The 230,686-nt window shown below is 71.5% G+C and carries 168 protein-coding genes and 5 pseudogenes (2 of these 173 cut by a window edge); 71 read left to right on the top strand and 102 right to left on the bottom strand.

The window, feature by feature from the left end; genetic code table 11:
• Both ACG83_RS29390 and ACG83_RS29385 read left to right on the top strand, forming a co-directional pair.
• Nucleotides 1-4,683, top strand: partial view of a type I polyketide synthase gene (locus ACG83_RS29390; protein WP_054569477.1) — the 3' portion only. It extends 2,049 nt beyond the left edge of the window; 4,683 of the gene's 6,732 nt are visible here — the last part of the coding sequence; its start codon lies beyond the left edge, outside the window; the stop codon is at nt 4,681-4,683.
• Between the two features lie 6 nt (nt 4,684-4,689).
• Nucleotides 4,690-6,621, top strand: coding sequence for a polyketide synthase (locus tag ACG83_RS29385; protein WP_054569476.1), 1,932 nt, complete (start codon nt 4,690-4,692; stop codon nt 6,619-6,621).
• Between the two features lie 560 nt (nt 6,622-7,181).
• Here ACG83_RS29385 and ACG83_RS29380 read toward each other — a convergent pair.
• Nucleotides 7,182-8,315 (bottom strand): helix-turn-helix transcriptional regulator, encoded by a 1,134-nt coding sequence (locus tag ACG83_RS29380; RefSeq protein ID WP_054569475.1) that lies wholly within the window; start codon nt 8,313-8,315, stop codon nt 7,182-7,184.
• Between the two features lie 272 nt (nt 8,316-8,587).
• Here ACG83_RS29380 and ACG83_RS29375 point away from each other — a divergent pair, with 272 nt between their 5' ends.
• The 3 genes and pseudogenes from ACG83_RS29375 (at nt 8,588) to ACG83_RS48105 (ending at nt 11,533) form a co-directional block, all read left to right on the top strand.
• Nucleotides 8,588-9,697 (top strand): trans-acting enoyl reductase family protein, encoded by a 1,110-nt coding sequence (locus ACG83_RS29375; RefSeq protein ID WP_054569474.1) that lies wholly within the window; start codon nt 8,588-8,590, stop codon nt 9,695-9,697.
• Nucleotides 9,698-9,936: 239 nt separating this feature from the next.
• Nucleotides 9,937-11,295 (top strand): annotated as a pseudogene (locus ACG83_RS29365) (MFS transporter); the annotation flags it as partial.
• A gap of 4 nt (nt 11,296-11,299) precedes the next feature.
• Complete coding sequence (locus tag ACG83_RS48105; RefSeq protein ID WP_369812931.1) at nt 11,300-11,533, top strand: CoA transferase; 234 nt, start codon at nt 11,300-11,302, stop codon at nt 11,531-11,533.
• A 122-nt stretch (nt 11,534-11,655) separates the two neighbouring features.
• On the opposite strand, the gene ACG83_RS29360 is transcribed toward ACG83_RS48105, so the two are convergent.
• The 10 genes and pseudogenes from ACG83_RS29360 to ACG83_RS29320 form a co-directional block, all read right to left on the bottom strand.
• Nucleotides 11,656-12,429, bottom strand: a complete 774-nt coding sequence (locus ACG83_RS29360; protein WP_054569471.1) for an AfsR/SARP family transcriptional regulator — start codon at nt 12,427-12,429, stop codon at nt 11,656-11,658.
• A 331-nt stretch (nt 12,430-12,760) separates the two neighbouring features.
• Nucleotides 12,761-13,534: an IS5/IS1182 family transposase gene (locus ACG83_RS29355; protein ID WP_054564425.1), complete on the bottom strand. Its 774-nt coding sequence runs from the start codon at nt 13,532-13,534 to the stop codon at nt 12,761-12,763.
• 317 nt (nt 13,535-13,851) lie between these two features.
• Nucleotides 13,852-14,058, bottom strand: a pseudogene (locus tag ACG83_RS48100) (helix-turn-helix transcriptional regulator); the annotation flags it as partial.
• 897 nt (nt 14,059-14,955) lie between these two features.
• A pseudogene (locus tag ACG83_RS48095) lies at nt 14,956-15,609 on the bottom strand (ATP-binding protein); the annotation flags it as partial.
• Nucleotides 15,503-17,518: an ABC transporter ATP-binding protein gene (locus ACG83_RS29345; RefSeq protein WP_235498265.1), complete on the bottom strand. Its 2,016-nt coding sequence runs from the start codon at nt 17,516-17,518 to the stop codon at nt 15,503-15,505. The pseudogene ACG83_RS48095 and the gene ACG83_RS29345, both read right to left, overlap by 107 nt.
• 8 nt (nt 17,519-17,526) lie before the next feature.
• Nucleotides 17,527-18,528, bottom strand: a complete 1,002-nt coding sequence (locus tag ACG83_RS29340; protein WP_083473654.1) for an ABC transporter permease — start codon at nt 18,526-18,528, stop codon at nt 17,527-17,529.
• Nucleotides 18,525-19,457: an ABC transporter permease gene (locus ACG83_RS29335; RefSeq protein WP_083473693.1), complete on the bottom strand. Its 933-nt coding sequence runs from the start codon at nt 19,455-19,457 to the stop codon at nt 18,525-18,527. Before ACG83_RS29335 ends, ACG83_RS29340 begins: the two co-directional genes overlap by 4 nt.
• A 41-nt stretch (nt 19,458-19,498) precedes the next feature.
• Nucleotides 19,499-21,190 carry an ABC transporter substrate-binding protein gene (locus ACG83_RS29330; protein WP_054569467.1) on the bottom strand — a complete coding sequence of 564 codons (1,692 nt, stop codon included), beginning with the start codon at nt 21,188-21,190 and terminating at the stop codon, nt 19,499-19,501.
• Nucleotides 21,191-21,223: 33 nt separating this feature from the next.
• Nucleotides 21,224-21,982, bottom strand: coding sequence for an ABC transporter ATP-binding protein (locus ACG83_RS29325; RefSeq protein WP_054569466.1), 759 nt, complete (start codon nt 21,980-21,982; stop codon nt 21,224-21,226).
• Entirely contained in the window at nt 21,955-22,878 is a 924-nt protein-coding gene (locus ACG83_RS29320; protein WP_200931398.1) for an ABC transporter permease, read from the bottom strand. The genes ACG83_RS29325 and ACG83_RS29320 overlap by 28 nt, the downstream gene beginning before the upstream one ends.
• A gap of 490 nt (nt 22,879-23,368) precedes the next feature.
• Between ACG83_RS29320 and ACG83_RS29315 the strand changes: the two genes are divergently transcribed.
• Complete coding sequence (locus ACG83_RS29315) at nt 23,369-24,154, top strand: ABC transporter substrate-binding protein (protein ID WP_235498264.1); 786 nt, start codon at nt 23,369-23,371, stop codon at nt 24,152-24,154.
• Nucleotides 24,155-24,255: 101 nt separating this feature from the next.
• Nucleotides 24,256-24,405, top strand: a complete 150-nt coding sequence (locus ACG83_RS47070) for a hypothetical protein (protein ID WP_235498263.1) — start codon at nt 24,256-24,258, stop codon at nt 24,403-24,405.
• 81 nt (nt 24,406-24,486) lie between these two features.
• Here ACG83_RS47070 and ACG83_RS29310 read toward each other — a convergent pair whose 3' ends face one another.
• Together ACG83_RS29310 and ACG83_RS29305 are read right to left on the bottom strand one after the other, a co-directional pair.
• Complete coding sequence (locus ACG83_RS29310; RefSeq protein ID WP_235498262.1) at nt 24,487-25,560, bottom strand: AI-2E family transporter; 1,074 nt, start codon at nt 25,558-25,560, stop codon at nt 24,487-24,489.
• Nucleotides 25,561-26,011: 451 nt separating this feature from the next.
• Complete coding sequence (locus tag ACG83_RS29305) at nt 26,012-26,935, bottom strand: nitronate monooxygenase family protein (protein WP_054569463.1); 924 nt, start codon at nt 26,933-26,935, stop codon at nt 26,012-26,014.
• 242 nt (nt 26,936-27,177) lie between these two features.
• Between ACG83_RS29305 and ACG83_RS29300 the strand changes: the two genes are divergently transcribed.
• On the top strand, nt 27,178-27,813 hold the full coding sequence (locus ACG83_RS29300) for a class I adenylate-forming enzyme family protein (RefSeq protein WP_235498261.1): 636 nt from the start codon (nt 27,178-27,180) through the stop codon (nt 27,811-27,813).
• A 91-nt stretch (nt 27,814-27,904) separates the two neighbouring features.
• Here ACG83_RS29300 and ACG83_RS29295 read toward each other — a convergent pair whose 3' ends face one another.
• A complete protein-coding gene (locus ACG83_RS29295) occupies nt 27,905-28,651 on the bottom strand; it encodes a TetR family transcriptional regulator (RefSeq protein WP_083473653.1) in 747 nt (248 codons plus the stop codon).
• A 77-nt stretch (nt 28,652-28,728) separates the two neighbouring features.
• On the bottom strand, nt 28,729-29,634 hold the full coding sequence (locus tag ACG83_RS29290; RefSeq protein ID WP_054569461.1) for a polysaccharide deacetylase family protein: 906 nt from the start codon (nt 29,632-29,634) through the stop codon (nt 28,729-28,731).
• Between the two features lie 645 nt (nt 29,635-30,279).
• Between ACG83_RS29290 and ACG83_RS29285 the strand changes: the two genes are divergently transcribed.
• On the top strand, nt 30,280-30,723 hold the full coding sequence (locus ACG83_RS29285; RefSeq protein WP_083473652.1) for a transglycosylase SLT domain-containing protein: 444 nt from the start codon (nt 30,280-30,282) through the stop codon (nt 30,721-30,723).
• A 117-nt stretch (nt 30,724-30,840) separates the two neighbouring features.
• Here ACG83_RS29285 and ACG83_RS29280 read toward each other — a convergent pair whose 3' ends face one another.
• Nucleotides 30,841-31,719: a hypothetical protein gene (locus ACG83_RS29280; RefSeq protein WP_152991547.1), complete on the bottom strand. Its 879-nt coding sequence runs from the start codon at nt 31,717-31,719 to the stop codon at nt 30,841-30,843.
• A 106-nt stretch (nt 31,720-31,825) separates the two neighbouring features.
• Complete coding sequence (locus ACG83_RS29275; RefSeq protein ID WP_083473692.1) at nt 31,826-33,898, bottom strand: MMPL family transporter; 2,073 nt, start codon at nt 33,896-33,898, stop codon at nt 31,826-31,828.
• 332 nt (nt 33,899-34,230) lie between these two features.
• Between ACG83_RS29275 and ACG83_RS29270 the strand changes: the two genes are divergently transcribed.
• Nucleotides 34,231-35,415, top strand: coding sequence for a sensor histidine kinase (locus ACG83_RS29270; RefSeq protein ID WP_083473651.1), 1,185 nt, complete (start codon nt 34,231-34,233; stop codon nt 35,413-35,415).
• Complete coding sequence (locus tag ACG83_RS29265) at nt 35,390-36,067, top strand: response regulator transcription factor (protein WP_054569638.1); 678 nt, start codon at nt 35,390-35,392, stop codon at nt 36,065-36,067. The genes ACG83_RS29270 and ACG83_RS29265 overlap by 26 nt, the downstream gene beginning before the upstream one ends.
• A gap of 12 nt (nt 36,068-36,079) precedes the next feature.
• Here ACG83_RS29265 and ACG83_RS29260 read toward each other — a convergent pair whose 3' ends face one another.
• A complete protein-coding gene (locus ACG83_RS29260; protein WP_161934805.1) occupies nt 36,080-39,730 on the bottom strand; it encodes an AfsR/SARP family transcriptional regulator in 3,651 nt (1,216 codons plus the stop codon).
• 169 nt (nt 39,731-39,899) lie between these two features.
• Here ACG83_RS29260 and ACG83_RS29255 point away from each other — a divergent pair, with 169 nt between their 5' ends.
• Both ACG83_RS29255 and ACG83_RS29250 read left to right on the top strand, forming a co-directional pair.
• The gene (locus tag ACG83_RS29255; RefSeq protein ID WP_054569458.1) at nt 39,900-40,577 is read left to right on the top strand and encodes a hypothetical protein; all 678 of its coding nucleotides are present in this window, start codon (nt 39,900-39,902) and stop codon (nt 40,575-40,577) included.
• Nucleotides 40,578-40,581: 4 nt separating this feature from the next.
• Nucleotides 40,582-41,055, top strand: a complete 474-nt coding sequence (locus tag ACG83_RS29250) for a cupin domain-containing protein (protein ID WP_054569457.1) — start codon at nt 40,582-40,584, stop codon at nt 41,053-41,055.
• 45 nt (nt 41,056-41,100) lie between these two features.
• On the opposite strand, the gene ACG83_RS29245 is transcribed toward ACG83_RS29250, so the two are convergent.
• Nucleotides 41,101-42,345, bottom strand: a complete 1,245-nt coding sequence (locus tag ACG83_RS29245) for an ABC transporter substrate-binding protein (protein ID WP_054569456.1) — start codon at nt 42,343-42,345, stop codon at nt 41,101-41,103.
• Between the two features lie 124 nt (nt 42,346-42,469).
• On the opposite strand from ACG83_RS29245, the gene ACG83_RS29240 reads away from it, so the two are divergent.
• From ACG83_RS29240 to ACG83_RS29220, 4 genes and pseudogenes are all read left to right on the top strand, one after another.
• The gene (locus ACG83_RS29240; RefSeq protein WP_054569455.1) at nt 42,470-43,738 is read left to right on the top strand and encodes a CdaR family transcriptional regulator; all 1,269 of its coding nucleotides are present in this window, start codon (nt 42,470-42,472) and stop codon (nt 43,736-43,738) included.
• 1,161 nt (nt 43,739-44,899) lie between these two features.
• Nucleotides 44,900-46,996, top strand: coding sequence for an acyl-CoA synthetase (locus ACG83_RS29235; RefSeq protein ID WP_200931396.1), 2,097 nt, complete (start codon nt 44,900-44,902; stop codon nt 46,994-46,996).
• A 337-nt stretch (nt 46,997-47,333) separates the two neighbouring features.
• A pseudogene (locus ACG83_RS29230) lies at nt 47,334-48,264 on the top strand (LLM class flavin-dependent oxidoreductase).
• A 208-nt stretch (nt 48,265-48,472) separates the two neighbouring features.
• Entirely contained in the window at nt 48,473-48,964 is a 492-nt protein-coding gene (locus ACG83_RS29220; protein WP_054569452.1) for a hypothetical protein, read from the top strand.
• 94 nt (nt 48,965-49,058) lie between these two features.
• Here the strand turns inward: ACG83_RS29220 and ACG83_RS29215 are convergent, their stop codons facing one another.
• From ACG83_RS29215 to ACG83_RS29205, 3 genes are all read right to left on the bottom strand, one after another.
• Entirely contained in the window at nt 49,059-49,568 is a 510-nt protein-coding gene (locus ACG83_RS29215) for a hypothetical protein (RefSeq protein WP_131831092.1), read from the bottom strand.
• 332 nt (nt 49,569-49,900) lie between these two features.
• Nucleotides 49,901-51,205 carry an ABC transporter substrate-binding protein gene (locus tag ACG83_RS29210; RefSeq protein WP_235498260.1) on the bottom strand — a complete coding sequence of 435 codons (1,305 nt, stop codon included), beginning with the start codon at nt 51,203-51,205 and terminating at the stop codon, nt 49,901-49,903.
• A gap of 157 nt (nt 51,206-51,362) precedes the next feature.
• Nucleotides 51,363-52,448 (bottom strand): S-(hydroxymethyl)mycothiol dehydrogenase, encoded by a 1,086-nt coding sequence (locus ACG83_RS29205; RefSeq protein ID WP_054569449.1) that lies wholly within the window; start codon nt 52,446-52,448, stop codon nt 51,363-51,365.
• An 809-nt stretch (nt 52,449-53,257) separates the two neighbouring features.
• Between ACG83_RS29205 and ACG83_RS29200 the strand changes: the two genes are divergently transcribed.
• Complete coding sequence (locus ACG83_RS29200; RefSeq protein WP_054569448.1) at nt 53,258-53,887, top strand: TetR/AcrR family transcriptional regulator; 630 nt, start codon at nt 53,258-53,260, stop codon at nt 53,885-53,887.
• 205 nt (nt 53,888-54,092) lie between these two features.
• On the opposite strand, the gene ACG83_RS29195 is transcribed toward ACG83_RS29200, so the two are convergent.
• The 3 genes from ACG83_RS29195 to ACG83_RS29185 all read right to left on the bottom strand — a co-directional run bounded on the left by ACG83_RS29195 (nt 54,093) and on the right by ACG83_RS29185 (nt 58,004).
• Nucleotides 54,093-55,022, bottom strand: coding sequence for a formylglycine-generating enzyme family protein (locus ACG83_RS29195; protein WP_054569447.1), 930 nt, complete (start codon nt 55,020-55,022; stop codon nt 54,093-54,095).
• Between the two features lie 113 nt (nt 55,023-55,135).
• Nucleotides 55,136-56,563, bottom strand: a complete 1,428-nt coding sequence (locus ACG83_RS29190; RefSeq protein WP_054569446.1) for a sulfatase — start codon at nt 56,561-56,563, stop codon at nt 55,136-55,138.
• 118 nt (nt 56,564-56,681) lie between these two features.
• Nucleotides 56,682-58,004 carry a vanadium-dependent haloperoxidase gene (locus ACG83_RS29185; RefSeq protein WP_054569445.1) on the bottom strand — a complete coding sequence of 441 codons (1,323 nt, stop codon included), beginning with the start codon at nt 58,002-58,004 and terminating at the stop codon, nt 56,682-56,684.
• 344 nt (nt 58,005-58,348) lie between these two features.
• On the opposite strand from ACG83_RS29185, the gene ACG83_RS29180 reads away from it, so the two are divergent.
• Nucleotides 58,349-59,926, top strand: coding sequence for an AAA family ATPase (locus tag ACG83_RS29180; RefSeq protein ID WP_200931395.1), 1,578 nt, complete (start codon nt 58,349-58,351; stop codon nt 59,924-59,926).
• A 245-nt stretch (nt 59,927-60,171) separates the two neighbouring features.
• Here ACG83_RS29180 and ACG83_RS29175 read toward each other — a convergent pair whose 3' ends face one another.
• From ACG83_RS29175 to ACG83_RS29155, 5 genes are all read right to left on the bottom strand, one after another.
• Nucleotides 60,172-61,194, bottom strand: a complete 1,023-nt coding sequence (locus ACG83_RS29175) for a sulfate/molybdate ABC transporter ATP-binding protein (protein ID WP_054569444.1) — start codon at nt 61,192-61,194, stop codon at nt 60,172-60,174.
• The gene (locus ACG83_RS29170) at nt 61,191-62,084 is read right to left on the bottom strand and encodes a sulfate ABC transporter permease (RefSeq protein WP_198955529.1); all 894 of its coding nucleotides are present in this window, start codon (nt 62,082-62,084) and stop codon (nt 61,191-61,193) included. Before ACG83_RS29170 ends, ACG83_RS29175 begins: the two co-directional genes overlap by 4 nt.
• Nucleotides 62,077-62,925, bottom strand: coding sequence for a sulfate ABC transporter permease subunit CysT (cysT, locus tag ACG83_RS29165; RefSeq protein ID WP_054569443.1), 849 nt, complete (start codon nt 62,923-62,925; stop codon nt 62,077-62,079). The genes ACG83_RS29170 and cysT overlap by 8 nt, the downstream gene beginning before the upstream one ends.
• Nucleotides 62,926-62,929: 4 nt before the next feature.
• Entirely contained in the window at nt 62,930-63,973 is a 1,044-nt protein-coding gene (locus tag ACG83_RS29160; RefSeq protein ID WP_054569442.1) for a sulfate ABC transporter substrate-binding protein, read from the bottom strand.
• A gap of 454 nt (nt 63,974-64,427) precedes the next feature.
• Nucleotides 64,428-64,838: an Rrf2 family transcriptional regulator gene (locus tag ACG83_RS29155; RefSeq protein ID WP_054569441.1), complete on the bottom strand. Its 411-nt coding sequence runs from the start codon at nt 64,836-64,838 to the stop codon at nt 64,428-64,430.
• Between the two features lie 348 nt (nt 64,839-65,186).
• On the opposite strand from ACG83_RS29155, the gene ACG83_RS29150 reads away from it, so the two are divergent.
• The gene (locus ACG83_RS29150) at nt 65,187-66,134 is read left to right on the top strand and encodes a TauD/TfdA family dioxygenase (protein WP_054569440.1); all 948 of its coding nucleotides are present in this window, start codon (nt 65,187-65,189) and stop codon (nt 66,132-66,134) included.
• Nucleotides 66,135-66,234: 100 nt separating this feature from the next.
• Here ACG83_RS29150 and ACG83_RS29145 read toward each other — a convergent pair whose 3' ends face one another.
• Nucleotides 66,235-67,314 (bottom strand): HAMP domain-containing sensor histidine kinase, encoded by a 1,080-nt coding sequence (locus ACG83_RS29145; protein ID WP_235498259.1) that lies wholly within the window; start codon nt 67,312-67,314, stop codon nt 66,235-66,237.
• 62 nt (nt 67,315-67,376) lie between these two features.
• A complete protein-coding gene (locus tag ACG83_RS29140) occupies nt 67,377-68,039 on the bottom strand; it encodes a response regulator transcription factor (protein WP_054569635.1) in 663 nt (220 codons plus the stop codon).
• An 86-nt stretch (nt 68,040-68,125) separates the two neighbouring features.
• On the opposite strand from ACG83_RS29140, the gene ACG83_RS29135 reads away from it, so the two are divergent.
• Genes ACG83_RS29135 through ACG83_RS29125 form a run of 3 tightly spaced genes read left to right on the top strand, consistent with a single transcriptional unit; the run spans nt 68,126 to nt 71,429 of the window.
• On the top strand, nt 68,126-69,061 hold the full coding sequence (locus ACG83_RS29135; protein ID WP_054569438.1) for an ATP-binding cassette domain-containing protein: 936 nt from the start codon (nt 68,126-68,128) through the stop codon (nt 69,059-69,061).
• The gene (locus ACG83_RS29130; RefSeq protein WP_054569437.1) at nt 69,058-70,716 is read left to right on the top strand and encodes an ABC transporter permease subunit; all 1,659 of its coding nucleotides are present in this window, start codon (nt 69,058-69,060) and stop codon (nt 70,714-70,716) included. The genes ACG83_RS29135 and ACG83_RS29130 overlap by 4 nt, the downstream gene beginning before the upstream one ends.
• On the top strand, nt 70,713-71,429 hold the full coding sequence (locus ACG83_RS29125) for an ABC transporter permease (protein ID WP_054569634.1): 717 nt from the start codon (nt 70,713-70,715) through the stop codon (nt 71,427-71,429). Before ACG83_RS29130 ends, ACG83_RS29125 begins: the two co-directional genes overlap by 4 nt.
• A gap of 51 nt (nt 71,430-71,480) precedes the next feature.
• Here ACG83_RS29125 and ACG83_RS29120 read toward each other — a convergent pair whose 3' ends face one another.
• From ACG83_RS29120 to ACG83_RS29110, 3 genes are read right to left on the bottom strand one after another with little or no spacing between them, the layout of a single operon-like run.
• Nucleotides 71,481-72,308: a hypothetical protein gene (locus ACG83_RS29120; protein ID WP_152991546.1), complete on the bottom strand. Its 828-nt coding sequence runs from the start codon at nt 72,306-72,308 to the stop codon at nt 71,481-71,483.
• Nucleotides 72,305-72,952, bottom strand: a complete 648-nt coding sequence (locus tag ACG83_RS29115; protein WP_054569435.1) for a response regulator transcription factor — start codon at nt 72,950-72,952, stop codon at nt 72,305-72,307. The genes ACG83_RS29120 and ACG83_RS29115 overlap by 4 nt, the downstream gene beginning before the upstream one ends.
• Nucleotides 72,940-74,220 carry a sensor histidine kinase gene (locus tag ACG83_RS29110; RefSeq protein ID WP_054569434.1) on the bottom strand — a complete coding sequence of 427 codons (1,281 nt, stop codon included), beginning with the start codon at nt 74,218-74,220 and terminating at the stop codon, nt 72,940-72,942. Before ACG83_RS29110 ends, ACG83_RS29115 begins: the two co-directional genes overlap by 13 nt.
• A gap of 180 nt (nt 74,221-74,400) precedes the next feature.
• On the opposite strand from ACG83_RS29110, the gene ACG83_RS29105 reads away from it, so the two are divergent.
• Nucleotides 74,401-75,078, top strand: a complete 678-nt coding sequence (locus ACG83_RS29105) for a uracil-DNA glycosylase (RefSeq protein ID WP_054569433.1) — start codon at nt 74,401-74,403, stop codon at nt 75,076-75,078.
• Nucleotides 75,079-75,165: 87 nt separating this feature from the next.
• On the opposite strand, the gene ACG83_RS29100 is transcribed toward ACG83_RS29105, so the two are convergent.
• On the bottom strand, nt 75,166-76,494 hold the full coding sequence (locus ACG83_RS29100; RefSeq protein ID WP_235498258.1) for a GDSL-type esterase/lipase family protein: 1,329 nt from the start codon (nt 76,492-76,494) through the stop codon (nt 75,166-75,168).
• 472 nt (nt 76,495-76,966) lie between these two features.
• On the opposite strand from ACG83_RS29100, the gene ACG83_RS29095 reads away from it, so the two are divergent.
• Together ACG83_RS29095 and ACG83_RS29090 are read left to right on the top strand one after the other, a co-directional pair.
• Nucleotides 76,967-77,425, top strand: a complete 459-nt coding sequence (locus ACG83_RS29095; protein ID WP_369812930.1) for an ATP-binding protein — start codon at nt 76,967-76,969, stop codon at nt 77,423-77,425.
• Nucleotides 77,422-77,757 carry an STAS domain-containing protein gene (locus ACG83_RS29090; RefSeq protein ID WP_116437398.1) on the top strand — a complete coding sequence of 112 codons (336 nt, stop codon included), beginning with the start codon at nt 77,422-77,424 and terminating at the stop codon, nt 77,755-77,757. Before ACG83_RS29095 ends, ACG83_RS29090 begins: the two co-directional genes overlap by 4 nt.
• A 168-nt stretch (nt 77,758-77,925) precedes the next feature.
• On the opposite strand, the gene ACG83_RS29085 is transcribed toward ACG83_RS29090, so the two are convergent.
• The 9 genes from ACG83_RS29085 to ACG83_RS29045 form a co-directional block, all read right to left on the bottom strand.
• On the bottom strand, nt 77,926-80,379 hold the full coding sequence (locus ACG83_RS29085; protein WP_161934804.1) for a polyprenyl synthetase family protein: 2,454 nt from the start codon (nt 80,377-80,379) through the stop codon (nt 77,926-77,928).
• Nucleotides 80,380-80,484: 105 nt separating this feature from the next.
• Nucleotides 80,485-82,251, bottom strand: a complete 1,767-nt coding sequence (locus ACG83_RS29080; RefSeq protein ID WP_054569430.1) for a serine/threonine-protein kinase — start codon at nt 82,249-82,251, stop codon at nt 80,485-80,487.
• A 101-nt stretch (nt 82,252-82,352) separates the two neighbouring features.
• Nucleotides 82,353-83,288: an alcohol dehydrogenase catalytic domain-containing protein gene (locus tag ACG83_RS29075; RefSeq protein ID WP_054569429.1), complete on the bottom strand. Its 936-nt coding sequence runs from the start codon at nt 83,286-83,288 to the stop codon at nt 82,353-82,355.
• Nucleotides 83,289-83,440: 152 nt separating this feature from the next.
• On the bottom strand, nt 83,441-84,745 hold the full coding sequence (locus ACG83_RS29070) for an amidohydrolase family protein (protein WP_054569428.1): 1,305 nt from the start codon (nt 84,743-84,745) through the stop codon (nt 83,441-83,443).
• Complete coding sequence (locus ACG83_RS29065; RefSeq protein WP_054569631.1) at nt 84,742-85,098, bottom strand: DUF4286 family protein; 357 nt, start codon at nt 85,096-85,098, stop codon at nt 84,742-84,744. Before ACG83_RS29065 ends, ACG83_RS29070 begins: the two co-directional genes overlap by 4 nt.
• Before the next feature lie 62 nt (nt 85,099-85,160).
• Nucleotides 85,161-85,922 carry an SDR family oxidoreductase gene (locus ACG83_RS29060; protein ID WP_054569427.1) on the bottom strand — a complete coding sequence of 254 codons (762 nt, stop codon included), beginning with the start codon at nt 85,920-85,922 and terminating at the stop codon, nt 85,161-85,163.
• Between the two features lie 127 nt (nt 85,923-86,049).
• Entirely contained in the window at nt 86,050-87,324 is a 1,275-nt protein-coding gene (locus tag ACG83_RS29055; protein ID WP_083473647.1) for a cytochrome P450, read from the bottom strand.
• A 220-nt stretch (nt 87,325-87,544) separates the two neighbouring features.
• On the bottom strand, nt 87,545-88,786 hold the full coding sequence (locus ACG83_RS29050; RefSeq protein WP_054569426.1) for an MFS transporter: 1,242 nt from the start codon (nt 88,784-88,786) through the stop codon (nt 87,545-87,547).
• A gap of 22 nt (nt 88,787-88,808) precedes the next feature.
• Complete coding sequence (locus ACG83_RS29045; protein ID WP_076827060.1) at nt 88,809-89,645, bottom strand: alpha/beta fold hydrolase; 837 nt, start codon at nt 89,643-89,645, stop codon at nt 88,809-88,811.
• A gap of 188 nt (nt 89,646-89,833) precedes the next feature.
• On the opposite strand from ACG83_RS29045, the gene ACG83_RS43020 reads away from it, so the two are divergent.
• Nucleotides 89,834-90,046 carry a 2TM domain-containing protein gene (locus tag ACG83_RS43020; RefSeq protein ID WP_083473646.1) on the top strand — a complete coding sequence of 71 codons (213 nt, stop codon included), beginning with the start codon at nt 89,834-89,836 and terminating at the stop codon, nt 90,044-90,046.
• A gap of 93 nt (nt 90,047-90,139) precedes the next feature.
• Here ACG83_RS43020 and ACG83_RS29040 read toward each other — a convergent pair whose 3' ends face one another.
• Together ACG83_RS29040 and ACG83_RS29035 are read right to left on the bottom strand one after the other, a co-directional pair.
• Nucleotides 90,140-93,712 (bottom strand): BTAD domain-containing putative transcriptional regulator, encoded by a 3,573-nt coding sequence (locus ACG83_RS29040; protein ID WP_054569425.1) that lies wholly within the window; start codon nt 93,710-93,712, stop codon nt 90,140-90,142.
• Between the two features lie 85 nt (nt 93,713-93,797).
• On the bottom strand, nt 93,798-96,041 hold the full coding sequence (locus ACG83_RS29035) for an MMPL family transporter (RefSeq protein ID WP_054569424.1): 2,244 nt from the start codon (nt 96,039-96,041) through the stop codon (nt 93,798-93,800).
• Between the two features lie 541 nt (nt 96,042-96,582).
• Here ACG83_RS29035 and ACG83_RS29030 point away from each other — a divergent pair.
• A complete protein-coding gene (locus tag ACG83_RS29030) occupies nt 96,583-97,281 on the top strand; it encodes an alpha/beta fold hydrolase (protein WP_054569423.1) in 699 nt (232 codons plus the stop codon).
• A 135-nt stretch (nt 97,282-97,416) separates the two neighbouring features.
• On the opposite strand, the gene ACG83_RS29025 is transcribed toward ACG83_RS29030, so the two are convergent.
• Nucleotides 97,417-97,728 carry an antibiotic biosynthesis monooxygenase gene (locus tag ACG83_RS29025; protein WP_193209843.1) on the bottom strand — a complete coding sequence of 104 codons (312 nt, stop codon included), beginning with the start codon at nt 97,726-97,728 and terminating at the stop codon, nt 97,417-97,419.
• 313 nt (nt 97,729-98,041) lie between these two features.
• On the opposite strand from ACG83_RS29025, the gene ACG83_RS47065 reads away from it, so the two are divergent.
• From ACG83_RS47065 to ACG83_RS29010, 4 genes are read left to right on the top strand one after another with little or no spacing between them, the layout of a single operon-like run.
• Nucleotides 98,042-98,776, top strand: a complete 735-nt coding sequence (locus ACG83_RS47065; RefSeq protein WP_235498257.1) for a hypothetical protein — start codon at nt 98,042-98,044, stop codon at nt 98,774-98,776.
• Entirely contained in the window at nt 98,776-99,516 is a 741-nt protein-coding gene (locus tag ACG83_RS47060) for a hypothetical protein (RefSeq protein ID WP_235498256.1), read from the top strand. The genes ACG83_RS47065 and ACG83_RS47060 overlap by 1 nt, the downstream gene beginning before the upstream one ends.
• A complete protein-coding gene (locus tag ACG83_RS29015) occupies nt 99,516-102,506 on the top strand; it encodes an AAA domain-containing protein (protein ID WP_054569422.1) in 2,991 nt (996 codons plus the stop codon). Before ACG83_RS47060 ends, ACG83_RS29015 begins: the two co-directional genes overlap by 1 nt.
• Nucleotides 102,503-103,783, top strand: a complete 1,281-nt coding sequence (locus ACG83_RS29010) for a hypothetical protein (RefSeq protein WP_083473645.1) — start codon at nt 102,503-102,505, stop codon at nt 103,781-103,783. The genes ACG83_RS29015 and ACG83_RS29010 overlap by 4 nt, the downstream gene beginning before the upstream one ends.
• A gap of 31 nt (nt 103,784-103,814) precedes the next feature.
• Here the strand turns inward: ACG83_RS29010 and ACG83_RS29005 are convergent, their stop codons facing one another.
• Complete coding sequence (locus ACG83_RS29005) at nt 103,815-104,531, bottom strand: response regulator transcription factor (RefSeq protein WP_063793231.1); 717 nt, start codon at nt 104,529-104,531, stop codon at nt 103,815-103,817.
• Nucleotides 104,519-106,324 carry a sensor histidine kinase gene (locus ACG83_RS29000; protein WP_054569421.1) on the bottom strand — a complete coding sequence of 602 codons (1,806 nt, stop codon included), beginning with the start codon at nt 106,322-106,324 and terminating at the stop codon, nt 104,519-104,521. Before ACG83_RS29000 ends, ACG83_RS29005 begins: the two co-directional genes overlap by 13 nt.
• Nucleotides 106,325-106,500: 176 nt before the next feature.
• On the opposite strand from ACG83_RS29000, the gene ACG83_RS28995 reads away from it, so the two are divergent.
• Nucleotides 106,501-107,040, top strand: a complete 540-nt coding sequence (locus ACG83_RS28995) for a hypothetical protein (RefSeq protein ID WP_054569420.1) — start codon at nt 106,501-106,503, stop codon at nt 107,038-107,040.
• A 127-nt stretch (nt 107,041-107,167) separates the two neighbouring features.
• On the opposite strand, the gene ACG83_RS28990 is transcribed toward ACG83_RS28995, so the two are convergent.
• From ACG83_RS28990 to ACG83_RS45545, 6 genes are all read right to left on the bottom strand, one after another.
• Nucleotides 107,168-108,067, bottom strand: a complete 900-nt coding sequence (locus ACG83_RS28990) for a TetR family transcriptional regulator (protein ID WP_235498255.1) — start codon at nt 108,065-108,067, stop codon at nt 107,168-107,170.
• A 2-nt stretch (nt 108,068-108,069) separates the two neighbouring features.
• Nucleotides 108,070-108,948, bottom strand: coding sequence for an ABC transporter ATP-binding protein (locus ACG83_RS28985; RefSeq protein ID WP_054569419.1), 879 nt, complete (start codon nt 108,946-108,948; stop codon nt 108,070-108,072).
• Entirely contained in the window at nt 108,945-109,937 is a 993-nt protein-coding gene (locus tag ACG83_RS28980; protein ID WP_054569418.1) for an ABC transporter permease, read from the bottom strand. The genes ACG83_RS28985 and ACG83_RS28980 overlap by 4 nt, the downstream gene beginning before the upstream one ends.
• A complete protein-coding gene (locus ACG83_RS28975; protein ID WP_054569625.1) occupies nt 109,934-110,800 on the bottom strand; it encodes a TauD/TfdA family dioxygenase in 867 nt (288 codons plus the stop codon). The genes ACG83_RS28980 and ACG83_RS28975 overlap by 4 nt, the downstream gene beginning before the upstream one ends.
• 65 nt (nt 110,801-110,865) lie before the next feature.
• Nucleotides 110,866-111,870, bottom strand: a complete 1,005-nt coding sequence (locus ACG83_RS28970; RefSeq protein ID WP_235498254.1) for an aliphatic sulfonate ABC transporter substrate-binding protein — start codon at nt 111,868-111,870, stop codon at nt 110,866-110,868.
• A gap of 250 nt (nt 111,871-112,120) precedes the next feature.
• Nucleotides 112,121-112,378, bottom strand: a complete 258-nt coding sequence (locus tag ACG83_RS45545) for a hypothetical protein (RefSeq protein ID WP_161934803.1) — start codon at nt 112,376-112,378, stop codon at nt 112,121-112,123.
• On the opposite strand from ACG83_RS45545, the gene ACG83_RS28960 reads away from it, so the two are divergent.
• On the top strand, nt 112,362-113,108 hold the full coding sequence (locus tag ACG83_RS28960; protein ID WP_054569415.1) for an SDR family oxidoreductase: 747 nt from the start codon (nt 112,362-112,364) through the stop codon (nt 113,106-113,108). The genes ACG83_RS45545 and ACG83_RS28960 overlap by 17 nt on opposite strands.
• Before the next feature lie 28 nt (nt 113,109-113,136).
• On the opposite strand, the gene ACG83_RS28955 is transcribed toward ACG83_RS28960, so the two are convergent.
• Entirely contained in the window at nt 113,137-114,336 is a 1,200-nt protein-coding gene (locus ACG83_RS28955; RefSeq protein WP_054569414.1) for a cytochrome P450, read from the bottom strand.
• Between the two features lie 8 nt (nt 114,337-114,344).
• Complete coding sequence (locus ACG83_RS28950) at nt 114,345-114,947, bottom strand: TetR/AcrR family transcriptional regulator (protein ID WP_054569413.1); 603 nt, start codon at nt 114,945-114,947, stop codon at nt 114,345-114,347.
• Between the two features lie 50 nt (nt 114,948-114,997).
• Here ACG83_RS28950 and ACG83_RS28945 point away from each other — a divergent pair, with 50 nt between their 5' ends.
• The 5 genes from ACG83_RS28945 (at nt 114,998) to ACG83_RS28925 (ending at nt 123,014) form a co-directional block, all read left to right on the top strand.
• Nucleotides 114,998-115,747, top strand: a complete 750-nt coding sequence (locus ACG83_RS28945) for an SDR family NAD(P)-dependent oxidoreductase (RefSeq protein ID WP_054569412.1) — start codon at nt 114,998-115,000, stop codon at nt 115,745-115,747.
• A 654-nt stretch (nt 115,748-116,401) separates the two neighbouring features.
• Nucleotides 116,402-119,485, top strand: a complete 3,084-nt coding sequence (locus ACG83_RS28940; protein ID WP_152991545.1) for an ATP-binding protein — start codon at nt 116,402-116,404, stop codon at nt 119,483-119,485.
• Nucleotides 119,482-121,122 carry a hypothetical protein gene (locus ACG83_RS44615; protein WP_054569410.1) on the top strand — a complete coding sequence of 547 codons (1,641 nt, stop codon included), beginning with the start codon at nt 119,482-119,484 and terminating at the stop codon, nt 121,120-121,122. Before ACG83_RS28940 ends, ACG83_RS44615 begins: the two co-directional genes overlap by 4 nt.
• A gap of 561 nt (nt 121,123-121,683) precedes the next feature.
• Nucleotides 121,684-122,304 (top strand): NADAR family protein, encoded by a 621-nt coding sequence (locus tag ACG83_RS28930; protein ID WP_054569624.1) that lies wholly within the window; start codon nt 121,684-121,686, stop codon nt 122,302-122,304.
• 14 nt (nt 122,305-122,318) lie between these two features.
• Nucleotides 122,319-123,014, top strand: a complete 696-nt coding sequence (locus ACG83_RS28925; protein WP_054569409.1) for an endonuclease V — start codon at nt 122,319-122,321, stop codon at nt 123,012-123,014.
• Here the strand turns inward: ACG83_RS28925 and ACG83_RS44610 are convergent, their stop codons facing one another.
• Nucleotides 123,015-123,329 (bottom strand): hypothetical protein, encoded by a 315-nt coding sequence (locus tag ACG83_RS44610; protein WP_152991544.1) that lies wholly within the window; start codon nt 123,327-123,329, stop codon nt 123,015-123,017.
• Nucleotides 123,330-123,341: 12 nt separating this feature from the next.
• Between ACG83_RS44610 and ACG83_RS28920 the strand changes: the two genes are divergently transcribed.
• A complete protein-coding gene (locus tag ACG83_RS28920) occupies nt 123,342-125,285 on the top strand; it encodes a hypothetical protein (RefSeq protein ID WP_054569408.1) in 1,944 nt (647 codons plus the stop codon).
• Between the two features lie 29 nt (nt 125,286-125,314).
• Here the strand turns inward: ACG83_RS28920 and ACG83_RS45845 are convergent, their stop codons facing one another.
• The 3 genes from ACG83_RS45845 to ACG83_RS47790 form a co-directional block, all read right to left on the bottom strand.
• Nucleotides 125,315-125,521 (bottom strand): hypothetical protein, encoded by a 207-nt coding sequence (locus ACG83_RS45845; protein WP_116437400.1) that lies wholly within the window; start codon nt 125,519-125,521, stop codon nt 125,315-125,317.
• Nucleotides 125,518-128,472 (bottom strand): hypothetical protein, encoded by a 2,955-nt coding sequence (locus tag ACG83_RS28915; protein ID WP_054569407.1) that lies wholly within the window; start codon nt 128,470-128,472, stop codon nt 125,518-125,520. Before ACG83_RS28915 ends, ACG83_RS45845 begins: the two co-directional genes overlap by 4 nt.
• Before the next feature lie 78 nt (nt 128,473-128,550).
• A complete protein-coding gene (locus tag ACG83_RS47790) occupies nt 128,551-130,617 on the bottom strand; it encodes a tetratricopeptide repeat protein (RefSeq protein ID WP_054569406.1) in 2,067 nt (688 codons plus the stop codon).
• Between the two features lie 915 nt (nt 130,618-131,532).
• Between ACG83_RS47790 and fxsT (ACG83_RS28905) the strand changes: the two genes are divergently transcribed.
• Entirely contained in the window at nt 131,533-134,094 is a 2,562-nt protein-coding gene (fxsT, locus tag ACG83_RS28905) for an FxSxx-COOH system tetratricopeptide repeat protein (protein ID WP_054569405.1), read from the top strand.
• 29 nt (nt 134,095-134,123) lie between these two features.
• On the opposite strand, the gene ACG83_RS28900 is transcribed toward fxsT (ACG83_RS28905), so the two are convergent.
• From ACG83_RS28900 to fxsA, 3 genes are read right to left on the bottom strand one after another with little or no spacing between them, the layout of a single operon-like run.
• The gene (locus ACG83_RS28900) at nt 134,124-135,944 is read right to left on the bottom strand and encodes an HEXXH motif domain-containing protein (protein ID WP_054569404.1); all 1,821 of its coding nucleotides are present in this window, start codon (nt 135,942-135,944) and stop codon (nt 134,124-134,126) included.
• A complete protein-coding gene (locus ACG83_RS28895; RefSeq protein ID WP_054569403.1) occupies nt 135,941-137,179 on the bottom strand; it encodes an FxsB family cyclophane-forming radical SAM/SPASM peptide maturase in 1,239 nt (412 codons plus the stop codon). The genes ACG83_RS28900 and ACG83_RS28895 overlap by 4 nt, the downstream gene beginning before the upstream one ends.
• A gap of 29 nt (nt 137,180-137,208) precedes the next feature.
• On the bottom strand, nt 137,209-137,379 hold the full coding sequence (gene fxsA, locus ACG83_RS41690) for an FxSxx-COOH cyclophane-containing RiPP peptide (RefSeq protein WP_063793230.1): 171 nt from the start codon (nt 137,377-137,379) through the stop codon (nt 137,209-137,211).
• A 459-nt stretch (nt 137,380-137,838) separates the two neighbouring features.
• Here fxsA and ACG83_RS28890 point away from each other — a divergent pair, with 459 nt between their 5' ends.
• Entirely contained in the window at nt 137,839-139,257 is a 1,419-nt protein-coding gene (locus ACG83_RS28890; RefSeq protein WP_054569402.1) for a TIR-like protein FxsC, read from the top strand.
• 5 nt (nt 139,258-139,262) lie between these two features.
• Entirely contained in the window at nt 139,263-143,216 is a 3,954-nt protein-coding gene (gene fxsT, locus ACG83_RS28885) for an FxSxx-COOH system tetratricopeptide repeat protein (RefSeq protein ID WP_235498252.1), read from the top strand.
• A 77-nt stretch (nt 143,217-143,293) separates the two neighbouring features.
• Here the strand turns inward: fxsT (ACG83_RS28885) and ACG83_RS28880 are convergent, their stop codons facing one another.
• Nucleotides 143,294-143,479: a hypothetical protein gene (locus ACG83_RS28880; RefSeq protein WP_054569401.1), complete on the bottom strand. Its 186-nt coding sequence runs from the start codon at nt 143,477-143,479 to the stop codon at nt 143,294-143,296.
• Between the two features lie 401 nt (nt 143,480-143,880).
• On the opposite strand from ACG83_RS28880, the gene ACG83_RS28875 reads away from it, so the two are divergent.
• A complete protein-coding gene (locus ACG83_RS28875) occupies nt 143,881-145,416 on the top strand; it encodes a catalase (RefSeq protein ID WP_369812927.1) in 1,536 nt (511 codons plus the stop codon).
• A gap of 123 nt (nt 145,417-145,539) precedes the next feature.
• Here ACG83_RS28875 and ACG83_RS28870 read toward each other — a convergent pair whose 3' ends face one another.
• The gene (locus tag ACG83_RS28870; RefSeq protein ID WP_054569400.1) at nt 145,540-146,277 is read right to left on the bottom strand and encodes an SDR family oxidoreductase; all 738 of its coding nucleotides are present in this window, start codon (nt 146,275-146,277) and stop codon (nt 145,540-145,542) included.
• A gap of 95 nt (nt 146,278-146,372) precedes the next feature.
• Between ACG83_RS28870 and ACG83_RS28865 the strand changes: the two genes are divergently transcribed.
• The gene (locus ACG83_RS28865) at nt 146,373-146,846 is read left to right on the top strand and encodes a MarR family winged helix-turn-helix transcriptional regulator (protein ID WP_083473637.1); all 474 of its coding nucleotides are present in this window, start codon (nt 146,373-146,375) and stop codon (nt 146,844-146,846) included.
• A 210-nt stretch (nt 146,847-147,056) separates the two neighbouring features.
• A pseudogene (locus ACG83_RS42990) lies at nt 147,057-148,112 on the top strand (LLM class flavin-dependent oxidoreductase); the annotation flags it as partial.
• Nucleotides 148,113-148,139: 27 nt separating this feature from the next.
• Here the strand turns inward: ACG83_RS42990 and ACG83_RS28850 are convergent.
• Nucleotides 148,140-149,054 (bottom strand): glutathione S-transferase C-terminal domain-containing protein, encoded by a 915-nt coding sequence (locus ACG83_RS28850; protein WP_054569397.1) that lies wholly within the window; start codon nt 149,052-149,054, stop codon nt 148,140-148,142.
• 110 nt (nt 149,055-149,164) lie between these two features.
• Nucleotides 149,165-149,938, bottom strand: a complete 774-nt coding sequence (locus ACG83_RS28845) for an SDR family NAD(P)-dependent oxidoreductase (protein ID WP_054569396.1) — start codon at nt 149,936-149,938, stop codon at nt 149,165-149,167.
• Between the two features lie 828 nt (nt 149,939-150,766).
• On the opposite strand from ACG83_RS28845, the gene ACG83_RS28840 reads away from it, so the two are divergent.
• The 6 genes from ACG83_RS28840 (at nt 150,767) to ACG83_RS28815 (ending at nt 158,441) form a co-directional block, all read left to right on the top strand.
• Entirely contained in the window at nt 150,767-151,951 is a 1,185-nt protein-coding gene (locus ACG83_RS28840; protein WP_054569395.1) for an LLM class flavin-dependent oxidoreductase, read from the top strand.
• Nucleotides 151,948-153,321 (top strand): LLM class flavin-dependent oxidoreductase, encoded by a 1,374-nt coding sequence (locus ACG83_RS28835; protein WP_054569394.1) that lies wholly within the window; start codon nt 151,948-151,950, stop codon nt 153,319-153,321. The genes ACG83_RS28840 and ACG83_RS28835 overlap by 4 nt, the downstream gene beginning before the upstream one ends.
• Nucleotides 153,318-154,691, top strand: coding sequence for an LLM class flavin-dependent oxidoreductase (locus ACG83_RS28830; protein WP_054569393.1), 1,374 nt, complete (start codon nt 153,318-153,320; stop codon nt 154,689-154,691). Before ACG83_RS28835 ends, ACG83_RS28830 begins: the two co-directional genes overlap by 4 nt.
• A gap of 233 nt (nt 154,692-154,924) precedes the next feature.
• On the top strand, nt 154,925-156,061 hold the full coding sequence (locus ACG83_RS28825) for a GDSL-type esterase/lipase family protein (RefSeq protein WP_054569392.1): 1,137 nt from the start codon (nt 154,925-154,927) through the stop codon (nt 156,059-156,061).
• Between the two features lie 231 nt (nt 156,062-156,292).
• The gene (locus tag ACG83_RS28820; protein WP_054569391.1) at nt 156,293-157,549 is read left to right on the top strand and encodes a hypothetical protein; all 1,257 of its coding nucleotides are present in this window, start codon (nt 156,293-156,295) and stop codon (nt 157,547-157,549) included.
• Nucleotides 157,536-158,441, top strand: coding sequence for a metal-dependent hydrolase (locus tag ACG83_RS28815; RefSeq protein WP_054569390.1), 906 nt, complete (start codon nt 157,536-157,538; stop codon nt 158,439-158,441). Before ACG83_RS28820 ends, ACG83_RS28815 begins: the two co-directional genes overlap by 14 nt.
• Here the strand turns inward: ACG83_RS28815 and ACG83_RS28810 are convergent.
• A complete protein-coding gene (locus ACG83_RS28810; RefSeq protein ID WP_054569389.1) occupies nt 158,414-159,136 on the bottom strand; it encodes a TetR/AcrR family transcriptional regulator in 723 nt (240 codons plus the stop codon). The genes ACG83_RS28815 and ACG83_RS28810 overlap by 28 nt on opposite strands.
• A gap of 264 nt (nt 159,137-159,400) precedes the next feature.
• Here ACG83_RS28810 and ACG83_RS28805 point away from each other — a divergent pair, with 264 nt between their 5' ends.
• The gene (locus tag ACG83_RS28805; protein WP_054569388.1) at nt 159,401-160,549 is read left to right on the top strand and encodes an acetyl-CoA C-acyltransferase; all 1,149 of its coding nucleotides are present in this window, start codon (nt 159,401-159,403) and stop codon (nt 160,547-160,549) included.
• Nucleotides 160,550-160,678: 129 nt separating this feature from the next.
• On the top strand, nt 160,679-161,440 hold the full coding sequence (locus ACG83_RS28800) for a 3-hydroxyacyl-CoA dehydrogenase (protein ID WP_054569387.1): 762 nt from the start codon (nt 160,679-160,681) through the stop codon (nt 161,438-161,440).
• 86 nt (nt 161,441-161,526) lie between these two features.
• Here ACG83_RS28800 and ACG83_RS28795 read toward each other — a convergent pair whose 3' ends face one another.
• Nucleotides 161,527-162,192, bottom strand: coding sequence for a response regulator transcription factor (locus ACG83_RS28795; protein WP_054569386.1), 666 nt, complete (start codon nt 162,190-162,192; stop codon nt 161,527-161,529).
• Entirely contained in the window at nt 162,189-163,601 is a 1,413-nt protein-coding gene (locus ACG83_RS28790; protein WP_054569385.1) for a sensor histidine kinase, read from the bottom strand. The genes ACG83_RS28795 and ACG83_RS28790 overlap by 4 nt, the downstream gene beginning before the upstream one ends.
• Before the next feature lie 198 nt (nt 163,602-163,799).
• Here ACG83_RS28790 and ACG83_RS28785 point away from each other — a divergent pair, with 198 nt between their 5' ends.
• The 4 genes from ACG83_RS28785 (at nt 163,800) to ACG83_RS28770 (ending at nt 173,982) form a co-directional block, all read left to right on the top strand.
• A complete protein-coding gene (locus tag ACG83_RS28785) occupies nt 163,800-166,100 on the top strand; it encodes an MMPL family transporter (protein ID WP_083473635.1) in 2,301 nt (766 codons plus the stop codon).
• A gap of 439 nt (nt 166,101-166,539) precedes the next feature.
• The gene (locus tag ACG83_RS47050) at nt 166,540-170,982 is read left to right on the top strand and encodes an alpha-(1->3)-arabinofuranosyltransferase family protein (RefSeq protein ID WP_235498251.1); all 4,443 of its coding nucleotides are present in this window, start codon (nt 166,540-166,542) and stop codon (nt 170,980-170,982) included.
• Entirely contained in the window at nt 170,979-172,538 is a 1,560-nt protein-coding gene (locus ACG83_RS28775; protein ID WP_152991542.1) for a hypothetical protein, read from the top strand. The genes ACG83_RS47050 and ACG83_RS28775 overlap by 4 nt, the downstream gene beginning before the upstream one ends.
• Complete coding sequence (locus tag ACG83_RS28770) at nt 172,531-173,982, top strand: lipopolysaccharide biosynthesis protein (protein ID WP_235498250.1); 1,452 nt, start codon at nt 172,531-172,533, stop codon at nt 173,980-173,982. Before ACG83_RS28775 ends, ACG83_RS28770 begins: the two co-directional genes overlap by 8 nt.
• Nucleotides 173,983-174,028: 46 nt before the next feature.
• Here ACG83_RS28770 and ACG83_RS28765 read toward each other — a convergent pair whose 3' ends face one another.
• From ACG83_RS28765 to ACG83_RS44600, 6 genes are all read right to left on the bottom strand, one after another.
• Nucleotides 174,029-175,144 carry a VWA domain-containing protein gene (locus ACG83_RS28765; protein WP_054569382.1) on the bottom strand — a complete coding sequence of 372 codons (1,116 nt, stop codon included), beginning with the start codon at nt 175,142-175,144 and terminating at the stop codon, nt 174,029-174,031.
• Complete coding sequence (locus ACG83_RS28760) at nt 175,144-176,196, bottom strand: VWA domain-containing protein (RefSeq protein ID WP_054569381.1); 1,053 nt, start codon at nt 176,194-176,196, stop codon at nt 175,144-175,146. Before ACG83_RS28760 ends, ACG83_RS28765 begins: the two co-directional genes overlap by 1 nt.
• Nucleotides 176,193-177,080, bottom strand: coding sequence for a DUF58 domain-containing protein (locus tag ACG83_RS28755; RefSeq protein ID WP_054569380.1), 888 nt, complete (start codon nt 177,078-177,080; stop codon nt 176,193-176,195). The genes ACG83_RS28760 and ACG83_RS28755 overlap by 4 nt, the downstream gene beginning before the upstream one ends.
• Nucleotides 177,080-178,165, bottom strand: coding sequence for a MoxR family ATPase (locus ACG83_RS28750; RefSeq protein ID WP_198955536.1), 1,086 nt, complete (start codon nt 178,163-178,165; stop codon nt 177,080-177,082). The genes ACG83_RS28755 and ACG83_RS28750 overlap by 1 nt, the downstream gene beginning before the upstream one ends.
• 35 nt (nt 178,166-178,200) lie before the next feature.
• The gene (locus tag ACG83_RS28745) at nt 178,201-179,025 is read right to left on the bottom strand and encodes a S1C family serine protease (RefSeq protein WP_054569379.1); all 825 of its coding nucleotides are present in this window, start codon (nt 179,023-179,025) and stop codon (nt 178,201-178,203) included.
• 201 nt (nt 179,026-179,226) lie between these two features.
• On the bottom strand, nt 179,227-179,481 hold the full coding sequence (locus tag ACG83_RS44600; RefSeq protein WP_152991541.1) for a hypothetical protein: 255 nt from the start codon (nt 179,479-179,481) through the stop codon (nt 179,227-179,229).
• A gap of 103 nt (nt 179,482-179,584) precedes the next feature.
• Here ACG83_RS44600 and ACG83_RS44595 point away from each other — a divergent pair, with 103 nt between their 5' ends.
• The 3 genes from ACG83_RS44595 to ACG83_RS28730 all read left to right on the top strand — a co-directional run bounded on the left by ACG83_RS44595 (nt 179,585) and on the right by ACG83_RS28730 (nt 181,866).
• Nucleotides 179,585-179,773, top strand: coding sequence for a hypothetical protein (locus ACG83_RS44595; RefSeq protein ID WP_076827132.1), 189 nt, complete (start codon nt 179,585-179,587; stop codon nt 179,771-179,773).
• A complete protein-coding gene (locus ACG83_RS28735; protein WP_054569377.1) occupies nt 179,763-180,428 on the top strand; it encodes a GPP34 family phosphoprotein in 666 nt (221 codons plus the stop codon). The genes ACG83_RS44595 and ACG83_RS28735 overlap by 11 nt, the downstream gene beginning before the upstream one ends.
• Before the next feature lie 184 nt (nt 180,429-180,612).
• A complete protein-coding gene (locus tag ACG83_RS28730) occupies nt 180,613-181,866 on the top strand; it encodes an ATP-binding protein (RefSeq protein ID WP_054569376.1) in 1,254 nt (417 codons plus the stop codon).
• Nucleotides 181,867-182,125: 259 nt separating this feature from the next.
• Here ACG83_RS28730 and ACG83_RS28725 read toward each other — a convergent pair whose 3' ends face one another.
• The 3 genes from ACG83_RS28725 to ACG83_RS28715 all read right to left on the bottom strand — a co-directional run bounded on the left by ACG83_RS28725 (nt 182,126) and on the right by ACG83_RS28715 (nt 186,928).
• Nucleotides 182,126-183,262, bottom strand: a complete 1,137-nt coding sequence (locus ACG83_RS28725; RefSeq protein ID WP_054569375.1) for a VCBS repeat-containing protein — start codon at nt 183,260-183,262, stop codon at nt 182,126-182,128.
• 33 nt (nt 183,263-183,295) lie between these two features.
• On the bottom strand, nt 183,296-183,589 hold the full coding sequence (locus ACG83_RS28720; RefSeq protein WP_054569374.1) for a hypothetical protein: 294 nt from the start codon (nt 183,587-183,589) through the stop codon (nt 183,296-183,298).
• A 105-nt stretch (nt 183,590-183,694) separates the two neighbouring features.
• On the bottom strand, nt 183,695-186,928 hold the full coding sequence (locus tag ACG83_RS28715) for an AAA family ATPase (RefSeq protein ID WP_235498249.1): 3,234 nt from the start codon (nt 186,926-186,928) through the stop codon (nt 183,695-183,697).
• Nucleotides 186,929-187,402: 474 nt separating this feature from the next.
• Between ACG83_RS28715 and ACG83_RS28710 the strand changes: the two genes are divergently transcribed.
• Entirely contained in the window at nt 187,403-188,077 is a 675-nt protein-coding gene (locus tag ACG83_RS28710; RefSeq protein WP_054569372.1) for a GAP family protein, read from the top strand.
• A 260-nt stretch (nt 188,078-188,337) separates the two neighbouring features.
• On the opposite strand, the gene ACG83_RS28705 is transcribed toward ACG83_RS28710, so the two are convergent.
• The 5 genes from ACG83_RS28705 to ACG83_RS28685 all read right to left on the bottom strand — a co-directional run bounded on the left by ACG83_RS28705 (nt 188,338) and on the right by ACG83_RS28685 (nt 195,965).
• Entirely contained in the window at nt 188,338-190,209 is a 1,872-nt protein-coding gene (locus tag ACG83_RS28705; RefSeq protein WP_054569371.1) for an alkyl/aryl-sulfatase, read from the bottom strand.
• 106 nt (nt 190,210-190,315) lie between these two features.
• Nucleotides 190,316-192,499, bottom strand: coding sequence for an RNA polymerase recycling motor ATPase HelR (helR, locus tag ACG83_RS28700; protein WP_054569370.1), 2,184 nt, complete (start codon nt 192,497-192,499; stop codon nt 190,316-190,318).
• 292 nt (nt 192,500-192,791) lie between these two features.
• Nucleotides 192,792-194,045 carry a Fic family protein gene (locus ACG83_RS28695; protein ID WP_116437404.1) on the bottom strand — a complete coding sequence of 418 codons (1,254 nt, stop codon included), beginning with the start codon at nt 194,043-194,045 and terminating at the stop codon, nt 192,792-192,794.
• Nucleotides 194,046-194,520: 475 nt separating this feature from the next.
• Nucleotides 194,521-195,303, bottom strand: coding sequence for a hypothetical protein (locus tag ACG83_RS28690; RefSeq protein ID WP_235498248.1), 783 nt, complete (start codon nt 195,301-195,303; stop codon nt 194,521-194,523).
• Between the two features lie 50 nt (nt 195,304-195,353).
• Nucleotides 195,354-195,965: a TetR family transcriptional regulator gene (locus ACG83_RS28685; protein ID WP_235498247.1), complete on the bottom strand. Its 612-nt coding sequence runs from the start codon at nt 195,963-195,965 to the stop codon at nt 195,354-195,356.
• 68 nt (nt 195,966-196,033) lie between these two features.
• On the opposite strand from ACG83_RS28685, the gene ACG83_RS28680 reads away from it, so the two are divergent.
• Nucleotides 196,034-197,707: an MFS transporter gene (locus ACG83_RS28680; protein WP_235498246.1), complete on the top strand. Its 1,674-nt coding sequence runs from the start codon at nt 196,034-196,036 to the stop codon at nt 197,705-197,707.
• A 76-nt stretch (nt 197,708-197,783) separates the two neighbouring features.
• Here the strand turns inward: ACG83_RS28680 and ACG83_RS28675 are convergent, their stop codons facing one another.
• The 4 genes from ACG83_RS28675 to ACG83_RS28660 all read right to left on the bottom strand — a co-directional run bounded on the left by ACG83_RS28675 (nt 197,784) and on the right by ACG83_RS28660 (nt 203,589).
• The gene (locus ACG83_RS28675; protein ID WP_054569368.1) at nt 197,784-198,740 is read right to left on the bottom strand and encodes a DUF6454 family protein; all 957 of its coding nucleotides are present in this window, start codon (nt 198,738-198,740) and stop codon (nt 197,784-197,786) included.
• A 70-nt stretch (nt 198,741-198,810) separates the two neighbouring features.
• Entirely contained in the window at nt 198,811-200,958 is a 2,148-nt protein-coding gene (locus ACG83_RS28670; RefSeq protein WP_054569367.1) for a long-chain fatty acid--CoA ligase, read from the bottom strand.
• Nucleotides 200,959-201,008: 50 nt separating this feature from the next.
• Nucleotides 201,009-202,244: a cytochrome P450 gene (locus tag ACG83_RS28665; protein WP_054569366.1), complete on the bottom strand. Its 1,236-nt coding sequence runs from the start codon at nt 202,242-202,244 to the stop codon at nt 201,009-201,011.
• 172 nt (nt 202,245-202,416) lie between these two features.
• On the bottom strand, nt 202,417-203,589 hold the full coding sequence (locus ACG83_RS28660) for an amidohydrolase family protein (protein WP_054569365.1): 1,173 nt from the start codon (nt 203,587-203,589) through the stop codon (nt 202,417-202,419).
• Between the two features lie 136 nt (nt 203,590-203,725).
• Between ACG83_RS28660 and ACG83_RS28655 the strand changes: the two genes are divergently transcribed.
• The gene (locus ACG83_RS28655) at nt 203,726-204,529 is read left to right on the top strand and encodes a GntR family transcriptional regulator (protein ID WP_054569364.1); all 804 of its coding nucleotides are present in this window, start codon (nt 203,726-203,728) and stop codon (nt 204,527-204,529) included.
• 206 nt (nt 204,530-204,735) lie between these two features.
• Here the strand turns inward: ACG83_RS28655 and ACG83_RS28650 are convergent, their stop codons facing one another.
• The gene (locus ACG83_RS28650) at nt 204,736-206,691 is read right to left on the bottom strand and encodes a M13 family metallopeptidase (RefSeq protein ID WP_054569363.1); all 1,956 of its coding nucleotides are present in this window, start codon (nt 206,689-206,691) and stop codon (nt 204,736-204,738) included.
• A gap of 111 nt (nt 206,692-206,802) precedes the next feature.
• Complete coding sequence (locus ACG83_RS28645; RefSeq protein WP_054569362.1) at nt 206,803-208,023, bottom strand: ABC transporter substrate-binding protein; 1,221 nt, start codon at nt 208,021-208,023, stop codon at nt 206,803-206,805.
• 770 nt (nt 208,024-208,793) lie between these two features.
• On the opposite strand from ACG83_RS28645, the gene ACG83_RS28640 reads away from it, so the two are divergent.
• Complete coding sequence (locus ACG83_RS28640) at nt 208,794-209,228, top strand: PH domain-containing protein (RefSeq protein WP_232295383.1); 435 nt, start codon at nt 208,794-208,796, stop codon at nt 209,226-209,228.
• A 63-nt stretch (nt 209,229-209,291) separates the two neighbouring features.
• Here the strand turns inward: ACG83_RS28640 and ACG83_RS28635 are convergent, their stop codons facing one another.
• Together ACG83_RS28635 and ACG83_RS28630 are read right to left on the bottom strand one after the other, a co-directional pair.
• Nucleotides 209,292-211,757, bottom strand: a complete 2,466-nt coding sequence (locus ACG83_RS28635; RefSeq protein WP_054569361.1) for an ABC transporter permease — start codon at nt 211,755-211,757, stop codon at nt 209,292-209,294.
• The gene (locus tag ACG83_RS28630) at nt 211,757-212,587 is read right to left on the bottom strand and encodes an ABC transporter ATP-binding protein (RefSeq protein WP_054569360.1); all 831 of its coding nucleotides are present in this window, start codon (nt 212,585-212,587) and stop codon (nt 211,757-211,759) included. Before ACG83_RS28630 ends, ACG83_RS28635 begins: the two co-directional genes overlap by 1 nt.
• Before the next feature lie 260 nt (nt 212,588-212,847).
• On the opposite strand from ACG83_RS28630, the gene ACG83_RS28625 reads away from it, so the two are divergent.
• The 3 genes from ACG83_RS28625 to ACG83_RS28615 all read left to right on the top strand — a co-directional run bounded on the left by ACG83_RS28625 (nt 212,848) and on the right by ACG83_RS28615 (nt 216,191).
• Nucleotides 212,848-214,359, top strand: a complete 1,512-nt coding sequence (locus ACG83_RS28625) for a sensor histidine kinase (RefSeq protein WP_235498245.1) — start codon at nt 212,848-212,850, stop codon at nt 214,357-214,359.
• A 124-nt stretch (nt 214,360-214,483) separates the two neighbouring features.
• The gene (locus ACG83_RS28620; protein ID WP_054569359.1) at nt 214,484-215,155 is read left to right on the top strand and encodes a response regulator transcription factor; all 672 of its coding nucleotides are present in this window, start codon (nt 214,484-214,486) and stop codon (nt 215,153-215,155) included.
• 169 nt (nt 215,156-215,324) lie between these two features.
• Nucleotides 215,325-216,191: an acyl-CoA thioesterase II gene (locus ACG83_RS28615; RefSeq protein WP_054569358.1), complete on the top strand. Its 867-nt coding sequence runs from the start codon at nt 215,325-215,327 to the stop codon at nt 216,189-216,191.
• Nucleotides 216,192-216,284: 93 nt separating this feature from the next.
• Here the strand turns inward: ACG83_RS28615 and ACG83_RS28610 are convergent, their stop codons facing one another.
• A complete protein-coding gene (locus ACG83_RS28610) occupies nt 216,285-217,985 on the bottom strand; it encodes a tetratricopeptide repeat protein (RefSeq protein ID WP_054569357.1) in 1,701 nt (566 codons plus the stop codon).
• A gap of 242 nt (nt 217,986-218,227) precedes the next feature.
• On the opposite strand from ACG83_RS28610, the gene ACG83_RS28605 reads away from it, so the two are divergent.
• Entirely contained in the window at nt 218,228-219,601 is a 1,374-nt protein-coding gene (locus tag ACG83_RS28605; RefSeq protein ID WP_054569356.1) for a hypothetical protein, read from the top strand.
• An 83-nt stretch (nt 219,602-219,684) separates the two neighbouring features.
• Nucleotides 219,685-220,785 (top strand): transporter substrate-binding domain-containing protein, encoded by a 1,101-nt coding sequence (locus tag ACG83_RS28600; RefSeq protein ID WP_054569355.1) that lies wholly within the window; start codon nt 219,685-219,687, stop codon nt 220,783-220,785.
• Nucleotides 220,786-220,822: 37 nt separating this feature from the next.
• Here the strand turns inward: ACG83_RS28600 and ACG83_RS28595 are convergent, their stop codons facing one another.
• The 5 genes from ACG83_RS28595 to ACG83_RS28575 form a co-directional block, all read right to left on the bottom strand.
• The gene (locus ACG83_RS28595; RefSeq protein WP_054569354.1) at nt 220,823-222,142 is read right to left on the bottom strand and encodes a VWA domain-containing protein; all 1,320 of its coding nucleotides are present in this window, start codon (nt 222,140-222,142) and stop codon (nt 220,823-220,825) included.
• Nucleotides 222,143-222,184: 42 nt separating this feature from the next.
• Nucleotides 222,185-224,413 carry a serine/threonine protein kinase gene (locus tag ACG83_RS28590; protein WP_054569353.1) on the bottom strand — a complete coding sequence of 743 codons (2,229 nt, stop codon included), beginning with the start codon at nt 224,411-224,413 and terminating at the stop codon, nt 222,185-222,187.
• Between the two features lie 113 nt (nt 224,414-224,526).
• On the bottom strand, nt 224,527-225,135 hold the full coding sequence (locus tag ACG83_RS28585; RefSeq protein WP_054569352.1) for an FHA domain-containing protein: 609 nt from the start codon (nt 225,133-225,135) through the stop codon (nt 224,527-224,529).
• The gene (locus ACG83_RS28580; protein WP_054569351.1) at nt 225,135-225,734 is read right to left on the bottom strand and encodes a hypothetical protein; all 600 of its coding nucleotides are present in this window, start codon (nt 225,732-225,734) and stop codon (nt 225,135-225,137) included. The genes ACG83_RS28585 and ACG83_RS28580 overlap by 1 nt, the downstream gene beginning before the upstream one ends.
• A 175-nt stretch (nt 225,735-225,909) precedes the next feature.
• Nucleotides 225,910-226,683 carry an IS5/IS1182 family transposase gene (locus tag ACG83_RS28575; protein WP_054564425.1) on the bottom strand — a complete coding sequence of 258 codons (774 nt, stop codon included), beginning with the start codon at nt 226,681-226,683 and terminating at the stop codon, nt 225,910-225,912.
• Nucleotides 226,684-227,029: 346 nt separating this feature from the next.
• Between ACG83_RS28575 and ACG83_RS28570 the strand changes: the two genes are divergently transcribed.
• Nucleotides 227,030-227,944: a TIGR03564 family F420-dependent LLM class oxidoreductase gene (locus ACG83_RS28570; protein ID WP_054569350.1), complete on the top strand. Its 915-nt coding sequence runs from the start codon at nt 227,030-227,032 to the stop codon at nt 227,942-227,944.
• Nucleotides 227,945-227,996: 52 nt separating this feature from the next.
• On the opposite strand, the gene purU is transcribed toward ACG83_RS28570, so the two are convergent.
• On the bottom strand, nt 227,997-228,869 hold the full coding sequence (gene purU, locus ACG83_RS28565; RefSeq protein WP_054569349.1) for a formyltetrahydrofolate deformylase: 873 nt from the start codon (nt 228,867-228,869) through the stop codon (nt 227,997-227,999).
• Nucleotides 228,866-230,686, bottom strand: partial view of an FdhF/YdeP family oxidoreductase gene (locus tag ACG83_RS28560; RefSeq protein ID WP_054569348.1) — the 3' portion only. 525 nt of this gene lie beyond the right edge of the window; the window shows 1,821 of its 2,346 coding nt (coding positions 526-2,346); its start codon lies off the right edge, out of view; it ends in the stop codon at nt 228,866-228,868. Before ACG83_RS28560 ends, purU begins: the two co-directional genes overlap by 4 nt.

The following is a 230,686-nucleotide window of genomic DNA, read 5'->3' as shown; positions in this document are numbered from 1 at the left end:
GCCCGCCGCGCCGTGATCGTGCGGCGCGCCTCGGGCCGCGGCCACATGCTCGCCGTCGACCTGGACGTCGACGGGGCGCGGGCGGCTCTGGAGGGTTTCGAGGAGGTCGTCTCACTCGCCGTCAACAACGGGCCGCGCTCGTGCGTCCTGTCCGGTGACGGCGAGTCCGTGCTCGCGCTGAAGGAACTGCTGGAGGCCGACGGCACGTTCTGCCGCCTGGTCAACGTCGACTACGCCTCGCACAGCCCGCAGATGGACGAGCTGCGCGAGGACCTGCTCGCCGCGCTCGCGCCGGTGCGCCCCCGCGCCGGCGACATCCCGCTGAAGTCGACGGTCCGGGGCACCCTGCTGACCGGCCGCGAGCTGGACGCCGTCTACTGGGCCGACAACCTGCGCCAGCCGGTGATGTTCGCCGACGCGCTGGCGGACCTGTTCGACGAGGGCGTCACCCACGTCGTCGAGATCAGCCCGCATCCGGTGCTCGCACCGGCCGTCGAGGAGCTGGCGGGCGCGCGGGAGGACCCGCCGCGGGTGGTGACGACGCTGCGCCGCGACGAGGGCACGGCCGCCGACCTCGCGCACGCGTTCGGCCGTGCCTACATCGCCGGCCTGGAGCCGTTCGGGCGCCTGCCGCGTGACGCGTGGGCAACCGTCCCCGGCTACCCGTGGCAGCGCCGCACGTACTGGGTCGAGGCCGGCCGCGGCGGGCCGCGGCGCGCCGGCGCGCTCGACGTCGCCCTCACCCCGTCCGTCACCGAGAGTGATGTCTGGACGGGTGTGCTGGAGCTGGCCCGCGACGACACCCCCTGGTTCGTCGACCACCGGGTGTTCGACGCGGTCGTCCTGCCCGGTGTGGGCATGCTGGCGCTCGCGCTGGCCACCGCCCGGGCCCGGACCGGCGCGGTGCCGGGCGCACTGACCGACGTCGAGTTCCGCAGCGATCTGACGTTCGGTGACGACCCGCTGCGCGTCAGCGTGCTGTGGCGGGACGACGTCAGCGGCGGCGGCAGCTTCGTCCTGTCGTCGCTGCCCGCGGGCGCCACCGACTGGACGACGCATGCCACCGCCCGGGTGCACCACGGCGCCGCCGCACCGGTCAGCGTCCCGTCCAACGGCATCCCGTCCAACGGCGTCCCGTCCAACGGCGGTCCGGCGCTGGGCGATCCGGCGTCCCACGGCGCCCCGCTGTTCCCCGGGCATCTGCTGGCCGGCGAAACCAGTGACCCGGAGGAGTTCTACGCGGCGTGCGCCGCCCGCGGCCTGAACTACGGCCCGTCGTTCCGCGGCCTGCGCCGGCTGTTCCAGGCCGGCCCCGGGACGGACGACGCGGACGGCACGGACGGCACGGACGGCACGGACGGCGCCACCGGTGCCGAGGCGCTCGGTGAGGTGGTGCTGCCCGAACGGTGCCGGGCCGGCGCACGTCCCGACGAGCTGCATCCGGCGTTGTGGGACGCCGCGCTGCAGGTCGCCCTGGCCCTGACCGGAGGTGACGGAGCCGTGGTGCCGCGTTCGGTCGACCGGGTGCGGGTGGTGGGATCGCTCACCGAGCCACCGACCGCGGTGTGGTCGCACGCGGTGCGCCGCGACTCGACCACCCTGGACTTCCACGTCTTCGACGCCGACCGGCGCCTGCTGCTGACGATGGAGGGCCTGCGCATGGAGGCCCTCCCCGACGCCCCCGGCGAGGCGGGCGCGGGGGAGTGGCGTGACTACCGCCTTGAGTTCACCGAACAGCCCCCGGCCGCCGACGCGGCGGAGCCGACGGACACGGCCGGTGGGGGCGCGGCCGGTGCGGGCGCGGGCGTTGCGGGCGTGGCCGGAACCTGGGCGGTCGTCGCCGGACCGGGCCTCGGTGACACGGCCCGGGAACTGGCCGAGGCCCTCACCGCCCACGGCGTCGCCCCGGCCCAGCACGACCTCGCCGACCCGGCGGCGCCGTGGGGCGGTGCACCGACGCATGTCGTCGTGCTCGCCCCCGCGGCCGACGCCGGTCTCGCCGCGCAGCGCCGCGGGCTGCTCGAGCTGGCCGCGCTCGTTTCCGCCGCCGTGGAGCAGCCGACCACCCCGCGGTTCGTGATCGTCACCACGGCCGCCCAGGCGCTCGACGGGTCCGCCGCCGACGGGTCCGCTGCCGCCGACGGGTCCGCTGCCGCCGACCCCGCCGCCCCTGACCCTGGCGCCGCGCTGTACTGGGGCTTCGGCCGGGTGCTCGGCCGCGAGCACCCGGAGCTGCGTCCCGTGCTGCTCGACGTCACGCAGGGGGCACGCGGCCGGGTGGCCGACATCGTGACGGGGCTGTCGGCGCTGCTGTCCGCCCCGGGCGAGGACACCGACCAGGTCGTCGTCCGCGACGGCCGTCGCCACGTCGGCCGGATCGTCGCCGCCACCGTCGCCGCCGGGGATGCCGGCGAGCCGCCGGCCGGGGTGACCCCGTGGCGGCGCGCCGAGCAGGCCGTGCGGCTGAGCCCGGATCGTCCCGGCAGCTGGGACGGGCTGACGCTGCGTCCGCTGGTCCGCCGCCCCCCGGGGCCCGGTGAGGTCGAGCTGGTCGTCACCGCGTCCGCGCTGAACTTCCTCGACGTGATGAAGACGATGGGCACCTACCCCGACCCGCGCGGCGCCGGGCTGCTCGGCACCGAATGCGCCGGCATCGTGACGGCCGTCGGCGACGGGGTCGCCGCTCCGGCGATCGGCGACCGGGTGGTCGCCTGCGCGATGCCGGCGCTGGCGTCGCACCTGACCGTGCGTGCCGACCACACCCGCCCGATCCCCGACTGGCTGGCCGACGTCGACGCCGCCGGGCTGCCGATGGTCACCGCGACGGCCTGGTACGGCCTGAACGACCTGGCCGGCCTCGCCCCGGGCGAGACGGTCCTGATCCACTCGGCGGCGGGCGGCCTGGGCCTGGCCGCCGTCGGGGTGGCCCGCCACCTGGGCGCCACCGTGATCGCGACGGCGGGCACCGCCGAGAAGCGCCGCCACCTGGCCGACCTCGGGATCGAGCACGTCTTCGACTCCCGCGATCTCGGCTGGGCCGAGCAGGCGCGGGCGGTGACCGGCGGGCGTGGCGTCGACGTGGTGCTCAACTCGCTGACCGGCGCCGCGATCGGGCTCGGCCTGGATCTGCTCGCCGAGGGCGGCCGGTTCGTCGAGGTCGGCAAGAAGGACATCTACGGTGGGCGCACCATCAGCCTCAGCGCCTTCCAGAAGGGCATCGGCCTGTACTCGGTCGACCTGAGCGCGCTGATGACCCGCCACCCGGTGCGCTTCGCGCGGCTGCTGAGCGACGTCTGGGACCGGGTCGAGGCCCGCGACCTGCCACCGCTGCCGGTGATCACCCGTCCGTTCGCCGAGGTGGCGGAGGCGCTGCGGGACATGTCCCACGGCAGCCACATCGGCAAGTTCGTGGTGCGGATCGACCCGGCCGACCTGCCGCCTGCCGCGCCGGAGCCGATGCCGCAGGGCCGGTTCCGCGCCGACGCGACCTATCTGATCAGCGGCGGGCTCGGGGCGCTCGGCCTCTCCCTCGCCGAGTTCCTGGCCGACCACGGTGCCCGCAGCCTGGTGCTGCTGGGCCGCCGCGCGCCGGACGCAGCCGCGACCGCCCGCCTCGACGCCCTGCGGGGCCGGGGCGTGCGGGTGGAGACCCGCCAGGTCGACGTCGCCGACGGCGCCGCGCTCAACGCGGCGCTCACCGAGCTGCGTGCCGCGCTCCCGCCGCTGCGCGGTGTGGTGCACGCCGCCGGCCTGCTCGACGACGCGACGATCCTGACCCTGCGGCCCGAGCAGGCCGAGCGGGTGCTGGCCCCGAAGGTCGACGGTGCCCGCAACCTCGACGCCGCTACCGACCCCGACCCGCTCGACTTCTTCGTCCTGTTCTCGTCCGCGGCGGCGCTGATCGGCAACGCCGGCCAGGCCGCCTACGCGGCCGGCAACGCCTACCTCGACGCGCTCGCCGTCGCCCGCCGCCGCCGCGGCCGGCCGGGGCTGAGCGTGCAGTGGGGGCCGTTCGCCGAGATCGGGCTGGCGGCGAGTGAGGACAACCGGGGCGCCCGCCTCGCCGACCGCGGGATGGGCAGCTTCACCGCCGAGGAGGCGTGGCAGGCACTCGCCGGCTACCTCGGCGCCGGTGGTCCGGACACCGCGGGCCAGGGTGCCGCGGGCCAGGACACTGCAGGCCAGGAGACCGCAGGCCAGGAGACCGTGGGCCGGCGCATCGCAGGCCGGGGTGCCGACGGGCAGGTCGTCGCCTACCTGCGCCTCGACCTGCGGCAGTGGTTCGACTCCTACCCGGACACCGCCGCGCTGGAGAGCTGGAGCGTGCTGCGCCGGGCCTCGCGCGACGGCACCCCGGTGGGTGAGCAGGGCAACGAGTTCCTCGCCCGGCTGCGCACCAGCGACGGCGACGACCGCCGTGAGCTGCTCGAGGGCAAGGTGCGCGAGCTGGCCAGCCGGGTGCTGCGCCTGGACCCGACCGCGATCGAGCGGGACCTGCCGTTCATATCGCTCGGCCTCGACTCGCTGATGGGCCTGGAGTTCCGCAACCGCCTGGAGTCGGCGTTCGGCCTGAAGCTGTCGCCGACCCTGCTGTGGACGTACGGAACGATGCGCGCCCTGTCCGGCGCCCTGACGGAGCGACTGTTCGAGGCCGCGGCCCCCGCCGCCACCCAGGAGGACTGAGAACGCATGGCTCACGACGACAGTCCCACGCTCGTCCCGGCCGCTGCTCCGCCGCCCGGCGCCCCGGCCCCCGCACCGGCTTCCCGTACCGCGCTCGCGCGGGCGCTCGACACGATCCGCTCACTGCGGGCCCAGCTCGACGCGCAACGCGCCGACCAGCCGCTCGCCGTCGTCGGCGTCGGCCTGCGCCTGCCCGGTGGCATCGACGACCTCGACGGCTACTGGACGGCGCTCGCCGCCGGCCGTGACCTGGTCACCCCGCTCAGCCAGGAGCGGATGGGCCCGTTCGCCGACCAGTGGGCGGGCCTGCACCGCAAGGGCGGGTTCCTCGACGAGGTGATGGACTTCGACGCCGGTTTCTTCGGTATCGGCGGCCGCGAGGCACGGCGGCTCGACCCGCAGCACCGGCTGCTGCTCGAGGCTGCCTGGGAGGCCCTCGAGGACGCCGCGCTGCCCCCGGAGCGCCTGACCGAGACCCGCACCGGATTCTTCGTCGGCATCACCAACCAGGACTACGACGACTGGCGGCCCGCCGACGTCGACGCGGTCTGGGGCATCGGCAACGCGATCTGCTACTCCGCCGGGCGGATCGCGTTCACCCTGGGGCTGACCGGCCCGGCGATGGCGGTGGACACGTCCTGCTCGTCGTCGCTGGTCGCCGTCCATCTCGCGCGGCAGGCGCTGCTGCGGGGCGAGTGCGAGGTCGCGCTCGCCGCCGGTGTCAACCTCATCGTGTCTCCGGCGTCGACCAGGCTGATCTCCCAGTCGGGCCTGCTCGCCCCGGACGGGCTGTGCAAGCCGTTCGACGCCCGCGCGAACGGCTTCACCCGCTCCGAAGGCTGCGGGATCGTCGTGCTCAAGCGCCTCGCGGACGCCCGGCGGGACAACGACCGCATCCACGCGGTGATCGCCGGCTCGGCGCTCAACCAGGACGGCAGGTCCGCCAGCATCACCGCGCCCAACGTGCGGTCCCAGATCGACGTCATCGCCGCGGCGCTGGCCGACGCGGGCCTGACCGCCGCGGACATCGGGCACCTGGAGGCGCATGGCACCGGGACCGCCCTGGGCGACCCGATCGAGATGGACGCGATCGCGACCGTCCTCGGCCGTCCGCGCGGCGGGCGCCGGCTGACGGTCGGATCGGTGAAGTCGAACCTGGGCCACCTGGAGTCCGCGGCGGGCATGGCCGGCCTGCTCAAGGCGATCCTGTGCGTGCAGCGCCGGGCCGTGCCTCCGCTGGTGCACTTCCGGACCCTGAACCCGCGCCTCGACCTCGCCGGTACCGGAATCGCCATCCCCACCGAGGTCGAGGCCTGGTCACCGGACGACGGCCGCTACGCCGGCGTCAGCTCCTTCGGCATGAGCGGTACCAACGCCCACGTCATCGTCGGCCCGGCGGACGTCGGCACCGCGGTGGACATCGGCGCGGTGGACATCGGCGCCGCAGCGGGCAGCGGTGCGGCGGTGGGTGCCGGCGCCGCCGTGGGCACCGGTGGTGCGGTGGGCACCGGCGCCGCGGTGGGCAGCGGTGATGTGGTGGGTGCCGCGGCCGGTGGCGGGAGGGCGGTTCCGGTGGCCGGTTTCGAGGTGACGGCACGAACCCCGGACGCGCTGCGGGTCCTCGCGGCGCGCTACCGGGACCGGCTGGCCACCCTCCCGGACGACGCCTACCCGGCGTTCGCCTACACGGCGACCGCGGGCCGGGCGCGCCACCCCGTCCGCGCCCGGGTGCTCGCCGCCAGCCGGCCGCAGGCCCTCGCGGCCCTCGACGCGCTCGCCGCGGGCACTCCCGTGGAGCCCGGTGAAGGCGAGCTGACGGACCTGCCCCGTGCCGTCGTCGACCTGCCGCACTATCCATGGGAGCGGCGCCGCTACGCGATCGTCCCGGCTGGCAGCGCGGAGACCCCCGCAGCCACCCTTCGCCTCACCGCCGTCTGATCCGCAGCGCTAGTCCAAGGGCGATGAGCGAAGAGCCCGTCGCAGAATCCTGAGAAGCGGCGGATCCGGGCTGCCTGTATGGGCTTGGCGGAGCCGTGCTGATGGGGGGTGAATCCCGCCCGTCCGGCCATCCATCGAGGATCCCGCACTGCCGTGCGGCGGGGTCATCTCACCCCTTTCGCGGCAAAAGGGGTGCCCGATTCACCTGGCGGCCCGCAAGAAAGAAGGGTTTTGGTCGTTGGAACGACCGAAATCGTTCACTCTTGCGACTTGCAAAACCGGGCTGCCGGGCTACCGAGCTTCCTGTCTACCGAGCACTCGGAGGTCCGGCTGTGTTCGTGGGGTACGAGCCTCCCGGACCACCGGCTGGGAGATCTTGACTGATGCCGATCTGTGGCAGGATCTCCGGCAGTCGAATCCTCGGCTCTTGCTTAATGGCAATGTACCCGGGGAACGCAGTCTCACTGATGGCTCCGCACTGAGGAGCAGAACGCCGACGGTCCTCGCAGCGTCCAGTCTTCTGGGGTTGCGAGGACCGTGGCGTTTCCGGGCGCGGTGCGTCAGCCGGCGAGGCCGAGGTCGCCCAGGCCGCCGGGGACGTCGACCGGGGGGCCGGTGACCTCGGCGCCGAGCACCGCGGTCAGCTCGGCGCGGGTCGCCACGTTCACCTTCGCGAAGATCGCCTTGGTGTGGTCGCGCACGGTGTGCTGGGAGATCCCGAGCCTGCGGGCGATCCGGTCGGTGCCGTGCCCGGCGACGAGCAGCTCGGCCAGCTGGCGTTCGCGCGCGGTGAGGCCGTAGAGGGCCAGCATCACCGGCAGCAGGTCGGCGCGGCTCGCGGGCTCCAGCACGACGGCGGTGCGTGACGTGCCGCCGCCCCCGTGCGCCGGTGCGGAGACCAGCACCTCGCCCTGCACCAGCAGCCAGCCGCCGCCGGGCAGCGACATCCGCAGCCGGGCCGGTCGGGGCGGGCCGCCCGCTACGGCGTTCGCCTGGGCCTGCACGGCCACCATCGTGACCGACACCGGCAGCTCGGGCGGCTCGGCCGGGCTGATCCGCCGCAACCAGCGGTCCGCCTCCGCGGTGGAGGCCTCGAGGTGGCCCGCCGCGTCCAGTATCAGCGTGCCGGAGCCCGCCAGCGGGGTGCGTGGCGCCGCGGTGCGGGCCAGGCCGGACCGCAGGCCGTGGCCCAGATGGCGGGCGATCGAGGCGACGTAGCGGACCTCGGCGGCGGTGAAGTCGGGCTCGTCGTCGGCGCGCCGCAGACAGCCGATGCCCCAGGTGGCGCTGCCGTCCCGGGCGAGCAGCCGCAGCTCGTCGCGCAGCCCCAGCGGCTCGTGGACGGACCGGTGCCGGGTGGCGCGGTCCAGGTCGCCGCCGGTGGAGGCGGCGAGGGACACCGCGCAACGCCCGGATCGGTCGAGGTCGAGGAACCCGTTGACGCCGGTGCCCGCCAGCTCGTCGTGCAGGTCGTCGGCGCGCAGGCAGACCTTGGGACCGACGGCGTGCAGCCGTGTCGGCAGCAGCGTCTCGGGGTCGGTCGTCATCCACGAGCCGGCGTCGTACGGAACCACTCGGCGGACGCGCTCGGCGACCTCGGCGACGAGGTCTTCCGGGGTGATGCGCTGCTCGCACAGGTCCGCGATCCCCTCGCGAACGGCGCTGGCGCGGATTCCGAGGGCAGGTTTCGCCACGCCCGCGAGCTTACCCGACCTTGCCGATCGAAAAAATCCCCAAACTTGGGGGGGTGCGCGAAGCCCCTAGTTGCGGGATGGGCGTGCCGGCTGATCCCCGCAAGTATGACGGGTACTGAATGAGCCTTTCCCGTCGGCGACGCGGACTCTCGGCGACCTGGACTCTCGGTGACCTGGACTCGCGGCGACGTGGACTCTCGGCGACGTGGACTCGCGGTGTCCCGGACCGTGCCCGTGAGATGGAGAAGGCTCCATAGAGGAGGGGATTCCGCATGGCGATCACCGTTTACGGCGCGAGTGGATACACCGGACGGCTGGTGGCCGCCGAGCTTCGGCGCCGCGGATTTTCCGTCGTTCTGGCCGGCCGGGACGGTGACCGGCTGCGGGCGTTGGCGACGGAGCTGGCCGACACCGAGCCGGGTGACTCCGTCGACGGCCGGAAGGTCGAGATAGCGACCCGCCAGGTCGGTGTGGAAGACCCGGCAGCCCTGGCGGACGCGTTCCGCGGCAGCGATGTCGTCGTCAACGTGGCGGGCCCGTTCGCGCTGGTGGGTGAACCGGTGGTCCGGGCCGCCATCGAGGCGGGTGTGCACTATCTCGACACGACCGCCGAGCAGCTGTTCGTGAAGAAGGTCTTCGACGAGTTCTCCGGTCCCGCGCAGAACGCCGGGGTGGCCGTCGTCCCGTCCGTCGGTTTCGACATCGTACCCGGCGATCTGCTGGCGAACGTGGTCGGCTCCCGGGTCGAGCAGGCGACCGATCTCCTCGTGGCCTACGACGTGCACGACTGGGACATGAGCAGGGGAACCGTCCGGTCGGCCTTCGGTGCGCTGACCAGCGGCACCTTCGTCTACAGCGACGGCGGATGGCGGCCCGGCGACGGCACGACGCCGTACGAGGCGGTGACGTTCCCGGGGAACGTGGAGCCGACGCCGGTCATCAGCTGGGCGGGCCCGGAAGTCATCACCGTTCCCCGGCACGTGCCGACCGACCGGCTGTCGGTCGTCATCAACGCCAGCATCGTCACGCCGGAGTTCGCGCAGCTGCTCCAGCTGCCCGCCGAGACCGTCGCGACCATCATCGACAACCTTGCCGAGGGCCCGGACGACACCCGCCGCGCTGCGGCCAGGTTCACCATCGTCGCGGAGGCCACCGGTGCCGACGGGCGCCGTGCCCGCGGTGTCCTGCATGCCAGCGACATCTACGGGTCGACCGCGGTGATCGTGGCGGAGGCTGTCCGTCGGCTGCTCGCCCAGCCGCCCCGCGCCGGTGTGCTCAGCCCCGCCCAGGCGTTCGACGCCGCGAGCTTCCTCGACTTCCTCGTTCCGCATGGCTACTCCTGGGACGTCCAGACGCCGGCGGACGCGCCCGCCGCGCAGTAGGCGGCATCGGCCGCGGATCCGGGTGGGGAAGAACGACCGCCGCCCGGATCCGCGGCCCCGAAGCCGAGCCTTTTCCGTCGTCGACTCGAACCTGCGGTGTCCCTGACCATGCGCCGTGAGATGGAAAAGGCTCATTGAGCCTTTTCCATCTCACGTCTGCCGGGTGCTGTCACGGCGGCTCGGACACGTCGACGGAAAAGGCTGGTCGGTCACAGTCGCTCGAAAGGAATTCGCAACCCATGACGGAAAAGCAGGAGTCCGGGGCGGCGGTGCGAGCCGTCGACGGGCCGGCGCGCGAGCCGGCCGCCGGGAGCTCCGCACCCCCGAGGCCGGCGCCATCACATTCGGTGCACACGAATTCGACGTCCTCGAACTCGACGTCCTCGAACCCGGCGTCGTTCGTCTGGACGTCCGTGCACACGATCGCGTTGACGCTGTTGTGCGTCGCGGCAATGCTCGAAACCCTAGACATCACGATCGTGAACGTCGCGCTGCCCAGCATTCAGGACGACCTCGGCTTCTCCCAGGGCGACCTGCCGTGGGTGGTGAACGCCTACACGGTGGCGTTCGGTGGTTTCCTGCTGCTCGGCGGCCGGACCGGTGACGTGTTCGGTCAGCGGAGGATATTCGTCGGGGGAATCGCCCTGTTCCTGGTCGCCTCGCTCGCCGCGGGCCTGTCGCAGGACGCGGGCAGCCTCGTCGCCACCCGGGCGCTGCAGGGCCTGGCCGGAGCGTTCAGCATCCCGATGACGCTGGCGATGATCGCGTCGATCTTCCCGGCGGGCCCGGCCCGCAACAAGGCGCTGGCGGTCTGGGGTACCGCCGCCGGCGTGAGCAGCGCCCTGGGTGTGGTGCTGGGCGGCGTGCTCGTCAACGGGCCCGGCTGGCGGTGGATCTTCCTGTTGAACGTCCCGATCTGCGCGCTCATCCTGGCCGGTGCCAGCCGGTACCTGCCCGCGGACCGCACGACCCGGGCGCACCGCTTCGACGTCGTCGGCGCGCTGGTCTCCACCGGCGGCACCGCGCTGCTGATCTACGCGGTGCTGCAGGCCAGCGAGCACGAATGGGGGTCCGGGCGGACGCTCGGCCTGCTCGCCGGCGCCGTCGTGCTCCTCGCCTACTTCGTCGTCCACGAGCTGTTCGTCGCGGCCGAGCCGCTGATGACGTTCTCGCTGTTCCGTAACCGTTCGGTGTCCGGCGCGAACGCGGTCCAGGCGCTCGTCGCGGTCGCGCTGTGGGCGATGCTGTTCTTCGTCACTCTGTACGCGCAGGAGGTACTGCACTACTCCCCGCTGAAGACCGGCCTGGCCTACCTGCCGCTCGCCGTGACCCTGCTGGTCGCCGCGCCGGTCGGCCCACTGCTCGTGCCGAAGATCGGCATCCGCGCCGTCGTCGCCATCGGCTGCGCGATCGTCGCCGGCGGTCTGCTGTTGTTCACCGGGATCTCGCCGGACGGCGGTCTGGGCACGAACATCATCCTGCCGTCGGTGGTGGTCAGCCTCGGGTTCGCGATCCTTTTCGTCCCGATCAACATCGCGGCGGTGACGGGCGTGCCGGCGGAGAGCACGGGCATCGCCGCGGCGCTGCTCAACGTCAGCCGCTATGTCGGGGGATCGCTCGGCTTCGCGGTCATCGCGACGCTCGCCGAGAGCCGGACGGCCGACGCGGCCCGCGCCGGCGGCCGCGCTCACCGAGGGGTTCAAGCTCGGCTTCGTCATCACCGCGGTGACCATGGTCGTCGGGGTGCTGGCCGCGCTGTTGCTCTTCCGGGAGGACGGCCGAGGCGAGAAGGTGGACCTCGCCGCGGTGCAGTCCGCCGCGATCGAGGGCGGCTGACCGCCCCCCGGGGCTGACGCCCCGGGGCGGGCCGGGCCACGGACAGCCCCTCCAGATGGGGCAGGGCAGGTTCGTGGTCGGCCCGACCCGGGGGCGGGACCCGGGGGCGGGAGCGAGAGCGGTCAGCCGGCGAGCCGGACGAGGCCCATGCGCCGGTCGCCGACCAGAATCGCCCGCTGTGTGTCCTGCAGCGAGCGGCACGGCTCGAGGCCCAGCTCGTCGCGCAGCCGGGTGCGGGCCGTCCGGTAGACGTCGAGTGCGTCGGCGACCCGCTCGGCCCGGTACAGCGCGACCATCAGATGGCGGTAGAACGGTTCGTGCAGCGGGTGTTCGGTGATGAGCGAGTACAGCCTGGGCACGAGCCGGCGGTGGCGGCCGAGTTCGAGCTCCGCCTCCAGGTTCGCCTCCAGGCAGCCCAGCCGCTGTTCGGCGAGCCAGGTGTCGTACCAGACGATCATCGGGCTGGCGGGCGGCCGGCCGAGCAGCTGGCCCCGCCACAGCCCGAGCGCACGGTCGAAGCAGGCCACGGCCTCCGCGTACTTCTTCAGCCGCACGTGCTCGTGTCCGCGCGCGGCCAGGTCCAGGAAGTCGTGGGCGTCGAGGGTGTCGTCGCCCAGGTCCAGCAGGTAGCCCGGGGAGCGGGTCACGATCGGGCTGTCCGTCCGGTCCGGCCGGGCCAGGAACTTGCGCAGGTTCGACACCATCACGTGGATTCCGGCATTCGCGCTCCGCGGTGCGGCCGCACCCCAGATCTCGCTGATGAGCTGGTCGGCCGACACCACTTCGTTCGGGCGGACCAGGAGGGTGGCGAGCAGGGTCTCCATCTTGGGGGCGCTGATGAAGCAGGTGCCATCCTCCTTCGTCACCCGAAGAGGCCCGAGGATTTCGTATCTCATCGTTGTCCCATCGTGTCTCGTGGGGCGGTGTCTGCGGGCACGACTCGGTGTCCGGGCTCGCATGACGGCTCGGCGGATGAAGTAGGACGCTGGTTTTTCTGGGGAATTCTCCGGGTGTTCGGGTCCGGGGAGCCGGAGGAACCCGGGATCCGGGGCGCGTCGAACTGCGGCGCGTCGCTCCGTCAATAATCACCGGAGAATTGCTTCCGAGGTACCCCTGAAACCCCCCTAGGTGACCCCTGTGCGGCTATTTCTGCGATAGTGTTACGCGAAAATGTCCGAACTCTTTCCGGCTCGCGGTGATCTTTGAGCCTTTTCAAAGTCGATTTTCCTAAAGGCCCTCACTGGAGAGGACGAGGACGGCCTGGGCGAAGATGCCGACGCGGCGTGGGCAGCCGCGGAAACGGTCGAATATGTGCCAGTTCTTGAGGACCGCGAATCCTCGTTCGCCTTGCGAGCGGGTGGTGGCGTGGGTCCAGTTGGTCTCTTTGTCGCGGTCGGGGAGTTCCCTGTTCTTGGGTTTCTTGACCGGGACGAGGAGGCGGTCACCCTCGCCGCCGACGTAGCCCTTGTCCGCGTAGAGGTAGAGCCCCGAGCGGTCGATCAGATGGAGGACGTCGTGCATCCGGGCCGCGGTGAGGTCGTGGACGGAGCCGGGAAGTCCTTCGGAGATCCAGAGCAGCCGACCGTAGGGGTCGGTGAGGCCCTGCAGGTTGATGCCGTGGTACTTGTGCTTGCCCGAGTAGTACAGCTTGTTGTGCGCACGGACACGGTTGGTACGCACGACGGTGCCGTCGAGGATGAGGAAGTTGCTCTGGGTCCACGCGAAGGTCCAGACCGCGGCGAGCAGGGTCCGGCCGTGGGTGGCGAGCAGGCCGACGGCCTCGCGGATGTAGTTGTGGACGGTGCCGACGCTGACCTGGAAGCCCTCGGCGAGGTGCTCGTAGCGTTCACCCTTGCGGAGGTGGGCGAGCACCAGGAGTGCCTGCTCGCGTGGGGGCAGCTTGCGCCAGGTCCGGCGCTGGGCGCGGTCCTCGGCCAGCAGTCCCGTGAGGAAGGTCAGGGTCGACTCGGGCAGGTCGACGACACCGGGGTAGGTTAGCAACGGAAGTCCTCGGTCAAGGGCACAGTGGAGTAGGAACCCTGTGATCTACCGGGGACTTCTCTATTTACGGCATCCCTCCGCCCGCCGCCCGACCAACTATTGCCGTCGCCAGATGATGGAACGGCCCGAGCCGGTTCCCGTTCAATTCGTCAATTGGTGACCCTTAACCGCCGGGAGAATCAGACAAACCAAGATTGAAAAGGCTCTTTGATGTCGCAGGTTCGCGTCGACGACGGAAATGCTCTTGGGTGGTGACCGATGTCACGTGGTGTCGGCCGCGGTTGGATTGCGTATCGCGGAATATCGACGGTCACCGGCTAGTCGAGATCTTCGCGGGCGAACTGCATGAAAGTGGACCGCAGGTCGGCGCGGCCTTTCGCGCCGAGTTTGCGGTAAACCCGGGTCAGATGCTGCTCGACGGTACTCGCGGTGATGTGCAGGATTCTGGCGATCTCCCGGTTGGTACCGCCCAGCGCTGCCTGCACCGCGACCTGGTGCTCGGCCGCGGTGAGTGGGTCGACCTCCGCGCTGGGAGAGGAGATCCGCAGCCGCAGCAGTGCGACCGTCGCCCGCTGCATGTCGTCGGAACAGACCAGGCGGGCCAGCCGCAGGCACTCGGTGGCGAAGAGCCGATCGTGGTCGAGGGTCTCCTCGACCGCCCGACACAGCACGGCGAACGCCCATGGCCCGGGCGGGCGGTGCGCGGCGACCAGATGCGCGGCGACGGTGTGCGCAGCTGCGCCGTCGACCTGCAGCAGGCGGGCCGCCTGCTGGTACAGATGCGACCGTTCGCCCGGGGACATCTCGGCGAGCACCGCGGCCCGGGCGGCCGGGTGGCGGAACCGGCCGGTGCCCAGCGGACCGGCGCGCTCGAGCAGGCCGGCGCGTTCCAGCAGGTCCAGGGCCCGCTCGACCGTCGGCTCGTCCGCGTCGACGAGCTGGCGTAGCGAGGCGGACGAGCCGGACTCGGCGAGGATCGCCAGCCCGCGCGCGACCTGGAGCAGGTCGGGCCCGCCGCGGTGAAGGCAGGTCAGGTATGCCTGGCCGAAGGCCGTGCCGGCGACGGGTTCGGCTGGCTCCGCGGGTTCGGCGGGTTCTCCCGGTGCGGCGGGTCCGGCCGGACCGGTGGGTTCGGCGAGTCCGGCGAGTCCGGCGGGTTGCCTGGCCACGGCGGCGGCGTCCTCGGTCAGGGCCCGCAGCAGCAGCGGGTTCCCACCGCTCACGTGGTGCCAGCGGGTGGTCGTGACCGTGCCGACGGGCAGTCGGAGCCGGGTGTCGAGCAGCTCGGCCACCCCCCGCGGCGACAGCGGGGAGACCTGGATCCGGTGACAGTGGGGCTGGCGCAAAAGATCGGTGTGCCAGGAGGCTCGCGAAGCATCCGTCCCGACATGTCCGATGTTCTCGCTCACGACGATCAGAACCCGTGACGCCCGCACCCGGCCGCCGAAGTACGCCAGGCAGCGCAACGACTCCACGTCGGCGAAATGCAGGTCGTCGACACCGATGACGACCGGGACCCGGCGCGCGAGTGTGTCGATCGCCGACCACAGGTCGTGCACGGCGCTGGTCGACAGCTGGTCGGTGGGAGTCGTACCGGTGTCGGTGGGGGCTGCGGAGGCAGCCTCGGCGTCGGTGACCCGAGGCCAGGCGAGATCGTCCTCGGGGCCGAACTGTGGCGGTGTGCGGAACAACTGGCGCACGAGGGCCAGCGGTTCGTCGCGTTCCGCGGGGGTGGCGAGCGCGGTCAGAACCACCGCACCCGTCGCCGCCGCATCGTCGACCAGGGCGTTCAACAGCTCGGTCTTGCCGGTCGAAACCGCCCCGCTGAGCACCACGACGCTGCCGTCCCCGAGCCTGCCGCGGGCCAGCAGCCGGGTGAACACCGAGATCTCCGCGGCCCGTTCGACCAGGCCGTGGGGACGCCGCGCCGCCTTCCCACCTGTGGGTCCCGCTCCGGCCGCCAACGCGCTAGCGGGCCATCGCCCGTATGGCGGACTCGGCGGGCCGGGGGACCGCGGCGAGCAGCTCCCGGGTGTACGGGTGCGCCGGCTGTGCGAAGACCTGCCGGAGCTCACCGGACTCGACGATCCCGCCGTGGCGCATCACCAGGAGCCGGTCGCCGACCTGGTGGATCACCGCCAGGTCATGGGAGATGAACAGCATCGCCACCCCGAGGTCACGTTGCAGGTCGGCGAGCAGGTCGAGGATCTGGGCCTGGATCGACACGTCCAGGGCGGACACCGGCTCGTCACAGACGAGCAGCGCCGGCTCCGGAGCCAGCGCCCGCGCGATCGCCACCCGCTGGCGCTGTCCGCCGGAGAGGTCCCGCGGCCGCCGTCCCAGCAGGTTCGCGCCGAGGCCCACGTGGTCGAGCAGGACGGCGACCCGGTCACGCCGTGCCTGCCGCCCGCCCCGGCGGGGGCTGCCCGCCACCGCCTCCCCGATGATCCGCTCGACGGTGTACCGGGGATCGAAGGAGCTCAGTGGATCCTGCTGGACGGCCTGTACACGGCGGCGATGCGGCCGGCGGTCGCGCTCGAGCACCCCGTCCCCGTTCCACGGGGCACCGGCGAAGCGGACCGTGCCGGCGTCCGGTGTGAGCAGGCCCAGCACGATGCGGGCCACCGTCGTCTTCCCCGACCCGGACTCGCCGACGACGCCGAGCGTCTCGCCGGCGCGCAGCTGGAACGACACGTCGTCGACGGCGTGCTGCCAGGCCCCGCCGGGCCCGCGGAACCGCTTGGAGAGCCCGTCGACGTCGAGGAGAACCTCGCCGCGGGCGACTTCTGTGGGCATGCCCGCGGCGGGCACGCTCCCGGTTGGCATGTGTGCGAGCGGTGGTGGTTCGGCGACGGCCAGGACGGCCGGGCCGACGGGTTCGGCAGATCCGGCAGATCCGGCCGACCCGAACGGGCCCGACGGGTCGGCCGGGTGGGACGGACGGAACGGGTCAGATCGGGCCGATGGGCCGGGGGTCGGCGCGGGGTGCCAGCACAGGACGCTGTGCCCGGGGTCGGCCTCGGCCGGGGGCGGGAGCTCCGTCCGGCAGCGTTCGTCCGCCAGCCGGCAGCGGGCCGCGTACGGGCAGCCGTCCGGGCCGGCCCCGGGCTGGCGGGGCACCGGGACCGCCAGCCGGCTCCGCCTGGTGTGCAGGTCCCTGGTGTGGAACGTGGGGACGGCCGCGAGCAGCGCCCGGGTGTAGGGATGCCGCGGGTCGCGCAGCACCTGTTCCGCTGGTCCGCCCTCGACGATCAGCCCCCCGTACATGACGGCGATCCGGTCGGCGATGCCGGCCACGACGGCGAGGTCGTGACTGATCAGCAGGAGTGCCAGGCCCTCCTGCCGGAGCCGTCGCAGCAGATCGAGCACCTGGGCCTGCACGGTCACGTCCAGGGCGGTGGTCGGTTCGTCGGCGAGCAGCAGCCGCGGTCCGGCCGCGACCGCGGACGCGATCAGCGCCCGCTGCCGCAGCCCGCCGGAGAGCTGGTGGGGGTACTGGCGGGCGCGCCGGGCCGGATCCGGCACGCCGACGTCGGCCAGCGTGTCCCTGACCCGGCCGGCGACCTCGCCCCGAGCGGCGAGCCGGTGGACGCGCAACGGCTCGGCGACCTCCGCGCCCACCGTCCGCAGCGGGTCCAGGGACACCAGCGCGTCCTGCAGCACCAGCCCGATGTGCCGTCCGCGCACCGCCCGCCAGCGTGCCTCGGTGAGCGCGGTCAGGTCGGTGCCGTCGAAGGACAGCCGGCGGGCGCGCACCGTCGAACGCCCACCGGTCAGACCGATCAGTGTGCGGGCGGTGACGCTCTTCCCGGACCCGGACTCGCCCACGATCGCCAGGCACTCGCCGCGGTCGAGGGTGAACGACACGTCGCGCACCGCGTGCACCCGCTCGCCACCCACCTGGAACGTCACGTCGAGCCCGTCGACGACGAGCAGCGGCCCGTCCTCCGGCCCGCCGGCCGGCCCGCCCGCAACCGCGCTCACCGGCCCGGTCATCGGCCCGCCCGCCAGTCGACCCGTCCGGCGAAACGGGCCTGCGCGTACCGGCCGACGACCGTCACGGCGATCACGGTTCCGGTGATCGCCGCACCCGGGAACACCCCCGTCCACCAGGCGGTCTGGAGGAAGTCGCGACCCTCGGACAGCATCAGGCCCCACTCCGGGCTCGGCGGGCTCGACCCGAGGCCGAGGAAGCTCAACGCGGAGGCGTACATGAGCGCGGTACCGAACCCGACCGTGGCCAGGACCAGCACCGGGCCGAGCGCGTTGGGCAGGACATGGCGGGCGACCACCACACCACGGCGCAGGCCGAGCCCGACCGCGGCCTCGACATAGCCGGAGCGCAGCACCAGCATCGCCTCGGTGCGCACCAGCCGCCCGTACACCGGAATGAGGGCGATCGCGATCGCGATCACGGTGTTCGCCGTTCCGGCGCCGAGCACGGCGACCACCAGCAGCGCGAGCAGCACCGGGGGCAGCGCGAGCGTGACGTCCGTCAGCCAGGTGAGGATCCGCTCCATCCCGCGCCCGCCGAGCGCTGTGGCCAGGCCCAGCACCACACCACCGGCGACGGCGAGGCCGATCGCGGCGAGGCCGAGCAGCAGCGACGTGCGGGCACCGTAGACGACGCGGGTGAACACGTCGCGGCCGAGCTGGTCGGTGCCGAACCAGTGGCCTGCGCCCGGCCCGGCCAGCGCGTGCACGGGGTCGATGTCGGTTGGCGCGGCGTCGGTCAGCAGCCCCGGCGCGGCCGCGACGAAGGCAGCCAGCGCCAGTACCGCCGCCGCGACGACGACACCCGGCCGGGGGACCGACCAGTCGCGTGGACCCGGACGCCGGGCGCCGCCCGTGAGCACGGTGTCGATGCCCGCCCCGGTGCCCGCCCCGGTGTCTATGCCCGCCGCGGGGCTGCCGCCGGCCTCGGGGCCGCTACCGGTCTCGGGGCTGTCGCCGGTCCCGGTGTCGATGTCCGTCCGGGTGTCGGTGTTCGTCACAGAGCTGCCGCCGTCCGTAGCCGTGGGTCGAGCGCCAGCTGCACCAGGTCCACCAGGATGAACACGACGGCCACCACCGTGGCGGTCAGCAGGACCACGCCCAGCACGACCGGCATGTCCCGGCTGGCGACCGCCTGCAGCACCAGCGAACCGAGGCCGGGGCGACCGAAGACGGTCTCCACCAGCACCGCGCCGCCCAGCAGCGAACCCGTCACCCAGCCGGTCAGCGTGAGCAGCGGGGCCGCCGCGTGCCGGACCGCGTGCCGCAGCCGCACCCCGATCCGGCTGCGGCCCCGGGCCCGGGCAGCGACGACGAACGGCTGTTCCAGCGCCGTCTCGATGCCCTCCCGCAGCACCTGTGCCAGCACCCCGGCGACGGGCAGCGCGAGGGTGACCGCCGGCAGCACCAGCGCCCTGAGGTCCTGCGCACCCGCCACCGGGAAGAGGTTCAGGCGGAACGAGAACACTGTCAGCAGCACGATCCCCAGCCAGAACTGCGGGGTGGACAGCGCCACCAGCTCCAGCAGCGTGACCACGGCGCGCAGTGCCGAGCGGCGGCCTGCCGTGACCACCGCGGAGACCACCGCGATGACCACGGCGAGGGTGACGCTCGCCGCGACGAGCTGCACCGTCGGCCACAGCTGCTCCCCGATGAGCGTGGTGACCGGCTGCTGGAGCTGGTAGGACCGGCCCAGGTCGCCCGTCACCAGATCACCGAGGTAGTGCAGGTAGCGCACCGGTACCGGCTCGTCGAACCCGAAGTCGGCCCTGATCTGCTCGCGGACCTGTGGGGACGCCGTCGTGGCCGGCCCCAGCATGACCGCCACCGGGTCCCCGGGCAGCAGCTGCAACGCGGCGAACGCGAGGGTCGCCGCGCCGAGGACGACCGCGCCCGCGCGGGCGAGCCGCCGCCCGACCGCGCGCAGCACGATCCACCCCCGTGGCCGTGTCCGAACGGGTTCGACGGCCTTCACTTTCGGTCGCGCCAGGCGTCGTAGAACTGCGGCCAGGCGTTCGTGTCGAAGGCGATCCCGTGGACGTGCCTGCCGGCCGCGAGGATGGACGACGGTGTGTAGACGGGCACGACCGCGCCGATCTTGACCACCCGCTGCTGGGTGCGCGCGTAGACGTCGTCACGGACCTTCTCGTCGAAGGTGCCCGCACCGGTCGTCGTCCAGGTGTCCACCTCGGGGTCCTTCACGAACGCGGCGTTCTGGCCGCCGCCGGCCAGAGTGCTGGCCGAGTGGAAGAACAGCCGCAGCACGTCCGGCTCGAACCGGGCCCAGCTGAAGTCCAGGACGGCGTACTTGCCGGCGTACGCCTCCTTCAGGTACGTGCCGGCGTCGAGGGACGGGCGGGTGAGCTCGATGCCGATCTTCTTGAGGTCCTCCTGGAACGCCTGGCCGAGGACGTCACGCTGTTCGCGGACGGTGGCCGGGATGATCGGCCAGGCGACGGTGAGCCGGTGGCCGTCACGGGTGCGGTAGCCGTCGGCGTCACGGCCCGTCCAGCCGGCCTCGTCGAGCAGCTGGTTGGCCTTGGCCGGGTCGTAGGGCCAGCTGTTCTCCAGGCCCTTGTCGTAGGAGGGCGTGACCGCGGTGAGCGGGCTCCAGGAACGCTTGTACTGGCCGAAGTAGACGGTCTTCACGTCCTGGTCGATGTTCAGGCCACGCTGGAAGGCGACGCGCACCCGCTCGTCGGTGAACGGTGCCAGCGTGGTGTTCAGGTAGAGGCTGTACGGCGAGCCGGCCGCGTCGCGGCGCAGCACCTGCAGGCGCCCGTTCGCCTCGACCGCGGCCACGTTCGCCGGCGGCACCGCACCGGCGACGTCGATCTGGCCGCTGGTCAGCGAGCCGATCCGGGTGGAGTTCTCCTTGAGAACGCGGATCGTCAACGTGTCCAGGTAGGCGGCGCCGGTGTGCTTCGCGGTCGCCGGCGCCCAGTTGTACGCCGGGTTCTTCGTCAGGACGATGCTCTGGCCCTTGGTGTAGCCGGTGAAGGTGAACGGCCCCGTGCCGACCGCCACCGGGCCACCGCCGCACAGCTTGTCGGCGTCGGCGGCGAGCGTCTTCGGCGAGTAGAAACCGAGATAGGCGGTGCTGGCCGCCTGCAGGAACGGCGCGAAGGGCTGGGCGAAGTTCACCCGGGCGGTGAACTGGTCGACGACGTCGGTGCCGGTGTAGCTGCCGAGCAGGCTCGCGGCGTACCGCGACTTCGTCGTGGGCGCCTTGATGTGGTCGAAGTTCGCCTTCACGGCGGCGGCGTCGAAGCGGGTGCCGTCGGTGAACGTGACGTCCTGGCGGAGCTTGAAGGTGTAGCTCTTCAGGTCTGGCGAGGTCTCCCAGGAGCTCGCCAGCCACGGGTGGAACGTGCCGGACTCGTCCTCCGCGACGAGCGAGTCGAACACGTTGCGCTGGATGGCCGCGGTGATGTCCTGCGGGCTGACGTGGATGTCGAAGCAGGTCGGCTCGGTGTCGATCGCGTAGGTGACCGACCCGCCCGCGACCGGTTTCTCGGTGCCGCCGGTGCCTGCGCCGGCGGCGCCCGGAGCGGGGTCGTCGTCGGAGCCGCAGGCGGTGAGCAGGAGTCCCGCGGCGAGCGTCGCCGCCACCGCGAGTCGTAGGGGCCGTGCCACTGGACGTCCGGGTCTGGGGAAGCGCATCGATGAACTCCGGGGGTGTTGGGACGGCTTTCGTCAGGAAGGGGAGGAGGCCCCGACGCCGAGCCGGGCGAGGAGCTCGGCGCGCAGCTCGACGAACGCCGGGTCGGTCACGGCGCGCGGCCGTGGCAGCGTGACGTCCACGCTGTGCGAGATCACGCCGTCCTCCATGACCAGCGCCCGGTCGGCGAGCAGCAACGCCTCCTCGACGTCGTGCGTGACCAGCAGGATCGCCGGGCGGTGCCGCTGCCACAGCTGCTCGACCAGGCCCTGCACGCGGATCCGGGTCAGGGCGTCGAGCGCGCCGAACGGCTCGTCGAGCAGCATCAGCTCGGGGTCACGCACGAGCGCCCGGGCCAGCGACGCACGCTGCGCCTCGCCGCCGGAGAGCGTCTTGGGCCAGGCGTCGGCACGGTCGGCCAGCCCCACCTCCGTCAGTGCCGCGAGCGCGCGGGCCCGGTCCGGCCGGCCGGGCAGGCCGAGAACGACGTTGCGCCACACCCGTTTCCACGGCAGCAGCCGCGGCGACTGGAAGGCCACCGCGCGCCGGGACGCGATCTGGACCTCGCCGCTGATCTCGTTGTCCAGGTCGGCGAGGATCCGCAGCAGGGTGCTCTTGCCACAGCCGCTGCGGCCGAGCAGGCAGACGAACTGCCCGGCCGGGACGGACAGGCTGAGGTCGTCGATGACCGTGGTGTCGCCGAAGGAGCGGCGCAGGTTGCGGACGATGACCGCGGGTGGGGCTTCGGTGCCCCCGCCGGCGGTGGTCAAGCTCCGCTGAAGGCCGGTCGCCATGACAGCAGCAGCCTTTCGAGTAGTCGGACGACGGCGTCGACGGCGAGCCCGAGCAGGGCGTAGACCACGAGGCAGACGACGATGATGTCGGTGCGCTGGAACTCCTGGGCCCGGTTCATCAGGTGCCCCAGGCCCCGGTTGGCGTTGATCTGCTCGGCGAAGATGAGCGCAAGCCACGCGATCCCGAGCGAGAACCGCAGGCCCACCAGGACGTTCGGCAGCGCCCCCGGCAGGATGACGTGCCGGATCAGCCCCGCCCGGCCGAGCCCCACCGTGCGCGCGGCCTCGACGAGGGTCGCGTCGACGTTCCGGATGCCGGCATAGGTGTTGAGGTACAGCGGGAACGCGACGCCGAAGGCGACGAGGGCGGTTTTCGGCCGTTCCCCGATGCCGAACCAGATGATGAAAAGCGGGATGAGGCCCACGAAGGGAACAGTGCGGATCATTTGGACCGCGGCGTCTATGAGGTCTTCACCGAGCCGGAACAGCCCGGCCAGGAGTGCCAGCGTGATGCCGATGAATCCGCCCAGCAGCAGGCCGCTTCCGGCGCGCCGCAGTGACACCAGGATGGCCCGGGGGAGCTCACCGCTGCCCATCAGGTCGGCGAACGTCGTGACCACCGTCCACGGCGAGGCGAGAAGCTCGGTGGAAGCGCTTCCGGTCCACACCGCGATCTGCCACGCCGCCAGCAGGAACAACGGTCCCACCGGGCGCCGTGCCCAGCGGGGTAATCCCCGCCGCCGCGCACCGGCGGGCACGACGGTGGTCAGAACCGGCGCCACCTCTACCGGTGTTCCGGATGTTCCCGGTGTTCCTGGTGAGTGTGTTTTCTCCCTGTTCTCGCCGGAGGTGCTGCTCTCGCCGCCCATGCCGGCGGGAAAGGTCTGAAGGGTCACGAGTTCTCCCGTCGAGGGCGCGCGAGTCATCGCCGTGAAGAGCAGTCACGGTCGCCGGCGAGAACGGGGGAGACGGCGGCGGTGGTCGCCTCGGTGAGCCTTTTCCATCTCACGGTCCGCAGGCAGGGATGCCGCCGGTCCGAGTCGGCGATGGAAAGGCTCAGCCGTCAGCCCGGTGCCGGGGACACGCGGCGGACTTGATCCGCTGCAGGTCGATGTGACTCCGGGTGACCAGCCGAACTGATCTGTACACGGGAGCAACCGAAACATGCCCGGCAGGCTGGGTCAATGGGTCTGAATGTGTGATGGAAGTCACTTCTTCACTTTTTAGGTCGTCAAAGATGAATTACTGACAGTGCTGTACCGTGCTCGGTGGGACGCGGCCGAGATGAGGTCGATCCTGTCTGTCAGCAAAATGTCACCGGGCTGCCCGGTCCGCCCTGGTGGGCTGCCCGTCCCGGCCTGATCCCTGACCCCGGAGCGTTGTGCGATGGTGCGCGTGTTCAGACTGCTCGGATCCCGGCTGCGGGTCGGCGTCGCGGCCCTGGTGGCCGTCGTGGCCGTGGTGGCGGTCACCGCCTGCGGGTCGGACTCCGACGACGCCCCGGCGGCCACCACGGCCACCGGGCGGCCCGACCTCTCAGGTGTGACGCTGCGGGTCGCCGACCAGGTCGGCCAGCTGAAGGCACTGCTCGAGGCCTCGGGCGTCCTCGCGGACGTCCCGTACAAGATCGAGTGGTCGGACTTCTCCGCCGCCGCCCCGCTGCTGCAGGCGCTGCGCGCCGGCGCGGCCGACATCGGGCAGGCCGGTGACGCGCCCATCCTCAACGCGCTCGGTGCCGGCGCGCCGCTGAAGGTCGTCGGGGCGGCCCGAACCTCCCCGAAGGGCGTCGCGATCCTCGTTCCCAAGGACTCGCCGATCCGTACCGTCGCCGACCTGCGTGGAAAGACGGTGTCCCCGTCGACCGAGGGCAGCATCGGGCACTACCTGCTGCTCGGCGCGCTCAAGGAGGCCGGGCTGACCCCCGACGACCTGACGATCTCGTTCCTGGCCCCGCCGGCTCGTTCCTGGCCCCGCCGGCCGCGTCGGCTGCCTTTGACGCTCACCAGATCGACGCCTGGGCGACCTGGGATCCCTACGTCGCGCTCGCCGAACGCAAGGGCGCCCGCATCGTCCGCGACGGCGAGGGGATCAACAGCGGCCTGGGCTTCGTCGTCGCCACCGAGGACGCGGTCGAGGACGCGGGGACCAAGGCGGCGATCGCCGACTTCCTGACCCGGCAGCGCAACGCGTTCATCTGGTCGAACCAGCACCAGGGCGAGTTCTCGAAGATCTTCGCGTCGCTGACGAAACTGCCCGAGCCGGTGGCCCTCGACGTGCTCAGGCGCCGCCAGTGGAGCGCGCCCCCGATCGACGACCAGATCGTCAGCCAGTTCCAGAAGTCCGCCGACGTCTACGCCGAGGCCGGTGTGCTCGAGAAGAAGCTCGACGTGAAGCCCTTCTTCGTCCGCTCCCTGACCTCCTGACGAGGGTCGCCGACGGGGCCGCCCGCCGGGCCCGCATGCGAGGTTGGTCATCGCGGCGAAGCGGTGCGGCCTCTCGTGGCCTCACGGAGACTGCGTTCCTGACTGGGCGGAGGGCGTGGCACCCTCGTCCGCGGCCTCAGCCGTCGTATCGCCGAGAAGCGGGCGCAACCACTGGGCAGCGGGATCGGAGTCGATGAGCAGAGCCTTGGTCAGCAACGTCATCGGAACCGCGAGCAGCGCCCCGAGCGGGCCGAGAACGAGCGTCCAGAAGACCACCGAGAAGAAGGTCAGCGTCGCGGACAGACTCACCACGTTCCCGACGACCTTCGGCTGGATGAACGACTGCACGACCATGTTGATCGATGAATAGACCGCCACGACCCAGAGCATGCGGGCGACCCCGCCCTCGAGCAGGCCGAGCAGCGCAGGTGGGAGCAGGCCCACCAGGAACCCGATGTTGGGGATGTAGTTGGTGATGAACGACAGCAGCCCCCACAGCAGCGGCAGCGGAATCGCCAGCCAGTGCAGCGCAAGCACATCGAGCGCCGCGACGACCAGCCCGAAGAGCGAGGAAACGGCAAGATAGCGGCGTGTGTTGCGGGCGAACGCCCGCAACGCGTTCACCAGGAGCGGCCGCGACTCGGCGGCCATGTCGAGCCGGCGCGCAAGCTGATCGCCGTCGATCGCCAGGAAGAAGACCAGAGCGACGAGGAACATCAGATTCGACCCCGCCGAGGTCAGCCCGGAAAGAATGTTCTGCAGCAGGCCGGACAGTTTGGACAGGTCGAGCCGGCCGACCGTCGTGCTGGCCTGCTCCGGCGTGACGCCGAGATCCTCCAGCCGTCGGGCCGCCTGGTTGAGCAGCTTGTCGAACTGTGTGGCGTAGTCCGGCAGCAGCGTGACAAGTCGGGCGGCCGCCGCGACCAGGGCGACCACCAGACCGGCCATGATCGTATAGATAGTCGTCATCGTCACGGCGATGCCGACCCACCCGGGTGCGCCGCGGCGGCGTAGGCGCGCCTGCAGCGGATGGCACGTGACGACGAGGACCAACGCCAGGAATGCCGCGGCCAGAGTGTCCCGGAAGGCCCGCATCCCGGCTATGGCAACGGTCGACGAAGCCAGTCCCAGCAGAATAGCCGTCGAACGCGTCAACGATCCTTTTGGGGTATTGACTGACGACATCGGCACCGTATTCCGACCCTTCTGCACTCGCGCATGCCGAGAGGCATCGACGCGATGCCGATGAGCTCTACCAGTGGAGGGCGACGGATGTCGCGATGCCGCTGACCAGGAAATGTACCCCACTCATCGAGGGAGGAAGAACGGCATATCCCGTCCATGTCGACGCATTGATCGCGGTACGGCGGTGGGGCCGAGGCGCGACGCCGACCTCGTCGTGCAAACGTCGGCCGAGTACGACGTCGACGTGCTCGCACTGTCTGTCGAGACGGCGGACGAATCGAACCATCACGACGGTTGAGATGCCTCCGCCTGGGGTCCGCCGGCAGCTGACGTTCCGGGATCCGCCAGGGCGGACCCGCTCGAACGAACGTTTCAATCCTGAGTCCACGACAGGCTGCTGGCCCCGTAGGCCTGCTCGCCCCTACGCCCTGAGCGCCGTGCTGGTGCGGGCCCGGGCCCGGTGCCATTCGTCGCTGGTCGCGGCCACGACGCCCGCGACCGTGGTGACCGCGTCGACGCCGGAGACGGTGTGCCCGGCGCTGCCCGCGGGCTGACCTGCGCCACCTGGGGGTACGACCATGCTGGCGGTGACCCCGTTGGGCGCGGTGCTCAGGGTGATGTCGTCGAGGCTGGCGCTGACGACGGCGGCACGCCATTTCGGGTCCGCGCCGCTTTCCCGAGTGGCGATGAACTTCGTGCCCATGTAGCCGAGGTCGTAGCCGAGCGTGACAGCTGCCCAGAGTGCCGTGCCGTCGCTGATACCGCCGGCGAGAACCAGCGGTCCGTCATAGAACCGGCGAACGGCGCGGGCGAAGGCGAACGGGTTGGCCCAGCCGGTGTGACCGCCCGCCCCGGCGCTGAGCAACACGAGACCGTCGGCGCCCGCGTCCACCGCCTTGTGTGCGTGCGCGAGCGAGGCGACGTCCGCGAGGACGCGACAGCCCGCGCGGTGAAGCGGGTCGATCACCGGAACCGGGTTTCCGACACTGGTGATGACCAGCTCGACGGAACGGCGCGCAATCGTCTGGAGGTCGTCGTCGAGGCGTTTGTTCGCCCGGTGCACGATCAGGTTGGCGGCGACCGGGCCAGGCGTGGGAACGCTGGCGGCATCGTCCGCGGTTGTTCCCGTGGTACGAACAGCAGCCGCGATCTCGTCGAGCCACTCGTCGAGCTCGGCGTTCGAACCGCAGTTGCTGGTCGGGAACGCCCCGACGATTCCGGCGGAACAGGCGGCGGCCACGAGGGCCGGGGTCGACACCCTGGTCATCGGCGCGGCGATCAGCGGCAGCACCAGCCGGTCGGCCGGGAGCGGCCAGCCGATCGGCACCTCGTCGTTCTGTCCCATGACGTCTCGCTCTCCCCTTTTGTGTGCCGCATCGGACTGATCACGTTCGCTGCCTGCCTGCCTGCGGCGGCTTGACCGTGTGATGCAGACCGCACTATAACGACCATAGACCTATAACGAGCATAGACGTCCCGAGGTTGGACGGCACGTGACCAACGGGGCCCGTGACGACAGATCGGGGAGTTGTGGGAGACACACGGAGTCGCCTGGGCACTGTCCGCCTGCCGGCTGTGCATCCGTTCGTGGGTGCCGACGTGCGGACGATGCTCGACGAACGGGCGCGGCGCCGGCGGGACCATCCGTTTCTGCTGTGGGAGCCGGCTCCCGGGGACGGGCCACGGCGTTCCTGGAGCTACGGCGAGTTCCACCGTGATGTGGAGGCCACCGCCGCCGGGCTCGCCGCCCGTGGCGTGACCGCAGGTGACACGTTGATCATCCATCTGGACAACAGCCCGGCCTTCCTGCACCTGTGGTTCGCGTGCGCGTGGCTCGGCGCGGTCGCGGTCGACGTCAACACCCGGTATGCCGAGGACGAGCTCGCCCATGCGATCGCGCTCACCGGGGCCGTCGCGATCGTGACCGATCCGCGGCTGGGTGCTGCGGGCACCGCCGCCGCGGCAGGACTGAGGTGGGTGGCTCGGCTGGACCCGGAGACGGGGACCGTGCCCGAGCTCTTCGCCGACCCGGCCACCGTGGCGCCGCGCCGGGCGCCCGACCCGAGCGCGCCGCTGTGCGTCCAGCTGACCTCGGGGACGACCTCGCGACCGAAGGCCGTGCTCTATACCCACGCCAACGCGCTGTGGGCGGCGAAGGTCGGCGCGGCGCACTGGCGGCTGTCACCGGACGACGCTGCGGCAGTGGGCACTCGAACGCCTTGACCCGCCGGCAGCGGAATGAGGCGTCCCCGAAGTGGGCAGGCAGCGCCGTCACGGCGGGCCGCCCGGCGGGGGGAGGGATCCGCGGATCTGATCAGCCAGCGCGATCCGGGCTCGGACTCCCTGGTCTCCCTGGTCTCGCTCGCTCGATCGCGGCTTCGACGCCGGCGACCAGGAGTTCGATCATGATCCGCAGCTGGACGTCGAGGTCGTAGGTGCCCATGAGCACGGCGTCGGGGCCGAGTTCGGGCCGGAGGAGCTCGGGCCGGACCCGGTAGGTCAGGCCCGATCCGCCGGCCACCGGTTCCATGGTCCGCGCGGTGCGAACCGCGGCCTCGGCACGGGCATAGCCGAGGACCTGCAGGAGGAGGACCTTCGCGTAGGTTCCGGCATCCTCGTCGGTCAGCCCGGCCTGACGCATGATCGCGAGCGCCTCGCCCGACCACTGGGTGACAGCATGCGAGGTCGCGGTCGGCAGCAGATCCAGTACATGCGGATGCGCGAGCAGTTGTTCGCGCACGGCTGTGATGAACAGCCGTAGCCGTCGGTCCCAGGTCTGATCCGGGTCGGTGTTCAGCATCGTGTTCGAAAGGACGCGTTCGACGACCTGGTCGAGCAGTGCGGCTTTCGATCCGACATGCCAGTAGATGGTCGGCGCGCTCACGCCCAGCTGCTCGCCGAGCCGGCGGATCGTGAAACCGGCGACCCCGTCGGCGTCGATCAGGGCGAGTGCCGCCGTCACCACCGCGTCCGCGTCCAGCCCGACCGGCAGGTGCGACGTCGCCAGGCGCCGTGCGGCAGCGGCTCGGCGGTCAGGCACAACGTGACTGTAACGGTCCATGTCCTGACCACGGTGGCGACCATGGTGGAAGATCCAGCGTCGTTCCGGCCCGGTTGGCCGTCGGTGCGCCGTGCGGGTCAGCCCGTGGCGCGGGAGGTGCCGAACATCGTGTCGAGGGTGACGGGCTCCAGCTGGCGCTGTTCGATCAGTTCCTGGACCTGGTCGAACAGGCCGGTGATGGTGGGATGGTTCGCGTGGCCGAGCATGATCGTTCCAGGCTGGAGATAGCGCCGGGCCTCGTTCATCAGCTGCTCCGGGGTCAGCACGGCGGAGTCACCGAAGGAGCCGTTCCAGATCATGATGTTCGTGTAGCCGATCTCGGCGACGACGCCGTCCACGTGACTGTTGTGGGATCCATAGGGCGGCCGGAACCAGGGCCGGCTGGTGATGCCGAAGGTCCGCTGGATCCATTCCTCGTTCCGCTCGACGTCCGCCCGGATGTCCGCGTCCGCCCGGCCACGGGCGAGCAGGTTGCGGTGCGTCCAGGTGTGGTTGCCGATCTGTACCTGGCCGGCCTCGATGAGGGGCCGCAGGGCGGCGGCATGCCGGCCCCAGATCGCCTCGTAGCAGCCGTTCGGCTGAAAGGTGATCGGGATCCCGCTGCGTTGCGCGAAGGCTACGTAGGCGGCGACCACCTCGGGTGCGTAACCGTCGTCGATGGTCAGGGCGATCCGTCGGGTCTGGCCCGGCGCCTGGAAGACGACCTTCGGGGGGCCGGGGTGTGGCGGTGGGATCGGTGGCAGCGCCGGGCCGGACGACATGCTCACCGAGCCCACGGTGGCGCCCTGGTCAGCGGGCCCGCTGGCGCCGGCGGCCAGCGGCGCCGGATGCTGCGCCGGCTGACCGGTCGGCCTGGTCGGACCGCCGGTCGGCGGTGTCCGTTGCTGCGTCGGCTGCCCGGGCGGAATGGATCCGGACGAACATCCGACGAGGAACTGGGCGGCACCGATGCTCAGCAGCGACAGCAGCGTTCTGCGCTCCACGCCGCGACATTAGCAACGATCACGGCCACTCCACTCGTTAGCCGACCAGGTCGGCATCAAGGGGACGGATTTCGGGCCCGGCCGGGCCGATTTGTCGGCGACGGACCGGGGTGGACGGATCCGGGTGGCCTGGCTGGCCCGCGTGACTGGGGGGCGGATGGGGCCCGGCGCGGTGCGGCGGCGGCGGTTGGCGTCGTGACCCGGCCGCGACCCCGCTGCGAGGCGGCACTCCGCGGCGCAGGCCGGCCACGTCCTTGGCATCTCGCGGCCTTCTGAAACGTGACGCCGGTCACGGGCCGTTTGGTGATCTGCCTGTAGGTGACGGGGAAATGCGGAAAGTCAGCGATCGGGACCGTATCCGGTGACGCTGGGTGCTTGCCTTCGGTTCAAGATCCGGTCTAATGTTGTGCTCGTTCCGGTCGGAAGCACGAGTCCACCGGAGCGCTAACACCGGGCCGACGCCGAGTTCTGCCCACGGTTCCGGTGCATATCCTCTCTCATTTTCGCGGGGCAGAAACGGAGAACCCTGCCGGGGTTCTTCCGGGCGGGTGCGAAGAAGCATCGCCGCTGCGAGCCAGGCTTTTCGGCCAGTGTGCTCGCGTGCCCATTTCGGGCTTCCGTAGGTGTCGTGGGAAAGTATTTTTCTTGTCGATCCGACGCACAGTCAAGAGCAGCCTGCGTAACCGTCTCGCCGCCGTCACCATGGTGGGAGCCGTCACCACCGGTGTCGGGATTATGGCTGCCTCTCCGGCGAGCGCCGCCTCCGACTCGTCCATCGCCCTGGCCGCCAAGAGCGCGGGCCTGTCCGGCTGCCGTGGCGTGCCGACGTCCACCTGGGTCGCCATCGCGCTGGCCGAGTCCGGCGGCAACCCGAGCGCCCGGCTCGCCACCAGCATCGAGGACTCCCGGGGCCTCTGGCAGATCAACACCTGGGCGCACCCCTGGACCAAGGGCATCAACCTGTACGACACCCACGCCAACGCGGCCGCGGCGAAGAAGGTCTGTTCCATGCAGGGCCCGACCGCCTGGTCGACCTACAGCAACGGCGCCTACCTGAAGTACCTCGGCCGCGGCCACGCCGCCGGCTGACCCGGCTGAGCTGAAGCAGGACCGCGCCCGTACGCCGACGCACGGCTGACACGGCGCGGAAGCTCGGACCCACGGAGGGCCTCCCCCAGTCGGGAGGCCTTCCGTCGTTTTCAGGGTTCACGGTGGGCCTGCCGGGCTCAACGTGGTCGGTGCTCGGCGGCCGGCGGCCACGAGCAACACGGTGCCCGCTCCGGCGGTGACCAGGCCGGCCACGGCGGTGGTCCGGATCTCGTCGCGCAGCGGCACGGTCAGCTGGTCGAGGACGGCCGTCGCGGCCTTCCTGAGCCTGTGGTCCCCGATGCCGTCGGTGACCGTGCCCGGGAGCCATACCGCCAGCGCCGCCCCGAGGGCGGCCATCGCGGCGGCAACGCCGAGGCCGACGATGACGAGCATGCGTCTGCGGTCGACGGCGGTCAGGACGGCGCCGGTGATCGTGGCGAGTGCGAGCGGTGGGAGCCAGAACGCGGCGCGGGTCAGCCAGCGGGCCGCCTGCCTGGCCCGGCCGATGTCGCCGACGGTCGCGACGGGCATGGTGACGGTCAGGGCGTCCAGCTGTTCCGGCGCGACGCCCAGGTCGGCGAGCTGGTGTGCCAGGGCGACGACGACCGGATTCAGCTCGATCGTCAGCAGGCCGTGGCTGTCCACGGCGACGACGCTGCCTGGCCGGCTGCGCAGGACCGCGACGAGCTGTTGGTGCGCGGTCCGGTTGGCGGCGGTCCAGATCGCGCTGAACGCGTCGCTGCGGACGAAGTCGAGCGTGATCCGGTAGGTCGCCTTTTCGACGCCGGCGGAAATCGGCCCGGAGAGGATGTCGGCGAGCGGGCCCGGCATGTCGTTCTGGGCGTCTGGGGAAAGACGTTTGCTGACGGCCTGCGCCACCTGTGTCGCCACCGCATCCTGGAGCGTGGGATTGCCGGCCAGTGGCGCGACGGTGCCGAGGTAGCGGTCGGTGTCGAGGATCTCGCCACGCAGCCAGCGGGCACTGACGGATGCCACGCAGAGGAGGCAGCCGAGGGTGCAGAGCGCGATCGTGGCGATCTGTCGGCGACGCCCCGGGCGGTTCGGTGGCTCGTCAGTCGGCGGCTTGTCAGTCCGCGGCTCGTCAGTCCGCAACGGTCGCGGGGCGTTCGATCGCGACCGCGGGCAGCTTTCGGGCGAGCGGAGCCGGCAGCCACCAGGCCCACCTGCCGAGAACCTGCATGACCGCCGGGACGATGAGGCAACGGATGACCAGTGCGTCCAGCAGGATCGCGACGGCGAGGCCGAGCCCGAACTGCTGGAGCATCCGCTCGGGGCTCAGCACGAAGGCGGCGAAGACCACGATCATGATTGCCGCCGCCGCGGTGATCACCTTGCCGGTCGAGGCCAGCCCTTCGCGTACCGAATGAGAGTGGTCCGACGTCTGGATCCATTCCTCGTGTATGCGGGAGATCAGGAAGACCTCGTAGTCCATGGACAGCCCGAACACGATCGCGAAGATCAGTGCCGGGATGAACGCCTCGACCGGCCCTGGCTGTGCGCCGAACCACCCGTGCTGGAAGACCAGCGTGATCACGCCGAGCGCGGCGGAGATCGACAGCAGGTTCAGGATGGCCGCCTTGACGGGGATCCAGATGGATCGGAAGACGAGCAGGAGCAGGAGCGAGGAGAGGCCGACGACGACCGCGACGAACAGTGGCAGCCGGGCCGCGAGCGTCGCGGAGACGTCCTGGGAGGCGGCGGTGGCGCCGCCCACGAGGACCTCGGCGCCGGTCTCGTGTTCCAGCGGCGGCGCGACGTCGTCGCGCAGGTGGTGCACGAGATCGACGGTGCCTTCGGCCTGCGGTGATGTGGTCGGGTAGACGAAGATGGTGGACAGGGCGCCGTCCTCGGAGGGCAGGGCCGGGCTCGCCGCGGCGATCCCCGGGGTCCTCGCGAGCTCCGCCTGGACGGTCTTCCCGGCCTCGGCGCCGCCCTTGACCAGGATGATCAGCGGGCCGTTGAAGCCGGGGCCGAAACCGTCGGTGAGCAGGTCGTAGGCCCGGCGCGAGGTGGTCTCCTCGGGGTCGTTGCCGGAGTCGGCGAAGCCCAGCCGCATGCCCAGCGCCGGCGCGGACAGCGCCAGCAGAACGATCAGGCCGACCAGAAGCGTCGGGACGGGACGGCGCTGCACAGCCCCGGCGACGGCCCGCCAGCGGTTGCCTTCGGTCCTGCCCTTCGCGGTGGCCCTGGCCTGCTGCCTCATGACATGACGCTGGAGGCGACCTCCGAACAGCGCCAGCAGCGCGGGCAACAGGACGAGGGATGCGGCCATGGTGATCGCGACGGTGATGGCCACGGCGAGGGCGATGCCCTGCAGGGAACCCAGACCCAGGGCCACCAGGCCGAGCAGGGCGACGATGACGGTGCATCCGGCGAAGAAGACCGTGCGCCCGGCGGAGTCCAGAGCCCTGCGGCCGGCCTCGGCGGGATCGGCGCCGCCGAGTAGCTCGTGCCGGTACCGGTAGAAGATCAAAAGGGCGTAGTCGACCCCGACACCGAGCCCGACGAGCATCAGGATCGGCGGGGTGAAGTCGGCGATGGTGAAGATGTGCGAGGCCAGCGCGATCAGGCCGATGGCACCGCCGACCGCGAACAGCGCGGTGACCAACGGCACGGAGGCGGCCAGCGCGGAGCCGAAGAGCAGGACGAGAATGACCAGGGCGGCCACGATGCCGGCGAGCTCGGCGGTCGGGCCTGGCTTTTCCTCCGCGTTGCGCGCGGCCTCACCGCCGACCTCGACCTGGAGCTGGTCCGTCCCGATGCGCTGGGCGACCTCGATGATTTCGGCGACGGCCGCCCGGGGGACGTCCTCGGTCCTGCCGGTCAGGGTGACGGTTGCATAGGCGATCGTGCCGTCCTCGGACACTGCGGAGGCATCGGTGAACGGGTCGCGCACGTCGGCGACCCCGGCCATCGGCCTCACCTCGGCCAGCATCGGCTCGATCGTTTCGCGGGCGCTCTCGACGCCCGCGGCGCTCCGGAAGACGATCTCGATGCTGTCGCCGGCCTGGTCACTGCCGTGCTCCCTGAACAGGTCGGTCGCCACCTGGGAGTCGGTGCCGGGCAGGGAGAAGTCGTTGCGGTAGGCGGATCCGGCAGCCATGGAGCCGACGGCGATGGCGGCCACGATGGCCACCCAGGCGACGATCGCCATCCAGCGGTGGCGCCCGGCCCAGCCGGCCAGTGCGCCGAACCGGCCCAGGTGCGAGGAATCGGACGTCTCCCTCGAATCCGAGTGGATGTCGCCACTGGTCGAGGCGGGAATGGGGGGCGAGGGCATGCATTCGAGCGTGCCCTCGGGACCGGGCCGTGGGCGTCGGCCCACGGCTGACAGTACTGACAGCAGATGTACACCAGCGGAAGTACGAGAATTCGCGCGCCTACACCGGCGGATGTACGTGTGGAAAAGCGCTCATCTCAAATCGGCATGCTGACCACGGAAGGGGAGTATTCCGGTCGCCTTCCTGTCATTGGCAGAATGCTGGTGTGCCCCACCCCGACCTGAGCCGTTTCCGTGAGCCCGGCGTCGGCGTCCCGCACGTCGAGGCGGCGCTGGCCCTGGTCGTGCTGGTGCTGGTGGGCGTGGCCGAAGGGCAGCGACTGGGGCCGAACGGGCAGGCATCCGCCGCGTCGGTCTCCGCCTGGCTGATCGCCGTGGCGGTGTGCGGGGCGCTGCTGCTGCGCCGCCGGTACCCGGTGGCGGTGGGCTGGTGCACGGTGCTCGGTACCGGCGCGTACTACCTGGTGAGCACCGTCGACGGCCCGCTCGTGCTGGTGCCGGTCGCGGTGCTGTACGCCCTCGCGTCCCAGGGGCGCCTGCGGGCCTGCGTCGCCATGGCGGTGGTGATGGTGATCGGCGTCAGCGCGGGAGCCCTGGCCGGAACCGGCGACATCAGCGGCACGGCCGTCTTCATGCTCACCGGCTGGCTGGTCGCCGTCGTGGCCCTGGGCGCCATGCGGCACGGCAGGCTCGCCTACGCCGAGGAGCATGCCCGGTGGAGTGCCGCGCAGGAGCGGCTGCGCATCGCGCGTGAGCTGCACGACGTGGTCGGGCACACCATGTCGATGATCAACGTGCAGGCCTCCGCCGCCCTGCACCGGCTGACGAAGGACCCGAGCCAGGCGGAGACGGCGTTGGCCGCCATCAAGGAAGGCAGCAAGGAGGGCCTGCGGGAGCTGCGCGCCACCCTCGGCATGCTGCGCCAGGTCGACGAGGAGGCCCCCACCGCGCCCACGCCGGGCCTGGCCGGGATCAACGACCTGATCGCCTCGGCCACCCGGGCGGGCCTGGACGTGCGCGTCGACGAGCGTGGAGCCGGGCCGTCGCCGCCCGCCGCGGTGGACCTCGCCGCCTACCGCATCGTCCAGGAGTCACTGACGAACGCCGCCCGGCACAGCGGCGCCCGGCACGTGACCATCCGGATCCACCGCGATGACCGGCAGCTGACGATCGGCATCGAGGACGACGGCCGGGGCCCGGCTCCCGCCGGCAACGCGGGCGGTACGGGCATCGCCGGCATGACGGAACGGGCCCGCGCGCTGGGCGGCATGCTGAGCGCGCGGCCTGGGCCTGCGGGCGGCTTCGTCGTGCGTGCCCGGCTACCGTTCACAGTCCCTGACAAGCCGATGGACGATTGGGGTGCCGATGATCAGGATCCTGCTGGCGGATGACCAGCGACTCGTCCGGGCCGGCATCCGCTCGATCCTCGACGACGAGGACGACCTCGAGGTGGTCGCCGAGGCAGCCGACGGGCAGGCCGCCGTCCGCGGCTGCCGTGAGCTGCGGCCCGACGTGGTCCTGATGGACATCCGCATGCCGGGCATGGACGGGCTGGAGGCTGCCCGGCTCATCGCCGAGGACAGCGAGCTGTCGACCGTGAAGGTGGTCATGCTGACGACCTTCGACCTCGACGACCACGTCTACGGGGCGTTGCGTGCCGGCGCGACGGGCTTCCTGGTCAAGGACACCGAACCGGCCGAGCTCCTGCACGCCGTGCGGGTGGCCAGGCGGGGTGATGCGCTGATCAGCCCGTCCGTCACCCGTCGGCTCATCGCCGAGTTCGCGGGCCGGGAGAAGGCCCGGGAGCCCGATGCCCGGCTCGACGTTCTCACCGGCCGCGAACGTGAGGTCATGCGGCTGGTCGCCGCGGGCCGCACCAACGACGAGATCGCCGCGCGCCTGGTGATCTCCCCCCTGACGGCGAAGACCCACGTCAGCCGCATCATGGCGAAACTGGGTGCCCGGGACAGATCCCAGGTCGTGGTCATGGCGTACGAGTACGGAATGGTCAGCCCCGGCCGGCCTGCGGGCCAGACGTCCTGAATCGGAAACAGGTCAGGTGCCGGAGTAGGGCAGCCGCATGCCGATGGTGTGCGCGTCGCGCGCGGCGGCCAGATCAAGCCGCCGGGCTTCGTCCTCGTGCCCGGCGCGGCGTAGCGCCTGGGCGAGCCGCCGCCGGGTACGGATCACGAACGGCACCCCACCGGTCTTCTCGGCAAGCAGCAGCGACGACCGCAGGTCGGCGACGCCTTCGTCCACCCGGCCCAGCGCCAGCGCGAGGCCGCCCCGGTACAGGGCGGCCGGGCCCATGCAGGTCAGGCCGAGCACAAAGGTCACCAGCGACTCGCCGTACCCCGCGATGCGGTCCGCGAGGCCGGTCGCCCACTCGGCCATGTCCGGGACGGCGTCGACCAGCTGCGCCACGATCTCGGCGAGAAGCACGACGTAGACCGGTTCCATGGCACCAGGCGCGACGTCGGCCAGGTCCGGCCGGACGAGGCGGCGGACCTCACGTGCCGCCGCCTCGGGGCGCCCGGTGTCCGCGAGCGCGAGGGCGCGGATCAGCGCCCACTCGGCGATCACCTGTTCCTCCATGTCCTCCACCTGCGGGAGGAAGTCGCCCAAGGTGGCGCGGTCCCAGGCGGTGATGCCGTGGATGGTGGCGGCGGACTGGGTGAGCGCGTTGATCGCCCCGGGCGTCACACCCGGCAGCGGCCCGCCCAGAACCGCCGCGACCTCGGCGGCCTGGTCGTACCGCCCCGCGTAGAGGTGGTGCATCGCCTGCCAGCAGTGGTCCAGCAGGTCGAAGTCAGGGTCGCGCACCTGGCGCAGCCGCCGGCTGAAGGCGGCGGACTCGCCCTCGGCGGCTTCGACCTCGCCCAGCTCCCACAGGACGGCCCGACGCAGGTGCCGGGCCACCAGCTCGCCGCTCGGCGGGCCCTCGACCGTCGCCAGCAGCGTGTCGGCGATCGCCAGCCGAAGGCCGGTGTGCGCCGGTGTCCAGGCCGCGAGCGCCCGGGCGATCAGCAGGCCGGCGGGTTCCTCGGCCGCCCCGGGCCGGGTCGTGCGCTGCTCGGCGAGCACCTCGGCGGCCCGCCCGATGAGCCGGCTCGCCGCCGCCGGCTCGCCATAGCACGCCCGGACGGCCGCCGAGGTGAGCAGCCGGAGGCGGAGGTCCCCTTCGGCCGCGGGCAGTGCCGCCGCCGCGGCGTCCAGATCGGCGATCAGGCCCGGCACCGGGACGTAGAACAGCGAGCTGTAGCCGCCGACCGCGTCGCCGGCGCGGGTCAGCGTCGCGAGTCCCGCGCGGACGGTGTCGCCGTGCGCGGTGGCGATTCTGGCGGCCTCGGTGAGCACCTGCTGTGCCTGCGCGAAGGCGGCGGACCGCCGTAGCGCCTCACCGCGGATCACCATCAGGTCGACCCGCAGGTCAGGACGGTCCCCGGGAACGAGGTCCAAACCGTGGCCGGCGAGGGTCGCCGCGTCCTCGAACGCGAACTGCGCGAGCGCGGCCCTTGCCGCGACCGCCTGTGCCTGGGCGGCGCGCAGGTCGGGATGTCCGGCCGCGGCCACGCGAAGATGGTGCGCGAGCACCGCGGCAGGTACCGACGCGCCCTGGTGGGCGACCAGGGCGTCGGCGACGAGGCCGGCCAGCCGGGCCCGCTCGGCGGTGCCCATCCCGACCAGCACGGCCTCCCGGACGATGTCGTGGGTGAACCTCAGCCGTCCCGGAGCGGGCACGTCGGCCAGCCCGGCGGCGACGGCGATGTCCACCGCGTCGAGCGCGCCGGCCTGGGACAGCCCGGCGGCGGCTGTCACCACCGGCAGCGCCGCCTCGCGGCCGGCCACCGCGGCGGCGGCGAGCAGGCTCGTCAGGCCGGTGGGCATCGCGGCCAGCCGCGCGAGCACGGTGTCGCGCACCCCGGTCGGCAGCGTGCCGGCCGCTGCGGCCTGGTCAACAACCGTGGCCTGGTCAACAACCGTGGCCTGGCCGCCCGCCGTGGCCTGGCCGTCCGCCGTGGCCTGGCCGGCAGAGGTGGTCGCCGCCAGCCGGGCGAGCTCGACGACGAAGAAGGGATTGCCGGCGGTGCGGCGGCGGACGGCTGCGGCCTGCTCGGGGGTGGGCGCCATGCCGCTCACGGCGCCGAACAGGCGGCCGACGTCCGTCGGTGGGAGCCCGGCCAACTCCACCCTGGTCAGGGCGGGGTGACGGGCGAGCACGCCGAGCAGCCGGCGCAGCGGCTCGCCGTCCTGGCCGCCCCCGGCGGGGTCGCCGGGGGCGGCCGTCCCGCCGCGCCCCGGACGGAAGCTGCAGACCAGCAGCACCGGGACGTCCGTCAGCTCGCCGGCGAGGATCTCCAGCATCGCGGTCGAAGCCGGGTCGGCCCAGTGCAGATCCTCGAGCAGCGCCAGCACCGGACCGGCAGAGGCGAGCTCGGCCAGATGGCGGCCGATCGCCAGCGCCACCTCGAACCGGACCGGACCGTCACCGTCCCGGACCGCCCCGAAGGCGCCCACCACCTCCGCGGGCAGGCCTCGCAGCAGCTGCCGCCATGGCCAGTAGGCCGGGGCGCCGGAGACCTGCGTGCAGCGGCCCCAACGGGTCTGCGCCGGTACCCGCCGGGCGAGTTCCTCCAGCAGCCTGGTCTTGCCGATGCCTGCCTCGCCGGACAGCAGGGCCACGCCGGTCGCCTGCTCGGTGGCGGTCCGCTCCCACGCCTGTTCGAGGGCGGCGAGCTCCCGGTCTCGGCCAAGCAACGGCAGCCGCCCGCCGGCGGCCCCGGCGGTGGCAGGCGCGGGGGCAGGCGCGGCGAGCGTGGGGGCGGTCAGGGCCGCGGCGGCGAGGACGCCGGTGTGGGGGGCGCCGGTGTGGGGGACCCCGGGCCGCGCCAGCCCGGCGTCGTGGCGCAGGATCGCGGTCTCCAGCTCCCGGAGCTCCGGCCCCGGTTCGAGGCCCAGATCATCCGCCAGGGTCTGCCGTGCCTGACGAAGAACGGTGAGCGCGTCGGCCTGCCGGCCACCGCGGTACAGCGCGGTGGCGAGCTGGGCGTGAAGCCTCTCCTGCAGCGGGTGCTGGCTGGTCAGGACGCGCAGCTCACCGATCACCGCATCGTGTTCGCCCAGGTCGAGCCGGACGGCGAGGAGGTCCGCGCGGACGGCCATCTGGTCCTCCGCCAGCTTCACCCGTGCCGCTTCGGCCGCCGGGTGGTCCGCCAGGTCGGCGAACGGCTCACCCCGCCAGAGGGCGAGCGCACGATCCAGATGAGCGCGGGCACCGACCGGGTCCCCGTCGTCGAGCGCCCGCCTGGCGAGTGCCCGTAACTCGTCGAGGCGCCCGGTGTCGAGATCTGCGGGGGAGACCGCGAGGGCGTAGCCGGAGCCTCGGGTGACGAGCAGCCGGTACGGCGGGCTGGCCCCCGGCTCCAGGATCCGGCGCAGCACGGACAGATGCCCCTGCAGTGTGGACCGCGCGGCGGGTGGCGGTTCGCCCTGCCACAGCTCGTCGGCCAGTGCGTCCGCGGTGACGGTGACGCCGGGCCGCAGCAACAGGAGGGTGATCAGCTCCCGGCGCCGCCGCGGGCCGAGCTCCAGCGGGGAGCCGTCGCCGTCGCCGTCGCCAGCGGTGGCCGTGGCGGTGGTGGCTGTGGTGGCTGTGGCCGTGGTCGGCCCGAGTACGCCGAACCGCACCGGAGAGGAGCTGCTCACCGCTGCGATCGACCCCCGAATCGTCGCCGGCCGCCGAGCCCAGCCGGACGCAAGGCGCACGCAAGGCTTTCACCGCCGAACGGCCAGCGTAGTCGGCAACAGTCGTCCGTGGCGATGGGCGCGGCACGCGGCCGCCCCGATCCCAGGTCCCGGTCATGAAGGAGGAGCAATGTCCACTGTGGAGTCACAGCCGCTCGGCGGCGCGCCGCGGGTACCGCGCTCGGCGCGGCAACCGCAGGCCCCCGCGCCGGCGACGTCGGATGACACGACGCTGCGCCGGGTCCTGCTCGGTGCCGGCGGTGTCCTGTTCGCGCTGGGAAACCTGCTGCACCCGCTCGAGCACAACGAGGCGGCCGAACAGGCGGCCACCTGGTCCGCCGCCCACCTGCTCTTCGGAATCGGCGGTGTGCTGATCGCCGCCGGGCTGCCGCTGCTGGCGGGCCGCCTCGGGCCTGGCCGACTGGCCCGGGCCGCCTACGCGCTGGTCTGGATCGGGTTCGTGACGATGCCCGCGAACGCCTACATCGAAATGTTCGTCGCACCGAACATCGACCACCACACCCTGCACGAGATCGAGTCCGACATGACGCTGGTCGCCCTGCCGGTCGCGTTCGCGTTCATCATCGGAGTTCCGCTGCTCGGCATCGTCGGCTGGCGGGCCGGCGGGCTGTCCAGGCCGGTGGCCGCGGGTCTCGTCCTCGCCGGTGTGACGCTCCTGTTCGGGCAGGGCCTGCCCGTGAAGGAAGGCTACTGGATCATCCCGGCCACCGTCGTCGCCGGCCTGGCGCTGGCGGCGACCACCCTGCCGTGGAGCGACAGCAGGCAGCCGCGACGAGGCGGGAGCTGAACGAGTGCGCCCGTTCCACACCACCTCCGGCACCGCCGGGGGTGGCCCGCGGACGGCCCCGGCGGGCAGGCCGGCGCCCGTCCCGCTCGCCACCGCGGCGACGACCGGCGGCTCCTACGGCCTGCTCCGGGTACGGCTGCTGCCCGCCGACGAAGCGCCGTACCTGATCCACCACGGCGAGGACCGGTCGTTCGTCGTCCTGGACGGACGGATGCGGGTGGAGGCCGCCTCACGCCACTTCACCGCCGCCACCGGAGACCTCGTCTTCGTCCCCCGCGACCGGCCGCACCGGTGCCTGGCCCTGGACGGGCCGGCCGACGTGCTCATGCTGTTCACGCCGGGTGGGGCCGAAGGGCTCTACCTCGCACTCTGGCCGCCGGGGCACGACGCCGACCTCATCGCGCCGCTGTCGGCCGAGTACAACGTCGACGTGCTCGTCCAGTCCGGCGAGGCACCGGACGAACCAGGCTCGGGTTGAGCCCGGCCGCGGTCACCGCGCGGCGGTGGCGTCACGGTGGGGGCGTCACGGTGCGCCGGGGCAGATCGGGCTCTGGGGGGCGACCTCGAAGCCCCTTCCCGCCTGGTTGACGACGACGAACGTGTAGCAGGCCGGTGGCCGGCCGAAACCGGCGGTCAGGTCCACCGGCGCGGAGAGCAGGCCGCCGCCGTCGTAGGCGTCGAACGACCGTAACGCCGTCAGCAGGCCCTCCCTGGTGGGGCATGCGCCAGCCGCTTCGAGGCCCTGCACCAGGAGATCCGTGGTGATGTAGGCGTCGAGGGCGTTCTTCGTGTCGGGCGACTGGCCGGGCGCGTACCGCGCCATCGCGTCGAGGTACGGCTGGTGGACGGGAGACGACACCTCCAGCGGCACCACGGACGTGTAGTAGGCGGCCCCGCTGATCTGCGTGCCGTAGGCGTCCACCAGTCCCTGGTCGAGCCCCGCGGCGGAGACGGCGGCCCGCAGAGGGATGCCGGCCTGCCGGGCCGCGGCGTAGATCTCGGCGAAGGCTCCGCCGGGCAGCGCACTGACGAGGACGTCCGCTCCGGTGGCGGCGATCTGCTGCGCGAGCCGGGCCGGGGAGCTGGCGCCCTGGGTGTAGTCCAGCGTCGCGACGACCGGCACGCCTCCGGCCGCCAGCGATTCGGTGATCCGTGCGCCGCCCTGGACCGACGCCTCGAACAGGCCCGCGATGACCACGACGGCCGAATCGCCGCCGACGGCGCGGGCATACCGGGCCAGGGTGTCGCGCGTCCGGGTGTCCGGGGGAGCGATGTTCGCGTAGCTGATCATGTTGGGATGCTGCGACCAGGCGGCCTCCTGGGCCACGCCGGCCACCGGCACGCCCTGGTCGTCGAGGTACTGGGCCGACTCACCGACCACGCTGGAGCCTTCCAGCAGGGCGAGGACACCGGCGCCCCCGACGAGGTCGCGGGCGCCGGAGATGTTCAGGGCGCCGTTCGACTCGTCGTCCCGCCAGCTGTAGACGATCTTCCGGCCGTGAACGCCGCCCCCTTCGTTCACCTCGCCGAGGCGGGCCTCGATGCCGCTGCGCATCCCCTGCCAGATCTCCGCGGCCGGGCCGGTGTCGGACAGCAACAGCCCGAGCCTGATCTCGGTCGCACTGACGCCCGGCGACGTGCACGCCGACCGGCCGAGGCCGGACCCGCCGGTGTCGGAGGCCGCGCACGCCCCCGCCAAGGCCAGTGCGGCCAGCGCCGCCAGCGCAGGCGGCCGGGGTAAACGATCGCGCCGAATGATGCCCAACATCGATCTCCCACGCCGGATCCGGGTCCGGTGTGATCCCGCCAGACCGGATATCAATTGAGCAAGCATGGAGGCGACGGGACCGCAGTGCCCCTGGGAGCTTGTCCAGATAACGCGGAGGAACTCTGTGACCGATACCAAAAGCGCCAGGATCTACTTCGGCGGAGTGCCGGTGGACCGGCATCTGTCGGTGCGGATCCGCGAGCTGGCCGCGTCCGTCGTCACGGAGCTGTCCGCGCAGCTTTCCGCCTACGCGTCGCTGCCGGAGGAGGAGCTGCGCGGTGACATCACCCAGACGACCCGGACCTGCATCCGGCTGTTCACGCACATGCTCCGCACCGGCGAACCACCCGCCCACGGACAGCTGAGGGAGTTACGGGAATCCGCCGGCCAGCGTGCCGACGAGGGCGTTCCGCTGGAAGCACTGATCGACGCCTACCACCTTGGTGCCGAGGTGTGCGTGGACCGGGTCATCGCCACGGTCGAGCCCGGCGATCTCCCCGCGATCCTGACCGTCCAGCGCCTGCTCCTGCGATACCTCCGGACCATCATCTCCGAGGTCTCCGCCGGCTACCTCGAAGCCCGACTGGCCGCCATTCATGAGGAACAGGACGCGCGCCGGGCGATGCTTTCCGCGCTGCTCACCGCCTCGCCGGCCGAGATAGCCGCCCGGCGGGCGGCGGTCAGGCTGCCGGCGAGCTACGCGGTGATCAGCCTGGAGATCGCCCCGCACCCCGACGAGCTCAACCCCGCGGTCGACGCGCTCGTCGCCGCGCGCCGCAAGCTGCGCCGGATCCGGACGGAACTGGAAGGCGGCGCACCGGCCGTCGTGCTCCACGGGCTGTCGCCCGACGGCGGGCTCGTCCTGGTGCCCCTCGACGACGCGGTCGGCGCGCGGCCCACGGAGAACCTGGCCGAGCGCAGCTGGGGCGCGCTGTCGTCGCTCGTCGGCCAGCTCGGCCGCGCCGCCCGGGCGGAGATCACCGGCGGTGTCGTGCCGGCCCGGCCGGACGCCGTCGCGCCCGCCGCCCGGCTGGCCACCGAGATCTGCCAGATCGCCCGGGTGTCCGGCCGTCCCGCCGGGATCTACCAGCTGGGCGACGTCGCCTTCGACTACCAGCTCACCAGGCCGGGGCCCGCGCGTGACTATCTGGCGTCACGGCTGCAGCCGCTGGCGAACCGGCCGGACCTGCTGGAAACCCTGCGGGTCTTCCTCGCCTGCGGGCTTGACCGCCGCCGGGCCGCGGGACGTCTGCACGTCCATCCGAACACCGTCGACTACCGGGTGCGGAAGGCGTCCGCACTGACCGGTCTCGATCCCACCAGCAGCGGTGACCTGCCGATGATCCACGCGGCCTTCACCGCCCACGCGGCGGACGCTGGTGGTCTCAACTGAGTGCCCTCCTGCGAGCCGCTGCCGCCGCTGCCGCTGCTGCCGCTGCCGCTGCCGCTGCCAAGCAAGAATGATGGTCTTCTGGGTTTCTGACAGCTCTGGTCAGCTTTCGGCGGGGGAGCTTCTGTTCCGTTCGCGTCCTAAAGGGCTCCGCGTTTCTCTTTCCTCGGATCTCTTGAAATCCATTTCTTCGCCGGTTTTCAAGCCTCCGTGGGGTGGTTTTAGGAGGAGACACGAAGAGGTCTTTAGTCGTCGTGACGGCGCACCTCGCCGGGTGCCGGTGGGGGTGGGATCTCGTCCGTCCAAGGCGCTGTGGGCGCCGCGGCAAGCCCTGAAACCGCTGGTCGCGGGGGGTGTTCGGGTCTCGCTGGCCGCGGTGACGCGGTGCCGGGCCGGCGGTGGTCGGGTGCGCGGGCCGCCCACGGCGGCGATTCGCCCGTGATGACCGATCACGCGTGCCCATCATTCATACGGCGAAGGGAAACGATTCGGGTTTCAGACACCTCTGTCACTTTGCCGAGGCGGGCCGGGGGCGCGTCCGACCATGGGTCTGGACGGCCCGGCCGCCCTGGACGTCCGTGACCACGGCCGGAACCGATCGGAACCCGCGACCGCGCCGGCTCCCCGGCCGCTGCCGCGCGCGAGGGAGGATCATGGTCGTCGGCAGGCCCGTCGCGGAATCCCGGGCATCGGGCCTCTACCGACGCCGCTGCTCCTCGGCAAGAAGTGTGGATTTCGGCTGCGAAAACGACCAGAATCCTCACTTCTTGCGGATCGTCAAGCCGCCTTCTGTGCTCTTTGTTCGTCTGGTTCGCACCCCTGGCGCCGCGCCGCGTGGCGCGGCGCGGCGCGGGCCGGCGCGGACCGCCGAGTCAATATCGGTGAACTTCCGTTTGTATTCGCCTGCTGGATGCTCTCCACGGCCAGCGGATAGCGCGAGCCGGATGGGCGCCGTGCGAACGAGGGTACCTTTGTTATGGATGACAAATCGCCGTCCGTAGGTCTGGGGCGGCGCACGGTCGTTTTCGGCCCCGCGCATCCATAGGATTACGGCCAGTCCAAAAGTGCTGGGCAGCGGACTCGTCGACAGCCGGACGGAGAACAGAGCTCCGCCTATTTCTGCCGACTCGTCGCGCTTCCCCGAAGCTCGAGGAGTACATGGTCGTGGCTGGAAACGAAAGCGTCGACCCGTGGTGGCCGGAATTCCGCGGCCCCGCGGATCTCGCGGTGATCGAAGAGGTACCGCTGGCGGAGCGGGGCCTGCCGGCCAGTACCCATGCCCTGCTGCGGCACGCCGCACAGACCTGGCCGAGCCGCCCGGCCGTCTCGCTGCTGCCGTCGGGAGAAAAATGGGATCGGCCCGTCGTCTGGACGTTCGCTGATCTGCGCGACCGCGTCAACCAGGTCGCCAACGTCCTGACCCGGCTGGGGGTGGGTCGCCGAGATGCCGTGGCGATCCTCGCGCCCAACAACGGCCTCGTCCTGGCCGCCCTGCTCGCCGCCCAGACCGTCGGAATCGCCGCGCCGCTCAACCCCGGCCTGGCCCACGCCCAGATCGTGGGTCTTCTCCGCCTGTCCGGGGCTCGGGTGCTGGTCACCGCGGGGCCGGAACTCGACCCGCAGGTGTGGGCGACCGCGGTGCGGCTCGCGGCCGGCGCCGGGCTGCGAGTGGTGCTGGCGGTGCGCCCGGACGGCGCCACCGGAATCCCACCGGCGCTCGACGGACCCGTCCCGGCGCTCGACAGAGAGGTCCCGGCCCTCGACGGAGAGGTTCCAGCCCTCGACGGACCCGTCGCGGCGCTCGACGGACCCGTCGTGGGAACCGGCGCGGCGGCCCGGGTGGCCTACCTCGACGAGCTCATGGCCGCCGAGCCGGCGGACGCGCTCACCGCGCCGGACCGGCCGCGGCCGGGCGACATCGCCAGCTACTTCCACACCGGTGGGACGACCGGGTCGCCCAAGCTCGCCGCGCACACCCACGCCAACGAGGTCGTCAACGCCTGGCAGATCGCGGTGGGCGTCCGGCTCGCCGACGACGTCGCGGCGCTCGCCGGGCTACCGCTGTTCCACGTCAATGCCGTCGTCCTCACCTGCCTGGCGCCGCTGTACCGCGGCCAGCACGTCGTCTGGGCCGGCCCGCTCGGCTACCGCGACCCGTCCCTCTACGGGGTGTTCTGGAAGATCGTCGAGCGGTACCGGGTCGCGGCGATGTCCGCGGTGCCGACGGTCTACTCGGTCCTCGCCGCCTGCCCGGTCGACGCCGACATCTCCACCCTGGTCCTGCCCGTCGTGGGCGCGGCACCCCTGCCCGAGGAGATCCGCCGCGGGTTCGCCGACCGCACCGGGGGCCTGCAGCTGTGCGAGGGCTACGGGCTCACCGAGGCCACCTGCGCCTCCGCCCGGAACCTGCCCGGCCATCTCCGTCCCGGCACGGTCGGCCAGCGCCTGCCCTACCAGCGCATCAGGGCGGTGCGCATCGAGGCGGACGGCACCTGGACCGACCTGCCGGCAGGTGAGACCGGCGCCCTCGTCATCGCCGGGCCCAACGTGTTCCCGGGCTATCTCCGCCCGGGCTCCGACGAACCCGGTTCCGAACCCAGTTCCGATCCCGATCCCGATCCCGAGCCGGAGCCGGAGCCGGAACCGGCCGGCAGGATCGCCGACGACTGGCTCGACACCGGCGACCTGGGCAGTGTCGGCCCCGACGGCTTCGTCCGCCTCGTCGGCCGGGCCAAGGACCTGATCATCCGAGGTGGGCACAACATCGACCCGACGTCGATCGAGGACGTCCTGCTGCGCCACCCGGACGTCACCGCCGCGGCGGCGGTCGGCCGGCCCGACGCGCACTCCGGCGAGGTGCCCGTCGCCTATGTCGCCGTGCGGGCGGGCGCGACCGTGGCCGCACAGGACCTGCTGGACTGGGCAGCGGCGAGAATCCCCGAGCGGGCCGCCGTGCCGAAGGCCGTCCACCTCGTCGACAGCATCCCGATGACGCTCGTCGGCAAGATGTTCAAGGTGCCGCTGCGCGAGGACGCGGCTCGCCGCGCCGCCGGTGCCGCCCTGGAGGATGCCGGCCTCGCCGAGGCGGCGGCGACCCTCACCGTCCACACCGAAGGCGGTGGGCCCGTCCTCACAGTCACCGAACCCGCCGACGAGAGGTCAGCAGCCCGCATTTCCGCCGAGCTCGGCCGCTTCGCCACCGCATGGCGCTTCCGCCCAGCCACCCGCGTGGTCGGCCCCACCACCGCCACCGGTCGGTGATTTCTGCTGCGACCGTTACCTTCTTGGCCTGCTGGGTCAGGTGCTGAAAGAGCGCGCACCATGATCGAGAGAATCGAGTCCTCCGCCCGCCGGTGAGTGGGGCGACCGAGCCCTGAGGGCTCGAACCTCAGCCCACCTTGTTCGAACATGGCCGGTGGCTGGTACGCCACAGCGGCGATCGCTGCTCCGCCACCGTCGGCCTGGCACCGCGCGCCACGGACTGGGCACCGCTTGCCGTGAGCCGCAATCGTAAGGTAGTTCGCTGTATGAATTCAGGTTGCCGGCATTTTCGCCGTGCCTGCGCCAGGAGCGGCGATATCAATCCGAAGGGCAAGAAATGTCCATACCAGAGGTTGTGTTCGGCTTCGGCGCGCACAGTGGCGTCGACGATGCGCCAGCACTGCTACAGGCCGCCCAACAGGCCGATCGCGACGGCCTCGACCTCTTCTCCCTGTCGGACCATCCGTATCTCGGCGCCCGCCTGGACGCCTACGCCGCCATCGGCTTCATCCTCGGGAACACACAGCGCATCGCCGGGTTCGCCAACGTCAGCAACCTGCCGAGCCGGCCCGCCCCGCTGCTTGCGCGAGCGGTGACCTCCCTGTCGACGCTCTCCGGTGGCCGGGTCGTGTTGGGCCTCGGTGCGGGTGGCCGGTGGGATCGGATCGCCGACCTCGGCGTGCCGCGGCTGGCCGCCAGCCAGGCGGTCGACGCCTTCGAGGAGGCGATCGTCCTGGTCAGGAAGCTTTCCGGTGGCGGGCCACCGGTCACGCACCGGGGCCGCTACTACCAGGTGAACGACATCGAGCCGGCCCCGGTGGCGGCGCCGCCGGTGTGGACGGGATCGGTCGGCCCGAAATCCCTGGCCGCCACCGGCCGGGTCGCCGACGGCTGGATCCCCGGCCACGCGGCCGACTGGCGTAGCGAACGATACCGCCAGTCACGTCCGGTCATCGACGAGGCCGCCGCCGCCGTGGGGCCGCGACCCGCGTGACATCCGCACCGTCTACAACCTCCCAGGACGCATCACCGACCAGCCGCTGCCCGCCACCCGTGACGGTGACGGCCGGTGGATCGGCGGCTCGGTGGGCCAGTGGGTCGAGGAACTGACCGCGGCCGTGCAGGAGCACGACGCCGCCGGTTTCATCACCTTCTCCCCGGACGGCGGAGCCCAGGACGCCACCGGCATCGGCCGCTGGGCCAATGAGATCGTTCCGGCCGTGCGGGCTGCGATCGTCCAGGGCGAACGCAGCCGACCGAACCGGTAGGCCGGCCCTCGGCGTGCTGCTCAGCCCCGCGACCTGACCTGGGCACCACCGGGCTCCCCGCCGCCGTCCCCGGAAATCAGGCAACGGGTGGACCGGATGGCGAACAGGTGAATATAGATCGAAGTCGGTGTCGGGGAATCGGCGACAAAATGCGTCGGGAAGTACTGTGGCGTGGACAGCAGCTCGGGCAAGAAATGAAAGGACAGCAATGAGGCGCGTCTTCACGTCATTTCGGCTGGTTGCCCTGTTCGTGGCCGCTTTTGTCGGCATGGTGCTCGCTCCCGGAGCGGCATTGGCAGCCGGTCCGACGTCGTTCTCCGTCGTCGCGGACGACTGCCTGTTCGGCTATACAAAGGGCGAACTCACCTGGCGCACCCTCGGTACGCCCGGCGTGCCGGTCGTGGACGTCGCGGGATCGGTTTACGACATGCGCAACAACGTGTGCCTGCCCATCCGCGACGACGGGCTGCGTACCACCGCGTTCTTCACCGCCTACAGCGGCACCGTGGCGGTGGACCGGGCGGCACGGCAGGTGGACAACGGGGAGCGTGCGTTCGCGTTCACGCTCCAGCCCGGTCTCGTCGTGGGCACCATCGACCATGTGACCATCCGGGTCTGCCGGACCGTTGTCCCCGGCGCGGTGGCTCCGTCCACCAGCTACTGCGGCGCGCCGCAGACCTTCTACGCCCCGACCCGATAGTCGACGCGGTGCCGGCGGGCGGGTTCGTGACCCGCCCGCCGGTGGCCTGATGCGTCCCGTGGAGCGGGCGTTCACGACCAGCGCTGTGACCAGGTCAGGAGGGGCACTCCAGGCCGAACTCGGTCAGGACGGCGGCGGGCACGCCTTCGTCGCAGCCAACCTCGGCGGAGCCGTAGCTGACGAGCCGCCAGGCATCGCCGGTTCGGTGCAGCACTGCTCGGGCACCACCGGCGGAAGGGGAGTAGGCACTCGCGTAGGCCCAGGTGGAGTCGATCGAGGAGATCTTGATGTTCTGAACGACCACATCCCTGGCAACCGTCGGCTCACTCTTCACGGCGGCGGTGATCGCGTCGACCGGCGACGGGGACGGCGTGCGGTGCGACGGCGATGCGGTGACGACGGGTGTCGGGGACGCCGTGGCAGGCTGAGCCGGGGATGCGGAGATGGCGGGTGCCGGAGACCCGGCGACACCGGTGCTGACCGGCGCGGACACGGTTTCATCCTGGTCACTGCCATTGCATCCGCCCAGGCCGACGGTCAGGCTGACGACCGCCGCGACCACCACCGCGGGCCTGGCCATCGCCGCCATGCGTTTACGTGTCACCTAAAACCCCCTCGAAAAGCACGGTCGGCGGAGGTTAACAACCGATGATCGGCCATGGGGGAAAGAGTCGGATGTCGGTCACCGCCACGCCGGCGAACGCGAGCCCATATTGATGGGACCTGTCAGAAAGCGGATCGGCGCGCTGCGGGAGGAAGCCGGACTGGTAAACGATGACGACGAACTGGGCACGGTCGCGTGCCTGGAGCATTTTCCTGGCACGGCTGACGTTTCATGACAAAGCTGACGTGTGTCCCGGCCGTGGCCGGGCTGATGGAGACCGCCTGAGGCCCTGGATGGGGGCGACCACGGACTGTCCGTGGCCGCCCCGGGTACTACGAGATCTTCGCGATGGCGCCGCAGGAGAGAGCCGGCGCGCTCCACTTGCCGTCCTTGAGGTGGGCGAGCGTGCCGCAGGGTGACGCGGCGACATGGTTCAGCGGCCAGCGGGTCTCCGGCACCGCCCCGGCGACGTAGTTGGTGTAGTCGCCGTTGAGGGTCTTCAGCAGCGCGTCGACGGTCAGGTCACGCCCGACCTTCTGCAGGGCCGTGACGAGCATGTCGGCCGCCCAGTAGCCGGCCATCGCGGGCAGGCTGTCCGGCAGGTCCGGGGCGTAGGCCTTGAAGTCCGCCATCATCTGCTTGATGCCGGGGACGTCCGTGGACAGTCCGGGCTGCCACTGCATGACCGCGTAGGTGTCCGCGAGCTCCTTCGCCCCGGCCAGGCGCGGGTCGTAGAAGGGGGTGAGCAGGATTCCGTCGTACCCTGCCGCGCGGAGGGCACCGAGCAGCTTCACGGCGTCACCGACCGGCGTGACCATGAACACCGCCGCCGGCGGCGCGCCCTGGTCGGCGGTCATGACCGCCTGGACGATCGGAGTCGGGTCGGAAAGGCCGGAGACGGGGATCGGTGTCTTCTCGTAGACGACGTTGAATCCGGCGGCCTGGAATCCCTGGGACACGGTGATGTTGCCCTGGCGGGCGGCGTCGTTGTCGATGCCGATCATCGCGATGCTCTTCGGGGATCCCGCCGGGATGAGGGCGTTCACCATCGCGGGCGGCCCGGTGTTCACCGAGACCCGCTGCTCGGCGGTGGGCGTCTGGCACCCGACGATGCTGAAGCCGATGGCGTTTCCGCAGAAGCCGCTTTCGGTTCCCCAGCCGAAGAAGGGCGTGACGTCCTTGCAGAACGTGTCGATGTAGCTGGAGGTCGTGGTGAGCACCGGGGCCGCGGCGAAGACCTCATCCCGCGACACGAGGGCGGTGGCCTGGGCGGAGTTGCGCGCCGGATCCGAGCCGTCGTCGCGCACGCCGACGTAGTCGATCGTGCGGCCGGCGATCCCGCCCTCGGCGTTGGCGCGGGCGAACCGCGCCTTCGCGCCCGCGTCGGCGTCACCGAACGCGATGCCGCTGGGGCTTGTCACCGTCGCCAGTCCACCGATCTTGATGGACGTGTCGGTGACACCGCGAGTGGGGTTCGAGGCCTTGCCCTGGCAGTCCAGCGAGGCCGCGTCGACGGTGACGTCGGTCTGGTTCCAGCCGTGGTCCGCACCGAGCTTGAGCAGGGCCGGATCCACCGCGGCGGTGTCGTTGGCGCTGTCCCCGCCGCCGCATCCGGCGATTCCGACAACGCCTGCCACAGTCAGGATCAGAACCGATTTCCTGAATAACCTTCGCACCTGGTTTCCTCTCTTCTGTGAAACCGGACATCGTGTGTCAGGGCCCTGCCCGTCGAGAGCGAAGGTGCCCGCGGCGCCGGTTTTCCCGGCGCGAGCCGTAATCGTCACGGGATAGCGGTCATGGGATGACCACCGAACGCAGGACGTCTCCGGTGTGCATCCTGGAGAACGCCGATTCGACGCCGTCCAGCGAGATCTCCTCGGTGACGAAGGCGTCCAGGTCGAGCCGGCCCTGAAGGTAGAGATCGATGAGCATCGGAAAATCCCGGGACGGCAGGCAGTCGCCGTACCAGGACGACTTCAGCGCACCGCCGCGACCGAACACGTCGAGCAGCGGCAGTTCGAGCGTCATCTCCGGCGTGGGCACGCCGACCAGGACGACGGTGCCCGCCAGGTCGCGGGCGTAGAAGGCCTGCCGGTAGGTTTCCGGGCGGCCGACGGCGTCGATCACGACATCGGCACCGAAGCCGTCGGTGATCTCCCGGATGGCGGCGACCGGGTCGACTTCCTTCGCGTTGACGGTGTGGGTCGCGCCGAAGCCCTTCGCCCACTCGAGCTTGCGGGGATCGGTGTCCACCGCGATGATCTTCGCCGCGCCGGCGAGGTGGGCGCCGGCAACCGCACCGTCTCCGACGCCGCCACAGCCGATCACCGCGACGCTGTCACCCCGGGTGACCCCGCCGGTGTTGACCGCCGCCCCGATACCGGCCATCACCCCACAGCCGAGGAGCCCGGCCACGGCCGGGCGTGCGGCGGGGGAGACCTTCGTGCACTGGCCGGCGTGTACCAGGGTCTTCTCGGCGAAGGCGCCGATGCCCAGGGCGGGTGACAGCGCCGTCCCGTCGGGCAGCGTCATGGGAACGGAGGCGTTGTGGGTGGCGAAGCAGTACCAGGGCCGGCCTCGCAGGCAGGCTCGGCAGGTGCCGCAGACCGCCCGCCAGTTGAGCACCACGAAATCACCGGGGGCCACGTCCGTCACGCCGGCGCCGACCGACTCGACCACTCCGGCGGCCTCGTGCCCCAGGAGAAAGGGAAAGTCGTCGTTGATGCCACCGTCGCGGTAGTGCAGATCGGTGTGACAGACCCCGCAGGCCTGTATCCTGACGACCGCCTCGCCCGGGCCGGGATCGGGCACCAGAATGGTGGTCAGTTCTACCGGCCCGCCTTTTCCGCGGGCGATCACACCACGGACTTCCTGCATCATCGGTCTCCTCGGAACCCTCAGGGTCTTTTCCTTCTCACGGCGCGGGAGCGTCAGCGGCGCCGCCGGCGCGAGTCGACGATGGAAACGGCACCCGACAGATCCGCCCCGTGCCGCCCTGCCGCCCTGTGAGACCCGCTGACGGCCGGTCCAGGAACATCTGTGCATCGCGTTGAATCACCACCTCGGGCCGGCGGATAACGGGAATGTGGAACGGGAGAAATCGGGAGGCACAGTCGTGGAAGCGTGGGAACGAGAGCGCTCGGGATGGGTGGCTGTGGCGGGGCGAGGCCCGCGCCACGGCGAGCCTCGCGGCGTGCCACGCGCTGCCCGCGCGTCGCCGTCGCTGCACCGGTCGCCGTCGCTGCACCGGTCGCCGCCCCGGCCTCCGTTGCGCGCATCGCCGTCGCTGCCTCCGTCGCGGTCGAGATCGCCCCTGACGTGCTGTGCCGGCAGGGCAGTCACTCATCACCAGCTTCCAGAGGGGACAATGACACATATGATGGATCGATGTTTCTTCTGGGGCAACGTCCAATCCGGAGATCGATCGATCGCTGTGCGTAGTGGTTTTCGGATCCGGTCGTCTGGAGGATGGTGGGATGACCGGTGCCGCCCGGACGGCTCGGTGCCGCCCGGACGGCTCGGTGGCGCTCCGCGTCCCGGGGGGCAGGAGGGGCGCGTGGCAACGGGCGGGCGCGGCCGGGGTACAGAGTGCAGGAACACTTCTTGACCCGCGGGGCCGCCCAGGGCGGGTAGGACAGTCCGGACGGTCAGGGCACAGCGCCGTGGTCAGGCAGCAGGGAGTGGCAGGCATGGGTCGCAGAGGGTGGGCCGGAGTACCGCCGGCCGACGACGCCCAGGCGCGCGAACGCATCATCGACGCCGCGATCCAGAGCGTGGCGCTACGCGGGGCGGCGGGAACCACCCTGTCCAACGTCGCCACCGACCTCGGTGTCATCCGCAAGACCGTGTACCGCTACTTCACGAGCACCGAGGAACTCTTCGCCGCCGTCTCGGACGCCGCGGCGGAACGCTTCGTGGCACAGTTCGAGGCGACTTTTCCCACGGACGTCGACGACATCGCCGATTTCGTCGTCGAGGCGATGGCGTTCATCATCGAGCGCTTTCCGGACGAGCCGCTGCTCATGCTGCTGCTCGCCGGCGGCTATCCCACCACGTTCAGTCGGCGGATGATGGCGCCCGCCCAGATCGCCCGCGTGCGCACGATCCTGGTCAACCGGCGCGTGAACTGGGCGGAGCTCGGCTACGACGATGAGATGCTCGATCAGCTCGTCGAGCACATGCTTCGGATCATGCAGTCACTGATCCTGGTCCCGCCCGACCCGCCTCGGATGGGGCGGGAGCTGCGCGACTACCTCCGTCGCTGGGTGGGTCCCGTCCTGTTCCCGGCTTCGCAGCGGGTCCCGCGTCCCGTCGGATAGCCGCCCGGGGCGCGCGGCCATTGCTGCTGAGCAAGAAACGAGGATTTCGGCTGCGACAGCAACCAAGATCCTCGCTTCTTGCGGATCGCCAGGTGACTCTGTGCCTCGGTTGCCCTGGCTGGTGTGAATTGCTCGCGCGGCGCGGTGCGGCGGCGCGGGATCCCCGGTCGGCCGCCATATGCGCGGATGCGCGCGGCCGGGTGGCTCAGAATGCCACCCGGAATCCGATGTTGCCGGCTGAGCTGTCGGGGGTGTTCGAGCTGCGCGCGGCGACGCGATACCGGTTGCAGTAGGACGAGTGACACATGTGCGAGCCGCCGCGCATGACCTTGGCGAGGCCACTGGGCGGCCCGGTCGGATTCGAACGCGGGCCGGTGGCGTGAAAGTCGGCGCTGAACCAGTCCGCGCACCATTCCCAGACATTGCCGACGACGTTGTAGAGGCCGTGGCCGTTGGGGCGGTATGCCCTGGCCGGAGCGGTGCCCAGATAACCGTCCGCCCCCGTGTTCACCGTCGGGAAGACACCCTGCCAGATGTTGCACTGGTGCCGGCCCTTCGGCGTCAGTTCATCACCCCACGGGTAACGGCGCTGCTCCAGGCCGCCGCGTGCGGCGTACTCCCACTCGGCCTCGGAGGGCAGGCGGGTGCCCGCCCAGGCGCAGTAGGCCTGCGCGTCGTTCCACGAGACGTGCACGACGGGATGGTTCTGGCGGGATGCGATGGACGAGCCAGGCCCTTCGGGGTGTTTCCAGAACGCCCCGGCCACCGCATGCCACCAGGGCACCTCGTGGACGACCGGTGAGCTCGTGGCGACCTCCTCGGAAAGGAAGCCCTCGAAGACGAAGGAGAAATCGTGACGTTCCGCGTCGGTGGCGTACCCGGTCGCCTTGACGAACGTGGCGAACTGGGCGTTGGTCACCGTCGTCGCCTCGATCGCGAAGGGGCTCAGGTCGATCTCCCGGATCGGCCCTTCGCCGTCCGCGGGGTAGCCCTCCTCGTCCTCGGTACCCATGAGGAAACGCCCACCGGGAAGTTTGATCATCCGCGTCGTGCGGGCGCCGGCTGCTCGGATGGGCGCCGCAACGCCTCCGGCGGTGCCGGGATCGCGGCCGGGGGTGCAGCAGGAAGCAGACATCGGTTTCTCTTCGTTTGCTCGTCGTCGGACCGGTAGCGGTGGCCCATCCCGTGAGGTCGGGCCGGACCACCGCCATCAGCAAGCCCTGTGCGGGCCGTCGGGCCGTCGGGCCGTCAGGCCGCGCGGTCGGCGGTGAGCTGGGCGGCGAGGGCGGGGATGCCGAGCGCCTGCTCCTGCGCCGGCGTCGCGTTGTAGAGGAGATTCACCAGCTGGCCCGGGTCGTTCGCCAGGTCGTAGTACTCACGGAACAGCACCTGCCCCGTTCCGACCTGCGCGCCGCTGGCATTGGCGTGCAGGTCGTAGTACTCGACGTACTGCCTGGTGGTGCTGACATAGGAGGCCCAGGTGGGCACACCGCCGGCAGCGGTGCCCTTCTTCCAGAACTCGGTCAGGATGTGGTCGCGGCTGGAGGAGGAGAGCAGCGAGAAGCCGTTCTGCGGGGTGTTCGGCGTGATCCCCGCGGCGTCGAGGATCGTCGGGGCGATGTCGATGTGCCCGACGATGCGGTTGTCGACCGTTCCGGAACCCAGGCCGCCGCCCGGCCAGGACACGTAGAACGGCAGCTCGTGGGCCGGCGTGTAGGGAACCGACTTGGCGACCCGGCCGTGGTCGCCCCACAGGTACCCGTTGTCGGGGACGTAGAAGACCAGCGTGTTCTCCAGCTGCCCGAGGGCCACCAGCTTGTCCCGGAAGGCCTGCACCGCGTCGTCCACGGACAGCAGCGTGCGCAGCTGCCGCTCCCGCACCGCCTGGCCGTCCGCGAGGGTGCTGGTCGAGTTCTGTACGTAGGGAGGCTTGTCGCTCTTGTCGGTCTCGTGCACCGCCGGCCGGCCGTTCCACTCCGGTACGACCGTGTCGGCGTACTGGGCGGCCGGCGTGTTGGGTCCGTGCGGGGCGTACGGAGCGACGTAGGCGAACCACGGCCGCGTGTCGGTCGCGGACCTGTCGAGGAAGCTCAGTGTCCGGTTCCTGAGGACGTTGGTGGTGTAGCCGTTGATCGTCTGGACCGTGCCGTTGACGTTGTAGGTGCCGTCGACATAGCTCGGCTTCAGCAGCGCCCATTCCTCGAAATGCGGCGGGCTGGCGTTGATGTCCCAGCCGTTGAGGTACTTGCCGAACAGCCCGGTGCGGTAGCCGGCCTGCGTCAGATAACGCTGGACGGTGGTGTTCTGGCCCAGGTTCCCGGGGTTCGCGTTGACCCGCACCCCGTGGTTGTGGGCGTAGCGACCAGAGAAGATCGACGAGCGTGAGGGCGCGCACAGCGGGGTCGTGCAGTGGGCGTTGGTGAACCGGACACCCTGCTCGGCGATCCAGTCGTAGGTCTTCTGCGTCGCCCACTGCGTCGCCTTGGGCTGGTCATCCGTGACGATGACCAGGATGTTCGGCCGGGTGGCCGCCGACGCCGCCGAGACCAGCCCCGGGATCGTCGACAGGCCGGTCGTCGCCGCCGCGGTCGCCGCCGCCAACGACCCGGCGAGAAAACCTCGACGGCTGGTCGATCCCGGCCCGCGTTCGGTGCTCTGCGGATTTCCCTCGTTCATTGTTCGCGTCCCTTCCTGGGATGCTCGGGCCCGTCGGCCGCTCCAACGGGCGGTTTCGCGCCCGCTCCAACGGGCGGTTTCGCGCCCGCTCCAACGGGCGGTTTCGCGCCCGCGCCGACTAGCGGAGGTTGATCCGGCGCAGGTCGTAGGCGGCGACGGTCCGGCCGAGCTGGGCGCCGGTCTCGTCGGTGTGGCGGAAGTGGACGCCTTCCCAGACCCGGGCGTCGATGTTGTCCTGGGTCGCCTGCCGCCACGAGCTGTAGGTCCGGGTGACTCCGGGTGCGGTGGCGCTGGTGACGGCGATCGGCCGCGCCGGGCCCGAGCCGGTGAACGCCTCCAGCACCCGCTGCGCGGCACCGGCATAGGTGGCGTGGCCACTCGGGTACTCGGGATGTGCCGGGGTCGCGATGAGCGGCGTCCAGTTCGGATCCGCGTCGGTCGTCGGGTCGCCGTCGGTGTCGGCGAAGCGGATGGCCGTGACGGGACGCCAGCGGGTGTAGACGTACTTCGCCTCGTAACCGGCGATCTGAGCGTCGATGGTCACCTGATGGAAGGTGGCGACCAGATGCGTCTGCCAGGCGAGCGGCCGCGCGCGCTCCTGCTCGACGAGCCCGCGCAGGATCGTGGTGTAGCCGGTGAGGGACGACTGCGCCCAGAACATCGCGACGTCGGTCTGCTCGGCGGTGCGGACCGTGCTGTCGACGGACCCGACGGCCCGGACCTCGGCGAGGTCACGCTGGTAGGCCGGCGAGCCGAGTGGGTCCGGTGGCCCGGGGCGGAACCGGTTCGCCGGGCCGAGCAGGAACGTCCGCCCCCTGCCCTGCCCGGATCCGACGGCGGGAGCGTAGGCCGGCGGCGTCGGCCGCCAGACGCCCGGCGCCTCCGCCGGCGGGGTGTAGGGAGCGTTCACCGAGGCGACGTCCAGCCCGTCACCGGTCCGCTCGGCGAGCAGGGCCCGGGCGGCGCGGTGGCCCGCCTCGACCCCGGCGGTCTCGTCGTTCCCGTCGGGGACGTCCGCCAGCGTGGCGGCCAGCGCCGCATCCAGCTCGGCGGTGCGGGCGGGAACCTGCGCGGCGAGCCCGTCGTGGATGGCGGTCGCGAACGCCGCCGTCGCGAAGTCCGCGTCATTCCGGCCGGGGCCGCCGTGCCCGCCGGAGCCTCCGTGTCCGCCGGGGCGGCTGGTGATGGCGCGGTCGGCGGCCAGCCAGCTGACCGCCCAGATCCGGCTGTTGGTGACCTGGGCCGGCAGGGCTGCGGCCGCGACCGTCTGCGCGGTGACGTCGTACCAGTCGAGCACGACATCCGCGCCGGGCCCGGCGCTCGTGCTCGGCGCGGCGGCGGCGCCGGTCAGGGTGGTGCTGGCGAGCGTGGCGGCGGCCAGCGTGGTGGTGAGGAGGAGGGCCCGCGAAAGCGGGCGGGTTCGGGCGCGCGACAAAGGCACGGTCGTCTCCGTGAAGGCAGGAACGAATGCGTCTTCGGGCAGCCGGCATCGAGGGCCGGAGCTGACGGGGGAGCGGCGAGGTGCGTCAGAGGCCGTGACAGGCCGCGCTCGTCACCCGTCCGAAGTCGACGTGTGGCCGACCCACGAGGAGACACGAGCGCATGCCCGGACTCTCCCATGATCCGTGCCCGCCCGACAGTAATTTCCCACTTTTTCGGTCGACATTTTGATGAATTGCTCGTGTGTGACCGGGCTGATCGGCCTCGGCTCCGGTAGCTGCGATCACACGTAGGGTGGTACGTGGAGGGCGTATCGCTCGCCGGTGGCTCGGAGGGGCAGGATCGATGGGGCGTCGGTTCAACACCGCCGGACCCTGCCTGCCTGCAGAGCACTACATGATCCCTGCGCTCTCCCGGCTGCCAGAGGCTCCCGGGCTTGTGGACCTCAAGGCGTACTTTGTCGTGCATGCGCCACGTCAGACCGGCAAGACAACCGCGCTACGCGCGCTCGCGCAGGAGCTGACGACCCAGGGCCGATACGCCGCGCTGCACTTCTCCTGTGAGGCGGCCCGCGCGGCGGGTGACGACTTCGGCGCTGCCACGCTGGGCATCCTCCAATGGATCAAAGAGGCCGCACGATGGCAGCTGCCATCGGAGCTTCGTCCGCCGCCCTGGCCCGAGGCGCCGGCCGCGGCACTTCTCGGAACTGCGCTGGGTGCGTGGGCGGAGGTCTGCCCGCGGCCGCTTGTGCTGTTTGTCGACGAGATCGACGCGCTGCGGGGCGAGTCGCTCGTCAGCGTGCTCGCCCAGCTCCGGGACGGCTACAACAAGCGGCCAGCGCCGTTTCCGTGGTCCGTCGTGCTGTGCGGCCTACGCGACGTCCGCGACTATAAAGCCGCAGCAGGTGGCGATGTGTCGCGGCTGGGAACCTCCAGCCCGTTCAACATCAAGCTGAAGTCACTACGGCTAGGCGACTTCACCGCGGGCGAGGTGACCGACCTCTACGGCCAGCACACCACCGACACCGGTCAGCGGTTCGCCCCAGGTGCGGTCGACCACGCCTACGAGCTCACCGGCGGCCAGCCGTGGCTGGTCAACGCGCTGGCTCAGGAGATTGTCGAGGAGATTGGCGTGCCGGCCTCGGAGCCGATCACCGTCGAACACCTCGACCAGGCCCGGGAACGACTGATCCTCGCCCGTGCCACCCACCTCGACTCACTCGCGGCCAGACTCGCCGAGCCCCGGGTCCGACGGATCATCGGGCCGCTGATCGCTGGCGACCCGCTTGCCCTCGACCCCTACGACGACGACCTCAGCTACGTCCGTGACCTCGGCCTCATCGCCCCCGACCCCCCGGTCAGAGCGGCGAACCCGATCTACCGCGAGGTCATCGTTCGCGCCCTTTCCGCCAGCGTCCAGGAGAGCATCACCGCGGACCCGCGTTCCTTTGTTCGTCCGGAAGGCGGCTTCGACCTCCCCAAGGTGCTCTCCGAGTTCGCCGAATGGTGGATCGAGAACGGCGAGTTTCTCACCAGCCGTGGCTACTACGACGAGGCCGCCGCCCAGCTCATCCTCATGGGCTACCTCCAGCGTGCGGTCAACGGCACCGGCGTGGTGGAGCGCGAGTACGCCGTAGGCTCTGGCCGGGTCGACCTCCACCTGCGCTGGCCTTACACCGCCCGCGACGGAACAACGCAGGTGCAGCGCGAGGGTATCGAGATCAAGGCCTGGCGCACCGGTAGATCCAACCCCCTGCAGGCCGGGCTCCGGCAACTCGATCACTATCTCGACCGCCTCCGCCTTCCCGCCGGCACCCTGGCGATCTTCGATCAGCGCCGCGGCGCTCCGGCCATTGACGAGCGCACGGCCCTCAGCACGACCACCAGCCCCGCCGGCCGCACCATCACCATCCTCAACGGCTGACACCCCGAGCGAGCACAGGGGCTGGGGCCCGTTCGGGCTGGTGGTCATCGCGGAGGACAGGCGACTGGGCCGCGACGTACATGGACCCTGAACAGATCGACGCGGTCCGGCTCCCTGGTGGTGCGCCTCACCGGTCAAGGCTGTCCCGGCCCCCGTGGTTGTCAGCCTTCTCGGTTGACTGCAGGCCAGGCAGTCGCTGGCGGGCGGGGGCTCGTGCCAGGCCCGCCCGCCGTACCGCGTGCGGGTCAGTGCGAGGGCGCGAGGCTTTTCGCGCTGTCGGCTGGCGTGGGTTGCGTGGGAGGCGCCGGGGTGGTGTGGCTTTCCGGGGCGAGCCGGATGTTGACCGCGGCGCCGACTTCGAGGCCCAGCGCACGGAACTCGTTGCGGGTCAGCGTCACGACGACGTCCTGGCTCGGCTGGCCGGTGGTGGCGACGTCGACACGGATCTCGAAGCCGATCCGGTTGACGCGGGCGATCTGCCCGCCGATGTCGCCCGCGGCCGGATCCCCGGTGTGCAGCTGCAGGTCATGCGGCCGGACGAGCCTGTCTCCGAGCTGGGTGACCGGGCCGAGGAAGCTCATCACGAAGTCGTTCGCCGGCCGGTCGTACAGGTCGTCCGGGGACCCGATCTGCTCGATCCGGCCCTCGTTGATGACCACGATCTCGTCGGCGACCTCGAGGGCCTCCTCCTGGTCGTGGGTGACGAACACGGTGCTGACGTGCACCTCGTCGTGCAGGCGGCGCAGCCAGTCACGCAGCTCCCGGCGGACCTTGGCGTCGAGCGCGCCGAACGGCTCGTCGAGCAGCAGCACCGTTGGCTCGATGGCCAGCGCGCGGGCCAGGGCCATCCGCTGGCGCTGACCGCCGGACAGCTGCGAGGGCAGCCGCTCGGCGAACTGCTCCAGGTGCACGAGGGCGAGCAGCTCGTCCACCCGTGAGCGGATCTCGGCCTTCGGCCGTTTGCGGATCTCCAGGCCGAAGGCCACATTGCGCCGCACCGACAGGTGCTTGAACGCGGCGTAGTGCTGGAAGACGAAACCGACGTTGCGTTTCTGCGGCGGCAGGTTCGTCGCGTCGACGCCTTCGATCACGACCCGTCCGGTGTCGGCCTGTTCCAGGCCGCCGATGATGCGCAGCAGCGTGGACTTGCCGCCGCCGGACGGGCCGAGCAGTGCCGTGAGCTGGCCGGTCGGAATGCTCACGGAAACGTCGTCGAGCGCCACGAAGTCGCCGAAGCGCTTGTTGACATTGGTGATCTCGATGCTCACCGCTTTTCCTTCGGATCCTTCGGACGAATGAGGGACACGACGACGATGCAGGCCACCGCGACGAGTGCGAGCAGGAAGGCGGTGGCGTAGGCACCGCCCCGGTCGAAGTTCAGGTACTTCTCCTCGACGACGAGGGTGGCGGTGCGGGTGTCGCCGGAGACGTTGCCGGAGACGACCTTGACCGCACCGAACTCGCCGAGGGCACGGGCCAGGCTCAGCACGACGCCGTAGACCACGCCCCATTTGATGGCCGGCAGGGTGATGCGGCGGAACGTCTGGACGGCGTTCGCGCCGAGGCTGCGGGCGGCCTGTTCCTGGTCGTCCCCGATCTCCTCGAGGACGGGGACCACCTCCCGGATCATCAGCGGCAGGGCGATGAAGGTGGTGGCCAGGATCATGCCCGGGGTGGCGAAGATGACCTGGAGACCGGCGTCCTCGAGGGTCGGCCCGAACCAGCCGTCCCGGCCGCCGTAGACCAGGATCAGCGCGAGCCCGACCACGATCGGCGACACCGACAGCGGGACGTCCAGCAGGGCGTTGAGCAGACGCTTGCCCGGGAACCGGTAGCGGACCAGGAGGAAGGAGATGCCCACCCCGAACACCGTGTTGATGATCACCGAGGTGATCGCGATGGTGAGGGTGAGCCGCAGCGCGTGGACGGTGTCGGGGTCGTCCAGAATGGCGCTCAGGTCGTCGAACCCGTCCTTGAACGTGTTCTGCGCGACGAGGTAGAGCGGCCACGCCACCAGCAGGAACAGATAGGCGATCACGACCAGCCGCAGCGCGTACCGGCCCACCGGTGGCCGGTCGCGCCGCCGGGCCCGGTCGGGCCGCGGCGTCTGCTCGGCGGGGTGGTCGGCGGTCGCCTCGATCGTGGGTGTGTCAGCCACGGCGCACCATCCTCCGTTGCAGGACGTCCACCGCGACGATCACGACGAACGAGATCGCCAGCAGGACGACCGCGACCGCCGCCGCGTTCTCGGGATTGTCGTTCTCGATGCTGCTGAGAATGCGCACCGACGCCACCTCGGTATGCATCGGCAGGTTGCCGGACAACAGCACCAGTGAGCCGTATTCGCTGACGCCGCGGGCGAACGACAGCGCGGCTCCGGCCGCGATGGCCGGGGTCAGGCCCGGCAGGATGATCCGCCGGAAGATGGTGAACCGCCGCGCGCCCAGCGAGGCCGCCGCCTCCTCGGCCTCCCGGTCGAGCTCGGCCAGCACCGGCTGCACGGTGCGGACGACGAACGGCAGCGTGACGAACAGGAAGGCCAGGAAAACCGCGGTGCGGGTGTTGGCGATGTTCACACCCAGCGGGCTCTTCGGGCCGTAGAGGGAAAGCAGCACCAGCCCGGCGACGATTGTCGGCAGGGCGAACGGGATGTCGATGAGGATTTCCAGGACACGCTTGCCGGTGAACCTGTCCCGCACCAGCACCCAGGCGATCGCGGTGCCCATCACGATGTTGACCAGCGTGACGAGGAGTGCGGTCCCGACGGTGAGCTCGATGGCGGCGGCGGTCTGCTCCTGGGTGACCGTGCGCCAGAACTGGCTCCAGCCACCTTCCGACGCCGTCACCGCGACCGCCGCCAGCGGGATGAGAACGAGCAGGCTGAACCACAGCATCGCCACACCGAGGCCCACACCGGACACCCGGGTCAGCGGCAGCCCGCCGGGCGCCGACCCGCGGTCTCCCGCGGATCGGCGCCCGGTGACGGTTGTCGTTGTCACAGTGCTACTTGGCCTTGCCCGAGGCGGCGATCACCTTGACCACGATGCCGGTGTCCTCGGCGAAGAACTTCTTCGACAGGGCCGACCAGCTCTCGAAGTCGTCCTTGACGGTGAGCAGCTTCTTCGGCGTCGGGAACGGGTTCTTCGGATCGAGCGCGCCTTCGACCTCGTCGACCTTGACTCCGTCGATGACCGGGCGGAAGCCCTTGAGCGCGAACTGGCGCTGGCCCTCCGGGCTCAGCACGAAGTCGTACCACTCCTTGGCCTTCGGGTCGGCCTTGGTGAGGACGGCGCCGGGGTTCTCGATGAGGATGGTGGTGTCCGGGACGACCCAGTCGAGCTCCTCGCCGCTCTGGCGGGCCAGGATGGCCTCGTTCTCGTAGGCGAGCAGCACGTCGCCGGTGCCGCCCAGGAAGGCGGTGGTGGCGTCACGGCCGCTGCTCGGCAGCGAGACCACGTTCGCGAAGAGCTTGGTCAGGTACTCCTCGGCCTGGGCGTCGGTTCCGCCGTTCGCGGAGATGTGCCCCCAGGCGGCCAGCGCGTTCCACCGGGCGGATCCGGAGGAGGCCGGGTTGGGGGTGACGATGCCGATGCCCGGCTTGATCAGGTCATCCCAGCCCTTGATGTTCTTCGGGTTGCCCTTGCGCACCGCGAGCACGACGACCGACGACGACACGATGCCCTTGGTGGGGCCGTCGTCCCAGGTGTCGGCGACGAGCCCGGCGTCCACCAGCCGGGTGACGTCACTGGCGACGGAGAAGTGGACGTAGTCGGCCTTCAGGCCCGACACCACCGCGCGGCTCTGGTCGCCGGAGGCGCCGTAGGACGTCTCGAACTTGACGCCCTTGCCGGCCTCGGTCTTGTTCCACTCGGTGGCGATGGCCTTGTTCGCCGCCTCCGGCACCGCGAAGCCGACGATGTGCAGCGTCGTGGACGAGCCCGAGCCGCCGCCGCTGCCTGCTTCGTCGTCATCGCCTCCTCCGCAGGCGGAGATCGCCAGGCTGGCGACTAGGGCCAGAGCCGCCACCGCTCTGAACCGGTTCTTCATGGGAAACCTGGCCTCCTCTGGCGCCTGCTGTGGCACCTGTCTGCGCGCGTGCGAATCTCCGAGCCCGCGGCTCGGAAGAAACTGGATCTTGATGGTGTGGGTGGACACGTGGAGCTGTCCGTAGGGCCGTGTTGCCGTGGCCCGTGATGGAGGAGCGACAGGCGAGATGACGGTGCCGCGCAGGTGCACCTCGGGGTGTTCCTGCGTGACAGATCGGCTCGCCTGTGCTGACCAGGACTACATATCCCACTTAATCGACCGACTTGCAAGAGTTGGTTGGTAGGGATGTGAAGCCAGGTCTCCAGTGGTGGTGAGCCGAACGCGATGAGTGACACAACTCCGCCATTTGGTCGGACGATGTTGTGTTTGGTGGTCATTAGACCACTACGGTGGCGATCTGGCCCGTTCGGGTGGCCCTGGCGTCGGGTGCCTGGTGTTCGGTGCTCCGGTTGAGCTAGAGGGAGACCTTGTCGGCCAGCACGTCGGCGAGGGTGGCTCGATCGAGAACGTCGTGGATGGCGGCGTCCACGGCCAGCCAGACCCGGCTGAGCCCGCGGGCGGCCCCGCCGTAGGTGGCCCGCTCGGCCGGCTCGCCGCGGACGCTCGTCAGGGCTCCGCCGGTGGCCCGCAGGATGTCACCCACGGTGATGCTGTCGGTCGGGCGGGCCAGGCTGTATCCACCGTCGACTCCCCGTCGGTTGAACAGCAGCCCGGCTCGACGTAGATCCAGCAGGATCGCCTGTAGGTAGGCGAGTGAGATCTCCTCGCGTGCGGCGAGTGCGGGGGCGGCGACCCGGTCCGGGTGCGCGACGGCGAGGGCCAGCATCGCCCTGATGGCGTACTCGGCGCGAGCGGAGATGTACACGGCTGTACTCCTCGCGTGGGTTGTTCATGATCACCGATGATCAGGCTGGCATGGCTGCCAGCCTTGTCTACTTATTCGATGCATATACTAAATATTGCTGACCTGTCGGTGTCCTGCCTGTCAACCCGCAGGTTGCTGCAGTCCTGTGGCGGCCAGGGGCCCGTGACCTCCCGGACCTTGTCGTCGACGGTGTCGGCCCGGTGTGCACGGGTATGGCCCATCGGTGCCGGTGTGGACGGCTCGCGGCCCGTCGATGGCGGCGGCGGCCTGCAATCTTGACAAATCCGATCGAGATAGCGGAATATTTTCCGACCCGGTCCCCGGCCGACCGACCAAGGAGATCAGGCCATGACTCTCACAGCTGACACAGGCACCGGCGCAGGCACGGACACCGCGGGCCAGGAGCAGGCCGCGGCCGTGACCGCGGTGGCCGAGCCGCTGTTCGAGATCGTCCCGCTCTCGGGCAACATCGGCGCCGAGATCCGGGGCCTCGACGTCCGCACGCTCGACGAGCGGGAGGTCGCCGCGGTGCGGGCGGCCTGGCTGCACTACAAGGTCGTGTTCTTCCCGGGCCAGCACCTGACACCGGCGGAGCACCTCGCGTTCGCGCGGCGCTTCGGCGAGCCGACCGAGGGCCACCCGGTCATCCCCGGTCTGGACGGGCAGCCCGAGGTGTTCGAGATCGACTACAGCAAGGCCAGGGAGCTGGCCGCGGCCTACGGCAGGGTCGGCACCGTCTCGCGCGGACTGGACTGGCACACCGACGTCACGTTCGTGAAGCGCCCGCCGCTCGGCTCGATCCTGCGAGCGGTGGTGGTGCCCCCGGCCGGCGGCGACACGCTGTTCAGCAACCAGGAAGCCGCCTTCGCCGCCCTCAGCCCCGCGCTGCAGGAGTTCCTGGGCACGCTGACCGCCGTGCACAACGGCGAGGCCCAGTTCAAGGGCATCCTCGACCTTGTCGGTGAAGGGCGCTGGGAAGGCGAGACCTTCGTCAGGCTCGAGCCGGCCACGCACCCCGTCGTGCGCACGCATCCGGAGACCGGGAAGAAGTCGCTGTTCGTGAACCCCGGCTTCACCTCGCACATCGCCGAGCTCGACCGCGCCGAGAGCGATGCCCTGCTCGCGTTCCTCTACCAGCACTCGGTGCGTCCGGAGTTCACGGTGCGCTACCACTGGCAGGAGGGGACCATCGGCTTCTGGGACAACCGCGCGACCCAGCACGCCGTCGCCGGCGACTTCGGCGACGCGCACCGCGTGATCCAGCGCGTCACGCTGCGCGGCGACGAACCTCGTTGATCCCCGCGCAACGATGCTGGCCGGGCGAGATGCCGGGCGAGATGCCGGGCGGCAGCGGGCGGACCCGGCGGGTCAACAGCAACCGGCGGGTCAACAGCGACTAGTCGTTCCGCGCGACGTCCTCGTCGCCGGCCCTGCGGTCGGGGAACGTGGTCTCGATGTCCAGCCCGCCGGTCGGCCGGGCCGTCGCGACCAGGGTCGCTCCGTGCGCGTCGGCGACGGCCCGCACGATCGCGAGGCCCAGGCCGTGCCCGTCGCCGTGCCGGATCCGCCGGCCGTCCAGCTGCTGGAACGGCTCGAAGAGCCGGCCCACCTCCGTCGGCGGCACGACCGGCCCCGAGTTGCGGACGATCAGGCGGGCCCCGCCCGCGGTGGTGGACGTCCTCACCTCGACGAGGCCGCCCGGCCGGTTGTGGCGGATCGCGTTGTCGACGAGGTTCGCCAGCAGGCTCTCCACGAGCCTCGGGTCGCCCGAGAGCAGGGCCGAGCCCAGGGACGCGGTGACCGTCAGCTCGGCGGGCCGGATCGCCGGCCGGCGGGAGAGCACCTGCCGGGCGAGGTCGGCCAGGTCGAACGACTCCGGCCGCTCCACGCCCTGCTGACCGCTGGCCAGGGTGAGCAGCGAGCCGATCAGCTGCTCCTGGACGGTGCCCAGCCCCAGCACCTCCTCGCAGGTGGCGCGCAGCGAGTCGACGGTCGTGCCGGGGTCGGCGAGGGCGACCTGGAGCACGGTGCGTTGCGCTGCCAGCGGCGTGCGCAACTCGTGCGACGCGTGGGCGACGAAGCGCCGCTGTGACGCGAACGAGGCCTCCAGGCGTGCGAAGAGGTCGTCGAGGGTCGCGGCGAGCTCCGCGAACTCGTCGGTGCGGCCGGTGGGCCCCAGCCGGCGATGCAGGTTGCTCGCCGAGATGTCCCGTGCGGCCGTGGTGATCGCGCGCAGGGGCCGCAGGAACCGGGCCGACACCAGCCAGCCCACCCCGATGGAGGCCACCGCCAGCACGATCATGATCACCAGCCAGATGAGGAACGGGAACTGCGTCGTCGTGTCCGGCCGGGCCGCGGGCCCGCCCACGGCCGGCTCACCCGCCGCGGGCGCGGGCACCGACACCCTCGTCCCGACCAGCGCCGCGGTCAGCAACGTCGCCCCGGACACGAAGAAGGGGACGGCGTAGAGCAGCATCAGCTGTGTCCGCAGCCGCTGTGTCCGTATCAACGGTGTCCGCAGCCGCCGGCGCCGGGGCATCAGGGCTCGCCGATCCGGTAGCCGCCCTCGCGCACCGTGTGGACCACGGGCGGATCACCGAGTTTCGCCCGCAGCCGGCGGACCGTCGTCTTCACCGCCGTCGTGAACGGGTCCGCCGCCTCGTCCCACACCCGTTCCAGCAGCTCCTCGGCAGGCACCGGACGTCCCGCCGCGGCGAGCAGGCACTCCAGCAGCGCGAGCTCCTTGGGGCTGAGGTCGAGGCGCCGCCCTGCCCGCGACGCGACCCGCCGGCCCGGGTCGAGGGTCAGATCCCCGTGTTCCAGCACCGGCGGAACCAGGGCGGTCGGCCGGCGGGCCAGCGCGCGGACCCGGGCGACCAGCTCCGCGATGTCGAACGGCTTCGTCAGGTAGTCGTCCGCACCCAGACCGAGCCCGTCGACCCGGTCCCGGACCGTGCTCGACGCGGTCAGCATGAGGACCCGGCTGGCCGGGCACGTGACGACGATCCGCCGACACACGTCATCGCCGTGCGTACCGGGAAGGTCGCGGTCGAGCACCACCACGTCGTACCGAGTGGACGCGAGGCGCGCCAGCGCGTCGTCGCCGTCGGGCGCGACGTCGACCGCCATCCCCTCACGCCGCAGCCCGCTCTGGACCGCACGGGCCAGGATCTCGAAGTCCTCCACCACCAGGACGCGCATCGCACCACCATCCCAGGCGGGCGGTGTCAGCCCGGTGTCGTCCGACGGCACCGGCCTGACACCGCGGGGTGGTTAGAACTCCCTCTATGATCAACGTGAACGGCCTACGGAAACGGTTCGGTGCCCTCACCGCGCTCGACGGGATGACCTTCACCGTCCCGGCGGGGCAGGTCACCGGCTTCGTCGGGCCCAACGGCGCAGGCAAATCGACCACGATGCGGGTCATCCTCGGCCTCGACACCGCCGACTCCGGCGAGGCCCTCATCGGCGGGCGCCCGTACCGCGAGCTGCGCAACCCGCTGCGGCACGTCGGCGCGCTCCTCGACGCCTCCGCCGTCGGCCCCAGCCGCACCGCTCGCAACCACCTGCTGTGGCTCGCCCACTCCCAGGGGCTCGGCGCGCGCCGCGTCGACGAGGTTCTCCAGGAGGCGGGGCTGACATCCGTCGCCCGTCGCCGGGTCGGCGGATTCTCCCTCGGTATGCGGCAGCGGCTCGGCATCGCCGCCGCGCTGATCGGCGACCCGCCCGCGCTCATGCTCGACGAGCCGTTCAACGGCATGGACCCCGAAGGAATCATCTGGATGCGCCGCTTCACCCGGTCACTCGCCGACGCCGGGCGTGCGGTCCTGGTCTCCAGCCATCTGATGAACGAGCTGGAGGACATCGCCGACCGGGTGGTCGTCGTCGGCCGCGGCAGGGTGTTCGCGGACGCCGGCGTCGCGGAGCTGCTGGCCGCGGTGTCGGACGGCCGGGTCACGGTGCGGACGACCGCGGGCGGCCCGGCGGCTGCGGTCCTGGAGGCGGCGGTCCTGGCGGCGGGCGGCGGCTCCGTCACGCCGGCCGGGGCGGACGCCCTCGTGGTGACCGGTCTGTCGGCCGAGGAGATCGCCGGTCTGCTCGGCCGGCACGGCGTGCCGTTCTCCGAGCTCACCGCCCACCGGGCGACGCTGGAGGACGCCTACTTGAACCTCACCCGCGACGCGGTCGAGTACCGGGCCACCGTGGCGGGGGAGGGGCGGTGAACGGCTTCGCGAACACGCTGCGCGCCGAGTGGACGAAGTTCCGGTCCGTCCGTGGCTGGGTGCTCGCCACCGTCGCCGCCGCCGGGCTCATCGTGGCGCTCGGGGTGATGCCCGGGATGGAGGGGACGTGTGGAAAACACGGCCCCGGTGCTGCCGGGTGCGAGCTTCCGCTGGGTCCCGGTGGTGAGGAGGTGACGGACAGCTTCACGTTCCTTCACCAGGCACTCGCCGGGGACGGCAGCATCACCGTCCGGGTGACCGGCATGACCGGCATCCTCCCCGGTGGCGGCCCGAACGGCCGCGATGACACGGGGGACCCGAACAGCGGGAACGGCGCCGGGGACCCGGACAGCCCCAGCGGCCGAGGCGGCGCGGACGGGCCGAGGCACGGGGTCGCGCCGTGGGCCAAGGCCGGCCTGATCGTCAAGGCGGACACCGGCCAGGGATCGACCTACGCCGCGGTCATGATGACCGGTGCCCACGGCGCCCGGATGCAGTACGACTACACCCACGACCTCGCCGGCGGGCCGGATGCCGCCACCTCTGACCATCCGCGCTGGCTGCGGCTGAGCCGGGCCGGGGACACCGTCACGGGTGCCGAGTCGGCCGACGGCGTCCGGTGGGCCACCATCGGCACCGCCCGGCTGCCCGGCCTGCCGGCGACCGCCCAGGTGGGGCTGTTCGTCACGTCGCCGCAGTACACCGAGGCGGTGCGCGCGGGGCTGGCGTCCGGTGCCATGGGCGGGCCGAGCCAGGCGACGGGAACCTTCGACCACCTCTCGACCGGGGACGGCTGGACCGGCACCGCCTGGCAGCCGGACGTCATCGGTGCCGCCGGCGACCCTGGCGGTGCCGGCGACCCTGGCGGTGCCGGTGGCCCCGGTGGCCCCGGTGGCCCCGGCGACGGGCCGACGAGCGGCGCCGAGGGCTTCGAACGCGACGGCGACACCCTGCGCCTGAGAGGCTCCGGCGACATCGCCCCCGCCGTCGCGGGTGCGGCAGGGCTCGGCGTGTCGATCAGCCAGACCCTGGTCGGCACGTTCGTCGGGCTGATCGTGGCGGTTGTCGTGGGCTGCGTCTTCGTCACCGCCGAGTACCGCCGCGGGCTGCTGCGGACGACGTTCCTGGCCAGTCCCGGCCGTGGGCGGGTGCTGGCCGCGAAGGCGGCTGTCGTCAGCGGGGCCATGTTCGTCACGGGCCTCGCCGCCGCCGCGGCCGTCGTCACCCTCGGACAGCGGGTGCTGCGGGGCAACGGCGTGTACGTCCACCCGGTGCCGACGCTGACGGAGCTGCGCGTCGTGGCCGGCACCGCCGCGCTGCTCGCCCTCGCCGCGGTCCTGGCGCTCGGCCTCGGCACGCTGCTGCGGCGCGGAGTCACGGCCATCACGGCGGCGGTGGTCCTCGTCGTGCTGCCGTACCTGCTCGCCGTGACGGTCCTGCCCATCGACGCGGCGCGGTGGCTGCTGCGGGTCACCCCGGCCGCGGGGTTCGCGCTGCAGCAGTCGGCACCCGAGTACCCGCAGGTCGCGAACCTCTACACGCCGGCGGACGGGTACTTCCCACTCGCGCCGTGGGCGGGTCTGGCGGTTCTCGCCGGATGGGCGGCGGTGGCACTCGCCGTGGCCGCGGTCGCGCTGCGCCGGCGGGACGCATGAGGTACGCGCTGCGCGCCGAGTGGACCAAGGCGTGCACATCACCCGGCCTGCCCGCGCTGCTCGTCACGATGGTCGTGAGCATGGTCGCGCTCAGCGCGGCGGTGGCCGCGGCCACCGACCCGCTGCCCGGCACGGACCTGCCGAAGCTGGGCCTCACCGGGGTGCTGCTCGGCCAGGCAGTGGTGGCGGTCTTCGGGGTGCTGGTGATGGGCGACGAGTACGCCACCGGCCTGGTCACGGTGACGTTGACGGCGGTTCCCCGGCGCAGCTGTGTGCTGGCCGCCAAGGCGGTGGTCGTCGCCGGCGTGCTGGCAGCCACGGCGACCATCGCGGTGGCCGGTTGCGTCCTGGCGGCCCGGCTGGCACTGCCCGCGGACGCCGTCGCGGTGCGCCCGGCCGTCGGCTCGGTGCTCTACCTGGTCCTCATCGGCCTGCTGAGCCTCGGCATCGTGACCTGCGTCCGCAGCTCCGCCGCCGGGGTGGGCTCCGTCCTCGCGCTCCTGTACGTGCTGCCGATCGTCACCGCCGCGGTGGCCGACCCGGCCTGGCAACGGCACCTGCGCCAGATCGGCCCGGCGAGCGCCGGGCTCGCGGTGCAGGCGACCGGCGGCGACCTCGAAATCGGCCCCTGGACGGGCCTCGGCGTCCTGGCCCTGTGGGCCACCGGCGCGCTGCTCGCCGGCGCGGCCCTGCTGGAACGCCGGGACGCCTGACCGCCGGCGGCCCGAGGCTTCTTCGGGTCGCCGGCCATCCCGACCGAGGCGTCAGTCGCGCGCGTCGTCCGGGTAGCGCACGGTCACGCCGCCACCGCTCGAACCGACATCGATCCGGCTCGGGCTGGACGGATCATGGCGAACCTGGCTGGTGCGCACCGATCCACCGCTCGACGAGGCGCGGATGTTGTACGGCTCGCCGGTGTCGGGCACCACCACGGTGACCCCGCCGCCCGACGACCGCACCACCGCGTCGCTCGGGGCCGAGGCGAAGGTGAGGCGCACACCGCCGCCGCTCGACGACACGTCGACCATCTCGGAGCGCAGGCGCTGGCCGGTGATCCCGCCGCCACTGGAGCGTAGGCGCAACGGCCCGCCCACGTCGTCGACCCGCACCCCGCCACCGGACGACGACACGTCGATCGCGCTGTCGATCCCCTCGACACGTACCCCACCACCCGAGCCGCGGACGTGGACCGCGACGTCGGCGGGCACCCGGATCGTGTAGTCGACGCCGCACCACTGGCTGAGGAAAGGGCGACACGAGGCCTGGACCACGAGCTTCTCACCGTCGACCCACGACTCGTTCGTCGGCTTCCGCAGGCCGTAGGTGACCTTCGCCTCGACCACGATCTCGTCGGCGTCGGTTGCCACGATGCGCGTGCTTCCCGCGCCGTTGTGCACGTCGAGCGAGCGGACATCCTGAGTGAACACGCCACGCGTGCTCGAGCGGTCGAAGGCCCACAGCTGCATGTACGAGACGGCGCCGTAGACGAGCGTCGTGACGGCGACGACGCTGCCGAACGCGATCCAGGCCGCGCGTGCACCGGAGCGATGCGGAGGCCGCGGCGCCGGCCCTGGTCGTGTTTCTGTGATCACGGGGCCCCCAGCCACTGGAGTACGGCGAGCACACGGCGATGGTCGTGGTCGGTGGGTGCGAGGTCGAGCTTCGCGAAGATGCCGCGAACGTGCTTCTCGACCGCACCGTCGCTGACGACGAGGTGATGAGCGATGGCGCTGTTGGTGCGGCCCTCGGCCATGAGCTGCAGTACCTCGCGCTCGCGGGCGGTGAGCCGGTCGAGCGGATCGCGGCGGCGGCTGCGCGCCAGGAGCTGCGCGACGACCTCGGGGTCGAGGACCGTGTCGCCGTCACCGACCCGCCGCACCGCTTCGACGAAGTCGCCCACATCGGCCACCCGATCCTTCAGGAGGTAGCCGAGCTTCCCGTTGTCGCCCGTGAGCAGGTCGGTGGCGTAGCGCTCCTCGACATACTGCGACAGGACGAGGATGCCCACGCCGGGCCAGCGGCGACGGACCTCGATCGCGGCGCGAACCCCTTCGTCGGCGAACGTCGGCGGCATGCGCACGTCGACGATGGCCAGATCGGGGGCGTGCCGCTCGACCGCCTCGACCAGCTGCGCGGCGTCCCCCACCGCCGCGATCACGTCTTCGCCGGAGTCTGCCAGCAGCCGGATGAGACCGGCGCGCAGCAGCACCGAGTCCTCGGCGATCACGATCCGCATGGCAGCTCGACGAGAACCGAGGTCGGCCCGCCTGGCGGGCTCAGCACCTGCATCCATCCGCCGAGCCCGCGCACCCGTTCGTCGAGGCCCTGCAGGCCGGTTCCCCCGGCCAGGGTGGCGCCACCGCGGCCGTTGTCGCTGATGTCGATCACGAGCAGGTCGCCGCGCCGGGCTATGGAAACCTTCGCCGCCGAGGCCTGCGAGTGTTTCGTGACGTTGGTGAGCGCTTCGGCGACGATGAAGTACGCCGCGCTCTCGACGGTGGAAGGTGGTCGGGGGTCGACCGTGATGTCGAGTTGAACGGGGATCGGGCAGCGCGCCACCACCGCGGACAGTGCCGCGTCGAGGCCGCGGTCCTCGAGGATCGCCGGGTGGAAGCCCCGGACGAGATCACGCAGCTCGGCCAGCGCGGCCTTGGCTTCCTGGTGTGCGTTGGTGACGAGCTGGCGGGCGCGTTCGGGGTCCCGGTCGAACTTCTCCCGGACCATGCCGAGGTCCATCGCCAGCGCGACGAGCCGTTGCTGCGCCCCGTCGTGCAGGTCACGCTCGATGCGTCGCCGTTCGGCCTCGGCGCTGTCAACCGCGGCGGACCGCCCGGCCTCGGCCGAGGTGCGGCTGGCCTCGAGCCGCGTGACCTGCTCGCGCAGCTCGGTTTCGGGCGAGGGACCGAGGAGCGCGCGAACGATCAGACCACTGGCCGTCGTGAGGGCGACGGTTGCCCAGGGCGCGGCGACGATCAGCCCGACGGCCCCGGTGATGCTGCCGGCGAGCGCACCACTGACGCCGGACAGCTCGAACAGGCCGAACTCGGCGCTGTCACCCGGCAGCGCACCGAGGTAGAGCGGCAGGATCAACAGCGCGAAGGATCCGCTCCACACCGTGGTCAGCACCGCGAACCTGATCACTCCGACTGGCATCAGCAACAGGCAGTAGGCGATCTCGCGCCAGCGGCTGCCGGACCTGGACCGCTGACCGAGGCGACTCAACCAGTTACGACTGGTGAACGGCGCGTGCGGTGACGGTAGGTGTATGTCGAGCAGGGCGGAGGCCCGCGACCGCTCCAGTGTCCCGATGATGTTGGCGCTGACGAACAGCAACCAGGCGAACGGCAGCGCTACCGGAAAAATGATCAACAGCGAGGCGGAGACCGCCAGAAGCGTGACCACAAGGACGAACGAGACCGTGCCGATGAACAGGTCGAGCACGCCGTGCACGACGCCGTACCACGTACGCACCGTTCGCCACGGCGAGAGCAGCTTCCTGACCATGTGCTCACCGTAGGGAAAACGCTCACCAGGACGCCATCCCGCCTGCCGCCGTCGTGAGAGTAGGGATTTCCCTACTCGCGGATGCCGGTCCGGCCCGGTCCGGCCCGGCCCGGTCCGCCCCGCCCGGTCCGCCCCGCCCGGTCCCGTGACGGGAGGCGGTGCGACGTAGGCTGATCAGCCATGTCGGCGCAACCACTGCAGGAACTTGTCGAGCCAGGCTGGGCCCAGGCCCTCGAACCGGTGGCCGACCAGATCGCGGCCATGGGTGACTTCCTACGCGCCGAGATCGCCGCGGGCCGCACCTACCTGCCGGCCGGACCACATGTGCTGCGGGCCTTCCAGCAGCCGTTCGACGAGGTGCGGGTGCTGATCGTCGGCCAGGATCCCTACCCGACACCGGGGATGGCCATCGGCTACAGCTTCGCGGTGTCCCCCGAGGTGCGCAGGCTCCCCGGCAGCCTGCAGAACATCTTCCAGGAGCTGAGCGCGGATCTCGATCTGCCCAGGCCCGCGGGCGGCGACCTGACGCCCTGGACGAGTCAGGGCGTCCTGCTGCTGAACAGGGCGCTGACGACCGCGCCGCGCCAGCCCGGCTCGCACCGGGGCAAGGGCTGGGAGCAGGTCACCGAGCAGGCGATCCGGGCGCTGGCCGGGCGGGGCAAGCCGCTGGTCGCGATCCTGTGGGGCCAGGACGCACGTAGCCTGCGGCCGTTCCTGGACGGTGCGGCGGTGATCGAGTCCACGCACCCGTCGCCCCGCTCGGCGGACCGTGGCTTCTTCGGGTCCCGGCCGTTCAGCCGGGCCAACGACCTGCTGCTCCGGCAGGGCGCGCAGCCCGTCGACTGGCGCCTTCCGTAGTCCTGGTAGCCCTGGCCTGCCTCGGTGGATCCGAGGCAGGCCAGGCCAGGGCGTCAGGTCACGTGCCGGGCCAGGGCGCGTGCCAGATCAGCAGGTGGTCGTGGCGAGCAGGTCGAGCGAGACGGCTTCCGCCATCTTCTGGTAGCCGGCCAGGCTCGGGTGCAGGTTGTCCGGCGAGGCGTAGGCGGGCAGCAGCTGGGACGGCTTCGCCGGGTCGCGCACGGCGGCGTCGAAGTCGACCACGCCGTCCGCCAGGGTCTGGGTCCGGACCCAGGTGTTGATCTGCTGCCGGTAGTTCTCGCTGTTCGGCGCGAGGAACGTGCCGTCGACGATGGCGTTGGCCGCGGGCGTGATCGTGCCCAGCCAGATCTTGAGGCCGGCGGCGTGCGCCTTTGTGATCAGCTCGGTGTAGGCGTCCGTGATCTGCTGTGGGGTGACACCGTTGCCGAGCCCGAGGTCGTTGATGCCCTCCAGGACCAGGACTCCGGCGACACCGGGAATGTCCAGCGCGTCCGCCTGGAAACGGGACAGGCCGCTGGGCCCGGCGAAGGAGATCAGGGTGCCGAGGAGCTGGTTGGAGCCGATTCCGGCGTTGACGACGGAGACGGCCAGGCCGGCCGCGTTCACCCGGCGCTGCAGATAGTCGGGGTAACGGCCGTTCTTGTCGGCCACGCTCTTGTCCGCCGGAATGCTCACCGGGCTTCCGCCGACGAAGCCGTCCGTGATGGAGTCACCGAACGCCACGACCGACCGGGCGCTGGCCTGCACGTCGAGCCCACTGACGTAGAACCAGCTCAGCGTCTTCTCGGTGAAACGCGAGTCGCTGGTCTGGGTGGTGAGGTCACCGACGCCGGCCCTCGTGTAGTAGGAGGTCGCGTTCGCGTTCCAGTGCCGGTTCGGCGGGCTGGTGGTGGCCGGCAGGTACATGCTGATCGTCAGCGGCGCGAACGTCTCGACCGCCAACGCGACCGGGTCACTGACGATCTCCTGGCCGGCGGGCACGGTCACGGAGGCCGAGCCACCGAACGTGACCTCCACCGGAGTCCCGATCGCGGCGCCGCTGCGCTGCCGCGCGGCCGTCACGTGGGCGAAGGTCAACGGGCTGGTGCCGAACCGGTTGCTCAGGTGGATCCGCGCCGATGACCCGCTCAGGTGCGGTGTGATCACCGTCCGCAGGGTCTGCCTGGTCAGCCGCTCGGGAATGATCCCGAGGGACGGGTCGACGAACGACGAGGCGTCGGTGGGGCTGGCGGCCCAGCTGGCCACCCACTGCTCGGCCCCGCAGGTGCCGGTGGGGGCAGCGGAGACCGACGTGGCGCCGGCACCGGGGGCTGCGAGTCCGGTACCTGCCAGTCCGGTACCCGCCACGGCTAATCCGAGGGCCGCCACGACGATGGCGGCCTTTCGTGACCTCATGCGCATGCTCACTGTCTCCTTCTCACGCCTGCCGTCTGATGGTCGAAGGCTGTTTGATGGCCGCGAGTCGTGCCCGGAGCGCAATGGCGAGTGGGCCGAACGACCATGCCAACGGCCGGGGATGTCCCGTTTCGTCATCTCCGTGCCCGGCATGGAAGCTATTACCGCCGAAATTTCCTCGTCAATGCCAGCTACCCGTTGGTGCCTGAATTCTTGCGTGCATGGCGGAGCTTGCCCCATGTCTTCTTCGGTGCGAACGGGCGGTGGCGCGTCCCATCGGGAAGAAAAGTGGGACGTGGGCATCCGGAAAGTCTCACAATTAAATCGAGCCTCGGTCATCTCGATTTCGACCGCGGTCAATATGGAGGGACATCGAGCGACATGGTGGGATAGGGTGGTCCCGGACTTCGAGTGATCACGTTGGATGCCGGTCGTCATGCGCGGTGGCGCATCGGTTACTAGTCTCGCGCCCGTGGGATGGCCGGCGGCGGGTGCGGTGCTGGGCGGGGAGCGCGATGCGCTGCGGCTGCCGTCCGTCCTGGCCAGTGCTGACGTCGCCGAACGATGGGTGTGCCGGCTCGCGGTGGAGTCCGGCCTGGCTGCCGACGACTGCGAGTGGCTGGCGCTGGCGGTGCGCGAGGCCGTGGTCAACGCGGTGATCCACGGGAATCGCCTCGATCCGGACCTGCCGGTTCGTCTGCTCCTCGACCGCGCCGAACGCCAGATCACTGTGACTGTCAGCGACCAGGGCCCGGGTTTCACCCCTCGCGTGGCGAGCGATCGCGAGGTGAACCTCACGCCTTCGGGTCGGGGGCTGATCCTCATCGCCCACGGCGTCGATGCCCTGGATGTCATTCGCCGCGCCGATCCGCCGGGATGCGACGTCGTCCTGGTGAAACATCTACCGGAAGGGCAGCCCCGATACCCATGAAGATCAACCGTCGCCAGCAGAACGGCGTCACGATCCTCGACCTGTCCGGAACGATCACTGTCGGGGAGGGGGACATCGAGCTTCGTGAGGCCGTCAACGACGAGATGGAAAACGGCACCCGCAATCTCCTGCTCAACTGCGCCAGCGTGACCACGATCGACAGCGCCGGTGTCGGCGGGCTCGTCAGCTCGTACACCACGGCCCAGAAGCGCGGTGGGAACCTCAAACTGCTCAACCTCTCCCAGCGGGCCAATAATCTTCTGGTCATCACAAAGCTGATGAGCGTGTTCGAAATCCACGACGACGAGAAAGAGGCGGTCGCCAGCTTCTGAGCCTGGTGGGTCTGCTGCCTCGGACTTTGGTTGCCGCAGAGCAAGAGTTGAGGATTTCGGTTGTTCCGACAGCCGAAATCCTCCACTCTCGGTGGTTGTCAAACGGCTCGGCGCCCCTTTTGTCTCTCTTGAGCTGTGTTGCCGGTGCGGCGCGACGGTGCCGGACCGTCAGCGGCGGCGGGTGGCGAAGTGGTGGGCCATGGCCTCGAGCAGGCGGGTGTCGAACCGCAGGTCGGCGCAGGCCCCGACGGCCTCGGCGAGGTGGTGGTGCACGAGCCGTTCCGCCTCCGCCCGGCCGAAGGCGCGCACCGCGTTGACCTTGCCGGTGTCGTGGCCGGTGTCCTTGCCGAGCAGGTCGTCGGTGGCGGTGAGGTCGAGCAGGTCGTCGCGGATCTGGAAGACGATGCCGGCGTGACGGGCGTACCGCTCGACCAGGCTGATCTCCCGATCCGGCCGGCCCAGGAGCATCATCAGCGGGACCAGCGCCGCCTCGATCGACGTCGAGCTCTTCAGCCGGTACATCTCCAGGATGTCCGCGCCGGTGACCGGGCCGTCGTCGGCCCGGCGGGCGAGATGCAGATCCAGGTTCTGGCCGCGGCACAGGCGCTCGGGGCCGAGGGTGGAGCCGGCGTAGGCGACGACCTCGACGACCCGCACCGGCGGGAAGTGCTCGTGCAGGCGGGCGAGCTGACCGAACCCCGAGGAGATCATCGACACGGCGGCGAGCTGCACGCTGCCCTCGTCGAAGACCCGGTGCGCGGTGGGCCGTCCGCGCCGGGTCGTCGCGTCGTCCTGGGCGGGCAGATCGTCGAGCAGGAGGCTGGCGGTGTGGAACAGCTCCGACGCCGCCAGGAGAGGCTCGATGGCGCGGGTCGGCACCCGCAGCCCCTCCGCCAGCATGAGGGTGAGCACAGGGCGCAGCCGCTTGGCGTGCCCGCCGAGTGCGTAGGCCCGGATGGCGTCCAGGTCGTGGGCCGGCGCCTCGGCGGGCTGGTTGGCGCTGTGCACGATGTGGTTGATGTGGCCCAGCCGGTCGGCGGTGAAGGTGCGGACATCGACAGCGCCGGGATCCCGCCGGCTCAGGATCTGCTCGCTGCGCAGCCGCAACCGGGTGTCGCTCGTCTCCAGCGCACGCACGGCGCAGGCCCGCAGCCCGGTCGCGGTGCGCAGGAACCGGGCGATCTCGGCGCTGACGTCATAGCGGCGCAGGAGCCGGGCGGCTCGAGCCGGATCGGCGGCGAAATGCTCGGCGAACTTGCCTGCGCCGAAATGCTCGAGCGCGTCGCAGACCGCCGGGTCGTCCTGGAACACCTCGGCGGCGACATAGGCCCGGTAGGCGAACAGGTCGTACAGCGGATCGGTGTCGGTCACCTCCGGCGGCGCGGTGAACGGGGTCAGCCGGCCGGCCGCCGTGTCCTGTTCGACGTCCCGCAGGTCGTCGCTGAACTGGCTGAGGAACTTCAGGAGCAGGGCCCGGGTGTAGAAACCGTCCGGCAGCTCGCGGCGGCCCAGAATGTTCGCCACGATCCGGCTCATGCCAGCCTTGATGAAGATGTCCGGATACAGGACGCGTATCCCCTGGGCCCGGACGTCGTCCGCCGTGCGGGCGGCGTCGCGGTCCTGGGCCAGATACATGGCCTGGGCGGCCCGGTAGAGATTCCGGTGTCGGTCGAAGGGATAGTGCGTACGCATCAGGTCGTAGAGGCCGCACAGTTCCTCAGCGAGCGGATGGTCGGGCAGGGTGGCGCTGTCGACGTCCTCCCCGGTGGCCAGGGCATGGGTCAGCAACTGGTGGTAGCGCTCGCGGTCGGGCGATGGGAGCCGGTCGTGCGGCACGTCGTGGAACGAGTCGTCGACGATCGCGTACGCCGCACCGTAGGCGTAGCCGGCGGCCAGCAGCCGGGTCAGGTGGGCGACGCGGACGGGCTGGTCCGCGTCCAGGGTGTCGTAGGCGCCGATGGCCAGCACCCCGGCGAGCGTCCGCACCACCTTGCCCATCGCCCCGGCCGCGACGACATCCTCGGGCAGCGCGTGGTGCAGCCGGTTCAGCCGTTCGGTGAGCCAGTCGACCTCCGGGACCCGGTCGAGCTCGGGCAGGTGGCGCACGAGTGACCGGGCCACGCCGTGAACTCCATGCCGCTCGTCGATGTCCGCGACGATGCGGCGCGCGCTGGGCAGGCGGACCTGCGTCCCGTTGACGATGCGCGCCATGACCTCGGGGGAGGGCACCTCGGCGAGGTTGTAGACGGCGAAGTAGTTCACCTCGTGGGTCAGCCGCTCCCGTCCGTCGGCGCGCCGGCGCGCGGACGGCCGCGTCGACCACCATTCCGGCACCAGTGCCTGCGGTGCGCGGGCGAGGTGGTGGTGGCGGCGGTGGCGGTCGGCGACGCGTTCCAGCTCACGGGTGCAGGCGTTCACATGTTCGGCGACCCGGTCCGGGTTGCGATCACGCCAGCGGTAGTAGTCGTCCAGAGTCCGGCGGACCCCGGTGTCCAGCCGCGGCGCCACCAGGTCGTCCGGGCCGAACAGGTACGGCGCGACGATCCCCGGCGACGCCCCGCCCGACCGGGCCGCCGCCGGTTCCGGCCTCGGTCGCGGTGCCGGTTCCGCCTGTTTGTCCACACAGCCCATGCTGGGGACCTCGCCGCCTCCGGTCCCCGGTTTACCGAACCTGGCGGCCGTCACCCGCGGCGACCGTCGCGAAGCCCGGGTTCATGCCGGGCCGGGTCAGCCGGTGAGGACGTAGCCCTGCGCGCCCTCGACGGTCTGGCCTTCGCAGGCGGCGTCCGGGGAGACGAAGTGCTCGCCGGCGGACGTCCGGCAGCGGATGATCACCCTCGTGGCCGGGGTCGCCGGCTGGGCGTTGAGGACCCAGCCGAGGACGCCGACGACCTGCTGTCCCTCGCAGTTCGCGCTGCCCGAGGTGAACGAGTCACTGCCGATCAGGCAGGCGTAGAGCGGGTAGGTGCCAGGCACGTCACCGGACTGGTAGATGGATCCGAGCGTGCTCTCGGCCCAGTAGCCGGCTGGGGCGGGCCCGGTCAGCACGGTGTGATCCGCGCCGTTGTAGTAGCGGACGAGGGCGACCGTCGCCGGGGCCGGAGCCGCGGTGGGAGCGGGGTCGGGCGATGGAACCGTGGTGGCGGTCGGTGCCGCGCCGGCCTGGTCCGTCGCGGTGGCCGATCCGGGGGACTCCGCCGGAGCGATCGCGGTCTCGGTACCTGCCGGCGACGCGGCCGCGTCGGACGTCGTCGCTGTCGGTGGGGTGGCCGTCCCGGGCTGTGGCGGGCTGAGGGCGGCACTCTCCGCCTGCTGGTCCGCGCCGTCGCGGTTCGCGGCGATCGTGCCGGCGGCGATCGCGCCGGCGACGAGTACCGCGGCCAGGGCGGCCCCGGCGGTGATGGCGGGCCGGCGGGCTCGGCGCCGGCCGGCCGGCTGACCGGGATCGACCTGGGTCGGGTCCAGCGGTCCGGCGGCTGGGTCAGCGGCCTCCACACCGGTGCGCGCCATCGCCGGGACGCCATCGGCGGACCAGCGCGGCGGCATGGGCGAGGACGTCCGTACGGGCGCGGGCGGCTGCGGTGGTGGGCCGGGCAGCGGCGATGTGCGGAGCAGCGCGGATGTGGCCGGCGACCAGAGCCGGTCCACGGTGTGCTGGGTGAGGTCCTCCGCCGCCGCGAGGCTGGTGATCTCGGCGCCGAGGATCGCGGTGAGTGCCTCGTCCGCGCTGGGCCGGCGGGACGGATCCTTGTCGAGCGCGCGGGTGAGCAGCCCGAGGAGACGAGTCGGCACACCCGTCAGGTCGGGGGAGTCCCGCAGCATCCTGATGGCCGTCGCGGCGGGTGCCTCGGCGGGGAACGGATGCCGGCCGCGTGCCGCGTAGACCAGGCACATGGCCCAGGCGAAGATGTCCGCCGCGGGCCCGGCCCGCTCGCCCAGCAGCTGCTCGGGAGCCATCCAGGCGACGGTGCCGAGAACCGCACCGGTGCCGGTGTGGGCGGTGCCGTCGAGCGCCCGCGCGATGCCGAAATCGATGATCTTGGGTCCGGTCGGGCCAAGCAGGATGTTCGACGGTTTGAGGTCACGATGCACCAGGCCGGCGGAATGGGCCGAGAGCAGGGCGGCCGCCAGGCCGCTGCCGATGGCGACGAGCCGGGCCTCCGCCAGGCTGCCATGGGCGCCGATCTCGGCGGCGAGGCTCACCCCCGGGACGTACTCCATCGCCAGCCACGGGGACGCGGCATCGACGTCGGCATCCAGGAACTCGGCGACGAACGGGCCGCGCAGCCGGCGGACGGCGGTGACCTCGCGCCGGAACCGCTCGCGGAGCTCGGCGTCGCTGACCAGGTCGGGCCGGATCACCTTGACCGCCGCGGTTCGCCCGCCCGCGTCGCGCCCCAGGTAGACGGTCCCCATGCCGCCGGAGCCGAGCCGTGCCTCGAGCCGGTACCGCCCGACGACAGCTGGGTCGGAAGCGACGAGCGCCGCCAGCATCCGGGCTCCTCACGCGACGGACAATCAGGGCGTCCCGCAGCCTAACCGCCTGATTTCGCCGCGCCCGATGGTGGCGGCCCCCGCACCCGCCGGTGCCGGCCTCAGATGAGGGCGACCAGGCGGCCGGTGACTCTGTTGGCAGCCAGGTCGGCGAGCCCCTGGGGGATGTCGTCGAAGGTGATCTCGGTGAGGGTGGGGTCGAGGTCGCCGGAGGCGACGTACGTGTAGAGCTCGGCGATGTCGGCCTTGGTGCCGCCCCGCGAGGCGATCAGCCGCGCCTTGCGGCCGACCATCACGCCCAGCGGGATCAGTGCCTCGCTGACGCCGAGGCCGACCTGGACGACGGTTCCGTCGAAGCGGACCGCCCGCAGCGCGCCGGCCGTCGTCGAGCCGAAGCCGGCATAGTCGACGACGAGATCGAAGTCCTGGTCCTCCCACTGGGCGACATCGGTGACGAGCTGGGTGACCCCGAGCCGCTCGGCAAGCGGCCAGACATCCCGCTTCGGTTCCGCGACATGGACGTCCATGCCGTTCAGGACGGCGATCCGGGCGGCTATCTGGCCGAGGCCCCCCAGACCGATCACTCCGACCTTCATACCGGCCTTCGCCTCACCGCGACGCATGAGAGCGTGGTACGACGTCATGCCGGCGTCGGTCATCATGGCGCCGTGGGCCCAGCCGACCTCGTCCGGGATCGCGACGAGGTCGTCCGCTGGCGACACCTGCTTCGTGGCGAAGCCGCCGTCGTAGTGGAAGCCCGGGCACCGGCTGGTGTTCGTCGGGCAGACCGAGGCCCGATCGCCGACCTTCCAGTCGCCCACGTCGGAGCCCACAGCGCTGACGACACCGGCCAGCTCGTGACCGATGATCGTCCCGAGCAGCCAGTCGGCGCCGTGGCTTTCGATCTCCATGACGTCGGAGTGGCAGAGCCCGGATCCCCTCACGTCGAGGACGACCTCATCCGGGCCGGGCTCGGGATCCGCCTTCTCGACCAGTGCCAGTGGCTTGCCGAACTCCACGAGCTGCCATCCCCTCACGGGCGCCTTATCCTCTCTCGCTCCCTCGTCGGGCGTTCACGCGCGGTCTCGCTGGCCGTTGCCGATGGGCCGAAGGCGACCATCGGCAACGGCCCGACCCACCGCATCCCTCGCTGACCGGTCCGGACTGGGCTTACCCGCTCCGACCGGGTCTACCGGCCCGTGGTGGTTCCGGCGACGGCGGCGCGGGCGCGCTGGCGGAACTGCTCGAGCTTGTCCTGCGGCTGGATGATCTGATGGCTGCGCGGCTGGACGCTGATGTCGTGCCCCTCGGCCGCCCGGCGCAGCGCGCCGACGGTCGCGTCCTCCTTCCTGATATGCGCGAACGGGTCGAACGAGTACCAGCGCATCGCGTTCTCGTACGTCATCCTGTTGATCTCTTCGGCCGGGACGTTCCACTTCTGGAAATCGGCCCACAGCCCCTCGGGGGCGGTCGGCCAGGCCGAGTCGCTGTGCGGGTAGTCGCACTCCCAGGCGATGTTGTCGATGCCGATCTCGTGCCGCAGCCCGACCCCCAGCGAGTCGGCGATGAAGCAGGTCAGGAAATGCTCACGGAAGACCTCCGACGGCTTCTTGCCGCCGAAGTCCTGCATGGTCCAGGTGGCGTGGGTCTCGAACGTCCTGTCGGCCCGCTCCAGGAAGTACGGGATCCAGCCGGTGCCGCCCTCGGACAGTGCGATCCGCAGCCCCGGAAAGTCCTTGAGGACCCGGGACCACAGAAGGTCCGCCGCGGCCGAGACGATGTTCATCGGCTGCAGAGTAATCATGACGTCGGGCGGTGAGTCGACCGCCGGCACGGCGATCCGCCCGGACGAGCCGATGTGGATCGACAGCACCGTGTTCGTGTCGCACAGCGCCTCCCACAGCGGGTTCCAGAACTCGTCGTGAAAGCTCGGCATGCCCATGACGGCGGGGTTCTCGCTGAACGTCAGCGAGTGGACGCCGCGCGCGGCGTTGCGGCGGACCTCGGCCGCGCACAGCTGGGCGTCCCAGATCACCGGGATCGTCATCGGGATGAACCGGCCCGGATAGGCGGCGCACCAGTCCTCGACGTGCCAGTCGTTGTAGGCCCGCACCAGCGCCAGCGAGAAGTCGACGTCCTCGGTGACGAACAGCCGGCCGGCGAAGCCCGGGAACGACGGGAAGTTCATCTGGGCCAGCAGGCCGCCAGCGTTCATGTCCTTCACTCGTTCGTGCACGTCGTAGCAGCCGGGGCGGATTTCGTCGAGGCCCTGCGGCTCGAGGCCGTACTCCTCCTTGGGCCGGCCGGCGATCGCGTTGAGCGCGGCGTTCGGGATCACCGTGTCACGGAACTTCCAGACGTCGGTCCCGTCGTCGCGGTGCACCAGCTGGGGCGCGTCGTCCTCGTACTTCTTCGGAAGCCGGCCGACGAACATGTCCGGCGGCTCTATGACGTGGTCGTCGACACTGACCAGAATCATGTCGTCGAGATTCATGGCACTGTCCTCCTCGGCTTCTCGTGTTCGAACGAGACCCGCATGAGCCGCATCTTCGGGGTCGGATTCATCTGCAGGGTCTCGGACATCTTCAGCTCACCGGCGGCCGAGGCGGCCTTCACCCGATCGAGGATCACCTCCGGATCGCCCTCGATCACGTACTGCGCGATGTACGGGCCGTCGTCGCCGACCGGCTCAAGCCGCCGGCCCGAGAGATAGCCCTCGAACGCGACCATCTCCGGGACGTGCACCTCGTCGTACCAGCGGTTGAACTCGGCTAATGTCTCCGGATCCCGGTTCACCGGACTCGACTCCACGTGCAGGATCCAGCGGGGGAGTTGCTCGGTCGCCACGATCTCCTCGTTTCTCGGCTCGGCTGCGGACACGGGTGCGGTTGCAGGCGCGGTCGAATGCGTCAGGTGCGGGGGATCCAGCCGCCGTCGATGTTGAGGGTGTGACCGGTCACCCAGTCGCTGCCGGGGCCGACGAGGTAGAGGAGGCCGGGGACCAGCTCCTCGGGGTCGCCGAACGGGAACGGGATCGACTTCTCGATCACCGCCCGCACTGCCGGCGGTGCGACGATCGCGCCGGCCTCGGTGTTGACGTAGCCCGGCGCGATGGCGTTCACCCGGATGCCGAACGGCGCGAGCTCACGGGCCAACGACAGGGTCATGCTGACCACGCCCAGCTTGGAGATGCCGTAGGCGTTCGCCCCCATGAACGCACCGCCCGACGACTGGTTCACGATCTTCCCGTAGCCCCGTTCCTTCATGTGGGGCAGCACCGCGCGGACGCACAGCAGCGGGCCGGTGAGGTTCACCGCCATCGTGCGCTCCCACAGGTCCAGCGGCATCGTGGTGAGCGTTCCCCGGCCGACGACCTCGGCCATCAGCGCCGCGTTGTTCACCAGGATGTCCACGGACCCGAAGCGCTCCGCCGCCGCGGCCGCCATGGCGTTCACGCTCGCCTCGTCGGCGACGTCGGCCCGCACCGCGAACGCCCGATGCCCGGCCGCGGCCAGTTCCTTCGCGGCCGTCTCGGCGCTGTCGAGATTGATGTCGGCCAGGACCACGGCGGCACCGGCCTCGGCCAGCCCCTTCGCGTAGGCCTTGCCGATACCACCAGCCGCGCCGGTGACGATCGCGACCTTTCCCTGCAATGTGGCGCCCTCTGACATGGTGAATCCTCCTCACAGGCCAGTGGCGGGAGAGTTTCGGACGGCGGCACCGTCTTCAGCGAGCCTTTTCCGTCTCACGTTTGTCGAGCGCTGTGGCCACCCGCCCGGAGTAGACGATGGAAAAGGCTCAGTCGTCGCCCTTTCCCAGCAGCATCGGGAAGGAGCCGATGGACCGGACACCCGGCGTGAAATCGAGTCGGGCTCCCGGCCTGATCCGGTAGTGCGGGATACGTGCATGCCATTCACGGAGCACGACGCGCAGCTCCATGCGGGCCAGATGGGAGCCGAGGCAGCGGTGTACCCCGCCACCGAAGGCGATGTGGCGGTTGGTCGTGCGGTCGAACCGGACCTCGCCGGCGTCGGCGAGCTCCTCCTCGTCGAGATTCGCCGAGCCGAGGTACACGTAGACCTCGTCGCCCCGGTGCACCGGGCAGCCGACGAGATCGGTGTCAGCCATGGCGACCCGGGAGACGAGCATGACCGGGGATTCCCAGCGCAGCAACTCCTCGACGACCTTGTCGATGTTGCCGGGGTCGGCGACGACCTCGGCGCGGCGCTCGGGGTTCTCCGCGAGGTAGGCCATGAACGTGTCGAGCGACGCGGAGACGGTGTCGAGGCCGGCGGTCAGGAACAGGAAGCAGATGTCGAGGAGCTCCTCGCGGGTCAGCGTCTCCCCGTCGATCTCGGTCGAGATCAGATGGCTCAGGAGGTCGTCCCGGGGTTCCCGCTCCCGCTCGTCGAGCACCTCGTCGTAGTAGGCGTAGATCTCCTGCGCGGTCCTCGCCTTGAGCGCGGCGACGTCCGGATGGTTCACCGGCAGGCCGAGCAGCACGGCCGGGCGGACGATGCCGTCCTTGAGCCGGAGGAACGTCGGGAGGTCGTCGAGCGGCAGCCCCAGCAGGGTGAGGAAGATCTGGGACGGCAGCGGAATCGAGAACTGCCGGGAGAAGTCGATCTCCTCGGCGCCGGCGAAACCGTCGATGAGGTCGTGGACGAGTTTCCGGACCGGCTCCTCCCACCGTTCGATCGCCTGCGGGGTGAAGATCGGATTGATGAGCTTGCGGTACTTGCGCTGCTCAGGCGGGTCGTACTCGATCGGGATGAGTGGCCGCACATTGCCGAGGCGGCCGGCATGCGCCGCGGAGGAGTAGACCTCCGGATACCTGAAGATCTCGTCGACCGCCTGCCGCCCGGAGGCGATGACCGCCGAGCCGAACATGCCGACCGTCCGTCGGGCCCGACCGGCGTCCCGCAGAGCCTGGTACGTCGGCTTCGGATCCCTCGCGACGTCGATGGTCATCAGTTCGACGATGCTTCCGCCACAGGCGCCACCCGAGGCCGCCGCGACGCCGACGGTGCCGCCTTCGACGGACCCACCGTCGCGGGCTAAGTCGTCAACCATTCTCCGCTCCTTGTCCGTCAGACCGATCGGCCTGGTGGGCCTGTGGCCCGGTGGGGCCGAAGAATCCCGGCGGCGTGATGCCGGCCGCCGTCGGACGGAAGAATATAGTTGACCCAGTCGTCTGTCTACGCGATGGCGGGAGCGCGCGGAAGCGCCCCGGCTGCCGACAGCCGGGGCGCAGGGCGCGCAGGGCGCAGGGGTGAGTGGAGCTGGAGCAGGCTCAGGCGGAACGGGGGACCGGTACCGGCTTCGCCCGAGCGACGGTCGCGGCGTACAGGAACAGCCCGGCCGTGGTGAGCACGAAACCGGCCCAGACCGTGGAGAGGGTTCCCCAGCCGGCGTCGAGGGCTACCGCGCCGCCGATCGCGCCGAGCGAGTTGGCCAGGTTGAGGGCGGCCAGGTTGAGCGCACCCATCAGCGTCGGGGCATCCGGCGCGAAGCTGGTCAGCCGGACCTGGACGGTGGGGATCGCGGCCATCATGGTGGCGCCGACGCCGAACAGGCATGGCAGCAGGACGACCAGGTCGTCGCCGGCCACGCCGATCAGGGTCAGGAAGACCAGGACACCGCCGTAGCCCCAGAGCAGGCCGCGGTTCTCGTAACGGTCCGCGATGCGTCCGCCGAGGTTGTTGCCGACGGCCATGCCGAGACCGAAGATCGCCAGTGCGACCGGGATGAGGGAATCGTCGCGTCGCGCCGCGTCGGTGACGAACGGGCCGATGAACGTGTAGACCGCGAAGATGCTGGAGATACCCAGCGCCGCGACGGTGACCATCAGCCAGACGTTGAGGCGGCGCAGGCCGGCCAGCTCGTCCGCGACGGAGCCGCCGCGCAGGTCGTCCGTGCGGGGCAGCCAGGCGACCAGGGCGGTGCCGGCGAGCAGGCCGACGGCGACCACCGCCCAGTACAGGGCCCGCCAGCCGGCGTGCTGGCCGACGAGGGTGCCCAGCGGCGACCCGGCGATGGTGGCGACGGTGAGCCCGCCCATCACGGTCGCGAACGCTTTGCCGCCGCGGCCCGGGCCGTACACGTAGGCGGCGACGACCGCCCCGGCACCGAAGAACGCACCCTGCACGCTGCCGGCGACGAACCGGAAGAGGACGAGCAGCGCGATGTTCGGTGCGACCGCGGAAAGCCCGTTACCGACCAGGAAAAGCGCGATCAGGCCGAGCAGGAGAGTGCGCCGGTTGGCCCGGGCGGCGAGCAGGGTGATCAGCGGCGAACCGATGATCACCCCGACGGCGTAGGCGGTGATCGCATAGGTCGCGGCCGGAATCGACACGTCCAGGTCGGCGGCGAACAACTGGATGACGCCATTGCTGCCGAACTCGCCGGTGCCGATCGCGAAGGTGCCCAGCGCCAGCGCGAACAATGCCAGCCTCGGATTGCCGACGGATGGGCTCTCGGGGGTGCGCCGATTCTCCTCGGCAGTGCACTGAGCTTCGTAGGCGCGTTGATGCATGGGATCGGGCTCGGCGGGCGCGTCAGCGCGCGGCGGCGCGTCTGATGAGGTCGGCCGTCGCGGCGGGCTGCGCGATCATCGCGACGTGCGAGGCACCGACCTCGACGGTGCGCGCACCGGCCCGCTGGGCCATGAACCGCTGCGCCGCGGCGGGCAGCACCCTGTCGTCGCGGGCGACGAGGTACCAGGAGGGAATGCTCCGCCAGGCCGGGGCGCCGGACGGCTCCTGCAGCGTGCGTAGGTCACCGGGCCGCTGGCCGGCCCACATCAGGTCGGTGGTCGCCTTCGGCACGTCGCCGGCGAACACGTCCCGGAAGACCTCCTTCCTGATGTACCCGTCGACGCCGTCACCGTGGGGACGGAAGTCCAGTGCGGACTCGTCGAGCCGGCTCCCGGGGTACTTCGTCTGCAGGCCCAGCAGCGTCTCGCCCTGGTCGGGGGCGAACGCGGCCACGTAGACCAGCGCTTTCACGTTCGCGTTGCCGGTCGCGGCGTTCGTGGCGAGGATCCCGCCGTAGGAGTGCGCGGCGACGACGAGCGGGCCCCCGAGGGTGGCCAGGATGCTGGCCAGGTAGGCGGAGTCGGTGGCCACGCCGCGCAGCGGGTTCGGCGGGGCGATGACCGGGTAGCCGTCGCGGATCAGCCGGGTGGCGACATCGTTCCAGCCGGAGGCGTCGGCGAACGCGCCGTGTACGAGGACCACGGTGGGCTTCTGCCCGCCGTCGCCGCGGGTGTGGGCCTGCGCGGCGGGCGCTGCGAGTGCCGAGCTGGCAGTGAGGACCGAGCCGGCCGCGAATGCGGAGCCGGTCGCGACAGCGGCCGATCCGGCCAGCAGCGTCCGGCGAGTTGCCGTCGTCAATGAAGATCCTTCAATCTGGAACCGTCGATGTATGTCGATCTCGACCGCGTCCGCTTTGCCTGGTCGCGACCGACGGCCAGCCTAGGGCGGGATACTTGACGGGCACTGAACAGGCTCGGGTGTTTTTTGGCGCGGGTATGAGCGGGGCTGTCAACTTCTCATCAAGTGCATTGACCTAGTCTGCTTCAATGAAGGCGAACAAGAGTGCGGCGGCCGTCAAGTGGGGCCTTTGGAGTCATGTCATCTCCTATGTCGTGGTTGTTCTGGCGCAGGTCGTTCTGTGGGCGCTTCTAACCCCCGACATCTTTTTCTGGCCGCTTTGGTCGATCGTGGCCTGGGGAATCGGGCTGGGATTTCACATCTGGGCCGTGCGCTCTCGGTTGCTGCCTGGCAGGACCTGAGGACCGTGGTCGCCGGAACGACCAGAATCCTCAGATCCTCGGATCCTCAGGCTGCCGCCGCTGCCGAGTAGGACCTGGGGTCCGCGGTGTCGATCAGGTTCCGGCTGGCGTCCGCGGCAGGCCGGCGAGCAGTTCGTCGGCGCGGCGGGCGAACAGGTGGGCCTCGCGTTCGACGGCCAGCGCGCGAGCACGCTCGGCGATGGCCCGGACGTCGGCCGCGGGCTCGTCGCATGCCTGCATCAGCTGTGCTCGCACCAGCAGGATCAGGCTCTCGGGGTAGCGCTGGCCGTAGGCGTCGAGAACCTGCTCGGCCCGGTCGAGGGCGGTGGTGGTCTCGGCCAGCAGCCCGGCCGCCAGCCACATCTCGGCGAGCAGCCCGTACCAGGTGGCCAGGCCCGAGCGCGGAGGGTCGAGCAGCGCCGCGTCGATGATCCGCTGTGCCTCGCGTGCCTCGCTCGCCGCGCTGACCGGGTCATGGCCGGTCACGGCCCGCGCCCAGCAGCGAGCCAGCCGCTGGTAGCTGCCGAGGAAGAGGTAGGAGAACTCCGGGTCCACCGCGATTCCCCGCTCCGCCGCGCGCAGTGCCCAGGGCGGGTCGCCGGCAAGCGCCGCCGCGGTGACGGCGAAGGCGGCCCAGACCGTGATCGCGTAGGGGTCGTCGCCCGCGGCGGACTCCAGTCTGTCGAACAGGTGCCGTGCCTGCTCGACGTCCCCGTGCAGCGCGGTGTTCAGCGCGAACATCACCGGCGAGAGCAGCTGCAGGTCGTGCCGGAGCGGATCCTCCTCGCGCTGCGGCGAAGCGGCGCCGTCGGCGGCGGCGCAACCGGCGGCCGCGCCGTCGGCAGCGGCACCGTCGGCAGCGGCACCGTCGGACCTGGTCGAGCTGGACTGGCCCAGGTACCGCACCGCCTCGCCGATGTTGCCCACGTCCCACTGGTGGATGCCCCACGCGTGCCGACCGTAGGCGCGGATCACGGGGTCGGCGGACATCTCGCCCTCCTCGAGCAGCTGGCGGGCCAGCCGGCCGCCGCGGTCGAGCTGGATGCCCTGCGAGTTCGCGGCCCATCGGGAGAAGAGGAAGTCGGCCGCCTCCCGCTCCCGGCCGAGCAGGCGTGCCAGGTACTCGGCGCGCTCCAGCAGGTCCGCCGCGGAGCCGACGTACCCGGACTGCATCCCCACCGCCGCGGTGAGCTGCGACAGCGCGGACAGTTCCAGCTCCGCCAGACTCGCCGTCCGCGCCACCCGGGCGGCTGACACCAGCTGTCGCGCCGCGGCGTCGAACGCGGACTTGGCCGCGGCGCGTCGGCCGGCGCGTTCCAGCGCGTCGGCGGTACGCGCCGGGTCGGCGAGCGGGCCGGCGGCCCACAGGTGATGGGCGAGCCGTTCGGCGATGGACTCGCTGTCCGCGCCGGAGCATTCCAACGCGTCGGCGATGCGCAGGTGCAGCCGGGTGGCGCGCGGCGGGGTCGTCGTCCGGACGACCGACTCGCGGACCAGGTCGTGGGCGAAGCGGTACGAGAACGGGTCCGCGGGCTGGTGTTCGAGCAGGCCGAGTGCCTCCAGGGGTTCGAGCCGGTCGATGCAGGTCTGGACGTCGAGGTCGGCCGCGCGGGTGAGCAGGCCGAGGTCGACGTCCCGCCCGATCAGCGCGGCGAGCTGCAGCAGGTCCCGGGTGTCGGTGTCGAGGCCGGCCATCCGGTCACGGACGATGTCGCGGACACTGGACGGCACGGCGGCCCGGGCCGCGGCCTCCTCGGTGAGATCCCCGCCGTCGGCGAGCAGCCGGGACAGTTCCCGGACGAAGAACGGGTTGCCCGCGGTACGGGTGTGGATGCTGTGGGTGACATCGGTGCCCGGGGTCTGGCCGGTCTCGATCCGGACGAGCTCGGCGACCTCGGCCGGATTGAACGGGCCGAGGCGGATGCGGCGGTGCTGGGGGAGTCGGCTGGCCGCGGCCAGCAACCGGGCCAGCTCGGAGCCGGGTACGGGCGCGCGGTCCCGCAGCGCCCCCAGGATCGCGCTGCCGTGCGGCATCCGGGCGGCGAGGTGGCTGAACATCTGAAGCGAGGCGAGGTCGGCCCACTGCAGGTCGTCGACGACGATCACCACCGGCCGCCGCGCCGCGGCCTGGCTGACGAGCGCGACAGCTCGCTCGAACAGCCGGAACTGGGCGCCGCTGTTGGGCAGCACCACGGTGTCCGACATGGTCGGCGCATCAGGTGGGAACGTTGCATCCGGTGCGAACGGTGCATCAGGTGAGTACGGTGCGTCCGGTGGGAGCGGCACCGCGGGGCTGGCACTGCGGCGTTCCACCAGACGGCCCAGCTCGCTCGCCAGCCATTCGTCCCGCGCCGTGGGGGGCAGCTCGCCGAGCAGTGTGCCGACCGCCTGTACCCACGGCCACATGGAGGGCGTCCCGTCGCCTTCGAGGCAGCGGCCCCAGACGACGAGCGCACCACGCCGACTCGCCTCGGAGCTGCCGTGCTCCAGCAGACAGGTCTTGCCCGCGCCCGGCTCACCTTCGACGAGGACGAGCCCCGCGTCCCCGGTGAACGCCGAGTCGACCGCGTGGCGCAGCACCGTGAGTTCCTCGGCGCGACCGATCAGGCTGTCGGAGGACGGCGTCCCGGGTGCTCCGATGACAGCCGGCCGTGGCTGCTCGACGAATGCCGGCACGGTGCGGCCGACCAGTGCGGGCGGCTCGGCCGATGCCGGCGTCGCCGAATCCGTCGCCGCTTGCGGTGCCGTCGGTGCCGTCGGTGCCGCATCCGCTGCCGATGGATGTGCTGCCGCCGCTCGGCCCGCCCCCGGCCCCGCCGCCCCCGCGGGACCGTCGGTGCCTGCGCCGCTTGCGGTGCCTGCGCTGGTGGCGGCGGCGACCGGCAGCGGCTGGCCTAGGACCTCCAGCTGCGCGGCCCGCAAGGCCGGTCCCGGATCGATGCCGAGATCCTCGGCGAGCCGGGACCGGACCGTCTCGAACACCGACAGTGCCGCCGCCTGCTGGCCGGCGGCAGCCAGCGCACGGATGAGACTCGCCTGGACGGGTTCGTGCAGTGGCGCCATCCCCGCCGCCAGCCGCAGCGGCGGCAGGACCCGCGCGGGCTGGTCGCGGGCCACCGCGAGCTCGGCCGCCGCCACGCACGCGTCGAAGAACTCGCCGTCCAGCGCCGCGAACACGGGCATGGCGCCCGAACCGTGCGCCAGCCCGCCACCCGCGGGGCCGTGCCAGAGCGCCAGCGCCTCCAGGTAGCGGTCGAGCGCCACGTCGTGGTGCTGCTGGGCGAGGCCTGCCCGCGCCGTCTCGACGAGCTCCCGGAACGCGGCGGCGTCCAGGATGCCGGGGCCGGCCGCGAACAGGTAGCCGCCACCGTGGCGCAGCAGGTACGACCCGGCTCCGCGGGTGGGCAGCGCGGGTTCCAGCAGGCGCCGCAGCGTACCGACGTACTTCTGGAGGATGTTCACGGCCGAGGCCGGGATGTCGTCGCCCCAGATCAGGTCGATCAGCTCACTGGTGCTGATCGGCCGGCCGGCGCGGACGAGGAGCAGCGCGAGCAGGTACGCCTGCTGCCGGGGGCCGGCGTCCAGCTCGACGCCACCGCGCCAGATCCGCAGCGGGCCGAGGATCTGAAGACACAGCTGCCCACCGGAGGACGGCCGTACTGCCACGCGGAGTTCCCATTCCCGAAGGGATGAACGCCGCGACCGGCGTCCTCCATGAAATCCTAATATTCTGCGGACGAGGTCCGGGCAATTACGCCACGGCGTCGGATTGCGGGCTGGCCGGCGCGGGATGCGGGGCAGGCAGCGGATACGAGTCGTCGGGTGCCTCGTGGAGGCCGTGCCGGGCGTAGAAACGCCGCAGCGGCGCGGGCGCCCACCAGTTCGTGTTGCCGAGCAGGCGCATGGTGGCGGGTACGAGCAGTGCCCGGACGATCGTCGCGTCCACCACGATGGCGATGATCATCGCCACGCCGATCAGCTTGATGAACGTGATGCCGGAGATCGAGAACAGTCCGATCACGACCAGGATGAGGATCGCGGCACTGGTGATGATCCGCCCGCTGCGCTGCAGCCCGATCGCGACCGCGGTCGTGTTGTCACCGGTGCGGTCATATGCCTCGCGGATCCGGGACATCAGGAACACCTCGTAGTCCGTCGACAGCCCGAACACGATGGCCAGCACGAGAATCGGCTGGGTGGCCTCGAGCGTCCCGGTGGAGGTGAAGTCCAGCAGGCCCGACAGATGGCCGTCCTGGAAGATCAGCACCAGCGCGCCGAACGAGGCGCCGAGCGACAGGACGTTCATCACGATCGCCTTGATCGGCAGAACGACCGAGCCGAACGCGAGGAACAGCAGGACGAACGTCGCGCCGACGATGATCAGTGCCATCCACGGCAGCAGGTGCCCGGTCGTGTGCAGCTGGTCGGCCAGCTCCGCCGTGAAACCGCCCACCAGCACCGAGCCACCGGGCGGCACCGGGACGTCCCGGATGCGGCTCACCAGGTCCCGGGCCTGCGCGGAGATCGGGTCACCCGCGTAGTTCACGGTGACCCGGGCGACTTCACCGGACGTCGCGGTGACCGCGGCCGCGGTGACCCCGTCGACGTCGCTGACCGTGGCGACGTAGCGCTCCAGCGCGGCCTGGTCGGGGGACGTCACGATCGCCTCGATCGGCAGCTGGCTGTTCTGGACGAACTCCCGGTCGGACGTCTCGGAGACCACGCGGCTCTCGGTGCCCGCCGGGAGCACCCGCGGGTCGATGCCGCCGAACTCGACCCGCAGGAACGGCGAGCCGGCCAGCAGCAGGACCGCGAGCACGCCGGCCGCGTACAGAACCGGTCGGCGCATGATGCTGTGCGCGAGCCGATACCAGAACCCGTGCTCGACCTCGCCCACCGCGGAATTCGGCCCCGCGGCGTGGGACGGGCCCTCCGGAGACGGGCCCTCCGTGGGAGACGAGCGTGCCGGGCGCCGTCTGCGCAGCACGGCGAGCGCGTCCACCCGGGAGCCGAGGACGCCGAGCAGCGCCGGCAGCACGGTCAGTGCCCCCAGCATCGCGACCACGACGGCGGCCAGGCCGCCGAACCCCATCGAGCGCAGGAACGACATCGGGAAGATCAGCAGCCCGGCCAGCGACACCGCGACGGTGACGCCGGAGACCGCGACAGTGTGGCCGGCGGTGGCCACAGTACGGACGACCGCGTCCTCGACATTCAGCCCACGGGCGATCTCCTCCCGGAACCGGCTGACCATGAAAAGGCCGTAGTCGATCGCCAGACCCAGCCCGAGAATCGTCACCAGGTTCACGGAGAAGACCGAGACCTCGGTCAGATGGCTCAGCCCGCGCAGTGCGGTGAACGCCCCGAGAATGGCCAGGCCGCCGATCACGAGCGGCAGGCCCGCCGCGACGGCACCGCCGAAGACGACCACCATCAGCACGAGGAGCACCGGAATGGAGAGCATCTCGGCCCGGGCGATGTCCGCCGCCACCCGCTCCCCGATGTCGCGGTTGACCGCCGTGATCCCGCCGAGCTGGGTCTGCAGGCCGGGCGCGGCCAGGTCGTCCTCGATCTCCTCCAGCCGGTCGATGCGCTGCTGCTCGTCGCCGGCCAGCGTCAGGACCGCGTAGGTCGCCCGCCGGTCGTGGCTGACCAGAGCCGGGCTGTGCACGCCCCAGTAGGTGATCGTCCTGGTGACGGCGTCACGGGGGAGCGCGTCCAGCTTCTCGGTCACGGCCTGCTGGTACGCCGGGTCGTCGACCGTCATGCTCGTGCTGCGGTAGAGCACGACGAGGTCGTTGCCGGTCCGCCCGAGTGCGGCCTCGGCGCGTTCGACGGCCCGGGAGCTCTCACTGGCCGGGTCGTCGAAGCCGCTCGTGGTCAGCTCGCCGAACACCTGGGTGCCCCAGACACCGCCGAACACGAAGAATGCCCCGGCCAGGCCGAGCACCCACCACCGGCGACGGAACACCGTCCGCCCCAGCCGCTCGAACATCACTGCTCCCTCGGGCATTCCGCATGGCACATAGCCCATGGCCGATGGCCGGCTACCTGTCGTTTGTGGCTCGTGACCGCGATTGCGGAGCGCGAAAACCCTCGCCCGGTCCTCCCTGGTGCGCCGTTCGGCCACTGACTATTGGCCGTCGGCCGACTCCGGCCGCCGCGGAGCCGTTGGCAGGATGGATCCGCGGCAACGAACCACCACCCGGGTGCGCCCGCTTGCTTCGGGCCACATTAGGGACCCGCTCTTGACGGGAAGTGGACGTCCAGTGGATGAGGTCTTTTCCGTCGCCGACGCGGACTCACGGATCCCTGGCCGTGGCCGGTGAGAGGGGAAAAGGCTCACATGCCGCCGGCGACCGATCCGGCGGATTCCGAACCGGGGAGCGTGCGGTGGCCACGGAGAGCGGACCGCGGCGGCGGCGCCTGGCGTGCGGCGCGAGGCCCGGTCGCGGGAACAGTGGTACTACACACATCGTCAACTAACCGGTGGTGTACTCGGCCCTCACACCACCGATCAGGGGAGCCCGAAGAGCATGCCGCAGCCCACTGTCGTCCTCGTCCACGGTGCGTTCGCCGACGCGTCCAGCTTCGCCCGGGTGGTACCCGAGCTGCTCGCCGACGGCCTGCGCGTGGTGGCACCGGCAGTGCCGAACCGCTCGCTGGTCGGTGACGCCGAGTACGTCGGGTCGGTCCTCGCGGCGATCGACGGCCCCGTGGTCCTCGTCGGCCACTCGTACGGCTGCGCGGTGGCCACCGTGGCCGGAGCGGCCCCGAACGTTCAGGCGCTGGTCTATCTCGCCGGTTTCGTCCCCGCGCAGGGTGAGGACCTCGGCGAGCTCCAGGGCCGATTCCCCGACTCCGACCTGGGCCCGGCGCTGATCGCCACACCGTTTCCCGGTGGCGTCGATCTGACGGTCGACGTCGAGCGGTTCCCGGCGGTCTTCGCGCACGACGTCGATCCGGCCGCCGCCGCGGTGCTCGCCGTGTCGCAGCGGCCGCTGTCCGCGGCGGCCTTCGGAGAGAAGGCGCCCGCGGCCGGTTGGCAGACCACCCCGGCGTGGGGGCTCGTCGCCACCGCGGACCACACCATCAACCCGGAGGTACAGCGTTTCGGTTACCAGCGGGCGGGAGCCGACACGATCGAGGTCGACTCCTCGCACCTGGTGATGTTCTCGCATCCGGCCGAGGTGGCCGACCTGATCAGGAAGGCCGTGGCGGCGGTGCCCGCCTGATCCGACGGCGGGTCGCCGCGCCCCGCGCGGCGCGGCGACCCGCCGACCGGACGTGCGTTCCCACCCGGCGTGGCCCCGGCCGGCCAGCTGGCGGCGGGCTGGTCGGGCTGGCCGGGCTGGTGGCGGTCAGAGCGGTCAGGAGCCGCCCGCGACCGAACGGTGGACGACCTCGAACTCCAGCAGGGACGCGCCGGAGGCCACGGGACGGGCACGCTCTCCGGCGTGTGCCTCCATGGCCGGGCCCTTGAGCCACGCCTGGAAGGACTCCTCGCTGTCCCAGTGCGTCACGACGAAGTACCGGTTGTCGCCGGCCACCGGGCGCAGCAGCTCGAACGACTCGAAGCCGGGCTGGCCGTCCACGGCGTGCAGCCGGTTGGCGAACCGCTTCTCCAGCTCGGGGCCGGCGCCCTCGGGAACCTCGATGGCATTGATCTTCACGACGCTCACGCCGTTCAGCGTATGACCAACCGGAGGCCGGGCGGAAGGACAGCAGCCATCCGGGCGGGTGACGAGGGCCGCGTGTGGTCGGAGCAGGGCGGGCGGCGGTTTCCGTGTCGCACGTGCCTTTGTGGCCCCAGACACACGTCAGGCTGAGCCACTGGCATCTCTTTCGGCGCGCCTGGTCGCAAAGGGGAACGCGGGCGCCTCCGGACTGGGCAGCCCGAACGGTGCGCTGGCGCGTGGTTGATTCCCGCCAGGGGGATGATGTGTACGATTTATCGCGGCATCCTGCTCCCTGGCCCGAGGAGGAGCGACCGGCGTGTCGGGACCGCGTGAGAACCTTGTGGTCAACTTTCGTGCGCATGAGCTGAACACCGGCAGCGCGGCGGGCGCCCGGGCTGACTTCGAGCAGATGGTCGCCCAGCTGGTGGACGTCTTTTACCCCGGTGCCCGGCAGGTGAGTGCCAACCCGGGGGACGGCGGCATCGACGTCTTCCACGGCCGGCTCGACGGCCGGATCATCGTCTGGCAGTCCAAATACTTCATGCCGCAGGTGGTGCGGTCGCATCGCGACCAGATCAGGGAATCATTTGCTTCCGCGCAGAAAGATGCTCGCGCGCACGGCTATGTGATCGACGAGTGGATACTGTGCGTCCCCAGCTCCATGGATCATCCGACTACGCTGTGGTGGGATGGATGGCGCCGCGCGCAGGAGGCCGAGACGTCGACCAGGATCGATATCTGGGACGAGACCGGTCTGCGGAGCAGGCTCGCCCAGCCCGCGGCGGGAGCGGTGCTCGCGGCGTACTACCCGGCGCACACCAGGTCACGCACATCGCCTCCGGGCGCGGAGGCAGGAGAAGGCATCCCGGCTTCCGGCCGCGGGGCTTGCGACGCGCCGGAGCCCCGCTCGCGACGGGCCCCTTCTCGGCCGACCGGCGCCCACGCGCCGGCGAGACAGCTCGGATCGCCGGATGCGACTGCCTTCTCCAGGGCGACCCGCAGGAGTCGCGGGGCGACGGCTGGGTGCTGCGAACGGGCGCGGCGATGGTGATGTCCGCACGGCCCGGCCCGGCCTGGTTCCGTCAGGTGCTGATCCGCCGGCACGATCCGCAGGCGGACGAGCAGGCCGCGGCGATCGAGACCCAGCTGCGCCTGCTCGACCGGATCGGCGGCCGTAACGGCCTGCCGCGGAAGGCCGCGGGCCGGGTGGGTCCAGGCGAGGCCGCGGTCGTCTCGGCTCGGCCGGCTGGCCGGACCTGGCGGGACGTGTTCGGCCCGGTGGCTCCGGCCCGAGCGCGGCCGCTGGACCGGGTGACCGCCGCCGCGCTTCTCGCTGTCGCCGCGGCGGCGGCGGACGTCCTGACCAGGCTGCACGACACGGGGCACAGCCACCGCGCGCTCACTCCGGACGCGGTGGTGCTCCCCGGCCCCGGGGGTGGCGCCGCGCTGCGTGACCTCGGACTGGCCGCCGTCGCGCGCCAGCCGGATGAGGGCCCTGCCGAGTACCGTTCGCCAGAGCAGGAGCGGCTCGGGCTCCACGGAGCCGAGGTCGGTTTCCGCACCGACGCCTGTCGCCTCGCCGCCATGACGTACCACTGCCTGACCGGACGACCTCCGGCTCTCGGGAGTCCGCTGCCGTTGCGCGCCTTCGGTCTCGACCTGCCAGACGACCTGGAGGAGCTCCTGAGCGCGGCGCTGGATCCGGATCCGGGCCGGCGGCCCGCTCTTCCGGGCCCGTTCGTCACGGCGTTGCGGGCCGGTTCCGACCACCTCGGCCGGGTCGGGCGCTGATGGCGACCGGTGCGGTCACCCTGCCCGGAGGGATCGCCGTCGTGCCGAGCGCGCGAATGGTCGAGAAGATGGCGAGCGCCCGGGTCCGGGGCGATGACGACCTCGATCCGGAGGGTTTCGTCGACCAGCTCCGAAGAATGTCCTCCGGCGTACCTGCCCGGTTGGACGCGAAAACCGGGCAGGCCGCAGCCACGCTGCGGCTGTACACCGATACCCATATCGCTTTGCTGCGCCCCACGAACCGCAACGACGGTTATTTTCTGAATCATGTCGGCCGGTGGTCGTTCCAGGACCACCGAAGCCTCGCCCAGGGTTTCCTGAGTGTCCGCTGCCCGCGATGGACCGTTCATTCACAGGTCAGGAACATCCCGGCGGGCAGCAGCAGCCATATCGGGGTGCTGGCCGATGCCTGGACGACGCTTCGGGCGTCCGGCCCGCCGGCCGGCCGGATACCCGGGCGGCACCAGGAATACCTCGACACGGTCGAACGCATAGTCCTGCGGACCAGGGATCTCGAACGGGACCGGCTCGCCGTCACGCCGGTTCTCTACCGCGCCCGCCGGGCGACCCGGGAACAGCGCTTCTCCGCCCGCGGGGTCTACGAGTTCCGGCTGGTCGAGAGATGTCAGATCACCGAAGGGACGCAGGTTCAGGTCAACGGCGACCGAGGCCTGCGCGGTGTGGTTCTGCGGAGCGAGAACCTGGACATGACGATCCGGTTCGACGATGTTCCGGACTTCGCCCGCATCCCGGCACAGGGTGCGCTGACGGTGCTGCCGAGCGACGTCGTCTACCGGGCTCAGCTGGGGGCGGTGGCGGCCCTGCGCGACGGCGAGGCGGTCAGCCCCCGTCTGCTGGCGACGCTGGCCGAGCACCGTATCCAGCGCTCCGCCCCGCCGGACCGGTCGGCGGTCCCGGGCCGTGACCTGGAGCGCAGCCAGCTTGACGCGTTCCAGCGTGCACGGGGCGAGCCCGATCTGCTGCTCGTGCTGGGACCCCCGGGAACCGGGAAGACCTGGACGATCACCGAGATGGCCATCGCCGAGGCGGCGGCCGGCCGGCCGGGCGAGGGCCGGGCCCGCCGTGTCCTGGTCACGTCACAGAGCAACCGGGCCGTGGACAACGTCCTGCGGGGCCTGGCCGGCCAGCTGCGGTGCGTTCGCGTCGGCAACCCGGAGGCGCTGACCGGGCCGGCGCGCGAACTCACCGCCGAGGTCCAGGTGGAGGCGCTGAAGGATGACGTCCTGCGCAACACCGAGCCGATCACGTCGGCCCTGGCACCGTTCGCCGACGTCGGCGCCACCCAGGACGACGCCGGAGCCCGGCTTGGGCTGCTGGGCGCGCACCTCGCCGAGGCGCGGCAGGCAGACCGGGACGTCCGGGCCCGGGACGCCGAGCTGGACGACATCACCCGGCGGCTTCGGGCGCCGCTCGAACCGGAGATCGCCCAGGCCCAGGCCGAGATCGATCGGCTGGACGTGGCGACGGAGCGGCAGCGGGATCGTCACGCCTGGGCCCGGGACCGGTACGAGAAGGCAGCGGCTCGGCGCGTGCCCAGATGGTGGGCGGGGATCCGGCGTCGCGGCCTCGACCGGCGCGACCGGGCGGTGCGGGCTGCCGCCGACCGGGTCGACGCCGCGGAGCAGGAACTCGCCACGGCTCGGGCGTGGCATGGCGGCCTGCTGGAACAGGTCGCACTGCTCGTGACCCAGGACAGCGTCGGCGGGCGGCTCCTGGCGGAACGGGAGCACGCGTGGGGCCGCCGTGAGCGGGCGCTCACCCACACCGCGCGGACCGCGGAGCCGCTGTACGCCGAGCTTGAGCTGGCCGGGTGCGGCCTCACCCGTCCGGACGGTGAGACCGACGACGTCGCGGGGTGGGAGCAGCGGGAGCGGAAGCTGCTCGACGCGGTCGGTCTCGCCCGCACCCGTGCGTCCCTGCTGGACGACTGGCGTGGCCGGATCCCCAGCGCGGACGAGGAGCTCAAGCACGAACTGGTCGGCTACGCCGATGTCATCGCCGCGACCTGTATCGGGGTCTCGACGAAGAAGCTGCTCAGTGGGCTGGACTTCGATCTCGCCATCGTCGACGAGGCGGGCCAGATCGCCCTGCCCGACCTGCTGGTGCCGCTCGTCCGGGCCCGCCGCGCGGTGCTCGTCGGCGATCACAAACAGCTGCCGCCCTATCTGGACAACGACGTCGCCCAGTGGTCGCGGGAGCTCGTCCCGGGAACGGAGATCTCCGCCTCGGCCGTGGCCGAGACCCGGGACATCGTCGGGCGCAGCGAGTTCGAGCGGCTCTTCGAGCGGATCGGGGCGGAACACGGGGTGACGTTGACGACGCAGCGCCGAATGCCGGAAACGGTCGCGACGTTCATCTCGAACGCCTTCTACGGCGGGGTGCTCGCCACGGTCCATCCCGGTTCCGGGCCCGACCCGCTGTTCACCAGCCCGCTGGCGTTCGTCGACACCTCCGATCAGCCGCCGGCACGGCGCGCCGAAAGCCGTGCCGGCGCGAACGGGGGAATCAGCAACCGGCTGGAGGCGGACCTCATCGCGGCGCTGCTCGCCAGCTACGGCGGCCACCATCGTGACTGGGCGGTGATCGTCCCCTATCGGGAGCAGGTCCAGCTCCTGCGGCAGACGCTCGTCCGCCGGCTGGGTGGCCCCGTGAGCGTCGAGGACAACATCGGCACGGTGGACGCCTTCCAGGGCAACGAACGCGACCTGATCATCTATGGCTTCACGCGAAGCAACCGCAACGGCACGGTCGGATTCCTCAGCGAGCTACGCCGCCTCAACGTCGCGATGACCCGTACTCGCAGGCAGCTCGTGCTCGTCGGCGATCTCGAAACCCTCGGGAGATCTCAGGACGATGGCTTCCGTGCCCTCATCGGCGAGCTGCGGGTCACCCTGTCGAGGGTGGGCGACCTGCGTGGTTCCCGGGAGATCGAGATGTGGCTGCATGACGCCGCCGGGCGCACGCGGTGAGCCGCCCGTCCACCGGCGCGTCGGCCCGCACACCCGGCGCCCGCACCCCCGGCGCGGGCGGAGCCGGCCTGGGCGGAGCCGGCCTGGGTGGAGCCGGCTTGGGCGGAGCCGGTGAGTGGCTGGTGTTCCCCGACTACCGGGCCCTCGAGCTGGTCATGGCGATGCCGGAGATCCGCCCGCTGCGTGTCTTCTCGGTGCGCTGGCCGCTGTGGCAGGTCGAGGCACAGGCGACCTTCGAGGACAGCCAGCCCTTCGACGTCGTCGACCACTTTCTGCTGCGAGGCATCGTCGACGGCCTGCTGCGCACGACGGACGAGCTTGCCCGTTTCTTCGGGCTGTCCCGGTCGCTCGTGACCCGAGGGGTCGAACATCTCGTTCACATCGGCCATCTCGTGGCGGACGGCCCGGAGCCGGGTGTTCTGCGGCCCACGGAGCTGGGCAGCGCCTCGGTCCGGGACGGGGTGCGCTACGTCCTGAAGGAGAGCCGTCAGCTGCTGATGTTCGACGCCTTCACCCATCGCCCGTTCCCGCGGGTCCACTACGACTCGGCGGTGCGCGTCGTCACGGACGCGGAACCGAAGGCGGGAGACCGGCGTGCCTGGTTCAGGCCGCTGACCTCCGTACGCCCGTTCGAGTTCGACGCGGTGTGGGCGTTGGGGTCACGGCCGGACCGGGAGCGGTTCAACGTGCCGAGCAGGTTGCGGAACCTGCATCCGGTCGGCGCCGCGGCGGCCTGGCTGCCGGCCCACCTCGTCCTCGTGGAAGGTGGCGCGGTGCTGGCCTTCACCCAGGCGGCCCAGGAGCGCGACCGGTTCGTCGAGGAGCTGTGTGGCCAGACGCCCCAGGTCGTGCACACCCTCCTGGGCGAGAGTGGCGTCGACGCACGCCAGACCTGGGTGGAATGGCTACGGGCCCACGGTCTGGGGCAGGGCGTACTGGCCGAACTGCCGAACGGCGTCTGGCGGGCGACGCTCCCAGCCCACATGTTCGGCCGGCCGCCCCTGCAGCCTCTGCACCGGCTCGGCTCCTTCCAGGTGAAGGACACCCGTTTCCTGCAGCTGTGGTGCGACGACGAGCAGACGCGGGCTGACGCGGTGCGCCGCCGTGCCCTGGCGATCGCCCGCCGGTACGGGATCACCCGCACGGAGTTCGACGACTCGGTCGCCGCCGTGGCGAACCTGCTGGAGGTACTGGTTCCCACCTTCGACGAGCTGCTCGAACATGCCGCGGAGTCGGGCGCCACCGCACAGCTGCGGTCATTGGAGGCCCTGCGGTAGACGCGTCGGCGCCCGCCGGGCGGCCGGCAGGTCAGACCGTTGTCGGTGGCGGGACCCGGTGGCCCGGGCCTGGTCGGGCCTCGGTGGTGGCGTTGCGCAGGTAGGTCAGCACGGCGAGAACACGCAGGTTGAGATGACCCGGGTCGTCCGCGCCGCGCAGCTGCAGCTTCGCGGTGATCGCCGAGAGGTGCTTCTCCACGGTGGCGACGCTGCATCCGAGGGCGGCGGCGACGCCACGGTTCGCTCGCCCTTCGGCGACGAGGGACAGGACCCGCTGCTCGTGGGGGGTGAGCCGGTCGAGAGGGTTGTCGCGGCGGCGGCGGTCCAGCAGCCGGCGGACCACCGCGGGATCGATGACGATGCCACCCTGATGTACCTGCTCCAGGGCGTCGACCAGGCCTGAGAGCGTCGCGACCCGGGCTTTCAGGAGATAGCCGATCGCCTGGGTGTCGTCCTGCAGGCCCAGCAGGCGTTCGGCGTAGACCGCCTCGGCGTGTTCGGACAGGACAAGCAGGCCGATGCCCGGATGCGCGGCGCGGATCTGCTCCGCGGCACGGATTCCCTCGTCGGTGAGCGTGGGCGGCAGGTGGATGTCGAGCACCACCACGTCCGGCCGGTACCGGTCGACGGTCTGGCGAACCTCCGGCAGGCTGCCCGCGAGACCGACGACGTCGACTCCGCGTTGCCGCAGGGCCGTGCTGAGGGTGTCGAGAAGCAGCCCGTTGTCCTCGGCGATCACGACGCGCACGGTTTCTCCAATGGGTACGGCTTTTCCGGGGGGTACGGCTTTTCGAGGGGGAGTCGAACGCGCACCCGGGTGCCTGCTCCGGCCGGGCTGTCCATCTGGACGTCCCCGTCGACGGTCGCCACCCGATCCTGCAGATTGCGCAGACCTGAGCCGCCCCCGGGACGGGCGCCGCCGCGGCCGTCGTCCGCGATGATCAGGCACAGGGATCCGTCCAGGCCGTCCACAGTGACCTGGACCTCCGCGTGCGTGGCCTGCGCGTGCTTCCCAACGTTCGTCAGCGCCTCGGCGATGACGAAGTACGCGTTGACCTCGATGTTGCGGTTCCACCGGTCGGGGGGGATCCGCGCGGTGACGGGCAGCGGTGCCTGGTCGACCAGCGCCTCCACGGCAGCGGCGAGCCCGCGCTCGACGAGGATGCTCGGGTAGATGCCCTGCGCGAGGTCACGTAGCTGGGTGACCGCGGTCGAGGTCTGCCGGTGTGCCCTGGTCACCAGTTCGGTGGCCAGGCTCGTCGCCGGGCAGCGGGTGTCCGCCCTGGACAGCGCGTGGTGGGCGCTGTCGAGCAGGACGAGCCCGGCGAGCAACTGCTGTTGCGCACCGTCATGGAGGTCACGTTGTATTCGGCGGCGTTCGTCGAACGCCGCCTGCGAGAGCCGCCGGCGAGAAGCGCGGATCTGCGTGATCTGTGCCTGCACACTGGCATGCAGGCGGGCGTTGTCCAGCGCCAGGCCGGCGGCGGCCAGGACGGCGTCGAGCAGCGGCCGTTGCCGGGCGAGCGCGGGATCGTGCGTGAGGATGGCCAGATCCTGGCCGCGCCGGTGCACGACGGTGCGGTGCCGATGCCCGTCGGTGGAGACGCAGGTGGGCGGCGGGAGCGGCCGGCCGGTGATGTCCACCCAGCCGGGTGCGTCCGGGAGCCGGTAGGCGACTTCGAGTGTGGGGTCGCCGAGAACGTCGGCCATGGCGTCCCGCAGCCGGCGCGGGTCCGGATCCCGCTCCAGCTCGACGATGAGGCGGGCGACGCGGCCACGTGCCACCAGCACTCGCCCGAGGCCGACCAGTGCCGCCGCCGGCAGTGTGGCAGCGGCGAGGGCGGCCACGCCGACAAGACCGAGCCGCAGTTCGGGTGAGCCGTCGACCAGGCTGGTGATGCCGCTGCCGACAGCGAAGGCCGTGCCCAGCAGCAGCACGATCCACAGCGCGGCGGTCATCCGGCGCAACGGCCTGCTGGCGCGGGCCCACCGCACGGCGAGCCGCGCCGCGACCGCCGATGCCAGGACGCAGTAGGTCAGGCTCGACGCCCGTGCGAGCGGTGAGTTGCGCGGTCCGTCCTCCAGCCAGGGCCTGCCGGCGTGGTCGACCAGGTAGCACGCGACCTGGGTGCCCACGCAGGCGGCGTAGGAGAGGCCGACGAGGATCCGGTCGAGGCGGCCATGGAGCTGGCCGGTCGGCAGCGCGAGCGCCAAATGGGCGATCAGCCCCGCGTAGAGGTAGGCGAGACAGGCACCTACCGCCAACACGGCCGGGTTCTCGCTGTAGGTGAGGTCCCCGAGGAACATGCTGAGGCCGCTGGCGACCAGGAGCCGGGCGACTGCCGGCGTGACGGTGGGCCTGCGGGCGAGCAGGCCGGCCAACAGCAGTGAGAGGCCGCCGGCGCGCAGCGGCAGGCTGGCCACCCCGGGGGAGCCGGACAGCGCGAGCATGGTCGCGAGCAGCAGCGCGGCGCCGAGCGGGGCGACAGCCCGGCGCCACCGTGCCCGGACGGGACCCGGCCGTGGCATCAGCTCGCTCATCGGCGGCTCCGCGCCCAGAACTGGGCCGATCCCGGAGCACGCCGTCATCCTGCCACCCCTACGACCGCCTAGAAGGTTCCCCTCCCGAGAGGGCCCGGAGATCCGGGATGTTGCCCAGTGTGATCGATCGCAGACTTGCTGTCGTCGGTTGATCGCAGTCAAGGAGAGGACATCTTATGATCTTGATCAGGGCTTCCCGGCTCCGCCGGTGCGTGCTGGCCGCCGTCGGTGTGCCGCTGCTGGCGGCGGCTCTCACGTTCGCGGGCTCGTCACCCGCGCTCGCCAGGCCGATCGGCGAATGCACACCGCTGCAATCGTTCCAGGCGGACCTCGGCTCGGGTGAGGACGACCTCCGCGGCAACTCCGAGGTGATCATCTCCCTGGTCACGAGGTCCCGTGGCGGTGTCGACCTCGCGCACATTACCGGCGGTGTCCCCAGCTACGAGCACCGCCTGATCACGCTCGACTACGGCAGCCCGACGATCCCCGTCGACTCCTGCGACGTGGCCGGCGTCACCGTGCGCATGATCTCTCACAACGGCGTTTTCGAGACCACCGACAACTGGGATCTCGACCGGTTCACCCTGAAGGGATTCGACGGCCCATCGTTCTGGGGGTTCCCGCTCGGCAGAACAGGCCTGTCGATCTCGGATCAGTCGTTCCCCCTGCTGCACCGGTTCACCGGGCATGATCCCCTCTGGCAGTTCCTCGACTAGGAACCCGACTCAATCCATGCACCCGACCGAGTTCCCAGGCCCGGCCCCGGACCACGGCCGGGCAGATGGGGGCTCCGCCCCGCTCCCGCAGCCGCCGCGAGGATTCGGTGGCCCGACAACGGAGACGTCACGGGCGGTCGGGTGCGGTCCGGGTGGTGGTGGCGGCGGTGGTGGATGCCGGTGCGATGAGGGCCGCCGCTGCCATGTCGAACAGGTCGGCGACGTAGATCTCGTAGGAGACGTCGGCACCGGTGCCCGGGTACGGATTCTCCGGTCCTTCCGGAATCTCGGCGGCCTCCGTGCTCTCCGCGGGGAGCTGGCCGTACTCGGCGAGAGCGGTGAGGCACAGGCGGACGAGGTGGGACAGCCGTAGCGGTCGCAGCGGTTCGGGAACCCCCGACAGCAGCCCCAGAATCGTCAGGGACACCTCGTGCCCGACCGCTCCCGCCGGCCTGCCGCCGGCCCACCACGGGTGGACTCGCGGCGGATGGGCACTGAACCGGCTGAGGAAGCCGACGTACCAGCTGTCCGGCCGGCGCGCCTCCTCGGCGAGCGGGCGCATCAGGACGTCGAAAAGCTCCCGGACGATCAGCTCCCCGGCAGCCAGCTCCCCGGCAGTCGGCCCGTCCGCGGTCGGCTCCCCGGCGGCCTGGTTCCGGCCGCGGGACCGGGCCGCGGCCAGCAGCTCGGCTCGGCGCCGGTCGAGCGGCGGCACGCGGTAGGCGACGATCGCGGCGAGCAGGCCCCGCTCACCGCCGAAGTGGTACTGCACGGCGTTGTTGTTGCCGTTGCCGGCGGCCCGGCAGATGTGCCGCAGCGACACCGCCTCCAGTCCCTGCTCCGCGTAGAGCCGCTCCGCCGCGAGCAGGAGCCGCAGCCGTGCGTCCTCGGCCCGCGGCGCGGCGGCCGTCCGGGGCCCGGCCTCCACCGAGGGCGGTGACAGGGGGAGCGAGGTCGGTGGTGAGGGGACCGCCGTCGGCCCTGCCGGCGTGGCCGGGGGCAGAGCCGACGGCGATGTCGGCGGCACGGCTACCGGCCTTCGACCCGCTCGGCGTCGCCCTGCTCAGAGCCGTCCTGCTGCTCCGCGTCGACCTGCTGCTCCGCGTCGCCCTGCTCGGCCTCGTCGTCGGCGACACCGAGCTCGGCCAGCAGGCGGGCCCGCAGGGCGGCGAACTCGGGGTTGGCGCGGGTGCGCACGTCCCCGAGCCGGACCGGTTCGTCCAGCGACAGGCGGCCGTCGGTGAGGACGGCGACCCGGTCGGCGAGCAGGATCGCCTCGTCGACGTCGTGCGTCACCAGCAGCACGGCCGGCCGGTGGCGCCGGCACAGGTCGCGCAACAGGCTGTGCATCCGGATGCGGGTGAGCGCGTCGAGCGCGCCGAACGGCTCGTCGAGCAGCAGCAGGCCGGGGGAGCGGACCAGGGCCCGGGCCAGCGCCGCCCGCTGGGCCTCGCCGCCGGACAGCGTCGCCGGCCAGGCCCGCTCCTTGCCGCCGAGGCCGACCTCGGCCAGCGCCGCGGTGGCCTGGGCGCGTGCGTCACGGGCCCGCAGACCCAGGACCACGTTGTCCAGCACCCGGGCCCACGGCAGCAGCCGCGGGTCCTGGAAGACGACGGCGCCCCGCTCGGGGACGGTCGCCTGCCCGGTGGCTTCCGTGTCGAGACCGGCGAGGATGCGCAGCAGGGTGCTCTTGCCCGAGCCGGACCGGCCGAGCAGCGCGACGAACTCACCCGCCGCGATGTCCAGATCGACGCCGGCCAGCACCTGCCTGCCGGCGAACTCGCGCCGCACCCCGCGGACCCACACCGCGGGCTCGGACGTACCGCCGGCCGCCTGCGACCAGGAGCGCGGCGTGACGTCGGTGAGAGCAGGGCCGGCGTCGGGGGTCGCAACTGCTGTGGTGGTCACGTCGCCTCCAGACCGCGGCGCCAGGCCAGCGCGCGGCGTTCGAGCAGCCGGACAAGGGCGTCGGAGAGCAGGCCGAGGACGCCGTAGACCGCGAGACCGACGACGATGACGTCGGTCTGGCCGAACGTGCGCGCCTGGTCCATGAGGTAGCCGATCCCGCTGGAGGCGTTGATCTGCTCGCTCACCACGAGGATGAGCCAGGAGATCGTGAACGCGAACCGCAGGCCGACGAGGAACCCGGGCAGCGCGCCGGGCAGGACCACCCGGCGGATCAGTCCGAGGCGGCCGAGCCGGACGGTGCGGGCCAGCTCCACGAACCGGCTGTCCACGCCGCGGATCGCCGCGAAGGTGTTGATGTACACCGGGAACGCGGTGCCGAGCGCGACCAGGAACACCTTCACCTGCTCGCCGATGCCGAACCAGACGATCGCCAGCGGCACCAGGCCGAGGATGGGAACCGCCCGCAGGATCTGCACGGGTGCGTCCACCAGGTCCTCGCCGAGCTGGAACAGCCCGGACACCAGGGCGAGCACCACGGCGACACCCACCCCGAGCGCGAGCCCGAGCGCGACCCGGCGCAGGGAGATCACCAGGTTCTCGCCCAGGGTGCCGTCCGCCGCCAGGTCGTAGCCGGTGTGCAGCACCGTCCACGGCCCGGCGAGGATGTCGGCCTGGATCAGGCCGGTCGACGAGCCGATCTGCCAGAAGGCGACCAGGAGCACCGGCCCGAGCATCCGGCGCAGCCATTTCGGTACCGGCCTGCGGCGGGCGCGGTCCGGGTCGGCGAGCGCGAGCGCGACCCGGCCCGGCCCCGCCGCACCGGGAGCCGGAGCGGCGACGACCACCCCGGACGTCGCCACAGCGTCACCGGCTCCGCCGGCTGTGGCTCCGCCGGCTGTGGCCCGGCCGGTCCCTGTCCCGGCGGCCTCGGTCCCGGTCCCGGCCTCGGCGTTGCCGCCGCGGCCACCGAGGACGAGCGAGGTGCTCACGCGAAGGACTCGCCTTCGCGCGACTCGGACGGGCTGCCGTCCACACCGACCGGGACGTCGCCGGCGATCGTGATCCGGTGCATCACCCGGTCGAAGCCGAGGTGGCCGTAGTCGGTCGGGACCAGGTGGGCGGTGGCACGGTTGTCCCAGAAGGCGATGCTGTCGGGCTGCCACCGGAACCGGACGGTGAACGCCGGTGTCGCCAGGTGGCTGAACAGAAGGTCGAGGACCCGCTGGCTTTCGGTGTTGGAAAGCTCGACGATCCGCTGGGTGAAGTTCGGGCTGACGAATAGGACCCGCTCGCCGGTCTCCGGATGAACGCGCACCACCGGGTGCACCGTCTCGTAGGACGTCCTGGTGAACATTTTCTGCAGTTTGCTGCCGTCACCACGCTCCAGAATGATCTGGTTGACGTGCACCGCGTGCAGACCGTCGATGAGGTCCCGGATCGGCTTCGACAGCGTCTCGTAGGCGACGGCCAGGTTCGTCCACTGTGTGTCGCCACCGTAGGGCGGGATGACCACGCCGCGCAGGATGGAGCCCATCGGCGGGTTGTGCACGAACGTCACGTCGGTGTGCCACAGGCTGCGGACCTGGTATTCGGACGAGACGTCCGCGTAGGCCCGGGAGTCCAGCGGGAAGACCTCCGGGTGGCCTTCGAGTGTCGGCAGGGTCGGGTGCCCCGGGGTGACCTGGCCGAAGAGCCGGCCGAAGGCGATCTGCTGGGCGGGGGTGATGTGCTGGTCGCGGAAGAACACCACCTTCCACTTCAGCAGGGCGGCCCGGACCTCGGCGACGACCTGGGGCTCGATCGGCCCGGTCAGGTCGATTCCGAAGATCTCGGCGCCGATGTAGCCGGACATCGGTCGGATGTCCAGGCCGACCTCCGACGGGGATTCGTCCACGTTCGCGGTTTCGCTGATGATGGTCACTTCTGGGCCTCCTTGACCGCCGAGTTGTAACGGGCGTCGAAAACCTTCGAGATGTCGACCTTCTTGGGCAGGACGCCGCTGCTGTAGAAGAGGTCGGCGAGCTTCTGCGCGCCGCCGATGCTGGTCGCGTCGATCGGGACGAAGGTCGAGGGAACACCCGTTCCCACCAGCACCTTCGCCGTGCTGACCGGTACCTTCAGCTGCTCCACGTAGTACTTGTCGATGTATTCCTCGGTGTGGCTGTCACGCCAGTCGACGGCCTTCACCCAGCGCTGGATGAAATCACCGAGCGCGGCCTGTTTCGCCGGGTCGGACAGCACCTTGCGGGTGGTGATCAGGTACTGCACCATCGGCGAGGCGTCGGCGCCGTCGATCTTGTGCGCGGTCGGGTTGGCCTGCAGGTAGGCCGTGGAGAGCGGCTCGACCGTCACGCCGGCGTCGGCATCGCCGCGGGCCAGCGCGGCCGAGATGTCGGTGATCGCCAGATTGACGATGCTGACGTCCTTCTGCTCCAGGCCCACGGAGTCCAGCGACCGCAGCAGGTAGGCCTGCAGGATTGTCCCGGTGGTGATCGCGACCTTCTTGCCCTTCAGGTCCGCGACCGAGCGGATGGGGCTGCCGGGCTTGGTGGTGAGGGCCAGCTGCCCGGGCGGGTTGTTCCAGGCGGCGATCACCGCGAGGTCCTGCCCGGAGGCCGCGGCGATCACCGGCGGCGTGTCGGCGACGACGCCGATGTCCACCGCGCTCGCCCGGAACGCCTCCAGCAGCAGCGGTCCGGAGGCGAACGTCGACCAGTCGACCTTGTACGGCGTGCCGGTGCTCTGCCCGGCCAGGTCGAGGGTGGCCTTGAGCTGGTTCTGGTCGCCGACGCGCAGCGTGGTGTCGGCCGGGATCGTGGTCGGGTAGCTGGTCACGGCCGTCGTCGGTGCGCCCGCCGAGCTGGCTGAGTCGGCGTCCGAGCCGCAGGCGGCCAGCGCGAGGACGGCGAAAAAGGTGGACATCACTGTCAGAACCGCAGCGCGGCGTGGCCGGCCTCGGCCAGCCCGGAGGGCAGGCGGGAACACGGGACTCCTCGTGAACGTGGATGGCCGCGCGCGGCGCCCTGCGCGACGGAGAAGGGAGAAGGGCGGGGAGTGGCGGCCCCGAGGGGGCCGGGCTGGCGCCGTGACCTGCTCACTGAAGCATTTAAGTCAGCTGTTTGTCAACTTAGTTGGTGGAAAAGCTGTACTTGGCGAGCGGTCCGCGTCCGCGTCAGACTCCGCCGGTCGCCGGTCGCCGGTCGCCGGTCGCCGGTCGCCGGTCGCCGGTCGCCGGTCGCCGGTCGCCGGTCGCCGGTCGCCGGTCGCCGGTCGCCGGTCGCCGGTCGAGCGGTGAGCGGTGAGCGGTGAGCGTGTCCGCGGTCTGTCGGTCGCCGTCGACGGGTAGGCCTGTCGTGGCGGGTGCCGGCCGCGCTGCGGCCGGACGTCGTCCGACGACCAGGGAGGCACGGGAGATGAAGATCGCTGTCATCGGCGGCACCGGGCTCATCGGTTCCCAGGTGGTCCGGATGCTGACGGCGGGTGGGCACGATGTGAGGCCGCTCTCGCGGTCCACCGGCGTGGATCTGGCCACCGGGCAGGGCCTGCCCGAGGCGTTGGAAGGCGCCGACGTCGCGGTGAACCTGACCAACTCGCCGACGTTCGACGATGCCTCGCCCGCGTTCTTCCGGCGGACGATGGACACCATGCTGACGGCCGCCGAGGCGGGCGGCGTCGGCCACGCGGCCATCCTGTCGATCGTCGGCGTCGACCAGGTGCCGGAGGTGGCCCACTACCGCGCGAAGGTGCTACAGGAGGACATCCTCAAGGCGGGGCCCGTCCCGTACTCCATCGTCCGCGCCACGCAGTTCTTCGAGTTCGTCGACACGGTGCTGTCCTGGACCGCGGACGAAAGCGTCGTGCGGCTGCCGGCCACGCCCGTGCAGCCCATCGCCGCGGCGGACGTCGCCGATGCGGTGGCCGACGTCTGTGTCGGTGCTCCGTTGCGGGGCACTCGCGACATCGCCGGCCCCGAGGTCTTCGCGCTTGACGAGCTCGGCCGGATCACCCTGGCGGCGCACGGTGACCACCGCGCGGTCATCACCGATGACCGCGCGGGCCTGTTCTCCGCGGTGCCGGGGGACGCCCTCATCGCTGGGGAGGGTGCCGTCCTCGCGAAGACCACCTACCGCGAGTGGCTTGAGCACCGAGCCGGGTGCTGAGTCCGGTGCTGAGCCCGGTGTGCAGCCCCTACTTCCGCAGGACGATCGGAAGCTTCTCCCAGCCGCGCACCGTCGAGGTGCTCGCGAGCCTGGCGCCGTCCCAGTCGACGTCCCACCCCTTCGGGAAACGCTTCACCAGCTCCTCGAGAACGATGCGTCCCTCCATGCGGGCGAGATTCGCGCCGAGGCAGTAGTGCAGGCCGTAGCCGAAGCTGCGCTGCTGCGTGACGTCACGGTGGATGTCGAGGTCGTCGGCGTTGTCGAACTTGGTCTCGTCGCGCCCGGCGGATCCGACGATGAACAGGGCGGTGCTTCCTTCGGGAATGGTCTGGCCGTGGAACTCCACGTCCTTCGTCACGTACCGCCCCACGGCGTGGCCGACCGGCTCCAGGCGGAGGACCTCCTCCACCGCCTTGCCGGCCAGCGACGGGTCGGCGACGACCTCCTGGTACTGGGCGTGGTTCCTCTCCTCGCCGAAGATCTTGCCGATCCATCCCATGAGCTGGCCGGTGGTCTCGTTCCCCGCACCGGCGATGACGGCGCAGTAGACCAGGATCTCGTCGCGGGTGAGCTTTCGGGTGGTGCCGTCGTGGTCCTCGAACTCCACGTTGAGGAGTTTGGTCATGATGTCGTCGGCGGGGTTGGCGATGCGCCAGTCGATGTAGCTTTCGAAGATGTCGGTGGAGATCTGCGACGCCTCCGCGTCCAGCTTGCCGCCCTCCTCGGTCTTGAGGTGGGCGACGGTCTGGTCACGGACCGACTGCTGCATCTCCTCGGGAATCCCGACGAGCATGCCGATGACGCGCATCGGCACCTTGTCCGAGAGAATGTCGATGACATCGAAGCCGTCGCCGCCCTGCACCGGGTCGAGCCGGCCGGCGACATATTCACGGATCTTCGGTTCCAGGGCCTTGACGGCGCCCGGCGAGAACAGGCGTGAGACCAGGCGGCGGTGGATGCCGTGGCTCGGCGGGTCCTCGAAGATCACACTGCCCGGGGGCATCTCGATGCCTGACTTGATGAACTCGTAGATGTTGCCGCGGGCGTTGCTGAAATGCTCGACATCAGGCAGGCCGCGGTCGACGTCGTCCCAACGCGCGAAGGCGTAGAAGTCGTGCTCCTCGTTGTAGTAGACCGGGGCCTCGTTACGCAGGCGCTGGTAGACGGGGTACGGGTCCACCCAGATGTCGTGGCGGAACGGGTCCCAGTAGAGGTCGGTGGCGGTCATGCGTCGTCTCATTCCTTTACCGGGGTGGTGTTGGCGGCGAGCCAGTTCTCGATCCAGGCGCGGGTCTCGTCGTGCCCGTCGGTCAGACCGATCAGACGGTCGTGCGCCTCGAGCTGCGCCAGGCCGGTGGTGAGCAGGAGGATGACCACCGGCGGTATGTGGTCGGCAGCGAGCGACTCGTGGGCGAGGGCGGCGCGTGCGAACTCGAGCTGGGCGGCGCGGAAACGTCGCGCGTAGGTCGCGATCTCGAGTCGCAGCGCGGGGTGACGCTGGGCCAGAGCGACGAACTCCACCATGACTCTGCTGGCACCGGCGTCGGAGTTGACCTTCCAGAACCTGCGTAGCGATGCCTCGCCGTCAGTGATTTCGGCCAGGCGTGCGAGGTTTTCCTCGGCCCCGCGCCGGAACGCCTCGATGAAGAGATCCTCCATCGACGCGAAGTAGTAGTGGACGAGCTGGTACTTGACGCCGGCGACCTCTCCGATGCGCCGTGTCGTGATGCTGCCATACCCCTCTCGGGCCAGGAGCTGGATCGTGGCATCGACAATCCGGTCACGTGTCTCGTGTGCGCGGGAGCCCCGCGCCCGGATCTCTTGCCCCGCCCCGCTCATGGACGTACTTTTACACGCGTCAAAACTCGGTGTCCAGTAGGGAGAAACGCATGGCTCGGGTCGCAGTCGTCACAGGCGCCGCCGAGGGCATCGGCGCTGGGATCGCCACCCGGCTGGTGGCGGACGGTCACCAGGTCGCGATGCTCGACTGGCAGGGGGACAAGGTCGAGAAGCTCGCCGCCGAGCTCACCGGGGCCGGTGGCACCGCCCTCCCGCTTACCGTCGACGTCTCCGACCGTGCCTCGATCGAGGCCGCCTACGCGACGGTCAGGGAGAGGTTCGGGCCGATCCACATCGTCGTCGCGAACGCCGGCATCTCGAACATGGTCCCGTTCGTGCAGCTCGACCAGCAGACCTGGGACAGGATGATCGCGGTGAACCTCACCGGCGCCTTCCACACGATCCAGGCCGCGGTGACGGACATGATCGAGGCGAAGTACGGCCGGGTCGTCACGATCTCGTCCTCGAGCGCGCAGTCGGGCGCGCCGGCGATGGCCCACTACGTCTCGAGCAAGGGTGGGGTCATCGGCCTCACCAAGGCGCTGGCCCGGGAGCTCGCCGAGCACCGCATCACCGTCAACACGATTCCGCCGACGCTTGTCGACACCCCGATGTCGCACCGCGAGGCGGGTCAGGCCGGCGGCGCGGAACAGTTCCTCGCGGCGGTCAGCAACATGGTCCCGCTCGGCCGGGCCGGCACGCCCGCCGACATCGCCGGCGCCGTCTCGTTCCTCGTCTCCGACGACGCGGCCTACATCACCGGCCAGATCATCGGCGTCAACGGTGGCATGTACATCTAGTACGCCGCCTCAGCGCCTGTGGCGATCACTCGCCTCCCGTGGCCGAGTCCGTCCAGAGAACCGAGGATCTGGATTGTTCTGGAGCGTGTAGCAGGCTAATGCGGGCAATTGCGGCACGGAGTCGCTTGACAATCCGCAAGAAGGGAGGATTCCGGTTGCTGTAGCAGCCAGAATCCTCACTTCTTGCTCGGCGACAACCGTCGCGGTGGCGGCGACGCCGGCGGCGGCGGAGGGAGATATGGTGCCGCAGCCTGGCAGCCTGTGACCAGGTCCAGCCCGATTTCCCGGGATCACTCTGTGGAACAATCTGGATGCATCGGCCGTTGTCTCCCGTGCTTGCCAGAGTCCACGGTGACGATGCAGGTCGGGCTGCAGATGAGGCGCCACGGTGGCGCCTCGGGCGCGAGGCCAGGATTGCGGGGGCATCGTGGTCGTCGAGAAGGTGCGCTGGTCGCGCCGCGGTAGGAGCCACTGTGGGAAGGGCGGCCGGGCATGTCCGGCCGGCTGATTCCGGGTCGGGCGGGGGGCCGGTCCAGCGCCGGTGGCGTTCTCGGCGGCGTCCGGGCCTACCGCCTGGTCTCCGCACCTCGGCCGCCTGAGGATCCGCAGGTTCGCGATCCGGCCCCCGCGCAGCTTTTCGCCGCGGTGACCTCCATGCACGCCACATTCCAGAGCCTGACCACGTCCGGGGCCGACGCCGTCGACGTCGACGTCGACGCCATCGACGGCCCCGATGACCCCGCCGGCCTGGACGAGTTCGCCGGTTCCGATGAGTTCGGTGCCGGTGCCGGTGCCGGTGCCGGTGCAGGTATGCCGGGGGCGCGCAGCCCGCTGTTCTTCGCCGCGTGGTTACGCCTGCCGGAGAAGCCGACGGAACCGATGGTGCGCACGGCGCAGGCCGCCAGGCCTGGTCAGGAACGGTTCGTCTTTCTGCTGGGAGGCCGGCCGTTCCTGCCGGGAGCGGCACCCGGCCCGGCCCGGGTGGACGGCACCCGCGGGCTGCTCTTCCCGCCGGGCGCGAGCGGCGTCGAGGCCGCCGGCGGCGAGGTCGACCGGCTGTTCGCCGAGTTCCCGGTGTGGCTGCCCTGCCTGGGGGCACCCGACGCCCTCTGGTCACTGCCCGACGAGGAGATCTGGCAGCATCGCCGCGGCTCGTTCGACGAACATGCCGCACATCTCGCCCACCCGTTCGCCTGGATGGTGCTCGCGCGGCCACGGCCCGCCGACCTCGTCCAGGCGGACAAGGACCGGCTCGAGATCGGCATCCCCATGCTGCGCGAGGCGGCGCAGGGCTCCCGGTGGGCGGAGCTGGAACGCGCCGAGGCCCGCTACCGCGAGCTCGCCCGCTACGGCGGTGCGGGGATGTGGGACGTCCGGGTGCTGGTCGGGTCCGACACAGCCGCGGGTGCGGGGGCCGCCGCGTCACTGTTGTGCGGTGCCGCGGAGCTCGGTGGCCTGCCGTACACCCTGGTGCCCTCGGGCCGTCCCGGCAGCCTGGCCGAGGCCGCCGCCGAGCCACCGGGGCATGACACACCGCCGTACGCCGCACAGGGCGGCTGGCAGCCCGGCCCGCCGGACCCGTTCGATCTCGCGGACATCTTCGTCCCCACCGCACCGTTCGCCGCCTCCAGCGAGCTGCTCGCCGCGCTCGCCCGCCCGCCGGCCCGCGAGCTCCCGGGCGTCCGGCTGCTCACACCGCACCGGTTCGACGTCACCCGCGACCGCACCGACGACGACGGCTTCCCGATCGGCACGGTCCTCGACCCGGCCTACGCCGACGCCGGCACGTTCGTCGTGACCCGCCCGACGCTGAACCGGCATGCCTTCCTCTGTGGCGCGACGGGCTCGGGCAAGTCCCAGACCGCCCGCACGCTGCTGACCGAGCTGTCCGCTCCCGAGCGGCCCGGCGACCGGGTGCCGTGGCTGGTCATCGAGCCGGCGAAGGCCGAATACGCGCGGATGGCCGGCCGGATCCGCGCCGACGACACGGTGACCGTCCTGCGCCCCGGGGTGCCGGACGATCCGCCGGGCTGCCTGAACCCGCTCGAACCCGAGCCCGGCTACCCGCTGCAGAGCCACGCCGACCTGGTCCGTGAGCTGTTCCTGGCCGCGTTCAACGCCGACAACCCGGTGCCGCAGATCCTTTCGATCGCCCTCGCCGAGGTCTACGCGAACACCGGCTGGGACATGGTCACCGGCGAGCCGCGCCCCGGGCGGCGCCCGAAGCTGTTCGTCGACGAGGTGCCCCGCGACGTCCGTGCCCGCTACCCGACCCTCGGTGAGCTGCGGGTCGTCGCGCAGCGGGTCGTCGACGACATCGGCTACGGCCGGGAGGTCCGCGACAACGTCCGCGGCCTGGTCGACGTGCGCCTGCGGGGGCTGCGTGAGGGCACGCCGGGCCGCTTCTTCGAAGGCGGGCATCCACTGGACGTCGGTGCGCTGCTGCGCGGCAACGTCGTGCTGGAGCTGGACCGCGTCACCAGCGACCAGGACAAGGCGTTCCTCATGGGCGTCGTCCTGATCCGCATCGTCGAGTACCTGCGGACGAACCCGCCGGCGCCGGGCGACGACCGGCTCCGGCACGTCCTGGTGATCGAGGAGGCGCACCGGCTGCTGCGCCGCGACGCCGACGGCCCGGCCGGCAACGCGGTCGAGCTGTTCGCCGGCCTGCTCGCCGAGATCCGCGCCTACGGCGAAGGCGTCGTGGTCGTCGAGCAGATCCCCTCGAAGATCATTCCGGATGTCCTGAAGAACACGGCGCTGAAGGTGATGCACCGGCTGCCTGCCGCCGACGACCGGGCCAGCGTCGGGGCGACCATGAACCTGCGCGAGGAACAGTCCGAGCATGTGGTCGCGCTGCCGCCCGGCCAGGCGGCGGTCGCTCTGGACGGCATGGACCGGCCGCTGCTGGTGCGGATGGGCCACGGGGAGCGGTCGGAGTCCACCGAACGGGCGAGCCACCTGCCACCGCTGCGGGCGGCACGCAGCGACCTGTGCCCACCGGACTGCCGGACGGCCCCCTGCACACTGCGCGCGATGAACGAGGCCCGGCACGACTCGACGTCCCCGCTGCTCGTCCTGTGGGTGGAGGCGGTCGTCGCCGCGACCGTCGCCGGGGTGCATCCGGTCGACCCGGCCCCGGCACTGTCGGAGTGGCTGCTGCGGCTGCCGCCGCGCCAGCGTGACTGCGCGTTGGCCCATGCGGTCGAACGGGCCGTCGACGCCCGCCGCCCGCTGCTGCGCCGCTGGCTCGACCCCGCCGACCTCGCCGACCACATCCTGGCCGACCTCACCGCCCGGCTGGGCCTGCGCCCACCCCCCACCGAGGACCATCGCCGCTTCCAGGCTGGCGTCTACCGGTGGCACGACGTCCGAGGCCATCTGGACGCCGCCGTCGCACAGGCCGAGCCTGGATCCCCCGGGGGCCCGCATCCACACACCGAGCGGTGGGCTCGGCGTGGGCTGATCCTCGACGGCGCGGACGTCGTCGAACAGATGCGTGTCTTCCGGGAGCATCCGGCGAATGCCACCGGCAGCCACCGGGTGGCGGTCGGTGATCCCGACGCGAGCGGGCTCACGGCGGCGCAGGTCGAGGTGGCCGGCGCGGCCGGCAGGCTGTACCTGCGCCGGGCCTTCGCCCGCGCCTGCGTCGGCAAGCTCGACCCGATCGTCCGGCTCTTCGAGAAACCGCCGGCTGGCCGCGGGCGAAAGAGCCCGCAGGCGGAGGCGGTGACATGAGTGTCGAAGGCGTCGGTGACCTGGCTGGCCTCGGTGACTCGGCGGGCCTCGTCGAGGAAGGGTGGGCTGGTCCGGAGGGCGATTTCGGCACCGACGAGGATTCCGTCGGGCCGGAGGAGAGCGATTCGCAGGCGCTAGCCGACCTGCTCGCCGGGGATTCCCGCGACCTGAACGTTCCGCCGGAGGACACCGAGTCCCCGGCAGCTGGGACCGACGCGGGCACCACCGAGGCATTCATCGACGCTCAGCCCACCGAGGCATCGCAGCTCACCGAGACGCGGCAGCCCACCGAGACGCCGCAGCGGACGGAGACGCGGCACCTCACCGAAGGACCGCCCACCGGGGTGCACGGCGGCGAGACGGAGGCCACCGACACACCGCAGGACGGCGAGTACGACGAATCCGTCGATGGTGAGGCCGACAGCTCTGTCGTCATGAGCGACTCCGAGGCGTTGGCCGAGTCGATCGCCGGCGATGCGCGCGGATTCCTCGACGACCCGGACGACCCGGGAGCGGATGGCCCGGGAGCGGATGGCCCGATCTCCGCTGATACCGCCACCTCCACCGGCGTCGGCGAGATCGACGACGTGGCGACGCCCGAGAGTGATTCCGACGACGCCCCGGTACCTGAGGCAACCCAGACCGAGGAACCCGCCGAGCCGACCGACGGACCCACCGAAACGCGCACCGGCGAGACCCTCGACAACGCAGCCGACAACCAAGCCGCCATGAGCGACTCCGAGGCGCTGGCCGAGTCGATCGCCGGCGATGCACGCGCATTCCTCGACAGCCCGGACGACCCGGCGTCGGAAATTGCGATCGACGGTCGCACCGCAGCAAGGGAGCGGAATACCAACGAAGGTACGGCGGAGAATAAGTCGACGGCCGACAGCGATGTGGCGAAGGCCACCGCGAGTGAGGCGACGCTGGCCGAAACAAGTCCGCGTGAGGCGGAGCCTGGCATCGCGCCCGACGGCGGGCAAGATGGCGGAGAGCCGGCGCGGCAAGCTGCGGAGACAGCCGAAGCCGACCTGGTCTTCGATGTGGTGACTGAGGCACAGCCTCCATCGGCCGAGCGGGAGGCCGCTGAACCTGTGCCGGGGCCGGAGGCCTCAGGTCCGCACGCTGAGCCCGAGGTCTCCAGCCCGGTGGCAGAGCCGGAGCTTCCAGCGGAACTGGCCGCCCACGAGGTTCCCGACCCGCGATCGGTCCAGCAGGAGATACCGGACGTCGTCCGGGAGGGTGAAGCCATCAACCCGAGACCGATCCAGGAGGTACCTACTGCCGCCCCGTTGGAGAAAGCGGATGCGGAGGTGCAGAAGCCAGAGACTTCAGACGGGTTGGTGCCAGAGCCGACCGAAGCCGACAGCAACTCGCGTACAGAGACAGCGCGTGATCTCGCGGGTAAGTATATTGAAGGCGAGTTGACCCGCGATCCGGCTTCGCAGTGGTATCACGAACACCTGAGTAACGAGGAACTTCTGGATTCGATCAACAATGCTCCGGAGGGGGACGGAATTCTGGTGTCCCGGGGTGGGATTGTCCTTGGGGGGCATCATCGCCTGGACGAGTTGATGGCAAGGGTGAATGACGGTCGAATTGATCCAGATACTCGGATTAACGTCGAGATATTTTGATTGGAAGTGACTGAATAATGCCGAGGGTTCGACCGACAGATCCTGACTTTCGAATCTGTCGAATTAGTTTTGAAGAGCTGCTTGTGGCTCAGGCGGACGCGGAGGCGCAGGGATGGGCAACGCGTTGGACTTCGGTGCAGGCGCTTCGCAGCCAGGTCAAGGAAGAAGATGTTCTCCTTCACCCGATCCTTCGAGAGGAGCGAGGCGGAGCCGTCCGAGCGTATCGCTGCCTTGCCCTGTTCTCGGCCGTTGGGGCGGATGGATCTGGTGGGGTTACCACAATAGATCTTGGGCCGGCGAGGTTTGAGTCGTTCGAACGGATTGATCGCGACGTGGATGTCCGGGAGGCGCTTGTCCGCGTGTTTTCTCTGGCGTCAGCCGGAATCTCAATGGTAGCCAAGGGGTAGTGGACTGGATAAATTTTCGTCGGAAATTTGGGTGGATGGGCGATGCCGCTGTCTGGTCCCTTTGGCCTGGTGCCCTCCCTCCAGCTCTGTGAGGTGGGGCCATCCCGGTCGGTTTTCGTACGGTTGGCTGGAATCGGAGAGTAGCGCCATGTCGATGTCGGAGATTTCATCTGCAGTCGGGCCGAGAAATCGTCCTCGGTCGGTGGCCGAACTGGTGGCGGCCGAGGAGGCCGGTGTGCCACTGGCGTTCCGATACTTCTGGGGGCATCGGCGACCGGCGGGCGGTGGGATCGGGCCGGGTTGTCTGAGCCAGTGGTGGGCGGTCGAGTTCACCGTGGAGGGCAGCCGGTACGCCAGCGCCGAGCATTTCATGATGGAACGCAAGGCCAGGCTGTTCGGGGACGACGAGACGGCGGAGGAGATCCTGGCCGCGCCGGACCCGGGGCGCGCGAAGGCGCTCGGCCGTCGTGTCCGCGGATATGACGATGCCCGTTGGGAGCGGCACCGCCACGACGTCGTCGTCGCCGGCAACACGGCCAAGTTTGGCCAGCACGACGGCCTTCGCGGGTACCTCCTGAGTACCGGGTCCGACATCCTCGTCGAGGCCAGCCCGCTTGACGCGATCTGGGGTATCGGCCTGGCCGCCTCCGATGAGCGGGCCGGTCGCCCGGCGCAGTGGCCCGGCCTGAACCTGCTCGGCTTCGCACTGATGGACGTCCGCGCCGCCCTCGCGAACACGGGCCGGCCAGCCGTCACCCGGCAGCCCGGGCGCTGAGGGAGACCGGGCCGGTGAGCTCCCGCCACGCGCTGGTCGAGACGGTCGAGGACGCCGAGGCACTGCAGGCCGAGCTGCGGCGGCTGGTGGAGGCCGACGTGCCCGGGCCGGAGCAGGCCGCGACGGTGGCCGGGTTCGACGTCGCGTACGACACCGACACGGATCTGCTCGCGGGAGCGGTGGTGGTCCTCGCCGCGCCGCGCTGGGAGCTGATCGCCTCGGCGACGGCAGCGGGCCGGGCGACGTTTCCCTACGTTCCGGGGCTGCTGTCGTTCCGGGAGCTGCCGCCGTTGCTCGAGGCGTGGGAGGCGGTCCTGCCTCAGCTGGCGGCGCCGCCGGACCTGCTGGTGTGTGACGGGCATGGCATCGCGCACCCGCGGCGGTTCGGTCTGGCCTGCCATCTCGGCGTGACCGTGGGTCTGCCGACGATCGGCGTGGCGAAGACCCCGTTCGTGGGCGAGCACTCCGCCCCCGGGCCGCGCCGGGGCGAACGGGCGCCGATCATCCTTGACGGCGAGGCGGTGGGCGCCGCGCTGCGGACACAGGACGGTGTGCGGGAGGTGTACCTCTCGGTCGGTCATCGGACCAATCTCGACTCCGCCTGCCGGTGGGTGCTCGACCTGTGCCCCCGCTACCGGCTGCCGGAGACGACCCGTGCGGCGGACCAGCTCAGCCGCACGGCACTCGCCGAAGCCCGCCTCACGGTCTGATCAGCCCGGCCCAGCTCGGCCCAGCTTGGCTCGGCCCAGCCCAACCGGCCGGCCTGAGACCGTCAGGCGGATGGTGCCGCCCGGGGGGACTGTCAGCGCGAGAGTCTGCGACGCCTTTTCTGGAACGGGGTAGTCACGCGCATCCTCGACGTTGAAAAGATATTGCTTGCCGTCAAATATTTCGCGGGGGCGGGGATGTGTTTCGCGGATTGATCGTGGCGTGGTCGCATGGCAGGAAATTGTCGGGATGTTTTCTCTTGCGTCGGCCAGAATGTCAATGATACCCAGAAGGCAGCCGGGAATGAATCCTGTCATCGGAGGTGGCGCGTGACGGCGCTCGTACCTGGCAAGGCCGGCGAACTCGCGCAGATGCGGCGGCGCGAGCTGGCCCAGCGGCTGCTGACGCAGAGCGTGGACAGGTTCCAGTGGGGATGGGAGTTCGTCCCCGCCGAGCGGCCGGCGCCGGATCCGCTCGGCCGGCCGGTGCTGGCGCCCGAGCATTTCGGGGGCGCGGCAGACGCGGCGGCGCTGGGCGCGACGGCCAGGGCGTGCGCGGTCGGCGGTGTCGTCCTGGGCGGCGCGCTGGGTGTCCTCGGCCTGGCGACGGGGGCGTCGCTGGCCGTCCCGGCGTTCGCCACGGCCGGTGTGGCCGTCGCCGGTGGTGGGCTGACGTCGATGTACGCGCGCTGGCGTGAAGGCGTCGGGCGCGAGCGGGAAGCCGCGTGGATGGACGCGCACGACCAGCAGCGCCACGGCGGCTCCGCCGAGGCCGAATCCCGGGATCAGTGGCGCCCGGTGCAGGGACCTCCCGATGCGACCCGGGTGGATGTCGTCTGCGGCACCTGGGATGGCTGGGCGGCGATGATCGCGACAACCGCGGGTTCGCTGATGCGCGCTGACCGCAGCGTGGTCGTGCTCGACCTCACCAGTCACGAGGTCGCCGAGGATCTGATCCAGCTGGTGTACAGCACCGGGCAACCGGTGCCGTACGGCCGGTTCCCGACCGACCTCAGCCTGGTCGACCTGTTCCAGGAGCTCAGCCCGGAGGCTGTCGGCCGGGTGATCGCCGACGCGTTCGCCGTGCTGCCGGGTCGCAGCGGCGCCGCCGAGATCCGCCGGCGCGACGAGGCGATCGTGCGGACCGTCGCCCGCCTCATCGAACCGCCCTGGACGTTCCGCCGGCTCGCCGCGGGCGTGCGGGTGCTGCAGCGGCTCAGCGAGACGAGTGCCGGCAGCGGCCAGGCCGGCGGTGTGCTGAGCCTGCGCGAGCAGAAGGACCTCATGAAGGTGAGCCACGAGTTCGGCCGGACGCCGCAGGAGAGCACCGAGCTGACCTATCTCGTCGACACCTTCGAGATGCTGGCCGGCAACGACGATCGGCGGCACGTCGACCGCGCGGCACCCGACGACGCGGCACCCGAGGAGGCAGTGCCGGACGGCACGGCGCCGGACGGTGCCGACGAGTCCGTCGCGAGCCCGGGTCGCGGGCTGTGGCGGCCCGGGCTGACGGTGCTCGCCGCTCCCACCTTCAACAATGATCAGGGTGCTTCGGCGCGCATCCTGCTGTACCGCTTCATGGAGGATCTGCGCCACGGCGAGCCGCACCGCAGTGATGACCTGATCGTCGTCGCCGGTGTCGACCGGCTGGGCCGGGACGTGCTCGACGAGTTCAGCCAGCATGCCCGCAATGCCCGGGTCCGGACGATGTTCCTGCACCAGCATGTCCCGGCGCGCGAGGACGCGCAGCGGATGCTGAACACGTCGGGCAGCGTCACGCTGCTGATGCGCACCCACAACGCCCTCGAGGCGCAGGCCGCGGTGGAGCTGGTCGGTGCCGAGTACCGCTTCGTGCTCAGCCAGGAGACGCAGAGCACCAGCGAGTCCCTCGGCTGGAGCCGCGACGAGACCACCGGCGCCGCCACCAGCACCTCGACGGACAGTTCGCACGGCTGGAACATCCAGGTAGGGGTGCGGCGGGGTGAGCGCCTGCCGGTGTTCAACCGCAGCCGGAACGGGTCGCGGGGCACGGCCCGGACCGTCCAGTGGTCACGCTCGCGCGGCCAGTCGGGGTCGACGGAGAAGGCCACCTCGTCGGCCACGAGCCGGGTGTTCGAGCCGGCGGTGGAGCCGGTCGAGGTCGAGACCCTGCCGGAGACCGCGTTCATCGTCCTCAACAAGGTCCACTTCCGGCAGCCGGTGCTGGGCGACTGCGACCCGGGACTCTGCCAGCATCCACTGGCCACCGTTGCCCTGCGCAAGGCCACGGGCTAGCGCGACCCGCCGGCCGCCTGGTGGACCACTCACCCGAGGACGAGGAGGGCCACCAGGCCGCAGGGCACCGCGATCAGGGCGAACACCGCCACGACGTGGAGGCCCAGCAGCACCCTGCGCTGCCGGCGCACATGCGCCGGAACCGGTTCGCCGGCAGGCGCGGGCGCCGGGGCGGGGGCAGGAGCGGGACCGGGACCGGGTTGAGCGGCGGGCGCCGCGCGGCGGAACGTCCTCATCGTTCAAGACCCGCGTAGTGCGCCCGGTGCGTCGGATCCCGCAGCGCGGGATGCCGGCTGGACTGTCGCGCCTTCTGCTGCCGGATGATCAGGCGCCGGAACCCGCGTGCGCTCGCGCCCAGCATCCACAGCACCGGTTCGGCCGCGGCGATGCGTTCGGCCGGGTTCACCGTCCCGTTCCGGCCGCGTAGACAGTCCGCGGCGCTCAGCGCCCAGTAGCGGGTCTCGGTGAACTCCTTCGACGGTTCCTGGCCGAGCTCCGGCAGCCGTGCGGGCTGGTTGAGCCAGTAGCGCACGAGGCCGTCCTGCTGCTCCGGGGTGAGCTCTGGCAGGCGTAGGACCGATGGGAGCCCGCGCAGCCAGTCGGTCTTGCTGACCACCACGGCGAGCCGCAGGGCGAGGCGGCCACCCCGCCGAGGCAGCGACCGGTCCGCGTGCAGCACCCGGATCAGCCGCCGCATCGTGTCGTAGGTCGGCTCGGCCGCGGGGTGGGCCGCCGCGTTCGCCGCCGCCTGCTGTTTCGGGGTGAGCTGGTCGAGCAGCGCCGGCTGCGCCGACGGGTCGACGACGAGCAGCGCGTTGTGGGTCCGCTCCAGGTAACGGTGCGTGGTGCGCAGGGTCTGCTGGTCGGTGTAGAGGTCGCCGTCCGGGTCGAAGAAGAACACGATGCGCCGGGGCCCGCGGGGAATGCCGACGGTGACGACGAGCGCCCGGGGATTCGGGGTGGCGGTCGACTCCAGCCACCCGCCGTCCGCGACCATCTGCATGCTGCGCCGGTACCAGGTCTCGTCCGGCCGGAACGCGAACGACAAGGTGAGATCGCGCTGGTATGCGAGGTCCTGCAGGCCGGCCAGGGCGGCGACCAGCATGGTGGTCTTGCCGGACGCAGGTGGGCCGATCAGCGCGATGTGGACGATCGGCAGGTGCCCGACCCCGTCGGGCAGCCGGCCTTCGCACGAGCCGCAGTAGCTGGCGAGGCGGCCGCGCCGGCCGGGCGCCCAGGTCCGCAGCCGCGTCCCGCAGGCGCACACCCGGTACAGCAGGCCGCCGCGGCCCGGCCGCAGGTCGTCGTGCCGGCGGCGGCAGTGCGTGTTGGGGCACTCGTAGAACGGCCGGCCCAGTGGGCGGGCGCAGTCCGGGTACGGGCAGTCGGCCCCCAGCTCGCCGAGGCGGCGGAACATCGCCAGGGTCGGCCTGGCCGGGCGTGTCTCGCGGAGCAGCCAACGCGCCGCCTCCGCGAACCGTAACGCCGCATCCGCCAACCGCAGCACCGCGATCGTGGTGATGACAAGCGTTCTGTGCACGGCGAACGCCGTCCGGGCGAGCCCCCCGGCCACGGCGACGCCGATCGCCGTCCCCGCCCTCCACATGCGCCAGCAGCGCCGCGCCGACGCGCTCTGCCCCAGGAACGGGCCGGGCCAGCGGGCCGGACCGGCCGCGGCGAACTCCGGTCCGGCGGTGCGCAGCGCCTCGGCCAGGGCATCCCCGATCGCGCCGAGGTCGACGATCGCCTGGCCGGCCGGGGTGAAGTACCCGGGGTAGGCGGCCTCGTCGCCGGCCGGGCGCAGCACCGGCGGACCGGCGGCCAGCGTGCGGGCCGGCAGTGCGAGCAACCGTGCGCCGAGCTGACCGAACGCGATCGCCGCACCGGCGCCGAACAGCGCCGCCCCGCGTGCGTATCCACCGGGCCGCAGAGCCTTCACCACAGCTCTGCGTCGCACCCGTCCCCAGCCCTCGGCACCCGGCGGCAGGGGTGCCGGCACCGGGCCCGCGGCCGGGGACCGCGCGCTGCCGGGCGCCGGATCACCGGGCGGTGACGCCAGCGGCACGCCGGCGCCCGCAGCCACGGCGGCGAGGCGCTGGGCGGCGTCGGCGTCGGCGAACGACGCGCTGGCAGCCGCGAGCACATCGGGTCTCCCAGCGGCCCACACCCGCGCGGCAACCTCCCCCCAGGACACGTCCGCCCAGTGCTCGTCCGGCCACTGCTCGTCCGCCCGGTGCTCGTCCGCCCGGGCGCCGTCGGTACCGGCCGGAGCACCGACGTCCCGCGGCGCGGTGCCGCCGCCGGTGCTGCCGCCGCCGGCTCCGGGCTCAGGGCCGGTCCCGCCGTGCAGGCGATGAGTCTCGAACCGGACGCCGAACGGGATGGCCGCGGGGTCGAGGCCGGCGCCCACCGGCACGCCCACCAGCACGTGGCGGGACTGCTCCGGATGCCCCACCGGGACACTGAAGGTCATCGCCAGGGCCGATGCCCGCGGCAGCGAGCCGGTGACCAGCCGGATCGTTCGCACCGTGGCCGCCGGCCCCTGCTCCACCAGGACGATCCGCACGGCACCGCCGCCGCGCGTGGCGCCGCGCACACTCGCCAGGAGGGCTGCCAGCCGACCGTCGCCGTACAGTTCCTGCGCCCGGGCGATCGCTTCGTGCCAGGGCATCGGCGAGTCGACCACGAGACGCTCGACAGCTGGAAGATCACCGTCGGCTGGCCGGTCGGCCCAGCCCGGCCACCACCACAGGTCGGCGGGAAGCAGGCCGCCGAGATCACGGTCCGGCTCGGTGAGCAGCAACGCGTGCTGAAAGACGTTTCCCGGGCGGCCGGCGAAGTCGACGCCGGTGCCGACGGTCCGGCAGATCACCGCGGCACCGTCCGCCAGCAGCGAGTAGCTCAGGCTCAGCCCGGCCCCGCGCTGCCCGGCGGAGGCCCAGGGCCCCTGCGCTGAACCGGCCTCGGATCCGGGTAAGGGTCCGAAGCCGGACTCGCCGCCGCGCCGCTGCGGTCCGCTGGGCTGCTGCGGTCCGGTGCGGCGCGCGTCCACGGCGAGCTCGGACGTCAGCAGACCGACGATCTGCTGACGTCTCCCGTCGCCGAGCCCCGGCGTGTACGCGGTGACCTGCCAGCCGGGCCGGTCCGGTGCCGCCGCCGACGTGCGATGAAGCTGGTGGATGGTCAACGGACGTCTGCCTCCGCACCCCGTGGCTGCCCTCCGTGCTCAGCATGGCAGACCTCAATGCCCTGGGGCGCAGTACTTTCAGGCCATCGCGCCGGACCGCCGCAGCAGACGCAGGACCTGGGACTGCTGGTGGGGCAGCAGCGCGGGTTCGGCCGCGTCCAGGGCACGCCGCAGCAGGCCGTCAGCTCCTTCGTCGTCGCCGCGTGCGCGGATGACCTCGGCCGCGTGCCACAGCACCGGGCCGCTGTCCGGTGCCTCGCGCAGCGCCACGGAGGACTCGTTCGCGGCCTCGGCCACCTGCCCTCGCCGCGCCAGGGCCACCGCCCGGGCCGCGCGCATCGACGGCTGGGCCACGACCTGCGCCGCCGACCGGGCGAGACGCTCGAAGTCCTGCATCGCGGCGGCGTCGTCACCCAGCTCCACCCGCAGGCGCGCCCGCCCGGCCAGCGCGGCCCCGGAGTCCGGCGCGAACGTCAGGACGGCCGAGAAGATGGCCGCCGCCGCCCACGGCTGGCCTGTGCGCCACAGCGCGTGCGCGAGCGCGGCCTGCACCTCGGCGTCACCCGGCAGCCGTTCGCTGGCGGCCTGGAGGTCCTCGATCGCCCGGGTGGTCTGGCCGGACTCGAGCAGCACCCGGCCCAGGGCGGCGAGCATCCGCCCGGCGGACTCGGTGTCCGACAGCGACTCGTAGATCTCCGCGGCCTCCCGGTAGCAGGCCTCGGCGTCCTGCCAGCGCCCCTGCATCTCGCACATCTGCGCGCGCAGCGTCTGCGCGCCGGCCCGGGTGAGGGAGCGCCCCGGGTCGCGGCGCAGGGCCTCCTCCACGTGGGTGCGGGCCGTCGGCAGGTCGTGGTCCGCGAAGCTCACCTGGGCCGCGCGAAGATGGTCGTCCGCATTCGCCTCGGCGGCGGTTCCGCTGACGGCCCATTCGGGGAAGCCACGCTGGAGCGGCTCGATGAGCCGGTCGTCGAAGAGCTCGAAACGACGCGAGCCCGACCGGTGCTCGCAGCGCAGGACGTAGCGTGCCGTCAGCGACTCCAACACGGCGGTCGGCAGACCGGCCGTGGTGGTGAGCCCCTCGTCCGCGACACCGCGCCGACCGCGTTCGGTCACGAACGTACGGGTGAGCCAGGCCCGCAGCTCACCCTCGTCGAGATCGTGCTCGCGTGCCACCGTGACCAGCACCAGGGTCAGGTACTCGGCCAGCACCGCGGTGACGTTCCCGGCCGGGCCGAGACGGGACGTGATGACGGCATCCGCGCCGGGACGGGCCCGCCACATCGCGGTCGCCACCAGCTGCAGGAACACCGGCTGGACGGCGTCCGCCACCAGCAGCGACTCGGCGCCGGTCGCGTCGACGAACCGGCTGGTGGCCAGGTCGTCCACACAGGCCTCGGCCGCGCCGGAGGCGAAGTGCGTACCGGTCGCACGCAGTGGCTCGACGAGTGCGGCCTGGGCGGAGCGTGGCTCCAGCGCGGCGACGGGCACCTCGGCGACCGACGGGGTGGCGGGGCCGCCGCCGGAGCCGGCCAGCAGAAGCCGCAGGTAGGGCTCGAGCGCGGCACGGTGATCGGAACGGACCACCAGCAGGATACGCAGCGTCGGCAGCGCGGTCGCCGCCTGCGCGAGCAGGTCGAAACACTGCTCGCGTAGCTGGTCCAGTTGGGCCGATCGGGCCGCGAAAAGCTCCTCGACTTGGTCGATCGCCACCAGGATCGGCCGGGTCGGGCTGTGCGGCCGGCGCCGGGCGGGGTGGTCACGGATCGCGTCGAGCAGCGTCGGCGTGTCGGCCGGGTAGGACCAGCACCGCAGGAGGGCCTGAACGAACGGATTGCCTGTACCGAAGGAGGCCTGGGTGCCCGCGGGCCCATCCTCCTCCTTGGAGGACTGCCCGGCGGCCGGCCCCGAGAGCCGTGCCACCGGCAGGACGTCGGCGTCCGTCGACGGTGCGCTCGGCAGCACGCCCGCCCGCAGCAGCGAGGTCTTGCCCACACCGGTCAGCCCGTGCGCGACCACCACACGGCAGCGCAGCCACTCGGCCAGCAGCGCGTGGGCGGCGGCATCCCGGCCGAAGAACAGCTCGGCGTTCTCCTCGGTGAACGGGCGGAGGCCGACGTACGGGCTGGTCGCCTCGGCCTCGATCACCGTTCTGCTCCGCCCAGGGCCGGGCGCGTCGAGAGCGGACCCGTCCGCACCGGGGGGGCCGAGACGTCGAGTAGTGATTTGGTGTCCCTGGTTGGGAGTTCGTCGAAAATTACTGGACGGTATGCCTTCAACGGAACCGGAAGCCTTTCGGCGTTGACGCGACCGGGCCCGAGAATCGTATCCGCCGGCCATGGCCCCACCTCCGGTGGCACACGGTTCTGGACCGCCCAAGATTTTCCGTCAGATTTTACGGCCAATGCGGGCCGACCGCGGCAAAGTAACAGGAATTTTGCGAGACCGGTGCTCTTCGTGTGGCCGCCTCGCCGGCGGAGGGTGGTGGGGCGCCGGCGATGGCTCCGTGGGCATGCCTGCCCGTGCGGGGCTCCGGTCGGTGCCGGGGCGCACTGCCCGGCCGGCAGGCGAGGTGCGCGGTGCGCGGTACGAGGTGCACGGTGCACGGTGCACGGTGCGCGAGAGTGGTATCCGCGGTGTCCGTGGCGCGACGCGCGGGCGGGGTGGGCGCCGACTCCACGGTCGAAATCGCGAAACTGCAGGTCACGAGTTATGGGCGGGTTGGTTGGCGGATGTGTCGGTGGGCTGGCCGCGGAACCTGCTTCAGAAAACGCCGACAATACAGGGGCATCCCGGTGCAGGTTCGCGGCGCCCTCGCGAGAGTGGGTGCCACAACTCGTGTCACAATCCGGACTTGTGTCGTCCTCGCTCGCCCGAGTCCGCGCGAGTGGCTAACGTGCAATGGCAAGTGTGTCGACGCGAGTGTTACGATCAGTGGAACGGTATGATTACGCGGCGCGCCGACGACGCGTGCACTCCGCGCCGTCGGACGCTGCACTACCGTCGGTTGGTCCGTGCCGTCGCGCCGATGTCCGTACTTGACGAGCGGCGGGGGTTGTTATCGTGGCTTCGGTGGTGGAGTTCGATCCGGTGAGCGGCCCGGGTCGGGGGGTTCCGACGATCTGGGGTGGAGTGCCCCAACGGAACAAGAACTTCACCGGGCGGGAAAGCCAACTGACCGAACTGCGTCGTCGGATCGCCTCCGACGAGGGCGAGGTCACGGCGGTCCTCCCGCATGCCCTGCAGGGGCTGGGCGGTGTCGGGAAGACGCACCTCGCCATCGAGTACGCGTACCGCTATCAGGCGCATTATGACCTGATCTGGTGGATTCCCGCGGACCAGCCGGTCCTGGTCCGATCCACGCTGGCGTCACTGGCGCCGCGGCTGGGCCTGTCGGAGGGCGGCCTGCTGCGGATCGACGACTCGGTGGCCGCCGTCCTCGAGGCGCTGCGCCGTGGGACGCCCTACCGCCGCTGGTTGTTGATCTTCGACAACGCCGACCAGCCTGAGCTGATTCGCGGCCTGATGCCGCACGGTCCGGGCCATGTCCTGGTCACCTCGCGCAACCGTCGGTGGCAGAGCATCGTCGACACGATCGAGGTGGATGTCTTCGACCGGCGGGAGAGCCTGGAGTTCCTGCACCGCCGCGTGCCGGGTATCGCCAAGGTCGACGCCAACAGCCTGGCCGAGGCGCTGGGGGACCTTCCGCTGGCGCTCGAGCAGGCCGGAGCGCTGCAGTTCGAAACCGGTATGGACGTGCGTGAGTACCTTCAGCTGCTGAAGGACGCCTCCAGCAAGCTACTCGCCGAAAACCCGCCCGCCGACTACTCCCGGCCGGTGGCAGCCGCGTGGAGTCTTTCCGTGGCACAGCTGCGGGAGCAGGCTCCTTTTGCGCTCGAGCTGCTCCGCCGATGTGCATTCTTCGGCCCGGAGCCGATCTCGCTGGAAATGTTGGACCGCGGAAAGTACACCCTGGACTCGGATTTCGGTCTGTCCATGCAGGACCGGCTGATGGTGAGCCGCGCGATGCGGGAGCTCGGCCGCTACGCGCTCGCCCGGATCGACAACAGCCGCAAGACGGTGCAGGTACACCGGCTGGTCCAGATGCTCATTCGGGACGAGCTGCTGCCCGAGGAACAGGAACGGATGCGGGACGAGGTCCACGCCCTGCTCGTCGCCGCGGACCCGGGGGATTCCGAGACGCAGAACCGGGCCGGCTTCGAGAACCTTCTCCCGCACATCGTGCCGTCCGGTGTGTACGCGTCCACAGCGGTCCGGGCGCGTCAGCTCATCGAACACCTCATCGGCTATCTGTACAACGCCGGTGACCTCACGACGGCGTTGAGCGAGGCGGACCGCGCCCTGGACCGTTGGCGGGCGGATTCCGGTGATCGTGACCCGGATGTTCTCGTCCTCCAGGGAATCAAGGCGAACGTCCTCTGGGCCCTGGGCAGGTACCGGGAGGCCTATGAGCTCCGGCGCGGCACCCTCGACGCGATCACGGAGGTCCTCGGTGCGGACCACGAGGAAACCCTCATCATTCTGAACGGCCACGGCGCGGACCTGCGGGCCCGCGGTGAATTCCGGGCCGCGCTCGAGCTGGACGAGGACGCGCTGCCCCGCCATGAGCGGGTCTTCGGCCGGGACAACGCTCAGACCCATCACGTCGTGAACAATCTCGCGCTCGACTGCAGCCTCAACAGCGCTTATAAGCGGGCATTCGAGCTCGACCAGGACAACCTCACCAACCGGCGGGACATGTGGGGCGGTGACATCAATCCCTGGGTCGCCGCCTCGCTCGCCGCCGTCGCCCGCGACCAGCGGCAGGAGGGTCACTACCTGAAGGCGCGGGAGTCGGCCGAGTACGCCTACCGGGTGTTCGAGGAACTCGTGAACAGGCGGGAGCTCGCGGTCGACCACCCCTTCGTGCTCGCGCAGGCCAAGGATCTCTCGGTGGCCCGGCGCAAGGCCGGGTTCTTCCGCGAGGCGCTGGAGCTCGCCGAGCAGGTGTACGAGCGCTACACGTCGAGCCGCCAGTTCGGCAACGAGCACCCCGACGCCCTGGCCGCCGCGATCAACCTGGGTAACGCCCAGCGGGTGGCCGGCGATCCGAACGAGGCCGCGGAGCGCATCGAGAAGACCGTGAACCGGTACCGGGACATCTTCGGGGCTGACCATCCATACACCTACGGCTGCCACCTGAACCTGGCGCTGGTCCATCGCCAGCTCGGCCGGGTCGACGAGGCGGAGCGCCTGCTGAAGGACGCGCTGGCGGGGCTCGAGGGCAGGGTCGGCGCCGACCACCACTTCACCCTCACCTGCCTGGCGAACCTGGCGACCGCCAGGTCCGCGCAGGGGCTGGTGGCGGAGGCGTTGGAGATCGGTGAGAAGGCGCTCGCCCGCTTCGGTGAGCTCCTTGGCCCCGATCACCCGCATGCGCTGGTGTGCGCGACGAACGTGGCCCTGGACCTCTCCCAGACCGCCGGTCGGGAGGAGGAAGGCCGCAGGCTCGCGACGGAGACCTCGCAGCGTTATCGCCGGGTGCTCGGTCCGGACCATCCCGATGTGCAGGCAGGCGAGCGGGGCGAGCGCCTCGACTTCGACTTCGAGCCGCCGCCGCTGTAGGAACGTCGCGGTAGGGCATCGCCGCGCTGTCAGCGGGTGGTCTGCGACATCCAGGCTGCGAGTGCGTCGGGGTCGACCTGGTCGCTGCTGAGTTCCTGTACCTGCCGGCGCAGGTGCAGGACCACCTCGGGGCGTGCGGTCAGGACGTCGGCCCCGGGCTCGCCGCTGCCGCGTCGGCAGAGGACGAGCCCGGCCCAGGCGTCGAGCCGGTCGGGCTCGCGGGCCAGTTCCTCCTTGTAGCCGTCGGCCGCGGACCTGACGTCGCCGAAGGCGAGAGCCTGGTCCGCAGCCGTCACGGAGCCGTCGAGGACATGGGGAACGCCCTGCCGAGCGGCCTCGAAACGCTTCGGGTCCGTCAGACGCAGCAGGGTGAGGGCGAGCCGCTGGTTGTACACGAGCCCGCGGTGGCCTGGAAGGGGGCGGGAGCCCGCCTCGCCCGGTGGTGCGATGTCCTTGTCCATCCAGGCCCGCGCCAGCGCGGTGATCCACGTTGGCGCGGGTTGCAGGTTCCGTAGCCGCCAGGTGATCCAGGCATCGGCCGTGGTCAGCTCCGCCAGCGCCTGGGGGCCGGTGGGGACGGCGGCCTGCCGATGCCGTGCGACGACGCTGCGCATGCCGTCGAGGAAGCGCAGGCCCAGCGGAGTCATCGCGCCCGAGAGCCGCAGCGTGCTCAGCGCCCGCCACACCTCCTCTCGCCACCGGGCGAACTCAAAATGCGCGTACTCGCCGCCGTCCTGGTGAAGCCGCCGGAAATCCCAGAACGTGGTCAGGCCGAGGTAGGCGTAGGCACCCTGAAGAAGGCCGGCGACCGGCCGCGGGTCGCTGCGCCACGGAGCGTAGTAAAGACGGTCGTGAGCGGTATCGGTCAACGCAACGAGGTCGATCAGCGCGGAGAGCTTCGTGTGCTGGAACTCGTGCACCAGGCCGGCCGCGAAGGAGACGCCGTCCTTGGGAAGGGTCAGCGCCACGGCGCCGAACGCCTCCCCGGACGATGCGCTCAGCTCCGCCGCCCGCTCCGTCGAACGCAGTGGGTAGACCCAGCCCAGCCCGGCCGCCACCGCTGCGGCTGCCGAAAGATCGTAATGGCAGAGAATGCGCCAGCCCTCGTCGAGGCGGTGCTGCCAGGTATCGATCTCCTCATCCGCGACGCCGGGTGACATCGGGAGATCCAGCAGCGTGCGCGCGGGATCCGTGTCGTCCAGCGCAAGCTCGATCTCCTGGCCCCACCTCGAACTCGACAGGGTGCGCAGTGGGAGCCATTGACGCGCCAGGTCTCCTCGCCCGAAGCCGGCAGCCGCGATCACATTCACTCGCAGGGTCGTCTGCGGGTCGGCGGCGGCGTGAACTGTCACTGCTCCGCCCTGGACTCGAGCGACGGCCCACCCTGGGTTTCCGGTCCGGATACGGCCCAGCGAAGGCACGACGAGGTCGCCACCCCGCAGGAAAACCCTGATCTCCGCGTCCAGGCCGGTCCGCAGGGCGGCCGCGACCGCGAAGGCCGCGAGCATGTTCAGATCCTCCGCGAGTGGCACAGCCGGCCTGACGGTGCCGCGGATCCGGCGCATGCAGTGCATCGCCCACAGGCCGAGCCCAGGCGTGAGCAGGAGGCTCTCGACCGGGCCGGGATCCTGACGTTGGGCGGTGGACAACACGCGGAAGGCCTCGGCGAGCCCGCTGCGGGCGAAGTCGTCCGGAGCCTGCTGCGCGGCGTCCTCCAGCACCGCGCGCAGCGCGAGCAGCCGCTTGCTGAGCTGGGTTCGCCGGAGATAGCGGACGAGATCAGCGTGGCCGCCACCGGAGGCCAGTTCATCGAAATCGGCCAGTGCGAGCCGATGAAAGCCCACGTTCACTTCGAGCGCCGCACCTTGTCGATATCCGGTTGGATCCGCCGGTGGATCCGGTTTATCAGAGCAAGCAGATCCGGACAGTACACGGATCGGTTCTGGAAGCCGCTGCCGGCCCGGTAACGATGGGGGTAGTACCCGCCACCGCAGACCCGATGAACCGGGCAGGCGGCACAGTCGGCACCGAGCGCCGCGGCACCGATCTGACGGGCCAGGATGCCGGGATGGTGGAACGCCTCGTCGAAGTCGTCCCGCAGGACGGTGAGCCCGGTGGCCGCTGCCCCGGGGTAGGCCGACTTGAGCGCGTCGACCTGTTCGACCGTGCCATCCGTCTCGATGACGAGAACACTCGACGGGGAAAGCCCCACCGTCTCCACCTGGCTGTCTCCACCGAGAAGAAGAACGATGATCTCCAGGAACAGGCGGATGTCGGTCTCGTCCTCGGGCGCGGAGTACCAGCGCTCGAAGAGGGCGCCGAGCCAGTCGCCGTAGGGCGCCAGCCTTTCGTCCTCATCCCGGCCGGGCGGTCGGGATGTCCAGTTCCCGTGGGGAAGGAGGAAGTCCATCGCCGGAGGTTGCCAGGCCAGCAGGTTCTCGTAGACCGTGACCGGATCACTGTGCAGGTCCACCACGCACAGCAGGCCTGACAGCAGTGGCCGGAACCGTTCGGAGGTGAGCAGGCGCAGACCTGCCTCGACGCTGGCGTGGCTCCCACCGCCGTCGTGACGGACCCGCCGCCGGTCATTGTCTGCCGGGCCGCCGTCCACGCTCACGCCGATCTTCATCTCGACGTCCGCGCACAGCTCCAGGAAGGAAGGTGTCAGAAGTGTGCCGTTTGTCTGAACCGTGAGCTCGACGGCCGTGTCGGGGGCGACCGCGGAACGGATCTGCCGGGCCACGTGATCGAGGAAGGCGGCGCCCGCCAGCAGGGGCTCACCGCCATGGAGGATTACCTCCACCCGGGTGAGCTGGTGGCGTGCCGCGTGCGCCGCGATCCTGCCGGCCGTGGCCGCCACGACCTCCCGGCTCATCGTCACCGGCTGCCGACGCCAGCTCTGGTCCGCCAGGTGATACACGTAGCAGTAGGTGCAGGAGAGATTGCACCTGCTGTTCACCTTGAGGACGAACTGGCGAAAGGGCACCGGCTGCCATCCTCGGCCGGTCAGCCGTGTGAGCGTGAGCTCGTCGCCCGGCCATTCGCCCGCGCGCCCGCCGACACCCTGGGCGGAGGTGGTATTCAATTCGCTTGCACCATCCGGTCTGGCGAGGATCAGGCAGAGGATGTAAACCCGGCCGTGGCCGAACCCAGCCTCGTGGCCTCCCGTGCCAGCCGGTGCCGCACCTGCCGCAGGATCCTGTTCTCGTGGCCGGCCAGCTCGTCGAGGTAGCAACCTCCGACATCAGGCAGGAGCGTCTCGATCTCGGGCGACGATCGGTCCATCTGGTACCGCCTCCTCCACCTTGGATCCTCCAATCTAGTCGGTTAGGGCGGCAGGCGCCGCTACCGCGCATGAATCCGTCGTCACCGCGCCGTACCCGCAGCTTGTGGGCTGGCGGCGATCCCATCGTTTGCTGGTTTTGTCTGCCTCTTCGCTGTATTTGCGTCCGCCGGGCTCGAGCCAGCCGTTTCTTGCGAACTCCGGGGGCGCGCCAACATCCTCCGCACGTGTGCGGAGGACGTCGTAGAATCTGTTGCCACCCCCCTCGGGGCGGTCAACTCGGCTCAGGCAGACCGATCTGGGCCTGTGTACGCAGTGCGGTGGCCCGACACCGCGGGAGAGGGGCCAATCGATGCCGGGCAAGAGCGTCGGTCGGCAGGGCGTCCTGCATGCACCCGGAGCGGCACCAATGCCCGTGCGGCCTGGTCACCCGGGCAGCCACGACGGGCCGGGAAACACTGGTGCCCGCAGGAGTGCCTGAGGAGGAGGAACCCGAGGCCTGGCCGCTTTACTTCTTCCTCAGCTATGCGCGGGCGGACGGCGGCGACGGGCCCTATCTCGAGCGGTTCCACCAGGATCTCAGGGCCGAGGTGCGCCTTCGGGTCGGGGCCTCGGACGCCAGCACGGTGGGGTTCTTCGACCGGCGTTCGATCGAGCCGGGCCAGGACTGGTCGGCGGAGCTCGGTGCGGCTCTCGCGCGATGCCGCACCTTCGTCGCGATGTGTTCTCCGACGTTCTTCGCGAGTGTGTACTGCGGCCGTGAATGGACGGTGTTCGACGGGCGCCTTCGCGCCGCGGCTGCTGGTGGGCAGGGCAGCCCCGCCGTACTGCTACCGGTCATCTGGACGCCCTTGCGTGATCCGCCCAAAGTGTTCCTCCGGTTGCAGTATGATCACCAGGAGTTGGGAACGACGTACGCGCAGAGGGGTCTTCGGTACCTTCTGCAGCTGGATCGCAACCATGACATGTACCAGGAGTTCCTGGTGGCGCTGGCTACCCGAATCGTCCGGCTCGCCCACGAGTCACCGTTACCCCCGCATCCGGAAGCCATCGACTTCGACCAGGTTCCCAACATGTTCCAGGTCCGGCCTCTGGCGGGCGACGGCGGGGCACCTTCCGGGGCATCGAAGGAGATTGGGCCATCGGGGTCGCCGGGATCCGCTGAGCCGCAGCAGCCTCCAGCCGATCCGGAGCCGAAGCGGGAGCTGACGCCGGATCCGCACCAGGAGCCGCACCGACATCGGCACCGGCAGCCGCAACCGCGTCCGGAGACGCAGGGGGGTGGCCCCAGCCGCGTCACCTTCGTTCTGGCCTCCACCTCGCGCGATGAGATCGCCGTGCTGCGGGAGCACCTGGACTTCTACGGAAGTGATTTCGACGAATGGACGCCCTACCGCCCGCTGCACGACGACCGGGTGTGTGTGCTGGCTCAGATGGTCGCCGCGCGGCAGGGGATGACCTCGGCGGTGACCCGGTTGGACGACGGCGTGGCGGATCTGCTGGAGCGCTCCACGGCCCGCAATGAGATCGTGATTCTACTGGTCGACATGTGGGCGGCCAAGCTTGACGAAATCCGCCTTGCGCTGACCAAATACGACCGGCGCAACGAGCCGACGTCGGGCGTGCTGGTCCCCTTTAATCCCGACGATCTCGAGACGCATGAGAACCTTCAGCACCTGAAGGAGACGCTGGCGAGCGCGCTTCGGAACAACGTGATGCGGCGGGACAGGTTGTTTCGCGAGGAGATTCGTTCCCGGGAGGAGTTCGATCGGGCCCTGATCCAGATCATCGTCGACTCCCAGGCACGGATCTTCGAGCACAGGCGGATCTTCAGAGCGCCGAAGACCGCACGTGGCCTACCGCGTCTGGCCGGGCCGTGATGAGGGTGTCCGAAGAGGGGGTCTCCGAAGAACAGGTGCCCGCGGAGGCGTCCGGTACGGTCGTCACCTTCTACTCGTACAAGGGGGGTACGGGGCGCTCCATGGCTCTTGCCAACACCGCCTGGCTGTTGGCAAGCAGCGGATCCCGCGTCCTCGTCGTGGACTGGGATCTCGAAGCACCTGGGCTGCACCGCTACTTCCATCCGTTTCTGCATGATCCCGATCTTCGTTCCACCCGCGGCGTCATGGACATGATCTGGGATTTCGCGATCGCGGTCATGTCACCGCAGGGGCCGGGAGAGGAGGAATGGTTCGCGAGGTCCACCGAGGTCATGCAGTATGCGGTGTCGCTGACCTGGCCCTTCGCCTCGGGCGGAACCATCGACTTCGTCTGTTCGGGCCGCCACGATGCCGCCTACGCGCAGCGGGTCAACACCTTCGACTGGAACACCTTCTACGAGCAGCAGGGAGGGGGTGATTTCATTGACGCGCTGCGGGCCGACATGCGCTCGTCCTACGACTGGATTCTCATCGACAGCAGGACGGGTCTGAGCGACACCGCGGGAATCTGCACGGTGCAGCTACCCGACGTCGTGGTGAACTGTTTCACCCTGAGTAGCCAGAGCATCGATGGCGCCGTATCGGTCGCGCGTTCCATCGACGCGCAGGGGGACGGCCGGACCATCCGCCTGCTCCCGGTTCTCATGCGGGCGGACGACGGTGAGCAGCGCCGGCTGGAGCTGGGGCGTGACGTGGCGCGGGCCGCGTTCAACTCCTTTCTCCGGGATATGGACGACCTGGAGAAGGAACGGTACTGGGGTGACGTGGAAGTGCCATACAAGCCGTATTACGCCTATGAGGAGATACTGGCCGTCTTCGGTGACCGGCCCCGTCAGGAGGGCACCCTGCTCGCCGCCTACGAGCGGCTGACCTCGCATCTCACCCACGGGGTGGTGAGCGAACTGCCCCCGCAGGACGAGTTGCGGCGACGCGAGACTCTGGAGGTCTTCGAGCGCGCCCGGGTGACGATTCCCACCGAGGTTGTGCTCAGTTACTCGTCCGCCGACCGTCCGTGGGCGGACTGGGCCGCTGCCGAGCTCGAGGAGGCGGGCTTCCGCGTCATCGCGGATCCGATCGACTCGACCACCAAGGTCACCGGCGGCCCGCTGGAGGGGGCGGTCGGGCGCCGCCGCCTGGTGGCGATCTTCTCCCGGACCTATCTGCAGCTGCCCGCGGCGCTCGAGCGGTGGCGGCGCATGGTCGTGCTCGATCCCGACGGTGCACAGCGCCTGCTCGTACCGGTGCGGGTTGAGGAGATCCGGCTGTCGCCGGAGATCGCGGGCCGGGATGTGGCTGACCTCGTCGGCCTCGACGGCGCACGCGCGCGCCGAGCGCTTGCGGCGGCGGCGGGCAAGCCGTCGCAACCGGCACCGGCGACCAACCTGACGTCCAGGTTCGGGGAGGAGGTCCGCTTTCCCGGGGCGCCGCCGCGCGTCTGGGAGGGAGTGCCGGTGCGTAACCCGGCCTTTGTCGGCCGCGAGGAACTGCTCGCGAGCCTGCGTGACAGTTTCCTCGGTCTGGACGGGCCGCCGGTGCACTGCCAGGTGCTGCAGGGGCTCGGCGGAGTCGGAAAGACCCAGCTGGCGGCCGAGTACGTCTTCCGGTTCGGTGCCAGCTACGACCTCGTCTACTGGTTCGGGTGTGACCAGATGGCGCTCGTCCGCACTGGGCTGAACCGCCTGGCCGTCGATCTGGGCCTGACCGCCCGGAACGGTCGGGAGGGCGGCGCGGATGTCGTCGACGCGCTTCGCCGCGGAGTGCCCTACCGGCGGTGGCTGTTGGTCTTCGACAACGCCGAGGTCCCGGGCGAGATCCTTCCGCTGATTCCGCCCGGGCCCGGCCATGTGATCGTCACCTCGCGCAGCCGCGACTGGGGCCAGCAGTCTCTGCTGGAGATAGACCTGTTCAGCCGTCGGGAAAGCATCGGCCTGCTGCTGCTGCGTGCTCCCGGGCTGACGGAGGAGACCGCGACTCGGCTCGCCGAAGCGCTGGGAGACCTGCCGTTGGCTCTTGATCACGCTGGGGCGTGGCATTCCAGGACCGGCATGCCGGCTGAGCGGTACCTGCAGCTCCTTGAGGACAGCCCTGGGCCGTTGCTGTTGGACGAGGGGGCCCCTGTCTATCCGCCGCGGGTCTTCCGCACGTGGTTGCTGTCGATGCAGGGCCTGCGTGACCGGGCACCCACGGCGGCGCGGCTGGCACAGCTCTGCGCCTTCTTCGGCCCCGAACCGATCAGCCTCGATCTTTTCGCAAGCGTCGGGCTCGCGGTTCTGGCGGATGCCGACGACCAGCGCTTCCGTGACGACATCATGCTGGGGGAGGCCGTCCGGCAGCTGGTCGACCACGCGCTTGCGAGGCTCGATCCGCAGCGGCGGACCCTGGTGATGCACCGCCTCGTTCAGACGGTCATCCGGGAGGATCTCGCATCCGAGCAACGAACGCTGACCCGTGCACGGGTACATGCGCTCCTCGGCGCAGCGGATCCCGGTAACGCCGACGACCCGGCCAACTGGCCGCGTTATGACCAGATCAGGCCGCATCTGGAGCCTTCGGGTCTGATCTCGTCCCGGGACGAGACCGCGGCCCGAGTGGTCCGCAACCAGGTCCGCTATCTCTACATGCAGCGCGACCACGGCGGTTGCCGTGATCTGGCGCAGCGGACTCTGGAGGTCTGGCGAGGCCAGTTCGGTGCGGACGACGCGCGCACGCTGGAGCTCTGCCTGGACCTGGCGGACAGCTACCGCGCGCTCGGCGAGGCCGAGCAGGCCCACGAGCTGGACCGGCGGGCGCGCGACAGCCTGGACCGTCGCTTCGGCCCGAGCGACCCGCTGGCACTGCGTGCTGCCATGGCGCTGGGCGGCGACCTGCGGGGAACAGGTAACTACCAGGAAGCCCGCGAACTCGACGAGGCCACGTATCACCGCTATCACCAGATCTCGGGCCTCGACAGCAGGGAGAAGATCAAGTCGGCGAACAACCTTGCCGTCTCCCTGCGTTTCGTAGGCGATTTCAAACATGCGCTTGTGACGGGGAAGGAGGCCTACGACAGACAGCGCAGGATGTACGGCGACGACGACATCCTGACGCTGCAGTATGCAGACAGCTATGCCCGTGATCTGCGGGAGCTCGGCCGGTACCGGGAATCAGCCGAGCTGCTGGAACAAACCTTGGGGAACAGCCGTCGCGTCCTCGGCGAAGACCACCCGGACACGCTGCGAACCATGGCCAACCACGCGGTCTCGCTGCGCTGGGTGGGGCAGCTCGGGCGTTCCCTGAGCCTCGCAGGGGAAGCTTTCGGGAAACTTCTGCAGTATGTCGGGGAGAACCAGCCGATCACGCTGGCGTCCGCGGTGGGGCTGGTGAACTCCCGATGCCTCGCGGGAGCGGCTGCGCAGGCCCGTGAGCTGGCGTCGGACACCGTTCGGCGCGCGGACGACAGGCTCGGGGTGCGCGACCTGTCCGCTCTCGCGGCTGCCAACGGCCTCGTCATCGCGACCCGGTTGTGTGGGGAGCCACGCTCCGCGCTCGACCTGGCGAACCAGACGAGGCAACGGATTCGCGAATCACTGGCGGAGAACCATCCGTTCGCGGTCGCATGCTCGGTGAATCTGGCGAACTGCCTGTTCGACCTCGGCCAGTTCGCCGCGGCGCGACAGATCGACGAGGAAGCGGTGCGGCAGCTCGGCGCCCGGCTGGGCGATGAGGCCCCGGCAGCCCTGCTGGTGTCCATCAACCTCGCTGCGGATCATCAGGCGCTGGGTGACGAGGCCGGTGCCCGCGCGCTGCGCTCGGCGGTCCTCACCGAACTCGCGACGAACTTCGAGGAAGACGACTCTCTGCTGGCAAGCCTGCGATCGAACGGTCGTGCCGACCTCTGCATCGACCCGCCGCCGCCCTGACGGCCCTGGGAGCCTGCCCGGCATCGCAGACTGCCCGTCAGCCGCACCCGCCCGACAGCTTCACCTGCCCGACGGCTTCACGCGCTCGACGCGAAGCCGGCTACTGCGCCGTCCGGGTTCAGCGCCGCGGTGCGGAGCCGGCTCAACCCGCGGGCCAGGATGGCGTTGCCGACGGCGTCGCCCGGGGCGGCCTCCAGGGAGGCGAGATCGAGATCGGTGAGGTCCGGCAACGTCGACTCGATCTCGAACGCTGCGTCGCCCATGGCCTGCTCGCTTCCATCCGTCCCGGCTTGGTGTGACAGGTGTACGCGCCGGGACCGTGGTGCCCCCGCACGTCATGTGCAGCCTACGGCCGCCCTCCGGTCGGCCCGTCGCCTGCCCGTTGATTCACCCGCGGCGGCCTGGTGTCGCGGGCCGGCGGGTGGTCGCGGATGGCGGTGTTCGCCGGTCGCGGCGATGGATCAGCGCGGTGGTGTGTGTGACGGCGGTGGGCGGGTAGGCGCAGGGAGCGGTGCGATCCGCGGTTCCTGGCGGTCTGCTCCGCGGCTCGGTCCGCTCCGAGGCTGGTGATGGGCTGCGGGGCGACTGATCGGCTGCGGGGCGGCAGCGCGGAGCCGAGTCGGGCGGGCGGCGAATCGACCCGATCAATGCAGATGTCAGCTGGATGAGCAGATGTCAGCTGGATGAGGAGTGCGTGGTGACAACACAGAAGCGTCGTCCTACGACCACCGACGCGGGGATACCTGTCGCCAGCGACGAGCATTCGCTGAGCGTGGGGGCGGACGGTCCACTGCTGCTCCAGGATCATTACCTGATCGAGCAGATGGCGAACTTCAACCGGGAGCGCATCCCGGAGCGGCAGCCGCATGCGAAGGGGGGTGGGGCGTTCGGGGTGTTCGAGGTCACGCAGGACGTCAGCGCCTTCACCCGGGCGGCGGTCTTCCAGCCCGGGACGAAGACGGACGTGCTGATCCGGTTCTCCACGGTGGCGGGGGAACGGGGCAGCCCGGACACCTGGCGTGACCCGCGTGGGTTCGCGGTGAAGTTCTACACCTCGGAAGGAAACCTGGACATCGTCGGGAACAACACGCCGGTGTTCTTCGTCCGGGATCCGATGAAGTTCCAGCACTTCATCCGGTCGCAGAAGCGCCGCCTGGACAACAACCTGCGCGACCATGACATGCAGTGGGATTTCTGGACCCTTTCGCCGGAGTCCGCCCACCAGGTGACCTGGCTGATGGGGGACCGCGGCATCCCGCGGACCTGGCGGCACATGAACGGCTACTCCAGCCACACCTACATGTGGATCAACGCGGCCGGTGAGCGGTTCTGGGTGAAGTACCACTTCAAGACCGACCAGGGAATCGACTTCCTCGTCCAGGAGGACGCCGACAGGCTGGCCGCGGCCGACGCCGACTACCACCAGCGTGACCTGTACGAGCACATCCGGGACGGGGATTTCCCGAGCTGGTCGCTCAAAATGCAGGTCATGCCGTTCGACGAGGCGAAGTCCTATCGGTTCAACCCGTTCGACCTGACCAAGGTGTGGCCGCACAAGGACTATCCGCTGCAGGAGGTCGGCCGCCTCACGCTGAACCGCAACGTGACCGACTACCACACCGAGATGGAACAGGCCGCGTTCGAGCCGAACAATCTCGTCGCCGGTACCGGCCTGTCGCCGGACAAGATGCTGCTGGCCCGCGGGTTCAGCTACGCCGACGCTCACCGCGCCCGGCTCGGAGTGAACTACAAGCAGATTCCGGTGAACACGCCGAAGGTGCCCGTCCACAGCTATGCCAAGGACGGGGCGATGCGTGTCCAGAACGCCTCCGACCCGGTCTACGCGCCGAACTCCTACGGCGGCCCGGTGGCCCAGCCGGAGCTGACCGACGACGGCGGCCACTGGTTCGCCGACGGCGAGATGGTCCGTACCGCCTACACCCTGCGCCGTGACGACGACGACTGGGGCCAGGCCGGCACCATGGTCCGTGAGGTTCTCGACGACGCGGCCCGGGCGCGGCTCGTCGACAACATCGTCGGCCACCTCCTCGACGGCGTCAGCGAGCCGGTGCTGGTGCGCGCATTCGACTACTGGCGCAACGTCGACAGGACTCTCGGCGATCGGGTCGAGGAGGGTGTGCGCGCGAAGCAGAAGGCGGTGAAGCGGCCGAGCCCGGCGCCTTCGGGCGCCCAGGCGTAGGACCCCTGGAAATCCGCCGAGCCCGGGGCCCTGTGCGTTTCCGCCCTGACGGGGGGATTCTCACCCGGTCCCGGGCGCGGCCCTTCGCGGGTGATCAGCTCGTTGCTCAGAGCGCGCTGTTGCTCAGAACGCGCCGCCGCTCGCGGCAATGGACTGGCCGGTGACCCAGCGGCCGCCGGGGGAGGCGAGGAAGGCCACGATCTCGGCGATGTCGTCGGGCGTGCCGAGCCGGCCCAGCGGTACCTCGGAGGCGATTCGTTCCAGCATGGCCGCGGGAACGTTCGCGAGCAGCGCGTCGGTACGAGTCCCGCCGGGGAGCACGCTGTTCACGGTGATCTGCCGCGGTCCGAGCTCCTTCGCCAGGACCCGCACCAGGTGCTCTACCGCGGCTTTGCTCGCGCCGTAGACGCCGGTGCCGGTTCGATGTGTTTTCGTGACCCCGGAGGAGATCACGACGACCCGGCCGTTGTCGCGCACCCGGTTGGCCGCCTCCCGCAGGAGGAAGAAGGTGGCTCGGGTGTTGAGGGCGAAGGTCTCCTCGAAATCGTCGTCCGTCGTGGCCGCGATGGGCGCGAACCGGGCCACTCCGGCGTTGCTGACCACGGTGTCCAGCCGGCCGAACCGCTGCTCGGCGCTCTCGAACAGCGCGCATGCCTGCGCATGGTCGGTGACATCGCCGCGCATCGCCACGGCGACACCGCCGGCGCGGCTGATGGCTTCGACCGTCTCGGTGGCCGCGTCACCGTTCAGGTGGTAGTTGACGACGACGGCGCTGCCGGCCGCGGCGAGGCGCTCGGCGATCGCCCGCCCGATTCCCCGCGAGCCGCCGGTTACCAGCGCCACCCTGCGTTCCGATTCCATCGGCTGCTCCAGCATTTATGATGAGTACGTCGATAGTCGAGATGCTCAACTAAAATAGTAGAGGATCTGGACCATCTGTCGCGTACCCTCGCCGCATGACATCTGCCGGGCAGCCGGATGGCCTCGCCGCCAGCCTGCTTGAGCTGCATCGGGAGATGCGGGTGATCCTCGGATCCGTCGCGCGCGGTGCCGGGCTCACCGTCCAACAGGTCGAGATGCTGTGCCTGCTCCAGCGGCGTGAGCCTTCGTTCGGCGAGCTCGCCGAACTGCTCGGCTGCGACAAGACCAACATCACCGGCATGGCGGACAGGCTGGTCCGTCGCGGCCTCGTCATCCGGCAGGCCGACTCCGAGGACCGGCGTGTCACCCGTCTGCGGCTCACCGACGATGGTCGGGCCTACGGGCTCAAGCTGCGTGCCGCGGTCACCGGTGCGGTCGGCGAGCGGTGGAGTGCCGTGCCGGCCCCGGCTCGTGACGCGCTGGTCGGGCTGCTCGTGGCCCCTGGCGGCCCGCTGTCCGGTGGCCAGGTGAGTCAGTCGGGACAGTCGGGGCCGCGCGCCACGATCTGATCCGCATCATCTCCGTCCGAGGTAACTGTGTGCCGCCCGGTGGCTCACGCATCTTCTTTATTTCTTCTATCGAGATTGACGAGAATTGTCGACCGTGCCTACGGTTGACCAGCAGCCGTCGCCCGCGGACGTGAGCGATCCGCCGCCGCCCCCGACGGGGAGGAGAACCGCGTGCCCGCAACGTGTCGCGTCGCGAGCCGGAACGATGCCATGTACCCGGAACCCACTTCGGAGCGGCCGGGCGGGCTTGCGTCGCTGGCGTTCCTGACCCCGGGGAACTACCAGGACGACGACCCGTACTCCGGTCTCGAGGCGACCCTGCAACTGTTCGAGCTCGGGGAGCGGCTCGGCTTCGACGGCGCCTGGATCCGTCAGCGGCACCTGGAGCACGGTGTGTCGTCGGCCGCGGCCTTCCTCGCCGCGGCGACCCAGCGCACCACGCGGATCGAGCTCGGCACCGCGGTGATCCCGATCGGCTACGAGAGCCCGTTCCGGCTCGCGGAGGACCTCGCGACCGTTGACGTGCTGTCCCGCGGTCGGCTGCAGCCCGGGTTCAGTGCCGGGACTCCGCCGCACGCCGAGCTGCTGGGCGATCTGGTCTTCGACGGCGACTGGCGAAGCCACGACCTGTCCTACGGCCGGATCAACCGGCTCGTCGAGGCGCTGCGTGGGGGTTATCTCGGTGACGAGGAAACCGTCATCCACTCACCGGGCAACGTGCAGCGGCCACGCCAGCAGCCGCACGCCGCGGGGCTGGCCGACCGGGTCTGGTACGGCGGTGGCAGTCTGCGGTCGGCCCGGTGGGCGGGTGAGCACAGGCTGAACCTGCTGACGGGCAACGTCATCGACGGGTTCGTCGCCGACGGTGAGGCTACGGACGACGTCGTCGCCGCGCAGCTCGCGCTGCTGGACGTCTACCGGAAGGCGGCGGGCCCCGGCGGCCCGGCCAGGATCGCCCTGGGCCGGGTCATCGTCCCGACCGACAGTGCCGACGGGGCGACCCGTGCGCGCTACCGCGACTATGCCACGAGCCGTCACGAGCGCACACTGCGTGCCCACGGCCCACGCCGGACGCTGTTCGCTCCCGATCTCATCGGTCCCGCCGAGGAGATCGTCGCCCGGTTGCAGGCTGACGCGGCGGTGGCGGCCGTACGCGAGCTGCGCGTCGAGCTGCCCTACGAGTTCGACCGAGCCGAGTACGAGCAGATCCTGCACGACGTCGTCCACCTCGTCGCGCCGGCGCTTGGCTGGCAGCCCGCCACGGAGCGCACCACGTGCCCGGCGCCCGGCCGGCTAGGCGCCGCGCGTCGGTGTCACCTCCCAGCCGGGCAGCAGTGCGGACGGATCCGTGAACGTGGTGAAGTCGGTCGTGGCGCGGAACGCGGGCAGCCGGTAGAGGGCGCGAGCGTACGACCACAGCCGCGGGAAGTCCGACAGCGGCGGCAGGACCGCCAGATCGCCGGTGCGGCCCCGGTAGCGCACCAGGGACACCCACAGCCGCACGTCGGCCTCCGTCAGCTGCCCGCCGGCCAGGTGGTCGGTGTCGGCGAGCCGCTCCTCGAGCCGTGCGAACGCGCTGAGCAGCGTGGCGCGGATGGCGGTGTCCCGAGCGGCCCGGTGCACGCCGTGGTTCACCTGCGGGCCGATCCAGGAGTCGAGCTCGGCGATCTCGGCGCGCAGGTGCTCGGGGTAGGTGTCGGTGCCGTTCGACCAGGCGCCGAACTGGGTCGCGAGGTCGAGCCCGAGCGTGACGAAGTCGTTCGAGACGACCCGGCCGGTCTGGCGGTCCCACAGGGTGGGCACGGAGACGTGGCCGTCGAAGCCCGGCTCGGTCGCCTCGTAGGCGTCGCGCAGCAGCGTGAAGCCGTTCACCGGGTCCGGGCCGTAGGCCTCCCGGAACGCCCAGCCCCGGGCGTCGCGGGTGCCGTCGACGTAGGAGACGCTGATGACGTCCTCGAGCCCGTGCAGGGCACGCTGCAGGAGGACCCGGTGCGCCCAGGGGCAGAACCAGCCGGAGTAGAGGTGGTAGCGGCCGGGTTCGGCCCGGTAGCCGCTGGAGCCGTCCGCGGTGATCCGCCCGGTGAACCGGTAGAGCGGGCGGGTGTCGGCGGGGTCGCGCCTGATCGTGTACTCGCCGTGAGCCGCCGCGTCGGTGGGCGTGGCGAACGCCGGCCCGGTGGGCTGGGTGGTTTCCGTGGGCTGGGGCATGAGGGTCCTCTTCCTCCTCCGATTCGGCTTCTGCGGGCAGTGCGTGGCGGATGGGCAGTGCGTGGCGGATGGGCGGTGCGTGGCGGATGGGTGGTCGGTCGGGTGGGCGGTCAGTAGTGGATCGGGCCGGGGGTGCCTCCGCCGGCGGCGATCGACTCTCCCGTGACGGCCGCGGCGACCGGCGAGACCAGGAACGTGACGACGGCCGCCACCTCGTCGGCCGTCACAATGCGGCCGATGGCGACGCGGTCACCGAAGGCGGCGTACTGCTCCTCGTCCAGGGAGATCGTGCCGCCGTGCTGGTCCGTCCTGGTGAACCCGGGGTGCACGGCGTTGACGGTGATGCCGCGCGGCCCGAGCTCGTCGGCGAGGGTCTTCGTCAGCGCGACGATGCCGGCGTTGCGGATCGAGCCGCCGACGATGCCGACCTGGCGGGCGGCGAGGCCGCCGATGTTGACGATCCGGCCCCAGCCCTGCTCCACCAGGTGCGGGATGACCTCCTGCGCGGCGCGCAGGTAGCCGAGCACCTTGACGTTGAAGTCGTCGGCGGCGTCCGCCGTGGCCAGCGCCCGGACGTTGCCCGGGGTGCCCGACCCGCCGACCCGGGCCGCGTTGTTCACCAGGATGTCGACGCCGCCGAGCTCGCTGACGGTGCGGGCGACCAGCTCCCGCACGGACTCGTCGCTGCCGGTGTCGGCGACGACGGGCACAACCACACCGCCGCCGGCGGCGAGCTCGGTGGCGGTCACCTTGAGCCGCTCCTCGTCGCGGGCGGCGATCACCACCTGGACGCCCTCGGCGACCAGCGCGGTCGCGATGGCACGCCCGATCCCGCGGCTCCCGCCGGTCACGATCGCGCGGCGTCCGTCAAGGCCTAGATCCATTGTCCGCTCACCTTCGATAGATGTACTCGGCGCGCGGTCGCGCCCACGATGACGAAGAAAGAGAAGCGCGAAACAGCTGTGGTTCGCCGCGAACTCCGCATTGAGCCTTTTCCTTCGTCGACTCGGAGCCGTGGCATCCCTGGCCGTGCGTTGTACAGCGTGAGACGGAAAAGGCTCACTGGCGCGGGAGAAACGACGGAAGGAGCGTCCGTTCGCCGCTGGCCGGCCGGGTCGGTGCCGTTGTCCCAGCTTCCGTTGCCTTCGGTGCCCCGGCTACCGAGGTCGGCTACCGACGCCGGCCGCCATGGCGGCCGGCGTCCGGTCTCAGGTCGACCCCGCGGCCATGGACAGTGGAATCACCATCGGAACTGGTCCCGGGCCTGGTGGCCGGCGGCCGGCGGCCGCGGCAGGGGGCGGCGGTCGGTCTCATGGCGCCAGCATAGTTCATTATCTCGATCGGTCTAGTCGTGATGTGTCAGCGCTGTCGTCGCGGTGTGTCGAAGCCTCCGGCGGGCCGGCGGGGATCGCCGTCGCCGCGAGCCGGACGGTCACAATTGAGAAACATTTCAGCAGTATTTTCTCGGGGAATTTTCGGATCGGTTGACGCGGGTTGTTTTGCGGTGCGACGCTTGCAGTCGGACCCAGCCAAGAAAACCCGCGCCACGGGAGGTCCGTGAATTCGGCGTGGCCCGGTCGCGTGATGGTGCCGTCCGCGGTGCACGCCCGCTTCGGTCGACATTCGTTTCCGGTTGCCGCGTGCCACCGGCGATGCCACCGCCCGGCGGCCGACGCGGCGGCCGGCCGGGCGCCCGAGGAGAGCGACCCGCCATGCCCCTGCATCTGCACTGGTACCTGCCGACGAGAGGCGATGACCGGGTCATCGTCAGCTCGAACGGCGAGGCGGACTTCGGCGCGGACGGAACGCGCAACCCGCGGTTCCGTCCGCCGACGATCGAGTATCTCGGTCAGATCGCCCGCGCCGCCGAACAGCTCGGGTACGAGGCCCTGCTCACCCCGACCGGGCTGTGGTGCGAGGACGCCTGGATCATCACCGCCGCACTCACCCAGGTCACCAGCCGGCTGCGGTTCCTCGTCGCCTTCCGGCCGGGGCTGATCTCGCCGACGCTCGCCGCGCACCAGGCGGCCACCTTCCAGCGGATCTCCGGCGGCCGGCTGCTGCTCAACGTCGTCACCGGCGGCGACTCGGCCGAGCAGCGCCGCCTCGGCGACCATCTCGACCACGACCAGCGCTACGCCAGGACGGACGAGTTCCTCACCGTGCTGCGCGGTGTCGCGGGCGCGAAACCGGCCTTCAGCTTCGCCGGCGAGCATTACGACATCCAGGAGGCGACCGTCAACGTCGCACCCTGGGGGCGACCGCCGATCTTCTTCGGTGGAGCGAGCCCCGCCGCCGAACGGGTGGCCGCCCGGCGGGCCGACGTCTACCTGGCCTGGGGCGAGACCCCGGCGCAGATCACGGAGCGGCTCGACCGGATGCGCTCGCTGGCCGCGGCGGCGGGCCGGGCGGACGAGCTGAGCTTCGGTATCCGCTTCCACGTCATCAGCCGGGACACCGCCGCTCAGGCGTGGGCCGAGGCCGACCGGCTGCTCGCCGGCCTCGACGACGCGCGGATCGCCGCGCACCAGGCCGTCTTCGCCGCGAGCGAGTCGGTCGGCCAGCGCCGGATGGCCGCCCTGCACGGCGGCGACCGCACGAGCCTGGAGGTGTACCCGAACGTCTGGGCCGGCTACGGGCTTGTGCGCGGCGGGGCGGGCACGGCGATCGTCGGCAGTCACGAGCAGGTGGCCGAGCGGATCGAGGAGTACCACGCGCTCGGCCTCGACCACTTCATCCTCTCCGGCCAGCCGCACCTGGAGGAGGCCTACCAGCTGGCCGAAGGCGCCGCGGCGCTGCTGCGCGCCCGTGGCCTGCTGGCGGCACCCCACGATCGGGCCGGCGGCGTGCCCGGCGGTGTCCCCGGCGGCGAAGCGCTGGCGGGAGCGGTCCGGTGACCGTCGGGCAGGGGCGGACCGCGGGGGAGCGGCAGCGGCGGCTGACGTTCGGGGCGCTGCTGCACGGATCCGGTGGCCACGTCGCGGGCTGGCGGCATCCGTTGTCGCCGCCGGGCGGGCAGCTGAACCTGGGCCACCACATCCGGGTCGCCCGCATCCTGGAGCGCGGCACCTTCGACGGGCTCTTCCTCGCGGACGTCGTCGCGATCTGGGGCCATGACCTGGATTCACTGCGCCGCACCGCGCGGGCCGACCACTTCGAGCCGCTCACCCTGCTCGCCGCGCTGTCGACGGTGACCGAACGGATCGGCCTCGTCGCCACGGCGACGACCACCTACAACGAGCCCTTCCACGTGGCCCGCAAGTTCGCCTCGCTCGACCACATCAGCGGCGGCCGGGCCGGCTGGAACGTGGTGACGTCGGTCGTCCCGCTGGAGGCGGGCAACTTCGGCCGGGACACCCACCTTGACCACACGCTCCGCTACCGGCGGGCCGAGGAGTTCGTCGACGTCGTCCGCGCACTGTGGGACAGCTTCGCCGACGGCTCGGTGGTCCGCGACCGCGCCGCGGGCCGCTACTACGACCCGGCCGGGCTGCGCCCGCCGCATCATGCGGGGGAGCATTTCACCGTCCGCGGGCCGCTGAACATCTCGCGGCCGCCGCAGGGCCACCCGGTGATCTTCCAGGCCGGCTCGTCGGAGACCGGCCGGGACTTCGCCGCCCGCCACGGCGAGGTGATCTTCACGGCGCAGGTGACGCTGGAGGGTGCCCAGGCGTTCTACGCCGACGTCAAGGCGCGGGCGGCCGCGCACGGCCGTGACCCCGACGGGGTGCTGGTGTGGCCGGTGCTCGCGCCCTACGTCGCGAGTACCGAGGCCGAGGCCCGGGCCCGGCTCGACGAGCTGCAGGAGCTGGTGCACGACGACGTCGCGCGCCGGCTGGTGCAGGACAACATCGGTGACATCGATCTGTCGGCGTATCCGCTGGACGGGCCCGTCCCGGAGGTCGGTGTCACGAACCGCAGCCGGAGCCGGCAGGACCTGCTGCTGGACCTCGCGCGCCGGGAACGGCTGACGATCCGGCAGCTCGCGCTGCGCTTCGCCGCGGTCTCGTCGGTGGTGGGCACCCCGGAGGCGGTCGCCGACCACATCGAGCGCTGGTTCCGGGCCAGGGCCGCCGACGGCTTCAACATCAGCTTCCCCTACCTGCCCGGACCGGCCGAGGACTTCGTCGACCAGGTCATTCCCGAGCTGCGTCGCCGCGGGCTGTTTCGCGCCGAGTACGAGCAGACCACGCTGCGCGGGCACCTGGGCCTGGGACGTCCCACCGGCCGACCGACGCCCGTCCCGGCGGGGGCGACCACACGATGACCGCGCGGCCGGGGCCGCGACCGCGGCCGGTGCCGGGGCCCGCGCGCCGCCGGGAGCTGCACCTGAACGCCTTCCTCAAACCGCCGGGCGAGTTCCTCGCCGCCTGGCGGCACCCGAACACGGCCGCGGACGCGGGTGTCAACATCCGGCATGTGATCGAGCTGGCCCGCACCGCCGAACGGGCCCGGTTCGACGCCGTCTTCTTCGCCGACCTCGTCGGGGTGCCCTTCGCCGATCAGGAGGTGCTGAGCCGGGTCTCCGTCGTCAACGACTCCTTCGAGCCGACGACCCTCATCGCCGCCCTGGCCACGGCGACCAGCCGGATCGGGCTGATCGCGACCGCGTCCACCACCTACAACGAGCCCTACCACCTGGCCCGGACGTTCGCCTCCCTCGACCACATCAGCGGTGGCCGGGTCGGCTGGAACCTGGTGACGTCCCTCAGTGACGCCGAGGCGCGCAACTTCGGCCTCGACCGGCACGTCGACCACGAGCTGCGGTACGAGCGCGCCGCCGAGTTCTTCGACGTGGTGACGGGGCTGTGGGACAGCTTCGACGACGACGCGTTCCATCACGATCAGACGTCGGGCATCTACTTCGACGAGACGAAGCTGCACCGGCTCGACCACCGCGGAAAGCACTTCGCGGTCACCGGGCCGCTCAACATCCCGCGCCCACCGCAGGGCCGCCCGGTGATCGTGCAGGCCGGTTCCTCCGACAGCGGCCGGGCGCTGGCCGCCTCGGTGGCCGACGTCGTGTTCACCCAGCATGCCGACCTGGCCGGCGCGCAGGCGTTCTATGCCGATCTGAAGGCCGCCACGCGAGCGGCCGGGCGCGATCCGGACGACGTCGTCGTCCTGCCGGGCCTCTCAACGATCGTGGGCCGCACCCTCGGCGAGGCGGAGGACAAGCTCGACCGGCTGACGTCCCTGCTGGACCCGCGGGTCGCGCTCGCGGACCTCGCCTACTGGCTGGGCGGCGTCGACCTGGCGGCCCACCCGCTGGACGGCCCGCTGCCGGACCTGCCGCCGTCGAACCAGAGCCAGTCGGCGCAGCGGGCCATCGTCGAACGCGCCCGGGCCGGCGGCCTGACCATCCGCCAGCTCGCCCAGCAACGTGCCCGCGACATCAGGACCGTGGTGGGGACACCGGAGTCGATCGCCGACCACATCCAGGAATGCTTCGAGGGCCGCGGCGCCGACGGCTTCAACGTCATCTTCCCGTATCTGCCGGACACGCTCGACGACTTCGCCACCCTGGTGATTCCCGAGCTGCGCCGCCGCGGCCTGTTCCGCACCGACTACGCCGGGCGCACCCTGCGCGAGCACCTCGGCCTGCCCCGCCCCCCGAGCCGCTGGGCGGCGCCCTGAACGACCCGGAGCTCGCTACCGCGAAACGCGCGCCCGGGCTTCGCTCCGCTGCGCTGTCCGGTTTCCGGAAAGCGTAGATGGTCAGGCCGAGCCCCGTGATTGCGTATACCGGTGGCCGCGTCCCGACGGAGGTCGACGCGCCTGACGGGCATGCCTGACGCTAGGGTGCAGCATTGATCCCTATTTGACGGGATTGGGATCGGGACTGTGGACGGGAAGGCGGCAGGGTGCGTATGGGCAGGTTCCGCCGTGTTCTCGAACCAGGCCCCGATGCGCGGGTGGGCCGGCGCGCCCGCCTGGCGGTGGCCGCACTCGGCGCGGTGATCGTGCTGGGCGGCGGTATCGGGCTGGCGGTTTCCCTGACCGGCGCCGAAAGCAGCGCCCAGTCAGCGGCGAAAACCAGGGTACTGATTCTCGGCGATTCGGTCACCCTGCAGACCGCTGGGGACTACACATGGCGTTACCGGCTGGCCGAGCACCTGAACCTCAGCGCGCCCGGCGCCGTCGACTTCGTCGGTGACCGTATCGACGTCTGGGACAACACCGCCGACAAGGCGGGTTCGAACGACTACGTCGACGCCTGGTTCGACCGGGATCATCACGCGGTCTGGGGTGACGCCACGCGGACCGAGCGCGACGCCGTCGAGGGCCTGCTGCGCGCGACCCCCGCCGACGTGATGGTCGTGGCGCTCGGCGCGAACGACCTCACCTATCTGTCGACCCCGCAGCAGGCCGCCGACGACATGCTGGCGCTGATCAACAACGCGCGCCGGGTGAACTCCGACATCGACGTCGTCGTCGCCCAGGTCCTCGACCGCTCCGACTATGTCGGCGGGCGGGACCTGCAGCCGCAGGCCACGGCCTACAACACCGTGCTCGACCAGCAGGTCGGCAACTGGCAGACCCCGACGTCGAGCGTCGTGGTCGCCCGCACCTACCAGGACTGGGACCCCTACCGGGACACCTGGGACGGCTCTCACCCCAACCCCGCCGGCGAGTACGTGATCGCCCGCGGGGTCGCCAACGCCCTGGCGCAGCTCGGGATCGGCGCGACCTTCGGCCCGCTGTACGGTGACCTGCCCTGGCCCGGCACCGGCCGCGCCGTCACCGTCGACGGGCAGCCCGGCCAGTTCGCGCTGACCTGGGCGGCGACCCCCGGCGCGACCGCCTACCTCGTCGAGCGGCGAGTCCTCTCGCGCGGCGAGCAGGAGTTCCAACGCCAGCCCGGCAGCCTGCCCGCGAAGCCCGGGACGAACACGTGGACGACCGACACCCTGCCGGCGGGCACAATCGCCGAATACCGGATCGTCCCGGTCAAGGGCACCATGACCGGTCAGCCCGGCCCGCCTGGCCGCGCCACCACCCGCTGACCCCTTCGAGGCGCCTTCCGGCCTGAGGCGCCTCCCGGACGGCTCGGCGCAGACTCGCCAGGAGGTCGCCACCGACCTCTTGACCATACACATGTCTAACTATGTATGGTGCGGCGGCCCAGCTGGGTTCAACCGTCGGTACCCGACGGAGTTCAGGAGCGGTCATGCCGGTGTCAGCGACATTCATCAGTGGGCCATCAAGAAGGTGGTCCTCCTTTTTAGGGGCAGCGCATGAGCGCCCCCTGTAGTGCCGCCTTCCGCTCGCTGGCGGAAAAGCTCGGCGGTATTTCCTGCGACCCCGACCCGGTGGTGAGCCTGCGGTCACCCGCTGATCTGGTGAACTGGACCCTGCCGGTCATCGAGATACTCATGATCGGCGGTGCGGTGCTCGCGCTCGCGCACGCCGTGCGGCTTCGCCGCCGCACCGGAAACCCGGCATATCTGGCGCTGTGGTTCGCCCCGATCGTCTACGCGCTGGTCATCGAGCCGCCGCTGTACTTCCCCGAACAGTTCGGCATCGACGATCGCATCGACCTGATCTTCGTGCACAACGTGTTCACCGTGCAGTTCATGTTCGACCGGCTGCCGCTCTACATTCTCGCGGTGTATGTCGCGGTTCCCTACCTGGCCTGCGCGCTCGTCGACCGGATCGGCGTTTTCGACCGGCGGGGGCGGCTGGTCGGCGCGATCTGCGTCGGGTTCGTCCACCAGTGCTTCTACGAGATCTTCGACCACATCGGGCCGCAGCTGCGCTGGTGGGCCTGGAATCCGCAGGCAGCCACCAACGAGCCGGCTCTCGGGTCGGTGCCGCTGTCGAGCACGGTGATCTTCGGTCTGGTGGGGCCCGCGATCCTCGCCTTCTGCTGGCGGGCGCTGATCGCCGAGCCGGCCGGACGTCGCACGCTCGCCACCCCTGGCCTGGTCGGGCGGGTGGTCGCGGTCGGTGTGCTCACCCCGGTGCTGCTGCCTGTCGCCGGTGCGCCGCTGGGCTATCTGACGACCGCGCAGAATCCCAACCATGCGCTGATGGCGGCCGTGTTCGGCGTGATGCTCGCCGCCGCCGCGGCCGTCGCGCTGCCGGCGCTGGCCCAGAGCCGGCTGCGCCCGTCACCCGCGGCTCGCGCGGGTGACGCGGCTTCCGCGGCGCCCGAGGTTCCGGCGGCGCCTGAGATTCCCGAGGCTTCCGCGGCCCCGGCGGATCGTCTCGTGAGCGGCTACGCCGTGCTGTACGGAACGATCTACCTGGCTGTGCTCGCCGTGCTGTGGCTGACCGCGCTGCCGGATCTGCTCTCCGCCCACGAGGGCGTGACCGATGACGGCACCCCGATCGGCAACCCGTACTACGCGCTGGGCTGCACCGCGGTGTGCGTCTGGGTGGTCGCGCTGGCCGCCCGGAACACCCTCGCCGCGACGCCGGCGCCCATCACCGGAAATGTTCATGAGCTTCGCGAGGAAGAGCAGGAGGCGGCCGGAAATGGTCGATCTTGAAGTCCGTCGGATTCCGTTCGCGTTCGACGAGTCCGTTCCCTTCCACTGGCAGCCGTCCGCGCCCGACGTGGCGGTCATGCTCAACGCGATCGGTGTGCTGGCGGTCGCGTTCGAGAAGCACATCGTCGCCTCCACCCGAATCGCCATTCCGCTCATCAAGGACAAGGCGGTCGCCGCCGAGGCGGAGGCGTTCCTGCGCCAGGAGGCCCAGCACGCGAACAGCCATCGCAAGCACCTGGCCGCGCTCACCCTGAGCCATCCGGGCCTGCAGGGCGTGGTCGACAAGGCGGTCGAACGGTTCGACGCGCTCTCCTTCACCTCCCTGCAGTACCAGCTCGCCTACACCGCCGCTCTCGAGGCGACGTTCACACCGACGTTCAAGCTCTTCCTCGACCACGAGTCCGAGCTTTTCCGGCCCGGCGACGAACGGGTGGCCTCACTGTTCCTCTGGCATTTCGTGGAGGAGGTCGAGCACCGCAGCTCCGCGCTGGAGATCTACGACGCCGTGGTCGGCAAGCCGTGGTACCGGACGATGGTCGCGCCGAAGGTGTTCCGGCACGTCTTCCAGACCTACTTCCAGATCATCGAGGGCTTCGTCGAATGCGTGCCGGGTGTGCGCGAGGCGATGACTCCGCCGGTCGAGAAGAAAGAAGGAGGCCGGGTCGCGCAGCTGCTGGGCAAGGCCCTGGGCGGCGGGCGCCGGTCGTCGCTCTACGACGTCGCCTCGGCCCGCGAGCTGCTCACGACGATCTACCGCCTCGGGCTTTCCCAGGCCCCGTGGCACAGCCCCGCCGGGGAGCCGCTGCCCGCCTTCGCGGGCCGTTGGCTGGACGCCTACAAGGCCGGCCGGGACGTCCAGCTCTGCTATTCGGTGGCGGGCGTTTCCGCCTGACGGTCGCGGGCGCCGCCGCGGGCGCCGACGGGGTCGAGGACCTCGTCGTTGTCGAGGACCTCGTCGTGGTCATGAAGCATGACCATGACGAGGTCCTTCCACATGGCCAGGTGCGGGTCGTGGATCGGGTCCCGCTGGTCGAACGTGTAGGTGAGGGCCAGGCCCCGCATGCTGCTGACCAGTAGCTCCCGCACCTGGGGATAGCGCGGGTGGCCGGTGTAGTCCGGCCCGAACATGGCGTCGACCCCGTCGCGCACGATCGCGCCGAGGTGCCGTTCGACCGGCCGCAGCGCCACCGCGATCTCGTCGTGGGTCCGCGCCGCCGTCCACAGCTCGAGGGCGGCCCACCAGTGCGGTTCGTGGAAGGTCGTCCACAGCAGCTCGACCATGCGGGTCAGCCGCTGCGGGCCGGCGGGGTGGGTGCGGGCGATCTGTTCGGCCGTGGCCGCGGTGCTGGCGATCCGCCGCCGGGCCAGATGCTCGGACGCGGCGACCAGCAGCGCGTCGCGGGACGGGAAGTGGTGGAGCAGCCCACCGCGTGAGATGCCCGCCCTCGCCTGGATGCGGGGCGTGGTCGCGCTGGCGTAGCCGCCCTCGATCAGGCAGTCGACCGCGGCGTCCAGGATCCGGTTGCGGCTGTCCTCGCGCTGCTCGTCGCGACGGGCGCGGTAGCTCAGCTCTGCCTCGCTGGTCAACGGTCCTCCCGTGCGGCGGCGTGCGTTCGTCGCGCCCGCTCTCCCGAGCATGCCATTCATCGTCTTCCGCCCTCCGAGGGCGTCAACGCATCGGGAGCCGTCCGCCGGGCCGCGTCCGCGTCCGGAGTCGACCGTCGTGGTCACCGTCAGGCTTGACTGTGACGCCGCCTCACCGTCAGCATTGACGGTGACGGTCGCGCGGCCAGTTCCGCCGACCCCCACCGCCACTCGTCGGCGGATCAACCCTCGACCGAGGAGCAGCACATGCCGGATGCCGTGATCGTGGAGGCCGTACGTACACCCGTCGGGAAGCGCAACGGCGGGCTCGCCGGTGTGCATCCGACGGACCTGTCCGCGCACGTGCTGCGCTCGCTGGCCGCCCGGGCCGGGATCGACCCGGTGGTCATCGACGACGTGATCTGGGGCTGTGTGTCCCAGGTCGGTGAGCAGACCCTGGACATCGCCCGCAACGCCCCGCTCGCCGCCGGCTGGCCCGAGTCGGTCACCGGCGTGACGGTGGACCGGCAGTGCGGCTCGTCCCAGCAGGCCGTCCACTTCGCCGCCGCCGGGCTGATCGCCGGCCACTACGACATCGTCGTGGCCGGCGGTGTCGAGTCGATGAGCCGGGTCCCGATGGGCAGCTCGTCGCTGGGCCAGGATCCGCTGGGCCCCGACTTCCACGCCCGCTACGGCCCGGACTCCCCGAACCAGGGGATCGGCGCCGAGATGATCGCGCAGCGGTGGGGCCTGAGCCGCACCCAGCTCGACGAGTTCTCCCTCGCCTCGCACGAGAAGGCGGCCGCGGCCCAGGACGAGGGCCGGCTCGACGCGCAGATCGCCCCGGTCACCCTCCCCGACGGCACGGTGATCAGCCGCGACGAGGGCATCCGCCGCGGCGGCACGCTGGAGACGCTGGGCGGCCTCAAGACCGTGTTCAGGCCGGAAGGCGGCGTCGTCACCGCGGGGAACAGCTCGCAGATCTCGGACGGGTCGGCGGCGCTGCTGATGACCACCAGCGAGACGGCCCGTGAGCTGGGCCTGACCCCGATCGTGCGGGTACACACCGCGGTGCTCGCCGGCGCCGACCCGGTGATCATGCTGACCGCGCCGATCCCAGCTACTCAGAAGGCGCTGCGCCGTTCCGGGCTGCGGCTGGACGAGATCGGTGCATTCGAGGTCAACGAGGCGTTCGCGCCGGTGCCGCTGGCCTGGCTGGCCGACCTCGGCGCCGACGCGAAGGCGCTCAACCCGAACGGCGGCGCGATCGCGCTCGGCCACCCGCTGGGCGGCTCCGGTGCCCGGCTCACCACCACCCTGGTGCACCACATGCGGGACAACGGGATCCGCTACGGGCTGCAGACCATGTGCGAGGGCGGCGGCCAGGCCAACGCCACCATCTTCGAGCTGCTCTGAGCCGCTTGAGCCGCGCTGAGCTGAGCCCCTTGAGCTGCGCTGAGCGCATCGAGCCGTTCCGGGCGTCTCGTCCGTCCGGCTGTACCGAAACAGCAACGTCGTGAAGTCAGAGTCTGAAGGGAACAGCAGTTGAACATCACCGACTCGGTCGCGCTGGTCACCGGCGGAGCCTCCGGTCTTGGGCTGGCGACGACGGAGAAGCTGCTGGAGGCCGGCGCCTCCGTAGTGATCATCGACCTGCCGAGCTCCGACGGCGCCGCGGTCGCGGACAAGCTGGGCGAGCGGGTGCGGTTCGCTCCCGGTGACGTCCGCAGCGAGGCGGACGTCACCGCCGCACTGGACGTCGCGGCCGAGCTCGGCACCCTGCGGGTCGCGGTCAACTGCGCCGGCACCGGCAACGGCATCAAGACCGTGGGCAAGGACGGCCCGTTCCCGCTCGACCAGTTCCAGCGGATCATCGACATCAACCTGGTCGGCACCTTCAACGTGGTCCGGCTCGCGGCGGCGCGGATGGCCGCTGCCGAGCCGCTCGGCGAGGAGCGCGGCGTCATCGTGAACACCGCCTCGGTGGCGGCGTTCGAGGGCCAGATCGGGCAGGCCGCCTACTCGGCGTCGAAGAGCGGCGTGGCCGGGATGACCCTGCCGATCGCCCGCGACCTGGCCAACCTGAAGATCCGGGTCATGACGATCGCCCCGGGCCTCTACGACACCCCGCTGCTCGCCACCCTGCCCGAGGAGGCCCGTGCCTCCCTGGGCCGCCAGGTGCCGCACCCGTCGCGGCTGGGGAACCCGGTGGAGTTCGGCGCGCTGGTCGCCCACATCGTGTCCAACCCGATGCTCAATGGCGAGGTGATCCGCCTCGACGGCGCCATCCGGATGGCGCCCCGGTAAGCGACCACCGTCACGGCGGCAACCCGGTGACGGCGGCAAGCGGCAGTCCTGCGGCTGCCTGGGCCCGGGATCTTGGAGCGTGAGCGTCAGCTGGTGGGATCGATGAGGCGGGCCTGGTAGGCCATGACGACGAGCTGGGCGCGGTCGCGGGCGCCGAGCTTGGTCATCGCCCGGTTGACGTGGGTCTTGGCCGTCGCGGGGGAGAGGAAGAGCCGTTCGGCGATCTCGTCGTTGGTCAGGCCTTCGGCGACGAGCCGCACGACCTCGGTCTCCCGGTTGGTCAGCCCGTCCAGCGTGCCCAGCGCGGGAGTGCTGGTCTGGCGGGGCCGGGCGATGTAGTCGGCGATGAGCTGGCGGGTGGCCAGCGGTGAGAGCAGTGCGTCGCCGTGCGCCACCACGCGCAGCGCGCTGACCAGCTCCTCGGGTTCGATGCCCTTGCCGAGGAAGCCGCTGGCGCCGGCGCGCAGCGCCTCGAAGACGTACTCGTCCACCTCGAAGGTGGTCAGGACCAGGATGCGGGTGCCGGCCAGCCGCGGGTCGGCGGTGATCGCTCGGGTGGCGGCGATGCCGTCCAGCTCGGGCATCCGGATGTCCATGAGCACGACGTCGGGCACGAGCTCGGTCGCCAGGCGGATGGCCTCCGCGCCGTCGGCGGCTTCACCTGCCACCTCCATGTCGGGGGCGGCGTCGATGAACACCCGGAAGCCGGCCCGCACCAGCGGCTGGTCGTCCGCGAGCAGCACCCTGATCAACGTTCGGCTCCCGCGGCTCTGACGGCGTCTGTGGTCCTGCTTGCGTCTGTGGTCCGGACGGCTTCGGCGGCTCTGACAGCTTCCGGCGCCACGACAACAGTGGACTCCACCACGGTGCGGCGGGGCTGGCGGGGGTCGTGCTCGTCGAGCGGAGGCGGAACGGGCAGCCGCGCGAGAACCGTGAACGCCCCGTCCGGGGTGTGGCCGGCGCGCAGCCGCCCGCCGAGCGCCGCCGCCCGCTCCCGCATCCCGGTGATTCCGTGCCCGGCGGTGGGGCCGGTCTCGACGATGTCCCGCTCGATCGACCCGAAGTCCGCGAGGTGGTGCGCGATCTGCCCAGCGCCGGCCCCACGCCCGGCCCCATCCCCGGCTCCAGCTCCAGCACCAGCAGTTCCAGCGCCGGAGCCGGCGTCCGCTCCGCCGCTGCGGATCTGGATGCCGAGCTCGTGCTGCCCGTAGGCGAGGCAGAGGGTGGTCGGGGTGCCGCGGGCGTGCTTGTAGGCGTTGGTCAGGGATTCCTGGACGATCCGGTAGGCAGCCAGGTCGATGAGCACCGGCAGCTCCCGGGGCTGGCCGTCGCGGTGCAGATCGAGCGGCAGGCCGGCGGCGGCGAAGCCGGAGGTCAGCTCGTCGAGGTGCTCCAGCCCTCGCACCGGGCCGGACAGGCTCGGCTCGTCCGGGTCGCGCAGCACCCGGACGAGGGAGTTCAGTTCGTCGAGCACCGTGCGCCCGGCCTGGCGGACGTGGCCGAGCGACTCCTCGGCCTTGTCGGGGTCGAGGCGCAGCACATGGGCGGCGACGGCGGACTGCACGTTGATGAGCACGACATGGTGGCCGACGACGTCATGCAGCTCGCGGGCGATGCGCAGCCGCTCCTCGGCGACCTGCCGGCGGGCCTCCTGCTCGCGACCCAGCTCGGCCCGGATGGCGCGTTCCTCCACGGCCGAGATGTAGTCGCGCCGGCCGCGAACCGAGTACCCGGCGACCGTGGACAGGCCGATCCAGGTCCACAGCGGGGCGATCTCGCTGACGTCCGGCCGGTGTAGCAGGTTCACCAGTGACAGGGCCAGACCCACGGAGAGGGCGCAGTACCAGGCCGCCGCCCCCGGACGGCGGGAGGCGAGTGCGTACAGGGCGGCGCCGACCGCGAGCGTCGGCCCCGGGGTGTGCTGGTCGGTCACCGAGCCGACGACCACCAGTGCCAGGACGACCGCCACCACGCCCACCGGCCAGCGGCGGCGGGCGAGCAGCGCCACGGCGGCGAGCGCGCTCAGCAGGAGCGAGAGCGCGGTGAACTCGCCTGCCTCGTCGTCCTGGGCGGTGAGGGTGACCAGCATCCCCAGGCCGAAGACGACCAGCGAGACCAGGAGGTCGAGGGCGGCGGGACGGGTACGGAAAAAGCCCCGCACTGCCAGCCATCCCGGCGAGAGTCCGTCAGACACCTTCTCAACTGTAGCCGGGCGCGGCCAGGTGTCGACCCACGGTGATGGTACCCCGGTGTACCGCGGCCGTGGTACACGGGCGGCTCCCGGCGCCGCGGCTGCGGTAGCGCGAAGTGTCCACGCTGGCTGGATGTGCTCACCGCCCGTCGCGACAAGGCTTGGGGCATGGCATTCCACCTACAACGCCTCGGGCGTTTCGCCTTCCGCCGCCGCGGACTGGTCATCGCCCTGTGGATCGGGGTTCTGGCGCTGACCGGGATCGGCGCGGCGACCCTGTCGGGCCCGACGTCGAACTCGTTCACGCTGCCGGGTACCGAATCCCAGCGGGCGGTGGACCTGCTGAAGGACCGGTTCCCAGCCATGCAGGCGGATGGAGCGGTCGCCCGGATCGTCTTCGCGGCACCCGACGGGCAGAAGCTCACCGACCCCGCCTGGCGGGCCGCCGTCGCCGACGTCGTCGACGACTTCACCGGCGGGGCCGACGTCGCCACGGTCACCGACCCGTACAGCAACCAGCTCTCGCAGGATGCCACGGTCGGCTACGCGCAGGTCAGCTACACCGTGGCTTCGGCTGATCTGTCCGACGAGGCGAAGGACACCCTCGAGCACGCGATCGGCACCGGCCGGGACGCGGGCCTGACGGTGGAGGCCGGCGGTGACGCGGCCGAGGAGGCCTCGCACAGCGGCGCGACCGAGCTGATCGGGCTGGCCGTCGCCGCCGTCGTCCTGGTCATCACGCTGGGCTCGCTGGTCGCCGCGGGCCTGCCGCTGCTCGTCGCGATCGTCAGCGTCGGTATCGCGATGACCGCGATCACCGCCGCGACCGGCTTCATGGAGCTGTCGTCGAACACCTCGACGCTCGCCGTGATGCTCGGCCTCGCCGTCGCGATCGACTACTCGCTGTTCATCATCTCCCGCTACCGCCAGGAGTTGGGCCGCGGTCTCGACCGTGAGCATGCCGCCGGCCGGGCCATCGGCACCGCCGGGTCGGCTGTCGTGTTCGCCGGGCTGACCGTGGCGATCGCGCTGGTCGGGCTCGCCGTCGTCAACATCCCGTTCCTGACCGAGATGGGCATCGCGGCCAGCGTCGCCGTCCTGCTCGCGGTCGCCGTCGCGCTGACCCTGGTGCCCGCAATGCTCGGCGTGGCCGGGCGACGGGTCCGGCCCCGCGCCGAGGCCGCCGCCCAGCACCGGCCGACCGACACCACCCGCAGCCGCCGCTGGGCGTCCTGGGTCACGCGCCATCCCGCGGCCGTCCTCGTCGGCACCGCCATCGGTCTCGGCGTCGTGGCGATCCCGGCGCTCGACCTGCGCCTCGCGCTGCCCGACGAGGGCACCTCGGCGCCCGACACCTCGGCCCGCAAGGCCTACGATCTCCTGTCCGCCGACTTCGGCGCCGGCTTCAACGGCCCTCTCACGATCACCATCGACACCCGGCCCGGCGGCGGCGACTCCGCTGGTGGTGCCGCCGCTGGTGGTGCCGCCGCCGCACCGGCAGCGGACCCGGCCGCGACCGCGGCTGCGGTCGCGAACAGCATCGCCGGGCTCGACGACGTCGCCAAGGTCACCCCGGCGACCGTCAACCCGGCCGGTGACACGGCGGTGTTCAGCGTCATCCCGAACTCCGGCCCGGCGGCCGAGGAGACGTCCGACCTGGTCCGTGCCATCCGTGACCTGCCGCAGCCGGCCGGCGCCGAGGTCGCGGTCACCGGTTCCACCGCGCTGGCGGTCGACATCACCGACAGCCTCTCCGACGCGCTGGTGCCGTACCTGATCGTCGTCGTCGGCCTGGCGATCATCCTGCTCTGCCTGGTCTTCCGCTCGATCCTGGTCCCGCTCACGGCGGTCGGCGGATTCCTGCTCACGGTCGTCGCCACCCTCGGCGCCACCGTCGCGGTCTTCCAGTGGGGCTGGCTGGACGGCCTGATCGGCATCGAGGGCCAGACCGGGCCGATCATGAGCCTGCTCCCGCTGCTGGTCGTCGGCCTGGTGTTCGGCCTCGCCATGGACTACCAGGTCTTCCTGGTCACCGGCATGCGTGAGCAGTACGTCCACGGCGCGCACCCGACCAGCGCGGTCATCAACGGCTTCGACCACGGAGCCAGGGTCGTCATCGCCGCGGCCATCATCATGATCAGTGTCTTCGCCGGGTTCATCCTCACCCCGGAGGCGCTGATCAAGCAGATGGGTCTCGCGCTCGCCTTCGGGGTCGCGGTGGACGCCTTCCTCGTCCGCATGACGATCATCCCGGCGGTGATGGCCCTGCTCGGCCGCTCCGCCTGGTGGCTGCCGCGCCGGCTCGACCGCGTCCTGCCCAACGTCGACGTCGAAGGCGCCAGCCTCGACGGGGCGCCGCAGCTACCCGGGCCGCGCGAGGGCACGGATGCGCCCGCCGACTCCACGCGGGAACGGGACGTGCTCGTGACCGCGGCGCCGTCGGCGCCCAGCCGGCGCCCCGAGCCCTGACCCCGGCCTCACCTCGCGGGCCCGCGCCGCGCGTAACCGTACTTCTCCCTCCCTGGCGCCGATGTCCCCGGTCGTGCCGCGGCACGACCGGGGACATCGGCGTGTGCACGGGGTTCCGACCGGCGCCGCCAAAGTGGAGGGCTCACTGCTCAGGGTGTGTATCGCCCGGGTGTGGCCTCGCTTTTCTTGCTCTTGGTAAGCAATAAATCGCCGCTGGTGTCAGATCGAAGCGGAGGGTTTTCGTCCGTAAATGTTCGCAGACATCGAATGTTCGGTATAGCCAGCTTTGCGACGTTCTGCCATAGTGGCTGCGACATTGGGTGGTCGAGTCTGCTTCGAGGGCAGGCGGCCGGCGGTCCACTGTCCCCGACGGCTGAGCTGACGCGGAAGAGGCGTTTGCGAATGGATATAGTATCCGATTTACCTGAGGCGATCTCCGGTGCCGGCTAAGCCACCGTCGGTGGCGCCACCGACGACGCCACCGTTCGCGGCCACCGGGCGATCCGCGGTGCGGCTCCCCGAGCGTTCCGCCGAATCCTCCGCCGAGCGATCAGCCGAACGATTAGCGGGGCCATCGGCTGGCCGATCCGCCGGCCCGCCGGCCGAGCCGGCGCTCGACGTCCACCCCGCCAGCGCGGCGCGTACGTCCCGCTGGCATCTGCTGTGGATCGCACTCGGATACATCACCCTGTTCGTGCTCCAGGCGCCGGGCAACCTCACCGCCGACACGAAGCTCGCCGTCGCGGTCAACCCGCAGCTGTACCTGTCGGACGCCACGCATCTGTGGAACTCGACCTCGGACTTCGGGTTCGTCCCGAACCAGGTCTCCGGCTACCTCTTCCCGATGGGGACGTTCTTCCTCTCTGGCCATCTGCTCGGCCTGCCGCCGTGGCTCACCCAGCGGCTCTGGATGGCCCTGCTGCTCACGGTCGCCACCTGGGGCGTCGTGCGCCTCGCCGACACCCTGCGGATCGGCCGGCCGGCGAGCCGGGTACTCGGCGGTCTCGGCTACACGCTCTCCCCGATGTTCCTGGGCAAGATCGGGGCGAGCTCGGTCGCGATGACCGGTGCGGCGATGCTGCCGTGGATCGTCCTACCGCTGGTGCGTGCCCTGCGGCCGGACGGTGCGGGCGGGGACGACACCGGACTCGCCGGGCCCCAGGCGCCGCCGGAACCCGCCACCGGTGGGCGGCGGCGGGGGCAGTGGAACCGGGGGCAGTGGAACCGGGGGCAGTCACAGCGGCGGAACCGACAGCCATCGGTGGCCGGCAGGCCCGTCTCGGCCGAGACCAGGCTCGCCCCGCGCCGCGCGGCCGCGTTGTCGGGCCTGGCGGTCCTGTGCATCGGCGGCGTCAACGCGAGCGTGGTGGCCGGCGTGCTGCTGTGCCCGGCGGTGTTGCTGGCCTTCGCGGGCGGCAGCCGGCGGGTGTGGGCGCTGCGGGCCTGGTGGTGCGTCGCGGTCGTGCTCGCGACGGCCTGGTGGGCGATCGGCCTGGTGGCGATGGGCAGGTTCGGGATGGACTTCATCCCGTTCACCGAGTCCGTCGCCGTCACGACGTCGACCGCCTCGGTGCCCGAGACGTTGCGCACCGCCACCGACTGGATGGCGTACCTGCGCCTGCCGACCGCCTGGCTACCGGCCGCGACCGCGCTCGTCAGCTCGCGGTACGCGATCGCCGGCTCCTACGTGATCGCGGCGCTGTCGATGTGGGGCCTCGCCCGCCGTGATCTGCCGGCGCGCAGGTTCCTGCTGGTCACGTTCGGCATCGGCACGGTGGCGATCACCGCCGGGTACTCGGGTGCCCTGGGCGGCCCGGTCTCCACCCATGTGCATGCCCTGCTCGAGGGTCCGCTGAGTCCGCTACGCAACGTGTTCAAGTTCATGTCGGTGACGCACCTGCCGATGGCTCTCGGGCTGACCCATGCGCTCGGGATCGTCGTGGGCCGCCTCGCACGCAGGGCCGGGAACACCGGCACCGCGCTGACCGGCACCGGGCCGACCGGGGTCACGGCGCTGGAGCCGATGGAGCACACGGTGCAGCTGCGGCGGCCGACCGCCGCCGACGGCCTGCCCCCGGCAGCGCGTGCGCGGCGGCACCGGCGGGGCGACGACCGGCGGGGTGACGACAAGTGTGCTCACGGCCGGGGCGACTGGCGACGGGTGACTGCGCGCGGCGTCGTGGTCCTGTCCGTCGTCGCGCTGATCGCCGGGATGCTTCCCGTTCTCGAGGGCAAGGTCCTGCAGCCCGGCGCGTTCGAGGAGGTCCCCGGGTACTGGACGGAGGCCGTCGACTGGCTGGAGGCGAACCCCGACGGCGGGCGCACCCTGCTGCTGCCGGGCACACCGTTCGCCGAATACGACTGGGGGCGTCCGCTCGACGAGCCGATGCGGTGGCTCACCACGACGCCGTGGGCCGAGCGCAGCCTCATCCCGCTCGGCAGCGTCGGTAACACCCGCTGGCTGGACGGCGTCGAGAACGCCCTGTCCGACGACGGCACCGGCCTCGCCGCCGCGCTCGTTCGCGCCGGCGTGGGGCAGGTCCTGATCCGCAACAACCTGGACGACGACGACTGGGACATCCCGCCGTCCACGGACGAGGTCCACCGGGCGCTGGAACGCAGCGGCCTGCAGCGTGTCGCGACCTTCGGGCCCCAGGTCCCGGGTCGGCTGTCGTCACGGGAACGGGCGCTGCCGAAGAACCGGCAGCGCACCCCCGACCCCGCGCCCGCGCTGGAGGTGTGGACGGTGCCCGGCGGTGCCCGGACGGTCGAGGCGTACCCGGCCGCGAACGCTCTGGTGGTGTCCGGCGGCCCCGAGGCGACGGTGCAGCTCGCCGCGCACGGCCTGCTCCCCACCGACCGCGCCACGGTCCTCGCCCAGGATCTCGGTGATCCCGCCGACGTCACGGCGAACAGGGGCACGGTCGCCGCGTTGGCGGATGTCACCTCGCCGAGCGACGTCCTGACCCCGACGACCGGGCTCGCCGTCACCGACACGTTCGGCCGGCGCGACTACAGCTTCGGTGTCGTCCACAGCTCCGCCTCCTATCTCCTCGGCCCGACGGAGGACGCCGCGGGCAGAGGCGAGCTGTCGAAGGAGTGGACGGACCGGCCGGCCGCCGGTCACCAGACGACGTCCGCCTATGCCGGCGGGAAGTCGGTGACGGCGTCGTCGTACGGCTTCCTGCTGCGGGCCGCGCCCGAGTTCGGGCCGGCGAGCGCCGTCGACGGCCTGGCGTACACCTCGTGGATGGCCCGCCCCGACCCGGCCACCGGCTCGGAGGGCGCCTGGCTCAGGGCCGACGTCGGCACGCCGGTGACCGTGCCCTACCTGGAGATCAGGCTTCTCGTCGACATCGCCAAGCGGCCGGTGCCGCGGGTGATCAGGGTGACCACGGCGGGCGGCTCGGTCGACACTCCGGTGGCCGCGACCGAGGACGCGCAGCGGCTGACGGTGCCCGCGGGGGAGAGCTCCTGGTACCAGGTCACGCTCGTCGACGTCGTCGGCGGTGACCAGGAGCGGATGGGCGCCGGGATCGCCGAGCTGACGGTGCCCGGGCAGACCTTCGAGCGCTACGCCCAGGTGCCGTCCGACGCGACCGGGCTCTTCACGGGGGAGGCCACCGGACCGGTGCTGTTCGCCTTCGACCGGGAACGGGCGGACATCACCCAGCCGTTCAGCGCCTCGGAAGAACTCGCGATCTCACGCAGGTTCGACACGCCGCGCCCGATGCGGTTCACCCTCACGGCCACCGCGACGGCCGTGCCGCCCAAGGAGGGGACGCCACGGGTAGCCGAAGCGCCCGCAGTCCTCGACTGTGTGCGGGGACCCACGATCGTCATCGACGGCACCTCCTACCGGATGCGGGTCGAGGGAAGCACCACCGACTTCGCCTCCGGGCAACCGATGCGCGCGACCCTGTGCACACCGGACGGCACGGTCGCGCTGGCCGCGGGGACGCACCAGCTGACTGTCGTGCGGGACGAATCCGCGCTGCTCGTCGACACGATCTCGCTGGTCGGCGCCACCGCGCAGACCGGCACCTCCGCGCAGACCGGCACCTCCGCGCAGACCGGCACCTCCGCGCAGACCGGCACCTCCGCGCAGACCGGCACCGTCGCTCAGTCCGGCGCCTCTGCTCAAACGGGCGCCTCCGCGCAGACTGCCGTCGCCGAGGAGGCGGCTGCGCCGCGGCAGACCACCGTCGGGGAATGGACGGCGGAGCGGCGAAGGGTCGAGATCGTTGCGGGGGCGCGGGCGTTCCTCGCCGTGCACGAGAACGCGAGCCGCTCCTGGACGGCGACCCTCAACGGTGAGCCGCTGACACCGGTGCGCCTGGACGGCTGGCAGCAGGGCTGGATCGTGCCGGCGGGTGCCGGCGGCACGGTGGAGATCGAGAACAGGCCCGGCCTTCGCTATCGGACCGGCCTTGCCGTCGGACTCGTGCTGGCACTGCTGCTGGTGGCACTGGTGCTGGTGCCCGGCCGCATCCGGCTACGCCGATCGTCGGACCCGGATGACTACCCCTGGTTCCCGGACCCGCGGCGGTCGACGTTGCTGCGGGCGGGCGCCAGGCTGCCCCGGTGGTGGGTCACGACAACCGCGGCCACGCTCGCCGTGCTGCTGGTGGCCGGTCCGGTCGCCCTGGCGGTACCGCTGTGTGCCGTCGCGGCGAAACGATGGCCCCAGGCGCTGCCATGGGTCGCCGCGGCCGGAGTGGTCGCCGCCGGCGTCGTCATGCTCGTCACCCCGGACGTGGCACCCAGGACAGGCGAAGGCGCGTTCAGCGGATGGGCGCAGGCGGCCGGTGCCATCGCCTTCGCGGCGACCGTGGCCGCGCTTTCGATTCCTCGGCGGAGCCGGCGGGGGGCCGGACGGTGACCGGCCGAGCTACGGCCCGGGGGGTCGCCCACCGCCCGCTCAGCCTGCCAGAGCAGGTGCTGCTGGCGTCGGAGCAGAGCGAGATGCCGATCATCATCGCGCTGTTCGGCCGGACCGACGGGCATGTCGACGCCGGTTGCCTGGCGGCGGCGACGCTGCCGGTGTTCGCACGGCACCCGGCGGCCAGGTCCGAGCTGCCCGGCCGATCAGGGGGTGGTGGCTGGCGCATCCTCCCCGATCCGCGCCGCGCGTCGGTGGCCGAGGCCGCCGTCGCCAGTCCGCGCCACGCCTGGTACGCCCTGCGCCAGCACATGCTGGCGGGAATCGACCTGGGCCGCGCGCCGCTGGTGCGGCTGCTGGTGGTGCACCATCCGGACGGCGACTGGATCGGCATCGTCGGGCACCACCTGGCGATAGACGGCCGCGGCCTGCTCGTCCTGCTGACCGAGACCATGGCGGCCTACCAGCCGCCGCCGGCCCGCGCACTGGTCCGGGCCGACACATCCAACGCGTTCCATGGCGGTGCGGGGCGCGTGCCGGGACCAGGTGGCGCGCCGCGATCAGGCGGCGTGCCGCGAACGGGAGGCGTGCCGCGAACGGGAGGCGCGGCCCCGCCGGACGGCCCGGCCGTCGGCCCGTGCCGGGCGGCCCGAACGGGAACCGTCCGATGGCCGGCTCACGACTCACGCTTCCTCCGCCCGGCGGGGGCATCGGACATCGGCGGATTCGCGTTCGTGCCCCAGGTGATCCCCGCGCCGCGCGCGGCGAGACTGCCGGACGGACGACGGCCCACCGTCAACGACGTGCTGGTCGCCGCGGCCCACCTCGCCGCCGACCGCTGGAACGCCAGCCGCGGGCGGGCCAGCGGAACCCTGCGGGTCCGGGTCCCGGTCCGGGCGGCGGCATCCGGTGACCTGGACGGTCTGTCCTCCGGATTCGCCATCATCGCGAGCAGCCCGGTCGAACGCGATGTGCCGTCGCGGCTGCTCGGGACCGTCGTCGACGGGACGGCGGCCGCGAAGGCGACGTCGTCAGGCACGCCGGGCCCGGCCGCGCCGGCAGGTCCGGCCGCGCCGGCAGGGCCGGCAGGGCCGCGCCGTCCGGCAGCGGCGCGAGGGCTGGGGGTGGCGCGAGAGCTGGCGCAGCGGTGCCTGACCGCGATGCCGGGGCGGCTGCGAACGGGATTGCTGCGGTTCGCCGTCGCGTTGGCGCGGCCCGCGCTCATGCCGACTGTCGCGGTGAGCAACATCGGCCATGTGTCGACCAGCCTCACGGTCGGCCCGGGCGGCCCGCGGCTGCTGGACCTGCACCTCACCGCCCCGGCGAGGATGCCGCAGGGTCTTGCCATCCATGTCGTCCGGATGGCCGGACAGGTGCATCTGACGTTCTGCTACGCCCGTGGGCTGTTCAGCCATGACTCGGCTCGCGAGTTCGTCGGCCTGTTCCGCATCGCCGTGGCCGAGCTCGCGGATTCGGCTGATCCGGCTGATCCGGCTGATCCCGCCGATGCGGCGGATCCGGCCCCGGCAGCTGTGACGGCTGATGCCGGTGGGTGACGTGCCGCGCGGTGGGGTGCTGGCCACGGTGATCAGGCGGGATGTCGTCACCGAGATGCTGCGCGGGCCGATGCTGCTGGCAGCGGCCGGGATCGTCGCCAACGCCCTCAACCTCGTCATGAACCTGACGCTGGCGAGGATCATGGATCCGTCCGGATACGGCGCCGTCGTCGTCCAGACGAACGTCTACATGGTTCTCGCCGTGGTCGGCACCGCCGTGCTGAGCGCTGTCGTGCACCGCGACCTGGTCCAGACCGACGGCACCCGGCACGAGCGCAGGCAGTGGATCCGGCGGCTGCGTGCCATGACGTTCCTCGCCGCGCTGGTGGCCGCGCTGGCGTCGCTCGCGCTGTGCAGACCGGTCGCGGCCCTGCTGGCCTACCCGCATCCGATCGCGATCGCGGAGGCGGCAAGCGCCGCGGCCCTGTGGGTGGGCGTGTGCATCGAGCGCGGGCTGCTCCAGGCCAGGCGCAACTATCCCGGCCTCGCCCGGAACGTGATCTTCGAGACGGTTCTGCGGGTGACCTGCATCGTCGCCGCGGCCCAGACCGGGCTCGGGGTGAACGGCGCCGGCCTCGGTCTGCTGGTCGGCGCCGTGGTCGGTGCCGCGGCCGCCCGCCGGACGGTGGCCCGCACGCCCCGGGACGTCCCGCCGCTCCCGCCGCTCCCGCCGGCCGACCATCCGCCCGCCGCGGCGACGGCGTCCCCGGCACCGCGGCGGCGGACCCGGGACGCGCTGATCGCGGACACCTCCGTGGCGCTGGCGACCCTGGTGCCGCTCGCCCTGCTGCAGAACATCGACGTCGTGGTCGTCGGCTGGCTCAACCCGGACGCGGTGGGCGGCTACGCGGCGATCTCCACCGCCTGCAAGGTGCCGGTGTTCCTCGGGCTGGCGGTGGCGAGCTACCTGCTCGCGGAGGCGGCCAGGCGGCACCGGGAGGGCCGGCCCGCGCACCGGGCACTGGCGATGGCGATGGCTGTCGTCGTCACGCCGGGACTGGGACTGGCCGCCGTCGGCGCGGTCGCGGGCCGTCAGTTCATGTCGGTGCTCTTCGGGCCGGATCTGGCGGTGGCCGCGCCGTCGTTGTGGGTGCTCGCCGTCGCGACCACCTTCCTTTCGGTCACTCTGCTGTTCGCGACATACCTGTTGGGAGCCGGCAACCGGAAGATCGTCTGGGTGCTCGCGGTGTGTACCCCGCTGGCCGCGGCATCCCTCGTTCTGGCCGGCGGGGACATCATGAAAACGGCCGTGGCACTGCTCGGATGCCAGGCGTTGACCGCGGCCGCGGCCGGCGCGCTGGTGTTCCGGCGGCGCGGCGCACGGCCGGCAGCCCGTCCAGTGCCCGTGCCCGGCATGATGCCCGCACCGGATCCGTCCAGGCAGGCCACCAGACATGCGGCCGCTACCTTCGGCGACGATGCGAACGCCGGCCTGGCCAGGTGATCGAGCATCGCCGATTTCTTGTCGTGCCGACGCGGACAGTTCCCCGTCATGTCACCGTGCCCGGGCGAGGCGGCTGGGGGCGGCGCAGGCGGTTCCACCACAGGGAGAGGGCGAGGGCCGCGGCGACGAGGAGGCCACCGATGCCGGCGAACCAGGAGGCGATGTCGCGGTGCTCGTGCGTCACGGTGATGGTGCGGGGCAGGTCGGTAAGGGCGTCCTGCAGCTCGTTCGCGTTCTGCGCGCGGTAGTAGGTGCCGCCGGTGGTGCTCGCGACCTGCTTCAGCGCGTCCTCGTCGATGGCCCGCGGGTCGCGTTCGCCGTTGCGGCCGCCGCCGAAGCCACCACCTCCGCCACCGAAGCCGCCGCCCCCGCCGAACCCGCCGCCGAATCCGAAGGCGTCGTCCCCGATCTGCGAGCTGTCGCAGACCATCGGCGCCGGTGTCGTCGTCCCGAAGCCGATCGTGTAGACCCGCAGGCGGCGGGCGGCGGCTTCCCCCGCGGCGGTCTGCGGGTCGACGCCCACGGTGTTGGCGCCGTCGGTGAGTACCACGATGACGTCCGCCGCGTACTCCCCGCCGACGCCGCCGGCCGGGACGTCCGCCCCGGTCGGGGGGACCGACGGGTCGACCTCGGCGATGGCGTCGATGGAGGTGAGGATTCCCTGGCCGATGGCGGTGCCGCGGGACGTCGTCAGGCTCTTCAGCGCGTCCAGCAGCTTGTCGGTGTCGTCGGTCGGCGGGACGAGCAGGCCGGCGGTGCCGGCGAAGGTGACCAGGCCGATGCGGGAGCCGCCCGGCTGGGCCCGGATGAAGTCGGTGGCCGCCTTCTCGGCGGCGGTGAGGCGGTTCGGGGACACGTCGGTGGAGCACATCGAGCCCGAGACGTCCAGCGCTAGCAGGATCGTCGTCGAGTTCGCCGCGATCGGGACGCTCGCCTGCGGGCGGGCGGCGCCGACGCCGAGCGTGGCCAGCCCGAGCACGAACAGGGCGACGGGGATGTGCCGCTGCCACCGTTTCCGGCCGGGCAGCGCCACCCGCAGCAGCGCGACGGACGTCACCCGGATGGCGGCCCGCCGCCGGCGGCGCCGGGCCAGCCAGGTGACGGCGGTCAGCAGCGGGACGACGAGCAGCGTCGCCAGCGCCCAGGGCCAGGTGAGGGACATCAGGCGACCCTTCCCGTGCGCAGGATCGTGGGGACCGCGCCGGCTGCCAGCAGCAGGACCGCGAAGGCGGTGAACGCCCCGGCCAGCGGCAGGTCCTCGTGCTGGGTGGTCCGCCGCAGGTCGATGGCCGAGGCGACGCCGTCCAGCTCGGAGGCCTGCGAGGCCGGGTGGTAGGAGCCGCCGGTCGTCTGGGCGATGGCCTTCAGCGTGTCCTCGTCCAGCGCGGTGTGCAGCCGGTAGCCGTCCACCTCGACGGTCGCGCCGGCGGTGGTGCCGACACCGACCGTCTCGACGTGCACCCCGGCGGCCTGGGCGGCCTCGGCGGCGGCCTCGGTCGCCCCCGCCGCGTCGGCGCCACCACCACCGGTGCTGCCGCCACTGCTACTGCCGCCGCTGCCGCCGCTGCCGCCGCTGCCGCCGGTGCCCGTGTTGGCGGCGGTGCCGCCGTCCTCGCCGTCGGAGAACAGCACGATGGTCGCCGAGCTCCAGTACCCCAGGTCCGGCGCGGAGCCGTCCGCGCCGAGCCGGACCGTGCGGCCCGTGATCGCCGACAGCGAGGTGAGGATCGCCTCCGCCAGCGAGGTGCCGCCGGTGACCTTCAGCCGGTCGATCGCCTCCTCGGCGGCGGCGTGGTCGGCGCTGGGCTGATGGGTGGTGAGCGCGCCGTCCTGGAACGCGACCACGCCCACGTCGACGCTGTCGGGCTGGGCGGCGACGAACGCGGCCGCCGCCTTCTTCGCCGCGTCCAGCCGGGTGGGCGTCACGTCGGTCGCGCCCATGCTGTTCGAGACGTCCACGGCGACGATCACCGTGCCCGCGGCGCGGGAGACGGGAACGGAGGCCGCCGGCCCCGCCGCCGCGAACGTGAGCACCGCGATTCCCGCGAGGCTGAGCCAGATCCCGAGCTGCGGCCCGCGGCGGCCCGCGGCGACGTCCACACCTGCCGCGGCGAGAGCGGTCCGACGCCGCCGCGCCGTCATCGTCGCGGCGACGGCGAGCGCGGCCACGACCAGCACGCCCGGAACGAGCAGCCAGGGGGCGGTGAGGCTCATGTGCGCCGCCACCGGGTGCTGGCGGCGACCCCGGCGAGGGCGGGGAGCAGGTCGCGGTCGGTGTCGATCCGGTGCAGCGGGACCCCGGCGCGGCGCATGCGGCCGGCCAGGTCCGCCTCACGTTCGGCCACCGCGTCGCGCAGCCGGGCGCGCAGCAGCGGGTCACCGGAGTCGACGAGCAGCTGCTCGCCGGTCTCGGCGTCCTCGACCAGGACGATTCCCACCTCCGGCAGGGCGTCGTCGGCGGCGTCCACGACGCGCAGGGCCACGACCTCGTGGCGGTGTGCCAGCCGCAGCAGCGGCCGATCCCAGCCGGCGGTGCCGATGAAGTCGGAGATGACGATGATCAGCGACCGGCGCCGGGCCAGGCGGGCCGCGGTGCCCAGCATCGCGGCGACGTCGGTGGTGCCCGCCTTCGGTGGTGCTGTGGCGGTGCGGGCCAGCTCGTGGCCGATGCGCAGCACCTGGCCACGGCCGGTGCCCGGTGGCACCACCCGGGTCGCGGCGCCGTCGTGGAGGACCGCGCCGACCCGGTTCCCGCCGCGCCCGAACAGCCGCGCCAGCACCAGCGCCAGCTCGGCCAGGACGTCGTGCTTCCCGCGGCCGGGGGCGCCGACGGTCATCGACGCCGTCCGGTCGAGCACGAGCCACAGGGTCAGCTCGCGGTCCTCGGTGAACTGGCGTACCTGCGGCTCGTTCAGCCGGGCGGTCGCGTTCCAGTCGATGCGGCGGGCGTCGTCGGTCTCGACATAGCCGCGCAGGCCGGCGAAGTCGAGGCCGGACCCGCGGTACGGCGTGCGGTAGGCGCCCAGCACCCGCCCGTCGAGACGGCGGACCACCTGCCATTCCAGCCGCAGCAGCAGCCGGTCGGGTGCGCCCGCCATCAGCGGGCCCGCAGCGGGACCTCGGGCATCGGCACCGCCCGCAGCACGCCGGCGATGACCGTGTCGGGGGCGACGTCGTCGGCCAGCGCCTCGTATGACAGCACGAGGCGGTGGCGCAGCACGTCGGGGACGAGCGCGTACAGGTCCTGCGGGACGGCGTAGTCCCGGCCGCGCAGGTAGGCCAGCGCCCGGGCGCCCAGCACGAGGGCGATCGACGCACGCGGGCTGGCGCCGTGGGTGACGTAGCGGTCCAGGTTGCCCAGCCCCACCGTGCTCAGCGAGCGGGTGGCGACGACGAGCCGCACCGCGTAGTCGACGATGGCCGGGTCGACGTACACGTCCTGGACCTGCGCCCGCATCCGCACCAGGTCCTCGGGGGTGAGGATCCGCTGGGTCGGCAAGGGGGGCCGCAGGGCCCGGTCGACGATGGCGTGCTCCTCCACCGGCGCCGGGTAGTGCACCAGGACCTTCATCATGAAGCGGTCGACCTGGGCCTCCGGCAGCGGATAGGTCCCCTCGGACTCGATCGGGTTCTGCGTCGCCAGGACCAGGAACGGGTCGGGGACGGGGTAGGTCTCGCGCCCGATCGTCACCTGGCGCTCCTGCATCACCTCCAGCAGCGCGCTCTGCACCTTCGCCGGGGCCCGGTTGATCTCGTCGGCGAGCAGCAGGTTGGTGAAGACCGGGCCGAGCGTCGTCTCGAACTCCCCGGTGTGCTGGCGGTAGACCCGGGTGCCGACCAGGTCGGCGGGCAGCAGGTCCGGGGTGAACTGGATCCGCTGGAACTGCCCGCCGACCGCGCTGGCCAGCGACTTCACCGCCAGCGTCTTCGCCAGCCCCGGTACGCCCTCGACCAGCAGATGGCCGCCGGCGAGCAGTCCGATCGCCATGCGCTCCAGCAGCACGTCCTGCCCGACGATCGTGCGTTTCACCTCGAACAGCACCTGCTCGAGCGGGCTGGCCGCGCCGCGGGAGGGGGCGGGTGCCGGGGTGGGCACGGGCACGGGTGCGGCCATGGGGGTGCCGCTGCCGGTGCCCCCGCCGGCCGTTCCAGCGGGCCTGCTGACGTCGGCGTCCTGTGTCATGGTCTCTGTCGATACCTTTCGTGACCTTGGTGACGTCAGATCCGCGGCCCGCGGCCGCCACCGGGCCCGGAGCCGCCACCGCCGCTGCTCAGGGCGCTGGAGATGGGCACGGCGAAACCGATGCCGGCGAACGCCTCGTCCTTGCCGGGGTCGGCGATGGAGACGACGATCCCGACGACCAGGCCGTCGGCGTCGAGCAGCGGGCCCCCGGAGCTGCCGGCGTTCACTGCGGCGTCGAACTGGATCAGCCCGGACAGCTCGCCGCTCTCCGTGGCCGTCGAGGGCGCGGTGCGATCCAGGCCCGACACGACGCCGGAGGAGACGCTGAACGTCAGCCCGAGCGGGTTGCCCAGCGCGATCACCTCGCCGCCGACCTCGACGCGGCTGCCGAGCGTGGCCGGCACGACCGGCTGCGGCAGTGTCGCCGGTGTGAGCATCGCGGTGTCGGTCTCCGGGTCGGTCGAGGCGACCGTGGCGGTGGACCGGGTCCCGTCGGAGAAGGTGAGGCTGATCGCGCCGCCGTCGGCGACGACGTGGCTGGCGGTGAGGACGCTGCCGTCGCCCGCCACGATCACCCCGGAGCCGACCGTCCCGTGCTCTGTCCGCACCACCACCACGGACGGCACGACCCGCTGGTAGACGTCCGCCACGCTGGGGGACGGGCTCGCGCTGGGGCTCGCCGACGGCGTCGGGACGGTGCCTGCCCGTGCCTGCGGGCTCCCGCCGGGCCGGGACGCGAGCACGGCGACCACCACGGCGAGCGTGACGATCGTGACGGCGGAGGCGATCAGCAGGGTGTGTATGCCGCGTAACCCGAAGGCGCGCCCGGCGGCCGCTCGGGGCTCGGGCCCGGACGTCATGGTCCTTACGCTAAGGCCCATTGCTGAGCAGCACCTGAACAACTGCTGTGTATCGGGCGGACCGCTCAGGAGGCGAGACGCGCCTGTCCGGCCCGGTCACCGTCAGGCCCCGTGCCTTCGCCTCGGCGACACCCGCCACCCCAGGCCACCTCGGGTGAGCTCAACGAGAGCCCGTGGGACGTCACCGCCATCCCGGCCGGCCTACGGTTCGACGAACGGTGAGCACGGCGCTTCCTGGGATCCGTAGGCCTCGCGGAAACGCGCATGCAGCCAGGTCGGATTGTTGATCTGGTCCCAGTCGCCGAAAGTGTGAGCCTGCGTGGCGAAGGCGATCCCGTCATGGGCCCCCCGCACGGCCCACGGCGCGAATGCGCCCCGGCCTTCAGCGGTCCAGGCGGCCAGGCGCTGACGGGTCACGGCATCCGACAGGCCGTACTCGCTGCCCCGGGAAAGCATGGAGCATTCCCGGAAACCGCCGTGCCGGGTGTGATAAGGGCTCTGATTGAACCGAGTGCGGCCCGCGGCTTCTCGCGTCCATCCACGGCGGCGAGCCCGGCTCATGACCGCTCCCAGCAGCATCCACGCCGCTGCGGCGATGATCGTCCTGGTGGCCGCCGTCGACGGCTTCGGCACCGGCATGAACATCCGGGAGGTGCTCGGCACGCAGGCCTGGCCGTGTGCCGGGGCTGTCGCCTGCGGTACTGGCCGCGTGGGCGTGGCGTTGTATTCACATTCGTGTGAATCCTGACCTGCCCACCTCGCTGCCTGCGAAGCTTTATCTCCTGGCCTACAACCTGGAGAAGGACCAGATGTACGCCAACCGGCGTCTCGGCCGGGCCCTGCGGGCTGCGGCGCTGGTCGAACTGGAGACGGACGGATGGCTCACCGACGACGGTGGGCTGGTCCGGGTGGCCGCGGACCTGCCGCCCGGGCGAGGGGAGCCGACGCCGCGGGGCGGGGCCGGGCGCGCCGATCCGCTCGTCGCCGCGGTCTACCGCCAGATCAGCGAGGCTCCCGCCCCGCGAGCCTGGGTGGACTGGATCGACCACGACCACCGCTGCGCAGTGGTCGAGACCCGTGACGACCTGGAGTCGGCGGGCTGGCTGCGGGTGGCCCGGGGGCGGGTGCTCTCCGTGATCCCGACGTCCGCGGTCGTGCTCCTCGACCGGCCTCGGGTGCGGGAGCTGAATCGCGCCGCCGGTCCGGTGCTGCGCGGTGAGGTCACCTCGCAGGCCGCCCCGGCGGACCTGGTCGCGCTGGTGGCGCTGGCGGCGGCCGCCGATGTGATCACACTGGTGAACGTCAGCCAACGCAGGGCGTTCGCCGACCGGATCGCCACGCTCACCGTCCTGGCCGGCCCCGCGGCGGCCGCGCTCGCCGGCCGACGTCCCGCGCGGGGGTGAGGATCCCCGGACGGGACGTCGGCCCGGCTCGGTCGCATCCGTCGCCGGGTGCACTGGTCGAGGCCAAGCACCAACTTCGGTGCCGATGCCCTGGTGCTCAGCCTGCGCAATGCCCCGCAAAACGTGTACTCGAAGGCCCGCAGAACTTGTACTACAGGCCCCGCAAAACATGTAGTGTTGCTGTATGCCCATGTCAGGGTACGTTCCGCGGATCGCCGACGGTCCGCTGGCGAACCTGCTCACCGAGCTGCCTGCGGTCATGGTCACGGGCCCGCGTGCGGCGGGGAAGACGACCTCGGCCAGGCGGATCGCCGGCGACGTTCTGCGGCTCGACGACCCCGCGGTCGCCGCGGCGGTCGCGGCGAATCCGGATGCGGCCCTGCGCCGGGTGAGCGAGCCGGTCCTCCTCGACGAGTGGCAGGAGGTGCCGGAGGTCCTGGGCGCGGTCAAGCGTGCGGTCGATGAAGATCCCAGACCCGGCCGGTTCCTCCTCACGGGCAGCGTCGAGGCGGAATTCACCACCCGCCAGTGGCCCGGCACGGGGCGGGTCGTCCGGCTGGTGCTGCACGGCCTGACCGAGCGGGAGATCGCCGGTGCGGTCGACCAGCCGAGCCTGCTCGAACTGCTCCTCGCCGGCGATCTCTCCCGCCTGAGCGTCTCCGGTCCGCCGCCGAGCCTGGACGACTATGTGGACCTGGCGCTGCGCAGCGGCTTTCCCCAGGCCGCCCTGCACCTGAGCGCGCGTGGGCGGCTCGCCTGGCTGGACGCCTATGTCGACCATGTCGTCACCCGCGATGTGGCCGCCGCGGGGGAGCAGCGCGACCCCGTCCGGCTGCGCCGCTATCTCGAGGTGCTGGGGCTTTCGACGGCCGGGCTTCCCGCCGACGGCACGCTCTGCCAGGCCGCCGAGATCAACCAGCGGACGGCGGACGCCTACGACCGGATCCTGGGCGCGCTGTACCTGCTCGACCTCGTTCCCGCCTGGTCGACGAACCGTCTGCACAGGCTGACCAAACGGGCGAAGCGGTATCTGACCGATCCCGCCCTCGCGCTCGCCGCAGCCCGGGTGGATGAGCAGAGCGTCCTGCGTGACGGGGATCTGCTCGGCCGGATCCTCGACACCTTCGTCGTGGCTCAGCTGCGACCGGAGGTCACGCTGCTGCACCCGCGTGCCCGGCTGCACCACATCCGCTCCCGCGACGGGCAGGAGGTCGACATCGTCATCGACCTCGGCCGGGGCCAGGTGATCGCGATCGAGATCAAGGCATCCTCGGCGCCGTCGGCCCGGGACGCCCGTCATCTCGCCTGGCTACGCGATCAGCTCGGTGCGGACTTCCGCGCGGGAGTCGTGTTCCACACCGGTCCGCTTCCCTTCGACCTCGGCGACCGGATCTGGGCCCTGCCCATCAGCGCCCTGTGGGCCGCCCGCGTCGGTTAGCCGTGGCTGGCCGTGGCCGGCTCGTTCGGGTCCTCGAAGCGTGTGAGGGCGATGTGCGGCCGGCTGCGTGAGCGGACCCCGGCTTGGGATACAGCCGATACGCAGCACGCCGAAGCCCCGGGTCCGCCGTGGTGCGGCGAACGCGGGGCGCGGGCCGGTGGGCTGCGGGGCGCTCAGCCGCAGCGGGTGACGCCGAACAGGACATCGAGGTCGAGACGGAAGCAGCAGTCGTGCACGGCACAGTGGGCCCGGGAAAAGATCAGGGCCAGTATGCGATGCCTAGTGCGTAGTTTCCCATCGGAAAGTTGTCGTGCCATTTTTCGCTGTTTCCGAAGTACCGGACGACACCAGTCCGGGGCGTCCAGAAGTAGGTGCTGAGCGCGACCAGAACGTCATTGTCGGGACCGGCGGTGTAGACCAGGATGTCGTCGCGGCCGTCACCGTTGACGTCGCCCACTCCCGGGTATGCCGGCTTGGCCGCGAAGTTGTCCTGCCACTTCGTCGTCGCGGAGAACCCACTGCCCGTCGACAGTGCTACGTACACGTCGGCCGCGGCGTCGTGGGTGAAGGTCACTATGTCGTCCCGGCCGTCACCGTTGAAATCCCCGACCGCGGGATACCCGCTGCCGCCCGCGAAACTGTCATGCCACAGCACGGCGGGATCGAACCCGTAACCGGTCGACACCGAGACATACACGTCCGCGGTGGTGCCTCGGGTGAAGAAGGCGAGATCGTCCAGGCCGTCGCCGTTGAAGTCTCCCACCTCGGGCGCTGTTCCAGTCCCGGCGGGAAACGCGTCGGCCACGGTCTGGAAGGAATCGAAACCGGTACCGGTCGACAGCGCGAACCGGACGGTGCCGGCCGCGGGGCCGACGGTGACGAAGGCCGCGACATCGGCCCGGCCGTCGCCGTTGAAGTCGCCGACCGCCGGTACGACCGCCAGGTCGTCAGCGGTCACCAGCTGCCCGGCCGGCAGGGAGTCCTGCCAGCCGGGCGAGTCGACGAACGTGGAGCCGGTACTGAGCCAGACGCGGACCACACCGGCATCGCCCTTCCGCGCGGTGATGGTCACAAGGTCGTCGAGGCCGTCTCCGTCGGCGTCGCCGACCAGCGTCAGATCGTCCGGCCCGCGCGGCGTGTCCGCCCAGCGCTCCCGCACCCCGAAGGTCTGCAACGAGCTCCACTGCGCCGGCAGGACAGTACTCAGGGCGACTTCCACGCCGTTGGTCTGCTGGTCGAAGGAAAGGATGTCGTCCCGCCCGTCACCATTGAAATCGCCACTGCGGTTCGCGAAACCGGAGACCGACGTAGACGCCGCGGCGCTGTCGGCGACGGCCCAGCTGGCCGACCACAGAACAGCGGCGACCAGCGCGATCCGGCCTGCCTGAAGCCTCATTGCCTGTTTGGACCTTTCGAGCCAGGGGGCTGATCAACGAGTCGGCCGGCTGACGTAGGCGCGGGCGACGTCGATCCCGATGACCTCGGGCCGGCCGGCGGGCTCGGGGCCCAGTGCGCGGGCCAGCGCCGGGCCCAGCGCCGTCGCGAAGAACTCGTCCGCGTGCGCCTTCGACTCCCACAGGGCGACGACACGCAGCCTGCCGTCGGGGCCCGTCCCGACATAGCGCTCCCGGAGCCCGGCGGGCTCCGCGCCCACCTGGGCGAACACGGCGTCGGCCTGCTCGACCGTCTCGAACGGCGGAATGGCGATGGTGATCCACTGCATTTCTGGTTCCTCCCGAATTCCTTGGCTCTTTTCGTCTTCCGGCCCGGGGAGGGCTGGCGACGGGAGGAACGTTAGGCGGGAGGCGGCGCTGTGACGTCCGCCGAACTACTCAGCGGGCATACTCATCCGCTGCTCATCGCGTGAGTTACGGACGACCCAGGCGGCGATCTGGCTGCGCGCGCGGAAACCGAGCTTGGTGAGTATGTGCTGGACGTGGTTCTGCGCGGTGCGCTCGGAGATGACGAGCCGTGCCGCGATCTGCCGGTTGGTCAGGCCCTCGGCGACCAGGCGGGCGACCTCCCGCTCCCGCGGGCTCAGCATTTCCTCCCCGGGATCCGGCACCAGCTCCGCGGCAGCGGGTCCGCCGACCACGGCAGACCCTCCGGCCACGGCAGACCCTCCGACTGCGACAGACCCTCCGAGCGTGGCGGATTCGCCGACCGACGCAGGCAGGTGGATGTCAGCGGGTGAGCGGGCGCCGTTGGGCGTGCCGGCATCGCCGAGGTCGGCGACCAGTGCCGAGGTCAGGCCGGTGTAGGCCGTCATGCCGAGGACCTGTGCGACGCGGTTGGCATCGCGGGCGGCCGCGACGGCCAGGTCCCGGTCGCCGGGCGCGCCGCGAGCCAGCAGCGCGGTCGCCAGGTGGTATCGCGCCTGGGCCGCGAAGCCGGGCGCACCGGCGCGGCCCGCGATCCCGGCCGCGGTGGTCAGGTCGTCGACGGCCTGGTCGAGCCGGCCGAGGGTGAGCGCGCCGCGCCCCAGCGCCAGCTCCACCGGACCCAGGTAGGAGACCCCGCCGCCGCTGGCGTGCTCGCCGCGGAACGCCTGGAGCCGCTCGAGCAGGCCGTCGAGCTCGTCGGCCCTCCCGAGCCCCGCGGTGACGAGTCCGGCGACCGTGAGCACGGCGTACACCTGGCCAGGCAGGACGAAGAACGCCGGCAGCGACCACGAGGCGGGCGGCCCGGCGAGCTCGTACGTCGCCGCGGCCGCCTCCGGCTGCCCGGCGATGAGGAACATGGCCGCCCGGGTGAGCGGGGCCATCGTCCGGAAGCGGGGCGGCGGCTCGAACGTCTGCAGCAGGACCGCCTTCGCCTCGCTGTCCGCCTCGCTGCCGGCCTCGGCCTCGGCCCCGGCCCCGGCGCTGAAGCCGCTGCCGACGCCGGTGCCGGCGCCGAGGCCGAGGTGGCAGGCGAGCGCGTAGGTGAGCGCCATGTAGGCGCCGCCGGCCGGTGCGGGTTCGATGACACGCATCCGGTCGAACCCGCGCCGCCCGGCCGCGAGCGCCTCGGCGTAGCGGCCCCGCGCCTGGGCGACGCACGCGGTGGCCCGGTCACGGTGCCAGGCACTGACCGGTCCGCCGACCTGCTCGACAGCTGCTCGCAGCCCGGCGAGCTCATCGGCTGCCGCCGGAAGCTGGCCGCTCTCGACCAGTGCCTCGATTCGCCACAGCTCGCCCCACATGGCTGTTCGGGCACTGTTCGTCCGCCGGGAGAGCGCCAGCATCTCGGTGGCCAGCGCAAGCCGTTCCTCCCGGCCCGCCGGCCCCGGGCAGGCTTCCTGCCGGGCGCGCAGCGCGGCGGTGAGCGCCTGGTCGTCACCACACCTGCGGGCGAGCGTGAGCGCCTCGGCGCTCTGGCTCGCCAGCTGGTCCTGCTCGCCGGCGTAGAACGCGAGGTGGGCACGCTGGGCCAGCAGCCGGGCGCGCAACGCCACCGTCGGGTCCTCGGACACCGCGGTCGCGGCTGCTGTGCCAGTGGCCGCTGTGGCTGTGCCCAGCCGGGCGAGGGCCTCCTCGCAGAGCTGGTGGGCGAGCGCGTTGACGTCCTGCCCCGGCGCCGCCTCGAGCACCAGCGCGGCGTCGGCGAGCAGATCGGGCCGTCCGGCCGCGCGTGCCGCGTCGGCCGCCCGGGCGGCGGCGTCCAGGCAGCCAGCCAGATCACCGGCCAGGTAGCTGGCCCGGCCGAGCGCGACCAGCAGGTGGCACCGCTCGGTGTCAGTCGTCGAGCTCTGGCCGAAGGCGAGAGCGGCCCGGTACAGTCGTGTGCCCTCCTCGTGGGCGAGGCGGCGCACCGCCTCATCGGCGGCCCGTGCCGTCCAGCCGCGGGCCACCTCGGCCTCGGCCGCGCCGTAGGGTGCGAGCTGCGCCCAGTGCCGCGCGATGTCCGCGAGGTGCTCGGCCGGATCGTCCGCGAACCGGTCCGCGAGGGCGGTGGCAACCGCGCGGTGCAGGCTGGCCGCTTCCGGGCCGGCGAGTGACGCCTCGACGGCGTCCCTGGTGAGCACGTGCACGAACTGGAACTCGCCGGCGCCGAGCCGGTCGAGCAGGCCATGCGCGACCGCCTCGTCGGCCAGCCGCAGGCACTCCTCGACGGGCTCGCCGATCACCGTGGCGACGAGCGCGATCCCGAAACGCCGGCCGGCGACGGCGGCCGCCTGCACCAGCCGGCGGCACTGTGGACCGACCCGGTCGAGCCGGGCGCCGACGGCGTCGAGCACGGTGCGCGGGGGCTGCTCCGGTCGCCAGGTGCCGTCCACCACCGCCCGCCCGATCTCCCGGACGAACAGCGGGTTCCCAGCGGTGACCTCAAGCACCAGCCGCGCCGTCGCCGACGCCGTCATCTCGGCCTCGGCCTCGTCGTCGTCGGCGTCGTCGTCGGCGTTGGCGTCGGCCTCGTCGGCGGTGGCGGTGGCGGTGGACTCGCCGTCGGACGCGGCGACCTCCGTCCCCGAGGCCGTCATACGCCGCAGCTGTTCGCTGACCTCCGCCAGGTCGAATCCCCGTAGGTCGAGACGCACGGCGGCCGGTGACCGCAGTAGATCAGGCAACACGCGGGCGAGTGCGCCGGCCGGTTCGCGGTCACGGAAGGTGGCGAGGATCAGCAGCTGCGCGTCGGCCACCTGGTCGGCAAGATGGCGCAGGACGAGCAGAGAAGGCTCGTCGGCGCGGTGGATGTCGTCGAGGACCACGGTCAGCCCACCCCGGGCCGCGATGCCACCGACTGCGTCGGCGACGCCCTCGAACACCCGGAACCTGTCCTGCGGCGACTGCGCCTCGCCGCGCCCCAGCACACCGTCGGGATCGACGCCGAGGGACCGCAGCACCTGGCGCCACGGCCAGAAGGCGGGTGCGCCCTCCGTCTCGGCGCAGCGACCCCACGCCACGGCGCACCCGCCGGCCAGGGCCATCCCGGCCAGCTCGCGCGCCAGTCGGGTCTTCCCGATTCCCGCCTCGCCCGCGCACAGCACCAGACGACCGGCGCCGCCGTCAGCCGACCTCAGCCATCCGCGCAGCGCCGCGATCTCCCGCCTGCGCCCGACGATCGCGTCGGGCGCAGGCACGCCGCGGGCTGGCACCTCGCTCGCTTCGGCACGATCATCCACCGGCTCAGTGTGCACGGCGGGCCGGCGGTTGCGGGCTGACCCGCCACGGATGGTGGCTTGGCGAGGTGGTCACGCGCGTTGGAGTCGGCCGCCGGACGGGCGGCGGGAGACGGTTCACGGCCACCGGGCGGGTGCGGGGGTGGCTCGGGCCCGAGCTGGTCCCGCGAGGGCGGATCGTCGGTCACCGTCGCCTGCCCTCGCTTCCGGTGCCTGCTTCCGGCTCCTCGGCCGGTGGCTGGCCGGTTCTGAGCGGGCCGCCCGCCACGCTGGGATACTTGGAGTGGTAGATCGAGTTCGAAGAGTAGTCATCGATTGGATGGGTGCAAGTCCGGAGGAGGGCGGCCAGCGCCGTGGGAGGGCAACCTGCAGCTCTGACAGGCCCGGTGCGAGGGCCGCTCCGGACGGCCCATCGCCGGAGCGAAATGTCCGGTCGTGGGTGAGGCGGCGGAGGCGCTCCTGCCGCTGGCGGTCGGAGCGGCGATCAGCCCGTTGCCGATCGTCGCGATGATCCTGCTGCTGGGCGCGCCGCGGGCGCGGGCGAGTGGGCCGGCCTTCGCGGTCGGCTGGCTGGTGGGGCTGTGCGCTGTCGCCGCGATCGCCCTGGCCGTCGCGGACGGCCGCGACTACAGCGCTCACAGCGGTCCCACGGCAGCGGTGCGGGTGATCAAGGGATGTCTCGGGGTGCTGTTCCTGTGGCGCGCGGCCCAGCTGTGGCGGCACCGTCCGGACGGGCGGCACCCGGCGCCCCAGCCGACCTGGATGGCGACGATCCAGAGCTTCGGCCCGCGGCGGTCGGCGAGGCTCGGCGCGCTGGTGGCGGCTGCCAACCCGAAGAACCTGTCGTTGACCGTGACCGCCGCGGCCGTGGTCGCCCAGAGCGGGGTGTCCGGGCTGACCCAGGCCGGCGCGCTCGCGGTCTATGCGCTGCTCGGCACGGTGGGCATCCTGACACCGCTGGTCGCCTACCTCGCGCTGGGCGAACGGGCGAGGGTGCCGCTCGACGAGTGGCGGCGGTGGATGGTGGCGCACAACGGGCCGGTCATGATGGTGCTGTTCCTCCTGCTCGGCGCCCTGCTGCTCGGAAAGGCGATCGGCGGTGGCCGCTGACCGGCGGGGAGCTGCCCGTGACCGGCGGGGAGCTGCCCGCCATCGGCCGCAGCTGGCGATCTCCCTGCGCGGCTATGAGCTCCGCTCCGCTGGTGGCGTGCCGTGGCACCTGGGCCGGCAATTCATGACAAGAGCGACAAAAGGCCCGCAGAATCGCCTGATAATCCGCAAGAAGTGAGGGTTTTGGTCGTTGGGGCAGCCGAAATCCTCCTTCCTTGCTTGCCGGCAATGCCAACGACAGGTGTCGGATCAGGGGCGGATCAGGGTTCGACGATGTTGAAACCGGGGTCGCCGGGGTCGAGGACGCCGAGCAGCTGCCGCAGGGTCCGCTCGTCGCCGTCGAGTGAGAGCCCGGCGCCGCGGGCGGCGTCGAGGCGGCCCGCGGCCACCGCCGCCATCGCCGCCCGGGGCAGGGTGATCGTGAGTGAGACGTCGCCTGCCCCGCCGCGCACCGCGGTGAGGACGCCGTTGGTCAGCGTCGTGCGGAAGGACGACCCGTCCGGCCCGTCGTCGGGGAACACCCAGCGGATCGCCAGGTCGAGATGCCACGCCTCGGGCCCGTTCACCTGCACCGACAGCGCGTCGAGGAACATCTCCGGTGGCAGCTGGGCAAGCAGGTCGGGGGCGCTGGTCACGGTCGGTGTGCCGAAGTTGCCGTCCCGCAGCTCCTGCGCCCCGGAAAGGTAGCAGTTGCGCCACGTGCCGTTCTCACAGCCGAACCCGAGCTGTTCGAGCACGTCCGCGAGCAGGGCCCGGCCTTCCTTGTGGTCGGGCTCGGCGAACACGACATGGTCGAGCACCTGCGCGGCCCACCGAAGGTCGCCCTCGTCGCCGCAACGGCGCGCCTTGTCGACCACGGCGTCGGCGCCGCCCATGAACTCGACGTAGCGGCGTGCCGCCTCCGCCGGGGGATGCTGCCACAACCGGGCCGGATTCCCGTCGTACCAGCCCATGTAGCGCTGGTAGACCGCCTTGACGTTGTGGCTCACCGAGCCGTAATAGCCGTGTGCATGCCAGGCACGCCGCAGGGCTGGCGGCAGCTCGACCATCTCGGCGATCTCCGCCCCGGTCCAGCCCTTGTTGATGAGCCGGACCGTCTGGTCGTGCTGGTACGCGTACAGGTCACGCTGCAGCCGAAGGAACTCGACGACGTTGTCCGCGCCCCAGGTCGGCCAGTGGTGCGACGCGAAGACGACGTCCACGCCCGAAGCGCCGCCGGCGCTGTCAGCGCCTGCGGTGAACATCTCGATGGCCTCGGTCAGGTAACGGGCCCAGGAACGCGGGTCGCGCACCAGCGCCCCGCGCAGCGTCAGCACGTTGTGCAGGGTGTGGGTGGCGTTCTCGGCGATGCACAGCGCCCGCCGTGCGGGGAGCAGGAAGTGCATCTCCGCCGGTGCCTCGGAGTTCGGCGCCAGCTGGAACACCATCCGCACCCCGTCGACGGTCAGCTCCTGGCCCGTCCGGGTGATGTCGACGGTGGGCGGGATGAGACTCACCGTCCCGGTCGAGGTCGTCTGCCCCAGCCCGGCCCCGACCCCGCCCCGGGGCCCGCGGGGCAGCGCCGCGCCGTACATGTAGCCGGCCCGGCGGGCCATCGCCGTGCCCGCGTAGACGTTCTCCGCGATCGCGTGCTCCAGGAACCCCTGCGGCGCGATCACCGGCACCCGGCCGGCGTCGACGTCCGCCTCGTCGACGACGCCCTTCACCCCGCCGAAGTGGTCGGCGTGGCTGTGCGTGTAGATCACACCGGTGACCGCCCGGTCGCCGCGCTGCGACCGGTAGAGCTTCATCGCCGCCCGCGCGGTCTCCACCGACAACAGCGGATCGATGACGACGACGCCCGTGTCGCCCTCCACGAACGTGACGTTCGACAGGTCCAGGCCCCGCACCTGGTAGATACCGGGCACGACCTCGAACAGCCCCTGGCGGGTGACCAGCGACGACTGCCGCCACAGGCTCCGGTGCACCGAGTCGGCGCCGTCACCACGCAGGAAGGACGCATAGGAGTCGTTGTCCCAGACCACCGCGCCGTGGTCGTCCTCGACCACCCCGGGGTCCAGTGCCGCGATCAGCCCCCGCTCCGCGTCGGCGAAGTCCTGCCGGTCCTCGAAGGGAAGACCCGGATCACCCATGCCGCACCTCCCAGGTCGTGCGCGCCCTGATCCTCGGTGGCGGCGCCGGGGCCGGCAACTCGACCGCCCCGGCGCCGTGGCGCTCCGGTGACCCTGGTGACCGGTGTCAGGGGCTGGTGAGGATGACGAGCTGCCGGGTGGCGCGGGTCATTGCGACATAGCGGTCGACGGCCCCCTCGATGCCGTCGCCGAACGCCGCCGGGTCGACGAGGACGACCAGGTCGAACTCGAGCCCCTTCGACAGCTCCGGTGGCAGCGACCGCACCCGCGACGTCGCCGCGAACGTCGGATCGCCGATGACGCAGGCGGTCCCGTCCGCGTTCGCGGTGAGCCAGCTGTCGACAACCGTGCCCAGCTCGGACGTCGACCCGTACACGACGGGGAGGCCGCTGCTGCGGATCGAGGTCGGCACGTTGGCGTCCGGCAGCGCCGCGCGGATGACCGGCTCGGCGGCGGCCATGACCTCCTCGGGGGTGCGGTAGTTGACGGTCAGCGACGCCAGCGTGATCCGGTCGAAGCCGGCCCGCCCGATGCGCTCCTGCCACGACTCGGTGAAGCCGTGCCGGGCCTGGGCGCGGTCCCCGACGACGGTGAAGCTGCGGGACGGGCAGCGTGCCAGCAGCATCTGCCACTGCGCGTCGGTCAGCTCCTGGGCCTCGTCCACGATGATGTGCGCGAACGGGCCGGCGAGCAGGTCCGGGTCGGCGGCCGGCAGCGCGGCGGAGTCGACGAGGGTGTCCCGGAGGTCCTGCCCGCGCAGCATCGTCATCGCACCCTCACCGTCGTCGTCGGCCGCGAGCAGGTTGTCGATGACCCTGGTCATGCGCTCCTGTTCGGCCGCGGTCGCGGCGGACTGCCGGCGCCGGCGGCGGGCTTCGGCCGGGTCACCGAGGCGGCGGCGGGCCGCGTCGAGGAACGGCAGGTCGGCGACGGTCCAGGCGCCCGCCCGCGGGCGCTGGAGCCGGCGGACCTCGTCCAGGCCCAGCCACGGCGCGCATCTGCGCAGGTAGGCGGGTACCGACCACAGGTCGGCGACCAGGTCGGCCGCCTCAAGCAGCGGCCAGGCGTTGTTCAGGGCCGTGAGCAGCTCCCGGTTGCGCAGCAGCGACCGGCGGACCAGCCCGGCGGTGGCCTCACCGCGGTCGCCGCCGTCGGCGTCCATGCCGGCGGCGGCGATGTGCTTGTCCAGCAGGATCGTGAGCAGCTCCGCCAGGACCCGGTCACGGGCCTCGTTGTGCGGGGTGCCGGGCTCCGGCGCGTCGAAGGCCTCGGCCCAGTCGTCGGGGCCGAGCCACAGCTCCGACCAGCCGGTCGTGATCGTCATCCCCTGGGTGGGGGGCTCCTCGTAGAACCGGACGGCCGCCTCGATCGCCCCCACCAGGTCCGCCGACGACTTCAGCCGGGCCACCTCCGGGTCGGCCTCGACCACCGCCGCCGCGCCTTCGGTGACCAGGTCGCGCACGGTGCAGGTCTGCACGCCCTCCTCCCCGAGGCTCGGCAGGACGTCCGCCACATAGGCCAGGTACGGCTGGTGCGGGCCGACCACCAGCACACCACCCCGGCGGGCCCCGACCCGGGCGTCGGAGTAGAGCAGATAGGCGGTGCGGTGCAGCGCGACGACGGTCTTGCCGGTGCCCGGGCCGCCGTCGACGACCAGCGCGCCGTCCGACCCGGCCCGGATGATGGCGTCCTGGTCCGCCTGGATGGTGCCGAGCACGTCGCGCATGCGGGACGTCCGGCTGCTGCCGAGGCTGGCGATGAACGCGGACTGGTCGTCGAGTGCCGCGTGCCCGTCGAAGACGTCGTCGGTGAAGATCTCGTCCCAGTAGTCGCTGATCCGGCCACGGGTCCAGCGGTAGCGGCGGCGGCTGGTCAGGCCCATCGGGTTCGCATGGGTCGCGCCGAAGAACGGCTCGGCCGCGGGGGAGCGCCAGTCGAGCAGCAGCCGGCGCCCCGCGTCGTCGGTGAGGCCGAGCCGCCCGACGTACAGGGGTTCGGGCTCGTCCGGGTGGACCATGCGGCCGAGGCACAGGTCCAGACCGAAGCGGCGCAGGGCGCGCAGGCGGGTGCTCAGCCGGTAGATCTCGATGTCCCGATCCATCGCCGCCTGGCCGAGACCACCGGGAGCCAGCCGCTCGGCGTCGAGGCGGCGGACCAGGTCGGCGATCGACTGCTCCAGGTTCGCCGCGACGGCGGCCAGATGCCGCTCGTCGTCGGCGATCAGCTCCGGCGCGGCCTTGCCGGCGAGATGGTCGGGAAGACCGAACGCGCTCGTCGTCACCGGATTCACGCGAGCGGCTCCGAACCGAGGTGGATGTCCACCCCGCGTGGCTCGTTCGTCGACAGCGACACGTGCATATCGCGACCCTCGTTTCCGCAGTTCCGGCTTCGGTCCGCGATTCTGCGGTACAACCTGGGTCTTGCGGCAAGCCCCCCGGCATGCTATAGCTTAAAAATGGCAGCAGGATGCTGCGCCGGCCCGAATCTCCGCCGGCCCGGATCTCCGCCGCCCCAACGCATCTGCTCGGCATTGCTGCCGCCCCGTCGACCCACGTTCGCTGGCCGGGTGTGCCCGCTGGCCGCTACGGGGCGCCGCGGCGGCCGGCGCGGGCGGCGAACGAGTCCAGTGCGCTGAGGACCTCGGAGGCCTGCCACATGCGGTTGCGGGTGAAGCCGGTGAACTCGGTGATGATCCCGGCCTCGGCCAGCGGCGCGATCACCCGCTGGGCGTTCTGCCGGGTGACACCCAGCTCGGCCGCCACCGCCTGGGCGTCGACGACGGGCTGGCGCAGAAGCAGGTCCGCGAGCTGCCACGCCCGGGCGTCGCGCCGGATCCTCAGCCGGTTCTCCCAGCCGGCGCGGATCGCCCGCAGCTCGCTCGCCAGCTGGCGCCCGTTCGTGATCGCGGTGACCGACGCCGTCGCGAACCTTTCGACGATCGGGGCCACGTCGCCGTCACGGTAGGCGTCGAGGGCGTCGAAGTAGGCCGCGGTGTCGGTGAGCAGGCCGGCCGAGACCGGCACCGTGACGTTGCGGGTCAGGCCATGGCGACGCAGCATCGCGTGGACGAGCGCGCGGCCGGTTCGGCCGTTCCCGTCGGGGAACGGGTGGATCGTCTCGAACTGGGCGTGCGCGACGGCCGCCTGGCTCAGGACCGGAACATCGGCCCTGTTCGCGAAGCGCAGGAGATCCGCCATCAGGGCCGGGACGTGGCAGTGGTGCGGGGGAATGAACGACGCCCCATGGGGCCCGTAGGAGTCGCCGCCGATCCAGACCTGCTCCTCGCGCCACCGGCCGCCGATGCCCGGCGCGTGGCCCGCCATCAGCGCGGCGTGCATCGCGAGGACGGCGGATTCGTCCAGGCGGTCGGCGAGGTCGAGGGCCGCCCGCATCGCGGCGACGTTGCCGACGATCTCGGCCGCATTGCGTTTCTCGGTGCTGCCGAGCTCGGCGAGGGCGATCGCCTTGGCTCCCGAGGTGAGGTTCTCGATCCTGGAGGATGAGGCGGACTCGGAGCGGAGCAGCACGGAGGCGAACGGCGCGACCTCCGCGCCGAGTTCCGCGTCGAAGCGGGCGATCTCGGCCGAGGCGTCGTCCGCCAGCGACGCCACGTGGACGGGTGGCGACGGAGCCCGGTCGGCGATCATCGGCACGACGGCGGCCCGATACGGACCCTGATGGCGTGCGCGCATCCGGGTGGAGACCAGATCATCCGGGATCTTCGAGGCCCAGTCGTGCTCCTCCCAGCCCAGGGCCGGCCAGCCGGTGCCCGCGCCCGCGCGCGTGCCGGCCTGGGCGTCTCCGGCCCGCTGGCCGCCCGATAGACCTGAAACCATGGTCGAATCTTAGCTTCAGTAATGCTGTAACTGAAACTATGGGGCGGGTGCGGGCTCGGATCCGTCGGTGGCATGCGGCCAGGCGGTGCCCGCCTTCGGACGTCCTTCCGGCTCAGCCAGAGGTGAAGCGGGTGGTGGCCGTCGACGCTCGCGCAGTTGTGATCATGAAATTAGCACATGGTTGACCATGGAAATAGCACGTAGATCATCGGTGATTTAGCGCCCGGTGGCCCGGTGGCCCGGTGGCCCGGTGGCCCGGTGAGCTGGTGGGCTGGCGGTTCGGCTTGGCGAGTCGCAAGAATGAAGGATTTTTGTCGTTCCAACGACCGAAATCCGTCACTCTTGCGGGTTACCAGGCGGACCTACGCCCCTTTCACGGTAAATCGTGGTGCTGCGCGGCGATGCGGCATCTCGATGGGTGGCCGTGGCTCTTCGAACCGCGGCCTTGGGCCGCCGCCGGAGGCCGGTGCCCGGCTCAGCTGGTGGCGGCGTGGGTGGTGCCGATCAGGGCGAGTGCCCCGGTGCCGCTGTCGTGGACGTCGACCTCGCCGATGCCGCCGTGCACGGCGGCACGGGCGACAGCGGGCCCGACCCGCACCGGCCGCAGGTAGCGGACGTGCATGTGCGCCAGCGGCCGGTTGCCGGGGTCGGCGGAGCGCGCGGCCTCCTCGACGGTCGCCGTGAGCAGGCCGCCCTGGATCGCCTTCGTGCCGTTGACCACGTAGGGGGCCACGGGCATCACGGCCTCGCCCGGCGCGGTGCGCTCACAGCCGACCCGCCGCGCGAACGGCTCGTCCAGCGGTGCCTGCCCGGCCTGGTACCTGGCCAGCGCCTTCGCGATGCTGGGCATCGTCTTCGTCGGGTCGGGTGCCGCCATGAACGTGCCGTGGCCGAAACCGACCCGTGCCCCCGCCGCCGTGGTGATGTCCATCCGGGCGACGACAACCGACGACCCGGCGCGGGCGATGCGCGCAGCGGTGCGCAGTGAGGTGGCGCCGTCGATCCCGTCGAACAGGTGGACGTCCAGTTCGAGGGTGACCACCAGCCGCGGTTCGAGGGCCTGGATGGCGAGCATGCCGAGCTGGGTGTCGACCCAGGTGGCCGCGATCGAGATCATCGGCTGGCGGCTGCCGGACGCCCACATCGTCGGAAGCACCTCGACGGTGCCGGGCAGCTCGCCCTCCACGATCTGGCCCAGGCCGAGCCCGACCTCGGCGAAGGCCGGAAGTCGTCTGCGTGTCTCCTGCGGAGTGGTCACGCGTCCGAATATGGCACGGGTGGCCAGTTCCGTGTCGCTCGCGGTGACCGTCATCGCCAGCCGGGGTGCGGGGAGCGCAGCACGGCGCGCAGCCCGGGGGAGAGGTACCGGACTAATTCATCGGCGGGCATGCTCGCGATGGGTTCGAGCCGGAGGATGTAGCGGCTGAAAATGATGCCGGCCACCTGCGCGCTGAACGCGGCTGCCCGTTGGGGGGCATCGGCGCCGCCCAGGTACTCGGCCACCCGACCGATGATCTCGCGCTCCAGTACCTCCCGGAACAGCCGGGCGAACTCTGGCTCCTGCATCAGCGCCACCGCCATGACCTCCAGCTGGCCGCCGAGGTCGGGCTCGTCCCAGGTGGTGAGGATCGTGCGCAGCACCCGCTCCGGCATGGTGGCCCGGTCACCCCGCAGTGCGCTGGACAGCAGTTCGGGCGGGTTGGCGACCAGGCCGAGCGCCGCACCGAACAGGCCCTTCTTGGAGCCGAAGAAGTAGCTGATCAGGGCGACGTCCACGCCGGCCTCGGCGGCGATCGAACGCAGCGAGACCGAGCGATATCCCTGGTCGAGGAAACGGCGGCGGGCGACCTCGAGGATCGCGGCGCGGGTGTCCGGGCTGCCGGGCCGTCGGCCGCGGCTGCCCGCGACGGGTTTATTCATCACCGTTGAAATCATGGGACGCGGTACCGCAGGTTGGCAACGTCAGAATCTCCCCACCGGAGGTCACGATGACCATCCCCACGGCGGCCCAGGAGCCGCCGACCGGCCCGCAGAACGGCCCCGTCGGCCCCGTCGGTACCAGCGGCGCAACCGGTGCAAGCGGCACCGTCGGCACCGGCGTTCGCAGCGGCGCCGCCGGAGCCACCAGCCACGCCACCCTCCCAGTGATCATGCTCGCGCTCGCCACCGTCGTCGCCGCCGTCGCGTCGCTGAACGTGGCGCTCCCGTCGATCGCGCGCGACACCCATGCCACCCAGACCCAGCTGTCCTGGATCATCGATGCCTACGCGCTGCCATTCACTGCTCTGCTGCTGCTCGGCGGGGCCATCGGCGACCGGTACGGACGCCGCCGAGCCCTGATCGCCGGCCTCGCGATCTTCGGCGCCGGCTCGGTGGCGGCGCTGGCGGTGAGCACTCCCGGCTGGCTGATCGCCCTGCGCGCGGTGCTCGGCGCCGGCGCCGCCCTGGTGATGCCGGCGACCCTGTCGACCATCACCGCGACCTTCCCCGCGGACCAGCGTCCGCGCGCCGTCGGAGCCTGGACGGGCGTCGCCGGGGCGAGCGCCCTGCTGGGAGTGCTCACCTCCGGCCTGCTCCTCGAGTTCTGGTCGTGGCGTTCCGTCTTCGGGCTGAACGTCGCGCTCGCCGTGGTCGCCCTGGCCGCGACGCTGCGGGTGATCCCCGAGTCGGCCGACCCGTCCGCCCCGCGGCTGGATCTGTTCGGCGCGCTGCTGACGGTGGTCGGCCTCGGCGTCACGGTCTACTCGGTGATCGAGGCGCCGACCGAGGGATGGACCAGCCCCCGGACGCTCGGCGGCATCGCGGGTGGGCTCGCGGTGCTGGCCGGGTTCGTGGCCTGGGAGCTTCGGGCCCGCACTCCGCTTCTCGACCCGCGCCTGTTCGGTCATCGCGCCTTCGCCGCCGGGACGCTGTCGATCACCGTGCAGTTCTTCGGCTTCTTCGGTTTCATCTTCCTGGTCCTGCAGTATCTGCAGCTCGTCCGGGGCGACAGCGCGCTGCGCGCGGCCCTGAGCCTGCTGCCGATGTCCCTGGCGATCATGTCCGGTGCCCGCGGGATGGCGCCCCGGCTGCTTCCCCGGGTGGGCGCGCGCCCGGTGATCATTCTCGGGCTCGTCCTGGTCACCACCGGTCTGCTGGTGATCTCGCGGCTGGACGGCACGAGCGCCTACTGGTCGCTGCTCGCCGGCCTGCTGCCGCTCGGCGCCGGTATGGGCCTGGCCATGACCCCCGCGACGACCGCGATCACCGAGGCGCTGCCGGCCGCGAAGCAGGGCGTCGGCTCGGCGGTGAACGATTTGGCCCGTGAGCTGGGCGGCGCGCTCGGCATCGCCGTGCTCGGCAGCGTCATGCAGTCGACCTACCGGGACCAGCTGCAGCCGGCCGGTCTGCCGGATCAGGTCGTCGAACAGGCCCGCTCCTCGCTGGCGGTCGCCTCCCGGCTGGCACCCGAGGTGGCGCGCCAGGCGCAGAGCGCGTTCGTCGACGGCATGCAGCTCGCGCTGACCTGCGCGGCCGTTGCGGCCGCCGTCGCCGCCCTCGCCGTGGCGGCCCTGCTGCGCCGCGACGGGGCCGTGGCCGCCATCCCGCACCCGGGGTCTTCTGTCCCAGCCTCGGCGTCACCGAAGTCCCCGGAGGCCGAGTCGTTCGCAATGAAGAGTTGAGCATTTCTGGTAGTTGGCGGGCATGGCACCGCACCCGGCCGGGCACCGCACCCGGCCGGGCAGACCGACCTCGGTCTCAGGCGACGGGCGACTCGAACACGATCAGCTCCGTGCCGGCGATCTCCTCGCCGTCGTCCGGCGCGGTGAACAGGCGCAGCGTGTTACCCGTCCGCTCCAGGGCGACGGGGTTGCGGGTGACGACATGGCCGGCCGAGGAGAACCTCGGGAACGGGACCTCGTGCAGGATCGCGTTGTCCGACAGGTCGCGCAGCGCGATCCCGCCCAGCTCGTAGCTGCCGCCGGTGGCGGTCGCGAGGCCGGTGACCCCGCCGCAGATCTGCTTGCCGGCCCCGGCGTAGTCGCAGTCCTGGTAGTCGAGCATGTGGTCCTCGTTCGCCTGCCGGGTCAGCTGGCGGCCGTTCGCCGACCAGGCGTACAGGGTGCGCGAGCCCCAGCTGACGCCGTGCACGATGCCGGTCTCCCGGTCCCGGACGACCCCGCCGACGTGGTCGTTCACCCGGAACGCCTCGGCGACCCGGTACGTCCGCGGGTCGAGGCGGTAGACGATCGCCTTGCTGTTCGGCCGGTACTCGGCGACCGGGACCCACACCGACGTCCCGTCGAAGTCGATGCCGCCGGGGTGGTAGACCGTGCCCTCGCCGAGGGTCACGTCCTTGAGCAGGGTGCCCTGCCGGTCCAGGACGAGTACATGCCCGACGCCCCGACCCGGCGTCCGGTCGTAGCCGTCGACGGGCGCCGGGTAGCGCACCGGAGCCTCCAGGATCTCGACGGTCGACAGGAAGATCTTGTCGCCGACGAGCGCCAGGCCCTGCGGATGGTAGGTCGGGAAGCGCAGCGAGATCTTCTGCACCTGCGTCCAGGACGTCGACCGCGTGGTGGCGGCGAACGCGACCGTGGCCGGATCGTCGCGCCGCGGCTGCTTCGCCGTCGCCGACGACGTGCTCACCACGGCACCGGCGACGGCCACCGAGGCGATCGTCGCGGCGGCACGGACGAGCCAGGAACGTTTCATGCGGATCCTCCCAGACAGGTGCACAGCCGGTTCGCGTCACCGAGCCTGCACACCTGGCCTGGCCGGACGGTTACCAGTCGGTGGCGGACGGACGTCCGGAAGAGGGAGTGTCCGCGGGCCGTAGGGGGGTGGCGGGAACGTTCGGCGGGGCGGCGAACATCGCGGCGATGTCCGCGGCGTACTTGGCCGCTATCTGGGCGCGGCGCAGCTTCGCGGTCGGCGTGAGCTCGTCGGAGTCCGGCAGCCATTCGGCCGCCAGCACGCGGAATCGGCGGACCTTCTCCGGCCGGACCAGGGTTTCGTTCGCCGCGCCGATCTGCCGGGCCAGCTCTGCGAGCAGGTCCGGATGCGCGGCCAGGTCGGCCAGGTCGGCCAGCTCGACCGGCGTGGCCGGCCGAACCGGCTCGGCCGGGTCGTGGCCCACGACGCCCTGCCCGGTGGCCCAGTGCTCGGCGGCCCAGCGCTCGGTGGCCCACTGCTCGGTGGCCTGCGCGTCCAGGATGACCAGCGCCCCCGGGCCCGGCTGGCCGTCGCCGACGACGCAGACCTGCCCGACGAGCGGCTGCGCGGCGAGCGCCATCTCGACGGCGACCGGTGAGACGTTCTCCCCGCCGGCCGTGATGAGAAGCTCCTTCTTGCGCCCCCGCAGGACGACGTAGCCATCGTCGAGGGAGGCGAGGTCGCCGGTGCGGACCCAGCCATCCCGATCGACCGTGGCGCTGGTCAGCGCGGGGTCGTCGAGGTAGCCACGGAACGCTGCCCCGGAGCGGAACAGCAGCTCACCGTCGTCGTCGAGGCGTACTTCGACACCCGGCATGGGCCGGCCGACGGTGCCGGGCCGGTACGCGAACGGGTCGACGGTGAGCATGCCGGTCGACTCGGACAGGCCATAGCCTTCGAACATCGGCACGCCCAGGCCGATCCAGCTGGCCAGCAGCGACGGGTTCGCCGGCGCGGCGCCGATCGCGCCCGTCCAGAGGTCACCGAGGCCGAGGCGGGCACGCAGCTCCCGGGCGGCCGGTCGCAGTCGGGCATGCTCGCCGGCCAGCTCGTCGGGGATCGCCTCGCCCGCGAACCCGAGCAGCGCGACCCGCTGGCCGAGCTCCAGCGCGCGCCGGTACCGGTCCGCCAGCGCCGGGTCCCCGAGGGAGCCGACCCAGGCCCGCAGCTCGCCCAGGAACCGCTCCCACAGGTAGGGCGGGGCGAAGAACAGCTGTGGCGGCCGGTCCGGGAGCACCGAGGCGACGTCGGCCGGGTTGGGGCAGACGACATCCTCCAGCCCGGCGTAGACGTGGCAGTACTGGGCGTAGAAGCGGGTGGCGATGTGGGCGAGCGGCAGGTAGCTGATCCAGCGGGCACCGGTCAGGTCTCGGTCGAGCCGGCGGCGGTAGCTCTCGCACTGCCACAGCACCGCCCGCTGGTCGAGCAGTACGCCTTTGGGGAGCCCGGTCGTGCCGGAGGTGTAGATGACGGTGGCGAGATCCTCGGGCCGGGCCAGCGCCGCCCGCCCGGCGAGGTTCACCGGCTCGGCTTCGAGCAGGTCCGTCCAGCTCAGCACGCCATCGGGCAGCACACCGTCACGCGGCATACCGTCACGCGGCATACCGTCACGCGGCACGCTGTCACGCAGCACGCCACCGGGTGGCGGGCCTTCGGTCGGCGTGCCGCTGGCCGGCGTGCCGCCGCCCAGGTCACCGACCGGGTCGCCGCCCGGGGCGTCGGCCGGGTCGCCGGTGCCGGGGCGCAGCACGATGACGTGCCGCAGCCCCGGTAACGCATGGCGGACGGCCAGGACCCTGTCGAGGAGCACACGATCCGCCACGACGACGACGCTCGCGCCCGCGTGCGCGACGAGGTGGCGGATCCGCTCGGGCGGCGACGAGTTGTAGATCGAGATCGGGCATCCGCCGAGCAGGAGCACGGCCGAGTCCAGCACGTGGAACTCGGGGCCCGGGTGGGTCAGGAGCACCGCCCGGTCACCGCGGCGGAACCCGAGCCGTTCCAGCGCTCCCGCGATCCGGGCGACCTGCGCGCCGTACTCCCGCCACGACCAGGCGCGCCAGCTGTCCCCGTCCCGCCAGTGCACGCTGGCCTCGTCGGGCCGAGTCCGGCACTGCCGCGCGAGTAGTCCGGGCACGGTGAGCCCGGCGACCGCGGCCTGGATGTCCGCCGCCTCGGCCGCCGTCTGAGCCCCTGTCTCCGCTGACCCGGCTGCCATCGTCGACCTGTCCGACCTGTCCTCCGCCGCCGACCTGTTCAACGTCGTGGCTACGAGTCCGCCGGGAAGACCCGGGGGCCGGGGCGGAAGGTGATCGGCACCGACAGCGGTGCCCGGTTGAAGGTCGAGTGGTAGTGGACGTCCGCGCCTGGCTGCAGCCGGATGTCATGCAGCCGGCGGACGATCTCCTCGTACGCGATGCGCAGGTTCATCCGGGCGAGGTTGGAGCCGGCGCAGCGGTGCGGCCCGGCGCCGAACGCGATGTGCCGGTTCTGTTCCCGGGTGACGTCGAACTCGTCGGGGTTGGTGAACTCGCCCTCGTCCCGGTTGGCGGACGCCCAGTAGATGAGCACCTGCTCACCTGCCTTGATCTGCCTGCCGCCGAGCTCGGTGTCGTTCCTGGCGGTGCGGCCGATGCAGATGAAGGACCCGTCGAGGCGCAGGAGCTCCTCCATCGCCTTGGGGATCAGCTCCGGCTGCTCGCGCAGCAGGGCCGGGATCTCCGGGTGCGCGCAGAAGCGCAGCAGCGAGGCGCCGAGCACGCCCGCGGTCGTCTCCAGGCCGCCGAGAATGAGCAGGTGGATGGTGCCGATCGCCTCCTCGAGGGTGATCGGCCGGCCCTCGATCTCCGCGTTCATCACCGCGTCCACGACGTCGTCGCGCGGGCCGGACCGCCGCCGTTCCTCGAGGAAGTCCTTGATCCAGAGGGCCAGCTTTCCGTGCGACTCGCGGGATTCCGGCAGGTGCGGTGACGAGGCGAGCGTCGCCAGCCGGTTGACCTCCTCGAGGTCCTCGGCGGGTGCGTGCAGGGCCAGGTCGAAGAAGGCCATGCCGGGCAGCGGCCGGGCGAAGGCCTCCATGAACTCGCATTCACCGGCCTCGATGAATCCGTCGATGAGGCGGTTCACGAGATCGCGGGTCGCTGATTCCCAGGCGGCGACGGTCGCCGGGCGGAAGTGAATGTTGATCAGTTTCTTGAAGGTGCGCTGCAGCGGCGGGTCGATCGTGACCGGGAGGACCTTTCGCTGCTCACCCTGACGTGGCACCGTGATGCCCAGCTCGGAGCTGAAGGTCTGCCAGTCCTGGGCGACCTTCAGAACGTCCTCGTAGGCGCTCGCGACCCAGAATCCTCCGTGCTGATCGCTGTGGGCGACCGGGCACTTTGAGCGAGCCAGCGCTAACGCGGGATGCAGGTCGCGGGCGAGCTCGGGGGAGAGGTGATCGAAATGCTGTTCGACCCACTCCGCGTCAATGGCCCCCGTGGTGGGGGTCGTCGTATCGGTCATTTCCTTGGCTCCTGTGCGCCCGATTGGTCGGTTCACTCAGGATAACAATAAGTTAGTGTTCGTTTATCTTTTGGTGCCCTGAGCTGGGCAGATCTGTGCTGGGGGTGCCGGGTGGGCGGCCGGGTCACTGCTCGTTCCAGGTGTCCCAGCCGCCCAATCCGTCGACGAGTCGTCAGATCCGGTAGAGCTTGGCGGCGTTTCCGCCCATGACCTTCTCCTGCGTCTCCGGGCGCAGGGTCAGAATCTTCTCGCTGACCAGACCGATGGGGTCCGGGTGCAGGCAGGTCGGGTGCGGGAAGTCCGTCTCGAACATGATGGTGTCCTCGCCGACCTGGTCGATGAGGTGCTGCAGGTCGCCGCGGCCGGTCTCGAACCAGAACGTGGCGTACCAGTTGTCGCGGAAGTACTCCGAGGGCAGCTTGTTCAGCTTCTCCGCGTGCTTGGGGGCGTTCTCCGCAAGCTCGTAGTCCATCGCCTCGAGCATGAACGGGATCCAGCCGATGCCGCTCTCGACGGAGACCATCTTCAGGTTGGGGTGCCGGTCGAACATGCCGGAGTAGGCGCTGTTGAGCAGCACCCGGGAGTTGTTCTGGAACAGCGAGGCGCCGCCGATGGCGGGTTTCACGTAGTTGTCCTGGCTGGGCCAGTAGGTGGTGCCGAAGTACGACAGCGAGGTCTGGCTGGCGCCGATGTGGAAGTGCACCGGCAGCTTCAGCCCGGCGCAGACCTCCCAGAACGGGTCCCAGTCGGGGTGGCCGAGGTCGGGGGAGCCGGAGTCCTGCGGGTCGGCGGTCATGTTGACCCCGCGGTAGCCCAGCGCGGCGCAGCGCTCGGCCTCGCGGACGCAGGCCGCGATGTCCCATGCCGGCATGATCGGCATGGGGAGCAGCCGGTTGCCGGACTCGGCCTGCACCTCGGCCATCGCGTCGTTGTACAGCTCGACGCACAGCCGGAGAAGTACCTCGTCCTTGACCGAGTTGCGCAGGTTCTGGCCGCCGATGCCGATGGCGTTCGGGTAGAGGACCTGGGCCTGGATGCCGAGCTCGTCCATCAGGGCCAGGCGCGTCTTCGGGTCCCAAGCAGCCGGGTGGACGTCCTTGATGCCCCACGAGCCGCCCTGCGAGTCGCGGAACGCGTGCTTCTTCCCGTCGTGGTCGACGGTGCCGCCCGAGCCTGCCTTGCCGAAGGTCTTGCCCTCGATGACCCACATGTCCATGCCGTCGATCTTCTCGACGTGGGGGACCCGGTCCTCGTACCCCTTCGGCGCGCGCTCGGTGAACAGGTCATGGCGTTCGGTCATGTGGGCGTCGGCGTCCACCACGCGCAGACCAGCCAGTCCCGCCATTCAGGGCCTCCTTGGGTCGGTGCGGCCGTTGCCGCGCTCACGCGAACATGAGTGTACGTTCACTCTGTACCGCTGGCAATCTACAATTTTGGATACTTAATTGACGTTTGCTACCCGTGGTGGTCACGATGGTCAGGTGGTTGTCCCAGCCGCGCTGCGGCGCACCAGAACAAGCGCCGCGGTTGTCGAGTACGTGCAGCGGGAGATCTTCGCGGGCAGTCTCCGGCACGGCGACCGGATCGACGTCGAACGGATCGGCACGGCGCTCGGGGTGAGCCCCACCCCGGTCCGCGAGGCACTCGTGCTGCTCGAGCGGGACGGGCTGATCGCCACCCGGATGCACCGGGTGGCGATCGTGGCGCACTTCGACGCCGGCACGCTGCGCGCGGACTTCCACGTCCTGGGCGTGCTGAGCGGGGTCGCGGCGGCGCGGGTCGCGAAGGACCGCGACCCGCGGGTGCTCGCCCGGCTCCAGGACCTCCTCCAGGCGCTGGCTGACAGTGCATCTGTCGACAGTGCGTCCGCTGGCGGTACGTCTGCCGACGGTGCGTCTGCCGACGGTGCGTCTGCCGACGGTGCGTCTGCCGACGGTGCGTCAGCCGACGGACGGGCCGACGCAGCGGTGACCGGCACCCGTACGAAGGATCTCGTCGCCGAGATCGTCCAGCTGCAGCATGATGCGGGTGCGACCCCACGCCTGCTCGCCGAGCTACAGGGCGTAGGCGGCTTCCTCGCCTGGGCCGCGCGGGAGAGCGACCGGCGCACACCCGAGGAGGTCGTCGAGGCTCAGCGGCGCGTCGTCGACGCCATCGTCGCCGGTCACTCTCAGGCGGCGGCGCGGGCCCGCCTCGCCGACGCCCGCGCGGCGGCCGAGGAGGTCATCGGCGAGCTGATCCGCCGTGGCGTGCTGCGCGCGGACGGGACGAACGCCGCTGGCTGAGACCGGGCCACCCGCCGCACGGCCGCCCACCGGGGACCTTGTACCGCCGCGCAGCGTCAACAAATCCCATTAAGAGGGGCAAAAGGGGCGCAGGGTCACCTGGCAATCCGCAAGAAGTGAGGATTTTGGTCGTCGCGACGACCAAAATCCTCACTTCTTGTTCGGTAGCAACGCCAGCCGAGGTGGCGGGGCCCGGATTCGCCCAGCTACCAGATGCGGACCCGCTCGTCCGGGTCGAGCCACAGGCCGTCGCCGGGGGCGGTGCCGAAGACCTCGTGGAACTCGTCGAGGTTGCGCACGATGTTGGCCCGCAGCTCCGGCGGGCTGTGCGGGTCGGTGGCGAGGTACTGGCGCTCGAGCTCGAGGCGGCGCTTGGTGCGCCACACATAGGCCCAGTTCATGAACAGCCGCCGCCGGTCGTCCCGGGACGCCTCGCCGCCGGTGGCGATGATGTACGCGGTGTGCGCGATGGTCAGGCCACCGAGGTCACCGATGTTCTCACCCACGGTGAGCGCACCGTTCACCTTCTCCCCGGGGAGGTTGCGCGGCTCGAGCGCGTTGTACTGCTCGACCAGCGTCTTGGACTTCACCTCGAAGGCGGCCTTGTCGGCCGGGGTCCACCAGTCGTTGAGGTTGCCGGCGCCGTCGTACTGCGCCCCCTGGTCGTCGAAGCCGTGGCCGACCTCGTGCCCGATGACCGCGCCGATGCCGCCGTAGTTCTCGGCCGGGTGGGCGTCCGGGCTGAAGAACGGCTTCTGCAGGATGCCGGCCGGGAAGCAGATCTCGTTGGTGCCCGGGTTGTAGTAGGCGTTGACCGTCTGCGGGAGCATGAACCACTCGTCCCGGTCGACCGGCGAGCCGATCTTGGCGAGCTCCCGGTCCGTCTCGAACGCGGCGGCGGCCTGCGCGTTGCCGACCAGGTCGTCCCGGCGCACCTGCAGGGCCGAGTAGTCCCGGAACCGGTCGGGGTAGCCGATCTTCGGCCGGAACGTCTCGAGCTTCTCGTAGGCGCGCCGCTTGGTCTCCTCGGTCATCCAGTCCAGCCGGGAGATCGACTCGCGGTAGGCCGCGAGCAGGTTCGCGACGAGGTTGTCCATCTGGGCCTTGGCCTGCGGCGGGAAATGGCGGGCGACGTACTCCCGGCCGACGGCCTCACCGATCGCCGTCTCGACGAACGACACCCCGCGCTTCCAACGCGCCCGCGGCTCGGGCGCGCCGCTGAGAGTGCGGCCGTAGAAGTCGAAGTTCGTCTGGACGAACGGCTCGGAAAGATACGGTGCGGCCGCGCGCAGCACCCGGCTCGCCAGCCACTCGCGCCAGACCTCGACCGGAGTGTCGCTCAGCACGATCGACAGGTGCTCGAAGAACGACGGCTGCCGCACGCACGCCTCGGCGAGTGTGGCGTGCGGGCCGGTCAGCTGACCGCCCAGCGCGGTGACGTAGGCGTCCCAGTCGAAGGTGGGGCACAGCGCCGCCAGCTCGGCGGTGGTCATGAGGTTGTACGTCTTCTGGACGTCGCGGGTCTCGGCCCGCTCCCAGTGGCCCTTCGCGAGCAGGGTCTCCAGGGCGAGGATCCGCTGCGCGGCCTCCTCGTGGTCGGGCAGCTGCGCGAGCTCGAACATGCGGGCCAGGTAGGCGGCGTACTTCTCGCGGATCTCGGCGAACCGGTCGTCGCGGTAGTACGACTCGTCGGGCAGGCCGAGGCCGCCCTGCCGCAGATGGAACAGGTAACGGTCCGAGTTGCGGTCGTCGGTGTCGACATAGGAGCCGAACAGCCCGTTGCCGCCGATCCGCTCGAAGCCGCCGAGGAAGGCGGCGAGGCCCTGGACGTCACGCAGCGCCCCGGCGGCGTCCAGCAGCGGACGTACCGGGTCGAGGCCGAGCGCCTGGACCGCGTCGAAGTCCAGGAAGGAGTTGTAGAGGTCGGCGATCTTCCGCGTCTCCTCGCCCTGGGCGGCGGGGTCCTGGGCGGCGAGGTCGGCGATGATGTCGCGGACCTGCTGTTCGGCGGCGTCGGCGAGCTGTACGAACGGGCCCCAGCTCGAACGGTCCGAAGGGATCTCCGCCTCGACGAGCCATCTGCCGTTCACATGGCCGAAGAGGTCGTCCTGCGGTCGGACGTCGAGGTCCATGCCCTCAAGGGCGTCGTCGAGGATGCTCACAACAACGAAGTCTGGCGCCCAACCCGGGTTCAGGGAAGGAGCCCACGGCGAATCCGTTCTGGGTGAACATCGGTCCGCCGGTCCGTCGACGGCGCTGATCAGTGACCCTGATCAGGGGCTGATCGCGCTGCCACACAGATCCGGCTCGACCACCAGGAACCCGTTGCCGGCCGCGTTGGCCTGCACGAAGGAGTAGCACGTGGTCGGCCGGAGCGCGTCGGTGCGGAAGCTGATCGGGCTGATCAGGCCGCCGGCGTCGTAGCTGTTCACCGCGCGCAGCCGCCCGATGAAGCCCTGGCGGTTCGGGCAGGCCCCGGCCAGGCGCAGGCCCTCCAGGTAGATGTCGGTGGCGATGTAGGCGAGTACCGAGGCGTCGTTCTCGGGATGGGTGACCTGCGGTGCGTACCGCGTCATCGCGTCGAGGTAGGCCTCGGTCGCCGGGCCGCCGAGCTCCAACGGCCGGTAAACCAGCGGCATGGTGATTCCCGCCGCCTGCGCCCCGAAGTTCTGCAGCAGCTCCCGGCCGTAGCCGTTGGTCGAAAGAACCACCTTCGGCGCGCGACCGGCCTGCCGCAGCAGGTTGAGGACGCCGATGAGATTCTCCGGGGAAATGAGGCTGATAATCGTGTCGGCCTTTGCCGAGACGACTCTTTTGGCAACCGCGGTCGGCGTGTCCACACCCGAGGTGAAGTTGACGATGTCGACCACGCGTACGCCGGCGGCCTTCATACTGGCCTCGTATTTCTGCCCGGTCTCGGTCATGCCCGCCGACAGTGCGGGCTGCAGGATCACCGCACGGGTACCGCCCTGGGAACTCACAAAGCGTCCCTGTGTGTCGACGGCCGCGCCGGTCACATAGGTGAAGGCGAACATGTTCGGCATCGTCGACCAGACCGGCTCGTTGGCCAGCCCGGTCACGGGAACTCCCTGGCCGGCCAGGTAGGCCGCGCTCGCCGAGGCCGCCACCGACAGCTCGACCAGCCCGAAGACCTGCTGGCGCTCGACGAGCTCGCGGGCACCGAGATCGTTTCCGGTTGCCGAGCCCTTGTCGTCGCGCCACTGGTAGACGACCTTGCGGCCGTTCACGCCCCCGGCCGCGTTCACCGCGCCGAGGCGGGCCTCGACCCCGGCCAGCGAGTTCGTGAAGCCTTCCGCGGCCGGCCCCGAGTCCGGGACCAGTACGCCGAGGCTGATCTGGTCGTCGGTCACACCGGGCGCGGTGCAGCCGACGGCCGCGCTTGCCTCGGGCGACGTGCATCCGGCGAGCAGGCTCGCCGTGCCGAGGATGACCGCGGAGAGTGCAGCGCACAGCGTCCGACGGCGGGAGAGCATCAGGCCCCCTGGCTGGTGGTCTCGAAAGAAAAGTGGGATCGGGTCGTGTCGCCGTACGTCAGGCGCGCCGTAAACCTGGCATCCCGATCACCTGTGAGCTCTCCCCCTGGAGTGGAGTTCGCGGCTGTGATCCATCCACCGAACTCCGCAGGCTGAACACTTTCGCGGCAACAATACCAAGATCGACTACCCCGGTGAGCGCGGGTTGCCGTCGTTGGGAAATGTGTTCTCGCCATGGTTTCGAGCTGTCGATTTCGTCGACGGAAATTTTCCTTCGATTCACCGTCGAGCCACCTGGCGGAGCTACCCCCGGGCCGCCCGGCGGTGGGGGTGCGCTATCCGCCGGGCCGCGGTATCTCACCGTGGGGCCTCGGGGGCCCGTTACCCGCGGGTGGCTGACTCCAAACCGCCGAGCCGACGGAGATGAGTGATCATCGCCGGCTTCGGTGGTGATGTCAATGTCGCTGTCCCGACATTGTCGCTGCCGGGTCGGCGGGGCCGCGGTTCAATGCCGGTTCCAATGGCGGGCTGGCAGCTCGGACGAATGTTCCGGAGCGCGATTCGTTTCACGCCGACCCGGCCATGTGCCGGCTTCGCCCGCGGTCCTTGGAGTCGGATCTCCTTCGGGGTGGTCAGCGGCGCCCGAAATGTGCGATCATGTGGCAAAGTGTGGAGACGGGGGCGAGCTCTGCGTGCGTAATTACCGATTTCTGGCGGCGAATGAGCAGGCAATTGTCCGGATTAGACTGCACTGGGTGGTTCTAGCTCGGGTGGTACTCGAGACGGTCGCGGTCCTCGTGGGCGTCGTGGCACTCAACATCTACGCGGCGGCCCATGGCCGGGGCGGCGGCATCCTGATCACGCTGTTGTGGTGGGGTGCGCTCGCCGCGGTCCTGCGGTTGCTGTGGCGCATGCTCACCTGGTACTGCACGATCCTGCTTGTCACGAACTCGCGGTTTGTCAAGGTGTCCGGCATCATTTCCCTCAAGGTGCAGAGCATTCCGATGTCGAAGATCACGGACCTCTCCTACACCCTCGATCCCAACGGCCGGGTGCTCGGCTATGGCACGTTCGCCCTGGAGACCGAGGGCGACCACAAGAGCGAGCTGGAGAAGCTTGAGTACGTGCCCCAGCCCGACCAGTTCTACCTGCTGTTCTGCAACAGCATTTTCGGGGGCGCACCGGAGCCCACCACCGGCGACTAGCCGCGGTCGATCAGCCGCGGCAGGCGTCGGCGGCGGGCTCCGGAGGGTTATTCGGAGCGCGGGCTATTCGGAGCGCAGGGCCGTCGCGGTCCTGCTTCCCGCCGCCCACCCGGCGGGTGCCAGCGCTCCCGCGACGGCGATGACGAGGCCGCCGGCGAGCAGGCCCAGCTGTTCCGGCAGCCGCAGGACGTCGAGATAGCGGGCCGGGACGCTGGTGCCGCCGGTGGCACCCATCCTGGGCACGACGAAGTGGTGCAGGGCGATCCCGGTGGGTACGCCGACGAACCCGGCCAGCAGCCCGATGCCGGCGACCGAGGTCACGATCACCACCATGGTCTGGCGCGGCGTCATGCCGAGCGCCTTGAGGATGCCGAAGTCCCGCACCCGGCGTCGGACGTCCAGCACGACCGTGTCGAGGACGCCGAGCACCGCCACGGCGGCGATCATCAGGGTCAGCATCGTGATCAGCGATTTCATGATGATGATCGTGCTGCCGGGCGCGGGTTCGTTCGTCTGGCCCATCGCGCCGGCGGCCTCGAGGTCCGGCCGCAGCCGCGCCAGGTACTGCACGGCGTCCGTGCCGGGCCTGAGATCGACGTCGAACCTGCTCGGGGCCAGGCCGAGCCCGAGGCTCGCGAGCGAGCCCATGTCGGTCCTCAGATCGATGGTGTCGGCATGAAGGTCGAAGAACTCGCCGACGATCCGCAGCGTGACCGTGCGCCCGCCGCCGTCGAGGGTGACCGTTCCTCCGACCTCGGTGTTCGCCGCGCGCAGGAACCGGGTGTCGACGACGGCCTCGCCGGGTCCGCCGAACCACCTGCCGGAGATCATCGGAAGGCTCGCCCAGGAGGCGTCGCCGTCGTAGGCGGTGACCTGAAGCGGGCCGGCGATCGCCGGCGCGGACAGTTCGGTCTCGGCGGTTCCGTAGAAGCGCTCCGTGCCCGGCGCGGCGGAGATCGCCGCTGCCGCCGCCCGTGGGTCCGGCTCCTGTGCCGGACCGCCGCCGCCGACCGGGCTGCCGCCGCCCGCCCCGCCGGCCGGGCCCGCCTGGTTCCCCGGCTTCCCGCGGGTCTCGACGGCCGCGACGCCGTCACCCGCGGCCAGCATGCCCCCCATGTCGATCAGGACGTCGCCGCGGCCATCCGCGCCGTTGTCCTCGGTGAGCGTGGTGAGCGTGGCGCCGAGGCCGACGGCGAACGTCGCTCCGACCACACCGAGGCACACCGCGGCCGCGAGCACCGCCGAGCGGGCGGGGTGCGCGAACGGGGCCGCGAGTCCGAGGGCGATCGGGCGGGGCAGCGGAAGCCGGCCGGTCAACCGCTGCGCCAGCTGGCCGCGGCCGGCACGCGGCGCCCGGCCGACCGCGATCGCGTCCATCGCGCGCAGCCGGCCCGCCCGCGCCGAGGCGAGCAGCGCGGCGAGGCCGACGAGGAGGAGGACCCAGCCGGCGACGGCGATGTCGACCCAGGGCGCAATGGTCTGCGCCCCCACCTGGTAGGCCGAAGCCTGCTGGTGGAGGATCGGGACCGCCGCGAGGTTGCCCAGCAGCAGTCCGAGTCCCGTGCCGACCGCGCTCGGTACCAGAGCCTGGCCGACGTAGGCCCGCACGACCTGGACGGGCGTGAAGCCGAGTGCCTTGAGCACTCCGATCCGCCAGGTCGAGGCGCCCACCGCCCCGCTGACCACGATGCCGATGATCAGTGCGGACATCGCGAGCGCCAGCAGCCCGAAGGCGGCGACGAACGGGACGTAGACCGTGGTGTCCGCAAGCGCGCTCCTGCGGACGGGCAGATAGGACTGCGAGCCGGTCATCGTGCCGGCCGGCAGCGCCGCGCTGATCGCGTCCCGCCCGGCCTGGACCTCGGCTTCGGTGGCGGCCGCGGTGAGCCGGTAGAGCATCTGGTAACCCGCCGACTCCGGTGCCTGCGCCAGGGCCGTGAGCTGATCCGGCGTGACCCAGCCGGACGCGCTGTGCGTCATGGATCGGCCCCGGCCGACAACCGTGAGAACCGGAGCACCCGGCAGATCGGCGAACGTGAGCTTCAGTCCTGTCAACGGCGGCAGCGAGGCCCCGGCGTCGAGCACGATCTCACCCGGCCCGGTCGGCCAACGGCCGTCGACCAGGATCACCTTGTCGACCTGGCCGGTCGCGTCCGCCGCCGAGCGGCCGACCAACGTCAGCAGCGGCAGCTGTCCGTCCGGAATGTTCAGGCTGCCGCCGTCGGGCAGGGTGACCGCGGTGGGGCGGGTGGACAGCGTGCGGAACGGCCCGGCCGCGGCCGCGACGCCTGGAAGAGAACGGGTCGCGGCCAGCGTGTCGGTATGGACGGCACCGGCGTCGAACCGCGCGGTCAGGTGCGCCCCGGCCTGCCGGGCGAACGCGCGGTCGAAGGGCGCCCGGGAAGCGACGAGCAGGCCTGCCGCGAGGACTGACGCGCTCACGGCGGTGACCACGGTCAGCACCATCACCGCGGTCTGCACCCGCCGGCGCGCCACCCCGGAGCGCACCACCCGCCCGACGGCCGCCATCAGGCGCCCACCGCGGCGTCGCGCACTGCGGTGTCGCGCACTGCGGTGTCGCGCACTGCGGTGTCGCGCACTGCGGTGTCGCGCACTGCGGTGTCGCGCACTGCGGCACCGCCCACCGCGGCGTCGCGCACGATCGCGCCGTCCACCAGCTCGATGACACGGGTCGCGGTCGCCTCGGCGAGCCGGACGTCGTGCGTGACGAGCACGACGGTCAGCCCTTCCCGGTTGAGCTCGGCGAGCAGCGCCGTCACCTCCTCGCCCGCGGCGGTGTCGAGCGCCCCGGTCGGCTCGTCCGCGAGCAGCAGCGCCGGGCGGTTGACCAGCGCGCGGGCGACCGCGACCCGCTGCCGCTGCCCACCGGACAACCGGCCGGGGTAGGCCGCCGCGTACCGGTCGATGCGCAGGTGGCGGAGCAGGCCCACGGCACGATCCCGGGCCTGCGCGCGGGGCACCCCGGCGAGCTGGGCCGGCAGCAGGACGTTGTCCAGCACGGTGAGGTCGTCGAGCAGGTTGAAGAACTGGAAGACCATGCCGACGCGGCCACGGCGGAACTTCGCCGACGCCGTCTCACTCATCTGGTCGACCCGGCGTCCGTCCACTGTGACGGCGCCCGAACTCGGCCGGTCGAGCCCGGCGATCAGGTTGAGCAGGGTTGACTTGCCGCTGCCCGACGGGCCGAGGACGGCGAGCGCCTCGCCGGGGCTCACCCGCAGCGACAGGCTGGCGAGCGCGGGCGCTCCGGAGTCGTACTTCTTGGTCACCTCCCGCAGCTCGATCACCGGTGGTGCTCCTGCGGCGGGCTCCTCGGTGAGGGGCTCGGTGCTGGTCACGGACGGGGTTCCTCCTCGGTTACAGAGCCGGCGCATCGGGCCGCGGGGCGGCCGGTGGCGCCCGCAGTCGCGTCAACGTGGTCGGGTCAACGCGGACGGTAGGCCCGGAGCGCGACTCGGCACGTCGCCCGCGGGGGCGAGGTCTGCTACCGCTTCCGACTGATCGACCGGCAGGTCATCCTGGGGATGTACGCCGTCGATGTAGCCGGCTGACCGCTGAGGTTGATGTGCCGGCTGTTCCGCCTTGCGACACTGGTCCGGTGACGCGCCCCAGCCTCGGTGACCGCTGGCGGCGGCTCAGGCCCCGCGTCGACGGCCCGGCCGGCGGGCTGTCGGCCTGGGCCTGGGCGGCCGACGTGATCCTGGCAGTGGTGCTCGCGGCGGCGACGATGATCGCGACCTGGCAGTCGTCCGGTGATTTCAGCGTCCGGGTGCCCGTGTCGACCGGCGCCGGCGAGCACTCGCAGGCGCAGGGCCAGCGGAACCCGGTGGAACCGTCTGACCCGGTCGAACAACCAGAACAGCGCGGACAACCAGAACAGCGCGGACAGCGCGGACAGCCGGAACGGCCAGAACAGCCGGAACGTCCGGACCCACCGGACCCACCGGACCCGCTGGTCCGGCAGGGCTGGCCGGGGATCGCGCCGGTGGGGCCGTTCGAGTACGCCCAGCAGGTACCCGGGCGTGCCCCGGTCTGGCAGCTCGTCCTCGCCGGGCTGAGCGCGTTGCCGCTGCTCGCCCGCAGGTGGCGTCCACTCGCCGCCTACGCGGCGGTGCTCGTCCCGGCGCTGCTGGTCCACGTGCGTGCCACCGGCGACGACACGACCGTGTTCACCTTCATCTCGGTCCTCATCGCGGCCTACAGCGCGGCGATGTACAGCCCGCACCGACGAGCCGCGGTCGCGTGCGTCCTGGTCGGCGCGGCGGTGGTCGCCGTGCGCCACGAGCACAACGTGCCGGAGATCTCCTCCGCCTACCTGCCGTTCCTGCTGCTGATCCCGATCGGGCTGGCGGCTAACGCCATCCACGGGCAGACGCAGCGGATCCGGCGCCTCGAGGCCGAGCAGGCCACGGCGAGCCGGCGCGCGGTCGACCAGGAGCGGGCCCGGATCGCCCGGGAGCTGCACGACGTGGTCACGCACAACGTCAGCGTGATGGTCATCCAGGCCGGGGCCGCCCGCAAGGTGCTCGACCTCGCCCCCGACCGGGCTCGCGAGGCGCTGCTCTCGGTGGAGGCGGGTGGGCGGGCCGCGATGTCGGAGCTGCGGCACGTGATGGGCCTGCTGACGATGACGATGCCGCTGGCGGAGACGACGGCGGAGACGACCGCGGCGGCGGCGATGGCGGAACCGGCGGATCGGGCCGAGGCCGGGCTGGAGCCGCAGCCGGGTCTCGGCCAGCTCGGCGGGCTCGTCGCCCGGGTCGGTGACGCCGGCGTCGCGGTCGAGGTGCGCACCGAAGGGACGCCGTCGGCGCTGTCCACCGGGGCGGACCTGACGGCCTACCGGGTGGTGCAGGAGGCCATGACGAACACCATGAAGCATGCCGCCGGGGCACGCATCCAGGTTCGCCTCGGGTACGAGCCCGACCGGCTCCGGATCGACGTCACCGACTCGGGTGGCACGCCCACCGCGGCGGCGTCCGCCGGCAGCGGTGCGGGGCTGATCGGCCTGCGGGAGCGGCTCGCCGTGTACGGCGGCACGCTGGAGGCCGGGGAGCGGCCCACCGGTGGGTACCGTGTCACCGCCGTCATCCCGGTGCCCGCGCCGTGACACCCTCGTCAGGTATGAGGTCGGTGTTTGTCAGGACGGAAGCGGCACCGTGACCGGCGCGGCAGAGGCAGCGGCAGGGGTAGGGGTAGCGGCAGCCGCAGAGGCAGCGTCGCCGCCGCTGCGGGTGGTGATCGTCGACGATCAGGCGCTGGTGCGCGCCGGTTTCGGGATGATCCTGGCCGCCGACGGAATCGAGGTCGTCGCCGAGGCTGCCAACGGCGTCCAGGCGGTGGAGGCGGTGCGACGGACCTGCCCGGACGTCGTGCTCATGGACATCCGCATGCCCGAGATGGACGGGCTGGAGGCCACCCGGCGCATCCTCGGCGGTGCCGCGGCGACCGGCGCGCCTCGGGTGATCATCCTGACGACGTTCGACCTCGACCGGTACGTCTACGCGGCGCTGGCCGCCGGCGCCAGCGGATTCCTGCTCAAGGACGTCAGCCCGGAGCAGCTTGTCGGGGCGGTGCGACTGGTCCGGCTCGGGGATGCGCTGCTGGCGCCGGCGATCACCCGGCGCCTCGTCGAACGGTTCGCCCGCGCCGACCGCGGCACCGCCCTGCACCGTGACCTCTCCACCCTGACCCCGCGGGAGCTCGAGGTGCTCCAGCTGCTGGCATCCGGTCTGAGCAACGCGGAGCTCGCGGCGCGACTGAGCCTGAGCGAGGCGACGGTGAAGACCCACGTCGCGCGGATCATGGCCAAGCTCGGGCTTCGGGACCGCGCGCAGGCGGTTGTCGTCGCCTACGAGACCGGGCTGGTCACGCCGGGCGCCGGAGTCGGTGGCGAGCTGGGCTGAGCCGCGGCGCGTTGCGATCAGCGGGCCGCGGCGATCCGGCTGCGCGGGCCGCGGCGAGCTGGGATGAGCGGGCCGCGGTGGGTACGGCGTAGCCTCCAACCGTGGCCCTGATCCTTTCGTTTCGGCTGGTAGCCGTGCAGGCGTTGCCCACTCTGGTGCCGGCGGGCGGGTGGCGGTGACCGCGCAGCGGCCCGAGTTCGCGGACCTGCTGTCGCTGGAGACCATCGATCGCGACATCTTCCGTGGCTCATGCCATGACGGCGCACCGATGCGCGCCTTCGGCGGGCAGGTCGCGGCGCAGGCCCAGATCGCCGCGGGCCGGACGGTGGAGCCCGACCGGTGGATGCACTCCCTGCACGGCTATTTCCTGCGGCCGGGGCGCACCGATGCGCCGATCCTGTACCTCGTCGAACGCATCCGGGACGGCCGGTCGTTCTCCACCCGCCGCGTGAGCGCGGTCCAGAACGGCGAGACCATCTTCTCGATGTCGGCGTCGTTCCAACGGCCGCGTGACACCGCCGAGGAGCACCAGCTGAAGGCACCGGACGTCCCGTTGCCGGAGACGCTGCGCCGCTGGTGGGGGCCGATCGACGAGGCCCCCGAGTACCGGCCGTTCCTGCTGATCGACGTCCGTTCGATCCCGAGCGGCGCCGAGGGCGCCGCGCACCGGCCGGCGTTCGATCCCGCGCTCACGGCTGCCGACGGGATGCCGCGCCAGAACGTCTGGGTACGGGTCGACCAGCCGCTGCCGGACGACCCGCTGCTGCATGCCTGCGCGCTGACCTACCTGTCCGACCTGACCCTGGCGAGCACCGCGAGCCTGCCCTACGGCGCCGGGCCGGGCCGCCTCGACGTGGTCTCCCTCGACCACGCGATGTGGTTCCACCGGCCCTTCCGCGCCGACGACTGGCTGCTGTTCGCGCAGGACAGCCCCAGTGTCGGCGGCGCGCGCGGGCTTTCCCGGGGCACCTTCTTCACCCGGGACGGCCAGCTCGTCGCCTCCGCCATCCAGGAAGCCGGCCTGCTCCGACGCTGACCGGGCGGCCGCTGGCCGGGCTGTCGCTGACCGTGCGGCCGGCGTCGGGTGGCCGCCGATCGGGCGGTGGCGGCGGCGCGAGGCCCGATCAGCTCACGGAGCAGGCGCGGCGGCCTGCTCTGGCGCGGCGGCCTGGTCCTGGTGGATCCACCACTGCAGCGCCGCCGCGGTGCGCAGAACGTCGGGGTGGCCGGCGCCGAGGAGCCGGCAGCGGTCGGCCCAGACGTTCTCGCCGATCGTGCGGGCCTCCTGGTAGCGGCCGAGCCGGCCCAGGTAGACGGCGAGGTTGAAGGCCGCGGCGAGGGTGTCGGCGTGGTCGGGGCCGAGCGTGCCGCGCCGCAGCCTGAGGGTTTCCTCGCCGAGATCGCGGGCGTGCTCGTGCTCGTCGAGGGCGCTCAGCACGACCGCGAGGTTGAAGGCCGTGGTGAGGGTCCCGGCATCGGCGGGGCCGAGGATGGCGCGGCGCCGGGCGAAGGTGTCCAGGTAGAGGTCGCGGGCACCGCGATGGTCGCCGAGCGCGGCGAGGTCGGCGGCGAGGTTGTGGGCCGTGGCGAGGGTGTCGCGATGGTCGGGTCCGAGGACGCGCAGGCGCCGGGCGAGCGTGTCCTCGTCGAGGGTGCGGGCGGCCTCGTGGTCGCCGACGTCGCTCAGCTCGCTGGCGTCGCTGTGCGCCGCGGCGAGGACTTCCGGATGGTCGTCGTGCCGGGTCCGCTGCTGGCTGGTGCGGGTGCCGCCGGGCTGGCTGGTGCGGGGGCCGCGGGGCTCGGGGTGCCGTCGCGGCCCGCCGTGCGTGACGATGGTCCGCTGGCCGGCGGTGTCCGTGGCCGTTCCGCCGGGGACGCCGGATCCGGCGGTGGCCCGGACGGCGTCGTCGAGGTGCAGCGGGTGCCCGACACGGGTGAGCCAGCCCGGGCCGAAGGCCTCGGCTCCGGCCCGGGCGAGGGCCAGGGAGAACTCGGCGGCGCTGGCGTAGCGGTCGGCCGGGGACCTCGCCAGCGTCCGCATGATCACCGTGGCGACGGGGGCGGGCACGTCGTCCAGCGGCGGTGGGGGGTCCTTGCGCTTCTGATAGCGCAGCAGGCCCCACTCCTTTGACCCGTCGTAGGGGGCGCGGCCCGCGAGCGCCTGGTAGAGCACGGTGGCCAGCGCGTACAGGTCGGTCGCCGGGCTCAGTCGGTCGCCGTTGAACTGCTCGGGCGCCATGTACGCCGGGGTGCCGGCGAGCCCGCTGGCCGCGGCGCCCGATCCGTCGAAGAGCTTCGCGATCCCGAAGTCGCCGACCTTCGGCGTTCCGTCCGCGGCGAACAGGATGTTGTCGGGCTTGATGTCGCGGTGCAGCAGGCCCTGGGCCTGGCCGCCCGGCCGGTGGATGTAGGCCAGCGCCGCGGCCACCGCGAGGCCGACCGCGCAGACCTGCGTCGGCCCGAAGCCGACCTGTCGCTGGGTCAGCGTGCCGCCGGGCAGCAGCTCCATCACCACGAGGCACAGGTCGTCGGTCCGCCTCGCGTCGTGGACCCGCACCACATGAGGATGGTCGAGCTGACCGAGCAGCTTGGCCTCGTCGGTGGTGTTGCCGCGCAGGGTCTTGGCCGGCAGCACCTTGACCGCCACCGGCCGGTCCATCTCGCGGTGCTGCGCGGCCAGCACGGCCCCGAACGTTCCCGAGCCGAGATGCTCACCGAGGACGTAGTCCGGCAGCGCTCGGGCGACCTGCTCCCGGTCGTAGATCACCGCACACCACCGTGACCGCGCCGCCGCCCGGCCCGCCGCGCTGCCCACCGGCCCGTCGGCCACATGATCGTTCCTCCGTCGTCACACTGGCGATCCGCGATCTCCAGCCAGGGATATGCCAGACGTACCACGGGTCCCGGAGGGGAACACCGCCGACTGCGCGGATCACCGAAATCTTCGCAGGCTCTCCTGGCCGTTGTCAGGACGGCATCCAGCGGACAGATGTCTGCGAACACGGCCTATTTCGGTGGCGGTGCGGACCAGACGCATCGCGGAGAATATATTCCCGGATTGTGGCCAGTTCTGTGCAGCGCGTGGCACTCGCCGGGGCGGCGGCCAGCCCTGTGGTCTCCCGGTGGAGCCGAGCCGACACACCGATCCGGCTCCGCGGAACCGCCCTTTTCGTCGTCGGCTGGCTGCTCGTCGCCGGGACCGCGATGATCTTCGCGGCGTCCGTGCGCGGCGACGCGCTGGCCGACGCCAGGAACCGGGCCGGTGAGGTCGTCATCGAGGCCCAGCTCGTCCGCAGCAAGGTGTCGAGCGCCGACGCGGCCGCGGCCGCGTCGGTGTTCGCGCACGTGGCGCAGACGGACCCCGTTCACGACACGCCAGAGGAGAAACGGGCCGCGTACGGCACCGCGGCCGACCGTTCCACGACCAACGGTGACATCACGGCGGCCGCGGCTGGCGTGGTTGAGATGCGGCAGCTCGGTGTCGAGGGCTGCCCCACCGGCGGCCCGTCGGTCAGGGGGGAGTGCGCCGACACCCTGCTGAAAACGCTGGGCGAGCTGATCCCACAGTACGTAGGCCTGGTGAACACCGCCCAGGCCTACGTACGGACGGGAAGCTCGACCGCGGAGGCGTATCTCCGCAGGGCCTCCGACCTGGCTCGGCAGGAGATCATCCCGCGGGTCGACAGCCTGATCGGGATCGCGGGGAACGAGGTCGACGCGGACTTCCGCACCGCGACCGACGGCCGTGTCGACCTGCTTCTCGTCGTGTTGGTCGCCGGCGGCGGGACGGTGCTGCTTGGGCTGCAGGTCTATTACTCCCGACGCAGCCGCCGGGTTTTCGAGATCCGGCTGGTAGCCGCGACCGGGTGTGTGCTGGCGGCGGCCAGCCTGTTCGGTGCCAGTGCTCTGCTCCAGGAATCCAGGGCGAGCAGCAGTGTGAACGAAGGGTACGTCCCGATGACGACACTGTCGCAGGCACGGGTCTTCGCCTCGCAGGCCCGCGCCGACGAGAATCTGGCGGTGCTGTCGCTGGGCGTCAACGATGATTCCGAAGACGACTGGGACAACTCGCTCGCCGACCTCAGCGAGGCCATGACCGTCGAGGAGTTGCCGGCGGAGACCGTCAGCCAGATCAGGAGCAACATCGCGCGCTGGCAGCGGAATCATGATGAGGTCACCAGAGCTCTCTCCGGAACCGGCACGGAGTTCCTGAGAGCGGCGCGGCTGACCGTCGGCGAGGGCGCGACGGCCTTCGCGGATCTCGACAACAGTTTCGAGACCGCGGTCAGCGCCAGCACCGGGAGATTCCAGGCGCATATGGCTGCCGCCAAATCGCCGGTGCCGACGGCCCTGGGCTGGGCCGCCGGCTGCATGCTGTTCCTCGCGGCGATCCTCGTCCACATGGGGATGCGGCACCGCCTGCAGACCTACCGGTTCCAGCGGTGAACACCACTGGCGCTCCGACCCCTGCCCCGGCTCCACCCCGGGGCCGATGGGCACGTGGTGGCGGTCGCTCCCGCCGTCGGTGGGTGTCCGCGCTGGTGGTCGTCGTGGCCGCCGCCGTGCTCGGTGCCTGCGGGACGACCGGTGCGAGATTCCCGGCGGCGATTGAGCCACGGCCCGCCGCCACCACCACCAGGACAGCCGATATCACGGTTACGGGCACGGGCACGGGCACGGGCAGCGGCGGATCCGGCGCGGCGAAACCCTGCGCGGACGGGCACCCCGTTCGCTGGAGCCCGGCTCCGCCGGCGTCGATGCCCTCGCCCGGAGCCTTCCGCCCCGGCTCGATCATGGACGATATCTGGCGAAAGGGCGACCTGACCGTCGCGATCGTCACCGACGCTCCGCCCGCGGGCTCGATGAACTGGACGGAGCCCACGCTGGAGGGCTTCGACGTCGACATCGCCGGCGCCATCGCCACCGCCCTGTTCGGTAGCGGGGGAAAAAGCAAGATCCGGTTCCGCGCGGTGACGACGAAGGACCGTGCCGGGCTCCTGGCGGACCCGAACTCAGGCGTGGATATCGTCGTCGCGACCTACACGATCACCTGCGAACGGAAGGAAAAGGAGAACATCCTGTTCTCCGGGGTGTACTTCGAGTCGCGCTTCGCCCTGCTGGTTCCCGCGAAGGCTGGCTTCACGACGCTTCGCGACTTCGCGGGCTACACGGTCTGCTCGACCGAGGGCGCGACCTCTGTGCAGAAGCTCGAGGACGCGGCCCGCAGTGCGTTGGCCCCGGGCGACCCGCCGCTGACAATCACCCTGCGCCCCCGCGCCGCCGACTGCCTCGTCGCGGTGCAGCAGGGCGAGGCGGACGGGGTCGCGACCGACGACATCATCCTCGCCGGAATGAAGGCACGGGACCAGTATGTGGATCTGCCCCCCGGCGGCGTCACCGCCGCGGGCGACGACCTGGCCGAGCCTTACGGCGTCGCGCTGCATCGCAGCCATCTCGATGACCGGAACGCGAACAAGTTGCGCGATGAGGAGTTCGTCCGGTTCGTCAACGGCGTCCTGCGGGACATGATGACCAGCGGGGCGTGGACGGCGAGCTACCAGACCTGGTTGAAGCCCACGGAAGAGATCGTCACCCCGCTGGCCCAGAACCCCGCCTGGCCGGAGGGGTGACCTTCCCGCCTGTGCGTGGCCGTCAGTCGACGGGTGTTCAGCCGATGGGTACGGTCCAGCGCGAACGCAGCTCGTTGATGTTGAGGTTGTGCGCGCTCACGTCCTCGCGGATCCGCACCCTGCCGGCGGCGGCGTCGATGACGGTGAGCAGCCCACGTTCCAGCTGCTCGATCCTCTTCTGCTCGCCCGCCTCGTACGCGAGCTGGACCGCGCGGCCGAGGTGCTCGGCGGCCAGCGCCAGGTCGTGCTCGCTGTACGCGGCGACTCCGCGGCGAACGGCCTCGCCGTACCCCACCAGCCCCGCGTACCTGGCAACCTCCCGGTTCACCACCGAGTAGCTGGCGGCGTCCTCGGTCCACAGCGCGAAGATCTCGCCACTGGTGTCCGTGGCCGTGTTCGTGGCCGTGGCGCTCGTACCGCCGGACCTCGGCCCGACGTGGACGATCGTGACGCATCCGGCCAGGCTTGCGTCGCCGCCGCCGTCGTCATCGCCCGGGTCCTGCAGGCCGCCGATGCCGATCTGGTAGTCCCGCTGCTCGTTGCCCCAGTCGCCGATGGGGAAGTCGAACGTCTGGGGGTCGTCGGGATCCGGCACCCCGGTCAGGGCCTGGATGGTCGGTGCGACCTGCTTGACGTACCGGATGTGGGCGCCGAGGGGAACCCAGACCTGCAGCCGTACCGCGCTGGCCGCCCGGTCCGCCGCCGCCGTGACCAGGTCGCGGAAGTCGCGCTGCAGGTCGCCGCCGGTGGGCGTGTCCAGGGACGTGCCCTGGAGCCGATCGGAGATCAACAGCAGGTCCTCGGCCTTCCAGTCGACTCCGATGCCCCGGCAGTCGCAGCGGAAATGACCTTCGCTGTGGCTGACCGTCGCCTCGAGCTCCTCCCGGGGGGACTCGTTGTAGCCGTCGGTGAGCAGGACCGCCTGCCGGATCGTCGCTTCCGGGTGCTGGTCGAACACCTCCCGGGCCCGGGTCAGCCAGGTGTCCATCGCCGTCCCGCCCTGGGACCTGAGCCGGCGGATGGCCGACCTCGCCGCCTCGCGGGTCTCCGGGTCGGCCCTGGCCAGGCCGGTGGGCGGGAAGACGGCCTCGGCCTGGTGATTGCCCGCGATGACGGCGAAGAGGGTGCCGGCGGGGAGGGCCTCGACCGCCGCCCGGGCCGCCGCCTTCGCGGCGATCTGCCGGTCGGGCACGGCTCCCATGGAGCTCGAGACGTCGATGATCAGCACGATGGCCCGCTGCCCTGGGATGGCCGCGGCCCCGTCCGTGCGGGCCCGCACGGTCACGATGGCGTCGATCTCGGTCTCACCCGACGGCAGGAACTGGTTCTGGGCGACGGCGACCTCGAAGGTGATCAAGTTGGTCCTTCCTTGCGTGCAGGTCTGCGCACCGCGCAGGTCTCAGTACCAGGTCCAGCGGCGGATCCGGTTCGCCTCGTCGACGAGCCGAACCCGGGTGCGGCGGTCCTCGGTGTGGCTGGCCAGCTCCAGCAGCGTCTTCTCCACCGCCAGGCGCAGACTGTCCGGATCACAGGGGTGGCCGAGAACGGTGCCCGTCGCCGGGAGGGCGCCCGCGGCCAGCAGGGCACTCGCGACTCGGAAGATCCTCAGCCGCAGGCCGAGCCGCCGGGGCGCGGTCATCTCCCGCTCGCCGTTGCGGAGCAGCCGGCAGGCCCGGTCCAGGCGTTCCTCCGCCAGCTCCATCGACCGGTCGCGTGGGGTCGAGGTGTCCAGCTCGGCGGTGAGCGAGGTGACGAGTGACTCGACCATGCGGGCGCGGGCCTCGGGATGGAAACGCGACGTCTCCGGCACCCGGGCGTACGCGGCGATCCGGTCGGTGGGCTTCGACCGGCAGCGGGCCAGCCCGAAGGCGGCACCGATCGCCGACCGATCCGCGACGGAGACGACGTCGTAGTACTCGGCCGCGCGGTCGTGGTCGCCGGCACGTTCGTAGGTGACGGCCAGCGCCAGCCGGGGCGCGAGCTCCCCGGGAACAGCGGAGAAGACCCGGTCGAACGGTTCCGCGGCGTCCGCGGGCTTCCCCTCGGCGAGGGCCACCAGACCTCGGTACCAGTCCACCCGCCAGCCGGCCGGCCGCGACGGGTCGTTCAGGCCGCCCCGGGCGCCACCGTCCCGGGCGACCTCCTCGAGCAGGTCGCGGGCCTTGCCCGGCCGACCGGCGTCGAGCTCGAAACGCACCCGCCGCAGCTGTACCTCCGCCGTCATCGGCGTGAGCTCCGCCAGCATCCGGGCGATGGTGGACGGATCACCGTCGGCCGGGATCGCGGCGAGCGCCGCGGCGGCCGGGTCATCCGGATCGACCTGCGGGCTGGGGAGGATGGCGTCCGGTGGGGGGTCGTCATCCTCGCCGGTCAGGTAGGGCATCGGGGTGAACCGGCGGCTCAGCGGCGGCGGCAGGGCGCGATCGATCTTCCGCCGGGAGCCCTGCCTGGCGAGGATCTCGTGGGTGACGCCGAGCACCTCGTGCTCCAGCTCGGCGATGTCGGTGAACCGGGCGGCCGGATCCTGCTCGGTGGCTCGCAGCAGCAGCCGGTGCAGCGACTCGTGGTCGCGGAACACCTGGTGCTCGTCGCGGGCCGGGAGGCTGTGCCGATGCTCGCCGGTCAGGCCCCAGCCCGTGCCGAGGAGAAGAACGGCGAGGGTCCGCCCGACGGCGTAGATGTCCGAGGCGACCGACGGGTACGCCCGCGGCGCGGAACCGGTGCCGCCCGAGGCGTGTGCGTCGTCGATCTCGGGTGCGCGGAAGCCCGGCGTGCTCAGATAGGGCGAGACCAGGTCGTCGGCCCGGCGTGCTCCGCCCAGGTCGATCAGCGTGATGGCGTCCGACCTGACCATGACGTTCTCGGGTTTCAGGTCGCAGTAGACCAGGCCGCGTTCATGCAGGTAGCGCAGCGCGGGTAACAGCTGCTGCACGTGACGTGTCGCGTCGGCCGGGTCCAGCCGGCCGTTCTGGTCCCGTCGCATTTTCTCCAGGGAATCGCCGCGGACGTAGTCCATCACGATGTATTCCGCGCCGTTGTGCGTGACGAAATCGCGGATACGGACGATGTCGGGGTGCTCCACGGCGGTGAGGAACACGCGCTCGCGTTCCGCGGCTATTCGCGCCTGGGTGTCCCCGGTGTCGAGCAGGCCCTTGAGGACCACCCAGATACCGGACCGCTCGTCCTTCGCCGCGTAGATCCAGCCCTGGCCGCCGCGGGCCATCCGGCCGAGGATCCGATAACGGCCCTCCACGAGGTCGTCGGTGCGCAGCGCCAGTGTCGTCGGAGCCGGGGAAAGGGGATGCCCGCAGCCGGGGCAGCGGCCGTCGGCGACCGCGGCGGCGCCGAGACTGTGGCCGCATCCCTCGCATCGCCAGTCATCCGGCGGAACCCGTTCGTCCGAGATGACCGGCGGTGGGCCGGAGGCCGAGTCGTTCGCCACCGACGGCGGCCGGGTCCGGTCGATCGGGGCTTCCCACCGATCGTGGGGCGGTGGCCGGTCGCCTCTGGTTTCGCGCTGCCGCTCCGGCGGGTGCCCGCAGACGGTGCAACGCCCACGCGGCCCGATGATCCCCTTGCCGTTGCAGCGCGGCCGGACGCAGGCGACGCCGGATGGCTCGTTGCTCATGGCCGAGGTCCCCCGGACATCGCCAACCCCCGAAATCGTTTCGACCTGGTGCGGAGAGTCATAGCAGAGGAGGTCCTTCCTGAACCACCCAGGGCGCGGCGGCTCGCGCGGTGTCAGGCGCGGGTGGGGCGTTCGCTGCCCTCCGGGCTCGGCGGGGCCGGCGGATCCCAGCTGTGGCGGACGGTCACCCTGGTCCAGGAACCGAGGAAGAACTGGTCACCGTCGCGCAGCCAGACGGACTCCTCCCGGCCCAGCCTCGGGTGGCCGGGCTGCAGCCGGATGCCGTTGAGAGAGCCGAGGTCATGCAGCAGGTACCGCCCGTCGTACTGGAGGTCGAGCTGTGCGTGGGACGCCGACATGCCCGGGTCCGGCGGGGGCTTCACGAGATCGACCCCCTGGGTGCGAAAACGCGATGACGGGCGCGAGCCCAGCACGACGACCGCGGCCCGCAGCGGCGCGATGTGGATCGGTGGCGGGGGAGTGGGAAAGACCGGATCCTGCCTGAGCGAGTCGTAGTACCCGCGATCGGCCTCGATGTGCAGCTCCCAGCGCCTTCTGCGGAAAGGAACCAGCCGGGGCGGCTGCGGCGGGCGCGGGGGCCGGGGCGGGTTGCCGGTGGCGAACTCGAACCGGCAGCCGAGGCAGAACGGCTCCTCCTGCTGGCGCGTGGTGCCGCAGACCGGGCAGCGCGGATGGCGCAGTGTCGCGGGCGCGTCGGGCATCAGCGCGCCCCGGGACCGGCGGGCGCATCCGGTGCGTCCGGGCCGTGCCGGTTCACGGCCGCGACGTACTCCGCGACCAGCCGGGCAGCCGGGCCCAGGTCGACCGGTGGCCGACCCAGTGCCTCCTGCGCCGCGGCATGCAGCCGGAACAGCTCCGGTTCCTCGGCGACGCCGAGCTGGCCCGCCTTGACCTGGAAGCCCTCCAGGCGGTGGCGCAGCTCGCTCATGAGCGCGGTCGACTCCCGGATGACCCTGTCGTTGGTGTCGACCATGGTCTGCACGATCTCGCGAGTGCTCTCGGCCCGCAGCCGCCAGGCGGCGATGCCGGCGGCGACGTCCCTCTCGTCGCGGCCGGCCTCTCGCGCGGCCCGCAGGTCATCCAGCCAGGGCCGCAGGCCGGACGGGCCGTCGAGGCACTCGGTGTCGGCGAGCTCGACCAGACCGGGTGCGGCGACGAACTGGCCCTCGGCCTGTGCCGCGAGCGCGGAACCGCTGCGCGCGAGATACTCGATGTCGGCCATTGTCCTGGTGAGCGCGCCCAGGTCGTCAGCGCCCAGGTCGTCGGCGGGCAGCTCGTCGCCGGTGCGTCCATGGAACATCGACAATCCCCCCGTCTCCGCCCGCGATTGCTTTGTGTGGAAAGCCGTTTTCGGTATCACGGCGTACCCCGCGCTGACGTCCGGATCATACTTTGGGTGAACTGCCCCCGGGCGCGCCTCCTGTGGAGCGATGTGGGCGCACCGTGTACATAGAGCCTTTTCAAAGTCGATTTTCCTAAAGGCCCTCACTGGAGAGGACGAGGACGGCCTGGGCGAAGATGCCGACGCGGCGTGGGCAGCCGCGGAAACGGTCGAATATGTGCCAGTTCTTGAGGACCGCGAATCCTCGTTCGCCTTGCGAGCGGGTGGTGGCGTGGGTCCAGTTGGTCTCTTTGTCGCGGTCGGGGAGTTCCCTGTTCTTGGGTTTCTTGACCGGGACGAGGAGGCGGTCACCCTCGCCGCCGACGTAGCCCTTGTCCGCGTAGAGGTAGAGCCCCGAGCGGTCGATCAGATGGAGGACGTCGTGCATCCGGGCCGCGGTGAGGTCGTGGACGGAGCCGGGAAGTCCTTCGGAGATCCAGAGCAGCCGACCGTAGGGGTCGGTGAGGCCCTGCAGGTTGATGCCGTGGTACTTGTGCTTGCCCGAGTAGTACAGCTTGTTGTGCGCACGGACACGGTTGGTACGCACGACGGTGCCGTCGAGGATGAGGAAGTTGCTCTGGGTCCACGCGAAGGTCCAGACCGCGGCGAGCAGGGTCCGGCCGTGGGTGGCGAGCAGGCCGACGGCCTCGCGGATGTAGTTGTGGACGGTGCCGACGCTGACCTGGAAGCCCTCGGCGAGGTGCTCGTAGCGTTCACCCTTGCGGAGGTGGGCGAGCACCAGGAGTGCCTGCTCGCGTGGGGGCAGCTTGCGCCAGGTCCGGCGCTGGGCGCGGTCCTCGGCCAGCAGTCCCGTGAGGAAGGTCAGGGTCGACTCGGGCAGGTCGACGACACCGGGGTAGGTTAGCAACGGAAGTCCTCGGTCAAGGGCACAGTGGAGTAGGAACCCTGTGATCTACCGGGGACTTCTCTATTTACGGCATCCCTCCGCCCGCCGCCCGACCAACTATTGCCGTCGCCAGATGATGGAACGGCCCGAGCCGGTTCCCGTTCAATTCGTCAATTGGTGACCCTTAACCGCCGGGAGAATCAGACAAACCAAGATTGAAAAGGCTCATAGTGGTGCGTCGGCGGCGGTTATCGCGGCATCTTGGGTGGCTGGTGTGCTGTGTGCTGCGGGTGGCGAGACGATCGGGAACGGAACTGGAACCGGCACGGACACGACGGCGAGACGATCGGCGACGGACGGAGTCATCATGCGTATCGGTATCACCCTCACGGATTCCCGCGGACCGGGCGCGCTCACGCGGCTGCGCGACGAGCTCGCCGACGCGGCGGCGAACGGTATGCAGTCCGCGTGGTTGTCGAACATCTTCGGGCTGGACGCACTGACCGCCCTGGCGGTCGCCGGCAGCCAGGTACCCGGCATCGAGGTCGGCACGGCGGTCGTGCCGACGTTCCCGCGCCATCCGGTGGCGCTCGCGCAGCAGACGCTGACCACGGCACTCGCGGTGGGCGGGCGACTCACCCTGGGCATCGGGCTGTCGCACCGGATCGTCATCGAGGACATGCTCGGCTACAGCTTCGACCGCCCGCTGCGGCACCTCTCCGACTATCTGGACGCGCTGCTGCCGCTGCTCGACGGCGAGCCGGTCGACGTCAGGCGCGAGACGGTACGGGCCGTCGCCGGCCTCACCACGCCCCGGGTGGGCCGGGTACCGGTGCTGGTCGCGGCACTCGGGCCGAAGATGCTGCGGCTGGCCGGCGCCCGGGTCGACGGCACCGTGCTGTGGATGACCGGCGTGTCCACGGTGCGTGACCACATCGTGCCGACGCTGCAGACGGCCGCGTCCGAGGCCGGGCGGCCACCGGCCCGGGTCGTGGCGATGCTGCCGGTGGCTGTCACCGACGACACCGAAGCCGCGCGGGAGCGGGCCGCCCGTGAGTTCAAGGTGTACGGAACGCTGCCGTCCTACCGGGCCATGCTCGACCGTGAGGGGGTCACCGGCCCGGCGGACATCGCGCTGATCGGTGACGAGAAGTCGGTGCGCGCCCGGATCGAGGAGTTCGGCGATGCCGGCGTCACCGACTTCGTCGCCGCCGCGTTCTCCGGCCCGGACGCCGCCCGCACCCGTGCCCTGCTGGGCGAGCTGGCCAGCTCCGAGTCCTGACCGACGCCGAGTCCTGACCAGCTCCGAGTCCTGACCACCGAGCCGAAACGGCTCAGTGCAGGATGACGGTCTTCCCGTCGCTGAGGATGATGCGGTTCTCGGTGTGCCAGCGCACGGCGCGGGCCAGCGCCCGGGTCTCCGCCTCGCGGCCGCGGGCGGCGAGCTGGTCCGGGTCGAGGGTGTGGTCGACCCGGATGAGCTCCTGCTCGATGATCGGGCCCTCGTCGAGGTCCTCGGTCACGTAGTGGGCGGTCGCGCCGATGAACTTCACCCCGCGGGCGTAGGCCTGGTGGTAGGGCTTCGCGCCCTTGAAGCTCGGCAGCATCGAATGGTGGATGTTGATCGCCCGGCCGGCGAGGTGCCCGCACAGGCGCGGGGAGAGGATCTGCATGTAGCGGGCCAGCACGACCAGGTCGACCTGCTCGGCGCGGACGAGGTCGAGCAGGTCGGCCTCCGCCTCGGCCCTGGTGGCGGGCGTGACCGGGAGGTGCCGGAACGGGGCGTCGAAATGGCGGGCGATGCCGCCGAGATCGGGGTGGTTGGACACGACCGCGACGACGTCGAGGTTCAGCTCGCCGATCGACGTCCGGAACAGCAGGTCGTTGAGGCAGTGCGCGAACCTGCTGACCATGATGACCGTGCGGGTGCGATGCGCGGTGTCGGCCAGCCGCCAGGTCATCCCGAACCGGGCGCCCAGCGGTGCGATCCGTGCCCGCAGCTCGTCGAGGTCGAGCCGGGAACCGTCGATGTGGGCGAACTCGACCCGCAGGTAGAAGGTGCGGGTGGCGGCGCTGCCGAACTGGTGGCTCGCCACGATCGTGCACTTCTCGTGCAGCAGCAGCTCGGCGACGGCGTGCACGATGCCCGGCGTGTCCGGGCAGGACAGCAGCAGCACCCCGTGCTGGGCGCCGGCGGGCGCGGTCACGAGGCCCCCGGATCCTGCGCCGGCGCCGGGGCAGGAGCCGGCCGTGGCTGCCGTGGCTCCAGCCGGACGACCAGGGATTTCGAGGTGGGGGTGTTGCTGCGCCGCGCGGTGCTGTCCAGGGGGACCAGGACGTTGGTCTCGGGGAAGTAGGCGGCGACGCAGCCGCGGGCGGTGGGGTAGGCGACGAGGCGGAAGTCCTCGGCGCGGCGTTCGACGCCGTCCGCCCAGACACTGACGATGTCCACCCGGCCTCCGTCGGACAGCCCGGCGGCGGTGAGGTCGTCGGCGTGGACGAAGACGACCCGCCGGCCCTGGCGAACCCCGCGGTAGCGGTCGTCGAGCCCGTAGATGGTGGTGTTGTACTGGTCGTGCGAGCGGATCGTCTGCAGCAGCAGGTGACCGGGCGGTGGGCGCAGCACCTCCAGCGCGTTCACCGTCAGCACCGCACGCCCGGACGGCGTCGGGAAACGCCGGCCGTCCCGCGGCGGGTGGGGCAGCCGGAACCCGCCGGGCTCGGCCACCCGCCGCTCGTAGTCGGCGAACCCGGGGATCACGGCCGCGATGTGGCCACGGATGCGTCGGTAGTCGGCGGCCAGGCCGGCCCAGTCCACCGGCGTGGTGGGCCCGAGGGTGGCGGCGGCGAGCCCACAGACGATCGCGACCTCGGAACGCAGCGCCGGCCCGGCCGGCATGAGCGTGCCGCGGGAGGCGTGCACCTCGCCCATGGAGTCCTCGACCGTGACGAACTGCGGGCCGGCCGGTTGGACGTCCAGCTCGGTGCGGCCGAGCGTGGGCAGGATGAGGGCCTGCTCGCCGGTGACCACATGGGACCGGTTGAGCTTGGTGGAGATCTGCACGGTGAGCCGGCAGCCGCGCAGCGCCGCCTCGCTGACGGCGGTGTCGGGCGCGGCGGCCACGAAGTTGCCGCCCATCCCGACGAAGACCCCGACCCGGCCGTCGCGCATCGCGCGGATCGTGTCGACGACGTCGTAGCCGTGCCGGCGGGGCGGGGTGAACGCGAACTCGGTGCCCAGCGCGTCGAGGAAGGCGTCCGGCATCTTCTCCCAGATGCCCATGGTGCGGTCGCCCTGCACGTTGCTGTGCCCGCGCACCGGGCACACCCCGGCGCCGGGCCGGCCGATGTTGCCGCGCAGCAGCAGGAAGTTGACGACCTCGCGGATGGTGGCGACCGAGTTCGCGTGCTGGGTCAGGCCCATCGCCCAGCACACGACGATCCTGTCGGCGGCCAGCACCCGGCGGGTCAGCTCGTCGATCTCGGCGTCGGTCAGGCCCGTGGCCGCCCGTACCTCGTCGTCGGACAGGGTGCGCAGGTGCGCCGCGAAGGCCTCGAAACCGGTGGTGTGCTCGCGGAGGAAGTCGTGGTCGAGCACGGTGCCCGGGTTCGCGTCCTCCGCGTCCAGCAGGCGGCGGGACACCGCCTGGAACAGGGCCAGGTCGCCGTTCAGCCGGATCTGCAGGAACTGGTCGGCGAGGGTGGTGCCACGGCCGAGGACGCCGGTGGGCCGCTGCGGGTTGCGGAAGCGCAGCAGCGACGGCTCCGGCAGCGGGTTCACCGCGACGATGCTGCCGCCGTTCCGTTTGACCTTCTCCAGCGAGGTCAGCATCCGCGGATGGTTCGTCCCGGGGTTCTGCCCGACGACGAGCACCAGGTCGGCGCTTTCCAGGTCGTCGAGGGTGACGCTGCCCTTCCCGATCCCGATCGTCTCGACGAGGGCGGCCCCGGACGACTCGTGGCACATGTTCGAGCAGTCCGGCAGGTTGTTCGTCCCGAACGCGCGGACGAACAGCTGGTAGGC

It is taken from the genome of Frankia sp. R43, from assembly GCF_001306465.1.
Classification (GTDB): Bacteria; Actinomycetota; Actinomycetes; order Frankiales; family Frankiaceae; genus Parafrankia; species Parafrankia irregularis.
Note: the sequence above shows the minus strand (reverse complement) of the source record. Positions and strands in the feature narration are given on the sequence as shown.

What these genes read in the sequence shown, in the direction of transcription:
- ACG83_RS29385 (WP_054569476.1), top strand. Translation starts at nt 4,690, where the DNA reads ATGGCTCACGACGACAGTCCCACGCTCGTCCCGGCCGCTGCTCCGCCG.
- ACG83_RS29375 (WP_054569474.1), top strand. Translation starts at nt 8,588, where the DNA reads ATGGCGATCACCGTTTACGGCGCGAGTGGATACACCGGACGGCTGGTG.
- ACG83_RS48105 (WP_369812931.1), top strand. Translation starts at nt 11,300, where the DNA reads ATGTCGGGGGATCGCTCGGCTTCGCGGTCATCGCGACGCTCGCCGAGA.
- ACG83_RS29360 (WP_054569471.1), bottom strand. Translation starts at nt 12,429, where the DNA reads ATGAGATACGAAATCCTCGGGCCTCTTCGGGTGACGAAGGAGGATGGC.
- ACG83_RS29330 (WP_054569467.1), bottom strand. Translation starts at nt 21,190, where the DNA reads ATGCGCTTCCCCAGACCCGGACGTCCAGTGGCACGGCCCCTACGACTC.
- ACG83_RS29325 (WP_054569466.1), bottom strand. Translation starts at nt 21,982, where the DNA reads ATGGCGACCGGCCTTCAGCGGAGCTTGACCACCGCCGGCGGGGGCACC.
- ACG83_RS29315 (WP_235498264.1), top strand. Translation starts at nt 23,369, where the DNA reads ATGGTGCGCGTGTTCAGACTGCTCGGATCCCGGCTGCGGGTCGGCGTC.
- ACG83_RS29305 (WP_054569463.1), bottom strand. Translation starts at nt 26,935, where the DNA reads ATGGGACAGAACGACGAGGTGCCGATCGGCTGGCCGCTCCCGGCCGAC.
- ACG83_RS29295 (WP_083473653.1), bottom strand. Translation starts at nt 28,651, where the DNA reads ATGGACCGTTACAGTCACGTTGTGCCTGACCGCCGAGCCGCTGCCGCA.
- ACG83_RS29275 (WP_083473692.1), bottom strand. Translation starts at nt 33,898, where the DNA reads ATGGCGATCGTCGCCTGGGTGGCCATCGTGGCCGCCATCGCCGTCGGC.
- ACG83_RS29265 (WP_054569638.1), top strand. Translation starts at nt 35,390, where the DNA reads ATGATCAGGATCCTGCTGGCGGATGACCAGCGACTCGTCCGGGCCGGC.
- ACG83_RS29255 (WP_054569458.1), top strand. Translation starts at nt 39,900, where the DNA reads ATGTCCACTGTGGAGTCACAGCCGCTCGGCGGCGCGCCGCGGGTACCG.
- ACG83_RS29245 (WP_054569456.1), bottom strand. Translation starts at nt 42,345, where the DNA reads ATGTTGGGCATCATTCGGCGCGATCGTTTACCCCGGCCGCCTGCGCTG.
- ACG83_RS29220 (WP_054569452.1), top strand. Translation starts at nt 48,473, where the DNA reads ATGAGGCGCGTCTTCACGTCATTTCGGCTGGTTGCCCTGTTCGTGGCC.
- ACG83_RS29205 (WP_054569449.1), bottom strand. Translation starts at nt 52,448, where the DNA reads ATGATGCAGGAAGTCCGTGGTGTGATCGCCCGCGGAAAAGGCGGGCCG.
- ACG83_RS29200 (WP_054569448.1), top strand. Translation starts at nt 53,258, where the DNA reads ATGGGTCGCAGAGGGTGGGCCGGAGTACCGCCGGCCGACGACGCCCAG.
- ACG83_RS29195 (WP_054569447.1), bottom strand. Translation starts at nt 55,022, where the DNA reads ATGTCTGCTTCCTGCTGCACCCCCGGCCGCGATCCCGGCACCGCCGGA.
- ACG83_RS29190 (WP_054569446.1), bottom strand. Translation starts at nt 56,563, where the DNA reads ATGAACGAGGGAAATCCGCAGAGCACCGAACGCGGGCCGGGATCGACC.
- ACG83_RS29180 (WP_200931395.1), top strand. Translation starts at nt 58,349, where the DNA reads ATGGGGCGTCGGTTCAACACCGCCGGACCCTGCCTGCCTGCAGAGCAC.
- ACG83_RS29160 (WP_054569442.1), bottom strand. Translation starts at nt 63,973, where the DNA reads ATGAAGAACCGGTTCAGAGCGGTGGCGGCTCTGGCCCTAGTCGCCAGC.
- ACG83_RS29150 (WP_054569440.1), top strand. Translation starts at nt 65,187, where the DNA reads ATGACTCTCACAGCTGACACAGGCACCGGCGCAGGCACGGACACCGCG.
- ACG83_RS29145 (WP_235498259.1), bottom strand. Translation starts at nt 67,314, where the DNA reads ATGCTGCTCTACGCCGTCCCCTTCTTCGTGTCCGGGGCGACGTTGCTG.
- ACG83_RS29140 (WP_054569635.1), bottom strand. Translation starts at nt 68,039, where the DNA reads ATGCGCGTCCTGGTGGTGGAGGACTTCGAGATCCTGGCCCGTGCGGTC.
- ACG83_RS29135 (WP_054569438.1), top strand. Translation starts at nt 68,126, where the DNA reads ATGATCAACGTGAACGGCCTACGGAAACGGTTCGGTGCCCTCACCGCG.
- ACG83_RS29125 (WP_054569634.1), top strand. Translation starts at nt 70,713, where the DNA reads ATGAGGTACGCGCTGCGCGCCGAGTGGACCAAGGCGTGCACATCACCC.
- ACG83_RS29115 (WP_054569435.1), bottom strand. Translation starts at nt 72,952, where the DNA reads ATGCGGATCGTGATCGCCGAGGACTCGGTGCTGCTGCGCGCCGGTCTC.
- ACG83_RS29110 (WP_054569434.1), bottom strand. Translation starts at nt 74,220, where the DNA reads ATGGTCAGGAAGCTGCTCTCGCCGTGGCGAACGGTGCGTACGTGGTAC.
- ACG83_RS29105 (WP_054569433.1), top strand. Translation starts at nt 74,401, where the DNA reads ATGTCGGCGCAACCACTGCAGGAACTTGTCGAGCCAGGCTGGGCCCAG.
- ACG83_RS29100 (WP_235498258.1), bottom strand. Translation starts at nt 76,494, where the DNA reads ATGAGGTCACGAAAGGCCGCCATCGTCGTGGCGGCCCTCGGATTAGCC.
- ACG83_RS29090 (WP_116437398.1), top strand. Translation starts at nt 77,422, where the DNA reads ATGAAGATCAACCGTCGCCAGCAGAACGGCGTCACGATCCTCGACCTG.
- ACG83_RS29080 (WP_054569430.1), bottom strand. Translation starts at nt 82,251, where the DNA reads ATGCTGGCGGCGCTCGTCGCTTCCGACCCAGCTGTCGTCGGGCGGTAC.
- ACG83_RS29070 (WP_054569428.1), bottom strand. Translation starts at nt 84,745, where the DNA reads ATGAATCTCGACGACATGATTCTGGTCAGTGTCGACGACCACGTCATA.
- ACG83_RS29060 (WP_054569427.1), bottom strand. Translation starts at nt 85,922, where the DNA reads ATGTCAGAGGGCGCCACATTGCAGGGAAAGGTCGCGATCGTCACCGGC.
- ACG83_RS29055 (WP_083473647.1), bottom strand. Translation starts at nt 87,324, where the DNA reads ATGGTTGACGACTTAGCCCGCGACGGTGGGTCCGTCGAAGGCGGCACC.
- ACG83_RS29050 (WP_054569426.1), bottom strand. Translation starts at nt 88,786, where the DNA reads ATGCATCAACGCGCCTACGAAGCTCAGTGCACTGCCGAGGAGAATCGG.
- ACG83_RS43020 (WP_083473646.1), top strand. Translation starts at nt 89,834, where the DNA reads ATGAAGGCGAACAAGAGTGCGGCGGCCGTCAAGTGGGGCCTTTGGAGT.
- ACG83_RS29035 (WP_054569424.1), bottom strand. Translation starts at nt 96,041, where the DNA reads ATGTTCGAGCGGCTGGGGCGGACGGTGTTCCGTCGCCGGTGGTGGGTG.
- ACG83_RS29030 (WP_054569423.1), top strand. Translation starts at nt 96,583, where the DNA reads ATGCCGCAGCCCACTGTCGTCCTCGTCCACGGTGCGTTCGCCGACGCG.
- ACG83_RS47060 (WP_235498256.1), top strand. Translation starts at nt 98,776, where the DNA reads ATGTCCGCACGGCCCGGCCCGGCCTGGTTCCGTCAGGTGCTGATCCGC.
- ACG83_RS29015 (WP_054569422.1), top strand. Translation starts at nt 99,516, where the DNA reads ATGGCGACCGGTGCGGTCACCCTGCCCGGAGGGATCGCCGTCGTGCCG.
- ACG83_RS29000 (WP_054569421.1), bottom strand. Translation starts at nt 106,324, where the DNA reads ATGAGCGAGCTGATGCCACGGCCGGGTCCCGTCCGGGCACGGTGGCGC.
- ACG83_RS28995 (WP_054569420.1), top strand. Translation starts at nt 106,501, where the DNA reads ATGATCTTGATCAGGGCTTCCCGGCTCCGCCGGTGCGTGCTGGCCGCC.
- ACG83_RS28975 (WP_054569625.1), bottom strand. Translation starts at nt 110,800, where the DNA reads ATGTCCGGCTACATCGGCGCCGAGATCTTCGGAATCGACCTGACCGGG.
- ACG83_RS28970 (WP_235498254.1), bottom strand. Translation starts at nt 111,870, where the DNA reads ATGTCCACCTTTTTCGCCGTCCTCGCGCTGGCCGCCTGCGGCTCGGAC.
- ACG83_RS28960 (WP_054569415.1), top strand. Translation starts at nt 112,362, where the DNA reads ATGAAGATCGCTGTCATCGGCGGCACCGGGCTCATCGGTTCCCAGGTG.
- ACG83_RS45545 (WP_161934803.1), bottom strand. Translation starts at nt 112,378, where the DNA reads ATGACAGCGATCTTCATCTCCCGTGCCTCCCTGGTCGTCGGACGACGT.
- ACG83_RS28955 (WP_054569414.1), bottom strand. Translation starts at nt 114,336, where the DNA reads ATGACCGCCACCGACCTCTACTGGGACCCGTTCCGCCACGACATCTGG.
- ACG83_RS28950 (WP_054569413.1), bottom strand. Translation starts at nt 114,947, where the DNA reads ATGAGCGGGGCGGGGCAAGAGATCCGGGCGCGGGGCTCCCGCGCACAC.
- ACG83_RS28945 (WP_054569412.1), top strand. Translation starts at nt 114,998, where the DNA reads ATGGCTCGGGTCGCAGTCGTCACAGGCGCCGCCGAGGGCATCGGCGCT.
- ACG83_RS28940 (WP_152991545.1), top strand. Translation starts at nt 116,402, where the DNA reads ATGCACGCCACATTCCAGAGCCTGACCACGTCCGGGGCCGACGCCGTC.
- ACG83_RS44615 (WP_054569410.1), top strand. Translation starts at nt 119,482, where the DNA reads ATGAGTGTCGAAGGCGTCGGTGACCTGGCTGGCCTCGGTGACTCGGCG.
- ACG83_RS28930 (WP_054569624.1), top strand. Translation starts at nt 121,684, where the DNA reads ATGTCGGAGATTTCATCTGCAGTCGGGCCGAGAAATCGTCCTCGGTCG.
- ACG83_RS44610 (WP_152991544.1), bottom strand. Translation starts at nt 123,329, where the DNA reads ATGACAGGATTCATTCCCGGCTGCCTTCTGGGTATCATTGACATTCTG.
- ACG83_RS45845 (WP_116437400.1), bottom strand. Translation starts at nt 125,521, where the DNA reads ATGAGGACGTTCCGCCGCGCGGCGCCCGCCGCTCAACCCGGTCCCGGT.
- fxsA (WP_063793230.1), bottom strand. Translation starts at nt 137,379, where the DNA reads ATGGACCGATCGTCGCCCGAGATCGAGACGCTCCTGCCTGATGTCGGA.
- ACG83_RS28880 (WP_054569401.1), bottom strand. Translation starts at nt 143,479, where the DNA reads ATGGGCGACGCAGCGTTCGAGATCGAGTCGACGTTGCCGGACCTCACC.
- ACG83_RS28875 (WP_369812927.1), top strand. Translation starts at nt 143,881, where the DNA reads ATGAGCAGATGTCAGCTGGATGAGGAGTGCGTGGTGACAACACAGAAG.
- ACG83_RS28870 (WP_054569400.1), bottom strand. Translation starts at nt 146,277, where the DNA reads ATGGAATCGGAACGCAGGGTGGCGCTGGTAACCGGCGGCTCGCGGGGA.
- ACG83_RS28865 (WP_083473637.1), top strand. Translation starts at nt 146,373, where the DNA reads ATGACATCTGCCGGGCAGCCGGATGGCCTCGCCGCCAGCCTGCTTGAG.
- ACG83_RS28850 (WP_054569397.1), bottom strand. Translation starts at nt 149,054, where the DNA reads ATGCCCCAGCCCACGGAAACCACCCAGCCCACCGGGCCGGCGTTCGCC.
- ACG83_RS28845 (WP_054569396.1), bottom strand. Translation starts at nt 149,938, where the DNA reads ATGGATCTAGGCCTTGACGGACGCCGCGCGATCGTGACCGGCGGGAGC.
- ACG83_RS28840 (WP_054569395.1), top strand. Translation starts at nt 150,767, where the DNA reads ATGCCCCTGCATCTGCACTGGTACCTGCCGACGAGAGGCGATGACCGG.
- ACG83_RS28830 (WP_054569393.1), top strand. Translation starts at nt 153,318, where the DNA reads ATGACCGCGCGGCCGGGGCCGCGACCGCGGCCGGTGCCGGGGCCCGCG.
- ACG83_RS28825 (WP_054569392.1), top strand. Translation starts at nt 154,925, where the DNA reads ATGGGCAGGTTCCGCCGTGTTCTCGAACCAGGCCCCGATGCGCGGGTG.
- ACG83_RS28820 (WP_054569391.1), top strand. Translation starts at nt 156,293, where the DNA reads ATGAGCGCCCCCTGTAGTGCCGCCTTCCGCTCGCTGGCGGAAAAGCTC.
- ACG83_RS28815 (WP_054569390.1), top strand. Translation starts at nt 157,536, where the DNA reads ATGGTCGATCTTGAAGTCCGTCGGATTCCGTTCGCGTTCGACGAGTCC.
- ACG83_RS28805 (WP_054569388.1), top strand. Translation starts at nt 159,401, where the DNA reads ATGCCGGATGCCGTGATCGTGGAGGCCGTACGTACACCCGTCGGGAAG.
- ACG83_RS28785 (WP_083473635.1), top strand. Translation starts at nt 163,800, where the DNA reads ATGGCATTCCACCTACAACGCCTCGGGCGTTTCGCCTTCCGCCGCCGC.
- ACG83_RS28765 (WP_054569382.1), bottom strand. Translation starts at nt 175,144, where the DNA reads ATGTCCCTCACCTGGCCCTGGGCGCTGGCGACGCTGCTCGTCGTCCCG.
- ACG83_RS28760 (WP_054569381.1), bottom strand. Translation starts at nt 176,196, where the DNA reads ATGAGCCTCACCGCCCCCTGGCTGCTCGTTCCGGGCGTGCTGGTCGTG.
- ACG83_RS28755 (WP_054569380.1), bottom strand. Translation starts at nt 177,080, where the DNA reads ATGGCGGGCGCACCCGACCGGCTGCTGCTGCGGCTGGAATGGCAGGTG.
- ACG83_RS28750 (WP_198955536.1), bottom strand. Translation starts at nt 178,165, where the DNA reads ATGACACAGGACGCCGACGTCAGCAGGCCCGCTGGAACGGCCGGCGGG.
- ACG83_RS28745 (WP_054569379.1), bottom strand. Translation starts at nt 179,025, where the DNA reads ATGACGTCCGGGCCCGAGCCCCGAGCGGCCGCCGGGCGCGCCTTCGGG.
- ACG83_RS44600 (WP_152991541.1), bottom strand. Translation starts at nt 179,481, where the DNA reads ATGCTTTCCCGGGGCAGCGAGTACGGCCTGTCGGATGCCGTGACCCGT.
- ACG83_RS44595 (WP_076827132.1), top strand. Translation starts at nt 179,585, where the DNA reads ATGACCGCTCCCAGCAGCATCCACGCCGCTGCGGCGATGATCGTCCTG.
- ACG83_RS28730 (WP_054569376.1), top strand. Translation starts at nt 180,613, where the DNA reads ATGCCCATGTCAGGGTACGTTCCGCGGATCGCCGACGGTCCGCTGGCG.
- ACG83_RS28725 (WP_054569375.1), bottom strand. Translation starts at nt 183,262, where the DNA reads ATGAGGCTTCAGGCAGGCCGGATCGCGCTGGTCGCCGCTGTTCTGTGG.
- ACG83_RS28720 (WP_054569374.1), bottom strand. Translation starts at nt 183,589, where the DNA reads ATGCAGTGGATCACCATCGCCATTCCGCCGTTCGAGACGGTCGAGCAG.
- ACG83_RS28705 (WP_054569371.1), bottom strand. Translation starts at nt 190,209, where the DNA reads ATGGGTGATCCGGGTCTTCCCTTCGAGGACCGGCAGGACTTCGCCGAC.
- ACG83_RS28695 (WP_116437404.1), bottom strand. Translation starts at nt 194,045, where the DNA reads ATGGTTTCAGGTCTATCGGGCGGCCAGCGGGCCGGAGACGCCCAGGCC.
- ACG83_RS28685 (WP_235498247.1), bottom strand. Translation starts at nt 195,965, where the DNA reads ATGAATAAACCCGTCGCGGGCAGCCGCGGCCGACGGCCCGGCAGCCCG.
- ACG83_RS28680 (WP_235498246.1), top strand. Translation starts at nt 196,034, where the DNA reads ATGACCATCCCCACGGCGGCCCAGGAGCCGCCGACCGGCCCGCAGAAC.
- ACG83_RS28675 (WP_054569368.1), bottom strand. Translation starts at nt 198,740, where the DNA reads ATGAAACGTTCCTGGCTCGTCCGTGCCGCCGCGACGATCGCCTCGGTG.
- ACG83_RS28670 (WP_054569367.1), bottom strand. Translation starts at nt 200,958, where the DNA reads ATGGCAGCCGGGTCAGCGGAGACAGGGGCTCAGACGGCGGCCGAGGCG.
- ACG83_RS28665 (WP_054569366.1), bottom strand. Translation starts at nt 202,244, where the DNA reads ATGACCGATACGACGACCCCCACCACGGGGGCCATTGACGCGGAGTGG.
- ACG83_RS28660 (WP_054569365.1), bottom strand. Translation starts at nt 203,589, where the DNA reads ATGGCGGGACTGGCTGGTCTGCGCGTGGTGGACGCCGACGCCCACATG.
- ACG83_RS28645 (WP_054569362.1), bottom strand. Translation starts at nt 208,023, where the DNA reads ATGCTCTCCCGCCGTCGGACGCTGTGCGCTGCACTCTCCGCGGTCATC.
- ACG83_RS28635 (WP_054569361.1), bottom strand. Translation starts at nt 211,757, where the DNA reads ATGGCGGCCGTCGGGCGGGTGGTGCGCTCCGGGGTGGCGCGCCGGCGG.
- ACG83_RS28590 (WP_054569353.1), bottom strand. Translation starts at nt 224,413, where the DNA reads ATGAGCAACGAGCCATCCGGCGTCGCCTGCGTCCGGCCGCGCTGCAAC.
- ACG83_RS28585 (WP_054569352.1), bottom strand. Translation starts at nt 225,135, where the DNA reads ATGCCCGACGCGCCCGCGACACTGCGCCATCCGCGCTGCCCGGTCTGC.
- ACG83_RS28580 (WP_054569351.1), bottom strand. Translation starts at nt 225,734, where the DNA reads ATGTTCCATGGACGCACCGGCGACGAGCTGCCCGCCGACGACCTGGGC.
- ACG83_RS28570 (WP_054569350.1), top strand. Translation starts at nt 227,030, where the DNA reads ATGCGTATCGGTATCACCCTCACGGATTCCCGCGGACCGGGCGCGCTC.